229 protein-coding genes, 3 tRNA genes, 3 pseudogenes, 1 riboswitch and 1 other annotated feature (2 of these 237 cut by a window edge) are annotated in these 230,686 nt (G+C 41.6%); of the genes and pseudogenes, 189 read left to right on the top strand and 46 right to left on the bottom strand.

Annotated features, from left to right (window positions below; genetic code table 11):
• On the top strand, positions 1 to 228 hold the 3' portion of the coding sequence (gene dtd / locus A9176_RS07960; protein ID WP_029510392.1) for a D-aminoacyl-tRNA deacylase. The gene continues 219 nt to the left of window position 1, outside the view; the window shows 228 of its 447 coding nt (coding positions 220–447); its start codon lies off the left edge, out of view; its stop codon occupies positions 226 to 228.
• 27 nt (positions 229 to 255) lie between these two features.
• Here the strand turns inward: dtd and plsY are convergent, their stop codons facing one another.
• Positions 256 to 873, bottom strand: coding sequence for a glycerol-3-phosphate 1-O-acyltransferase PlsY (gene plsY / locus A9176_RS07955; protein WP_029510391.1), 618 nt, complete (start codon positions 871 to 873; stop codon positions 256 to 258).
• A gap of 202 nt (positions 874 to 1,075) precedes the next feature.
• Between plsY and parE the strand changes: the two genes are divergently transcribed.
• The 20 genes from parE to A9176_RS07855 all read left to right on the top strand — a co-directional run bounded on the left by parE (position 1,076) and on the right by A9176_RS07855 (position 21,920).
• A complete protein-coding gene (gene parE, locus A9176_RS07950; protein ID WP_077283099.1) occupies positions 1,076 to 3,157 on the top strand; it encodes a DNA topoisomerase IV subunit B in 2,082 nt (693 codons plus the stop codon).
• Positions 3,158 to 3,298: 141 nt separating this feature from the next.
• Positions 3,299 to 5,737, top strand: coding sequence for a DNA topoisomerase IV subunit A (gene parC / locus A9176_RS07945; RefSeq protein ID WP_077283097.1), 2,439 nt, complete (start codon positions 3,299 to 3,301; stop codon positions 5,735 to 5,737).
• Positions 5,738 to 5,785: 48 nt separating this feature from the next.
• On the top strand, positions 5,786 to 6,691 hold the full coding sequence (locus A9176_RS07940) for a manganese-dependent inorganic pyrophosphatase (protein ID WP_077283095.1): 906 nt from the start codon (positions 5,786 to 5,788) through the stop codon (positions 6,689 to 6,691).
• 162 nt (positions 6,692 to 6,853) lie between these two features.
• Complete coding sequence (rpmG, locus tag A9176_RS07935) at positions 6,854 to 7,003, top strand: 50S ribosomal protein L33 (RefSeq protein ID WP_010000472.1); 150 nt, start codon at positions 6,854 to 6,856, stop codon at positions 7,001 to 7,003.
• A 1-nt stretch (position 7,004) separates the two neighbouring features.
• Positions 7,005 to 7,274 carry a 30S ribosomal protein S14 gene (rpsN, locus tag A9176_RS07930; protein WP_010000469.1) on the top strand — a complete coding sequence of 90 codons (270 nt, stop codon included), beginning with the start codon at positions 7,005 to 7,007 and terminating at the stop codon, positions 7,272 to 7,274.
• Positions 7,275 to 7,620: 346 nt separating this feature from the next.
• Complete coding sequence (rimP, locus tag A9176_RS07925) at positions 7,621 to 8,097, top strand: ribosome maturation factor RimP (RefSeq protein ID WP_077283093.1); 477 nt, start codon at positions 7,621 to 7,623, stop codon at positions 8,095 to 8,097.
• Between the two features lie 107 nt (positions 8,098 to 8,204).
• Positions 8,205 to 9,302, top strand: coding sequence for a transcription termination factor NusA (nusA, locus tag A9176_RS07920; protein ID WP_010000466.1), 1,098 nt, complete (start codon positions 8,205 to 8,207; stop codon positions 9,300 to 9,302).
• Between the two features lie 57 nt (positions 9,303 to 9,359).
• Positions 9,360 to 9,656, top strand: coding sequence for an RNase P modulator RnpM (gene rnpM, locus A9176_RS07915; protein WP_010000465.1), 297 nt, complete (start codon positions 9,360 to 9,362; stop codon positions 9,654 to 9,656).
• On the top strand, positions 9,646 to 9,966 hold the full coding sequence (locus A9176_RS07910; protein ID WP_010000464.1) for a L7Ae/L30e/S12e/Gadd45 family ribosomal protein: 321 nt from the start codon (positions 9,646 to 9,648) through the stop codon (positions 9,964 to 9,966). The genes rnpM and A9176_RS07910 overlap by 11 nt, the downstream gene beginning before the upstream one ends.
• Entirely contained in the window at positions 9,967 to 12,453 is a 2,487-nt protein-coding gene (gene infB, locus A9176_RS07905; protein WP_077283091.1) for a translation initiation factor IF-2, read from the top strand.
• A gap of 50 nt (positions 12,454 to 12,503) precedes the next feature.
• Entirely contained in the window at positions 12,504 to 12,857 is a 354-nt protein-coding gene (gene rbfA, locus A9176_RS07900) for a 30S ribosome-binding factor RbfA (RefSeq protein ID WP_077283090.1), read from the top strand.
• Between the two features lie 96 nt (positions 12,858 to 12,953).
• A complete protein-coding gene (locus A9176_RS07895) occupies positions 12,954 to 14,132 on the top strand; it encodes an aminotransferase class I/II-fold pyridoxal phosphate-dependent enzyme (protein WP_077283088.1) in 1,179 nt (392 codons plus the stop codon).
• Between the two features lie 14 nt (positions 14,133 to 14,146).
• On the top strand, positions 14,147 to 14,662 hold the full coding sequence (locus A9176_RS07890; protein ID WP_077283086.1) for a PTS sugar transporter subunit IIA: 516 nt from the start codon (positions 14,147 to 14,149) through the stop codon (positions 14,660 to 14,662).
• A complete protein-coding gene (truB, locus tag A9176_RS07885) occupies positions 14,649 to 15,557 on the top strand; it encodes a tRNA pseudouridine(55) synthase TruB (RefSeq protein ID WP_077283084.1) in 909 nt (302 codons plus the stop codon). Before A9176_RS07890 ends, truB begins: the two co-directional genes overlap by 14 nt.
• A gap of 2 nt (positions 15,558 to 15,559) precedes the next feature.
• On the top strand, positions 15,560 to 16,510 hold the full coding sequence (gene ribF, locus A9176_RS07880; protein WP_077283082.1) for a riboflavin biosynthesis protein RibF: 951 nt from the start codon (positions 15,560 to 15,562) through the stop codon (positions 16,508 to 16,510).
• A gap of 122 nt (positions 16,511 to 16,632) precedes the next feature.
• The gene (gene hrcA, locus A9176_RS07875) at positions 16,633 to 17,661 is read left to right on the top strand and encodes a heat-inducible transcriptional repressor HrcA (protein ID WP_068852339.1); all 1,029 of its coding nucleotides are present in this window, start codon (positions 16,633 to 16,635) and stop codon (positions 17,659 to 17,661) included.
• Positions 17,662 to 17,702: 41 nt separating this feature from the next.
• Positions 17,703 to 18,275 (top strand): nucleotide exchange factor GrpE, encoded by a 573-nt coding sequence (gene grpE / locus A9176_RS07870; protein ID WP_077283279.1) that lies wholly within the window; start codon positions 17,703 to 17,705, stop codon positions 18,273 to 18,275.
• 88 nt (positions 18,276 to 18,363) lie between these two features.
• Complete coding sequence (dnaK, locus tag A9176_RS07865) at positions 18,364 to 20,205, top strand: molecular chaperone DnaK (protein ID WP_077283080.1); 1,842 nt, start codon at positions 18,364 to 18,366, stop codon at positions 20,203 to 20,205.
• Positions 20,206 to 20,306: 101 nt separating this feature from the next.
• Positions 20,307 to 21,218, top strand: a complete 912-nt coding sequence (locus tag A9176_RS07860) for a DnaJ C-terminal domain-containing protein (protein WP_010005145.1) — start codon at positions 20,307 to 20,309, stop codon at positions 21,216 to 21,218.
• Between the two features lie 120 nt (positions 21,219 to 21,338).
• Positions 21,339 to 21,920: a GNAT family N-acetyltransferase gene (locus A9176_RS07855; protein ID WP_077283078.1), complete on the top strand. Its 582-nt coding sequence runs from the start codon at positions 21,339 to 21,341 to the stop codon at positions 21,918 to 21,920.
• A gap of 8 nt (positions 21,921 to 21,928) precedes the next feature.
• On the opposite strand, the gene def is transcribed toward A9176_RS07855, so the two are convergent.
• Together def and A9176_RS07845 are read right to left on the bottom strand one after the other, a co-directional pair.
• Entirely contained in the window at positions 21,929 to 22,507 is a 579-nt protein-coding gene (def, locus tag A9176_RS07850) for a peptide deformylase (protein WP_077283076.1), read from the bottom strand.
• Between the two features lie 87 nt (positions 22,508 to 22,594).
• Positions 22,595 to 23,548 carry a class A sortase gene (locus A9176_RS07845; protein WP_077283074.1) on the bottom strand — a complete coding sequence of 318 codons (954 nt, stop codon included), beginning with the start codon at positions 23,546 to 23,548 and terminating at the stop codon, positions 22,595 to 22,597.
• A gap of 285 nt (positions 23,549 to 23,833) precedes the next feature.
• Here A9176_RS07845 and A9176_RS07840 point away from each other — a divergent pair, with 285 nt between their 5' ends.
• The 4 genes from A9176_RS07840 (at position 23,834) to A9176_RS07825 (ending at position 26,918) form a co-directional block, all read left to right on the top strand.
• Positions 23,834 to 24,106 carry a UPF0223 family protein gene (locus tag A9176_RS07840; RefSeq protein ID WP_029510371.1) on the top strand — a complete coding sequence of 91 codons (273 nt, stop codon included), beginning with the start codon at positions 23,834 to 23,836 and terminating at the stop codon, positions 24,104 to 24,106.
• Positions 24,103 to 24,888, top strand: coding sequence for an inositol monophosphatase family protein (locus A9176_RS07835; RefSeq protein ID WP_055307685.1), 786 nt, complete (start codon positions 24,103 to 24,105; stop codon positions 24,886 to 24,888). Before A9176_RS07840 ends, A9176_RS07835 begins: the two co-directional genes overlap by 4 nt.
• 65 nt (positions 24,889 to 24,953) lie before the next feature.
• Positions 24,954 to 26,792, top strand: a complete 1,839-nt coding sequence (gene typA / locus A9176_RS07830; RefSeq protein WP_010002267.1) for a translational GTPase TypA — start codon at positions 24,954 to 24,956, stop codon at positions 26,790 to 26,792.
• A gap of 37 nt (positions 26,793 to 26,829) precedes the next feature.
• Positions 26,830 to 26,918 (top strand) — tRNA-Ser (locus A9176_RS07825).
• 320 nt (positions 26,919 to 27,238) lie between these two features.
• Here the strand turns inward: A9176_RS07825 and A9176_RS07820 are convergent.
• Together A9176_RS07820 and A9176_RS07815 are read right to left on the bottom strand one after the other, a co-directional pair.
• A complete protein-coding gene (locus A9176_RS07820; RefSeq protein ID WP_077283072.1) occupies positions 27,239 to 27,520 on the bottom strand; it encodes a hypothetical protein in 282 nt (93 codons plus the stop codon).
• 5 nt (positions 27,521 to 27,525) lie between these two features.
• Positions 27,526 to 28,089 carry a helix-turn-helix domain-containing protein gene (locus tag A9176_RS07815; protein ID WP_077283070.1) on the bottom strand — a complete coding sequence of 188 codons (564 nt, stop codon included), beginning with the start codon at positions 28,087 to 28,089 and terminating at the stop codon, positions 27,526 to 27,528.
• A gap of 122 nt (positions 28,090 to 28,211) precedes the next feature.
• Here A9176_RS07815 and A9176_RS07810 point away from each other — a divergent pair, with 122 nt between their 5' ends.
• From A9176_RS07810 to A9176_RS07730, 18 genes are all read left to right on the top strand, one after another.
• A complete protein-coding gene (locus A9176_RS07810; protein WP_077283068.1) occupies positions 28,212 to 28,409 on the top strand; it encodes a hypothetical protein in 198 nt (65 codons plus the stop codon).
• 84 nt (positions 28,410 to 28,493) lie between these two features.
• Entirely contained in the window at positions 28,494 to 29,375 is an 882-nt protein-coding gene (locus A9176_RS07805) for a bifunctional DNA primase/polymerase (RefSeq protein ID WP_077283066.1), read from the top strand.
• A complete protein-coding gene (locus tag A9176_RS07800; protein ID WP_077283064.1) occupies positions 29,375 to 30,616 on the top strand; it encodes a virulence-associated E family protein in 1,242 nt (413 codons plus the stop codon). The genes A9176_RS07805 and A9176_RS07800 overlap by 1 nt, the downstream gene beginning before the upstream one ends.
• Positions 30,617 to 30,899: 283 nt before the next feature.
• Positions 30,900 to 31,184 carry a hypothetical protein gene (locus tag A9176_RS07795; RefSeq protein WP_077283062.1) on the top strand — a complete coding sequence of 95 codons (285 nt, stop codon included), beginning with the start codon at positions 30,900 to 30,902 and terminating at the stop codon, positions 31,182 to 31,184.
• A gap of 12 nt (positions 31,185 to 31,196) precedes the next feature.
• Positions 31,197 to 31,394: a hypothetical protein gene (locus A9176_RS07790; RefSeq protein WP_077283060.1), complete on the top strand. Its 198-nt coding sequence runs from the start codon at positions 31,197 to 31,199 to the stop codon at positions 31,392 to 31,394.
• Positions 31,391 to 31,759: a hypothetical protein gene (locus tag A9176_RS07785; RefSeq protein ID WP_077283058.1), complete on the top strand. Its 369-nt coding sequence runs from the start codon at positions 31,391 to 31,393 to the stop codon at positions 31,757 to 31,759. Before A9176_RS07790 ends, A9176_RS07785 begins: the two co-directional genes overlap by 4 nt.
• Positions 31,749 to 32,156, top strand: coding sequence for a DUF722 domain-containing protein (locus A9176_RS07780; protein ID WP_077283056.1), 408 nt, complete (start codon positions 31,749 to 31,751; stop codon positions 32,154 to 32,156). Before A9176_RS07785 ends, A9176_RS07780 begins: the two co-directional genes overlap by 11 nt.
• Positions 32,157 to 32,318: 162 nt before the next feature.
• On the top strand, positions 32,319 to 32,732 hold the full coding sequence (locus tag A9176_RS07775; protein WP_347512233.1) for an HNH endonuclease: 414 nt from the start codon (positions 32,319 to 32,321) through the stop codon (positions 32,730 to 32,732).
• 337 nt (positions 32,733 to 33,069) lie between these two features.
• Positions 33,070 to 33,546 (top strand): phage terminase small subunit P27 family, encoded by a 477-nt coding sequence (locus A9176_RS07770; protein WP_077283052.1) that lies wholly within the window; start codon positions 33,070 to 33,072, stop codon positions 33,544 to 33,546.
• Complete coding sequence (locus A9176_RS07765; RefSeq protein ID WP_077283050.1) at positions 33,543 to 35,378, top strand: terminase large subunit; 1,836 nt, start codon at positions 33,543 to 33,545, stop codon at positions 35,376 to 35,378. Before A9176_RS07770 ends, A9176_RS07765 begins: the two co-directional genes overlap by 4 nt.
• 12 nt (positions 35,379 to 35,390) lie before the next feature.
• Entirely contained in the window at positions 35,391 to 35,555 is a 165-nt protein-coding gene (locus A9176_RS08820; protein ID WP_198150933.1) for a hypothetical protein, read from the top strand.
• Entirely contained in the window at positions 35,552 to 36,625 is a 1,074-nt protein-coding gene (locus tag A9176_RS07760; protein ID WP_077283048.1) for a phage portal protein, read from the top strand. The genes A9176_RS08820 and A9176_RS07760 overlap by 4 nt, the downstream gene beginning before the upstream one ends.
• Complete coding sequence (locus A9176_RS07755; RefSeq protein ID WP_077283046.1) at positions 36,622 to 37,182, top strand: HK97 family phage prohead protease; 561 nt, start codon at positions 36,622 to 36,624, stop codon at positions 37,180 to 37,182. Before A9176_RS07760 ends, A9176_RS07755 begins: the two co-directional genes overlap by 4 nt.
• A 10-nt stretch (positions 37,183 to 37,192) precedes the next feature.
• Positions 37,193 to 38,359: a phage major capsid protein gene (locus tag A9176_RS07750; RefSeq protein ID WP_077283044.1), complete on the top strand. Its 1,167-nt coding sequence runs from the start codon at positions 37,193 to 37,195 to the stop codon at positions 38,357 to 38,359.
• Positions 38,360 to 38,413: 54 nt separating this feature from the next.
• Complete coding sequence (locus tag A9176_RS07745; protein ID WP_077283042.1) at positions 38,414 to 38,722, top strand: head-tail connector protein; 309 nt, start codon at positions 38,414 to 38,416, stop codon at positions 38,720 to 38,722.
• On the top strand, positions 38,703 to 39,053 hold the full coding sequence (locus A9176_RS07740) for a phage head closure protein (RefSeq protein WP_242943221.1): 351 nt from the start codon (positions 38,703 to 38,705) through the stop codon (positions 39,051 to 39,053). Before A9176_RS07745 ends, A9176_RS07740 begins: the two co-directional genes overlap by 20 nt.
• A complete protein-coding gene (locus A9176_RS07735; protein WP_077283038.1) occupies positions 39,053 to 39,241 on the top strand; it encodes a hypothetical protein in 189 nt (62 codons plus the stop codon). Before A9176_RS07740 ends, A9176_RS07735 begins: the two co-directional genes overlap by 1 nt.
• A gap of 117 nt (positions 39,242 to 39,358) precedes the next feature.
• Entirely contained in the window at positions 39,359 to 40,480 is a 1,122-nt protein-coding gene (locus A9176_RS07730; protein ID WP_077283036.1) for a site-specific integrase, read from the top strand.
• A 207-nt stretch (positions 40,481 to 40,687) separates the two neighbouring features.
• On the opposite strand, the gene A9176_RS07725 is transcribed toward A9176_RS07730, so the two are convergent.
• The 4 genes from A9176_RS07725 to A9176_RS07710 form a co-directional block, all read right to left on the bottom strand.
• Positions 40,688 to 41,866, bottom strand: a complete 1,179-nt coding sequence (locus A9176_RS07725; protein ID WP_077283034.1) for a tyrosine-type recombinase/integrase — start codon at positions 41,864 to 41,866, stop codon at positions 40,688 to 40,690.
• 113 nt (positions 41,867 to 41,979) lie between these two features.
• Positions 41,980 to 42,318, bottom strand: coding sequence for a DUF898 family protein (locus A9176_RS07720; protein ID WP_077283032.1), 339 nt, complete (start codon positions 42,316 to 42,318; stop codon positions 41,980 to 41,982).
• 118 nt (positions 42,319 to 42,436) lie between these two features.
• Entirely contained in the window at positions 42,437 to 43,243 is an 807-nt protein-coding gene (locus A9176_RS07715) for an IS3 family transposase (RefSeq protein WP_198150932.1), read from the bottom strand.
• Positions 43,244 to 43,288: 45 nt separating this feature from the next.
• Positions 43,289 to 43,531, bottom strand: coding sequence for a transposase (locus tag A9176_RS07710; RefSeq protein WP_004912700.1), 243 nt, complete (start codon positions 43,529 to 43,531; stop codon positions 43,289 to 43,291).
• A 322-nt stretch (positions 43,532 to 43,853) separates the two neighbouring features.
• Here A9176_RS07710 and A9176_RS07705 point away from each other — a divergent pair, with 322 nt between their 5' ends.
• Both A9176_RS07705 and A9176_RS07700 read left to right on the top strand, forming a co-directional pair.
• On the top strand, positions 43,854 to 45,182 hold the full coding sequence (locus A9176_RS07705) for an MFS transporter permease (protein ID WP_157093707.1): 1,329 nt from the start codon (positions 43,854 to 43,856) through the stop codon (positions 45,180 to 45,182).
• Complete coding sequence (locus A9176_RS07700; RefSeq protein ID WP_077283028.1) at positions 45,148 to 46,086, top strand: glycosyltransferase family 2 protein; 939 nt, start codon at positions 45,148 to 45,150, stop codon at positions 46,084 to 46,086. The genes A9176_RS07705 and A9176_RS07700 overlap by 35 nt, the downstream gene beginning before the upstream one ends.
• A gap of 76 nt (positions 46,087 to 46,162) precedes the next feature.
• Here the strand turns inward: A9176_RS07700 and A9176_RS07695 are convergent, their stop codons facing one another.
• Positions 46,163 to 47,080, bottom strand: a complete 918-nt coding sequence (locus A9176_RS07695; RefSeq protein ID WP_077283026.1) for an IS30 family transposase — start codon at positions 47,078 to 47,080, stop codon at positions 46,163 to 46,165.
• A gap of 600 nt (positions 47,081 to 47,680) precedes the next feature.
• Between A9176_RS07695 and A9176_RS07690 the strand changes: the two genes are divergently transcribed.
• Positions 47,681 to 49,327 (top strand): DUF6056 family protein, encoded by a 1,647-nt coding sequence (locus A9176_RS07690; RefSeq protein ID WP_077283024.1) that lies wholly within the window; start codon positions 47,681 to 47,683, stop codon positions 49,325 to 49,327.
• A gap of 316 nt (positions 49,328 to 49,643) precedes the next feature.
• Here A9176_RS07690 and A9176_RS07685 read toward each other — a convergent pair whose 3' ends face one another.
• Both A9176_RS07685 and A9176_RS07680 read right to left on the bottom strand, forming a co-directional pair.
• Positions 49,644 to 50,450: an IS3 family transposase gene (locus A9176_RS07685; protein WP_198150931.1), complete on the bottom strand. Its 807-nt coding sequence runs from the start codon at positions 50,448 to 50,450 to the stop codon at positions 49,644 to 49,646.
• A 45-nt stretch (positions 50,451 to 50,495) separates the two neighbouring features.
• Positions 50,496 to 50,738: a transposase gene (locus A9176_RS07680; RefSeq protein WP_004912700.1), complete on the bottom strand. Its 243-nt coding sequence runs from the start codon at positions 50,736 to 50,738 to the stop codon at positions 50,496 to 50,498.
• Positions 50,739 to 50,892: 154 nt separating this feature from the next.
• Between A9176_RS07680 and A9176_RS08985 the strand changes: the two genes are divergently transcribed.
• Positions 50,893 to 51,024, top strand: coding sequence for a hypothetical protein (locus tag A9176_RS08985; protein ID WP_278320904.1), 132 nt, complete (start codon positions 50,893 to 50,895; stop codon positions 51,022 to 51,024).
• 357 nt (positions 51,025 to 51,381) lie between these two features.
• On the opposite strand, the gene mscL is transcribed toward A9176_RS08985, so the two are convergent.
• A complete protein-coding gene (gene mscL / locus A9176_RS07675; RefSeq protein WP_077283022.1) occupies positions 51,382 to 51,762 on the bottom strand; it encodes a large conductance mechanosensitive channel protein MscL in 381 nt (126 codons plus the stop codon).
• Positions 51,763 to 52,007: 245 nt separating this feature from the next.
• On the opposite strand from mscL, the gene A9176_RS07670 reads away from it, so the two are divergent.
• From A9176_RS07670 to A9176_RS07655, 4 genes are all read left to right on the top strand, one after another.
• Entirely contained in the window at positions 52,008 to 52,637 is a 630-nt protein-coding gene (locus A9176_RS07670; protein ID WP_077283020.1) for a pyridoxamine 5'-phosphate oxidase family protein, read from the top strand.
• A 150-nt stretch (positions 52,638 to 52,787) separates the two neighbouring features.
• A complete protein-coding gene (locus A9176_RS07665) occupies positions 52,788 to 53,174 on the top strand; it encodes a DUF805 domain-containing protein (protein ID WP_010000682.1) in 387 nt (128 codons plus the stop codon).
• A gap of 162 nt (positions 53,175 to 53,336) precedes the next feature.
• On the top strand, positions 53,337 to 53,846 hold the full coding sequence (locus A9176_RS07660) for a hypothetical protein (RefSeq protein ID WP_077283018.1): 510 nt from the start codon (positions 53,337 to 53,339) through the stop codon (positions 53,844 to 53,846).
• A 404-nt stretch (positions 53,847 to 54,250) separates the two neighbouring features.
• Entirely contained in the window at positions 54,251 to 54,526 is a 276-nt protein-coding gene (locus A9176_RS07655) for a hypothetical protein (RefSeq protein ID WP_077283016.1), read from the top strand.
• Positions 54,527 to 54,620: 94 nt separating this feature from the next.
• Here A9176_RS07655 and A9176_RS07650 read toward each other — a convergent pair whose 3' ends face one another.
• Together A9176_RS07650 and A9176_RS07645 are read right to left on the bottom strand one after the other, a co-directional pair.
• Complete coding sequence (locus A9176_RS07650; protein ID WP_029509756.1) at positions 54,621 to 54,842, bottom strand: hypothetical protein; 222 nt, start codon at positions 54,840 to 54,842, stop codon at positions 54,621 to 54,623.
• 685 nt (positions 54,843 to 55,527) lie between these two features.
• On the bottom strand, positions 55,528 to 56,148 hold the full coding sequence (locus tag A9176_RS07645; protein ID WP_229035053.1) for an NAD-dependent epimerase/dehydratase family protein: 621 nt from the start codon (positions 56,146 to 56,148) through the stop codon (positions 55,528 to 55,530).
• Between the two features lie 299 nt (positions 56,149 to 56,447).
• On the opposite strand from A9176_RS07645, the gene dld reads away from it, so the two are divergent.
• The 5 genes from dld to A9176_RS07620 all read left to right on the top strand — a co-directional run bounded on the left by dld (position 56,448) and on the right by A9176_RS07620 (position 61,339).
• Positions 56,448 to 58,127 carry a D-lactate dehydrogenase gene (dld, locus tag A9176_RS07640; protein ID WP_029509758.1) on the top strand — a complete coding sequence of 560 codons (1,680 nt, stop codon included), beginning with the start codon at positions 56,448 to 56,450 and terminating at the stop codon, positions 58,125 to 58,127.
• A gap of 70 nt (positions 58,128 to 58,197) precedes the next feature.
• Positions 58,198 to 58,704 (top strand): transposase, encoded by a 507-nt coding sequence (locus A9176_RS07635; protein ID WP_077281831.1) that lies wholly within the window; start codon positions 58,198 to 58,200, stop codon positions 58,702 to 58,704.
• A gap of 29 nt (positions 58,705 to 58,733) precedes the next feature.
• Positions 58,734 to 59,555, top strand: coding sequence for an IS3 family transposase (locus A9176_RS07630; RefSeq protein ID WP_157093711.1), 822 nt, complete (start codon positions 58,734 to 58,736; stop codon positions 59,553 to 59,555).
• Between the two features lie 383 nt (positions 59,556 to 59,938).
• On the top strand, positions 59,939 to 60,517 hold the full coding sequence (locus A9176_RS07625; RefSeq protein WP_077283012.1) for a hypothetical protein: 579 nt from the start codon (positions 59,939 to 59,941) through the stop codon (positions 60,515 to 60,517).
• Positions 60,518 to 61,138: 621 nt separating this feature from the next.
• Entirely contained in the window at positions 61,139 to 61,339 is a 201-nt protein-coding gene (locus A9176_RS07620) for a cold-shock protein (RefSeq protein ID WP_029509760.1), read from the top strand.
• Positions 61,340 to 61,628: 289 nt separating this feature from the next.
• Here the strand turns inward: A9176_RS07620 and A9176_RS07615 are convergent.
• Positions 61,629 to 61,701, bottom strand: a tRNA-Arg gene (locus A9176_RS07615).
• A gap of 115 nt (positions 61,702 to 61,816) precedes the next feature.
• Here A9176_RS07615 and A9176_RS07610 point away from each other — a divergent pair.
• The 9 genes from A9176_RS07610 to A9176_RS07570 all read left to right on the top strand — a co-directional run bounded on the left by A9176_RS07610 (position 61,817) and on the right by A9176_RS07570 (position 68,002).
• Positions 61,817 to 62,335: a hypothetical protein gene (locus A9176_RS07610; protein WP_010004445.1), complete on the top strand. Its 519-nt coding sequence runs from the start codon at positions 61,817 to 61,819 to the stop codon at positions 62,333 to 62,335.
• A gap of 29 nt (positions 62,336 to 62,364) precedes the next feature.
• Complete coding sequence (locus A9176_RS07605) at positions 62,365 to 62,940, top strand: TetR/AcrR family transcriptional regulator (protein ID WP_077283010.1); 576 nt, start codon at positions 62,365 to 62,367, stop codon at positions 62,938 to 62,940.
• A gap of 59 nt (positions 62,941 to 62,999) precedes the next feature.
• Positions 63,000 to 63,083 (top strand) — a sequence feature (ribosomal protein L21 leader region).
• An 11-nt stretch (positions 63,084 to 63,094) separates the two neighbouring features.
• Positions 63,095 to 63,394, top strand: coding sequence for a 50S ribosomal protein L21 (gene rplU, locus A9176_RS07600; protein ID WP_010000601.1), 300 nt, complete (start codon positions 63,095 to 63,097; stop codon positions 63,392 to 63,394).
• Between the two features lie 28 nt (positions 63,395 to 63,422).
• Positions 63,423 to 63,740 carry a 50S ribosomal protein L27 gene (rpmA, locus tag A9176_RS07595; protein ID WP_010000600.1) on the top strand — a complete coding sequence of 106 codons (318 nt, stop codon included), beginning with the start codon at positions 63,423 to 63,425 and terminating at the stop codon, positions 63,738 to 63,740.
• Between the two features lie 116 nt (positions 63,741 to 63,856).
• A complete protein-coding gene (locus tag A9176_RS07590; RefSeq protein WP_077283008.1) occupies positions 63,857 to 64,951 on the top strand; it encodes a M24 family metallopeptidase in 1,095 nt (364 codons plus the stop codon).
• A gap of 1 nt (position 64,952) precedes the next feature.
• Positions 64,953 to 65,399 carry a hypothetical protein gene (locus A9176_RS07585; protein WP_029509813.1) on the top strand — a complete coding sequence of 149 codons (447 nt, stop codon included), beginning with the start codon at positions 64,953 to 64,955 and terminating at the stop codon, positions 65,397 to 65,399.
• Between the two features lie 52 nt (positions 65,400 to 65,451).
• On the top strand, positions 65,452 to 66,069 hold the full coding sequence (locus A9176_RS07580; RefSeq protein WP_077283006.1) for a metallophosphoesterase family protein: 618 nt from the start codon (positions 65,452 to 65,454) through the stop codon (positions 66,067 to 66,069).
• Between the two features lie 29 nt (positions 66,070 to 66,098).
• Positions 66,099 to 67,448: a bifunctional metallophosphatase/5'-nucleotidase gene (locus A9176_RS07575; protein WP_077283004.1), complete on the top strand. Its 1,350-nt coding sequence runs from the start codon at positions 66,099 to 66,101 to the stop codon at positions 67,446 to 67,448.
• Between the two features lie 23 nt (positions 67,449 to 67,471).
• On the top strand, positions 67,472 to 68,002 hold the full coding sequence (locus A9176_RS07570) for a YutD family protein (protein WP_010004442.1): 531 nt from the start codon (positions 67,472 to 67,474) through the stop codon (positions 68,000 to 68,002).
• 72 nt (positions 68,003 to 68,074) lie between these two features.
• Here the strand turns inward: A9176_RS07570 and A9176_RS07565 are convergent.
• From A9176_RS07565 to A9176_RS07555, 3 genes are all read right to left on the bottom strand, one after another.
• Positions 68,075 to 68,146 (bottom strand) — tRNA-Glu (locus A9176_RS07565).
• 133 nt (positions 68,147 to 68,279) lie between these two features.
• Positions 68,280 to 69,320, bottom strand: coding sequence for a branched-chain amino acid aminotransferase (locus A9176_RS07560; protein WP_029509817.1), 1,041 nt, complete (start codon positions 69,318 to 69,320; stop codon positions 68,280 to 68,282).
• Between the two features lie 58 nt (positions 69,321 to 69,378).
• The gene (locus A9176_RS07555) at positions 69,379 to 70,512 is read right to left on the bottom strand and encodes a PTS transporter subunit IIC (RefSeq protein WP_048701959.1); all 1,134 of its coding nucleotides are present in this window, start codon (positions 70,510 to 70,512) and stop codon (positions 69,379 to 69,381) included.
• A 400-nt stretch (positions 70,513 to 70,912) separates the two neighbouring features.
• Between A9176_RS07555 and A9176_RS07550 the strand changes: the two genes are divergently transcribed.
• From A9176_RS07550 to pyrE, 26 genes are all read left to right on the top strand, one after another.
• Positions 70,913 to 71,854, top strand: a complete 942-nt coding sequence (locus A9176_RS07550; RefSeq protein WP_077283002.1) for an NAD(P)-dependent oxidoreductase — start codon at positions 70,913 to 70,915, stop codon at positions 71,852 to 71,854.
• Positions 71,855 to 72,000: 146 nt separating this feature from the next.
• Positions 72,001 to 73,056 carry an ABC transporter ATP-binding protein gene (locus A9176_RS07545; RefSeq protein WP_077282999.1) on the top strand — a complete coding sequence of 352 codons (1,056 nt, stop codon included), beginning with the start codon at positions 72,001 to 72,003 and terminating at the stop codon, positions 73,054 to 73,056.
• Between the two features lies 1 nt (position 73,057).
• A complete protein-coding gene (locus A9176_RS07540) occupies positions 73,058 to 73,987 on the top strand; it encodes a carbohydrate ABC transporter permease (protein WP_077282997.1) in 930 nt (309 codons plus the stop codon).
• Positions 73,984 to 74,805, top strand: a complete 822-nt coding sequence (locus A9176_RS07535) for a carbohydrate ABC transporter permease (RefSeq protein ID WP_077282995.1) — start codon at positions 73,984 to 73,986, stop codon at positions 74,803 to 74,805. Before A9176_RS07540 ends, A9176_RS07535 begins: the two co-directional genes overlap by 4 nt.
• Positions 74,802 to 76,154, top strand: a complete 1,353-nt coding sequence (locus tag A9176_RS07530) for an ABC transporter substrate-binding protein (protein WP_077282993.1) — start codon at positions 74,802 to 74,804, stop codon at positions 76,152 to 76,154. Before A9176_RS07535 ends, A9176_RS07530 begins: the two co-directional genes overlap by 4 nt.
• A gap of 9 nt (positions 76,155 to 76,163) precedes the next feature.
• Positions 76,164 to 76,874: a glycerophosphodiester phosphodiesterase family protein gene (locus A9176_RS07525; RefSeq protein WP_077282991.1), complete on the top strand. Its 711-nt coding sequence runs from the start codon at positions 76,164 to 76,166 to the stop codon at positions 76,872 to 76,874.
• Between the two features lie 96 nt (positions 76,875 to 76,970).
• The gene (locus A9176_RS07520) at positions 76,971 to 78,296 is read left to right on the top strand and encodes a bifunctional folylpolyglutamate synthase/dihydrofolate synthase (RefSeq protein ID WP_077282989.1); all 1,326 of its coding nucleotides are present in this window, start codon (positions 76,971 to 76,973) and stop codon (positions 78,294 to 78,296) included.
• Positions 78,297 to 78,379: 83 nt separating this feature from the next.
• The gene (locus tag A9176_RS07515; RefSeq protein WP_077282987.1) at positions 78,380 to 79,504 is read left to right on the top strand and encodes a tRNA dihydrouridine synthase; all 1,125 of its coding nucleotides are present in this window, start codon (positions 78,380 to 78,382) and stop codon (positions 79,502 to 79,504) included.
• 154 nt (positions 79,505 to 79,658) lie between these two features.
• Positions 79,659 to 80,798, top strand: a complete 1,140-nt coding sequence (locus tag A9176_RS07510) for a cation:proton antiporter (RefSeq protein WP_077282985.1) — start codon at positions 79,659 to 79,661, stop codon at positions 80,796 to 80,798.
• 54 nt (positions 80,799 to 80,852) lie between these two features.
• Positions 80,853 to 82,340 (top strand): UDP-N-acetylmuramyl-tripeptide synthetase, encoded by a 1,488-nt coding sequence (gene murE / locus A9176_RS07505; protein ID WP_077282983.1) that lies wholly within the window; start codon positions 80,853 to 80,855, stop codon positions 82,338 to 82,340.
• A gap of 81 nt (positions 82,341 to 82,421) precedes the next feature.
• On the top strand, positions 82,422 to 82,796 hold the full coding sequence (locus tag A9176_RS07500; RefSeq protein ID WP_077282981.1) for a toxin-antitoxin system HicB family antitoxin: 375 nt from the start codon (positions 82,422 to 82,424) through the stop codon (positions 82,794 to 82,796).
• A 16-nt stretch (positions 82,797 to 82,812) separates the two neighbouring features.
• Entirely contained in the window at positions 82,813 to 83,628 is an 816-nt protein-coding gene (locus A9176_RS07495; protein ID WP_029509830.1) for an SPFH domain-containing protein, read from the top strand.
• Positions 83,629 to 83,774: 146 nt separating this feature from the next.
• Positions 83,775 to 84,968 (top strand): bifunctional phosphopantothenoylcysteine decarboxylase/phosphopantothenate--cysteine ligase CoaBC, encoded by a 1,194-nt coding sequence (gene coaBC / locus A9176_RS07490; RefSeq protein WP_077282979.1) that lies wholly within the window; start codon positions 83,775 to 83,777, stop codon positions 84,966 to 84,968.
• A 145-nt stretch (positions 84,969 to 85,113) separates the two neighbouring features.
• Positions 85,114 to 85,383, top strand: a complete 270-nt coding sequence (locus A9176_RS07485; RefSeq protein WP_029509832.1) for a DUF2187 domain-containing protein — start codon at positions 85,114 to 85,116, stop codon at positions 85,381 to 85,383.
• Between the two features lie 227 nt (positions 85,384 to 85,610).
• Entirely contained in the window at positions 85,611 to 87,302 is a 1,692-nt protein-coding gene (gene argS / locus A9176_RS07480) for an arginine--tRNA ligase (protein ID WP_029509833.1), read from the top strand.
• A 60-nt stretch (positions 87,303 to 87,362) separates the two neighbouring features.
• Positions 87,363 to 87,833 carry an arginine repressor gene (locus A9176_RS07475; protein WP_077282977.1) on the top strand — a complete coding sequence of 157 codons (471 nt, stop codon included), beginning with the start codon at positions 87,363 to 87,365 and terminating at the stop codon, positions 87,831 to 87,833.
• Positions 87,834 to 87,836: 3 nt separating this feature from the next.
• Positions 87,837 to 89,909 (top strand): PBP1A family penicillin-binding protein, encoded by a 2,073-nt coding sequence (locus A9176_RS07470; RefSeq protein ID WP_077282974.1) that lies wholly within the window; start codon positions 87,837 to 87,839, stop codon positions 89,907 to 89,909.
• 39 nt (positions 89,910 to 89,948) lie between these two features.
• Positions 89,949 to 90,302 carry a YlbF family regulator gene (locus A9176_RS07465; protein ID WP_077282972.1) on the top strand — a complete coding sequence of 118 codons (354 nt, stop codon included), beginning with the start codon at positions 89,949 to 89,951 and terminating at the stop codon, positions 90,300 to 90,302.
• 52 nt (positions 90,303 to 90,354) lie between these two features.
• On the top strand, positions 90,355 to 90,987 hold the full coding sequence (lepB, locus tag A9176_RS07460) for a signal peptidase I (RefSeq protein WP_077282970.1): 633 nt from the start codon (positions 90,355 to 90,357) through the stop codon (positions 90,985 to 90,987).
• A gap of 179 nt (positions 90,988 to 91,166) precedes the next feature.
• Positions 91,167 to 92,078, top strand: a complete 912-nt coding sequence (locus A9176_RS07455) for an aspartate carbamoyltransferase catalytic subunit (RefSeq protein WP_077282969.1) — start codon at positions 91,167 to 91,169, stop codon at positions 92,076 to 92,078.
• Positions 92,065 to 93,333, top strand: a complete 1,269-nt coding sequence (locus tag A9176_RS07450) for a dihydroorotase (RefSeq protein ID WP_077282968.1) — start codon at positions 92,065 to 92,067, stop codon at positions 93,331 to 93,333. The genes A9176_RS07455 and A9176_RS07450 overlap by 14 nt, the downstream gene beginning before the upstream one ends.
• Before the next feature lie 38 nt (positions 93,334 to 93,371).
• A complete protein-coding gene (locus A9176_RS07445; protein ID WP_077282967.1) occupies positions 93,372 to 94,460 on the top strand; it encodes a carbamoyl phosphate synthase small subunit in 1,089 nt (362 codons plus the stop codon).
• A complete protein-coding gene (gene carB, locus A9176_RS07440; RefSeq protein ID WP_077282966.1) occupies positions 94,453 to 97,632 on the top strand; it encodes a carbamoyl-phosphate synthase large subunit in 3,180 nt (1,059 codons plus the stop codon). The genes A9176_RS07445 and carB overlap by 8 nt, the downstream gene beginning before the upstream one ends.
• A gap of 49 nt (positions 97,633 to 97,681) precedes the next feature.
• Positions 97,682 to 98,608: a dihydroorotate dehydrogenase gene (locus A9176_RS07435; protein ID WP_077282965.1), complete on the top strand. Its 927-nt coding sequence runs from the start codon at positions 97,682 to 97,684 to the stop codon at positions 98,606 to 98,608.
• Between the two features lie 17 nt (positions 98,609 to 98,625).
• The gene (gene pyrF / locus A9176_RS07430; protein ID WP_077282964.1) at positions 98,626 to 99,324 is read left to right on the top strand and encodes an orotidine-5'-phosphate decarboxylase; all 699 of its coding nucleotides are present in this window, start codon (positions 98,626 to 98,628) and stop codon (positions 99,322 to 99,324) included.
• Positions 99,321 to 99,953 carry an orotate phosphoribosyltransferase gene (pyrE, locus tag A9176_RS07425; protein ID WP_077282963.1) on the top strand — a complete coding sequence of 211 codons (633 nt, stop codon included), beginning with the start codon at positions 99,321 to 99,323 and terminating at the stop codon, positions 99,951 to 99,953. Before pyrF ends, pyrE begins: the two co-directional genes overlap by 4 nt.
• A 44-nt stretch (positions 99,954 to 99,997) precedes the next feature.
• Here the strand turns inward: pyrE and lexA are convergent, their stop codons facing one another.
• Positions 99,998 to 100,639 carry a transcriptional repressor LexA gene (gene lexA / locus A9176_RS07420; RefSeq protein ID WP_010000563.1) on the bottom strand — a complete coding sequence of 214 codons (642 nt, stop codon included), beginning with the start codon at positions 100,637 to 100,639 and terminating at the stop codon, positions 99,998 to 100,000.
• A gap of 282 nt (positions 100,640 to 100,921) precedes the next feature.
• On the opposite strand from lexA, the gene A9176_RS07415 reads away from it, so the two are divergent.
• The gene (locus A9176_RS07415; RefSeq protein WP_029509844.1) at positions 100,922 to 101,155 is read left to right on the top strand and encodes a YneF family protein; all 234 of its coding nucleotides are present in this window, start codon (positions 100,922 to 100,924) and stop codon (positions 101,153 to 101,155) included.
• 10 nt (positions 101,156 to 101,165) lie between these two features.
• Here A9176_RS07415 and A9176_RS07410 read toward each other — a convergent pair whose 3' ends face one another.
• Entirely contained in the window at positions 101,166 to 101,801 is a 636-nt protein-coding gene (locus A9176_RS07410; protein ID WP_068852472.1) for a lysophospholipid acyltransferase family protein, read from the bottom strand.
• Between the two features lie 58 nt (positions 101,802 to 101,859).
• Here A9176_RS07410 and A9176_RS07405 point away from each other — a divergent pair, with 58 nt between their 5' ends.
• The 23 genes from A9176_RS07405 (at position 101,860) to A9176_RS07300 (ending at position 123,974) form a co-directional block, all read left to right on the top strand.
• Positions 101,860 to 102,624, top strand: a complete 765-nt coding sequence (locus tag A9176_RS07405; RefSeq protein ID WP_077282962.1) for a tRNA1(Val) (adenine(37)-N6)-methyltransferase — start codon at positions 101,860 to 101,862, stop codon at positions 102,622 to 102,624.
• On the top strand, positions 102,621 to 102,902 hold the full coding sequence (locus A9176_RS07400) for a GIY-YIG nuclease family protein (RefSeq protein ID WP_029509847.1): 282 nt from the start codon (positions 102,621 to 102,623) through the stop codon (positions 102,900 to 102,902). The genes A9176_RS07405 and A9176_RS07400 overlap by 4 nt, the downstream gene beginning before the upstream one ends.
• A gap of 141 nt (positions 102,903 to 103,043) precedes the next feature.
• Positions 103,044 to 103,820: a 30S ribosomal protein S2 gene (gene rpsB / locus A9176_RS07395; protein WP_010000909.1), complete on the top strand. Its 777-nt coding sequence runs from the start codon at positions 103,044 to 103,046 to the stop codon at positions 103,818 to 103,820.
• A 132-nt stretch (positions 103,821 to 103,952) separates the two neighbouring features.
• Positions 103,953 to 104,828, top strand: coding sequence for a translation elongation factor Ts (gene tsf, locus A9176_RS07390; RefSeq protein ID WP_077282961.1), 876 nt, complete (start codon positions 103,953 to 103,955; stop codon positions 104,826 to 104,828).
• Positions 104,829 to 104,919: 91 nt separating this feature from the next.
• Complete coding sequence (gene pyrH / locus A9176_RS07385; protein WP_029509848.1) at positions 104,920 to 105,645, top strand: UMP kinase; 726 nt, start codon at positions 104,920 to 104,922, stop codon at positions 105,643 to 105,645.
• Positions 105,645 to 106,190 (top strand): ribosome recycling factor, encoded by a 546-nt coding sequence (gene frr / locus A9176_RS07380; RefSeq protein WP_010000912.1) that lies wholly within the window; start codon positions 105,645 to 105,647, stop codon positions 106,188 to 106,190. Before pyrH ends, frr begins: the two co-directional genes overlap by 1 nt.
• Before the next feature lie 98 nt (positions 106,191 to 106,288).
• Positions 106,289 to 107,383 (top strand): DUF805 domain-containing protein, encoded by a 1,095-nt coding sequence (locus A9176_RS07375; RefSeq protein WP_077282959.1) that lies wholly within the window; start codon positions 106,289 to 106,291, stop codon positions 107,381 to 107,383.
• Positions 107,384 to 107,528: 145 nt separating this feature from the next.
• Positions 107,529 to 107,840 (top strand): DUF1801 domain-containing protein, encoded by a 312-nt coding sequence (locus A9176_RS08940; RefSeq protein ID WP_242943220.1) that lies wholly within the window; start codon positions 107,529 to 107,531, stop codon positions 107,838 to 107,840.
• Positions 107,841 to 107,867: 27 nt separating this feature from the next.
• Positions 107,868 to 108,002 (top strand): hypothetical protein, encoded by a 135-nt coding sequence (locus A9176_RS08980; RefSeq protein WP_278320903.1) that lies wholly within the window; start codon positions 107,868 to 107,870, stop codon positions 108,000 to 108,002.
• A gap of 52 nt (positions 108,003 to 108,054) precedes the next feature.
• Positions 108,055 to 108,996, top strand: coding sequence for a glycine--tRNA ligase subunit alpha (gene glyQ, locus A9176_RS07365; protein ID WP_010000918.1), 942 nt, complete (start codon positions 108,055 to 108,057; stop codon positions 108,994 to 108,996).
• 71 nt (positions 108,997 to 109,067) lie between these two features.
• Complete coding sequence (glyS, locus tag A9176_RS07360) at positions 109,068 to 111,128, top strand: glycine--tRNA ligase subunit beta (protein WP_077282957.1); 2,061 nt, start codon at positions 109,068 to 109,070, stop codon at positions 111,126 to 111,128.
• A 42-nt stretch (positions 111,129 to 111,170) separates the two neighbouring features.
• Complete coding sequence (locus A9176_RS07355; RefSeq protein WP_077282955.1) at positions 111,171 to 112,220, top strand: Gfo/Idh/MocA family oxidoreductase; 1,050 nt, start codon at positions 111,171 to 111,173, stop codon at positions 112,218 to 112,220.
• Positions 112,221 to 112,310: 90 nt separating this feature from the next.
• Positions 112,311 to 113,198, top strand: coding sequence for a DMT family transporter (locus tag A9176_RS07350; RefSeq protein WP_077282953.1), 888 nt, complete (start codon positions 112,311 to 112,313; stop codon positions 113,196 to 113,198).
• 118 nt (positions 113,199 to 113,316) lie between these two features.
• A complete protein-coding gene (gene lepA, locus A9176_RS07345; protein ID WP_029509854.1) occupies positions 113,317 to 115,170 on the top strand; it encodes a translation elongation factor 4 in 1,854 nt (617 codons plus the stop codon).
• Positions 115,154 to 115,951 (top strand): hypothetical protein, encoded by a 798-nt coding sequence (locus A9176_RS07340; RefSeq protein ID WP_010005652.1) that lies wholly within the window; start codon positions 115,154 to 115,156, stop codon positions 115,949 to 115,951. The genes lepA and A9176_RS07340 overlap by 17 nt, the downstream gene beginning before the upstream one ends.
• Before the next feature lie 9 nt (positions 115,952 to 115,960).
• Complete coding sequence (locus A9176_RS07335; protein ID WP_077282951.1) at positions 115,961 to 117,031, top strand: zinc-binding alcohol dehydrogenase family protein; 1,071 nt, start codon at positions 115,961 to 115,963, stop codon at positions 117,029 to 117,031.
• The gene (gene prmA / locus A9176_RS07330; RefSeq protein ID WP_077282949.1) at positions 117,028 to 117,906 is read left to right on the top strand and encodes a 50S ribosomal protein L11 methyltransferase; all 879 of its coding nucleotides are present in this window, start codon (positions 117,028 to 117,030) and stop codon (positions 117,904 to 117,906) included. The genes A9176_RS07335 and prmA overlap by 4 nt, the downstream gene beginning before the upstream one ends.
• Entirely contained in the window at positions 117,906 to 118,643 is a 738-nt protein-coding gene (locus A9176_RS07325) for an RsmE family RNA methyltransferase (protein WP_077282947.1), read from the top strand. Before prmA ends, A9176_RS07325 begins: the two co-directional genes overlap by 1 nt.
• A gap of 93 nt (positions 118,644 to 118,736) precedes the next feature.
• The gene (locus A9176_RS07320; RefSeq protein ID WP_077282945.1) at positions 118,737 to 119,174 is read left to right on the top strand and encodes a hypothetical protein; all 438 of its coding nucleotides are present in this window, start codon (positions 118,737 to 118,739) and stop codon (positions 119,172 to 119,174) included.
• A gap of 160 nt (positions 119,175 to 119,334) precedes the next feature.
• Positions 119,335 to 120,957: an ABC-F family ATP-binding cassette domain-containing protein gene (locus A9176_RS07315; RefSeq protein WP_010005657.1), complete on the top strand. Its 1,623-nt coding sequence runs from the start codon at positions 119,335 to 119,337 to the stop codon at positions 120,955 to 120,957.
• An 88-nt stretch (positions 120,958 to 121,045) separates the two neighbouring features.
• Positions 121,046 to 122,206, top strand: coding sequence for a hydroxymethylglutaryl-CoA synthase (locus A9176_RS07310; RefSeq protein ID WP_077282943.1), 1,161 nt, complete (start codon positions 121,046 to 121,048; stop codon positions 122,204 to 122,206).
• 82 nt (positions 122,207 to 122,288) lie between these two features.
• Positions 122,289 to 122,561: an ACT domain-containing protein gene (locus tag A9176_RS07305; protein WP_010000932.1), complete on the top strand. Its 273-nt coding sequence runs from the start codon at positions 122,289 to 122,291 to the stop codon at positions 122,559 to 122,561.
• Between the two features lie 69 nt (positions 122,562 to 122,630).
• Positions 122,631 to 123,974, top strand: a complete 1,344-nt coding sequence (locus A9176_RS07300; protein WP_077283277.1) for a PFL family protein — start codon at positions 122,631 to 122,633, stop codon at positions 123,972 to 123,974.
• Positions 123,975 to 124,002: 28 nt separating this feature from the next.
• Here A9176_RS07300 and A9176_RS07295 read toward each other — a convergent pair whose 3' ends face one another.
• Entirely contained in the window at positions 124,003 to 124,443 is a 441-nt protein-coding gene (locus A9176_RS07295) for a hypothetical protein (protein ID WP_077282940.1), read from the bottom strand.
• 151 nt (positions 124,444 to 124,594) lie between these two features.
• Here A9176_RS07295 and xerC point away from each other — a divergent pair, with 151 nt between their 5' ends.
• From xerC to A9176_RS07280, 3 genes are all read left to right on the top strand, one after another.
• Positions 124,595 to 125,503, top strand: coding sequence for a tyrosine recombinase XerC (xerC, locus tag A9176_RS07290; RefSeq protein ID WP_029509862.1), 909 nt, complete (start codon positions 124,595 to 124,597; stop codon positions 125,501 to 125,503).
• Between the two features lie 53 nt (positions 125,504 to 125,556).
• Positions 125,557 to 126,435 carry an aldose 1-epimerase family protein gene (locus A9176_RS07285; protein WP_077282938.1) on the top strand — a complete coding sequence of 293 codons (879 nt, stop codon included), beginning with the start codon at positions 125,557 to 125,559 and terminating at the stop codon, positions 126,433 to 126,435.
• A 169-nt stretch (positions 126,436 to 126,604) separates the two neighbouring features.
• Entirely contained in the window at positions 126,605 to 127,195 is a 591-nt protein-coding gene (locus tag A9176_RS07280; protein ID WP_077282936.1) for a phosphoribosylanthranilate isomerase, read from the top strand.
• A 72-nt stretch (positions 127,196 to 127,267) separates the two neighbouring features.
• On the opposite strand, the gene A9176_RS07275 is transcribed toward A9176_RS07280, so the two are convergent.
• Positions 127,268 to 128,611 (bottom strand): MFS transporter, encoded by a 1,344-nt coding sequence (locus A9176_RS07275; protein ID WP_029510231.1) that lies wholly within the window; start codon positions 128,609 to 128,611, stop codon positions 127,268 to 127,270.
• A gap of 346 nt (positions 128,612 to 128,957) precedes the next feature.
• Here A9176_RS07275 and A9176_RS07270 point away from each other — a divergent pair, with 346 nt between their 5' ends.
• The 12 genes from A9176_RS07270 (at position 128,958) to A9176_RS07215 (ending at position 140,850) form a co-directional block, all read left to right on the top strand.
• Complete coding sequence (locus tag A9176_RS07270; protein ID WP_077282934.1) at positions 128,958 to 129,938, top strand: hypothetical protein; 981 nt, start codon at positions 128,958 to 128,960, stop codon at positions 129,936 to 129,938.
• Positions 129,939 to 130,051: 113 nt separating this feature from the next.
• Complete coding sequence (locus A9176_RS07265; protein WP_077282932.1) at positions 130,052 to 130,696, top strand: VTT domain-containing protein; 645 nt, start codon at positions 130,052 to 130,054, stop codon at positions 130,694 to 130,696.
• Between the two features lie 207 nt (positions 130,697 to 130,903).
• Positions 130,904 to 131,290, top strand: a complete 387-nt coding sequence (gene folB, locus A9176_RS07260; protein ID WP_029510228.1) for a dihydroneopterin aldolase — start codon at positions 130,904 to 130,906, stop codon at positions 131,288 to 131,290.
• The gene (folK, locus tag A9176_RS07255; RefSeq protein ID WP_029510226.1) at positions 131,287 to 131,787 is read left to right on the top strand and encodes a 2-amino-4-hydroxy-6-hydroxymethyldihydropteridine diphosphokinase; all 501 of its coding nucleotides are present in this window, start codon (positions 131,287 to 131,289) and stop codon (positions 131,785 to 131,787) included. The genes folB and folK overlap by 4 nt, the downstream gene beginning before the upstream one ends.
• Positions 131,774 to 132,349 (top strand): GTP cyclohydrolase I, encoded by a 576-nt coding sequence (gene folE, locus A9176_RS07250; RefSeq protein WP_068852547.1) that lies wholly within the window; start codon positions 131,774 to 131,776, stop codon positions 132,347 to 132,349. The genes folK and folE overlap by 14 nt, the downstream gene beginning before the upstream one ends.
• 4 nt (positions 132,350 to 132,353) lie before the next feature.
• Positions 132,354 to 133,622, top strand: coding sequence for a bifunctional folylpolyglutamate synthase/dihydrofolate synthase (locus A9176_RS07245; protein ID WP_077282931.1), 1,269 nt, complete (start codon positions 132,354 to 132,356; stop codon positions 133,620 to 133,622).
• Complete coding sequence (locus A9176_RS07240) at positions 133,619 to 134,218, top strand: non-canonical purine NTP pyrophosphatase (RefSeq protein WP_077282929.1); 600 nt, start codon at positions 133,619 to 133,621, stop codon at positions 134,216 to 134,218. Before A9176_RS07245 ends, A9176_RS07240 begins: the two co-directional genes overlap by 4 nt.
• Positions 134,208 to 135,275 (top strand): dihydropteroate synthase, encoded by a 1,068-nt coding sequence (gene folP / locus A9176_RS07235; RefSeq protein WP_157093706.1) that lies wholly within the window; start codon positions 134,208 to 134,210, stop codon positions 135,273 to 135,275. Before A9176_RS07240 ends, folP begins: the two co-directional genes overlap by 11 nt.
• A gap of 193 nt (positions 135,276 to 135,468) precedes the next feature.
• Complete coding sequence (locus tag A9176_RS07230; RefSeq protein WP_077282927.1) at positions 135,469 to 136,371, top strand: ABC transporter ATP-binding protein; 903 nt, start codon at positions 135,469 to 135,471, stop codon at positions 136,369 to 136,371.
• On the top strand, positions 136,361 to 137,965 hold the full coding sequence (locus A9176_RS07225; RefSeq protein ID WP_077282925.1) for an ABC transporter permease: 1,605 nt from the start codon (positions 136,361 to 136,363) through the stop codon (positions 137,963 to 137,965). Before A9176_RS07230 ends, A9176_RS07225 begins: the two co-directional genes overlap by 11 nt.
• A gap of 120 nt (positions 137,966 to 138,085) precedes the next feature.
• The gene (locus A9176_RS07220) at positions 138,086 to 140,281 is read left to right on the top strand and encodes a Tex family protein (protein WP_077282923.1); all 2,196 of its coding nucleotides are present in this window, start codon (positions 138,086 to 138,088) and stop codon (positions 140,279 to 140,281) included.
• Complete coding sequence (locus tag A9176_RS07215; RefSeq protein WP_077282921.1) at positions 140,278 to 140,850, top strand: GNAT family N-acetyltransferase; 573 nt, start codon at positions 140,278 to 140,280, stop codon at positions 140,848 to 140,850. The genes A9176_RS07220 and A9176_RS07215 overlap by 4 nt, the downstream gene beginning before the upstream one ends.
• A gap of 25 nt (positions 140,851 to 140,875) precedes the next feature.
• Here A9176_RS07215 and A9176_RS07210 read toward each other — a convergent pair whose 3' ends face one another.
• The gene (locus tag A9176_RS07210) at positions 140,876 to 141,760 is read right to left on the bottom strand and encodes a YitT family protein (protein ID WP_010004063.1); all 885 of its coding nucleotides are present in this window, start codon (positions 141,758 to 141,760) and stop codon (positions 140,876 to 140,878) included.
• A 110-nt stretch (positions 141,761 to 141,870) separates the two neighbouring features.
• On the opposite strand from A9176_RS07210, the gene A9176_RS07205 reads away from it, so the two are divergent.
• The 18 genes from A9176_RS07205 to A9176_RS07120 all read left to right on the top strand — a co-directional run bounded on the left by A9176_RS07205 (position 141,871) and on the right by A9176_RS07120 (position 158,898).
• A complete protein-coding gene (locus A9176_RS07205) occupies positions 141,871 to 142,353 on the top strand; it encodes a hypothetical protein (RefSeq protein ID WP_077282919.1) in 483 nt (160 codons plus the stop codon).
• A 24-nt stretch (positions 142,354 to 142,377) separates the two neighbouring features.
• On the top strand, positions 142,378 to 143,181 hold the full coding sequence (locus tag A9176_RS07200) for a bifunctional hydroxymethylpyrimidine kinase/phosphomethylpyrimidine kinase (protein WP_077282917.1): 804 nt from the start codon (positions 142,378 to 142,380) through the stop codon (positions 143,179 to 143,181).
• The gene (locus tag A9176_RS07195) at positions 143,178 to 143,681 is read left to right on the top strand and encodes an ECF transporter S component (protein WP_077282915.1); all 504 of its coding nucleotides are present in this window, start codon (positions 143,178 to 143,180) and stop codon (positions 143,679 to 143,681) included. Before A9176_RS07200 ends, A9176_RS07195 begins: the two co-directional genes overlap by 4 nt.
• 55 nt (positions 143,682 to 143,736) lie before the next feature.
• Positions 143,737 to 144,930, top strand: coding sequence for an isochorismate synthase (locus A9176_RS07190; RefSeq protein ID WP_077283273.1), 1,194 nt, complete (start codon positions 143,737 to 143,739; stop codon positions 144,928 to 144,930).
• Positions 144,920 to 146,545: a 2-succinyl-5-enolpyruvyl-6-hydroxy-3-cyclohexene-1-carboxylic-acid synthase gene (gene menD / locus A9176_RS07185; RefSeq protein WP_077282913.1), complete on the top strand. Its 1,626-nt coding sequence runs from the start codon at positions 144,920 to 144,922 to the stop codon at positions 146,543 to 146,545. Before A9176_RS07190 ends, menD begins: the two co-directional genes overlap by 11 nt.
• Positions 146,538 to 147,356 carry a 2-succinyl-6-hydroxy-2,4-cyclohexadiene-1-carboxylate synthase gene (menH, locus tag A9176_RS07180; RefSeq protein WP_077282911.1) on the top strand — a complete coding sequence of 273 codons (819 nt, stop codon included), beginning with the start codon at positions 146,538 to 146,540 and terminating at the stop codon, positions 147,354 to 147,356. Before menD ends, menH begins: the two co-directional genes overlap by 8 nt.
• Positions 147,343 to 148,431, top strand: coding sequence for an o-succinylbenzoate synthase (menC, locus tag A9176_RS07175; protein WP_077282909.1), 1,089 nt, complete (start codon positions 147,343 to 147,345; stop codon positions 148,429 to 148,431). The genes menH and menC overlap by 14 nt, the downstream gene beginning before the upstream one ends.
• A 30-nt stretch (positions 148,432 to 148,461) precedes the next feature.
• Positions 148,462 to 149,646, top strand: coding sequence for an iron-containing alcohol dehydrogenase (locus A9176_RS07170; RefSeq protein ID WP_077282907.1), 1,185 nt, complete (start codon positions 148,462 to 148,464; stop codon positions 149,644 to 149,646).
• A gap of 104 nt (positions 149,647 to 149,750) precedes the next feature.
• A complete protein-coding gene (locus tag A9176_RS07165) occupies positions 149,751 to 150,440 on the top strand; it encodes a tRNA (adenine(22)-N(1))-methyltransferase (protein WP_077282905.1) in 690 nt (229 codons plus the stop codon).
• Positions 150,437 to 151,225, top strand: coding sequence for a Nif3-like dinuclear metal center hexameric protein (locus A9176_RS07160; protein WP_077282903.1), 789 nt, complete (start codon positions 150,437 to 150,439; stop codon positions 151,223 to 151,225). Before A9176_RS07165 ends, A9176_RS07160 begins: the two co-directional genes overlap by 4 nt.
• A gap of 89 nt (positions 151,226 to 151,314) precedes the next feature.
• Positions 151,315 to 152,553 (top strand): peptidase T, encoded by a 1,239-nt coding sequence (gene pepT / locus A9176_RS07155; RefSeq protein ID WP_010004049.1) that lies wholly within the window; start codon positions 151,315 to 151,317, stop codon positions 152,551 to 152,553.
• A gap of 69 nt (positions 152,554 to 152,622) precedes the next feature.
• Positions 152,623 to 153,540 (top strand): GDSL-type esterase/lipase family protein, encoded by a 918-nt coding sequence (locus A9176_RS07150; protein ID WP_077282901.1) that lies wholly within the window; start codon positions 152,623 to 152,625, stop codon positions 153,538 to 153,540.
• Positions 153,522 to 154,130 carry a YpmS family protein gene (locus A9176_RS07145; protein WP_048700816.1) on the top strand — a complete coding sequence of 203 codons (609 nt, stop codon included), beginning with the start codon at positions 153,522 to 153,524 and terminating at the stop codon, positions 154,128 to 154,130. The genes A9176_RS07150 and A9176_RS07145 overlap by 19 nt, the downstream gene beginning before the upstream one ends.
• Entirely contained in the window at positions 154,120 to 154,347 is a 228-nt protein-coding gene (locus A9176_RS07140; RefSeq protein WP_010004046.1) for a YozE family protein, read from the top strand. The genes A9176_RS07145 and A9176_RS07140 overlap by 11 nt, the downstream gene beginning before the upstream one ends.
• Positions 154,348 to 154,398: 51 nt before the next feature.
• Positions 154,399 to 155,244 carry a ribosome biogenesis GTPase YlqF gene (gene ylqF / locus A9176_RS07135; protein WP_077282899.1) on the top strand — a complete coding sequence of 282 codons (846 nt, stop codon included), beginning with the start codon at positions 154,399 to 154,401 and terminating at the stop codon, positions 155,242 to 155,244.
• 5 nt (positions 155,245 to 155,249) lie between these two features.
• Complete coding sequence (locus A9176_RS07130) at positions 155,250 to 156,026, top strand: ribonuclease HII (RefSeq protein WP_077282897.1); 777 nt, start codon at positions 155,250 to 155,252, stop codon at positions 156,024 to 156,026.
• A 182-nt stretch (positions 156,027 to 156,208) separates the two neighbouring features.
• A complete protein-coding gene (locus A9176_RS07125) occupies positions 156,209 to 157,312 on the top strand; it encodes an ABC transporter substrate-binding protein (RefSeq protein WP_077282895.1) in 1,104 nt (367 codons plus the stop codon).
• Positions 157,312 to 158,898 carry an amidohydrolase gene (locus A9176_RS07120; RefSeq protein ID WP_077282893.1) on the top strand — a complete coding sequence of 529 codons (1,587 nt, stop codon included), beginning with the start codon at positions 157,312 to 157,314 and terminating at the stop codon, positions 158,896 to 158,898. The genes A9176_RS07125 and A9176_RS07120 overlap by 1 nt, the downstream gene beginning before the upstream one ends.
• A 34-nt stretch (positions 158,899 to 158,932) precedes the next feature.
• Here A9176_RS07120 and A9176_RS07115 read toward each other — a convergent pair whose 3' ends face one another.
• The gene (locus A9176_RS07115) at positions 158,933 to 159,577 is read right to left on the bottom strand and encodes a Crp/Fnr family transcriptional regulator (protein WP_029510194.1); all 645 of its coding nucleotides are present in this window, start codon (positions 159,575 to 159,577) and stop codon (positions 158,933 to 158,935) included.
• Positions 159,578 to 159,671: 94 nt separating this feature from the next.
• Here A9176_RS07115 and A9176_RS07110 point away from each other — a divergent pair, with 94 nt between their 5' ends.
• From A9176_RS07110 to A9176_RS06940, 37 genes and pseudogenes are all read left to right on the top strand, one after another.
• The gene (locus A9176_RS07110) at positions 159,672 to 161,033 is read left to right on the top strand and encodes an FAD-dependent oxidoreductase (protein WP_077282891.1); all 1,362 of its coding nucleotides are present in this window, start codon (positions 159,672 to 159,674) and stop codon (positions 161,031 to 161,033) included.
• A 291-nt stretch (positions 161,034 to 161,324) separates the two neighbouring features.
• The gene (locus A9176_RS07105) at positions 161,325 to 162,335 is read left to right on the top strand and encodes a pectate lyase family protein (RefSeq protein WP_242943218.1); all 1,011 of its coding nucleotides are present in this window, start codon (positions 161,325 to 161,327) and stop codon (positions 162,333 to 162,335) included.
• Positions 162,336 to 162,637: 302 nt separating this feature from the next.
• Positions 162,638 to 163,834 (top strand): SAM-dependent methyltransferase, encoded by a 1,197-nt coding sequence (locus A9176_RS07100; protein WP_077282889.1) that lies wholly within the window; start codon positions 162,638 to 162,640, stop codon positions 163,832 to 163,834.
• A gap of 133 nt (positions 163,835 to 163,967) precedes the next feature.
• On the top strand, positions 163,968 to 165,587 hold the full coding sequence (gene kdpA, locus A9176_RS07095) for a potassium-transporting ATPase subunit KdpA (RefSeq protein WP_242943217.1): 1,620 nt from the start codon (positions 163,968 to 163,970) through the stop codon (positions 165,585 to 165,587).
• Positions 165,587 to 167,602: pseudogene (kdpB, locus tag A9176_RS07090) on the top strand (potassium-transporting ATPase subunit KdpB). Before kdpA ends, kdpB begins: the two are co-directional and overlap by 1 nt.
• A gap of 8 nt (positions 167,603 to 167,610) precedes the next feature.
• On the top strand, positions 167,611 to 168,159 hold the full coding sequence (locus tag A9176_RS07085) for a potassium-transporting ATPase subunit C (protein ID WP_077282887.1): 549 nt from the start codon (positions 167,611 to 167,613) through the stop codon (positions 168,157 to 168,159).
• Positions 168,160 to 168,171: 12 nt separating this feature from the next.
• The gene (locus A9176_RS07080; protein WP_077282885.1) at positions 168,172 to 168,837 is read left to right on the top strand and encodes a hypothetical protein; all 666 of its coding nucleotides are present in this window, start codon (positions 168,172 to 168,174) and stop codon (positions 168,835 to 168,837) included.
• Positions 168,838 to 168,840: 3 nt separating this feature from the next.
• The gene (locus A9176_RS07075) at positions 168,841 to 170,754 is read left to right on the top strand and encodes a DUF4118 domain-containing protein (protein WP_077282883.1); all 1,914 of its coding nucleotides are present in this window, start codon (positions 168,841 to 168,843) and stop codon (positions 170,752 to 170,754) included.
• Positions 170,751 to 171,467, top strand: coding sequence for a response regulator transcription factor (locus A9176_RS07070; protein WP_077282881.1), 717 nt, complete (start codon positions 170,751 to 170,753; stop codon positions 171,465 to 171,467). Before A9176_RS07075 ends, A9176_RS07070 begins: the two co-directional genes overlap by 4 nt.
• A gap of 124 nt (positions 171,468 to 171,591) precedes the next feature.
• Complete coding sequence (locus tag A9176_RS07065) at positions 171,592 to 172,572, top strand: ABC transporter ATP-binding protein (RefSeq protein WP_077282879.1); 981 nt, start codon at positions 171,592 to 171,594, stop codon at positions 172,570 to 172,572.
• A gap of 5 nt (positions 172,573 to 172,577) precedes the next feature.
• A complete protein-coding gene (locus tag A9176_RS07060) occupies positions 172,578 to 173,405 on the top strand; it encodes an ABC transporter permease (RefSeq protein ID WP_010006440.1) in 828 nt (275 codons plus the stop codon).
• A gap of 22 nt (positions 173,406 to 173,427) precedes the next feature.
• On the top strand, positions 173,428 to 174,558 hold the full coding sequence (locus tag A9176_RS07055) for a glycosyltransferase family 2 protein (RefSeq protein WP_077282877.1): 1,131 nt from the start codon (positions 173,428 to 173,430) through the stop codon (positions 174,556 to 174,558).
• Between the two features lie 79 nt (positions 174,559 to 174,637).
• Entirely contained in the window at positions 174,638 to 175,798 is a 1,161-nt protein-coding gene (locus A9176_RS07050) for a polysaccharide pyruvyl transferase family protein (RefSeq protein ID WP_198150930.1), read from the top strand.
• Between the two features lie 246 nt (positions 175,799 to 176,044).
• Positions 176,045 to 176,929: a glucose-1-phosphate thymidylyltransferase RfbA gene (gene rfbA / locus A9176_RS07045; RefSeq protein ID WP_077282873.1), complete on the top strand. Its 885-nt coding sequence runs from the start codon at positions 176,045 to 176,047 to the stop codon at positions 176,927 to 176,929.
• Positions 176,930 to 176,939: 10 nt separating this feature from the next.
• On the top strand, positions 176,940 to 177,533 hold the full coding sequence (locus A9176_RS07040; RefSeq protein ID WP_077282871.1) for a dTDP-4-dehydrorhamnose 3,5-epimerase family protein: 594 nt from the start codon (positions 176,940 to 176,942) through the stop codon (positions 177,531 to 177,533).
• Between the two features lie 12 nt (positions 177,534 to 177,545).
• Positions 177,546 to 178,583, top strand: a complete 1,038-nt coding sequence (gene rfbB / locus A9176_RS07035; RefSeq protein WP_077282870.1) for a dTDP-glucose 4,6-dehydratase — start codon at positions 177,546 to 177,548, stop codon at positions 178,581 to 178,583.
• A 12-nt stretch (positions 178,584 to 178,595) separates the two neighbouring features.
• Positions 178,596 to 179,444, top strand: coding sequence for a dTDP-4-dehydrorhamnose reductase (gene rfbD / locus A9176_RS07030; RefSeq protein WP_077282869.1), 849 nt, complete (start codon positions 178,596 to 178,598; stop codon positions 179,442 to 179,444).
• A 49-nt stretch (positions 179,445 to 179,493) separates the two neighbouring features.
• Positions 179,494 to 179,904, top strand: coding sequence for a GtrA family protein (locus A9176_RS07025; RefSeq protein ID WP_077282868.1), 411 nt, complete (start codon positions 179,494 to 179,496; stop codon positions 179,902 to 179,904).
• Entirely contained in the window at positions 179,904 to 180,725 is an 822-nt protein-coding gene (locus A9176_RS07020) for a glycosyltransferase family 2 protein (RefSeq protein ID WP_077282867.1), read from the top strand. The genes A9176_RS07025 and A9176_RS07020 overlap by 1 nt, the downstream gene beginning before the upstream one ends.
• Positions 180,726 to 181,679 (top strand): glycosyltransferase family 2 protein, encoded by a 954-nt coding sequence (locus A9176_RS07015; protein WP_077282866.1) that lies wholly within the window; start codon positions 180,726 to 180,728, stop codon positions 181,677 to 181,679. It abuts the gene before it with no gap.
• Between the two features lie 13 nt (positions 181,680 to 181,692).
• Positions 181,693 to 183,921 (top strand): hypothetical protein, encoded by a 2,229-nt coding sequence (locus A9176_RS07010; protein WP_242943216.1) that lies wholly within the window; start codon positions 181,693 to 181,695, stop codon positions 183,919 to 183,921.
• Between the two features lie 112 nt (positions 183,922 to 184,033).
• Positions 184,034 to 186,169 carry a GH25 family lysozyme gene (locus tag A9176_RS07005; protein ID WP_198150928.1) on the top strand — a complete coding sequence of 712 codons (2,136 nt, stop codon included), beginning with the start codon at positions 184,034 to 184,036 and terminating at the stop codon, positions 186,167 to 186,169.
• On the top strand, positions 186,166 to 186,639 hold the full coding sequence (locus tag A9176_RS07000) for a hypothetical protein (protein ID WP_157093705.1): 474 nt from the start codon (positions 186,166 to 186,168) through the stop codon (positions 186,637 to 186,639). The genes A9176_RS07005 and A9176_RS07000 overlap by 4 nt, the downstream gene beginning before the upstream one ends.
• Before the next feature lie 129 nt (positions 186,640 to 186,768).
• Positions 186,769 to 187,254, top strand: a complete 486-nt coding sequence (locus A9176_RS06995; RefSeq protein WP_077282863.1) for a PASTA domain-containing protein — start codon at positions 186,769 to 186,771, stop codon at positions 187,252 to 187,254.
• Positions 187,255 to 187,491: 237 nt separating this feature from the next.
• Positions 187,492 to 187,698 carry a hypothetical protein gene (locus A9176_RS06990; RefSeq protein WP_077282862.1) on the top strand — a complete coding sequence of 69 codons (207 nt, stop codon included), beginning with the start codon at positions 187,492 to 187,494 and terminating at the stop codon, positions 187,696 to 187,698.
• A 300-nt stretch (positions 187,699 to 187,998) separates the two neighbouring features.
• Complete coding sequence (locus A9176_RS06985; protein ID WP_077282861.1) at positions 187,999 to 189,591, top strand: hypothetical protein; 1,593 nt, start codon at positions 187,999 to 188,001, stop codon at positions 189,589 to 189,591.
• Positions 189,592 to 189,725: 134 nt separating this feature from the next.
• Positions 189,726 to 190,874: a hypothetical protein gene (locus A9176_RS06980; protein WP_157093704.1), complete on the top strand. Its 1,149-nt coding sequence runs from the start codon at positions 189,726 to 189,728 to the stop codon at positions 190,872 to 190,874.
• A gap of 329 nt (positions 190,875 to 191,203) precedes the next feature.
• Positions 191,204 to 192,163: a glycosyltransferase family 39 protein gene (locus A9176_RS08935; protein ID WP_242943215.1), complete on the top strand. Its 960-nt coding sequence runs from the start codon at positions 191,204 to 191,206 to the stop codon at positions 192,161 to 192,163.
• Positions 192,126 to 192,338, top strand: coding sequence for a hypothetical protein (locus tag A9176_RS08930; RefSeq protein WP_242943214.1), 213 nt, complete (start codon positions 192,126 to 192,128; stop codon positions 192,336 to 192,338). Before A9176_RS08935 ends, A9176_RS08930 begins: the two co-directional genes overlap by 38 nt.
• Positions 192,335 to 192,658, top strand: a complete 324-nt coding sequence (locus A9176_RS08925; RefSeq protein WP_242943213.1) for a hypothetical protein — start codon at positions 192,335 to 192,337, stop codon at positions 192,656 to 192,658. The genes A9176_RS08930 and A9176_RS08925 overlap by 4 nt, the downstream gene beginning before the upstream one ends.
• Positions 192,659 to 192,721: 63 nt before the next feature.
• Positions 192,722 to 193,096 (top strand): hypothetical protein, encoded by a 375-nt coding sequence (locus tag A9176_RS08920; RefSeq protein WP_242943212.1) that lies wholly within the window; start codon positions 192,722 to 192,724, stop codon positions 193,094 to 193,096.
• A gap of 439 nt (positions 193,097 to 193,535) precedes the next feature.
• A complete protein-coding gene (locus A9176_RS06965) occupies positions 193,536 to 194,024 on the top strand; it encodes a hypothetical protein (RefSeq protein ID WP_207650669.1) in 489 nt (162 codons plus the stop codon).
• Between the two features lie 51 nt (positions 194,025 to 194,075).
• Complete coding sequence (locus A9176_RS06960; protein WP_207650668.1) at positions 194,076 to 195,662, top strand: hypothetical protein; 1,587 nt, start codon at positions 194,076 to 194,078, stop codon at positions 195,660 to 195,662.
• Positions 195,659 to 196,267, top strand: coding sequence for an ATP-binding cassette domain-containing protein (locus A9176_RS06955; RefSeq protein WP_077282853.1), 609 nt, complete (start codon positions 195,659 to 195,661; stop codon positions 196,265 to 196,267). The genes A9176_RS06960 and A9176_RS06955 overlap by 4 nt, the downstream gene beginning before the upstream one ends.
• A gap of 131 nt (positions 196,268 to 196,398) precedes the next feature.
• Entirely contained in the window at positions 196,399 to 197,154 is a 756-nt protein-coding gene (locus A9176_RS06950; RefSeq protein WP_077282851.1) for a hypothetical protein, read from the top strand.
• 16 nt (positions 197,155 to 197,170) lie between these two features.
• On the top strand, positions 197,171 to 197,761 hold the full coding sequence (locus A9176_RS06945) for an ATP-binding cassette domain-containing protein (RefSeq protein ID WP_077282849.1): 591 nt from the start codon (positions 197,171 to 197,173) through the stop codon (positions 197,759 to 197,761).
• Between the two features lie 145 nt (positions 197,762 to 197,906).
• Positions 197,907 to 199,091 (top strand): MrcB family domain-containing protein, encoded by a 1,185-nt coding sequence (locus tag A9176_RS06940; protein ID WP_077282847.1) that lies wholly within the window; start codon positions 197,907 to 197,909, stop codon positions 199,089 to 199,091.
• Between the two features lie 597 nt (positions 199,092 to 199,688).
• Here the strand turns inward: A9176_RS06940 and A9176_RS06935 are convergent.
• From A9176_RS06935 to A9176_RS08915, 5 genes and pseudogenes are all read right to left on the bottom strand, one after another.
• Positions 199,689 to 200,723 carry an IS30 family transposase gene (locus A9176_RS06935; protein WP_077282845.1) on the bottom strand — a complete coding sequence of 345 codons (1,035 nt, stop codon included), beginning with the start codon at positions 200,721 to 200,723 and terminating at the stop codon, positions 199,689 to 199,691.
• Positions 200,724 to 201,148: 425 nt separating this feature from the next.
• Positions 201,149 to 201,349, bottom strand: a complete 201-nt coding sequence (locus A9176_RS06925) for a helix-turn-helix transcriptional regulator (RefSeq protein WP_055307859.1) — start codon at positions 201,347 to 201,349, stop codon at positions 201,149 to 201,151.
• A 3-nt stretch (positions 201,350 to 201,352) separates the two neighbouring features.
• The gene (locus A9176_RS06920; protein ID WP_077282844.1) at positions 201,353 to 201,796 is read right to left on the bottom strand and encodes a DUF3796 domain-containing protein; all 444 of its coding nucleotides are present in this window, start codon (positions 201,794 to 201,796) and stop codon (positions 201,353 to 201,355) included.
• Between the two features lie 465 nt (positions 201,797 to 202,261).
• Entirely contained in the window at positions 202,262 to 203,074 is an 813-nt protein-coding gene (locus A9176_RS06915) for an SspB-related isopeptide-forming adhesin (protein WP_242943211.1), read from the bottom strand.
• Positions 203,075 to 203,138: 64 nt separating this feature from the next.
• Positions 203,139 to 203,207: pseudogene (locus A9176_RS08915) on the bottom strand (putative holin-like toxin); the annotation flags it as partial.
• 463 nt (positions 203,208 to 203,670) lie between these two features.
• Here A9176_RS08915 and A9176_RS06905 point away from each other — a divergent pair.
• The 3 genes from A9176_RS06905 to A9176_RS06895 all read left to right on the top strand — a co-directional run bounded on the left by A9176_RS06905 (position 203,671) and on the right by A9176_RS06895 (position 206,815).
• Positions 203,671 to 205,290 carry a hypothetical protein gene (locus A9176_RS06905; protein ID WP_077282840.1) on the top strand — a complete coding sequence of 540 codons (1,620 nt, stop codon included), beginning with the start codon at positions 203,671 to 203,673 and terminating at the stop codon, positions 205,288 to 205,290.
• Positions 205,291 to 205,720: 430 nt separating this feature from the next.
• Positions 205,721 to 205,963, top strand: coding sequence for a transposase (locus tag A9176_RS06900; protein WP_077282423.1), 243 nt, complete (start codon positions 205,721 to 205,723; stop codon positions 205,961 to 205,963).
• A gap of 45 nt (positions 205,964 to 206,008) precedes the next feature.
• Entirely contained in the window at positions 206,009 to 206,815 is an 807-nt protein-coding gene (locus tag A9176_RS06895; RefSeq protein WP_198150927.1) for an IS3 family transposase, read from the top strand.
• 313 nt (positions 206,816 to 207,128) lie between these two features.
• Here A9176_RS06895 and A9176_RS06890 read toward each other — a convergent pair whose 3' ends face one another.
• Together A9176_RS06890 and A9176_RS06885 are read right to left on the bottom strand one after the other, a co-directional pair.
• Positions 207,129 to 213,941 (bottom strand): mucin-binding protein, encoded by a 6,813-nt coding sequence (locus A9176_RS06890; RefSeq protein ID WP_077282836.1) that lies wholly within the window; start codon positions 213,939 to 213,941, stop codon positions 207,129 to 207,131.
• A gap of 228 nt (positions 213,942 to 214,169) precedes the next feature.
• Positions 214,170 to 215,198: an IS110 family transposase gene (locus A9176_RS06885; protein WP_242943209.1), complete on the bottom strand. Its 1,029-nt coding sequence runs from the start codon at positions 215,196 to 215,198 to the stop codon at positions 214,170 to 214,172.
• A 59-nt stretch (positions 215,199 to 215,257) separates the two neighbouring features.
• Between A9176_RS06885 and A9176_RS06875 the strand changes: the two genes are divergently transcribed.
• The gene (locus tag A9176_RS06875) at positions 215,258 to 215,941 is read left to right on the top strand and encodes an IS6 family transposase (RefSeq protein WP_077282834.1); all 684 of its coding nucleotides are present in this window, start codon (positions 215,258 to 215,260) and stop codon (positions 215,939 to 215,941) included.
• A 163-nt stretch (positions 215,942 to 216,104) separates the two neighbouring features.
• Here the strand turns inward: A9176_RS06875 and A9176_RS06870 are convergent, their stop codons facing one another.
• From A9176_RS06870 to A9176_RS06805, 14 genes and pseudogenes are all read right to left on the bottom strand, one after another.
• Positions 216,105 to 218,075 carry a P-loop NTPase fold protein gene (locus A9176_RS06870; protein ID WP_077282832.1) on the bottom strand — a complete coding sequence of 657 codons (1,971 nt, stop codon included), beginning with the start codon at positions 218,073 to 218,075 and terminating at the stop codon, positions 216,105 to 216,107.
• 108 nt (positions 218,076 to 218,183) lie between these two features.
• The gene (locus tag A9176_RS06865; RefSeq protein ID WP_077282830.1) at positions 218,184 to 219,158 is read right to left on the bottom strand and encodes a hypothetical protein; all 975 of its coding nucleotides are present in this window, start codon (positions 219,156 to 219,158) and stop codon (positions 218,184 to 218,186) included.
• An 823-nt stretch (positions 219,159 to 219,981) separates the two neighbouring features.
• Positions 219,982 to 220,476 carry an NUDIX domain-containing protein gene (locus A9176_RS06860; protein ID WP_029510447.1) on the bottom strand — a complete coding sequence of 165 codons (495 nt, stop codon included), beginning with the start codon at positions 220,474 to 220,476 and terminating at the stop codon, positions 219,982 to 219,984.
• 120 nt (positions 220,477 to 220,596) lie between these two features.
• On the bottom strand, positions 220,597 to 221,298 hold the full coding sequence (locus tag A9176_RS06855; protein WP_077282828.1) for a hypothetical protein: 702 nt from the start codon (positions 221,296 to 221,298) through the stop codon (positions 220,597 to 220,599).
• 104 nt (positions 221,299 to 221,402) lie between these two features.
• Positions 221,403 to 221,491, bottom strand: a riboswitch (TPP riboswitch).
• 127 nt (positions 221,492 to 221,618) lie between these two features.
• The gene (locus A9176_RS06850; RefSeq protein WP_077282826.1) at positions 221,619 to 223,046 is read right to left on the bottom strand and encodes a cryptochrome/photolyase family protein; all 1,428 of its coding nucleotides are present in this window, start codon (positions 223,044 to 223,046) and stop codon (positions 221,619 to 221,621) included.
• 119 nt (positions 223,047 to 223,165) lie between these two features.
• Positions 223,166 to 223,342, bottom strand: a pseudogene (locus A9176_RS08755) (IS30 family transposase); the annotation flags it as partial.
• 207 nt (positions 223,343 to 223,549) lie between these two features.
• Positions 223,550 to 224,224, bottom strand: coding sequence for an ABC transporter ATP-binding protein (locus A9176_RS06840; protein ID WP_029510451.1), 675 nt, complete (start codon positions 224,222 to 224,224; stop codon positions 223,550 to 223,552).
• Positions 224,225 to 224,228: 4 nt separating this feature from the next.
• A complete protein-coding gene (locus A9176_RS06835; RefSeq protein WP_077282822.1) occupies positions 224,229 to 225,275 on the bottom strand; it encodes an FtsX-like permease family protein in 1,047 nt (348 codons plus the stop codon).
• Between the two features lie 39 nt (positions 225,276 to 225,314).
• On the bottom strand, positions 225,315 to 226,193 hold the full coding sequence (locus A9176_RS06830) for a phytoene/squalene synthase family protein (RefSeq protein WP_077282820.1): 879 nt from the start codon (positions 226,191 to 226,193) through the stop codon (positions 225,315 to 225,317).
• On the bottom strand, positions 226,194 to 227,678 hold the full coding sequence (locus tag A9176_RS06825; protein WP_077282818.1) for a phytoene desaturase family protein: 1,485 nt from the start codon (positions 227,676 to 227,678) through the stop codon (positions 226,194 to 226,196). It lies immediately after the preceding gene.
• A 70-nt stretch (positions 227,679 to 227,748) separates the two neighbouring features.
• Entirely contained in the window at positions 227,749 to 227,934 is a 186-nt protein-coding gene (locus A9176_RS06820; RefSeq protein WP_048702248.1) for a hypothetical protein, read from the bottom strand.
• A 2-nt stretch (positions 227,935 to 227,936) separates the two neighbouring features.
• Positions 227,937 to 229,565, bottom strand: coding sequence for a replication initiation factor domain-containing protein (locus tag A9176_RS06815; RefSeq protein ID WP_077282816.1), 1,629 nt, complete (start codon positions 229,563 to 229,565; stop codon positions 227,937 to 227,939).
• Positions 229,566 to 229,962: 397 nt separating this feature from the next.
• Positions 229,963 to 230,136 carry a hypothetical protein gene (locus A9176_RS09050; RefSeq protein ID WP_242943208.1) on the bottom strand — a complete coding sequence of 58 codons (174 nt, stop codon included), beginning with the start codon at positions 230,134 to 230,136 and terminating at the stop codon, positions 229,963 to 229,965.
• Positions 230,137 to 230,537: 401 nt separating this feature from the next.
• Positions 230,538 to 230,686: the 3' end of a hypothetical protein gene (locus tag A9176_RS06805; RefSeq protein WP_077282812.1), read on the bottom strand. It continues 163 nt past the right edge of the window; only the last 149 of its 312 coding nucleotides appear in the window; its start codon lies off the right edge, out of view; it ends in the stop codon at positions 230,538 to 230,540.

Below are 230,686 nucleotides of genomic sequence, written 5' to 3'. Positions count from 1 at the left end.
TTGTCTATTTCTCAATTTACATTGTTTGCGGATACGAAGAAGGGCAATCGGCCGAGCTTTACCAAAGCTGGCCAACCAGCCTTTGCCAGCATGATGTACGACCAGTTTAATGATGCCCTACGGGATGCAGGGTTACCGGTTGCAACCGGCCGATTTGGTGCCGATATGGCAGTGTCATTAGTGAATGATGGCCCAGTAACCATTCTATTTGATACAAAAGACAACTAAAAAAGGTTCGGCTAAGCCGAACCTTTTTTAGTTGTGATGTGTTTGTCGATAATGATAATACCAACCAAATGGGACGAGACTTTCAGTCCCGTTTTTAATACGTTGGATATTTGAGCGGTGCCGGTAAAAGACAAAGCAAGTTAACGCGGCCGCTACTAAAGTCAAAATGAGATCGTGATAGAAAAATGACGTGATCAGGGCAAAACTAAAGCCAACCATTGAACTCAACGACACCATTGACGTGAGCAGTAACATGATAATAAAGACTGCCGAGACTAGGATGAAAAATTGTGGGTTGTAGGCGAGTAAGACACCAGCTGAGGTGGCCACCGCTTTGCCCCCTTTGAATTTAATCCAAATTGAGAAGGTATGCCCAATGATGGCTGCAATACCAACCAACATGGGGTTGATCGGACTGTGGAAAAGGATGGGTAACAAGCCAGCAGCTGTCCCTTTTAAGAGATCAAGGACGAGTGTGACGGTACCAGCGACTGGACCAAGGACGCGAAAGGAGTTGGTCGTGCCGATATTACCGGAACCTTCATCACGAATATCCTTGTGATAAAAAATGAGGCCAATCCAATATCCCGGTAGTAATGACCCGAGAAAGTAAGCACAGACGAACATCAGTATTGTAGAAAACATAGTTTAACTCCTCAATATTGTGAATAAACACAAAGTTAATTCTATCATAAAAAGTCATCGTAAAGGGGGAGACATATTGAAAATGTTATTTTGAGTCTTGTCAGAATAAGTTTTTTAATCTATGATAATATAGATTGACGCATGATCACGAACAGTTGTTCAATCATGACAATGTTTTAAAATAAGAAAGATATGAGTATTCATGGCAGAAAAAAATCACTATGATTCAGATTCAATAAAAATTCTTGAAGGTTTAGAGGCGGTTCGTAAGCGTCCAGGGATGTACATTGGTTCAACTGACGGCCGTGGTTTGCATCATTTAGTTTATGAAATCGTTGATAATGCAGTGGATGAAGCCTTAGGTGGCTTTGGTAATGATATTCGGGTCACAATCCATGAAAATAATGCCATAACAGTGCAGGATTTTGGCCGTGGGATGCCAGTTGGCATGCACGAATCAGGTAAACCTACGCCTGAAGTTATTTTAACAGTGTTGCATGCTGGTGGGAAGTTTGGTCAAGGTGGCTATGCCACTTCTGGTGGTCTCCACGGGGTGGGGTCATCGGTTGTTAACGCCTTATCTGAAAGTTTGCAAGTCACGATTGTGCGTGATGGTCACAAGTGGCAAGAAGACTTTGTGAACGGGGGCCATCCCGTTGATACGCTCCGTGATCTTGGGCCAACGACTGAGCATTCAGGGACAACGGTTAAATTCAAGCCAGATCCGTCATTATTTAGCGCGACAGTCTACAAGTATGACACGTTATCTGAACGTTTACGCGAATCAGCCTTTTTGATGTCAGGCGTGAAGTTTACCTTAACGGACGAACGTGTGCAACCCGCGCGGGTAGAAACGTACCATTATGAAAAAGGGTTAGAATCATTTGTTGGTTTCTTGAATGAAGATAAGGCCACGATTGGCCCAGTCATGACATTTGAGGGCGAACAATCAGGGATTGTGGTTGAAGTTGCGGCGCAATACAATGATGGCTATTCCGAAACGCTCCTATCATTTGTTAACAATGTGCGGACGCAAGATGGGGGAACCCATGAAGTAGGCTTCCGGACGGCTTGGACAAAAGCCTTTAACGAATATGCCCGTAAGGTCAATTTGTTAAAAGATAAAGATAAAAATCTCGAAGGTACTGACGTGCGTGAAGGCTTAGCTGCCGTTATTTCGCTACGTGTGCCGGAACAATTCTTGCAGTTTGAAGGCCAAACTAAAGATAAACTTGGGACACCAGAAGCGCGCGGTATTGTGGAGTCCGTTGTCAATGAAACGTTGAGTCGTTTCTTGATGGAAAATGGTGATTTTGGTCAAAACTTGATCCGTAAAGCCATTCGGGCACGAGAAGCGCGTGAAGCAGCGCGTAAAGCCCGCGACGAAAGCCGAACGGGGAAGTCCAAGGGACAAAAAGAACGGCTATTATCGGGTAAGTTAGCGCCTGCGCAATCAAAAGATGCGACGCGTAATGAACTCTTTTTGGTCGAGGGTGATTCAGCCGGTGGTTCTGCTAAGCAAGGCCGTGATCGTAAGTTCCAAGCGATTTTGCCTTTGCGTGGTAAGGTTTTGAATACCGAAAAGGCTAAGTTGGTCGACATTTTAAAGAATGAAGAAATTTCAACGTTGATTTATGCCATTGGCGGTGGTGTTGGGAATGACTTCAAAGTCTCTGATACAGCCTTTGATAAAATCATCATTATGACGGATGCCGATGATGATGGGGCGCACATCCAGACACTCTTGTTGACGTTCTTTTATAAGTACATGCGACCATTGATTGAGGCCGGTCGGGTGTATATTGCCTTACCACCGCTTTACCGCGTGAAATATGCATCAAAGAAAATGGCTGACCGATTTGCGTGGACAAATGACGAATTGGAAGCGATTACGAGCCAAAGTGATGCGCGTTATGAATTGACACGCTTTAAGGGGCTGGGTGAAATGAATGCGCCACTCCTATGGGAAACAACCATGAATCCTGAAACACGGACTTTGATTCGTGTGAAAATCGATGATGCTGTACTGGCTGAAAAGCGCGTGACAACATTGATGGGCGATAAGGTTGAACCACGTCGTGACTGGATTGAAGCCAATGTTCACTTTACATTAGATGAAGCGGGTTCAATTTTGGATACGGTTGATGGTGATCCGACAAATGCAAGTGACGTATTTGAAAAAGCCCGTCAGCATGAAAATAAACCAGTCGTCGCGACGAAGTCAGCAGCATCAACGGGACCAGTGATTACGAACTGGCAAAATGGACAAGACAACGGCGCTTGATTTTTGCGTTGTTGGGATTAATTTGACGAAAGTCTTAGTCGCCGCGTACGTTTGTGCGCGGCCTTTACATCTGACTTTGCATGCATTCTATTTGAAAGGAAATGTGTCTAATCGTGTGACGGCTGTTAGACACTCGTATATATGGCAGATCGTATAACTGAACTCTCACTGGAAGCAGTGATGGGGGAGCGCTTTGGGCGCTACTCAAAATATATTATTCAAGAACGTGCGTTACCGGATATTCGGGATGGGCTTAAGCCTGTGCAACGGCGGATTCTTTTTGCGATGGACCAAGATGGTAATACGTATGACCATCCTTATCGTAAATCAGCTAAATCTGTTGGAAATGTCATGGGTAACTTCCATCCGCATGGTGACTCATCAATTTATGAAGCGATGGTACGGCTATCACAAGATTGGAAAGTGCGTGAACCGTTAATTGACATGAACGGTAACAACGGGTCAGTCGATAATGATCCAGCAGCGGCGATGCGTTATACCGAAGCGCGTTTGTCCAAGATTGCTGGCGAAATGATGGCTGATTTGGGACAAGAAACGGTTGATATGGTGTTGAACTTTGATGATACGACCTATGAACCAACTGTATTGCCATCACGTATCCCAAGTTTGTTTATTAATGGGGCAACAGGGATTTCTGCGGGTTATGCCACCGAAATCCCACCGCATAACTTAAAAGAAATCAATGCTGCGTTAATTTACTTGTTGGATCATCCTGAGGCACCGTTATCAGCGTTGATGCGCTATGTCAAAGGTCCTGATTTCCCAACTGGTGGGATTATTCAAGGTCTTGACGGGATTAAAAAAGCGTATAAGACAGGACGTGGTAAGATTGTCGTTCGTGCCAAAACGGAAATTTCTGACCTTAAAGGTGGGAAGAAAAAGATTGAAATTACCGAGTTACCTTATGAAGTTGTCAAGTCAAACTTGGTATCAAAAATTGATGCCATTCGCTTGAATAAGGAAGTTGCGGGCATTGCGGAAGTTCGTGATGAATCAGACCGTGAGGGAATGTCAATTGTGATTGAACTTAATAAGGGAACGAATGCCGAAGGTATTTTGACTTATTTGTTCAAGAAGACAGATCTTCAAATTTCTTACAACTTCAACATGGTGGCCATTCATGACCAACGGCCAGTGACAGTTAGCTTAAAGCAAGGCCTACAAGCGTTTTTAGATTTCCGAAAAGAAGTCGTGTTGAAGCGTTCTGCCTTTGAATTAGCAAAGGCACAAGCCCGTCAACACATTGTTGAAGGCTTAATTCGGATGTTGTCAATTTTGGATGAGGTCGTGACCACCATTCGCGCTTCTCAGAACCGTAAGGATGCCACGCAAAACTTGATTGACAAGTTCCAATTCACCCAACCGCAAGCAGAAGCGATTGTAACTTTGCAACTTTATCGTTTGACTAATACAGACGTTACGCAATTAGAAGCCGAATTTGCGACATTAACCGCTAAGATTAATCATTTGAATTTGATTCTAACAGAAGAATCAGCCTTAAAAGATGTGATTCGTGAGGAATTGACAGCCATTACGAAAACGTATACTACCCCACGTCGCTCACAAATTGAAGCTGAAGTGGAAGATTTGGTCATTGATACAGCGGTTACGATTGCCGAAGAAGATGTCCAAGTATTGGTTTCCCGTAATGGTTACTATAAGCGGGCCTCATTGCGTTCTTATAAAGCATCAGATGCTGACAATGGGTTGGCTGACGATGATTTGCCAGTCTTTGTGGGTCAGTTAAATACCACGCAACATTTGTTTATGTTCACGAATAAGGGGAGTGTCATTTACCGGCCAGTTCATGAATTACCAGACTTCAAGTGGAAAGATACTGGCGAACATTTCTCACAACAGCTAGCTAATTGGCGACCAGATGAATATGTGATCCAAGTGGTCGCAGTTGATCATCTGGCACAAGGTGGGGCGTTTACTATCGTGACAAATGATGGGTTCATCAAGCAAACGGCCTTGGCTGACATGGTGCCTAAAGCTTATAAGAAGAAGACGGCAATGGCCATTAAGCTCAAGACTGATGATAGTCAGGTTGTCAATGTGGCTTATACGCCAACCGTTACGGATCAAGATGTACTCTTGCTCTCACATAATGGTGTTGGGTTACGCTTTGGGCTAAGTGATGTACCAGAAATTGGTGCCCGTACGGCGGGTGTCAAGGCGATGGATCTTCGCGGGGATGATACCATTCAGGCTGCCTTAATGGTGACCTCACCAGATCAACAGGTTGCCATTGTGGCGGAAAACGGCGCCTTTAAATACATGCCAGTTGCTGAAATTAATCATTCAAAGCGTGCTAATAAAGGCTTATTGATCTTTACACAAAAGAAGACCGTGCCTTATCATGTGGCGGCTGCGACGTTGTTTGATCAAGATGTGACCGCACTAGAAATTTTGACAAGTCGCTGGCAAGTACAAGATTTGCAGTTAAGTGACTACAGTCCGTCACAACGTGTGGGTAACGGCCAATATGTTGTGGACGTGAAGAAAAACGGCACGCCTTGGCTGGTTCGGCCTTTGGCGATTGCTGGGACAAAATAATTTTTTTCTGCTAAAATAAACGTATATTGAACGAGGAGACATTCACGCATGGCTAAAACTTTAGTTTTCGGACATAAAAACCCAGATACAGATACAATTGCTTCAGCAATTGCTGCCAGTTACTTCTTAAACCAAATTGGTGAAGAAACAGAAGCAGTTGCACAAGGCACACCCAATGCGGAAACGCAATTTGCTTTGGACTATTTCAAGGTTGCTGCACCGCGGGTGGTGACGTCAGCGGACACAGATACAGTCGTCTTGGTTGATCATAACGAAGCAGCGCAATCAGTTGATAACTTGGCTGATGTCACTGTAACGGGTATTTATGACCATCATAAGTTTGCCTTTACAAATGCAACACCACTTTATATTATTGCTAAGCCATGGGGCTCAGTCGCAACAATCTTGTATTACGAATTCAAGCAAGCACAAATGGCTATCCCAGCAGACGTTGCTGGTTTGTTAGCTTCAGCAATTATTTCAGATACATTGTTGTTAAAGAGTCCAACAACTACAGACTTTGATGTTACAGCTTTGAAGGCTTTGGCTGACATTGCTGGTCTTGAAGACTACGAAGCTTATGGTTTGGCCTTGTTGAAGGCGGGTACAGATTTGTCATCACGCACGGATAAGGAATTGATTGATGGCGATGCCAAGTCATTTGACATGGGTGGTCACCAATTCCGCATTGGTCAAGTCAACACAGTAGCCATTGAAGATGTGTTGTCACGTCAAGCTGGTATTGAAGCGGCGATGACTGAAGAAGGCTATGACAACTTCTTGTTTGTGATTACAGACATTTTGAATTCAAATTCAAAGGCCATTTTCTTGGGTGAAACAACAGCTGCTGTAGAAGCTGCGTTTGATGGCCAATTGGTTGACAACGTGATCGACTTACCAGGTGTTGTCTCACGTAAGAAGCAAGTTGTTCCACCACTTGAAGCACAATTTTAAGTCGTGATACCGTGAGTTGTTGGGCAGGGATTATTTAATTTTAACGAACAGGTTTTCGTCAAAATTGATAAAAACGCTTTACACTGATAGGCGGTTCATGTATAATAACTAATTGTATTGACAAGCAAATAATTTTAACAAACCACATTAAGGAGTAAGGATATGCGTATTCACGTGATTCTAGGAAATGATGAAACTGGTGAACGTATTTACTTGACGTCTAAAAACCGTCGTAATACACCAGATCGTCTTGAGTTGAAGAAGTACTCACCAAAACTTCGCAAAGTTGTAACATTTAAGGAGATTAAGTAATATGGCAAAGAAGTCAAAGATTGCTAAGGCACAAAAGCGTGAAGCTTTGGTTGCAAAGTATGCTGAAAAGCGTGCAGCATTGAAGGCGGCTGGCGATTACATTGGTTTGGCTGCATTGCCAAAGGATTCATCTCCAGTACGCGTACACAACCGCGATTTGATTGATGGTCGTCCTCACGCTTATATGCGTGAATTCGGTATGTCACGTTTGAACTTCCGTCAATTGGCACACAAGGGTCAAATTCCTGGTGTGCGTAAGGCTTCTTGGTAAGATCAAGTTTTCGTTGAAATTGCGTAACTTACACCGGTAAGCATTACGTGGGCGCGTTAAAAGTCAATTATTATAGCATCAGCTAAATACAGTGACTGCCTCAATGAGCATAGCGAATGGGGTCATAAAGGTTCACACACAAGTAAAACCACAGCAATGTGGTTTTTTGTTTGGTCAAAAATAGCATGTTGTTTGCACTTTCTTAAAAATTGCGCTATACTAGAGAGTGTTAATTTACATAGATATTGTAAATGAGCGGGTCACAGTATATGGGGCCGGCTCATTTTTTATGAAATTGGCACTTGCTTGCAATACAGATACAAATTCATCAAAGGAGGGTAGGTAAATGGCAAATAAAGTCGAACAAGAAATCACGGCATTGATCACACCGATCTTAGTTGAACAAAACGATTTATTGTGGGATTTAACCTATACAAAAGAAGGTGGCCAAAAGATTTTGCGGATCATGGTTGATAAACCTGATCATGCTTTTATCACGATGGCAGACATCACGGACTTTACCCAGGCCGTTAACGAACTTTTGGATACGGTTGAGTCAGATCCAATTCCGGAAGCATATTTATTGGATATCTCATCACCTGGTGCCGATCGGCCATTAAAGCAGCCTTGGCATTATCGTTGGGCTCAGGAAGCTGACGAAACAATCCTAGTTGCGCTCTTTGCAGCCAAAGAAGGCCAAAAGAAGTGGCAAGGGAAAGTGAAATCTGTGACTGATGATGGGATTGTTTTGTCAACAGCGCAGGGTGACTTATCACTTCAATTTGATGAAATTGCTAAAGCAGTGCTGGATATCCAGTTTTAACGCAATGGGTTGATCCTGTTGTTAAAGGGTTTTGATTGTTGTATCAATACAAAGCTGGCAATCGTTGCCGGAAGAAAGCACACTATTAATTAAATGAGGATAGGCGAATGAGTAAAGAATTAGTCGACGCGCTCGATGCCCTTGAAGCTGAACGCGGGATTGAACGCGCGGTTGTGATTGAAGCCTTGGAAGACGCCTTAAGAGCGGCTTACAAGAAGCAATACAATGCAGAACAGAACGTTGAAGCCGTTTTTGACACTAAAAAAGGGAATGTTGCCATTAAGCAAGTCAAAGTCGTTGTCTTAGACGAAGATTTTGAAAACGAAGATACGGAAATTCCTTTGGAAGATGCTTTGGCAATTAACCGTGCCTATGAACCAGGCGATGAAATTCGTTTTGATGTCACACCAAAAGATTTCGGTCGGATGGCCGCACAAGCCGCAAAGCAAGTGATTGTGCAAAAAATGCGTGAAGCTAGCCGCGAAGCGATTTATAATAAGTTTGCGGACTATCAAGATGAAATCATCACGGGTGAAGTTGATCGTCAAGATACACGTTTCTTGTACTTGACTTTGCCTGGTAATCAAGAAGCAGCCATGGCACCGGCTGATCAAATGCCAAACGAACATTACCGAATGGGTGATCGTATCAAGGTTTTGGTCAACAAAGTTGAAAATAATGCTAAGGGTCCACAAATCTTTGTGTCACGGACAGCGCCTGACTTGGTTAAGCGTTTGTTTGAACAAGAAGTACCAGAAGTGTATGACGGTACAGTTGAAATCATGAGTATCTCACGTGAAGCGGGCGATCGCTCAAAGATTGCGGTTTATACGCATGATGCTGACCTTGACCCAGTTGGGGCTATGGTTGGGCAACGTGGTGCCCGTGTACAAGCCGTTGTTAACGAACTTGGCGGCGAAAACATGGACATTGTGGAATGGGTGGAAGACGAAGCGCAATATATTGCCAACGCCTTGAACCCATCAGAAGTCACAGATGTGATTTTTGATCCAGAAAATGACCGTGCTGTCACAGTCATTGTACCAGACAATCAATTATCATTAGCAATTGGTAAGAAGGGCCAAAACGCCCGTTTGGCAGCCCGCTTGACTGGCTTTAAGATTGATATCAAATCTGAATCTGAAGCCGCTAACAGTCTCGTAGCGGAAGCACCAGTTGTTGTCGAAGACGAAACAAACGAGTAATCTGATAGAAAGGAAACGTGTTTCTGCTCAAACGGGCACAAAGACACGCTAGATATTATGAAACCTAGAAAAATACCTATGCGAAAAGACATCGTTACCGGTGAAATGTTTCCTAAAAAAGAACTTGTGCGTGTTGTGCGCGACAAAGAAGGACATGTGAGCTTAGACCCCACATCAAAAGCCAATGGTCGCGGTGCTTATATTGGTTTGGATCGTGAGATTGCAGCCATTGCAAAGAAAAAGCGCATTTTTGATAGAGCATTTGAGGTGAAGATTCCCGATGAGTTTTATGACGAGCTTATCGCTTATGTTGACCATCAACAAGCGCGACGGGAGTTGTTTGGTGATAAGTAAAGACGACCAAATTTTAAATCTCCTTGGCTTAGCCATGCGTGCTGGTAAGTTAGTATTGGGTTCTGACCCCACATTAACGGCCATTCGTGGCAATAAAGTACAACTGGCTTTTTTCCCAAGTGATGGTGGCCAAAGTCAAGCAAAAAAATTCGCTGATAAAGCAGCGTTTTATCATGTCACACTGATTCAAGACTATACCAAAGCGCAATTAACCGATGCTATCGGCGTAAATCGCAGTGTATTTGCGATTGCGGATCGCGGTTTTAGTCGCAAAATTAAACAATTAATTTCAGAAAAGGAGCGGAACTAAATGGCAGAAGAAAAGAAATTCTCAGGCTCAAACCGTCCTGCACGAAAACAGGCAGTCCCAGAACGTAAGGAATTGCCCGCATCACAACGCCGTCATGCGGCAAAATTGACAGAAGGATCAGCCTCACAAGCAGGTGCTGGTTCACGGTCAAGTCGTCCTGCACGCCCAAATAATGGTCAAGGACAAACACGCAATACCGCTCGTCCAAATGGTACGGCAGCTAGTCGTCCTAACAATGGTGGTAACCGTAATAGCCGTCCTGGCTCACGTTTACAACCAACTGGTGGTCGCCCAGAAATTCGCGAAAAGAAGAGCTGGTCAACTAAGCCACGTGAAGGCCAAGTGGATTACTCAAAGCAAACAGATAACAGCTTGAAGCAATACGTGAGTGAAAACGAAAAGCGTAAGCAAGCTGCCGCTGCGGCTAAGGCACCTAAGAAGCCTGCTGCACCAGCAAAAGCTGCTGCAAAGCCAACTGATGCTAAGAAGCCTGCGGCTAAGGCAGCAACGACAACAACGGCACCAGCAGCTGGCGCAGGTAAGTTTGGTGGTGCTTTGGCATCTGGCAACAACTCAGCACGGAATAACTCACGTAAGCGCAATACCAATGGTACTGGGCAACAAACACCACGTCGTAACGATAAGCCACGTGGTTCAAAGAAGTCACGTCGTATTGCGGCTAAGAAGGGCCCAGTAACGCCAGTGACTGAACGTAAGGAACAGCCACTACCACAAGTATTGGAGTACCGTATTGGTATGAACGTGCAAGACTTGTCAAAGTTGTTGCACCGTGATACAGCTGAAATTATCAAGAAGTTGTTCTTGTTGGGTATCGTGACCAACCAAAACCAATCATTGGATTCAGATACCATTGAAATTTTGGCAGCCGATTATGGCATCGATGCGCAAGTGAAGGAAGAAGAAGACGTCGCTGATATCGATAAGTTCTTTGATGAAGATAACATCGATGAAGACAAGTTGGTATCACGTCCACCAGTTGTTACCATCATGGGACACGTCGATCACGGTAAGACAACTTTGTTGGATTACTTGCGTAACTCAAACGTGACAGAAGGCGAAGCCGGCGGTATCACACAACATATTGGTGCTTATCAGACACAACTTAACGGTAAGACAATCACCTTCTTGGATACACCTGGTCACGCGGCCTTTACGGAAATGCGTGCGCGTGGTGCTAACGTGACTGATTTGACGATTTTGGTTGTGGCGGCCGATGACGGTGTCATGCCACAAACAATTGAAGCTATCAATCACGCCAAGGCGGCTGAAACACCAATCATCGTTGCTGTTAACAAGATTGATAAGCCAGGGGCTAACCCTGATGATGTCATGAACCAATTGATGGCCTATGATTTGGTGCCTGAAGAATATGGTGGTGACACAATCTTTGTTAAGATTTCAGCGAAGTTTGGTCAAAATGTTGACGAATTGTTGGAAATGATCTTGTTGCAAGCTGAAGTGCTTGAATTAAAGGCCGATCCTGATATGCCAGCACGTGGTTCAGTTGTTGAAGCACGTTTGGACAAGGGTCGTGGTCCAGTGGCAACTGTCTTGGTACAACAAGGCACAATGCGTGTCGGTGACCCAATTGTTGTGGGTAACACTTATGGCCGTGTCCGGACAATGACTAATGAACGTGGCGTTGAACTGGAAGAAGCTTTGCCAGCCACACCAGTTCAAATTACTGGTTTGAACGATGTACCACAAGCTGGTGATCGTTTCATCGTTATGGCAGATGAAAAGACAGCGCGTGCCGCCGGTGAAGAACGTGCTAAGCGTGCGCAAGAAGCAGTCCGTAACTCAGGTTCTGTTGTGACTTTGGATACATTGTTTAGCACAATGTCTGAAAAGGCCATGAAGACAGTGCCAGTTATCGTGAAGGCGGATGTGCAAGGTTCTGTTGAAGCACTTTCTGGTTCATTGAAGAAGATTGAAGTCGATGGCGTACGTGTGGATATCATCCATACAGCTGCTGGTGCAATTAATGAATCTGATGTCACTTTGGCATCAGCGTCAGGCGCTATTATTATTGGCTTCAACGTTCGTGCCACACCATTGGCCAAGGCGCAAGCTGACTCTGATAAGGTTGACATTCGCTTCTACAACGTCATTTATAACGCAATTGATGATGTTGAAGCAGCCATGAAGGGTCAACTTGAACCTGTTTATGAAGAGAAGGTTATTGGAACTGTTCTCGTTAAGGAACTGTTCAAGTTCTCTAAGGTTGGTATTATTGCCGGTGCGATGGTTGAAGAAGGTAAGATTACCAAGGACTCAAAGGTTCGTATCATGCGTGATAGCGTTGTGGTTTATGATGGCGAAGTGGCCTCATTGCAACGTGGTAAAGACGCTGTGAACGAAGTGAAGATGGGCTACGAGTTCGGCTTTACAGTTTCAAAGTTCAACGATATTCGCGTCGGCGATGTGGTTGAATCATACATTATGGAAGAAGTTAAGGTAAAGTAAGCCAATCGGCACTTTATCGCTTGTATTAAAAGAAAAAGGGGGCACAAGTTATGGCTAATCCACAACGTGCAGGTCGCCTCGCACAAGAAATCCAACGTGACGTGACGGATCTTTTGCTTAAGCGGATCAATGATCCACGCGTAAAAGACGTGACGGTAACGAGTGTTGATTTGTCTGGTGATTTGCAAATTGCAACAATTTATTATTCAATCTTGTCTGATTTGGCAAGTGATGGGCAAAAAGCGCAAGCTGGTTTGGAAGCGGCAAGTGGTTTGATCCGTAAGGAATTAGGGGCACGCTTGACGGTTTACAAGACACCTGAATTACGCTTTGTTCGTGATCAATCTGTCCAATATGGTAATCATATTGAAGATTTGATTCGCAAGCTACATGCTGAAAATTAATAAATGATAACATCTCAACGCTACTCTAAAAGGGGTAGCGTTTTTTGTGTTAGAATAGACTTATATTAATTTGACTAAAAAATGAGGACTTCGAAAATGACAAGCTTGCCACAATCTTTAAACCCAATCATTGCCGATATGGCACCTGATCGGTTATTGGGCTTTCAAGAAAAAGTGCGCGATATTCCAGGTGTGTTAAAGCTGACGTTTGGTGAGCCTGGCTTTGCAGTTGATGATCGTATCAAACAGGCAGCGGTTGCGGCGATTGAAGGTGATCGTTCACACTACGCCGAGAGCCAAGGTGAACGGGCATTACGCTTGGCAGCAGTCGATTATTTTAATCAAGCCTATCATTTAAATTATGCTGGTGAAGAAAATGTGATTGTCACGCTGGGTGTCAGTGAAGCCATCAACGTGGTTTTCCATACCTTGTTGGCCGATGGAGACGGGTTATTAATGCCTGAACCCGCTTACGGGCCATACTTTACCTCACTAGAATTGGCGCGTGGGACGCGGATTACCATTGACACCACGCCTAATCGTTTTAAGCTGACACCAGAAATGGTTGAAGAAGCCATTGCCAAAGCCACGGTACCAGTGCGGGCGATTTTGATGAATTACCCAACCAATCCAACGGGTGTAACCTATTCACGTGATGAAATTATGGCACTGGCCGCCACGTTCAAAAAGCATGGCATCTGGGTCATCTCGGATGAAATTTATGCGGTGCTGACTTATGATCAAGAACACGTGTCATTTGCGGAAATTATTCCTGATCAAACGATTTATATTAATGGTTTATCAAAGTCACATGCGATGACAGGTTATCGCGTCGGCTTTATCTTGGGGGCCGCAGAAGTAATTGCGCAAATGCAAAAAGTCCACGGGGCGTTGACGTTTGCCATTCCAACGTTTATTCAAGATGCCGCATTGGTCGCCTTGCGCGATGTGACCACAGCGCCACAAGCAATGCGTGATGTTTACAAAAAGCGACGTGATCGCATTTTGCCACAATTAGTTGCGTTAGGTTTTGATGTCGTGGCACCAGAAGGGGCGTTTTATTTGTTTGCCAAGTTACCAGCTGATTTAGGGGATGATGGCGATGAATTTGCGTTACAGTTAGCAAAAGAAGGTAAAGTTGCCGTGATTCCAGGGTCTGGTTTTAGTGCGGCGGCCAAAGCTTATATCCGGATCTCTTATGCAGCATCCGATGAAGATTTGGATGAGGGTATGCGACGGTTGACAGCTTATATTAAGCAACGTCGTGGGAATTAAGTGAGAGGTAGTCTATGAACTGGTGGCAAAATTTATTTATATCATCCAGCAAGCACGCAACAGTGGCATCAACCGGACAATTAAATGCTGTTCAGATTGCGCGTAAATCGGAATTGCCTGTCATTGTGGCACCAGTCACGGGACAACTGCAAAGAATTACGCTCGATAATGACCAGTTAAACAATCGTCATGGTTTTATGATGATTCCAAACGGCCGTGATATCATGTCACCAGTGGCAGGGATTGTCACAGATGCGGTACCACAGGCGATCACAATTCGCAGTGAACGTTACGGGACTGTTACCGTGCAAGTGATGTGTGAAAAGGCTCAGGATGTCAGATTGGCATCTTATCGTGCGGGGCAACAATTACACGCAGGCGATTTGATTGGTTCAGTTCGTCAGCACGATCAGTCTGTTCGCGTGTATGTCTTATTTGAAGCGCAGGCGACGCCATTTGTCAGCTATGGTGCAGTTTATGCTGGACAAAATATCTGGCGGTCGCAAGAGGAAATCGATGCAAAAGAATAATCCAGTTGACGGCATCTTGGTCGTCAATAAACCAAAAGGGGTCACGTCATTTGACGTCGTGGCCAAAGTAAGGCGCGCTGTCGGTCAAAAAAAGGTCGGTCATGCTGGGACGTTAGATCCCAATGTTGATGGTGTCTTAGTTGTCGCTTTGGGAAAAACAACCAAACTAATTGATGAATTACAAGCACGACCAAAACGTTATATCGGCGAAATTACGTTAGGTTTTGCAACGGAAACTGAAGACCTTGACGGGGACGTGGTAGCCGAACAACCGATTACAACGCCTTATACGGACGCAGCCATTGATCAGGCTATTGCGCAATTGAACGGGCCAATTCAACAAGTACCACCGATGTTTTCAGCTGTTAAAGTCGCCGGCAAACGTCTATATGAATACGCACGGGCAGGTGAAACTGTGACGCGACCAGTTCGTGATGCCATGATTTATGATTTTCATCGGACATCAGCAGTGCGTTATCAGCAACAACAGCAAAAATTTAACTTTGAAGCAACAGTGTCAAAAGGGACGTATATTCGGACACTGGCCGTTGACACCGGTAAGCAATTAGAAGTCCCAGCGACCATGACCAGCTTAACGCGAACGATGGGGAGCGGGATGCCTTTGTCAGCGGCAACGCCATTAGAAACGATCACGTCGTTGCCACGAGAAGATGTCTTAAAGCTAGTCGTCCCCATTCAAACGGTGTTGACATGGCCGGTGAAAGCTTTGACGGATGACGAGTGGTTTGCGGTCAAAAACGGGCAAAAAATCACCACCTGGCCAGCGGCCGACACTTATTTGCAGTTAACTTATCAAGGGGAATTAAAGGCAGTTTATGCGTATCAAGCTGCTGAACACCACTGGCAATCACGCTATGTGTTTACAAACGAATAACTATGATAGAAACCGTTCCGTTACATTATCCAATTCAAAATTTTGAATCATCGCAACCTCAAGTGGTGACGATGGGCTTTTTTGATGGGGTCCATTTGGGTCATCAAGCAGTGATACAAGCAGCTAAAGCGGAAGCTGATCGGTTAGGGGTACCGCTAGCGGTCCTAACTTATGATCCGCATCCAGTTGTGGTGTTTAAGACCCTCACGCAGCCCTTACATTATTTAACGCCACTTGATCAAAAGGTGGCCTTATTTGAAGCGCTGGGCGTTGATCGCGTGTATGTGATGCGCTTTACCTCGCAATTGGCACAACTTGCGCCCCAGCAGTTCGTCGATGAGGTGCTATTGCCCTTACAACCAATGACTGTGGTTGCGGGGTTTGATCACCTCTATGGTGGTGATCAACAGACGGCCAATATGCAAGTATTAGATCAGTACGCCGCCAACCGCTTTGATGTGATTACGGTACCACCTTTTGAAGAGTCACACCAAAAAGTAGGCTCTTCGGCAATCCGACGTGCGTTAGACGCTGGCGATATGCAAACAGTTAATCATCAGTTAGGGCGTGTTTATCAAACGACTGGCACAGTTGTTCATGGTGAAGCACGCGGACGTGAGTTGGGTTTCCCTACGGCTAATATTCAAACACCAGAATTAGAATGGCTGCCTGGTATTGGGGTTTATGTGGTTGGGATTGAAATTGCTGGACAGTGGTATCAAGGGATGGCAAGTATCGGCCGAAACGTCACATTTGGTGATGCCCGACCAATCACTGTTGAAATCAACATTTTAGATTTCAAACAACAAATTTATGGGGAAGCGGTGACGGTTGCTTGGCATCATTACTTACGCGGCGAAGTCAAATTCACGTCGGTACCTGATTTAATCACGCAGTTACAGCACGATGAACAGGCGACACGACAGTATTTTAAAGCACTTAACAAGCGTTAAGTGCTTTTTATTTGGCACTCGAATAAAAAGAGTGCTAAAATGCTTGCATTTTTTTCGGAAAGGGTGTATGATAATAGATGTTAGCAGTTGGTATCTATGAGTGCTAAAACGGAGGTGATGGCATGCTAACAGAAAGACAAAAATTAATTTTAAGCGCCATCATTTACGAGTACACACACACTGCGCGAGCAGTCGGGTCGAAAAGTTTGCAGGAACAGCTTGATATTAAAGTGAGTTCCGCAACAATTCGTAATGAAATGGCTGCATTAGAGTCAGCTGATCTGATTAAAAAACTACATACTTCAGCGGGACGGGTACCGTCGTGTGCTGGTTATCGTTATTATCTCGATCACCTCATGGCGACACGTCCCGCAACACAGCAAGATGTGGCGATGGTGATGCATTCGTTTCGTGGGATTTTTCATGAAATTGATGACTTGCTTGATGAAGCTGCGCGGACGCTATCAGAATTAACCGGTGCAACTGCTTTGATTTTGAAGCCAAAAGGGTTAAACATCAAAGTGTCGGGGTTCCGTTTGGTGCCGTTGGAGAATCATCAGTTAATTGCCGTGCTGGTAACCAGTGACGGTAAAGTGACCAGTCAGACATTCAAATTACCGCGCGAGTTAGCGATATCATCGTTAGATAGTATGGTTAAGTATATCAATGATCAGATGATTGGCCATCCGATTTTGGAAGTGTTGCAACTGATGCAATCAGATGAGTTGCCAACGCAAATGAATCGGGTGATTAAGACACCAGCTGCCTTCTTGCAATTGTTTGGCGACGTCTTAGCGCGATCGATTGGCGATAATGTGCATATTGGTGGTCGACTGAACGTGTTGGATTTCGGTGAAAATGTTGATGAAACACAGAAAGTGAAGCATTTGCTAGAGTTTCTGTCATCAGCACCTGATATCCGACGTGTGGCGACAGCTGTCCCACATCAGGTGACAGTTAAGATTGGGCAAGAAATCGATGAACCCTTATTACAATCCTTTAGCTTGATTACGAGTGCCTTTCAGGTACCAAATCAAGGGGATGGGGTGATTGCATTGCTTGGCCCAATTCGGATGCCTTATGCGCGCAACGTCTTGTTGATGGATGCCTTTGGTGAAGCGTTAAGCCAAAAGATGCTCGAATATACATAAATTAGGAGGTCACTTACGTGGCAGATGAAGCGAAAGAAGCAATGAAGAACGACGAAGAAATCGTTGTAGAAGATGGCGCAGTTGATGATGAAGCTGTAACGGAACAAATCGAAGCAGAAACTGATGTTTTGCAAGAAGATGAAGCACCAGTAGAAAATTCAGAAGCAAGTCAAATTGCAGACCTTGAAGCTAAGGTTGCGGAATTAGAAGACAAGCTGTTGCGTTCACAAGCGGAAATTCAAAATATTCAACAACGTCATGCCCGCGAAGTGCAAAATGTGCGCAAGTATGATGGTCAGAAATTGGCCGGCGCAGTTTTGCCAGTGGTTGACAATCTTGAACGCGCATTGCAAGTTGAAGCAGATGATACAGTAACAAAGCAAATTAAAACAGGTGTTGAAATGACACTGAAGACATTGGTGCAAGCCTTAGCTGATAATGGTATTTCAGCAACGGGTGAAGTTGGGGAAGCATTTGACCCAACGAAGCACCAAGCCATTCAAAGTGTTGCCTCAGAGGATGTTGCGTCTGATGAAATTGCCGCTGTTTTGCAAAAAGGCTATATGATTCAAGATCGCGTCCTTCGACCAGCAATGGTTGCCGTGGCGAAATAACAACAATTGTCATGGTGATTCAGCGTGTGCACCACACCTTAAAAAGTTAAAAAATAAAAGATTAAAAAAGTAAAGGAAGAATTAATTCATGTCAAAGATTATCGGTATTGATTTAGGAACAACAAACTCAGCAGTTGCCGTCCTTGAAGGTGGCGAACCAAAGATCATCACAAACCCAGACGGCGGTCGTACAACACCATCTGTTGTGTCATTTAAGAATGGCGAAACACAAGTTGGTGACGTGGCTAAGCGTCAAGCCATCACGAACCCTGACACAATTATTTCAATTAAGTCACACATGGGTGAAGCTGGCTACAAGATCAACGTTGACGGCAAGGACTACACACCACAAGAAATTTCAGCCATGATTTTGCAATACATCAAGGGTTATGCTGAAGACTACTTGGGTGAAAAGGTTGAAAAGGCTGTTATCACAGTGCCTGCTTACTTCAACGATGCACAACGTCAAGCAACTAAGGATGCTGGTAAGATTGCCGGTCTTGAAGTTGAACGTATCATTAACGAACCAACAGCTGCTGCGTTAGCTTATGGTTTGGACAAGTTGGATAAGGATGAAAAGATCCTTGTTTACGACTTGGGTGGTGGTACATTCGATGTGTCTATCCTTGAATTAGGTGATGGTGTCTTTGAAGTTTTGTCAACAAATGGTGACACACACCTTGGTGGTGATGACTTCGATAACAAGATCATTGATTACTTGGCTGAACAATTCAAGGCTGAAAATGGCATTGATTTGAAGGAAGACAAGTTAGCTTTGCAACGTTTGAAGGATGCCGCAGAATCAGCTAAGAAGACGTTGTCTTCAGCAACTGAAGCACAAATTGATTTGCCATTTATTGCTTCAGGTGACCAAGGCCCATTGCACTTGCAAACATCATTGACACGTGCAAAGTTCAACGAATTGACAGCTGACTTGATCAAGAAGGCTGAACAACCAGTTTTGAATGCTTTGAAGGATGCTGGTTTGTCATTCTCAGACATCGATGAAGTCATCTTGAACGGTGGTTCAACACGTATTCCAGCCGTACAAGAATCTGTTAAGAAGTTGACTGGTAAGGAACCTAACCACTCAATCAATCCTGATGAAGCGGTTGCCCTTGGTGCAGCAGTTCAAGGTGGTGTGATTACTGGTGACGTGAAGGACGTTGTCTTGTTGGATGTGACACCTTTGTCATTGGGTATCGAAACAATGGGTGGTGTCTTCACAAAGTTGATCGATCGTAACACAACGATCCCAACATCAAAGTCACAAGTCTTCTCAACAGCTGCCGACAACCAACCAGCTGTTGACATCCATGTCTTGCAAGGTGAACGCTCAATGGCGGCCGACAACAAGACTTTGGGTCGTTTCCAATTGTCAGATATTCCTGCTGCAAAGCGTGGTGTGCCACAAATCGAAGTGACATTTGACATTGACCGTAACGGTATTGTTTCTGTATCTGCCAAGGATTTGGGTACGCAAAAGGAACAAAAGATTACGATCCAAGCCGCTGGTGGTTTGACTGATGAAGAAATCGAACAAATGATGAATGATGCAAAGGCTAACGAAGAAGCCGATGCAAAGAAGAAGGCAGCCGTTGATACACGTAACGAAGCTGACCAATTGATCTTCTCAACAGAAGCCACACTTGAAGAAGTGGGTGACAAGTTGGAAGAAGATGCTAAGAAGGCAACAAAGGATGCCCTTGAAGCATTGAAGCAAGCTAAGGAAAAGGTCGGCGACGATGTTGAAGCTGACTTGACTGAATTGAAGGAAAAGTCAGAAGCATTGGCTAAGGCTGCACAAGAATTAGCCATGAAGCTTTACCAACAAGCTGCCCCACAAGAAGGTGCTGAAGGTGAAGCAAAGCCAAAGGATGATAACACAGTTGATGGTGACTTCGAAGAAGTTGACCCATCAAAGAAGTAATCCTTTGACGACAAATCAATTCGTGACGATCATTTAAGCATAAACGAACCGCATCCAGTTGGATGCGGTTCGTGTACATAATATGGAAAAGGAGCGGGCTGTTGAATAATACAGAATACTATGACCGTCTTGGCGTTGATAAGAATGCCAGCCAAGATGATATTAAAAAAGCATACCGAAAATTATCAAAAAAGTATCATCCTGACTTGAACCAAGAACCAGGTGCCGAAGAAAAGTACAAAGAGGTTCAAGAAGCCTTTGAAACGTTAGGCGATCCCCAAAAGCGTGCCCAATATGACCAATTTGGTCCAGCCGGCGCCAATGGTGGCTTTGGGGGCCAAGGCTTTGGTGGTTACCAACAAGGTGGCTTCGGTGACTTCTCTGATTTGGGTGATATTTTCAGTCAAATGTTTGGCGGCGGCTTTGATCCGAACCGACCACGCAAGGGACAAGATTTACAATACCGGATGCGCTTAAGCTTCGAAGAAGCCATTACTGGTAAGGAAGAAATCATCAAGTTTAATCGTGGTGATGGCCCTCATGAAATTAAGGTGACAGTTCCAGCCGGTGTTGAAACAGGTCAACAAATGCGTCTGGCTGGTCAAGGTGAAGAAGGCGTTAACGGTGGCCCACGGGGTGATTTGTTCGTGGTCTTCCAAGTTGCCCCTTCAAAGGACGGCTTTGAACGTGATGGTGCTGATGTCTTCCTTGAACAAAAGATTAGTTTCACGAGTGCTGCCTTAGGGGATGAAATTCAAGTTAAGACAGTACAAGGTGACGTGAAGTTGAAGATTCCTGCTGGTACGCAAACAGGTAAGCAATTCCGTTTGCGCGGTAAGGGTGCACCACGTCTACGTGGTACAGGCAATGGTGACCAATATGTCACAATCTTTGTTGAAGTGCCAACGTCAATGACTAAGGATCAAAAGAAGGCCTTGGAAGCCTTCCAAGAAGCCATGACTGGTAAAAAGAAGAAAAGTTTCTTTGATAAGTTAGAAGAATTAACAGAATGAAGACGATAAAACGCACAGGTCTCCCCGTGCGTTTTTTTATGATTTTTATATGATGAAAAATGAAAAAATAAAGTGAATATGCTATAGTAAAACTTAATATATTTTATGAGGAGATAGATGATGCGTTTAAAAGCACAATTGGCTGGTTTTAGTACCTTGCAGACTGAGCGCTTGATATTACGTCCAGTGCAACCGGATGATGCTGAGGCGATGTTTGATTATTTACGTGACGAAGAAACAGTCCGCTTTATCACGGTGCCACCGGTAAAAACAGTGACGGAAGTCATTGAAAACAGTATTCAAAGTTATTTTATGCTGGATCCGATTGGAAAATGGGCGATTGTCTATGACCAAAAAATGATTGGGACGATTGATTTACGCCTCAATGAAGCGCACCGGCAAGCGGAAATCGGTTATGTTTTAAATAAGCGTTATTGGGGCCAAGGTATCATGCCAGAGGCGGCACAAGCCATTTTGGCGGTGGGATTTGATCAGCTGCAATTAGTACGTATCTTTTCTGAACATGACACGCGTAACCCAAAATCAGGTCGGGTGATGACTAAAATTGGTATGCAGCAAGAGGGCGTGGCACTTAAATCACAGATTATTAAAGGTGAAATAGTAGATATGGTACATTATGCCATCACAGATACGCAATACAAGATGTTGCAACAAGCAAAAAAGTCACAGGCAACCCTGTGACTTTTTGGTTAATCAATATATTTTGTGTCGTCGTTGACTTCCCAAGGAGCGGTCATATCAATGTGATCGTAGTACAAGTGGCCATGCAAGTGGTCGATTTCATGTTGGAAAACGATAGCAGGATAATCACGTAACTTAATCGTCTTAGTTTCACCTTGTTCGTTTTGATAACGGACTGTGATCCGGTTAGCGCGGGGGACAAAACCAGGCACATCTTCGTCAACAGATAAGCAGCCTTCACCAACATCTAGGGCAGCACGCTTAACAGATTCTGAAATAATGACAGGATTGAAGATCGTGCCCTTAAAGTAAGGTTCATCATCGCGTTCGTGGGGATCCAATGAAGGAATCAACACAGCTGCCATTTGGAGTGATTCGCCAACTTGTGGGGCCGCTAAACCAACCCCTGGCCGCAAACCGTACTTTTCGTTTTGTGCTTCATCTTGTGAGATCATCAAGTAGGTCATCATATCTTCTGCTAGTTGTGCGTGTTCTTCACTGAGTGGGAAAGGTACTTTCTCAGCAACTTGTCTGAGAACTGGCTCCCCATCACGTGTGATTTTATCCATTGTAAATCGAATTGTCATGTCTTTTCACCTCCATAATAGTATATCAAACTGGCCAACAGGTTAAAACTCCTAAACGCGTTAGGCAGCGCAGTTTTATACCGATTTTTATTTTTTTGTGCCACCAGCGTCGCCGTTAACGCCTTCTTCGGTACCTGGATTCCACCAATTAACGTGGGCATTGGTACGTTGGGTACGTAAATTAAACAAATCAACAATATCTTGCGGTGCTTGTTGCCAAGTGTAGTGGGTTTTCAATGCTGCATGGGTGATAATACGGTATTGCGTTGATGGGAAGAGACAACTAATAATCGTGAGTGTTGGCGCTTTGGTTGGATTAAGGACCGCAATGTCATTTTTAGTCACTGTGGTTTGGCCGGTAATCTCATAAACAAAAAGACCCGAAGCATTAGCTAAAATAACCGGCTCACCATTCAACCAGTCGGATCCCTTCAATTGGCCGTTTTGAATGTAGGGCCAATCATGATTATTAGATTCTTGCAAAGCACTAAAGCCAGATTGGCCATCGTTGAAATTATGGCCAGCCAAGCCGTAGTTACCTTGACCCATAACAGGTTTTTGGGTACCGAGCGGATCGACTGCTGACCGATTGGCGTAATTGGCACCAGCATCTAAACCTTTATTTGAATAGGCATCATTATAAATAGGGAGGAGAATAAAGCGGCTGGGGATGGCGACAAAACCTTGTTTTTCTAAGCCCTTTTGCGCTTGTCGCATGACCATTTTGGCAATCTGATCGCGTGAAGTCGTATCGTTTTTGGCTTGACGCGTTTGTGCCTTTTGCCGCTGTTTTTGGAGCGTATTGAGCGTGTGGTCTTTGAGTTGACCAACATTATTTTGGTAGAGATAGTCTAGCCCCAAGGTGATGCTGGTGACCAAACTCGCCACCATGAGTGCTTGATAAAACCACCGCAAGGATTGTTTTTTAGGGCGATGTCGCAAGTAAGCTAATCCAAAAACAAACAACATCACGAGTCCAAATGTGAGACCCGCCAAGTATAGTGGGTGCCAATTCAAAATATTTAAAAGACCTTGTATCATCTGTTGTGCCCTCATGATTGATTTGACAAAGTGTTAAAACTTGTCAGCGTGTTGTTTAATACCTCCAAATCATTATACAAAGAAGCGCATTGATTTCATAGGTTTTCACACGCCGATACACGATCGCGACGCTATCATTAGCAGCCACTAATTGGTTGGCCGGTAAATCGGTTGCAAGGGGATGTATGTTACAATAATTTTAGCTAAGGATCGCTAAAATAGTGGCTGAAGCGGTAAAATAGAGATAAGTGATGAAAAATTTGAAAGATTGTAGAAAATAGAGTAATGAGTGAAAATTATACGTTACCAATCGATGGTAGTTGGACAGTTGAAGATATTGTGGCGGTATCTCATTTTATTGACAGTGTGTTAGCTGTTTATGAAACTGGTGTCGCTAAAGCCACGTTACTGGCACGTTATGACGCATTTCGTGATGTGATGCCGGCAAAAAGTGAACAAAAGCGGTTCGATCGTGATTTTGAACGCCAAACAGGTCACAGCATTTATCAAACGATGAAACTGGCGCAAAACACGACCAAAGATCGGGTACGCGGATGACACTGAGCCAATTTGAAATTCAAGAAATTGACCAAACCGTCCTGTTGTGGCTTGATGATGTACGCCAACAAACCTTAGCGGCAATGACGCAGGAATTAAACGTCGGCACCAAAAATAATCCGCGGGATTTGGTGACCAATGTTGACCGCGCAAACGAAACGTTTTTAAATACTAAAATTCGCGCCTTTGATCCGGAAGCCCATATTGTCAGTGAAGAAGGCTTTGGCGATCAGCAACTGGATATGCAAGGGCATGTGTGGTTTGTAGATCCCATTGATGGCACGATGAATTTCATCAAAGAAAAATCGGACTTTGCGATTATGATTGGCCTTTATATCGATAATCAGCCCGTTTTGGGGTGGATTCTTGATGTGATGAATAATGTTGTTTATCACGGCGGACCAGAAATAGGCGTCTATGCCAACCAATTACGCGTTAGCGCCCCTAAAAATGAACCTTTGTCTGAAGGGTTAGTCTTGTTAAGTGGTGCGCGCTTATTGTATGGGATGTTTGGCTATGATGACATTGCCAAAGCCGCTTTAGGTTTTCGGATTATTGGGGCTGCGGGTCCATCATTTATTCGCGTTATTTTAGGCCAGGCGGTCGGTTATTCCTCTAAAATGATGCCGTGGGACTTTGCGGCTGGCCAAGTTTTGGCACAAACGCTCGGATTGTCAGTTTCAGATATTGACGGTAAGCCCCTAGATATGTTATCATCTAACATAGTATTAGTGGCTACAAATCGTGCGCATCGTGATATTTTAGCGTTGCATCAAAGCTAGGGCACACCAGTCCCTAGCTTTTACTATGAGAAGAGTAGCATTTAAATTAAAGGAGCACTAGGAAATTGGCAAATCGCGAAGATATTCGTAACATCGCTATCATCGCCCACGTCGATCACGGAAAGACGACGTTGGTTAACGAACTTTTGAAGCAATCAGATACATTGGACTCACGCAAGGAATTGGGTGATCGTGCAATGGATACAAACGACATCGAAAAGGAACGTGGAATCACAATCTTGTCAAAGAACACAGCCGTTAAGGTTGGGGACAAGCAGATCAACATCTTGGATACACCAGGACACGCGGACTTCGGTGGTGAAGTTGAACGTATCATGGGTATGGTTGACGGTGTTTTGTTGGTTGTTGATGCCTTTGAAGGCACAATGCCACAAACACGTTTCGTGTTGAAGAAGGCCTTCGAACAAAACTTGACACCAATCGTTGTTGTCAACAAAGTTGATCGTCCAGGCGCACGTCCAGAAGAAGTTGTTGATGAAGTGTTGGATTTGTTCATTGAACTTGGTGCCGACGAAGAAGATTTGGACTTCCCAGTAATCTTTGCTTCAGCAATGAACGGGACATCATCATTGTCACCAGATGTTGCTGACCAAGAACACACAATGAAGCCAATCTTTGACAAGGTGTTTGAAACAATTCCAGCACCTGTTGATAACTCTGACGAACCTTTGCAATTCCAAGTGGCAATGTTGGATTATAACGACTTCGTTGGTCGTATTGGTATCGGTCGTGTTAAGCGCGGTACGATCAAGATGGGTGATAACGTTGACGTGTTGAAGCTTGACGGTACAACACAATCATTCCGTGTCACAAAGCTTGCTGGTTTCATTGGTCTTGACCAAGTTGAAATCGAAGAAGCTAAGGCCGGTGATTTGATCGCGGTTTCAGGTATGGAAGACATCTCAGTTGGTGAAACTGTTGCTGATCCTGCCCACCCAGAGGCTTTGCCAATCTTGCGTATTGACGAACCAACTTTGCAAATGACTTTCCGTCAAAACGACAGCCCCTTTGCTGGTCGTGAAGGTAAGTTCGTGACAGCACGTCAAATCGAAGACCGTTTGCGTCGCGAATTGCACACTGATGTTTCTTTGCGTGTTGAAGACACTGACCAAGCTGGTGCATGGTTAGTTTCAGGACGTGGTGAATTGCATTTGTCAATCTTGATTGAAACAATGCGTCGTGAAGGCTTCGAATTGCAAGCTTCACGTCCACAAGTTATCTATCGTGACATTGACGGCGTGCAATCAGAACCATACGAATCAGTTCAAATTGATACACCTGATGAATATGCCTCAACAGTTATCGATTCATTGAACCAACGTAAGGGTGAAATGATCAACATGGAATCTGTTGGTAACGGTCAAACACGTTTGACTTATATGGCACCTTCACGTGGTTTGATTGGTTACTCAACTGAATTCATGTCAGCAACACGTGGTTACGGTATCTTCAACCACACATATGCTGAATACCGTCCAGTTGTTCGTAACTGGGAACCAGGTCGTCGTAACGGCGCTTTGGTTTCAATTAACCAAGGTACTACTTCTAACTATGCCATCATGGGTGTTGAAGACCGTGGCCAAATGTTCGTTGGTGCCGGTGTTGACGTTTATGAAGGTATGATTGTTGGTATGAACTCACGTGACAACGATATTTCTGTCAACGTGACAAAGTTGAAGCCACAATCAAACGTGCGTTCATCAAACAAGGACCAAACAGCCTCAATCAAGACACCACGTGTCATGAACTTGGAAGCTAGCTTGGAATTCTTGAACGATGATGAATACGTTGAAGTAACACCTGAAAACGTTCGTATCCGTAAGGCAATCTTGAACACGGCTGAACGTGAAAAGGCTGCTAAGCGTCGTAAGGCATCAAAGTAATTAAATTGATTAAGAACCACTTGTGGTTCTTGCTCATGGAGATATGGCACAATCTGGTACTGCAACGGACTCGAAATCCGTCGAGCCGCGTTTCGCGGTGTGCGGGTTCAAATCCCGCTATCTCCTTAGATATATTTCAATAGCTTTCATAGGGTGCTATAATCCTTGATATGACAGCGTTTTATATGATTAAAATTTCATAGCGTGCTATGGGGTTTCAAGTATTCAGGTACTTTTTAGGTACAAAAATCAAACAAGCGAGTGGGCATGTAACAGCAGCGATGCTGTTTTTTTATGCAATAAATACATATTAGATTTATAAATATCCATAAGTACATAATTCTCCAGTAGTGGAGAAAATTATTTGTCGACAGAAGTGTCGATAAACACGGTTGTTAATTGCACAACAAAAGCCCCTGATTTAATCGTCAGAGGCTTTTTTTTATTTAAAAATGAATGCTTGGGAACACTATTGGAATGAATACTAATAGATTTAAAACACTAACAAATGCATAAGCGGAACCAGCTAGCCACTTTTTATCACGGAAGCGGTCAAAAGCATAAGAGCCGACTACCACTGATATTAATAGTGATAAAATAGCCCTTGCATAAGTATTTACTACACTATGATCTGGGTAAATAAATGTGACAACAGCTAAAATGATCGCGACAACAACTAACAGTACTCTGAATTGAGACATCTTGTTACGTTTATTTAAATCTTCCATATTTTTTATCCCTCCGTCTCTGGCTTATCGTCAGAGGCTTTTTTATTTTGGGCTTCTAAACTTTTAACTAACTTTGTAAACGTTTCGATAGTATCTTTGTAGTCGTTATCGTCATCAATTGTATTGTGAATCATATTATTTAGCGCATGTAGTATCACAGTTATGTTTGTTAATTCATCTGAATCATCATCATATCTATCGTACATATCCAAAACCATTTGAACAGCGTATGCAATGTTTAATGATTCAAAATCACGAAATTTTGTTTTGCTTATACGATCGAGTTGAGTGCTCAACATCCTATCATTGCTTTTCCTGAATGTGTCGACAATATTTGATACTTTTTTACTAATATCGCCCATATTCATCAATTCGTTTAACGGAACGTCATAATAATCAGCCAATGTCACCCATGTCTCGAAAGATGGATTTCTACCTCCCTTGTTTGGCCATTTTTCATACCTTGCTAATGAAGTAGGTGTTAATTTTAAACCGAGATCATTCAGTTCAGTGACAGCTTTTGACAAAGTCAAACCTTTTTTAGTTCTTAATTCTTTTAGTCTATTCATGCTTTAATTATAACAAAAACAACTATAAATGACCACTTGGTAAAAAAACTATTGACAAATGACCAACTGGTCAGTTATACTTTAGATATTGTTAAATGACCAACCGGTCAAAAGGAGCGGAAATGAAAGCATTAGAGAAAAAATTTGTCGACAAAATTGTTATTGCAAAAGCTTTAAACAGATTGAGTATTAAAGCGTTGGCTAATTTAAGTGGCGTCAACCACGTTACAATGTCAAAAATATTGAGTGGCGAGCAAACTATTGTTCATCAATCAACGTTTGATAAATTAAATAACTGGTTACAGGAGGAGAAGAAATGATTTCATGGATTGAACAACTTATTGGCATCATCGTGGTAGTCGGTGGAGCATTCTTAATCGGCTTGGTAATGGGGGAATCGCTACATGAATGAGGATACAAAAAAAGCCCTTGAAACGAAGTTTGGCGACCGAGTTCAAGAGACTAAAAATAAATTTATCAACTCAAATTATATCATAAAAAGTCATGAGTTGATAGAGCAAGGTTTCAAAGTGTATTTGTTAGCACAGGGGACGAACGCCCCGTATAAAGGCTCACAAGGACATTTAGATGCCACAAATGACGTTTATAAGCTGATAGATATGTTCAACCAATATGGCGCTAACAGCAACATAGGCATCAGTTTGGCTGATACAGGTATTGCTGTGCTAGATGTTGATAAACACTCTACAAACGGCTTTCAGAGCCTCATACAGTCAGGGCATACATTAAACCTTGATGACCAAGTGTGGGAAATGACGCCAAGAGGCGCTCACGTATTCTTTCAAATACCAGACGGTGTCAAGGCTGATGAATTAAAACATGATTTAATGGCTGGCGTTGAATTACTCACTGGCAAAGTGACAGTCGCTCCGTCCGTTAAGCTAGTAGACGGCACAGAAGCCGAATATAAGCACTTTGGTGGCAATATAAGCGAGTGTAGCGTGATGCCTGATTGGTTGGTTGACCTAGCTTCTAACGTACCCACAAGTGGGCATACAGCTTCGAAGCGTGTTCCTAAATATTCAATAGATCAGCGGATTCAGATGATTATAAATGGATTTACCGAGGGCGAGCGAAATAACCAGATTATGAGCTTTAGTGGTTGGTTACTTGGCATTCGGAACATTGATCCAAATGGTGTGTACGAATTAGTGCAAAAAATCAATTCTTATTCAGCCGTTCCTTTACCTGATAAAGAAGTAGATGCTATTTTTCGATCAGCGTACAATCGGGAAGTTAAACGTGCATCTATGGGAGGACGTTAATGTCAGAAATTTATAAAAAAATTGAGCGAATTGAGCCTGATTGGTATTCAGAATTTATCAGAAACAAGAATGGCGATATTAAAGAAAAGGTTATGACAAACGTCACGCTCATTTTGCAAAATGATCCATTATTCAAAAACCTTTTTAAATTTAACGCCTTTGCTGAAGAAAAAGAAATGTCTAAAGATTTACGTGTGTCAGGCGGTGTTATCCAAAAAGGTGCAATGCACGATGTCGATGCCCTGTTTTTAATCGCTTATATCGAACGAACATATCACTTTGCTGTGACTGAACAACTGATGTATTCATCAGTGACTATGGTTTCACAACTCGAGGATAACTGTTATAACCCAACAACTAATTATTTTGATTATGCCGAGGAACATTGGGACGGTATCGAAAGAGCAAGCACCTTTTTAGTTGAATTTCTTGGCGCACCAAAAACAGACATTACTACTTTGATTACAAATATATTTTTTATTGGGGCGGTTGCAAAGGCTTATAACCCTATGACGAAGTTTGATTTTTCTCTCGATATTGTGGGCGATCAAGGTACTGGTAAAACAACGCTATTAAAGAAATTAGGTCGCGAATTTTACGTAGATACGATTCAAGACTTCAAAAATAAAGATGAATACATCAAAATGCAACGTGCTTTGATTGTACACGATGATGAGATGCAAGCAACTAATGCCAGTGGGTTTGATGTTTTAAAAAAATTCTTATCAACTGAAATTCTAGAATATCGAGCGCCTTTCGGTCGAAATAGTGTTCGTCATGCGAGACATTTCGTAGTTGCCCGAACGTCTAATCAAGTCGATTACTTGAAAGATAAGACAGGGAACAGGCGTTTTCTACCAATCTTATCAAGTCGTGAAAAGCAAGTGAAACACCCATATACAGATTTAACAGATGAATTGGTCTTGCAATTTTGGGGCGAAATGGTGCATAAGTACAAGACGATCGGCATTCAATACCCAACAATAGAAGAAAGTGAAGCGTTAGAAAAGTACCGCGAAAACTTTGTATATGTTGATGAGATTGAAAACCAAATAAATATTTTTCTTGATAATACTGATTTGGAATGGGTAGCTAGCTCTGATATTGCTGATAAAGCGCTTGGCGGAGTTGACTTAGTTAAAAATCAGAGCATTTCTAGAAAGATTAATAACATTATGAATAATAAACCTGATTGGCGCAAAGGACGAAAGGGCAATGGACGAGTTTGGTGGAGAAAGTAACGTACAACACGTACAGTTCACGTACTGAAAAAGTTGTAGTAGTGTACGTAAACAAACGTTGATATATCGGCACTTATTCACGTTCACGTACAGTACGTATATGAAATTAAATATTAATTTAAAAAGAATAATTCTAACACTTACAAATACTATATATATTGTTGGATAAGAAAAAGGTGTACATACTGTACGTGAACATATGAAAGTCATGTGGCAGTAGCAACAAGGTACGTACACTAAGAATTGAATGGTGGCGTCAGGTGTACGCGAGGAGAAAAAAATAATGAAAATGGATCAAAACAAATTAGTAGAAATTATTGAAAAACAGAATAGCTACATTGGGCAATTAGAGGTAAGTACCCAGAAGTTTTCACAACAACAGCGTGAAATGGCAATTGAGTATCAAAAGTTGTTCGACATGGTACAGGTGCAGAGGCTCATGGTTAAACTACTTGGCACTGATATGAAAAAGATAGCAGAGGGCGACTACTCTGTTAATCCAGTACCAGCAAAAGAGATGAAAGATATTAAGCGCAAGATTATGGATATTATTGGGAAAGAGATTTAAGGAGATAAAAACATGGAAGATAAAGATTTGCTATTTGATTATTTATATCTGACAATCGGTCATTTATTGTCAGATATTGAAGATGTGAGAGACTGTAATGCTAGTTTTTACGGTCATCATGAACATTTAGACGATCAGACCGAGTCGATGGGGACCACAGTATTATTATTGGGGGATTTAGTAGATAAGCTCAAGGAGGTATCAAAATGAATTGGGTTGTATTGGTCATTATGTTGGTGTTGGTAGCATACATTTTTTGGCAAAGACATCTGATCTACGTTTTCCGTGAAGCGGGTCGATTTAACAGCTTTTATGCTAAACAGTTACGAGCATTGGCAGACCAAGAAAAGATACAAGTGCAACGAGCTAATTTGTGTTTACGTTCTATTGGTTATGATTTAGATAAAGTTGCTAGTGGCGACTTAACGTTTAAAAAGCCAACACAGCAAGAGGTGGACGACATCATGAAAGAACACTACGCATTACAAAGCAAGTCTAAACAGATTGATGCACGCCTCGAAGTTGAAATGGAAGAATATGACGGTGGGAGGGAATTTGATAACTATGGCGGATAAGACAGATGCACTTTTAACAGATTATTATTCTGGTGTGATTGACACTAAGATTCTATTACGCAGATCTGAATTACAGTGGCGACCGAACGATGACAACGCTGGTATCAAGTCATTAAACAAGCACACACGCCCATTAGATGATTTACTAGCTAGATATGAGGCGGATAGTATCTTACACGAGTTGACAAGTCAATATGATGCGATTAAGCGCTTAGAGTTGACGTTCAGTGCTGAAACACGCCAGATTGTTCAGATGCACTATGATAGGCGTTCACGATTATCTTGGGCGATCATATCCATGCGAATCAACTTATCTGAACGAACGTGTCGCACCTATCAAAAGGCATTCAAGGACAGTGTAGCCAAAGCCTTTGCTGAATTGGATATAGCAGTGTAATTGCCATTAGTCTGCCGTTTTATATCAGTAAACCGTGGCATAATTGTAGTATGGAAAAATAAGCGGAGGTACTCAATGAGATTACATAGATGTGCCGAAGTTGGTTGTCGTGAGTTGATTAAGTTGGGATTTGATTATTGCGATGAGCATTACAGTAAACGTATGGCATCATATCATGATAGACGAGCCAAAGCAGATGAGCTTAACTCTCGAACATTAAGAGGTCAGCGTGATAAGGCTGAATACTTTAAGCAGTACAACGATAATGTCAGACCAGAGTTAGGACACGAGTTCTACCAGTCGAAGCAATGGGAACACATTAGTCTATACATTAAGCAAAGAGACATGTATACTGATGCAGTTGACGGTAAGGTGTACGATCAGGGCGACTTAATTGCAGACCACGTTGTCCCGCGTAGATTGCTCAAGTCGAAAGCCGAGCAGTTAGATATGGATAATCTATGGTTGCTTAGTCGCTCGCATCACAGCCATAAGACAGCCATTGAAAATAAGATGACAGATGACAAATTAAAGCATTTAAGCCGTGAATGGTGGAAGAAAGTTTTGAAGAATTGATTGCGGTCAGTTCTTTTTTTTATTGCGTACATGGTTGGAGGGTGGGTACGTGAAAGTGAAGTGAGTCTTTTATCATCGATAGCTTGAATGTTCCAGTCGCATGGTGGGTGGGTGTTGTTCTATCGTTGATGTTTGTACCGTTTCAGTTTTTCCTTATTCCGTTTTAAATTTTGAGCGACATCAAAATTACCCCGCCCTTTCGTTGTTAAAGGGAAGCAATTCACAGAGTTGGCTTTCTCGTTAAAATAACGAGTTATTTTTTCGTTTTCAGTCAACTGCTGGGGCAATATCCAAGGTTGCCTTTGCGTACATATAAAAAAATTAAAGGAGGTAGATAATGCCTAGAAAAGCTAAAATAACAACTTCAACAAGTGATGAAAGTTACCAAAGAGAACGTACTGAAGCCTTGAAAGAAGCAAATTCAGAATTGAATCAACTACCAAAGACAGCGCCTAAACATCTAACTGGTGTGGCAAGTCGTTTATGGACTACTATCGTGCCAGCGCTTAATCAATTGGGTTATATCACAGTGGCGGATAAGTCAACACTTGAAGCCTTTTGTATCAATTACAGTGTTATGCGTGAAGCCTATGAGTCTATTAAGTCCGTTGGAGCTGTTTATATGAATGACGGTAAAGTGATCAAGAACCCAGCCACAGCGGTTTTAAACGATGCCACAGGTAAGGTTAAGTCACTGGGTGGAGACTTAGGACTAAGCCCAAGCTCTCGTGCTACGTTAATTGATATGGCAAGTAGCGATGATAATTCTTTGAGTGCTGATGCTATTGCTGATATGTTTGGCGGTAGTAAATGATTGAGAAATATCAAGATGTCATAACTGAATATGGGGCAGATGAACCCACTATTAAATATGCGATTGGTGTTTTAACAGGGAAGATCATTGCGGGCGATAAAATCAAATTAGCGGTTGAGCGCCACTTATCTGATTTGCAACGTGTTAAGAGTGATCCAGATTTTCGTTATGCTTATGATGTAGAACGAACGGACAAGATTATCAAGTTCAGTACACTACTGGTTGACCTTGAAACACGTGAGCCGTTTAAAATCAGTCCCTATGAAGCGTTTATAGTAGGTATGTTAGAGGGCTGGAAAGAGCCTGATACAGGCGGTAAACGCTTTGATAGAGCTATCATATCAATGGCTCGTGCGAATGGTAAAACAGCCATTATGGCGCTGATAAGCCTATTTAATTTCTTATTTGGGCAACCAAACACAAACAGACAGTTAGCCGTAGCGAGTGCAGATACAGCGCACGCTGATGCATTGTTTAAATACATGTCTAGCCAATGGGCGAACCTTGCAGACGGTACATTTTCTAAAATGGCGAAGCAATGGGGTATTGAATACAACCAACGTGAGATGCGTATTAAAAGCCAGTCAACGACTATGCGTAAACTAAGCGCATCATCAAGCACGACAAGTGACGGTATTGGTCATTTTAGTTATGCAGTTGTTGATGAGTATCATCTGTTTAAAGACCGTGCTTTTATCAATTCAATTACATCGGGTCAAACGTTTCTACCGTACTCACAAACGATATTTATTAGTACCAGTGGTACAGATGTCCGTAGTCCAATGTTTGCAGATTATAAGCGTTACAGCTCTTATCTGGAGCAAAAGACGTGGCATGAGATTGATAATATTCTGTTTCTAGCATGGGAACAGGATAGCGATGATGAAGCCTTTGGAGATCCAAGTGTTTGGCAGAAGTCTAACCCACTATTTGAGTTAGAAAGCAAACGCAAGTCAGCAATTCCAAAGATGACCGCTGAACGTGATGAATTAAACTCACAGGGACGATTACCTGACTTTCTAACCAAGAACATGAACAGGTGGCAGAACGCTAAAGAGAATGCATTCCTGCCAGTTGACCTGCTCACACAGGCGATTATTCCAGAGTTCAATATGCAAGGCAGAGATGTCTATATTGGGTTTGATTACAGCCAGACTAATGATGACACCGCCATAGCCTTTGTATTCCCTTATACAGACGAGACAGGCAACCAAAAATTTCACTTGTATCAACACTCATTTATTCCATTGGCTAAGTTGGGAACGATTGAAGCTAAAGAACAGCGTGACGGCATCAACTATCGAGACGTTGAAAGCAAGGGCTTTGCGACAATTACTCGTGACAGATTTGGGCTGATTGATGAAGATGAGGTGTTCAATTACATGTTGTCATTTATTGAAGCCAATGATCTGAATGTAAAGGCAATTCTTTACGACCAGTGGGGCGCTGGTAAGTTTATCAGGCGACTTGATGAAGTCAAAGAAGAGTATCTGATTATTCCAGTTCGTCAGGGTATTAAGTCGCTCAATGAACCCACAAAGTTCTTACAAACAGCGTTTATCAAGTCACAAATAACCATGCTTGATGACAACGCCATGTTTGGTGCGTTATCTAATGCAGTTATTGTGCAAGATAACAATGGTATCAAGATTGATAAGAACACCAACAGCGCAAAGATTGATATTGCTGATGCCATAGTCAATGCTTTGTATGAGGGCATGTGGTACTTTACGCAGTTTAGCAATGCACCAGACGAAAAAGACAAAAGCCCCTTTGCTGGTATGAGTACAGATGAAATTAATGACTATTTTACAAGCGGTTTCACATTTTAGAAAGGAGCGCCAATGAAAAATATGATCCAGTATTTACCATTTATCCTGATTGTGTTGGGTATCATCTCAATCGCAGTCAGTGCATTTATGCTATTTAAACCATTGGGATTCCTAGTAATTGGTATTGGGCTATTTACTTTAGCTTATATCCTAGCACCAAAGGGGGCTAATCCATGAGTTTAAAAAATCCGTTTGAAACAAGGCAAGTGATTACGACAGGTAGTTACATGCCTTTTATTTTTGCAAATAGCGGGACAATTATTGTCCCTAATGAATTAATTAGTGCTGATATGGCACTCAAAAACAGTGATCTATACAGCGTTACCAGCCTAATCAGTGCAGATGTGGCGGGTGCAAAGTTTATTGGTAGCAATGCTCAAGCGCTTGCGGTGCTAAATAAGCCTAGTCATCTAACCAACCGTTACAACTTTTGGCAGACGATCGTATTAGAATTGCTGATGTCTGGTAATGCTTTCGCAACTATTGGCGAAAACGAGTTACGTTATATCCCTAACCAGAATGTATCGCTTGACTTAACAAACGATGTCTTGACTTATCAGATTACACCGCATGGCGATTACACAGGTGGCACATTTCAAGCTGATGCCGTTTTACATTTCAAGATTATGGCTCATGGTGTGAATGGTACAGAACTCATCGGACACAGTCCTTTGGAAAGTTTGGCTAATGAAATTCAACAACAAGAACAAGCGAACAGATTATCACTTGCGACACTAGCACAAGCGATTAATCCAACGTCAGTTATCAAGATCCCTGATGCAGTTGTTAGCCCAGAAGCTAAAGAGAGCGTTAGACGTGAATTTGAAAAGGCGAATACTGGTAGCAATGCTGGTCGAACATTAGTGTTAGATCAAAGTGCTGATTTTCAAAGTCTCTCAATTAATGCAGACGTGGCTAAGTTCCTAACTAATGCAACCTATCAGCGGACACAAATTTCAAAAGCGTTTGGTGTACCAGATTCTTATCTCAATGGGCAAGGCGATCAGCAAAGCAACATTGATATGATCAAAAATATGTACGTCAATGGATTAAATCGTTACATTGAACCAATTGTAAGCGAAGTGCAGGCTAAATTTAGTGATGATATTTCACTTGATATGAGCAGTATTTTAGATTACTCAAACAGTATTTTTAAGCAAGATTTACTTAATTTTGTTGATAAGGGCATTCTCAACGGCTCTCAAGCGCTCGATATTTTGAAAAGTAAGGGGATTGTTCAACTATGAATGATAGAGAGCGACTTACAAGAGGCATTAAAGGGCTAGAAGTCAGAGATTTAACTGATTCCCAATTTGTTGGGAAGATTGCTGGTTATGCCGTTGTTTTTAATGAACCGAGTGAAAACTTGGGCGGGTTTATTGAATATGTGAACCCTGATGCTTTTAATAATGTTGATATGAGTGACGTGGTTGCTTTATACGATCATAATTTCGCAAACGTATTGGGCAGAACGTCAGCTAATACATTACAACTTGAAGTTGATAAAAAAGGCTTACATTTTAGCTTAGATATTCCAAATACTACTTTGGGAAACGATGTGTATACCAACATCCGAGCAGGCAACTTGCAAGGCATGAGCTTTGGTTTCACAGTTGATTCTGATGTATGGAGTAAAGAGACAGACGGCACACCAAAACGCACCATACAAAGCGTGGGAGCGTTATATGAGGTATCAGTAGTCACAATGCCCGCTTATCAAGAAACAACCGTAGCAATAACCAGAACGCTTAAAAATGATGCCTATAAGCAAAAGATGTTGGCAGTGCTGAAATTATACGAATAGGAGATATAAGATGAAAATTTCAGAAATTGAATCAAAGTTAATGGCTTTGAAAGAACAAAAAGCGACAAAGGTAACAGAGGTACGTGCATTGGCGAGTGCTGATGATTCAGATGTTGCTGATGTGCAAAAGGGTGTTGCTTCCGTAGATGATTTACAGAAGCAGATTGATGCGTTACAAGCGCAATTAGATGCCGTTAAAAAAGCACAGGGGTTATCAGATGATTCTGCTGATGACAATACACGAGATGATGAGCCAGAAGAACCAGAAGAACCAACCGAAGAACGTAGCTTGAAAGGACAAGAAAAAATGGAAATTAAAGTAAACCAAGAACAAGAAACAGCAGAAGTACGCGACTTTATGCACTACCTCAAGACAGGGGAAAAGCGCGACAACGGCATGACAACAGTTGATGCTGGTGTAGTTATTCCAAAGGAAATTTTGGACGTTCAAAAAGTACCCACAGACAACCGTAACTTATCAGCATTGATTAATCGTGTGACAGTGACATCAGGTATGGGAACGTTGCCAGTATTACAAAAGAACACAGCCCGCTTGACGACAGCCGAAGAACGAGCTGTTAATCCAGATATTGCTAAGGCAGTATTAAAGAATGTTGATTATAAAGCATTGACATATCGTGGTATGTTGCCACTCTCAATGGAAATGATTCAAGATGCACCAAACCTCAAGACGTTGCTTAATACGTATGTTCAAGAAGCCAAAGAATTGACTGAACAATATCAAATTGGACAAGTTTTGCAAACAGCCACAGCGGTTGCAGCTGCCACTACTGATGATTTGAAGACGGCATATAACACTGGTTTAGCTAATTACAACCGTCAATGGGTTGTGACTGAATCATTTTATAACGCAGTTGACCTGTTAAAGGACGGTAACGGTCGTTACTTGTTACAAGATTCTATTGCATCTGCCACAGGTAAGACGTTGTTTGGTGCTAGTGTGACAGTGGTTGCTGATGATGTGTTTGGTGGTGGAGCAAAAGCCTTTGTTGGAGACCCTAAAGCCTTTGTCATTGAAGCATTGCGTTCTGATGTATCAGTTGAATGGGATCACAACGAAAACTATGAACATATCCTAGCGGTAGCATTGCGAGCTGATTTCAAGCCAGCAGACACAAACGCTGGTAAGTTTATCACATTTGGATCAGGTAAGTAACATCATATCCCCAGAAGTGGGGAAGTACATATAATTTAAAAAGGAAGTGACGGCATGGCATTAGTAACATCTCAAGAATTAGCAGACGAGCTTAATATAGATACCAGTGACAATGAAATAAAAACCCTTGATAGTTTAATTGAATCAGCAACAGCTATGATTAAGTCATCAATTAAGTTAAAGGTAACAGATGATGATATTTTGACAGTCAATGCTGATTTGTATAATCGACTGATCAAGACAATGGCAACATCACTATACTATGATCGCGAGTTGTCTAGTGGTTATTCTAAGGGTGTCATGATTATGATGACCAACTTACGAAGTGAAGTATTGGGGGCTGATGATGAATTACAAGCCTAGTGACTTTAATAAGCGAGTGAGTTTTGGAAAAGTTGAAACGGTCGTCAATGAGATAAACGGTAATACGATGCAAACGTTTGTACCGCAACTTATTCTTAAATATGCACCGAAAATGCGTACAATGACCCAACAATATACAATTTTGGGGACAAAGTTTGAAGATAGTATTTTGATTGTTGTACGGCATAATAAGAATTTACAAAAAAATCTATTGGCTAAGATGCCAGACAGTAAATATTATGACATCGTTGGCATTAGCCCAGACGATTCAAACAAGGTCATTACTTATGACATTGTGACATTGAAATTAAATCAAAGAGGTATAAAATAATGGACGTACAAGAAGCGTGGCCAAAGTGGTTGAAGCGAAGCCAAGCGCATCAATATTTGAGTGTGGCAGACAATACATTTATGAAGCACTATGTACAGACGGGCAAGGTTAAGGCTTATCCAACAGAACACGGTACGAGATATGATCGTGATGAAATTGATGAAGCAGTACGGCATTATTTCGATTAAATCGTGGCAACAAATAGAATAGTGTGAAATAATGAAAGCGTGTTAGTTTGAAATTACCACGCTTTTTTATTTTGTCTTTTGTACATAGCTCACTCGCTAAAGAACAGAGGAAAGAAAATGAAAATTCAACAAATTGACACACCAAAAGGTAAAGTATGGGAGGTAAATGGGTACTTAACCTATGATGATGAACGTGTTCGGGTCAAAAAAAGAGGGTTCGAGACAAAAAAGAGTGCGCAACAGTGGTTTAATGCAGAAATGGCGCGCTTTATCAATGGAGAAAGTAAATTCAATAAAAAAACAACTCCCAGTGTGATGACTGTTAAAGAGTTGTATAATATGTGGCTTGATACCTATCAACATACAGTAGAAGAGAGTACGCTCAACCGCACAATGATTGTATTTAAAACCCACATTATTTCAGAATGGGGCGATACATTGGTTACTGATATTACGCCTATTAAGTTACAACGATATGTTAACACATTACAAGGTAAATTGCTCAGGTATCGTAAGGTAGCCGGATACTTTAGACGTCTGTTAAATATAGCGGTCAGAATGGATATGATTCCAGTAGACCCATTTACCAAAATTGAGATGCCAAAAGACCGTAGACGGACTGATAAGCCAAAGCAATTTATGGACGTAGATGAGTTTAGGGCATTTGTTGACGTTTTAGATAATCAATATAAATTTATCAATCCACAAGCATATACTTTATTGAGATTAGCCGTGTTTACGGGCATGAGAACAGAAGAGTTACTAGCCTTAGAATGGCAACACGTTGATTTTAATAATGGGTATATCAGTATTTTACAAGCATTAGGACGCGGGTTGAATGGTAGTACCTATATTAAAGCCCCTAAAAGCAAAACTAGCAGACGTACACTTAAAATAGACAACAACATGATGTTAGTTTTAGCAGATTGGTATAATCAAACAAACTTTAAGGACAGTCATGATTATGTTTTCAATCACGAGGGGAAGACATTACAAACTATTCGACCCAACAAATGGTTACGCAATGTTAGTGAGAAATACGGTGTAGCAGTGGGGTTATCAATGCACAAGTTGCGTCATACATGGGCGACATTGGCAATAGATCAGGGCGCAAATATTAAACAGGTACAGACATATTTAGGTCACGCAGACGTTTCTATGACATTAAATATATACAGTGATGTGACTAAAAGAGCTAGTGATGAAACTGGTAGTATTTTAAATGGTTTAATTGACTAGGTACACAGAATGGTACAAAACGCTGTAAGCCTTGGTATTATTGGCTTTAAAATAGTCCCGCTATCTCCTTTTGAACGTGTGTTCGCATGTAGCTATATGTACAAAAACGTTGTTAAATCAACGTTTTTTTATTTCACTAAACGTAAAATAACGTGAGAGAACAGCTCTCGTGGAGCCAAATTGGAGCCACACTCAACTTTTCTTAACCTAATCCCAGATACCCTTTACCTTATCGGATTCAGCGTTTGCAACCTCATCTAAAAGCGCATGATAGTGCTTATGAATGATTTCAATTGTGTGACCAGATATTCTCGCGATATAATCCAATGAAATACCTTTTTGAATCAGGATAGTATCGTGGGTAGCTCTCAAAGTTTTAGGCGTTATGCTCAAACCGTCATGAGTTTTTAAAGGAATATCAAGTTGAGACAGAACATTGCGCAAGACTTTACCGGTGTTGGCTGCGGAAGATAATAGTCTGTCACCACGAGAGGTTGGCGGACAATCATTTCTAAACATTAAATTATGCTCGTTGCTTATATTATAAGTAGCGAGCCTTTTTTGTTTGTCTTCACTGAATGAAATAATTAACTCCTCTAATTGCGGAGAGACAGGCACGTTTCGTTCGGAACGAGTTTTAGTGTAAGGCTTGATAGCGTTATCTTGTTCCACATACGTATTGTGAACATGTAGTAAGTGCCTTGATACATTTAAATCATCAAACTGCAATGCTTTAGCTTCACTAGGTCTTAGCCCACACTCTAACATGATCAGCAGTGTTAAATACTCCTGATGAATCAAATTAGTGTGTTCATAGAAATAGTTTCGCAACTTAATTGCATCATCCATGCTCAAACTAGCTACTGGTTTAAATAGCCCCTTATCCACACCTGTAGTCTTTATACGGTTTTCTGATGGCATAGGTGTCTTTCTGATTAAACCGTCATATTCAGCGTCAGAGAACGCCTTAGAAAGAAATGAGCGATACTTATTGACGGTACTAGTAGCATAGCGTTTTCCTAATGAATTAAAATAGAGTTGAATAGCTGTTTTGTTACCATCGAAAAACTTTAGTGGTTTTCCGGGTAGGTCAATACGCAATCTTTTGGTCAGCGTATTGTAGTTATTCTTACTATTCGTTTCAAGATATGGTTCAACGTTTGATAGATACCATTGTTCAAAATATCGCCACAATGCCATAGATCCGTTGGCGGCTATATAGCCACTTGCGAATGCAATTCTGTCTTCGCTCTCTATCTCCTTTGCCTCTTGATAAGAATCAACATATTTTCTAGGTGAAAAATGGCGTTTTCCCAATTGGTCACGAGTTGATGTTCTTACAACATATTTTCCGGCAAATCTGCCAGTAGTAACTTTTTTTATCATACTGATATTATCCTTTCTTTTTACGAAGGTATAATAGGCGTACAGATATGATAATAGGGCAGTTTAGAGTCATGACTTTGTGGACTAGTTATGTACGCCCGATAGGGCATGGATTAATTAACGAATGAAGTGTTTTTTGCTTTCCAATCTTCGAGTTTGATAAAAACCCAAAATCCGTAAATGCCTAGTGTCACTACTGTTAATGCTAGCCATTTGATCCAATTACCAAACAGTCCGACAGCACTACCGCTGAAACGCAAACGATGACCATCGATAACAGTGTGGTTAATTTTCCAACCGTAAACCATAACCAAAGCCCAAGGGTAGAGTATTCCAAAAGAAATGGCGGTAACTATGAAACCTAAAATAGACCAACCTATCCATTCTAATAAACCACCATCAAAAAAAGAATTACGCCCGAACTTCTTTTCGGGTCCATATTCCGACTCCATATAATCTCTCCTTAGTTTTTTATTGTGGACGCTTAGCACATAAACCTCTATTCTACAACGCTAAGAGACTTAAATGTTGCTCAGAAGTCAATAAATTGGACTATTTTTATTCAGTTAATTAGGCGACATTTGAGATACGATTACTATTATAAAAATTGATATACCAACCAATGGCTGCTTGGACTTCAGTTAATGTTTGGTATGCCTTCAAATAAACCTCTTCACGCTTCAATATTGAATGAAACGCTTCCATACGGCCATTATCGTACGGATGGCCTTTGAGTGAATAAGAATGTTTCAAGCCATAATTTTGACATTTAATATTAAACTCAGCACTCGGGTATTGTGACCCCATATCTGAATGAATAATGAGTGGCTTTCGATGCTTATCTAACGCCATCTGTAAGGCACTTGTGGCTAGCTCGGCTGTCATTGTATCGCCAATTTTATAGCCCAATACTTTTCTCTTCTCAGGATCCAAAACGGTCGCTAAATAGACCCATCTATGATTAGTCAACTGAATATAAGTGATATCTGTTTGCCAAACACCGCTTAAATCATGCAAATGTCTAATCAGATTGGGTTTTTGATCAACCGTCACAACAGTTTTGGGTTTGCGATAATGTTTTTGCATGCGTGATCTAATCCCTAATTCACGCATTAATTTGAGTGTCATATATTCAGATATTTTTGGACAGTCATTGTTTAGGTGACTATAAGCAGCAATACGACGATAGCCATAAAATTTAAAGGTTTTCCAAACGTCTAAAATATAAGGTTTCAGGGATTCTCTACGCTTTTCTTGTCGACTGGGCTGCCAATGGCGCCAATTGTAATAGGTACTAGATTTGATTTTAAGTGCACTTAAAATACGCACAAGCGCGTAGCCTTGTGCTAAAAATTGATTAACTAGCGGCAATCCCACATTACGGACTATTTTTTGGCTAGTAAGATGGCCGCTCAATGCCTGTCAGGCTATGCGTGATAAAATTTCGTTTTCTTCCTCCAAAATAGCGAGGCGCTTCTCTAGTTGCTTGACGTCTTTTAAAGTCTTTGACTGACCTTTGATCATGATTGGGGTAGCTTGTTTAACCCAAATAGCAATAGAATCTTTTGATGGTCCAAATTCTTCTGCTAATGATTTGAGTGAACGGCCTTCTTGGTGAAGTTTAACCAATGAATCTTTGAAATCTTGTGAATAACGAATTGACATAAAAATACTCCTATACTTTCATTTTACGGACTGAATAAAAATAGTCCATTTTTTTAGTATAAGAGCATGTCCAAGTATATTCATTGGTTCAACAACGAAAGAATCAGTCTTGCCAATCCAAAAATAAAAGTTGCCTAATCAGTTCAGCCCTAGATAAAAAATATTCCGAATTATTGACTTATGAGCATGTCACATCTATAATAGTTTTAATATTGTAATTATTTACTTTGCGCTGTGGTCGAATTTTTCTATCATTTATAAAATTACAACGAAATTAAAATTTTCTTTCGTATTTTCAATTACTTATGTATTAACTGCGGGAGTGGGTAATGCAATTGCTGATAATGTGCCTATTAGCCGCATTGAGTATATGACTCTATATGCTTCAAACATTGTAATATTACTTGCCCCAGTGATAATTTCAAGTTTTTACAATATTATTTTCTTAAAAAAGAATAGCACATGGTTAAGAGCCGCGATATATAGTAGTATGGCTGTTATGTTGTCTGTACCAACAACTTTAGGAATCGTATTGACTGTTATTGGTATGGTTGTCGTAGCAGGTGTTAAACATCAATTATCATGGATGACAATCAAAAAACTATTTTTAACATTAGTTGTGATACTATCATTATCATCTGTCTTTATTTTTCCGTTTTTACAACAACGGACAGCTAATAATTGGGCGAATCTTCCTAATAATCCAGATTTGTTTGGTGCTGATTTCAACACATTTTTTAATAGACTATTCGGGCTAGGGGATGCACTATCATTAACAATTATTATCTTTACGGTGTGGTTAGTTCTAAGTAAAAAATTTAATTCAACATATAAGTTTTTAGGGATCTCATATCTTGCTTCTTTGTTGTTTTTATACTCAAATTTATTTCCATGGTATTTAGTTAACCCTACTCTAAGTGGCGCGTTACAAATGACATATCGTTGGAATTTTTTACCGGCGTTGTTTGGTAGTTTGTATGTCGCGTTTGCAGTTAATGATTTAATTAAGGTTAAAAAAAGTGTTCTACCTATTGTTTACTTGTCATTGCTGTATTTGGCATTTAACGCTATGATGTTGAATACGTTCGCAAAGAAGTTTTACTTAGATGGATTCAATAATTTAACAAATCAACTCATCCTGCCAACAAAAGAAAATATCAGAACAGATGGATTATTTAACGTAAATAATTCAAGTGTTCAAATTATGTTAGAAAATCCGGATCTTGCTTTTGATGATTATCGTGCTACAGGTCAAACAAAAAAGTTTAAAAATGTCTATATTGATTCTCTCGTAAAGTTTGATGAAAAAACATATATCGATAAAACCAGTGTGGACGGTAATAATTTTTATATCCGAGATATACCTAATAAGATAAGTAAGGTACAAGCCCCAATTACTTACCTTGAGGGATTTGTAGCATTTGATGAGAAGGGAAAGAAGCTTCCTGTTTATAAGGATGCAGACGGATTTTTTTCGATTTCTCCAAGAGGAGCAAAAAGTATTCGTTTGGACTATCACAAAACTTTGCTACATCAGGCTAGCATATTGACTTTTGTGTTTAGTTGGATAGTATTAGTAGTATTTTGGATTATTTATATTTGGAAGGATTACATTCATGCAGACACTGTCAATAGTCGTACCGGCATATAATGAGGAAAAAACACTAGATTTATTTATCAAAGAAGTTAACAAACAGACGGTTGACCTGCCACTGAAAAAGACTTTTATTTTTGTAAATGATGGTTCGCGGGATAATACTCTCGTTACACTGAAAGAATTAGCAAAAAAATATAATAATGTAAAATATATTAGTTTCTCGAGAAATTTCGGTAAAGAGGCTGCACTCTTAGCTGGTTTACGCGCAGCAAATGGTGACTATGTTACCGTTATGGATGCAGATTTGCAAGATCCACCTGAAATGTTAAATACTATGTTTCAGAAAATACAAACTGGTTATGATGTAATTGGAACTAGACGTATTTCTCGAGAAGGTGAGCCTTTTATTCGTTCAATTTTTGCAAAACTTTTTTATAAAATAATCAACAAAATTTCCAACACGCAAATGGTAGACGGTGCTAGAGATTTTAGACTAATGACCCGCCAAGTTGTAGATAGTATTTTACAGTTATCCGAACATAACCGTTTTTCAAAAGGTATTTTTTCATGGGTTGGATACAAGGTATATTATCTAGAATACAAAAATAAGGAGCGAATAGCTGGTGAAACATCTTGGAGTTTCTTTGATTTGCTACACTATTCTATTGATGGTATTATCAATTTTTCTGAGACACCACTAAATATTGCTACATTTATCGGTATTTTTAGTTGCATTTCGTCGTTTATCTTAGGTTTATTCTATCTTGTGAAAACACTTTTTTGGGGAGATGCAGTTAGTGGCTTTCCTACTTTAATTGTCCTTATCTTACTTCTTGGTGGTTTGCAATTACTATCACTGGGAATAATTGGGAAATATATTGCAAAAATCTTTCTTGAGACTAAAAAAAGACCTAATTATATTATCCGTGAGAGTAATTTTATCGATTCAAAAAATTAATATGATTGAGCCATGTCCATGGCTATCTAAACTGTACGAGCTATAATTTTTTTCATAATAAGGTAGATTTCAAGAATTAACCGAACCCTGCAAACTGTTGAAAAACCTTTCGTGGTGATTGCCAGTTGAGTGTTTTCATTGGTCTCGCATTGATCCAATGATTAATTTGATCTAATTCTTTGGCGCTAACTGTTTCAATTTTGCGTTCTTTCGGTATAAAACGACGGACGTATTGATTTAATATCTCATTACTCCCACGTTCTTCTGGTGAATATGGGTGCGCAAAATAGACTGGAATGCCTAGTTTTTGCTCGATTTCGTTATATTTTGCAAATTCTCGCCCTCGATCCACAGTGATTGACTTGGCATTTTTGATTCCTTGAAAAAAACGAATTAAGACTGGTGTCACTGCCTGACTATTGCGCCCAGTGACCCGTCTCACGATATGTTGTCGGCTTAGTCTTTCAGTAATTGTCACCAGCACATCGCCACGTCTTTTACCCGATTGCATGGTGTCAACTTCAAAATGTCCAAAGGTTTGTCGTGCTTTCACACTTTCAGGTCTCGTTTCAATCGAACGACCATGCACAAATACTTGTCGTCTACCATCAGATTGACGCTTTTGACGGATACCTTTGTCAGGCAAATCAGCCAATGATAGTTTGAGTCGACCAGCATTGAGCCAATTATAAATCGTTTTGAAAGGTAACCCTAAAACATGCGCAGCGGTTTCTGGTGACCACTTCAATATACCAATGTGGTGATTCAAAAAGACAGCGATAGCTGGTGTTAGCGTGTCATGACGACCACGTAGATGACGTTTTTTCAATGCCAACGCATGAGCAATCTCAGCTTTATAGGGTGTAACTTGATGAATTTCAATCGAAACGGTTGAAGGAGAGCGTTTAATAAAGCGCGCAATGGCACGAACAGAATAATTCAATTCGAGTAAAGTTTGAATGACAGTGCGTTCTTGAGATGATAAATTAGTCATGAGTCGCAGTTCCTTTATGGTTGTTTTGGACAATTACCATTAAAGGCGCTGCGGCTTTTTTATTCAAGTGTTCGGTTTAATTTTACAATCTACCATAAGTATGTGGCTTCACTTTGTTGTAAAGAAGCTAACGTTATAATGTTTTTTACTTATTTTTATAATTGAAACGAATAATGATGATTAACTGCTCTTATGCTAGATTTACAGGACAGAAGAAAATTTGTCCGTAAATCTAGCATAAGAGCACAGTTCATGATTATGTGAGCTGGGATTTTGTCGATAAAGAACAAACCGAAATGATATTAAAGCCAAACTATAAGTTTGGCATGTATCAGTTTGTTAATAAATTTTGAATATAAAACTATCACTAGAGGCGAGAGTTTAATTGAAAAGTGGATTAAGTAACCATTTGACGATCAGTTATAATAATTTATTTAATAAAAAATATCGTTTCGCCCCGTTTTAAAAACCATCAACCATTACCTTGAAAAAGGGCATGCCAACAATATAGTTCTGTATTTTTTACACAAATAAGTTACGAAATGTGATAATATTGTCAAGTATAAAAATTTATAATTATGCTTCATTGGAGAAAAATATATGTTTAAAAACATAACGACAAAAAATAAAAAAATATTAGCCGTCATTTTGATAGCATTTCTAATAATTTTAGTACCTAACTGGTTTATGCCCTTTGTCTCAGACGACAGCTTTTACTATCTGATTCCTGGTGACCAGGGTTTCATCGCTAACTTAATAAATACATCCGTGGATCACTATTTGACTTGGTCAGGTAGATTATTAACTGATGTAGAATCTAGACTAATGTTACAACTGCCATTTTTCATGAGAGCAATATTGAAATCAGCAATTTTGATTAGTCTATTGTCAATGATTGCAATCTTGCCAAATTTAATTTTAAAACGTAATACTAGTAAACAGTTTATTCCAACGTTCGTTGCCTTATTTGTCATTTATTGGGTCTGCAACCCAAACTTAGGACAGACAACTTTTTGGAACGTCGGTTCGTCAAATTACCTGTTTACAAATTTTTGGATCGTACTTTACCTGACACTAGCATTTTATCTATTCAATAAACAATCAAGCGTATTGAAAAGTCTTCCGCTTATGCTAATTGCCTTTGCAGCTGGATTATCTAATGAAAATACCGCTCCTGTTATTGTATTGTTTAGTCTTGCAATGATTGTATTTGCCTACTATAAAAAGCGTTACATTAGTTATCCATGGCTATTTGGTTTATTCGGAAACCTTGCTGGAGCTGCTATCTTAATTTTATCTCCTGGAAGTAAAGCACGACTTAGTACATCACCTGATTTTGTCGAAGAATCGTTATCCTTAAAAGTCTATAATTTTATATCAGGCGGGACATATACATATACGTTTGAAAATTATGGTTTCTTGTTTCTCATTTTTGTAGCATTACTGCTAGTTAAGTTAATACAATCCAAATACGATAAAAAATATCTATTTCTAGCTGCCATTTTCTTTTTGATGGCAATTATTGCCAATGCAGTGTTTGTTATGTCACCTGAATTACCAATTAGGTCATTGCAAGGCGCGTTTGTATTCTTTCTAATATCATTTGTATTCCTTCTGCATGATTGCTTGAGTTATATTAGTTCAAAATATGACAAATCTTCTATTTTGATTCTTTTCTCAGCAGTTACAATATTATTTACTGTTAGTTATGCACTCATGGTTCATTCTATTTATCTGGCTAATAAGGAAAGCCAAATCAGAGCTCAAGCCGTGTTAACTGCTCGAAGTAAAAAAGCGGATACTGTGAATATCCCTTCATGGTACGTTTCGTCACTATTGCGTCCTAACAATGATCCCTTTGATCGTTTTTTCAATCCGAAGTTTGGGGCCTTTTATGATTATTCTGGTAATGTTAGAGAAATTTCAACGCCTTTTAACTACACAGATGTCAAAAAACTTAAAGCACAACAATATGCAATCAACTCTAAATATGTTAATAAAATTAATATATTCAACAACGGTGAAAAATTCGGTAATCAAACCATGGTCATTTTTATCAAAGACAAAGCACCTTTGAACTTTAAAACAAAAGTTTTATTATATACACAAGCAGGCGTTAAAGAATTCAATCCACAATCGACGGATAGTGTGACTGTTCATGGTTATCGCTTTATATCTGTTGATCTAGGTAACTATGTCTATAAAAATCCTATCAACAAAATAACCGTGGAAAATAATCTTCAATAATCAACTTAATTTTATTGACGCCTAATTGTCAAACAACTAAAAAATAATTTTGAAACTTAAAAAAAGCCTATCACATGTGAGGTGTACCCCGAAAGTTAAAGCAACTTTCGGGGTTTTATTTATGACTAAAATTTCAAAATAAATTAAACTTCAGGCAATTCAAGATTATCTGTCTGGAAAATATGCCATGAGCGCCATTACTGCTCGCTATGGCATTGCTAAAAGTGTCTTTCAAATGCTTATTGCAGCATACAAAAGTTTTGGACCAGATATATTGCTCAGAAGTCAATAAATTGGACTATTTTTATTCAGTTAATTAGGCGACATTTGAGATACGATTGCGATTATAAAAATTGATATACCAACCAATGGCTGCTTGGACTTCAGTTAATGTTTGGTATGCCTTCAAATAAACCTCTTCACGCTTCAATATTGAATGAAACGCCTCCATACGGCCATTATCGTACGGATGGCCTTTGAGTGAATAAGAATGTTTCAAGCCATAATTTTGGCATTTAATATTAAACTCAGCACTCGTGTATTGTGATCCCATATCTGAATGAATAATGAGTGGCTTTCGATGCTTATCTAACGCCATCTGCAAGGCACTTGTGGCTAGCTCGGCTGTCATTGTATCGCCAATTTTATAGCCCAATACTTTTCTCTTCTCAGGATCCAAAACGGTCGCTAAATAGACCCATCTGTGATTAGTCAACTGAATATAAGTGATATCTGTTTGCCAAACACCACTCAAATCATGCAAGTGTCTAATCAGATTGGGCCTTTGATCGACCGTCACCACAGTTTTTGGCTTGCGATAACGTTTTTGCATGCGTGATCTAATCCCTAATTCACGCATTAATTTGAGTGTCATATATTCAGATATTTTTGGACAGTCATTGTTTAGGTGACTATAAGCAGCAATACGACGATAGCCATAAAATTTAAAGGTTTTCCAAACGTCTAAAATATAAGGTTTCAGGGATTCTCTACGCTTTTCTTGTCGACTGGGCTGCCAATGGCGCCAATTGTAATAGGTACTAGATTTGATTTTAAGTGCACTTAAAATACGCACAAGCGCGTAGCCTTGTGCTAAAAATTGATTAACTAGCGGCAATCCCACATTACGGACTATTTTTTGGCTAGTAAGATGGCCGCTCAATGCCTGTCAGGCTATGCGTGATAAAATTTCGTTTTCTTCCTCCAAAATAGCGAGGCGCTTCTCTAGTTGCTTGACGTCTTTTAAAGTCTTTGACTGACCTTTGATCATGATTGGGGTAGCTTGTTTAACCCAAATAGCAATAGAATCTTTTGATGGTCCAAATTCTTCTGCTAATGATTTGAGTGAACGGCCTTCTTGGTGAAGTTTAACCAATGAATCTTTGAAATCTTGTGAATAACGAATTGACATAAAAATACTCCTATACTTTCATTTTACGGACTGAATAAAAATAGTCCATTTTTTTAGTATAAGAGCACGATCAGCAGCAGGGGAGACGTTAGATTCTTATACGAATGTCCGACCAGCGGCGATTGAACTATTCCCAGCAAAGTCAAAAACAAAGGTGAAATTTGTCGTTTTGAGTGACAAAAATGACTTCAAGTCTGATGGGATTAAAATTGCATTACCAGATGTTGCCAAAGATGGGTCACAAAATGAATCTTATACTGGCGGCACATTCTACTTCAACAAGTAACCACGCAGCAGTGCTATAACTGTAAAAGCGGCAATCTGACTAGTAAGATTGCCGCTTTTTGTATTAAGATAACTTTTGACACGTGATCATTCAGTTATGATTTGCGTTAACCAGTTAACTATGGTATTCTTATTAAGTTAGCTCAGTGATTTTGCGATCACCATATTTCTTTTATCTAGATTGAAATATATTCCAGGGGCTGATGTACATAGTAATACAATATTTAAACGCCGATTTCGGCGTTTTTATTTTGCCATAATGGCATAATAAGTGAACAAACAAAAAAGCGTTGGTCGCGATAAGGCGGCCGACGCTTTTTTAGCTCAGGTTAAACTGACGCTTAACCAAGGCGTGAACTTACTTCTTTTCTGACAAAAGTTTAACGATTTCTTGCAAGTACTTTTCAGTCTTTGTATCTTCAACTTCAAGAATTTCTGCTTCTTTAGCAGACTTCTTGTTCATTGTGTTGAAGACTTTAACCATCATGAAGATTGCGGCTGCAATAATCAAGAAGTTGATGATAGATTGCAAGAACAAACCATAAGCAACAGTTGCTGTGCCAACTTTAATCGCAAGATTTGAGACATCAATCCCACCAATCAAAATACCAACAAGGGGCATGATGATATCGTTAACCAGTGACTTCACGATCAAACCGAAAGCGCCACCAATGACAACGGCAACGGCAAGATCGACAACGTTCCCTTTAAAAGCGAACTCTTTAAATTCTTTCCACATAATATATTATCTCCTTTTTTCTATTATATCACACAACAAACGTCTGTATAAGTCGATAAGGGGCGTGAAAATATGCACAATAAGCCACAACGGCCAACATTAAAATGATGTCCTGTTCGTATCAGGCTGAATAATACTTATCTGTTTCGAGTTAAATGAGAAAATAGTATAATAGAGGCGTTGGAAAAAAACAGTGACAACGCTGCAAAAAAATTTTTAAAACTGAAAGGATGTTGATCGTCATTATGTACGCAAAACGCTTTATTCAACTCTTTGTGATGTTTTTAGTCGCAATATTTATCGCCCTATTCGTTGTTGTTTCCCTTGGGATTCAAGGTTATTTGGCGCAGGCGCTCGTATTAACCGTTGTGGGCTATATTATCTTGGTGATGCCACTCACAGCATTAACAATTATGAAGCAACGCAAGAAGTTCAGCACGAGCACTAATGCAACAGCCGATAATGTGTTTCAAAATGCGCTCAACATGCTGGACAATATTCTTGTTTTATCAACGGTTTCGGCCGATAACGTCATCAGTGCCAGTGTGATCACGTTTAAGCAATCAAGCACAGCTGAGAATGTGTTTTATATTGTAACAGATAAGACAACCGCGCGCGTGAAAAATATCAAAGCGACGCACACGGCTGCCATCACGACGTGGTTTGACAAGCAAACGGGTACTCGCGTGAGTTCAAATGCCGTGGATGCGTTGGTAATTGCTGATGAAGATGTTAAACAAGTGGTGGCTGCCTATCCAGAAATTAAGGCGTTATCTGAAGATTTCAACCATAACGCCATTATTCAATTGACGCTCCGCTCAGCATTAGTTGAATCATTCAAGACTAGTCCGACAGTGGTCGACTTTCAAGCCTAACTAAAAACCACGCTGCTGTGGTGTACCCCGAAAGTTAAAGCAACTTTCGGGATTTTTAATTGTATCATGATGGTAAATAGGCGTTGTATTTTGTTTGACAATCATTTTATTCAGTGTCAAGATATAGAGTAAGCAACGGGAGGGAAGACGATGTTAACGAGTTATAAAGAGTTTTGGACGAAAATTTTGACTTGGAATGCGACGGCAACCAGGTCACAATACTGGATCCCAGTGATCATTAACTATTTTTTGGGTGGTCTTTTAGTCAATGTGATTGAAAAATTGCAAGGTCACGAGCTTGGCGATATTTATAATATTGCTGATTTAACGACAAATACGACCGCACAAGTCATCTATTTATTGGTTTGGGTTGCCACATTAACGTTAAAGGTTCGTCGTTTACACGACACCAATCATAGTGCAGGGTGGATCTTGATTCAATTTGTGCCAATTATTGGTACGATTTGGTTCTTTGTACTCATGGTACTACCAACAACACCAGAATCACGCTGGGTCATTAATCAATCACGTGTTTAAATGAAGCGCCAATCGGCGCTTTTTGTTTTGGGATGGCACTGTAGTGGTGACATGGCGCAAGTGACTTGTATCTCATTGAAAAAAGGACTAGTATAGATATAGCGCTTATTATGATAAAAATCGCGTAATATTTAGTAGAGATAAAATAAAAAAGGCGGATATATGTTACCAATCAAGCAGATTTTACACAAATTATTACATCATCCAAATACCCTACCATGGGTGTTTGTCGGGATCATGGTGGCAGTAATGTCCAGTTATAATACAATCATTCGTTATGGTTTTTCAGAAAAAATGTTATTGCGGGTAGCGATTGTTTATCCATTTGTTGTGATGTTTATCTACTATTTGCGGACTTACGTGTCGTTGCCCATTGCCATGATGTTACATCGATATTTTCCAACAATTCTGACTAAAAATGTCCCTAAACATGTCAGTGTTATGGTACTTGTCATTACTTTTAACGTTTCGGTTATGATGGTGTGGTTTACGGAAATACATCGACAATTATACCCGCATTTTATTTCGGGTTACGTCGGCAATTGGGCCAAAACTTTTTTTGTTGCGATACCGTTATACTTTTTTATTGTCCGTCCGATCACTTTAAAACTGTTTAACAAGTTGAAACAAGCGCATCCAATATCACACATTGTGCCGCTGGAAAATCACTAAAAGTCAGCATATGATAAACTGATATCAATTTGATATAAAATTTTGATAAAGGCTTGACAATTTTGGTGGGGATGTGATAAATTATTCTTGTAACGTATTGGTTACGTTAGCCCAGTACATGACGTCCACGTCTGTTGAAACACATAACACACACTTTAACATAAAATTAGCAATATTTTCCCGAGAACAAACGCTATACTTTTAGTCTACTCAATTCGGATAGTGTGCTGGGTTTTATTTTCCATATTAAAAAGCGCCACGGTTAGTACTATACTAGTCGGGCGCTTTTTTGTAGTCGATTATGAGAGTATTTAAGCATAAAGGTTAGGAAACCACATCATGCTGTCATATTTCGCGTGTTGACGTTGTGCCTGTGGTATGCTTTAGTGAAGGGGAGAATGACAATGGCAAAAACTAAAAAAGATCTCTTAACAGTATTGGCACAACTATCGCTTAATCCAGCGGAGCAAGTAGTTGTAGATCGTGCGATCGAGCGGCTCAAAACAACGCATGACAATGAAACTGTTGTGTTGGGCTCATTAGAAAGCGGGTTTAGACGACTGGCATTAGAACAAAAATTGTCAGAACAAGGGTTGGCGTTTTTTACCGAACTCCAAAAGCCTGATTTTGCCCGAGACAACGGGATTATGTGGTCGATGTGGCTGAGCAACATACATTGAGAACGGATACACTAGTATCGAGATAATAGCGCGAATTCCAGCGCTTTTTATTTTGCATCAAAAAAGCATCATCTGAAGTAATGATGCTTACAGGCTAAAAGGCTGAACGACCAGTTTCGACACCGATTTTAAAGCCATGGATAAAGTCGGGAATTTCATTGAATAAAAATGATACCACGATGGCTACAAATAGTATCGTTAGCCAGGTTTGTTGCTTACGCGTTAGCGTATGAAAAATTGGGCGCAGGGTGATAAATGATCCGATGGCACTGACGATGATGATAAGACTAATAAAACTAAGTGTAAATTCTAACATAATTCCCCCTAAATACTTATTTAAAAGTATAGCATAAAAAGCGCCGCAGTCAAACGCTTAACATTTTACCGAAGGAACAGCAGTTGAGGTTTTAATGGCACGGACATTATTTATAGAACTTTAACCATAAAAAATACAGCAGTCCAAGAATAACAACTACGGCCGCAACGCCATAAATCAACATAAATAGCCATTGGACTTGGTGGATACCGTATTTGAAAAAGTAGTTCATAATCATCCTTTCAATGATGACACATGCGTTAACATGCAGTGATCGACATAAGGCTAGAAATAACGCGATTATTTAACCGATATATTGTCGTTTAAGCATAACATTTATACGACGTAATTGCAGGAAAAAGCTTTACCCAGCTTGACATAAGGGGATGTTTTTATAATTTTGATAAAGGTTTGACAATTTGCAGGTTGATATGATAAATTATTCTAGTAACGTATCAGTTACGCTATCCCAACACATACATAATATTTATTACTGATCATTGTTGAAAACAACCAGCGTACTTCTTTGCAATATTTAAGCGTAGACTAACATAATGTTTTTTGTAAAATGCATACTCCAAATTAATGTAAGTGTTGGGATATGGAGAGAAGGTAAGTCATGATTTACAGCGCCTGTAAGTCATGACTTTTTTGTATTATTTAAGTCAATCCAAAAAGACTAGCGTCAAGCTAGTCTTTTTTCTAATGCACTGCTGGTGCCAGACAATATCTGGGCAATCTCACTGGCAAAGGCCTGTCGACTGATGGGTCGTAATTTTTTAACATACGGGATACCGTCTAAATGTGACAAAATGCGTCCTAGGAAATACGAGCTCAAACGTGCTTTGTCAAAAATAATCCCTGGATAAACCATATACGCGCGTTCGGGTAAAAGGGCGTGCATCCGCGCCTCAACGGCTCTTTTGGCTTTGAGATAGGGCGCCATGAAAAATGGCCCACCATTTGCCGAGATAAAAAGCAATTTCGCGTGTGGCGCGGAAACCAAGGCATCGATGAGATATTTGGCAGGTGCATAACTGCTGTTGTGATAATTTTGTTTTTTAATTGGGTTGGGGAACAAGATGCCGACCGCGTCAATCACCCAATCAGCATCTTGGATGATTGCTGACACACTTGGTGTATCAGACAAATCGACGACGTGGTAAGTTGTTTTGTCATTAGTGTGGGGGTGGTACACGTGGCGGGATAAACTATGAACGTCATATTGTGTTGGATCAAGTTGCTGGATGATGCCTTGACCGACAAATCCTGTGCCGCCAGCAATGACAACTTTTGTTTTCATCATTGTAATTTCCATATCTGATAGTTGTTGCCCATTAGTGGTGCGGGCAGGTTAAGTCATTATACCTGATAACGCAGTGGGAAAGTGCGTGAGTTGGCGATTCGGATAAGCCAATTAGACATCAAATCATATTGCAATTGAGATGAAAAACCCTGATTCGTACAATTGTTCGGAAATTAAAAAATATCTTGGTAATATTTTCTGAAAAATAGACATTTATGTGCCCATTTGACTAAAAAAGGCGTATGATGAAAGGTAATGTTAGTCTATATATCACAGAATTACGGAGGATTGCAAGAAGTATGAGTTTAGTTGATGAATTGGTTGCGGTTGTTGGCAAGAAAAATGTCATCACGAATGCCGGGAAGACGTTACGTTTTCGTAAAGGTTATCGTTCAGGACATGGTGATGCCGTAGCAGTGGTTTTCCCAACCAGTCTCATGGCCATGTGGCGTGTATTGAATGTTTTGCATGAGCATAACATCGTGATTATTATGCAAGCAGCCAATACAAGTTTGACAGAAGGGTCAGTCCCAGCACCTGGTTATGATCGCCCAGCTGTGGTTGTCAACGGCATGAAAATTAAGGATTTGGAACTGATTAATCATGGGGAACAAGTTTTGGCCTTTCCGGGCACAACGCTTTTCCAGTTGGAGAATGCTTTACGACCCTTAAATCGTGAACCGCATTCGGTTATCGGTTCATCAAATCTCGGTGCCTCAGTCATTGGCGGCATTAACAACAATTCTGGGGGTGCCTTGATTCGTCGTGGCCCAGCCTATACTGAATTGTCACTTTATGTCTGGATTGATGAAAACGATGAGATGCATCTAGTGAACCATCTTGGCATTGATTTGGGTGATACACCTGAAGAAATTATTACCAATTTGGAAAATCGCAACTTTGATTTAAACCAAGTGCCAGCAACTGAGCATCACGGCTCCATGCACAATCATGAACAGGTCGTTCGTGATGTCGATTCTGATCAACCGATTCGTTACAATGCTAATCCAAAAGAATTATTTGAAGTTTCCGGTTCTGCCGGGCACGTTGCCGCATTAGCGGTCCGGCTAGATACCTTTCCCAAAGATGAGACCACACAGGTCTTTTACATCGGGACCAATAACCCAGATGAATTAGAAGATATTCGGCGTCATATCATGACGCATTTCAAATCTTTGCCAGTGTCTGGTGAGTATATGCATAAAACAGCCTACGAACTCGCTAAGCAATACGGGAAAGACTCGCTAATTGTGATTGAAAAAATCGGGACTGGCCACTTACCACAAATGTTTGCCTTGAAAGCGTGGGGTGAACGTTTCTTAAAGCATGTGCCATTCTTTAAGCCTTATTTCCCAGATCGGTTATTGCAAGGTGCCAGTCATCTTTTCCCCAATCAATTACCAGAACGGTTAGAAGCGTACCATGACAAGTATGACCACTACTTGCAACTTAAAATGGCTGGGGATGGGATTGCTGAAGCACGTGAGTATTTGGCGTCATTCTTCCCAACTCAGGACGGGGATTATTTTGAAGCGGATGCGAATGAAACCAGTAAGGCAGAGACACACCGCTATGTGACGGCCGGTGTGGCGATTCGCTATCAAGAACTCAAACAAGATACCATCGACATTTTGCCGTTAGATATTGCTTTTGCAAGCAATGAATATCATTGGTTTGAGCAGTTACCAGCTGAAATCGAAGAGAAAATTGCCTATAAAATCTACTATGGTCACTTACTCGATCATGTGATGCATCAGGATTATATCTTGAAGCCTGGGGTCGATGCTCATGCACTCAAACAGGAAATGTTAAAAATTTTGGATGCCCGTCATGCGGTGTATCCGGCCGAACATAATGTCGGCCACTTGTACCTCGCAGCCCCCGCATTGGTGGATCACTATCGTAAAAACGATCCAACTAACAGCTTTAATCCTGGTATTGGGCAACAATCAATGTCTAAGTATTGGGGTGAGTATTAATAACGCTAAAAGGCGCAACTGGATAATGTGGCGTACCCCGAAAGTTAAAGCAACTTTCGGGGTTTTATTTATGACTAAAATTTCAAAACAAATTAAACTTCAGGCAATTCAAGATTATCTGTCTGGAAAATATTCCATACGTGGCATTACTGCTCGATATGGTATTGCTAACAGTGTCTTTCGCATGCTTATTGCCGCATACAAAAGTTTTGGATCAGATATATTATTTAATCCACCAGCAATCACACCTGAATTTAGGATTAAAGTGGCATCATGGGCCATTCAAAATAACGCTTCTCATAGTCAAGTGGCTGCTAAGTTCGGCTATACAGGCATTGCCCAAATTGTTTCGTGGAAGAAGATCTATTCACAACTAGGGCCAAATGGGTTATTATCTATTCAAAAAGGACGATCACCTAGAATGGCTAATAAGAAACCTAAGCAAGTAAAACAGCTCACAGAAACTGAAAAACACATTGCCCAACTAGAAGACGAAAACCTACGACTAAAGATTGAAAATGAAGCGTTAAAATTATTAGCCTCGATTCAGCAACGAACCGACAACTCGCAGAAGTAGCTTGCCGGCTCGAGGCGCAATTTAAATTGGTGGCTATCCTAAAGGTTCTGCCAATCGCAGAAAGTACAGTGCATTACTGGAAACGACAGTTTAAAAATGATGACCCTGATGCACCCCTTCGTGCGGCTATTAGGACAATCTGGGAAGCTGATAATCACTACGGTGTGCGAAGAGTGTATTTAAAGTTACGTCAACAACCAGCGTTTAAAGCGGTAAATCACAAGAAAGTACAACGGCTAATGCATGAAATGGGGCTAAAGGGTGTTGGCTACAATAAGCAATCACGTCAGTATGATTCATCCAAAGGACCTGAAGGAAAACGTGTGAAGAACAAGCTTCACCGTCGTTTCAAGACTAATCGGCCATTACAAAAATTAGCTAGCGATGTTACTGAATTTAAGATTTCAGCGACTGGTGAAAAGGTCTATTTAGAACCGATTCTTGATATGTATAACAATGAGATTCTTACCTATGCCATTAGCACGCGTCCAGATCTCGCCTTTACCTTACAACCGCTTAATCAGCTCGTAGCGCAACTGCCAAAACTTTCGTATCGTACAACAATTCATACGGATCAAGGCTGGCAATATCGCCACAGAACATGGCGTAAAACACTAAAGAAAAACCACATTATCCAAAGCATGTCGCGTCGTGCGACTGCTCTAGACAATGCGGTGATGGAAAGCTTCTTCAATAAGCTTAAAGTTGAAATCGGGCCACTAAACAAGTATTCATCAGCTAAAGCGTTGATAGAGGCCGTTAAAAAGTGGATACTGTATTACAACAACACACGCATACAAACAAAATTAAACGGCCACTCACCGGTAGAATACCGACAACTGGCCGCTTAATGAACTAAACTATTTTACTTTAACTTTTTGGGTACACCACATAATCTGGTTGCGTTTTTTTTGTGTCTATTTTTAGGCAAAATAAGTGCATTAGCAACTTTTAGCTTGTCAATATTGGTATACTTAGCACTTAAAACCACAAGAAAAAATAGCATATAAAAACATTTCTATTGTGATATTTCATCTGCGTTTGATTTATAAAAATTGGAAATTTATTCGTACAAATATTGGTATACCAACATTTGTTAGCACTTACATTAAGTGAGTGAAATTCATTTTATACCTTTTGGAAATGAATAAGATTCAATTAACTATATGGAGAAAGGGCGCTACATTATTAAAGTTGTGTGAATGTAATAACATAAAATAGAAAAGAAGGCTATATGAAAATCAACAAATTAGTGGTTGTCCTGGCAGTCACAGCAATGACCCTTATGGGTGGGAAAATATTGGCAGATTACGCGGGGTGGACAGGAAGCGCCTCGATGAATCAGATCAAAGGCATTATTGATCAGTTGGATAGTAAGTTGACCGTGCAATCTCAAGCGATCTCAAATTTGACACACCAAAATAATGAATTCCAGAATCAGTTAACGTCTGCTCAGAACGATGTATCAAATTACAAAACGCAAGTAGCGCAATTGCAAGGCGACTTGCAACGAGCAAATGATGATAAACAAAAAGAAATTCAACAAAAGATTGACGAAATTAATCAAAAAATTGCGGAAGGCAACCAGAGAGTTGCGGATAAACAAAAAGAATTAGATGGTATTCAATCTCAGCTGAATGATGCCAATCAGAAGGCGAACCAAACTCAGGCACAATTACAAACTGCACAAAACGATTTGCGTGATGCAAATACCAAGGGAAATCAGTTACAGGGTCAACTTGATAACGCAACCCAAGATGTGCAGCAACTTGATCAGTATGCGCAAAGCGTTTTGAACAAGCACCAGAACTAATAACGGGATTGCACGCACAGCATCGAGAGATCACGATGGTTTCTCGATACATATGGGGTCAACAACGGGGATAAAAGACGCAAATAAGGACGTCTTTTTTTATTTTGATAAAGGTTTGACAATTTAATAACGCATATGATAAATTATTCTAGTAACGTATCAGTTACGTCATCCCAGCACGTTATAATATTTGCATTGTTCACAACAACCAGCGTACTTCTTTGCATATTTAAACGTAGACTGACATAATATATTTTTTATAAAAATACTCCTGATTATTATAGGTGCTGGGATGCTGGGAGACGCGAGCCATGATTGACCTTAAACGGTAATCATGGCTTTTTTGTTGGCATTTTGTCGGGAAAATTATTGCAACTTCACCACAACGCAAAACCTTGCGACAACAACGGTTACACAACAAAAAACGCGGCATCAACAAACGGAATAAATTGACAAAAATATATTGATTTGTTTATTTGCTTGCTATTTCATTGTGATCCGTGTTATAGTAAATGAGTAATAAAGTTTTTGATTTTGATTTCTCTTTTCTTGAAGGACACTCAGTACCAATTATTTAAATTACAAAAAAGATTGGTGAGTACACCAAAGGAGAAACATATAATGGAAACAGGCACAGTAAAGTGGTTTAATGGCGATAAGGGTTTTGGATTTATCACACGTGAAAACGGTGATGATGTCTTCGCCCACTTCTCAGCTATTCAAAGCGATGGCTTTAAGACACTTGATGAAGGTCAATCAGTGACTTTCGATGTTGAAAATGGCGATCGCGGTTTGCAAGCCACTAATATCGTTAAAGGTTAATCAGTAAAAGCTCACTACGGTGAGCTTTTTTATTTACACAATTGGTGATAAGAATAAAAAAGAAACCAAACTAACAGGTATGTTAGTTTGGTTTTAAAAAAATATATAGTAGAAAAACCAGCATATTATTTGCTGGTTTTTGTGTAGCCATTTTGTAGCACTACGCTCGAAAAATAGTGAAAAACAACGAAAACTACTGATAACTCTAAGCAACCAAAAAACCTTACGTACTAAGGGTTTAAGCGACAAAAAAACCGCTCTACCAACAATTGTGGTAAAGCGGTGAAAATGCGCTGGGGGGAGTCGAACCCTCGACCTGCCGGGTAGAAACCGGCTGCTCTATCCAGCTGAGCTACCAGCGCAATACAACTAATATCATAGCATAAATGATGCGATTGATAAAGAATGAATACGCCTATTTTGTTCATTAGAAATTCATAGTATACTATATACAATGAAGACATGGAGAAGTAACTCATGAGAAAAGCATTTATTGCCCTTGGCGTGATCGTCGTTGTGCTGTTATCCGCATTGTTTATCGCAAATCAGCAACCTAAGTATGCGGGTGTGTCGATGCCAAAATCGGATTATAAGCAATTGCAACGATCACAGCGTGAAATTAAAGATTTCGTACAAGCGTTGGATCGGTTTGATTATAATAAGCCAAAGACAATGACTGCCATTGAAAATGCCGGCAATGTGATTATTAAAGACAATAGCGAGAACTTGAGTAGTGCTGATGCACAAGCCTTGCGCGATGCTTTCTATGGCGATCAGGGTATTATCACGATTGTGCATGCCGCGCAAAAGGGGCACTACAACATTGATGGTAGTGTGGCGTCACGATTCCATGATAAGTTTGATACGATTATAACGATGTCAGTGAATGCCTTGAATAAGAGTTCAGCGCAACGGGCAGATATCGTCAAGCAAATGAAAACAGATCTTAATATTGAATCAGCCATCTATAAAATTGGTGCAAGAAACGACGAGTAAGAACGACTTGTTGCGTGTGGAGAAGTGGAATGGTTAAAAGAGAAGATGCTCGTGTTTTAAGAACCAAAAAAGCGATTGAAGAAGCAACGGTAAGCCTAATTACGAGCCAACCGGATTTTTCAATCACCACACTTTTGAACCGTGCGCAAGTGACGCGGGGTACTTTTTATAAGTACTACAAAAATAAGGAACATTTGATTTCAGAAGTGAATAATAACTTGTTGGTAGAATTTACCCAACATATTCAAGGTCAATTTCGTGTTGCTAAAATGATTCAGGCAATTAGTGCCCGCGCTGCCTTTTATAATGCCGTGTTGAATTTGCATAGTGATGGCATTTACTTTGCCACCTTGATGTCGCGTATGCGTACCCAAATGTTGACGCAGCTCGGCAACTTAGAAGATGAGGCGTATCACCGGCAAATGGTTTATCAGTGGGAAGCTGTCATTGGCGCCTTTTGGGCCTTAATTTCAAAATGGTTGTTAGATAATATGGATTTAAACCAGGTGGCGCTCTTGCAGGAATTCACGGATATTTTACGCGTGAATACCACTGCGGTAAGTCAGACAGGTCTGAATTTATTTGATTTTGACATGATCAATTGAGATTGTGACGCCCGTTCTTGACGAAATGTTTAAGATTTGTTATAATTGAAAAGTTGTTAGCAGAGCTACAACCACTCAGAACAGGTTGAAGTACGTGTCGGACTAGAGCCGGCCCGCCTGGGATGGTGAGTCTAAGTATAAGGAGAATTCAATAATGGCATACGCAGTTATTGTTACAGGCGGCAAGCAATATAAGGTCGCTGAAGGCGACACAATCTTCGTCGAAAAGTTGGATGCAGCTGAAGGTGAAAAGGTAACTTTTGACCAAGTTGTTTTGGTTGATGGCAAGGTTGGAACACCTTTTGTCGACGGTGCAAAGGTTACTGGTACTGTTGAAAAGCAAGGTAAGCAAAAGAAGGTTATCACTTTCAAGTACAAGGCCAAGAAGAACATGCATTCTAAGCAAGGCCACCGCCAACCATATACACGCGTGAAGATTGATTCAATCGCGTAATCATTACTTGTAAAGGAGAAATAGACTTATGTTGATGAATCAAGAAAACTTGCAAATGTTCGCGCACCACAAGGGTGGCGGATCTTCAGCCAACGGTCGTGACTCAGCTGGTCGTCGTCTAGGAACTAAGGTTGCTGACGGACAAGCTTTGAAGGCTGGCTCAATCATTTATCGCCAACGTGGAACACACATCTATCCAGGTGTGAACGTTAAAAAGGGTGGCGATGACACATTGTTTGCTTTGACAGACGGTGTTGTTAAGTTCGAACGTAAGGGTCGTGACAAGCGCCAAGTATCTGTTTACACACGTGAACAATACAACGAAATCTTGGCAGCTGCTAAGTAATTTCGATTAAAAGACACAACCAATTAAGGTTGTGTCTTTTTTATGAGCTTAAATTAATAATTATGAGATTGTGTTATAATAGAAACATCGATTAAATAAAAAGGATGTGTTGCGATATGACGAACTATTTTGAATCACGCATTGCTAAATTACAAAAACTCTTAAAAAAGCTCGATCTCGATGGGTTGGTGGTCTATCAAGGCGCCAACACAAAGTATTTGACAGGGTTTGACGGTGGCACTGGCGATGGTGTGGTCGTGGTTGGTCCCGATCGGGCACGTCTGATTACTGATGCCCGCTATGAAGAAGACTATAAGGATCGCTTGCCTGAAGGGGTCGATTTTATGGTCACGCGGGCCTATTATGAAGCAGCTGCTCAAACAGCGGTTGAATTTGGCGTTAAGCGGTTGGGCTTTGAAGCTAGCATGCCTTATGCTGTTTATGATGTGATGGATGAACTCCTACCAGCTGATATCAGCTTTGATGCCGTACCAGAAGCGATTGAAGCACTTCGTGAAGTTAAAGATGAAGCTGAATTAGCTGCGCTACGCCGTGCAGCGGATGCGTCAATTAAGGCCTTTAATGACTTGATGGCTTTCATTAAGCCGGGTATGACAGAACGTCAAGTAGCGAATGAATTGGACCGTTTGCAAAAGTTTTATGGCGCAGAAAAAGCTTCATTTGATACGATTGTGGCATCTGGTTATCGTGCGGCCTTGCCTCATGGGGAAGCCACTGATAAAGTGATTGCACCTGGTGAATTGGTGACGATTGACTTTGGTTACTATGTGGATGATTACACTTCAGATATTACACGGACCATTGCGATTGGCGAAGTGGATGAAGAATTGCAAAAGATTTATCACATTGTCAAGCAAGCGAATGAAAATGCCATTGATGTGATTAAGCCAGGTATTTCTGGTAGTGAAGTTGACCGTGTTGCGCGTGAATACATTACTGAACATGGTTATGGCGAGGCATACAACCACTCAACAGGTCATGGTGTAGGCTTAGACATTCATGAAGGTCCAGCGCTAAGTGCACGTTCAAGTGATGAAATGCAAGCTGGTCACTTACTCACGATTGAACCAGGCATTTACTTAGCTGGTAAGGGTGGTGTACGGATCGAAGACGATGTGATTGTGACACCAACTGGTTATGAAAACTTAACGGCAAGTTTGCCTAAGGACTTGCTGGTGATTGAGGCATAATATGGCAAGTCGGCGATTAGATTTTTTAGTTTTCTATCGTGGTAACTTGGCAACGGGCTTTGACTACGTTTATCTTAAGCGCCATGAAGGGCATGCCTTTTTACAGATTGCCGATAAGACGCAGCCTGTTAAAAATATTACAGATCCAGACTTTGATTTTTACAATCCGCATTTTAATGCGGCTGGTGAGCCATTCAATTGGCGTTACCGTGAAGACTGGCTTGATATGACTGCACAATGGGATGATATTGCGGAGACTGCTTGGCAATATCTTGAGACATGGATGACGGCTTACCGTGGCCCTTCTTATCCGGATCCGAGCTTAAATGATGAGTGGGGAGTTAGGTTTAAAGCCCCTGGTGCGCAGGAACGGATTATTTGGGGATTAAACGCCTTTCCAGCAAATTTGCAAGATTTTTCAGATTATTTGTATCAATTGGCGCATTAAGACGTTGCTCAACGCAACGTCTTTTTGCCCATTGTGGTAGAAGAGGGACGAGATGAATTTCTTTACGGCTGATACCCATTTTTTTCATCGTGACTTACTGTATGGCGGCTTTTTTGCGCCACGAGATCAATTTGTGACCGTTGACCAAATGAATGAAACCATTGTTGCTAATTGGAATGCGCGGGTAAAACCAACCGATACGGTGTATCATTTGGGTGATATCATGCTGGCAGTTGATCGACCAGCGAAGCAAATGATGGCGGAGATGCTGGTCTATTTGCAACGGCTTAATGGCCGACTGGTGCTGATTAAAGGCAATCACGACACATCAGCGTTTTTAAAATATTTATTGGCGCATAATGACATAGACGACAAGGGACGACCTAAATTTAGCGTCCATGAAGTCGGCACGCGCATGAAATTTGCCCACTACGAAGTCTTTTTAACACATTATCCGTTGTTATTTGATTTGACTAAAAATAAGATCAACTTACATGGTCATATACATCATGCCAGCATCCACCATAAAGAAAATATTAACGTCGGGATTGATTCCCCTGATCGTGATTATTTACCGACAAACAGTGTGCCTTTTGGCGCACCGTTAAGTGAGGCAGAAGTAGTCGCAATTATTTTAGGTAAACGACGCGATTATTTACAACGGCAATAACATCATGATCGAGAGTAGAAAGGAGACCGATGGCAACTGAAACCATTCATTTATTACACACTAATGATGTACATTCGCACCTTGAAAATTGGCCGCGGATTCAACGCTTTTTGTTAGACGCACAAGCAGCCCCAACGACGCATTATACGTTTGATATTGGCGATGCCATCGATCGCCTACATCCGCTCACTGATGCCACGATGGGTCAGGGAAATGTTGCGCTAATGAACCAGGTGCATTATGATGGCGTGACAATTGGCAATAACGAGGGCTTAGTTTTACCGCATGAGGCGATGGCAACGTTGTATCAAGACGCCAATTTTGATGTGATTTTGAGCAATTTAAAAGCCTCATCAGCAGGCGAACAGCCATCGTGGGCGAAGCCGTATAAAATCATGACCACGCCGGCTGGGACACGGGTGGGGGTCTTTGCCTTAACAGCACCGTATACGTTAACTTATCCAATGCTTGGCTGGTACCCGCAGGCTGTTGACGAAACGATTCAGGCATTGTTACCAACATTGCGGGCACAGGCCGATGTGGTCGTGTTATTATCGCATTTAGGTTTGCCAACTGATGAAAAAATCGGGGCAAAATATCCCATTGATGTTGTGATTGGTGCGCACACCCATCATTTGCTGCCACATGGTAAAATAGTTAATGGGACTTTGCTGGCAGCGGCAGGTCGTTATGGGAACCATGTCGGCGATATTACCTTGACGTTGCGTAATCATCAGATTGTGTCCCAACAAGCGCAGGTGACACCGACTTATGAAATGGCCGAAGCTGATGATGATTATTCAGCGGTGCACGGTTGGTTACAGACGGGACAATCACTTTTAAAACAGCGCATTGTGACCCATTTGCCACGTGACATTTCGGCTGATGAGCAGAGTTATGATGCGTTGCGTGCGCTAAAAGCATATTTTAATGTCCCAATTGCCATGGTCTCAACCGGCATGTTTGTAGATGAGCTACCAGCAGGTGAGTTGAGTGACTATGAACTGCTTGAAAGTATGCCACATGCCATCAACCCTATGGTTATGACACTGTCGGGTGATGAGATTAGTCAGTTAGTGACGACCATTAGCGACCAGCAGGCCGAACTGTCGACGTTACCGGTTAAAGGCAGTGGTTTTCGTGGTAAGGTGTTTGGGTATATGCGATTTAGTGGGTTAGATCGTGACCGACACGGTCAAATTTGGCTTGATGGGCACAAGCTTGACCCCGCGCGACAATATCAAATTGCGACCCTTGACCACTATAAATGGGTGCCTTTTTTCCCAGTGATTCAACAAGCACCAGTAACCATTGCGCAGGATCTATTGTTACGCGAACTTATGGGACAGTATTATCAAACAAAATATGCGCATATTTAAAAATATGAAAGGCGGTTGACAACATGGATCGCGATACTTTGAAAGAACGGACCTTATTACAACAGGCAGAACGTAAACAGGCGTATGCCATAACCCGACAAGGGGATGAAATTGAAATTGACCGCTTAACACTTGAACTGGTGGAAGATTTTAAGTCAGCATTCGACCTTGATATGCTTGCGGTTCGCTACACGCCATTGTTGGCACAATATGACTATATTGTCGGTGATATTTCCGCTGAACAATTACGGTTGAAGGGTTTTTATCGCAATGATAAAAACGTTGCCAATGATGATAAAATCGAAGCCTTACAAGATTATCTTTATGAATATGTGAACTTTGGGGCGCCGTATTTTGTGCTAGAAAATGTCAATCCACGACCGCTAGAACAAGAAGCGCGGCCTAAAAATGCGAATCGTTCACGGCGCAATCAGCGTCGTAAGTCGAATTCCGAAAAGGAAAAGCGGGTCACAAAACCACCGATCGCTCACAAAACGGCCAAGTCAAATAATAAAAAGCCCGGAAAACGCGCTTTCGTCATTAAACAAAAATAACAGCCATCTCGGCTGTTATTTTTTTGATTAAAAAGACACATAAAAAGCCACAACCGAAGTCGCGACTTGATATAGCTCGTGAGAGAATCGAACTCTCGATTCCGCCGTGAAAGGGCAGCGTCTTAGCCACTTGACCAACGAGCCATGGTCAGTAATGTCTGATCTGTATCAGACAACTATATTAGTATACCAACTCGAAAAAAAGTTGTCAACAGGTTAATCAGAAAAAATGTCACCAAATTAAAAAAACCTAGACGCTAGGTCTAGGTTTTGGTATTTAATCAAGTGGGACATCAACAGCCCAACCTTCAGGGCCTTTCTCATCGCCATATTGAATCGCTGTGAGGCGGTCATACAACTTTTGCGTCCATGGCCCAACTTCTGTTTCTGAATAGAAGACGTGCTTTTTACCGTTGTGTGTAATTGAACCAACTGGTGAGATTACAGCAGCGGTTCCCATGGCACCAGCTTCTGCGAATTGATCCAAATCATTGATTGAAATCGTGGTTTCTTCTGCCTTAAGGCCAAGTTCTTCAGCCACAGCCAACAATGAATACTTGGTAACTGATGGCAAGATTGAAGGGGACTTTGGTGTTAAGAAACGCCCATCTTTGGTAATACCAAAGAAGTTAGCTGATCCGAGTTCTTCAATGTTTTCATGCAAACGTGGGTCAAGATAGACCACATCAGAGTAGCCAGCTGCATGCGCTTCATGACCAGCAAGCATAGAAGCACCGTAGTTACCACCGGCCTTAGCAGCACCTGTACCGCCATGGGCAGCACGATCATAATGATTTGTCACATAAGCGGTTGGCGTCAAACCACCCTTATAGTAGGCACCTACTGGTGTGGCGTAAACTTCAAAGACATAATTGTCAGCAGGATGCACCCCAACCACTGGACCACCACCAAATTCGAAGGGACGCAGATAAAGCGTCGCACCTGTGCCATAAGGTGGGATAAAGTCTTGGTTTGCTTTGGTGACTTCACGTAACCCACGGAGGAATAATTCTTCAGGTACGGGGGCCATCATCAAACGAGCAGCTGAATCTTGGAATCGCTTGGCATTACGATCAGGGCGGAATAGATTAGCACCACCATCTTTACGCCGATAAACCTTGAGGCCTTCAAAAATATTTTGGCCATAATGAAGGCCAGTGGCTGCTTCATTGACTGGCAAATTTGAGTCCGTTTCGAGACCGCCTTCACTCCACTTGCCATCCTTATAGTAGGCACGGAAACGGTAAGGGAGGTCGTGGTATTCGAAACCAAGTTCAGACCAGTTGAAATCAGAGGGTTGTGCTTTCTTTTGTGACATAATCTATTCTTCTTTCTGATAAAATTATAATAATTCTACTATAACGCGTCATTAAAAATTAAACAACATCTAAATGTAAATCATTTTCACGGGTTTTACCCATTTTCTTAAGCGTATAGTACATTGTCATGCAGGCTACGACAGGGACGACGATACCAAAGACAACGAGTAACAAGAGGCCAGTTGGATTGGTTGAAGCGAGTGCCAATGGGGCAATGAAGCCATTTAAGCCAAGACCGGCGATGGCAAATGGGACTTTCAAATGGAACACACCAACGGCTACCATGGCTGACAAACCAGCGACAACGGCGGGACCAAACATCAAGACGGGACTCTTTAAGAGGTTAGGGAATTGGACTTTTGGTGTGACAATTGTTTGGGCAAAATTAGCACCAAGATCATTTTGCGTCCAACCCATAGCAGTGTAAACGACGAAGCCAGCTGTTGTGCCGATCATGGCTGCCCCACCAGAAAGCGGATCAAGCATGACAGCGATCGCCAAAGCGGCTGAAGAAGCGGGGGTCATTAAGAAGAGGAACCAAACAAATGCGACGACAAAGGCGCCAAGGAATGGATTCACTTTCATTGTTGAGGCGAGTGATTCAGAAACCCAGTTCAAAAATGGTGTGGTCACGGCGGCAGTCCCAAGACCAAAGAAAGTACCGGCCAATGTTGCAGCTAATGGCACCAACATCATGTCAAGTGGTGTTTTACCAGTTAGCCAGTTACCAACCAACACGGCCAAAATAGCTGCAAGAACGGCTGAGATGGGTTGACCTGACGTCATCACCAATGAACCAGCGGGTTGATTAGCGAGCCAACCAGTTGCGGTATGGGTGCCAGGCACAACCGTTGTCGTGAAATAAACGGCGTTTGAGCCGACTGTGGCCGCAATTAACGCCGCCCCAGTCGTTAAAATGTTGGCGCGCATCATAATGGCAATGCCTACACCCAGAGCAGGGGCGAGCATTTTTTGCCCCATCAAACCGGCTTGGATGAGTGGTGTGTAGTGGAATAAATTACCTAATGACGACATCAAGAGGCCCATGCCAAGCACTGCCAAAATGGCATTAGAAATACCGGTTGAGACATCAAAGACAACCTCTCTGGCCGTCTTTGGCTTAGCTTTTTTGTCAGTTAGGGATAGGTCGCTTTCGGCCATTGTTGGGGTTGCATTTGCAGTAAGATCCATGTGATTTTCCTCCGTGGTGGACTGTTGACGTGCGCGCCAACGTAACAGTAGTACAGTGCCATTAAATCAAAAAGAAAAGAGGCGCTAGTTGAATACTAGCGCCTCTAGAAAATGTCGTTTTGAGCAACATTTTTGCGCCAGTCGAGAAACCTTCTCGACTGGTAGCAAAAATAGACCAGCGAGAAGTCACATAATAATGACGGCGTTGATCTTAATGACGTTTGTGAAGTTGTCAGTTGCAAGTAAGTACATCGTTTTATTTCCTTTGATTTGTTGTTTTAAATTATGGCATGAAGTTAATTAAATGTCAACGTTTTAATTTAAAACTCATTAAAATCACGCGAACCGTTAGAAAATAATGCGTTATGATAACATTAGAAAACAGATTGGAGAAAATCAGATGTTACTATTAGCAGTGAAAGCCATTAGTGAAGAAGATCGTGCTTTTTTGGCCGAACACGATATCGACGTTGTGACGCCAGACACGATTACTGATGCACAAATTTCCGATGTTGTGATTAGCTATGCCTGGGACAATCGCATTGGCGATAAGATACTGGCCCAACCAGACTCAAAATTGAAATGGATCCAGACCCAATCAGCCGGTGTGGATTATTTACCCTTGCAAATTCTTAAAGAACGTGGCATTATCGTGACGAATGCCAGTGGTTTAAAGGCCGAACCAATTGCGCAAACGGTGTTGAGTTATATTTTGTATTTTGCCCGTGGCTTAAATGTGTACGCGACCCGACAGCACTGGGAACCGTTTACCGATCAGTATATGGTTAGTGAGCTGCCGGTCTTAGTTTTTGGGACTGGTCGCATTGGGCAGCAAATTGCAGCACAAATTAAAGGATTTGGGGGCACTGTTTATGGTGTCAATACGACTGGTCGTGCCGTCCCAGGCTTTGATGAGGTTTATCCGATTACAAATTATCAAGAAGGGCTTTCAAAAGCCCGCGTCGTTGTGGATGGCCTGCCGGGCACAAAAGACACAGAAAACTTTTTTGATGAGTATTTTTTTGAACAAGTGAATGAGTTGTTCCTCTTTGTCAACATTGGTCGTGGCACGACTTTAGATCAAGACGCCTTGTTAGCGGCAATTGATGATTCACGTGTGCGCTTTGCGGCACTTGATGTCACGACACCCGAACCCTTGCCAACACACCATCCTTTGTTTGAACGACCACAGATTTTGTTAACACAGCATACCAGTTGGGGTGAACATGAAAACTATGGCCGGACAGGTGGACTCTTTCGATTATTTAAGAAAAATGTTCCAGGTTTTGTTGCTGATGGCAGCCTAACTTATAATGTTGTGAATTTAGATAAAGGGTATTAACCGTTGCAAAAAAGTCAAGATGATCACATCTTGGCTTTTTTTGTTGGCTGACGCTTTACAATTGTTTACATATTTTAATCATTTAGCTGACTTGGTGTTGACATGGTCTTGTTACGATTAAATCATTAGGAAAGGTAGGGATTTGTATGATTGAGTTGAAACGACTACAAAAAGTCTATGATCAGCAGCAAGAAGCGGTGATTAAAGATGTCACGGTGTCGATTATGCCAGGTGAGTTTTTTGTGATGGTTGGCCCATCTGGGTCGGGTAAATCAACCCTTTTAAGAATGATTGCCGGTTTAGAACCCATTACTGGTGGTGATTTAATCATTGATGGGGAGCGTATGAATGATTTGCCACCAAAGGCCCGTCATTTGTCCATGGTATTTCAAAACTATGCGCTTTATCCCAATATGACCGTCGCCGATAACATTACTTTTGGGTTAAAAGCCCGGAAGGTAGACAGCGCTACCCAGCTTCAACGGCTATCCGATGCCTTAGAGATGGTCAACATGACCGATTATGCGTATCGCTATCCGCGTGAATTGTCCGGTGGTCAGCGTCAACGCGTGGCCTTAGCACGGAGTATTGTCTCTGGTGCAGAAATCATTTTAATGGACGAACCGCTCTCCAACCTAGATGCCCAACTACGAGAAAGTATGCGTTATGACATTAAAGCTTTGCAACGTAAGCTTGGCATCACGGTGGTCTACGTTACCCATGATCAAACCGAAGCAATGACGATGGGGGATCGGGTGATGATTTTAAATGATGGGGTGGTACAACAAATTGGTACGCCGATGCAGCTTTATCAGCTCCCAGCCAATACGTTTGTGGCCCAGTTCTTTGGGACACCAAAAATGAATGTGCTACCTGGCGTGACGGACTGGCAAAATCAGGGGGTCGTCATTGATACGCCCTATGATCCGGATGCTTTGGTTGGTATTCGACCAGAAGCAGCCCGACTCACACCTGAAAATGCGGATGATTTAGCGATTGATTTCTGGGTCACAACGGTGACGCAAATCGGGTCGGAAACCTTATTGTTTGGGACAATTAACGGCCGAGAAGAACCCTTGCAATTTAAAATTGCTGGCCAACATGATCTGACGGCGCAACAATTTATCACGTTGTATGTCCCACGATCAGCACTACACTATTTTGATTTGGCTGGTAAAATGCTCGCCACGGTGGGGGTGTGATATGGCACAAGTAACACCGGCACTTTACCAACAAGCAGGTACCAAGCAACGCTGGCGCCAAGCGCTGAGAACGCATTTGGTGGCCTTGGGTTTTCTCACACCGTCGCTTATTTTTCTTGGCGTCTTCATTTTTTATCCGCTGGTTAAAACCGTTTATTACAGCTTCTTTTTAACCAACGCCTTAGGGGAACCGGTTAAATTTGTTGGTTTTGCAAATTATACGACGATTCTTAAAGATCCGGTCTTTTTGACAAGTTTAGGAGTGACTTTAATATTTGTGGTCGCTGTAACTGGTTTGACCACGATTTGTGCGTTAGCTTTAGCAAATTTGGCTCGTAAGCATTTGCGTGGGACGGTCATTTTTAGAACCTTATTTGCGTCAACCATGGGTGTTTCAGTGTCAGTGGCATCAGTTTTATGGTTATTCTTCTTTCAACCAACCACTGGCGTATCTGACATGATCCTAAACGCCTTACATTTACCACCGATTCACTGGCTGACTGGTAACGTCTGGGCATTGGTAGCTGTGATTTTGACGGTTGTCTGGATGAATATTGGGTTTGCTTTCTTGGCCATTTCTGGTGCGTTAGAAAATGTCCCAACCCATTTATACGAAACGGCTGAAATTGAAGGGATCACACCTTGGCTTAAGTTTCGCTATATTACGCTTCTCCACATTAGCCCCACTTTGTTTTTTGTGGCCACAGTGACAATGATCAATGCCTTCCAGACGTTTGGACAAGTGGATTTATTGACCAAAGGCGGCCCAAATAATCATACGAATTTGATCGTTTATCAGATTTATCGGGATGCTTTTGTGAACCTCAATATTGGCAAAGCCTCAACGGAATCGATTATTTTAGCGCTTTTGATTGCGCTGGTGACCATGGCGCAATTTAAACTCACAGAAAAGCGGGTGATGTATCAATGATTATACCAACACAAGAAAAAATCTGGCGTTATACGCTCTTACTATGTCTGTCACTTTTAATTTTTGCGCCGGTACTGGTGGGCGTTTGGGTCTCGTTGCTACCAAATACAGCGATTTTAAACGGCCAATACTTGTCAACCGCATTGTCTTTTGATAATTATCGCCAAGCGCTGACACAAACCCCAATTTTGCGATATTTATTCAATTCATTTGTGGTTGCGAGTTTGGTCATGGTAGGACAAGTTGTTTTTTCAGCACTAGCCGCATATGCATTTGTCTTTATCCCATTTAAAGGTAAAAATGTTATCTTTTATGCATTTATTGCAACGATGATGCTCCCGTTTGAAGCACAATTGATTCCAAACTTTCAAACGTTACGTTGGCTAGGGTTTTTAAATCATTATGCCGCATTGGCACTGCCGTTTTTTGCCACCGCGTTTGGCACATTTTTATTGCGACAGGCATTTATGCAGGTGCCCATGGCGTTACGTGAATCAGCGTTAGTTGAAGGTATTGGCCACGGTCAATTTTTATACCGCGCCGTCTTACCTTATGCCAAAACGAGTTTGCTGACCTTGGCAGCGTATTCATTTTTGACGACTTGGAATATGTATCTTTGGCCACTGATCACCAGTTATAGTGATAACGTCCGTACGGTACAAATTGGCCTACGCCAGTTACAGGCGACCGAAGCGGTTAATTCTTGGGGTCTCATCATGGCGAGTGCCATTTTAATGATGATCCCAAGTTTGGTAGTCTTGTTAGTCTCACAAAAAGCCTTTAAATCAGGATTAATTGACGGGGCGGTGAAATCATGATGAAAAAAGTGACCACCATTACCATCGTATGTCTGACGATACTGGCTGTGATTGGCATCGGCATTACTCATGGCAAGACACCAACAGCCAGTGCGAATCAACGCACAACCATTGTTTTCTGGCATTCGATGGGTGGCAAACCGGCCGCTGCTTTGAAGCAATTAGTGGCCAAATATAATGCGTCACAAAGCAAATACACGGTTGTACCGGAATATCAAGGCGCCTATACGGAGTCCTTACCAAAATATTTAAACGTGGCGCAATCTTCAGCAGCACCAGCGATTGTGCAAGCCCAAGAAATTGCCACAAGTACGATGTTAGCCACGAAAAGCACGCTACCTATGAATCAACTATTAACCGCGCAAACAACGGATCAAATTGAAGATAATATTGCGCGCTACTATACTGTCAATCAGCAGCTGCAAGCCATGCCTTTTAATTCATCAACGCCAGTTTTGTATTATAATAAAGGTCTCGTCGAGCAGTTAGGTTTAACGCCTTTGCCACAAGATCCCAGCTATACGGACGTATTGGATTTGGCCAAAGCGATTACTGACAAGACGGGTGGTCAAACCAAGGGGATGACGATTGAAGCGTACGGTTGGTTATTTGAAGAATTAACCGCCAACCAAAATCAACTGTTAGCCAATCATGACAATGGTCGCGCAGCTGGCCAGTATGCGACAAAAATTAATCTGAATACGCCGGCAGCCAAGCGTTTAATGCAATTTATGACGCAAGCCATTCAAGATAAGTCATTTGTGAATTACGGGTCCGGTGATATTGCCGAAGCGAACCAACAAACAGCATTTTTAGCAGGCAAGTTGGGGATTTTCATGCAATCGTCAGCGTCAACTGGTGATTTGCAAGCCAATGCTAAGTTCAAACTCGGTGTGACGTATGTGCCACATGCTGATGGTGTGCCACGCAACGGACTCGCGTTAGGTGGGGCGGCGTTGTGGGCAAATAAGAACCAACCCGCAACAGTCAAACAAGGCACGGCGGACTTCTTGAAATTCATGGCATCGGCTGAATCACAAGCCCAATGGCGTTTGGCAACAGGGTATCTTGCCATGAACAAGCACGCCAAAGATTTACCACAGATCACCACCGCGGTCGCTAAAGATCCTAATTTGGGTGTTGCGACGCAACAACTCGCAACCAGTCAAAAAAATCCAGTAACAGCTGGGCCGTTGGTGCCAATTATGCCAATTGCTCGAACTAATATGGAAACGGCGATGCAATCCATTGCCAACGGGGCGCCGATTGATAAAAGTCTGCAAGTGGCCGAAGATGCGACTAATCAAGCGCTGGCAGCTTATAATGCTGCAAATCATTTAAAAAAGTGAGGAAGACGCATGATAAAAATTGCGCATCGCGGTATATCCGCTCAAGCACCCGAAAATACGCGGGCAGCGTTTGAACTGATGTTACCTCTGGGGGTCAATTGGTTAGAAACTGATATTGATATGACGTCTGATGGTCATCTGGTGTTGATTCATGATAGTAAAGTTGATCGCACTTCAAATGGCAACGGGACGGTCAATCACAATTCACTGATGGGGCTACAAAAGCTTGATTTTGGGCAGTGGTTTGCGCCAGCATTTACGGGAGAACGCATCGTCACGTTGGATTGGTTAATTGATTTTATCAATGAACATCACATCAATGTGAACTTTGAGCTCAAGACGAATGTCCGCGGTGAGCAGCAAAATTTTTATCTGATGCGTCTGCATCAAGCAATTCATCGCATTAATCGTGAAAATCAGATCATTGTGTCGAGTTTTGATGTGAAATTACTTAAAAAATTTCATGACTTAATGCCAAAAATTACGATTGGACTGTTACTGGCCGAGCCAATTTCAGATAACACGGTCGCGCTCGCACGCTCGGTCGGTGCCACCTACGTCCATCCTGATGTTAATGGCCTCACTGAAGCAGCCGTCCAACTGTTATTAGCTAATCAATTGGGTGTCAATGTGTGGACAGTTAACGATGCAGAAACGGCACAACGGCTGGCTGATTGGGGTGCTCATGCCATATTTACCGATTTTCCAAAGACGATGTAAGTCGTCTTTTTTGATTGCAAATTATTTGCTGCACAAGGTAATTTTTGCGGTGACATGTGATAAAATTAAGGGCATATTAATTGTCGGAGGCTGGATGTGGCTAAATTGAGAGAGCGGCGTGCCGCACGGGTTGCAGCAAACTATAAGCGGGTGATTAACAGTTTGGATAATCACTGGCATGTGTTAGACGATACACGTGTGGCGGTGGTGAAAGAAGTATTAGCATGGCTTGGGCATCCAGACCAAAAACTCAAGATCATCCACATTGCCGGCACGAATGGCAAGAGTTCTACAGGTGCTATGCTGGGGGCTATTTTACAGGCAAATGGCTATTCTTATGGCCATTTTTCGAGTCCTTACATTCTGTCAGATCGTGAGCAAATCACCGTTGATGATGAGATGATTTCAAAAAGTGATTTTCTCCGTCATTATCAAGATCTGGTGGCTTGTTTTAAACGCCATGGGGTATCTGCCGATCATTTGACGTATTTTGAGTATTTTACCGTCATTTCACTGTTGCATTTTGTCGATAATGCGGTTGATTTTGTTATTTTTGAAGCCGGTCTGGGCGGATTAAGAGATGCGACAAATGCGATTGCCACGCCGATGTTGACCGTCTTTACTAAAATTAGTGTTGATCACCAGCTCACGATTGGCCGTAGTCTCCAAGATATCGCTGAAAACGAAGCGGCCATTATCAAACCAGGGACCGTGGTGATTGATTATGCCGGCCAAGACTTGACTGTGCATCGTGTTTTAAAGGCGCAGGCTGAGGCGGTTGGTGCTAAGTGGTTTGAGCATACACCAGATCAAATTATTATTGCCAATACGACGCCAGCCGGTGTGGATCTTATTATTAATGGCACACCAGGTTATTTTTTAAGTATGCCTGGGGCGTTTCAGGTACATAATTTTGGGATTGTCTTACAAATTAAAGCTGCTTTGAAGACGATGGGGTATACGTTTACTACTGAGAAAACGCAGGCCGGCTTAGCCAACGTGAGCTTGATTGGTCGGATGAACTATCACCCAGAAAAAAACATTTTATTTGATGCCGCCCATAATGTTGACGGGATCACCGGTTTGGTGGCGGCGTTGAATGCTTGGCATTTGAAAATCAAACCCACGTTAATTTTAGGGGTCTTAAAAGATAAAGACTACCATGAAATGTTGGATGAAATTATTCCAGTTGTCCAGCGGGTGATCACCGTCACGCCGAAAAATAAATCGCGGGCTTTGTCAGCGGAAGAATTGGCTGCTACCATTATTATGACCTACCCGAAAGTCGAAGTTGAGATTGCCAATGATGCTTCGGCTGCGATTTCATTGGCCATGCGGGTCCGTGAATCATCACAGGCATTGATTGTGGTGACGGGATCCTTTTATACGCTAAGTGCCTTGCAAAAAGATGAGCGCATTTAAGCTGTGAGCAGCGTTTTTGAGATTTATCTCGAAATATGGTATGATAGTATGCGTTGACTTACATTAAATAAGGAGAAATCTTCATGACGCAATCGTCTCCGCAACCGCTTTTCTGGGACGAAGTTGTGGCTAATGCACAAAAAGGCCATGACTCGTCTGAAAAGCGACCATTCTTCAGTTTGGCACCCATGGAGGCCGTGACGGATACGATTTTCCGTCGTGTGGTTGAAAAAGCTGGTGCCCCTGATGTTTACTTTACAGAATTTACGAACGCAAGTTCAATGATTCATCCCAAAGCAAAGTTTTCCGTGCAAGGGCGTTTGGCCGTCGCTGAAAACGAGACACAACCAGTGGCACAAATTTGGGGCTCACGACCAGAAGATATTGCTGGGGCAGCAAAATTATTGCCCGACATGGGTTATCGAGCAGTTGATTTGAACATGGGTTGTCCTGATCCAACGGTTGTTAAAAACGGTGCTGGGTCAGATTTGATTCGCCACCAAGATTTGGCAGCACAACTCGTCTCGGCTGCCAAAGAATCTGGGCTACCAGTGTCAGTTAAGACACGTCTTGGCTTTTATGATCCCATGGAATTCCGTGACTGGTTGCCCGTGATTTTGCAGCAAGATGTTGCGGTGTTGACGGTTCACTTGCGTTCGCGCAAAGAAATGTCAAAAGCACCCGCACATTTTGAATTAATTGACGAAATCGTGGCGATGCGTGATGCCATTGCGCCAAACACATTGCTCCAAATCAATGGTGATATCAAGTCACGTGCCGAAGGGGAAGCGTTAGCTAGAGCCCATCCAGGCGTTGACGGGATTATGATTGGTCGTGGTATTTTTGAAAACCCTTATGCGTTTGAAAAAAGTCCACGCCAACATACTTTGGAAGAATCAATTGCCTTGTTAAAGTTGCAATTAGACTTATTTGATGAGGTAAATGCTACGGTAACGCCCAAGCATTTTGAAGCTTTGAAGCGTTACTTTAAGATTTATTTGCGTGGCTTTGCGCATGCGTCAGCTTTGCGACAAATGTTGATGGAAACTCATGCGACTGATGAAGTGCGTGAGGTGTTAGATCGCGAATTGGCGCGTGTCTATGCGGCTGTTGCCGCTGATCAGCACATTTATCGTGATAATGCAGCAGCTAGTGCCGAAATGGCAGCAGCCAATGCGGCAAAACTAGCACGTGAAGCAGCAGAATAATAATTGAATCGTTAAACTGGTTGAGTAGACACTCAAGGCGAACGTTTGTGGGGGAGCAACGTTAGTTTTTTGTGTTTGCTCTTTTTGTTATTTGATAAAACCAATACAATCATGTAGAAAGGATGTATTGCAGCACGCAATACAGCAAGGGAATATGACATTTTATTTAGATTTATTTTTAATGTTAGCCGCAGCCATTATCATGGGCTTAGGGGCACAACGCATCGGGATGCCGATTGTTGTTGGCCAATTGTTAGCGGGCGTGGTACTGGGGCCGAGTTTGTTGAACATTGTTCAGATTTCGCATAGTATTGAATTTATGGCTGAAATCGGGGTTATGATTTTGATGTTTATTGTCGGACTGGAAACCGATATCAAGCAATTAAAAGCAAACATCAAGCCGTCACTGATGGTAGCCGTTTTAGGCGCCGTCTTCCCAATGGTGGTTTTCTACTTCCTCGCACAAGCTTATCATTTTGATACGAAACAAGCGATATTTTGGGGTGTGGTGTTTGCCGCGACATCAGTCTCAATTACGGCGGAGGTCTTAAATGAATATCACCAACTGAAAACAAGAGCTGGTGTGACTATCCTTGGCGCAGCCGTAGCGGATGATATTTTAGCGGTTGCGAGCTTGTCTGGCTTCATTGCGATTTTCAGTGGTCAAGCTGACAAACAGCAACCACTTTGGCTCCAAGGGTTATTAGCAGTTGGCTTTTTCGTTGGGTTATATGTTGTCAGTCGCTATGTGTTACCGACATTTGTGCGGGTGGCAACGAAAATGAGTTTGCCAGCCATGAGTGGTTTGGTTGGGATGTTGTTGGCTTTGGGCGCCGGCACAGTCGCTGAGTTTGCTGGCATTTCCGCTGTGGTTGGATCATTCTTTATCGGGGTGGCCATTGCCAACTTACCACAAGCCCACAAGATGATGTCTGAGATGGTGTCAATTGGCTACGGTCTATTTATTCCAATCTTTTTTGCAAGTATCGGCTTAAAGATTTCATTTGACGGGTTTGGTGATAAGTGGGGGCTGCTACTCGTGATGTCATTAGCTGCTATTTTGACAAAGTGGGTCGGTTCCGGATTAGGGGCCAAAATGACTGGTATGAGTTATCATGATGCCAATGTTATTGGCTTGGGGATGGTGTCGCGTGGTGAAATGGCCTTGATTGTAGCCAATATCGGCTTGCAAGCCCACGTCATTGGTAAGGATACGTATTCCGAATTGGCAATTATCATCCTCGTCACGACAATTTTTGCACCAATTGCGTTGAGAAAAGTCCTTGTGAAATAATTAAAAAAACGTTGTGCCTGTTCTGGGTGCAACTTTTTTTGTATAATAAAGCTTATGGAACTCACAAGTAAAACAATTGAACAATCACTCACTGCACATCATTTGTTAGTCGCTAAGCCGGATAGCGATCAAACATTTGATTTTTTACATTATGATACCCGTCAAGTCAAAGACCAGACACTATTTGTTGTCAAAGGGGCTTTTCGGGTAGAATATTTGGCGCAAGCCGCCGGCGTGACTGGCTTAGTCACGGAAGAACTGATACCGGTTGATTTGCCACAATGGCAAGTCACGGATGTCCAAAAGGCGTTATCAGTCTTATCGATGGCCTTTTTTGACTACCCACAAAACGACTTGTGGATTGGTGCCTTTACGGGGACAAAAGGGAAAACAACCGCGGCGTACATGGCCTTTCAAATCTTACAGCACAAGACGCATCAGCATACGGCTTTGTTTTCAACGGTTGATCGCATTACTGGTAATCAACCAGCTGATAAGAAAAAGTCAGATTTGACCACGCCAGAATCTTATGAACTTTTCAAAGATATGCGCCGCGCTGTTGATAATGGCATGACGCATTTGGTCATGGAGGTCAGCTCACAGGCCTATCTCAAACAACGTGTCTATGGCCTAGAATTTCAAGTTGGCGCCTTTTTGAACATTTCACCTGATCACATTGGGCCAAATGAACATCCCAGCTTTGAGGATTATTTAGCCCATAAAATGATGTTACTGGATCATGCTGAACAGGTTATTGTTAATGCGGCAAGTGATCAGTTTTCAGCCGTGTTAGCACACGCCAAAACGCATCATGATCACGTCTATACTTATAGTCAAACCGACCAAGGTGGTGCGTATACGTATCAATCTCTTGAAAGTGCAATTCATGAGAGTCGTTTCACGGTTGCTGAGAGTGATTTGGCTGAGATGAGTGGGACTTATCGCTTGAATTTACCAGGTGATTTTAATGAATCAAATGCTTTAGCAGCGTTGATGATGACTGCCTTGGCAGGGGCCCAGCATGCTGATATGGTGGCTGGTTTAGATACGGTCTTTATTCCTGGTCGTATGTTGAGCTTACCAATTCCCGGTCATGGTGTCGCGTTTGTCGACTACGCCCACAACTATGCGTCCATGCGGGCACTGCTACAATTTGCGCAGAGTCAATATCCTGATGGTAAAGTTTCAGTGGTGATTGGTGCACCAGGCAATAAAGGTGTGTCGCGCCGTGCTGACTTTGGTCGGGTGGTGTCAGAGTTTGCGGACACGGTCTTTTTGACGGCTGATGATCCACAATTTGAATCGCCAATGGCCATTGCCAAAGAAATTGCGGCCCACATTACTAATCCTGATGTGACGGTACATTTTGAAATGGATCGTATCCAAGCCATTCAACAGGCGATTGCACAGGCCAACCCGCATGATATCGTGATTGTTGCCGGCAAAGGTGAAGATCCGTATCAAAAGATTAACGGTGTTGACGAACCCTATATTGGTGACTATGCGGTTGTCCAAAACGTTTTAAACGCGAATAATGCCTAAGAACACGCCCGATACGGGCGTGTTTTTTTAATGAGATATCATGTATTGTCTTCTTTGACATAAATGTGATATCATTAATATATGAAAAAGATTGGCGAAGAAAAAACTCATAAATCAGGTCGCATTCCATTGCGGATTGCGCCTGAATTGCATGAAATATTAGCGGAACAGGCCGCGCAAGAAGGGCGCTCGCTGAATAGTTATTTGACGAAGTTACTCGAAGCAGGCGCGCAACCGGACACTTTTGAAGAACGGCAGATTGTCGGTCAAATTATTTCAGGAGAAAACTTTGATTTGTTTAATCGATTAGTCTTAGTGTCAGGGATATATTATCGCTATTTAATTGATAATGCTGCGACGGCTAAAGTGGATAGGCAATATGTTGTGATTGAAGCGACTGGCAATATTTTAACGTTGCGCGAATTAAAGCCAGTGCTTGCTGTTTACGAATCTTAATATACGGGGGAGAAAGATGCTATTTTTTAAAATTGTGCCACAAAACAACGCAGGTTTAGTTGAAACGCTTGGTAAGTACCGCACGCGGAAAGAAGCTGGCCTTCACTTTTATGTGCCGTTTGTCCAACGCATTCGAAATGTCAGTTTGGCCATGCGACCACTGCGATTGCCAGATTATTCAGTCATTACGGCGGATAATGCTGACATTAAAGCCAGTGTCACATTGAACTACCATGTCACGGATGCGGTTAAATATATGTATGAAAATACGGATTCGGTCGAATCCATGGCACAACTTGTACGTGGTCACTTACGTGATATCATCGGCCGGATGGAATTGAATGAAGCTTTGGGATCTACGACTAAAATCAATATTCAGCTCGCCTCAGCGATTGGTGATTTAACGAATACGTACGGGATTAATGTTGACCGTATCAACATTGATGAATTACGCCCCTCAGCTTCTATCCAGGAAGCAATGGATAAGCAGTTAACGGCTGATCGTGAACGAGTGGCAACTATTGCAAAAGCTGAAGGTGAGGCACGCTCCATTGAGCTTACAACCAAGGCTAAAAATGACGCGTTGATGGCAACGGCGAAAGCAGAAGCTGACGCGACGAAAACCCGTGCTGATGCCGAACGTTACCGAATCGATACGGTACAAGCCGGTTTGGCTGGGGCGGATGACAAGTACTTCCAAAACCAATCGATTAACGCATTCGCAACGTTAGCCAATTCACCTACGAATTTGGTCGTTGTGGATAGTAAGAAAATGGCAACGCTTGGCCAATTACCGGTGGCTGGCAAGTTGTTTGATAAAGGCCTAAAATAAAAGCGCTGTTAATTCAGCGCTTTTTTGCGTGACATCAGCAGGGGTTGTGAGAATATGTTACAATTTTTTCAGTGAGTGACGGGTATTTTAGCTGCGGTCACAAGAATTAAAGGCATGCACACACTTTGCTGTGCTTGGTAAGGAAAATGTTTAAAGAAAAAAATGTGCTGGTCGTTGTCACGGGCAGTGTATCAGCTTATAAGGCGGCTAGTTTTGTCCGTTTGCTCGTGAAGGATCACGCCCATGTACGGGTTGCGATGACACAATCAGCACAAGAATTTATTACTAGTAAAACACTGGCTATTCTATCTGGGCATGACGTGCTAACTGATTTATTTGCTGGCCATACGACTGAGGTGGTGCATATTGACTGGGCTAAGTGGGCGGATATCATTTTCGTGGTCCCCGCCACCGCAAACATGATTGGTAAGTTGGCTAACGGCTTGGCTGATGATGCACCGACTGCAACCATTATGGCCGCAACAGCTAAAAAGATTATTGCACCGGCCATGAATGACGTGATGTTAGCGAATCCCGCGGTTACCCGCAATTTGGCAACACTTGCGGTCGATGGTTGGTTGGTGATTGAACCAGCCGAGGGTTTTTTGGCAGAAGGGTATGCCGCTAAAGGGCGCTTGCCAGAACCAGAAGCCATTTTGGCAGAAGCGGCCATCCGACTCCGCGCCCAAACGGGTCATCTGCGTGGTAAAAAGATTGTGATTACGGCTGGTGGGACGCGTGAAGCGCTAGATCCGGTGCGCTTTTTGACCAATAAATCAAGTGGCAAAATGGGTTATGCGTTAGCCCAAGCTGCCGCGGAAAATGGGGCCGAGGTCACGCTTATCACCACGGTTGATCGTCAGACCATTTTTGGCGTCACCAAGGTCATGGTTGATTCAACCCAAGCGATGTATGAGGCCGTGATGGCGGCTTTTCCGACCGCAGATATTTTTATTGGGGCTGCAGCAGTGTCAGACTTTAAGCCTGCCACACTGGCCCAAGATAAAATCAAGAAGCAAGGGGATGTTGGTTTGACGTTAACCCTCGTTCAAAATCCGGATATTTTGAAAACAGTGGGGCAGCAAAAATCAGCCAATCAGTTGGTTGTTGGTTTTGCGGCTGAGACCCAAGATGTCATTGCCTATGGACAAGCTAAGTTGAAAAAGAAGCGGGCAGATATGTTGATTGTTAATGATGTGAGTTCGCCAAACATTGGCTTTTCATCGGATGATAATGTGATTACAATCTTAACGCCAGATCAGTCAGCAGAAACCTTACCGCAAGCAGATAAATTAACCTTAGCACGTGAGATTATGCAACGGATTAGTACGTTGAAATAGCAGCGTTTTTGTGGTAAAATATGGTGTTACACATCGATTACAGGAGGAAATGTGACTAGGACAGTTGAAAAGCGCAATGCGCATTGTCCTTGCAATTGCGCTGTTGACTTGTAAAGCAACAGCCAAGACGTCACAGCTGACAAACATGGCAGACGAAGAAGAAAACAAGGCCTCTAAGTATCATATTGGCGACATTTTACTCGCACCAGCTTATGGTAATTTGGAAAAGCCATTTACTGGACAAGTTGAAAAAGTTTATGAAAATTCATTGTTGGTTGAAATTACGGAAAATGATCCAGCTGACCAACCCACTGTTAACGAAATGAATCATCGTGCAGTGGTCCGAATGGATGAAATTGAAGTGATTAAGCATGCCCCAGCACCAAAAACTGCTGAGGTTGACGTTGAAGAATAAAGATGTTTCGGTAATTCATTACCAGCGAGTCTGAGTGGGTGTGAGTCAGATAATGAAGGAAACGGCGCGTATTTGGAGTCAAACAATTAGATATTGAGTGGCGAAAGCTATTAGAGTGGTACCGCGGGTGAAAACTCGTCTCTTGTGATATATCAAGAGACGAGTTTTTATTTTGCAGGCAAAAAATACGGTATAATAAAAACTAATATAAAAAAGGATACGGACACATGGCAGATAACACACAAGTTGTCTCAGCACTTGCAGCAGTGTTGACAGATTTAACAGCATCAGAAATTGCTGAAAAATTAGAAGCACCAAAATCATCAGAATTAGGTGATGTCGCATTTCCAACATTTACGTTGGCCAAAGTTTTGCGCCAAGCACCACAACAAATCGCCGCTAATATTGTGGCAGAAATTGACCAAACAGGTTTTGAAAAGGTTGTCGCAACCGGCCCTTACGTGAATTTCTTCTTGGATAAAGTGGCAACATCTCGTGAAACTTTGCAAACGATTTTGACATTAAAGGCAGACTACGGGAATAACACCGACGGTCAAGGTGAAAATGTCACGATTGACATGTCATCACCAAACATTGCCAAGCCAATGTCAATGGGCCACTTGCGTTCGACTGTGATTGGGAACGCTTTGGCCAATATCACAGCCAAAAACGGTTACCAACCCATCAAAATCAACCATTTGGGTGATTGGGGCACACAGTTTGGTAAGTTGATTTATGCTTACAAGACTTGGGGATCAGAAGATGAAGTAAAAGCTGATCCGATTGCGACGTTGTTGCGTTATTACGTTGAATTCCATGACAAGGCCAAGGAAGATGACAGTTTGAACGATGCTGGTCGGGCTTGGTTTAAAAAGCTTGAAGACGGTGACGAAGAAGCACTGGCATTATGGGCATGGTTCCGTGAAGAATCACTGAAAGAATTTACAGAAATCTATGATCGTTTAGACATTGGGTTTGATTCATTCAACGGTGAAGCATTCTATAATGACAAAATGGACACAGTTGTGGACCAGTTGACGGAAAAGGATTTGTTGGTGACGTCGCAAGGGGCACAAATTGTCGATTTGACAGATATCAACCCGAACTTGACACCTGCCATGATTAAGCGCACAGATGGGGCGACTTTGTACATGACCCGTGATTTGGCGGCAGCAGTTTATCGTAAGGATACTTATGATTTTGCCAAGTCTTTGTACGTTGTGGGTGGTGAACAACGGGAACATTTCGTTCAAATGAAGGCCGTGTTGTCATTAATGGGCTTTGAGTGGGCCGATGATGTTGAACATATTTCCTTTGGTTTGATCACCTTTAACGGTAAGAAAATGTCAACGCGTAAGGGTGATGTTGTCTTGTTGAAGGATGTCTTAAATGACGCCCATGATTTGGCTTTGAAGCAAATCCAAGAAAAGAATCCAACCCTTGAAAACAAGGAAGAGGTTGCCGAACAAGTCGGTGCGGGTGCCGTCGTCTTCCACGATTTGATGAATGACCGTACCAACAACTTTGACTTTAACTTGGAAGAAGTGGTGCGCTTTGAAGGTGATACGGGACCATACGTGCAATATACCAATGCCCGTGCTAAGTCAATTTTGCGTAAGGCGCCTGTTTCAGTTAGCTTGGATGCAGTGACGCTGGATGACCCAATGACTTGGGATATTATCACGACGTTGAACAGCTTCCCAGCTACGGTGCAACGTGCTTGGCAACAACGCGAAGCTAGCATCATTGCCAAGTATGCTTTGACGCTATCACGCGCCTTTAACAAGTACTATGCCAACTCAAAGATTTTGACGGATGATGACCAATTGCAAGCACGTTTAGCCTTGGTTGAAGCCGTTACCATTGTGTTGACAGAAAGCTTGCGTTTGCTTGGTGTGAAAGCACCAGAAGAAATGTAACCAGGCGTTGCATGGCCGCTGCTTAAAGTAGTAGCATTTATTCTCATGTAGGAGAAAAATATGATTTCAAAACAACAACGGCAGGCATTAATCCTTGAGATTATTCAAAATCAAGTGATTACAAGCCAAGAAGATTTACTCAGTGAGTTATTGAAAAATCAAGTTGAGACAACGCAAACAACAATTTCTCGTGATATTCGAGCGTTGGGAATTGTCCGCATTAAAGATATTGACGGCCAACTACGCTATCAACAACTATCATCAGATGATGACCAAACAGGTAATCCGGTGACAGCAAATGCTGTGGATTCAGCGATTGCTGAATATGCCATTTTTGTCAAGCGCGTGCAATTTATGACGATTATTAAGACGACAGATTCTAGTGGCAACGCTGTTGCAGGGATTATTGACGATGCCGATTTGCCAGAAGTTGTTGCAACGTTGGCCGGTTTTGACACCATTTATGTCACCAGTCCAGATGAAGCAAGCGCGGAAGTGCTGACGGCTCGCTGGTCAGCTTTGATAGGTTAAGGTATGAAGGCGTTGAAGCAATTGATTCAGAAAATGCGTGATAAGATCAGGCCGGTTGCCCAGCGTTGGCAGTTGTGGCGATTACTGGTGGTTATCTTTTTAACCGGTTTTCTACTAATGAGTGTGTATTTAGTGGTCTTGGCGAAAACTGCCCGTGTGCAGAACTTGCAAGCGACGCTGGCGCAAACCACGTCAGTGTACGATGATGCAGGTGATAAAGCCGGGGAATTGTATTCGCAAAAAGGGACCTATGTCAGTTATGATAATATTTCGCAAAATATGCGTGATGCGGTCATATCAAGTGAAGATCGTAATTTTTACAAAGAACATGGTTTTTCCATCAAAGGAATTTTGCGAGCGGTGGTGCTCAACTTGAAAAATAAGTTGACGGGCTCGTCAGCAATCGCCGGTGGTGGCTCGACCTTAACGCAACAGTTGGTTAAGAATGCCTACTTGACGCAAGAACAAACGATGACGCGTAAAGCCAAGGAAATTTTCTTGTCGATGCAGGTTGAGCAGGTGTATACCAAAAATCAGATTCTCACGATGTATCTGAATAACGCATGGTTTGGTCATGGTGTTTGGGGTGTTGAAGATGCTGCCCAAAAATATTTTGGGGTGCATGCTCGTGATTTAACCACGTCTCAAGCGGCAACCTTAACGGCCATGTTGCCAAGTCCGGCATTGTATAATCCAATTGATCATCCACAGGCTGCGCTTGACCGGCGGAATGTGGTACTTGGCACAATGGTTGCCAATAAAAAGTTATCGGCTTCTGAGTATAAGTTAGCTAAAGCCGCGCCGATGACGTTACGAGATACGTATAATAGTCAAAATAATTATCGTTATCCGTGGTTCTTTGATGCCGTTATCAATGAAGCGATTCAAACGTATGGTTTGACCGAAACAGACGTCATGAACCGTGGCTATAAGATTTATACAACGTTGAACCAGCAAGATCAGAAGCATTTGCAAACGGATTTTGATAATCCGGCCATGTTTAATTACAATACTGACGCACAGGCGGCCAGTGTGATACTGAATGCCAAAACTGGTGGTGTCCGGGCTGTCGTTGGGGCGCGCGAAGACACGCATACTTTCCGTGGCTTTAACTATGCAACCCAATCAAAGCTGTCGCCAGGTTCAGCCATTAAGCCGATTGCCGTTTACGCGCCAGCCTTGGAACGTGGTTACAGTATCGATACGATGCTACCAAACACGACGCGGACTTTTGGGACGAATCATTATTCGGTGCACAATGCCTTAGATGTGCAAACGGCAGACGTACCGATGTATTCAGCTTTGGCGCACTCGTATAACGTGCCGGCTGTTTACTTACTCAATAAAATTGGTGTTAATGCCGGGTATGCCAGTGCCAAGAAGTTTGGCCTACCGTTGACTGAGAAAGATAAAAATCTTTCATTAGCATTGGGCGGCTTAACGAACGGTGTGTCACCGATTCAAATGGCACAGGCTTACACCGCCTTTGCCAATGATGGGGTGATGAGTGATGCGCACTTTATTACCAAGATTGTCGATGCGACGGGTAAAGTGGTTGTCTCACAACCAAAAGCCAAGCGGACACGCGTCATCAGTTCACGTGTTGCCGACAATATGACGCGGATGATGCTTGGGACTTACACTAACGGAACGGGTCTTGGCGCAGCGCCACGCGGCTTTACCATTGCAGGTAAAACAGGCACCACTGAAAATTCCAATGATACGCAAAATGCCCAATCATCGAAAGATTCATGGGCGCTGGCCTACACGAAGGATGTGGTGTCTGCCTATTGGATGGGCTTAGATACGAAGAATAAAGATAATAGTTTACCTTTGGGACTGACAGCAACAATGGGCCCATTAGTAAAGTATTCGCTCCAACAAATTTTGCCAAATACGCCAGAGACGAACTTCTCAGTCACTAATCCTAATAGCACGTCAGATAATAATAATCAGGCGAGTCAAGGGATTGATTGGGGCCGTTTGGGCTCTGATTTCTCAAATGGGGTTAATCAGGCAGTCGATGGTGCGGGCAAAGCTTGGCAAGCAGTTAAAGGCCTCTTTGGTGGCCAATAATCACGTAACGTAAACAATTAAAAATAAGAGGATAATAATATGACAGTTAACATTTATGATAACGCCAACGAAATGGCAAATGTTTTAAAAACAACCCCACAATACACAGCTTGGCAAGCAGCATTTGATGCGATCCAAGCTGATGCAGAAGCAAAGGCATTGTTTGATCAATTCCAAGACATCCAAATGGCTGTACAACAAATGATGCAAACACAACAACAACCAACAGTAGAACAAGAAAAAGAATGGAATGCTGTTACTGAAAAAGTACAAAAAAATGACACAATCACGGCATTGTTGGCAGCGGAACAAGCTTTGAATACATTGTTGACGGAGTTAAACGATATTGTCACAAAGCCAGTAGCGGATGCTTACGCAGCTTTGCGTCGCTAAATTACAGCACCGGACGTGATGACAGCGTTCGGTGTTATGAAAGAGGAAAATGATGTTAAAGAAGTTTTTTGAGTTTTTCAAAGAATGGCTTGTGCCAATCGGTTCAGCATTAATTATTGTCATCTTAATTCGCACGTTCCTATTTACTTTTGTTCACGTTAGTGGCCCATCAATGACGCCTAATTTGCAAAACAACGAATTAGTGATTTTGAATAAGATTACTAAGTATCAACGAGGCGATGTGGTTGTTTTTGATGCGCGTCAGGAAGATCCAAGAATTCGACCTGGTGAAAAAGATTACGTGAAGCGCATTATTGGTGTCCCTGGGGATACCATCTCTTATAAGGACTCAAATCTTTATGTTAACGGCAAGCAAGTTAACCAAGATTATATTGGGATTAATGAACGGACCGAAGGCACAGAAATGTCATTTGGTAAGAACTGGTCATTAGCGAGTCTGTCAGCGAGTGATTTGTGGCAAAAGAAGGATCGTAACAAGGTGAAAGTGCCAGCCGGAGAATATTTCGTGATGGGTGATCACCGCTCAGTTTCTAACGACGGCCGTTACTTTGGTTTCGTTGATGCCAAGCATATTGAAGGTAAGGTAATTGTCCCATTCTGGAACTCAAATCAAACAGCTAAAGCAAACGTCAACCAACAAAATAAGCATTTCTTTGCAAAATAGCATTTGCAACTGAGCCAAAAAAATGCTACTATATGTGAAACGATAAAACCTTTAATTAAGTCCAGAGAGACTTGCAAGGCATTTAGATACTCGGGGTCGTAGTCTATACTATTGACCGTAATTTTCTAGAACCGCGTAAGTCTGCCGACTTACGCGGTTTTTGTATAAAGAGGGGTATTATGCGAAATTTTCTGAATATAAATGCACTCGATCGTGGTGATGTGTTAAAGTTGGTGCAACGGGCATTGGCCTTAAAAGCTGGTGCAACGCCAAAACAGACACCGTTCACCGTTGCCAATCTATTTTTTGAAAATTCAACCCGAACGCATACAAGTTTTCAGATGGCTGAAAACAAGCTGGGCTATCATCAGATTGTGCTTGATCCACAAACCAGTTCGATGTCAAAAGGGGAAAGTTTAGCAGATACCCTAAAAACCCTTAAAGCAATCGGCATTGATGTTGCGGTAGTCCGGCATGCCGTCAATGATTGGTATGTGCCAGTGCTTGAAGCAGCTGGTCATCCCATCCCACAATTAGTCAACGCGGGTGACGGGAGTGGACAACATCCTTCCCAAAGCTTACTTGACTTGGTGACCATATATGAACAATTTGGTCATTTTGATGGGTTGCATATCCGAATTGTTGGTGATTTGTTACACTCACGGGTGGCACGTTCCAATGCGGAAATCTTGCATCAATTAGGTGCTAACGTCACGTTCTCAGGACCGGACAGTTGGTTGCCGGATGATTTTCAACAATTTGGTCACTTCGTTGCCATTGATGAGGATTGGGACAAACAGGATGTGGTCATGTTTCTCCGTGTTCAGCATGAACGGATTACCCAAACGGAAAACTTAAGCTTTTCAGCTAGACAGTATCACGAACGATTTGGCTTAAATCAGGCGCGTTATGCGCGTTTGAAAGCGACCGCGATTGTGATGCATCCGGCCCCAGTCAATCGTGATGTTGAAATCGCAGACAACTTAGTGGAAGCACCAAAATCTCGCATTTTTGAGCAAATGACGAACGGTGTTTATGCCAGAATGGCAATCTTAGAATATACAATGGAGACTGAACATGCAGCTGATTAAAAACGCAAACCTGCTCGTAGACGGTGAGCTTAAGCAACACGATGTCTTGATCGATGGCCAAACAATTGCGCAAGTCGCCGAAACAATCACACCCCCTACGGCAGAAGTATTTGATGCCAATGGCGCTTTTCTCACCAATGGGTTGGTGGACGTGCATGTGCATTTCCGTGAACCAGGCTTTACGTATAAAGAAACGATTGCTTCTGGTTCTGCCGCAGCGGCTCGCGGCGGTTTTACAACCGTTGTTGCCATGCCAAATCTCAATCCAGTACCGGATAGTCCTGAACGCGTTGCCCAACAGGTTGCGCTAAATGCCAAAAATGGGGTTGTCCATGTCGCACAATACGGCGCTATTTCAGCTGGATTAACGGACCAAACGGTTTCAGATATTGCAGGCATGTCAGCCGCTGGAGCGGTTGCCTTCAGTAATGATGGGAAAGGGGTGCAAACAGCCGATACGATGCTGCAAGCCATGACGGCGGCCGCCAGCGTCCATAAGCCATTGGTTGCGCACTTAGAAGATGACTCCTTACTCCATGGTGGTGTGATGAACGCTGGCGCAACGGCCAACAAATTGCAATTACCAGGTATTACAGGTTTGGCCGAAAGCGCACAACTTGCGCGTGATCTTGTCCTAGCGCAAGCAACTGGGGTGCATTACCACGTGGCTCACATTTCAACGCAAACGTCTGTTGAACTCGTGCGTTTAGCGAAAGCACAGGGCGTGCATGTAACGGCTGAAGTATCACCACACCATCTTTTATTAGCGGATTCAGATATTACAGGGGATAACGCCTTGTTCAAGATGAACCCACCGCTACGTTCGCAAGCCGATCGCGAAGCGGTGTTAGCAGGTCTGCTGGACGGTACCATTGACATGGTAGCGACTGATCATGCGCCACACGGGACGACAGAAAAGGCACAATCCTTTAAAACAGCCCCATTTGGCATTACAGGTATTGAAACAAGCTTCCAATTGCTTTATACGCATTTGGTGAAATCAGGGGTGATGACGTTAGAAACGTTGATCCACCGTATGTTGGTCGCGCCGGCTACCGCCTTTGGTTTGCCAGCACCAACCCAAATTGCTGCTGGCGAAACGGCCGATTTGGTCTTGTTTGACTTAGCAGCACGGGACACGATTGCTGAAGCAGACTTCAAATCACTCGGTAAAAACACGCCGTTTGTGGGTTGGCCGGTCTATGGGCGCACAATGGCCACTTGGGTTGCTGGTGACATTGTGTATCAAGCATGACACGGCAGAACGTAAATTACAGTAAGGATAAGGGACAAATGAAAAAGCGATATTTAGTACTTGAAAATGGATCAATCTATGAAGGTGAAGCCTTTGGGGCTGAGACAGACGTGATGGCAGAACTGGTATTTAACACCGGTATGTCAGGTTATCAAGAATCAATCACAGATTTATCCTATCGTGGTGAAATGATTGTCTTCACTTATCCTTTAATTGGTAATTACGGCATCAACCGTGATGACTTTGAAAGTTTACGGCCAGCAGCCTCAGCCATTGTTGTACATGAAATTGCGCGTTGCCCAAGTAACTGGCGACAAATGATGAGTTTGACGGAATGGGCTGAACGCATGGGGATGCCAGGGATTACTGGCGTTGATACGCGTGCCTTGACACGTGAGTTGCGTGACCAAGGCGCCATGAAGGCGGCTTTGGTTGATGAAGTGACGGACGATGTGTTTGTGCAATTGCGTGATTTTGAAACATCAGCAGATTTGGTTGCCGAAGCGACGACAAAGACGCAATACCAAAATCCAACGGATGGTGTGTCAATCGCCTTGATTGATTTTGGTTTGAAGAACTCGATTTTGCGCGCTTTAGCGAAACGTGGCGCTAACGTGATGGTCTTTCCAGCTGATGTGTCAGCCGAAACAGTGCTGGCAGCTAATCCAGATGGTATCCTTTTGTCAAATGGCCCTGGTAACCCTGAAGATGCCGCATACGCCATTCCAACCATTCAAACGTTACAAGAACAGTTGCCATTGATGGGTATTTGCTTGGGTCACCAGTTGTTTGCCCTGGCTAATGGGGCCCAAACTTATAAAATGAAATTTGGTCATCGTGGCTTTAACCACGCGGTGCGTCATTTGGCACATGAGCGTTTGGACTTTACTTCACAAAACCACGGCTATGCTGTGGATCGTGATAGCTTGGGGGACACTAACCTTGAAGTGACTCATGAAGAAATCAACGACTTAACAGTCGAAGGTTTGCGCCTCAAGAACCACCACGCTTTCTCAGTTCAATTCCATCCAGATGCTGCCCCAGGGCCACACGATGCGGAATATTTATTCGATGATTTTTTGAACATGATTGCGGAAGCACAAAAGGAGACAACACAACATGCCTAAGCGTACAGACATTAACAAAGTATTGGTGATTGGTTCTGGCCCAATTGTGATCGGACAGGCTGCTGAATTCGATTATTCTGGCACGCAAGCTGCCTTGAGCTTGAAAGAAGAGGGTTACCAAGTCATTTTGGTAAACTCAAACCCCGCCACAATTATGACGGATGCAGAAATCGCTGATAAAGTTTATGTTGAGCCAATCTCAATTGACTTCATCGAACGTATTTTGCGTAAGGAACGTCCAGATGCCATCTTACCAACGCTTGGTGGCCAAACTGGTTTGAATATGGCCAAAGATTTGTCTGAAGCAGGTATCTTGGATGACTTGCATATCGAATTATTAGGCACAAAGCTCACGGCTATTGAAGAAGCGGAAGATCGTGAAGCGTTCAAGGATTTGATGGAACGTTTGAACGAACCGATTCCTGAATCAACGATTGCGACCACTTTGGAACAAGCCTTGGCATTTGCTGACACGCATGGCTATCCAGTGATTGTTCGTCCTGCCTATACTTTAGGTGGTACGGGTGGTGGAATTGCAACCACGCATGACGAGTTAGTCGAAATTGCCGCCAATGGGCTAGAATTATCACCCGTGACGCAAGTATTGATTGAACGTTCAATTGCCGGTTATAAAGAAATTGAATTTGAAGTGATGCGTGATGCCAGTGATAATGCGCTGGTCGTGGCATCCATGGAAAATTTTGATCCCGTCGGTATCCACACGGGTGATTCAATTGTGACGGCACCAGTGCAAACTTTGTCAGATCGCGAAGTGCAAATGATGCGTGATTCAGCCTTGAAAATCATCCGTGCCTTGAAAATTGAAGGTGGTGTGAATATTCAAATGGCTTTGGATCCAAAGTCTTATAAGTATTACATCATTGAAGTTAACCCACGTGTCTCACGATCATCAGCGTTGGCTTCCAAAGCAACAGGTTATCCTATTGCCAAAATGGCGGCCAAAATTGCGGTTGGGCTAACATTGGATGAAATCATTAACCCTGTAACTGGCACGACTAAGGCCGAATTTGAACCAGCCTTGGACTATGTCGTCTTTAAAATTCCACGCTGGCCATTTGATAAGTTTGCCACTGCCGATCGCCGATTGGGTACGCAAATGAAGGCCACCGGCGAAGTCATGGCGATTGGTCGTAACATGGAAGAAGCCATGTTAAAAGCGGTGCGTTCGCTTGAAATTGGGGCAACAGGCTTAAATGACATCACCTATGATGATATGACAGATGAAGCATTGCTTGATGCTTTGATGCCTGCTCGTGATGATCGTTTGTTCATGATTGCTGACTTGTTGCGTCGTGGTGTCAGTATCGAAACGATTCATGATAAAACGCAAATTGATGAATTCTTCTTGGATAAAGTGTCACACATTATTGAAATCGAACGTGATTTGGCAGCGCATGTTGGCGATTTAGATTACTTACACTACGCGAAGAAAAACGGTTTTGCAGATGAAACAATTGCCGGAATTTGGCAAAAAACAACGGCAGAAATTCGACAATTACGCCAAGAAGCCGGGATTATCCCAGTTTATAAGATGGTGGATACGGTGGCTGCTGAATTTGAGTCACAAACACCTTATTTCTACGCGACCTATGAACGCGAAAATGAGTCTGTAAAGTCAGATATGCCATCTGTTATCGTACTTGGTTCAGGGCCAATTCGTATCGGGCAAGGCGTGGAATTTGATTACGCGACCGTGCATGCCGTTAAGGCGATCCAACGGGCCGGTTACGAAGCCATTATCATGAACTCGAACCCTGAAACGGTCTCAACAGATTTCTCAATTTCAGACAAGCTCTACTTTGAACCGTTGACACTTGAAGATGTTTTGAATGTGATTGACCTCGAACAACCTTTGGGTGTTGTGGTGCAATTTGGTGGGCAAACAGCGATTAATTTGGCTCAACCATTAGCTGAAAATGGCGTGCATATTCTTGGGACAACGGTTGAAGATTTGAATCGTGCCGAAGATCGTGAAGCCTTTGATCAAGTCATTAAACAATTACAACTTCCACAACCCATTGGTAAAACAGCTACCACAGTCGAAGGCGCTTTGGCAGCCGCCCAAGAAATTGGCTATCCGGTGTTAATTCGCCCATCTTACGTGTTAGGTGGTCGGGCAATGGAAATTGTGTCATCAGATGATGAACTCCAAGACTATATGCAACGGGCCGTCAAGGTGTCAAATGATCACCCCGTTTTGATTGATTCTTACTTGGTCGGCCAAGAAGCAGAAGTGGATGTTTTGTCAGATGGTGAAACAGCGGTTATTCCAGGTATCATGGAACATATTGAACGTGCCGGTGTGCATTCAGGTGATTCGATGTCAGTCTACCCACCACAATATTTGTCACAAAAAGTCCAAGATGAAATGACACAAGCAGCCATTAACTTGGCAAAGGCGATGGGGACAATTGGGTTGATGAACGTACAGTTTGTGATTCATGAAGACACGGCTTACGTGATTGAAGTGAACCCACGAGCTTCACGTACGGTGCCATTCATTTCAAAGGTGACCCATATCCCATTGGCACAACTGGCAACGCGGGTGATGTTGGGCGAAAAGTTAGCGGATATGGGCTTTGAAACGGGTCTGGTACCAGCTGATGATATGGTCCATGTGAAAGCACCAATCTTTTCATTTACTAAGTTACCAGACGTTGATTCACTACTTGGGCCAGAAATGAAGTCAACTGGTGAAGTTATGGGCTCAGACGCAACTTTGCCAAAAGCTTTGTACAAAGCCTTTGTGGCCTCAAACATTAAAGTGCCACAATATGGTAATGTCCTCTTTACAGTTGCTGATGACGATAAGGAAGAAGCGTTAACGTTAGCCCGTCGTTTCAATGACCTTGGATTTGCCTTGTTTGCCACGGCCGGCACAGGCGCTTATCTTGCTAGTCAAGGCTTACCTGTTGAAACATTGGACAAAATTGCTGAATCTGACAACAATTCAGTTGAAGCTTTACGCGCACAAAAGCTCCAAGTTGTGATTAACACGACACAAGCGGATGATCGTGCCGAATCAGACGGTCGTTTGATTCGAAATGCGGCCATCGAAAATGCAGTGCCGCTGTTTACGGCATTAGATACCGTTAGTGCTTTCTTGGATGTTCTGGAAAGCCGTAGCTTTACAGTCAATGAAATGAAATAATACCTGCAGTACTAATAAAATTGTCCGGTGAGACAAATTAGGAGAAAAAATGACGCAACGCTTAGCAGTAAAGTTACCAGGCTTAAACTTGAAGAATCCGATTATGAATTCATCAGGGGCTGTTTATTTTGGTCTGGAAGATATGTACGGGATTGAAAAAACTGGGGCCTTGGTGACGAAGACGATTACCATGGCGCAACGTGCGGGTAATCCGCAACCTTGGGTCATTAACATCACCAGTGGCGTGATGAACTCGGTTGGTTTGGCTAATCCTGGTGTTGAGCAGGTCATGGCTGATTTATTGCCAAAAATTACGGCAAAATATGCCGGTGAAATCCCCGTAATGGCCTCTATTGCGGGTGAATCCGTTCAAGAATATCGTGATTTAGCGCAGTTGTTATCCGCAACGGGACATATCACAGCCATTGAAGTGAATTTATCTTGCCCAAACGTGGACCGTGGCGGTATGGCCTTTGGGGTGGATGCGCAGGCTGCTGCAGAAGTGGTGACGGCGATTAAAAGCGTGACGGATTTGCCAGTGTATGCCAAATTGTCACCCAATGTCACGGATATCAAACCCATTGCCAAAGCTGTCGAAGACGCAGGTGCTGACGGCATTGTTTTGATTAATACGGTAGTGGGGATGCGCTTTGACTTGAACACCCGTGCGCCACAATTAGCGCGTGGCACAGGCGGTATGTCTGGGGCAGCGATTCATCCGATTGCAGTCCGATTTGTATATGAAGTTGCCAAAACTGTGGCGATTCCGGTGATTGGGGTTGGTGGCATTCGTACGGTTGATGATGCCTTAGAAATGCTAATGGCTGGTGCGAGCGCTGTTCAAGTCGGTTCCGGGTTGGCTGAAAAACCAGACATGATGTTGGACATCATTGCAGCGCTGCCTGAAGCCCTCGATCGCTATGGTTTTGACGATGTGCAAGCCGTGACGAACACGTTTAAGAACTCACAGAACTGAAGTTGAAAGGAATGCTGATGACCGCACCTGTTTTTATTGCCTTAGATTTTCCGGATGCTGCCAGTGCGCAAGCGTTTTTGGTACCATTTCGTGATTTACCCGAACAACCAGCTGTGAAGGTTGGGATGGAGCTATTTTACGCAGTCGGACCGGAATTTGTGCGTGAGTTACGCCAACAAGGCTTTACCGTCTTTTTAGATCTTAAACTTTACGATATTCCAAACACTGTTGGGCACGCTGTAGCACGCCTTGCACAACTGGACGTGCAATATTTGACTGTTCATGCCGCTGGTGGGACCAAAATGTTGCAGCAGGCGGTTGCCAATAAGGGCGCTGACATGAAAATTTTGGCGGTGACGCAACTCACATCATTTTCAGAAGCGGACATGCAAGCAACACAGCAAACACCATTATCAATGGCTGATAGTGTACAGCATTTGGCGAAGTTGGCTTATGCCGCTGGGGTGGATGGGACGATTAGTGCACCGGGGGAAGCAGCGCTCATTCAGGCGGTGACAGCTGATGATTTCTTACGGATCACGCCAGGTATTCGTTTGGCTGGTGATGCCGCTGATGATCAAGCACGCATTACCACACCGAAAGTTGCCCGACAATCAGGGGCCACTGGCTTGGTGGTGGGTCGTTCAATTACAAAAGCACACACGCCAGTTGTCGCTTACCAACGCGTGATGGCAGAATGGGGAAATGAAGCATGACAGAATATGCAACACAAGTCGCAAATGATTTATTAAAGATTGGGGCCGTGAAGTTTTCACCGGAAGCGCCCTTTACTTGGGCCTCTGGCATTAAAAGCCCAATTTATACCGATAACCGCATGACGATCGGTTATCCTGAAGTCCGTCAAAATATTTTTAAAGGTTTGGCTGAACTCATTACGACCCATTATGGGGATGTTGAAATCGTCGGTGGTGTTGCCACGGCCGGTATCCCACACGCGGCTTGGGTAGCTGAAACGTTGAACAAGCCCATGATTTATGTTCGCTCAAAGCCAAAAGATCATGGTGCTGGTCGGCAAACAGAAGGTGCCGAAGTGGCTGGTAAAAAAGTGGTTTTGATTGATGATTTGATTTCAACTGGTGGGTCAGTTTTGGGCGCTGTTGAAGCGGTTCGCAAGGCAGGCGCTGACGTGTTGGGCGTTGTCTCAATCTTTTCATATGAATTACCGGCTGGCGTGGATAACTTTGCGCAAGCAGGGTTAACATTTCAGTCCTTGACAACCTATTCACAACTCATCGATGCCGCCATTGCGCGAGGCGACTTGAATGCTTCGCAATTGGCAACCTTAAAAGCATGGCAACAATCACCAGCTGATTGGCAAGCTTAAACAAGTAAAAAAGCTGAACGACGATGATCGTTCAGCTTTTTTGATTAATAAATGGCATCGCGGTACAAGCCAATAACTTTACCGAGAATGGTCACATTATCTAAAATAATTGGTGCCATGGCATCATTTTCAGGTTGTAATCTGAAATGATCGGCTTCACGGAAGAAACGCTTAACAGTTGCTTCGTCATCGTCATTCATCGCGACAACAACATCACCATTATCGGCATTATCTTGTTTCCGCACGATCACTTTATCGCCGTCCAAGATACCGATGTTGACCATTGAATTGCCACGGACGTTGAGCATAAACATATCGCCGTCAAACTGCATCAAGTTATCTGGGATTGGGAAAAACTCAGTGGCTTCTTCTTCAACTGCGAGAATTGGCGTACCAGCTGTCACTTGACCTAGAACCGGAATGCGACCAGGTGTGGTGGACACACCTAATGCTTCCAACCCTAAATCTGTTACTTCAATAGCACGGGCGCGTGGCTTTGAGGCGTCTTTTAACAAGTAGCCTTTTTTTACTAAGCGTTCGATGTGCCCGTGAATGGTAGAAGACGACGATAGGCCGACTGCTTCACCAACTTCACGTACTGTTGGCGGATAACCATTGTTGGTTTGTGCTTCATGAATGAAACGCAAAACTTGGAGTTGTTTGCTTTCTTGAATTTTGATTGCCATGATGGGTATATTCCTTAATAATAAACGATTTAATATGATTTCATTATAGCGAAAGTGGGAACAGAAATCAAACGTTTGTTCGTTTTCGGCTCATGACACCCGATAAATTGGGGGAATCTTTACCAAAAATTTGAAAACAACGCCCACAGGTGGCCGCTGAGTGGTAAAAAAAACGTGCTATAAGGTCGTTTACTGCCGGTATTCATCGGGTTAATCGTCCTGTCAACCTGGATTTTGTGTTATAATGGTTGGTAGACAATTTTATTAAGGGGTTATTTAACCATGAACACAGGACTTTCAATCTTGATTTTCGTTATTGGCTTGGTTATCGGCTTGATTGCAGGTTTCTTCCTCGCACGTAACGCCATGAAGAACTATCTTGCCAAAAACCCACCGATTTCAGAAGAAATGATGAAATCAATGATGATGTCAATGGGACAAAAGCCATCACAAAAGAAGTTGGCACAAATGATGGCACAAATGAAGCAACAAAGCGAACGTGCACAAAAAAAATAAGCCAGAAGGCTTATTTTTTTTCGTGTTTTGGATCAATATAGACAAAATCAGGATTGATTTCTTGGTCTAAGCGATCAAACGCATCTTGAATCATTTGTGTATATTTGGTAATGTTTTCTTTGTCCAACTTATCTTTGCGATCAACCACGATCGGTTCCCCGAAATTAATCGTTGTATTGTTACGCTTGAAGAGTTGACTAAACTTAACTGGCCCCTGATATACAGCTGGTACAATTGGCTTACCAGACATCTTGGCAATTAAGATGGTACCAGATTTGAGTTCAGCGCTGTGGCGTGAACCGGAAGGGAACATGATCAATGATCGGTCACCGGATTTCAATTCGCGCACGGGGACTTTAATCACACTGGGCCCAACGTTTTCACGATCCACGGGGAACGCACCAGCGGCTCGGATGAGCCACGCAAGTGGGGGGAACTTAAACAATTCAATTTTTGCCATAAAAATGAAGTGCTTGGGATAGGCGGCGACGGCATACCAAACGGGATCCCACCAAGAACGGTGAGGGCCAACGAGGATATAATTATCGTTGACAGGGAGACGATCACGGTGCATATATTTAATGCGACCGTTAATCGTCCAAATCAAGCCAACGACAATGCCGTGGAGTACGTCATAAAATTTCATGCTAATTCACCTCATAAACTGTCCTAACTATTTTACACGATATTGCGAGAAAAAAACAATGATTGAACCAATTCTTAAACAAGGTGAACGACTTGATGGTTTGCCAGCACAAAACATTCGTATTATTCAAAATCCAGATATGTTCGCCTATTCGCTCGATGCGATTTTATTGGCTTATTTTGCCGGCGTGAAAGGCAAAGGTAGCGGGTTAACTGTTGATCTTGGTGCTGGCACTGGGGCGGTTGGCTTGTTTTATGCTCCAAAGGTGACGGGGCCAATCACTTTAGTTGAAATTCAACCTGAACTCGCTGAGATGGCGCAACGTAGTGTGGCGCTAAATGGCCTGCAAGATCGTGTGTCGGTGGTGCAAGCGGATATGAAAGCGATTTTTGATGTCATTCAACCAGGATCAGCCGAAACGGTGCTATCTAATCCACCTTATTTTCCTTTAAATGACACGACGAAGACTAACAACGACCAACATTACGAGATTGCTCGACACGAGGTCACGATTGATTTACCTGGTCTGGCACAAGTTGCCAATAAATTACTTAAAAACAACGGCAAGTTTTACATGGTGCACCGGCCAGATCGGTTGGCTGACATTTTTGCCGCCTTTGCGCAGCGCAAGTTGATGATTAAACGCGTGCAGTTTGTTTATGGTAAGGCCGATCGGGAAGCCAATATGGTACTCGTCGAAGCAATTAAGGCAGGGAAACCAGGTGGTGTGCGTATTATGCCGCCTATTGTGACCTATACCGCCGATAATGACTACACAGAGACGGTTAAGACGATTCTGCATGGACAAGCGTGGTCAACATGAAACACTACTTCTTTTATGTGCTTTATACCGCGGATGGCTACTTTTATGGTGGCTTTACCGATGATGTACAGCGGCGGCTAGCCACGCACGCAAAAGGGCAAGGTGCGAAATTCACCCGAGTTAAATCACGGCATCCGTTGCAACTCGTTTTTTCGGAAGCCTTTGATACAAAAGGGGATGCATTACGTGCCGAAGCGGCTTTTAAACGGCTAACCCGCGCTAAAAAAGAAGCGTTCCTAGTGACGCGTGGTGTTTCAGCCACAATTTGGGAAAAATAGCTTGCTTTATATCTGGAAAACTGTATAATATTAACTGTTGTCAAAAGCAACAAATACACACGGCAAACGAGTTCACATAGGTGCAGCAATGTCAGTGTGAATGTCGAATTTGTCGGCGGAAAAAACCTAGGAGGCCACATCATGGCAGTTATTTCAATGAAAGAACTCCTCGAAGCAGGAGTACACTTCGGTCACCAAACACGTCGTTGGGACCCAAAGATGGATGAATTTATCTTTACAGAACGTAATGGTATTCACATCATCGATTTGCAAAAGACAGTTAAGTTGGTTGATGAAGCTTACAACTTCATGCGTAACGCATCAGCTGATGGCGCAACTTTCTTGTTCGTTGGAACAAAGAAGCAAGCTTCAGATGCAATTGCTGAAGAAGCAACACGCGCTGGTCAATACTACATCAACCACCGTTGGTTGGGTGGTACTTTGACAAACTGGAACACAATCAAGACACGTATCCAACGTTTGAAGGATTTGGAAGCAATGGCCGAAGACGGCACATTTGACCAATTGCCTAAGAAGGAAGTTGTGTTGTTGAACAAGCAACGCGAAAAGTTGAACAAGTTCTTGGGTGGTATCAAGGACATGCCTGGTTTGCCAGACGTTTTGTTCGTTGTTGATCCTAAGAAGGAAGAAATCGCCGTTAAGGAAGCTAACATGTTGAACATTCCTGTTGTGGCAATGATCGACACGAACGCTAACCCTGAAGTGGTTGACGTTAAGATTCCTGCAAATGATGACGCTATCCGTGCCGTTCGTTTGATCACTTCAAAGATGGCTGATGCTATTATCGAAGGTCGTCAAGGTCAAGATTCAGCACCTGAAGATGCATTCGTTGAAGGCGATGAAACAACAGAATCAATCGAAGAAATTGTTAGCATTGTCGAAGAAGGCAACAACTAATCAGTAAGATTTAAATGACATTTGCCGTTCCTGCGGACCTGTTTGGGACGCGGGAACGGCATTTTTATTTGTTCGAAACCAGAACAAATCATGCTATAATAAACTTATAAACATTTTTAGAGGAGCAATATAATGGCAATTACTGCTGCACAAGTAAAAGAACTACGTGACAAGACATCTGTTGGTATGATGGATGCGAAGAAGGCTTTGGTTGAAGCTGACGGTGACCTTGACAAGGCAATCGACTTGCTCCGTGAAAAGGGTATGGCTAAGGCCGCTAAGAAGGGCGACCGTATTGCTGCTGAAGGTATGACTTACGTTGCCGTTAAGGGTAACAAGGCTGCCATCATCGAATTGAACTCAGAAACTGACTTCGTGGCTGGTAACGCTGAATTCAACGACTTGTTGAAGACTGTTGCTAACACAATCGTTGAAAACTCACCAGCAGACGTTGAAGCTGCTTTGGCTTTGGAAGTTGAAGCTGGTCAAACTTTGAACGAAAAGATCATCGGTACAACACAAATTACTGGTGAAAAGATCACTTTGCGTCGTTTCACAGTTGTTGAAAAGGCAGATTCAGAAAACTTCGGTGCTTATTCTCACTTGGCTGGTTCAATTTCAGCATTGGTTGTTGTTGAAGGTGCCTCTGAAGAAGCTGCTAAGGACATCGCAATGCACGTTGCTGCCATTGCACCACAATACGTATCAGATGCTGATGTGCCTGCTGAAGTTGTTGAAAAGGAAAAGGCTGTTCAATTAGCTTCTGAAGACTTGGCTGGTAAGCCTGACAACATCAAGGAAAAGATGGTTGAAGGTCGTATCAAGAAGTTCTTGGCTGAAATTTCATTGTTGGATCAAGCATTCGTTAAGAATGGTGATCAAACTGTTGCCGAATTTATTGCATCACAAAATGGTTCAGTAAAGTCATTTATCCGTTACCAAGTTGGTGATGGTATCGAAAAGAAAGTGACTGACTTGGCCGAAGAAGTTGCTAAGCAATTGGGTTAATTGCTTATAAAAGTGCGTTATTTTCATATAACGCACTTTTTTTGCGGAAAATTTTGGTATAATGGACTAGATAATGAAAATGAGGTAAATCATGACTGATATTAAATACAAACGTGTATTGATGAAACTTTCGGGCGAAGCATTAGCTGGCGACAAAGGCCAAGGTATCGACCTTGCCGTAGTTTCTGAAATTGCGCAAGATTTGAAAGAAGTACACGATCTTGGCACACAAATCGCCATTGTTGTCGGCGGTGGTAACCTTTGGCGTGGTGAACCCGCATCAAAAGTTGGCATGGAACGTTCTCGTGCCGATTACACAGGGATGCTTGGCACAACCATGAATGCTTTGGTGTTACAGGATGCCTTGGAACGCGCTGGCGTTGATACACGTGTACAAACAGCCATTACAATGCAACAAATTGCCGAACCTTATATTCGTGGGCGTGCGATTCGTCACCTTGAAAAAGGTCGGATTGTGATTTTCGCGGCCGGAACTGGTTCACCTTACTTCTCAACAGATACAACGGCAGCTTTGCGTGCTAATGAAATTAACGCGGATGCCATTTTGATGGGTAAGAACGGTGTGGATGGGGTCTATGATTCTGATCCAAACAAGAATGCAGATGCCGTTAAATTTACTGAATTAACACACTTAGATATTTTACAAAAAGGTTTGAAAGTGATGGACTCAACTGCTAGCTCACTTTCAATGGATAATAACATGCCACTTGTGGTCTTTAACTTGAACACCCCTGGCAATTTAAAGCGTGTCGTATTGGGTGAAAATATTGGAACAACAGTTACAGGAGGAAAATAATGGCTTTTGATATAACAGATGCAAAGGCGCGTATGCAAGGCGCACAAGATGCATTACAACGTGAACTTGGTAGTATCCGGACAGGACGTGCGAACCCCCGTATTTTGGACCGCATTGAAGTTGAATATTATGGGGCAATGACACCCTTGAATCAAGTGGCGTCAATCTCAGTACCAGAAGCACGTATCTTGTTGATCACACCATTTGATAAGTCAGTGCTTGACGAAATTATTCGGGCAATTAACATGTCTGATCTTGGCCTAAATCCAGCTTCAGATGGGAATATTGTGCGTTTGGCAATTCCACAAATGACAGAAGAAGGTCGTAAGGAATTAGCTAAGCAAGTGAAAGCTGAAGCTGAAAAGGCGAAAGTTTCAGTTCGTAATGTGCGTCGTGATGCAATGGATAGCGTGAAAAAGGACAAGGAATTGCCTGAAGACGTTGCCCGTAAAGCGGAAGATGCTATCCAAAAGTTGACGGATGACAACATTAAGGCAATTGATGCGATTGCGGCTGAAAAAGAAAAAGAATTGCTAACAATCTAACACACGTTGGTATTTTCTTATGCAGTGTGAGATAAACACATGAAACAAAAAGACTTGGTAACACACCAAGTCTTTTTGTTTAAATGATTGGAGACGGGATGCGTAGGTATTGGCAATATTGGCGACTGGGGTTGAATTTTCGTGAAGGCGCCTACCGGTTGGACTTTTGGTGGATTCGGGCCATTAATGTCGTCCTGGAACTCATGCTAGTAGCGATACCTGTCATCTTTTTTCAGTCATGGTATTGGGGATTTAAAAGTCTGGCGATATTTTATATTATCAAATTTGTGCCAGATAGGGCGTTACTGACACGCCGGCTAAGAGATACTGGTTTGGCACTCAACCAAATCAAGTTTGTGATCCTAAGTCCAGCCTTATTGTGGGTTGGTGTACTGATTGTTGCGGCATCTAGGGTTATTTTTTTGCTGCCGATTGTAGTATTGGGCTATTTTGGTTGGTTTGTATTGATGGTTTCTCGACGATCAGCGTATTGGACACCACAACTCAACAAAAAACAAAAAATGGGTTATGGTATTGGATTTGTTGGCTTGATCATGTTGACCATGACACTAACCGGCTACCTGATGGTAGCGGGGCAAACGACAATCAATTGTCTCATACAACCTGTTTTATCCGATCCGAAAACAGCGACATCTGGTTCAGCAGCTAACACGGCTGCATCAAAATCGTCATCATCAAGTGCTGCGCAACATAACACAGCGGCAGTCGCGTCATCAGTGCCCGAAAAACCAGTGACGCGACAGGCTGATGATAAGCCGACAACGGCTTATCGGCAATTGCCGGCGATGACGATTGGGGATGCGAGTTTTGGTTTTATGACGGTGAATGGGCAGTGGCAACAAGATCCAACAACCTTACAATGGTGGCAACTCGCGCAGAATATTGTGATTGATACCCGCGATCGTGGTCAGGGATTTGGGGTTGATACGGCGAGTTTTACCTTTAAAACCATCAGTAGCCAAAGTCACTTTCAATTAACTACCCAAGGTGATGTGTCTGGGACACGCTACGATGGAACTTACCAGTCACCAACTGCAACGCAACCAGATGCGATGAGTTATTTGGAGTGGCAGACGCCAGATCATCACTTGCGCGCAGTGTATGTCATTGCGCCGACGCTGGCCTTACGTAATTTGGTCGTTGATCAAATCATGCAATCATATCGTGTGTAGGGCTTGACGTTTTGTGCATGACAAGGCATAATAAGAGATAATAACGTTGGTAAACGATGAGATCATGTGGCGATGGTTGAGGGCATCAACGCTTCGAGTGTCTGCTTCGGCAGGAAATCAGGTGGAACCGCGCGTAAGCGTCCTGATGTCAATTGATTTTGGCATCGGGACGTTTTTTGTTTGGATGCAGAAAGGACAGATTGTGATGACACCAGCAAAAGAATTTGAAGCTTATTTTGATGATCCCGATATCCCTGAACAACACTTGGCGCAGTTGCAACGCGTGCGTCAGTTTGTCCATGAGATTTATCCGGACATTACGGAACGGGTTGCCTATGCCATGCCAGGTTTTTATCCGGTGGAAGGGAAAAAAGCAACCGAAACACTGCTCTTTGTAATGGCACAAAAAAATTGGTTGGGCATCTACGCGTTGCCAGAATTTAATGAGACATATTAAGATTTTTTAACTGCTGAGCACCTGCAAATGGGTAAAGGGTCAATTCAAGTCCCTTATGATTATCCAGCCGATAAATTACGCACATTGGTTGGAAAAATTATGCTGTATAATTTGAAACGATTTCATTTCAATGTGCCAGCCACCACGTTACAATTTGCCTAACTGGATGGTGCGAATAAGTAGCCGTCAGGGCGTCAAAAATAAGGAGTAAAACATGACAAATAAATTATCAATGCAAGATATTATTTTAACGTTGCAACAATACTGGGCGAAGCAAGGCGCAAACCTGATGCAAGCCTACGATAATGAAGTGGGGGCCGGTACCCAATCCCCTTACACATTCCTGCGCGCTAATGGACCAGAACCTTGGAACGCAGCTTATGTTCAACCTTCTCGCCGACCAGCCGATGGCCGTTATGGGGATAACCCCAACCGTTTGTTCCAACACCACCAATTCCAAGTGGTGATGAAGCCTAGTCCTGTTAATATCCAAGAGCTTTACTTGGGGTCATTGGAAGCCTTGGGTATTAAGCCACTAGAACATGATATTCGTTTCGTTGAAGACAACTGGGAAAACCCTTCAATGGGTGCGGCTGGTATTGGTTGGGAAGTTTGGCTTGACGGCATGGAAGTCACGCAATTTACGTATTTCCAACAAGTTGGTGGGATTGAAGTCGATTCTGTCACAGCTGAAGTAACGTATGGTTTGGAACGGTTGGCTTCTTATATTCAAGATGTCCCAACTGTTTATGATTTAGAATGGGGCAATGGCGTCCTTTATGGTGATATTTTCAAGGAACCTGAATTTGAACATTCAACTTACGCCTTTGAAGCGTCAGATCAAGACATGCTCTTGCGTCATTTTGACGAATATGAAGCCGAAGCGACACGTTTGTTGGGCCTTGGCTTAGTGCATCCAGCCTATGACTACATTTTGAAGTCATCACATACCTTTAATTTATTGGATGCCCGTGGCACTGTATCTGTGACGGAGCGTGCAGGGTACCTTCACCGGATTCGAACAATGGCACGCCAAGTATCAAAGGTTTTCATCGAAGAACGGGCTAAGTTAGGCTTCCCCTTGTTGAAAGACGAAGCCTTGCGGGAAAAGTATCTGGGTGAAAATGGTAAATACACGGTGGATGAAACAGTCTAACGGATTGCAATAGACTTGACGGCCATTCGTCAGGTTGATGTGGGTTACAAACTAAAATTGGAGAAATCAAGATGTCAACATTTTTACTAGAAATTGGATTGGAAGAAGTGCCGGCGCATTTGGTCACCCCATCAGAAGCGCAACTGGTAACGCGGACAGCAGCCTTTTTAGCCGAACATCGCTTAGCTGTAGGGGAAATTAAGGCTTATTCAACGCCTCGTCGTTTAGCTGTACAATTATTGGATGTCGCTGCTGAATCAGAAACTTTGTCAGAAGAAAAGCGTGGGCCTTCAATTGACCGTGCAAAAGATGAACAAGGCAACTGGACAAAGGCAGCCCAAGGCTTTGCGCGCGGTCAAGGGGCAACGCCGGAAGACTTTGAAGAACGTGATGGCTATGTCTGGCTAACAAAGACAACGCCTGGTGTGCCAGCGGCAGAAATTTTAGCGCAAATTGGCGATGAAGTTGTCGCACAAATGAAGTTCTCAACGTACATGAAGTGGGCCAACAACGCCTTCTTATATGTGCGACCAATTCGTTGGTTGGTCGCTTTACTGGATGACAAAGTGCTGGATTTTAGTATTTTAGATGTTCAAACAGACCGGATCACGCGGGGTCATCGTTTCTTGTCAGACGAACAAGTGACAATCCCAACTGCTGAGGATTATGTGGAAACGTTAAGAGCTGCGCACGTGTTGGTTGATGCCGACGAACGTCGGGCAACAATCAGCCAACAGTTGGCAGCCATTGCGCAAGAAAATGGCTGGGTGTTGCAACTTGATTCTGACAAGTCACAAGACTTATTGGAAGAAGTTAACAACATTGTGGAATGGCCAATGGCCTTTGCGGGTAGCTTTGATGAAAAGTATTTGGCCGTACCAGATGATGTGTTGATGACCTCAATGCGTGAACACCAACGTTTCTTTTATGTGACCGATCAATCAGGTCAACTCTTGCCACATTTCCTATCAGTTCGTAATGGGAATGATGAACATTTGCGTAACGTGATTGCTGGTAACGAAAAGGTGCTGGTGGCACGTTTGGAAGATGCTGAATTTTTCTATCATGAAGACCAACAAAAGACGATTGCCGATTATATGGCAAAAGTTGAAAAATTGGTGTTCCATGAAAAAATTGGGACAGTTTACGAACATATGCAACGTGTCGGCCTTTTGGCTGCTGAATTAGCGGATCGATTAGGTTTCGATAATACGAAGAAAGCCGATTTGGCACGTGCAGCTGACATTTATAAGTTTGATTTGATGACGGGCATGGTCGGCGAATTCGACGAATTGCAAGGTATTATGGGTGAACACTATGCGCAATTATTCGGTGAAAACACTGCAGTTGCAACTGCCGTACGCGAACATTACATGCCAACGTCTGCTGCCGGTGAAGTAGCCCAATCAGATATTGGGGCTGTCTTAGCGATTGCTGATAAATTAGATACTTTGGTGACATTCTTTGCAGCCGATCTTGTCCCATCAGGGTCAAATGACCCTTATGGTTTACGACGTGCAGCGACAGGGATTGTCCGTACGTTGCAAGCCAAGCAGTGGCGAATTGCGTTAGCGCCATTGCTTGAAAGCTTTATTGCCAAAACAGGTGAGGTATCAAGTCATGTTGATACTGCCGCTATCCATGCCTTTATTTTAGATCGTGTCCGCAAGTTAGCCCTTGATGCTGGCACACGTCAAGATCTTGTGGCAGCCGGTACTGCTAATGTCGTGAATTTGGATGTTGTGTACGTGGCACAACGTGTACAAACATTGGCCAAACATGCTGATGATGCGAACTTCCGTGATGTCATTGCGTCATTGACACGTGTGTCACGCTTGGCTGTGAAGTATGACATGGATGCGACAGTTGATCCTGCTCTGTTTGAAAATGAAGCTGAAGTGGCGTTGTATGCGGCAACGCAATCACTTGATTTGCACACGCTAGTGATGGCGGGCAGTGAAGCTGTTTACCAAGCATTGGCCAACTTACAAGCCCCAATTGCGGCTTACTTTGACGAGACAATGGTCAATGTTGACGATGAAGCCGTTAAAAATAACCGCTATGCACAACTGCACTTAATTAACCGCTTGATTTCAGGATTGGGTGATTTAGAAAAAATCGTTATCAAGTAATTGAGCTGCCGCAATAGACTGAAAGATAGAGGCGACAATAACATGTTAAATATTGCTTATGTTGGTTTTGGTAAAAGTACGAATCGTTACCATTTACCGTATTTAAAGTTACGTTTGGATAAATTCCGCGTTGGTCGTGTTGTGACGCCAACCCTTGGCAAGCGGCCGGCTGATCAAGCTTACTGGGAAGCAACTGGGACGATTTTTTCAACCGATATACAAGATATTTTAGACGACGACACGATTGATTTAGTGGTGGTCGTCACGCCTTCTAGCAGTCATTTCGCTGTTGCCAAGCAGTTGTTAGCCGCTGGCAAGAACGTGTTAGTTGATAAGCCAATGGCAGCTAATCTCGCTGAGACACAAACATTAGTCCAACTGGCACGTGAACAACAGTTGTTTTTGATGCCATACCAATCACGACGCTATGACAGTGATTTTTTAACCGTACAACATATTTTGAATCATGGTTATTTGGGACGTTTGGTGGAGCTGGAAGTGCACATGGACCATTATCGACCTTCAGACGGGGTGGTCTCAGGCCCTACGATTGATGGGTCACTCTTTGGTCACGGGGTCCATTTAGTCGATCAAGTGGTGAGTTTACTCGGGGCACCACAAGCTGCAACCTATGATTTACGAGCAACGCGTGAATTAGGGGCAGACGTCGATGATCAAATTGAAGTGAATTTATTCTATGAGGATGCCGTAAAAGCGACGGTACAAACCACCGAATTAGCGATGGTACAACACCCAAAGTGGCAATTACGTGGAACAAAAGGCACGTTTATCAAGTATAATGTTGATGAACAGGAAAATGATTTAAAAGCCGGCGTGATGCCAGGTACACCAGGATTTGGTCTTGAAGCGCCACAAAATTATGGGCAACTGGTTTATGTGAATCAAAGCGGCGATCGCATTGAGAAGCAGATCCCAAGTATCCCAGGGGACTATGGGCGCATTTATGACAGTGTTTTTGATACGCTCACACATGGCGCACCCAAATTGGTGAGCGATGAACAAATGTTAACGGTGATGACCATCTTGTCGGCGGCTGATTTTAATCATAGTCCGAGTGTCGTAAAATTTTAATCACGTCCTAACACATTAAGTTTGGCAATTTGCTAAACTTTTTTCATTTTGTCACTTAAAAATGATGGGACAACACATACTGGAGAAAAGATGACGAATAGAACAAAAGGCTTGCTGTTTGCAATCCTTGGGCCACTGTTGTGGGGAATTAATAGTGTCGTAGTTGACATGTTATTTGCGCAGGGCGTCAATGCGCGTTGGTTTGCCACCTTTCGATTGATAGTGGCAGGCGCGGTCTTGCTCGTTTGGGCCTACTTGAAACAGGGGAATCAAATTTTTGCGCCGTTTAAGCGCTGGCGAGATGCCGGCCATTTGTTAGTATTCTCGTTTTTGGGCATGTTATTTGTCCAATACACGTATATTATGGCGATTGAAGCGGGGAATGCCGCTACCGCAACGGTATTACAATTTACGAATCCAATTATGATTGCCATTTTCTTGGCGATTCGACATTGGCAACTGCCAGCCCGACAAGATGTTATCGCCATTATTTTTGCAGTTGTCGGCACGGTCTTAATTGCCACACATGGCCAAATTGGCACCCTGGCAATGTCGACCCCTGCATTAGTTTGGGGGTTGCTAGCTGGTGTTGGCGCGGTCTTTTATACGTTATTGCCGCATCAACTGATTACAAAATTTGGTGCAGTCACGGTGAGTGCCTGGGCGATGGCGATTAGTGGCATTGGGATTAATTTTGTGAATCCGGTTTGGGTTGACGCGCCAGATTGGCGTTTACCAGTCATTGGGCTGCTTAGCTTTTCAATTCTGATTGGTACAGCGTTTGCTTATGTCGTGTTTATTCAGAGCTTGGCTTGGATTAAACCAACGGTGGCCAGCACATTAGGTGCCCTGGAACCGTTGATGGGGACGATATTAAGCATCCTGATTTTCCATATCGCATTTGGCGTGGCGGACATGATTGGCTCAATCTTAATTATTAGCACCGTCTTTATTCAAGCGTTGCGTCGAACAATCTAAAAAGGTGTGTGGTGTTATGTTAGAAATAGCATGCCATCACGCTTTTTTTATCGGTTTCATGATAAAATGAATAGGATAGAATAATTGAAAGAAAGCGCGTTTTTCACGCAATATAAACATGACAGAAATTAATTTAGAACAACTTAAAAAGAGACAAAAACATATCCGTAATTTTTCCATTGTGGCACATATTGATCACGGGAAGTCGACGATTGCCGACCGTATTTTGGAACATACCCATACGGTGGCAGAACGTGACATGCAAAATCAATTGTTGGATACAATGGATTTGGAACGTGAACGTGGGATTACCATTAAGCTAAATGCTGTCGAAGTGCAGTATGATGCTAAAGATGGTGAAACGTATATTTTTCACTTGATTGACACACCTGGGCACGTTGACTTTTCTTATGAAGTGTCACGTTCTTTGGCTGCCGCCGAAGGGGCCATTTTAGTCGTCGATGCCTCACAAGGCGTGGAAGCACAAACGTTAGCCAATGTTTATTTGGCCTTAGATAACGGCTTGGAAATTTTGCCAGTCATTAATAAAATTGATCTCCCAGCTGCTGATCCGGAAAAGGTTCGTGCTGAGATTGAAGATGTGATTGGGATTGATGCTTCAGAAGCCGTGTTAGCTTCTGCTAAAAAAGGGATTGGCATTCCAGAATTGCTGGAAAAGATTGTTACGGATTTGCCTGCACCAACAGGGGATTTGGAAGCACCATTACGGGCCTTGATTTTTGACTCGGCTTATGACCCATACCGTGGTGTTGTGGTCAACATGCGTGTGCGTGAAGGGATTGTGAAGCCTGGTGATAAAATTCGCATGATGAACACTGGTGCCGAGTATGAAGTCAATGAAGTCGGCGTGATGTCACCAAATGCGCAAAAGCGTGATTATTTGATGGCTGGTGATGTTGGTTATTTGACGGCTTCTATCAAAGACATTCATACGACGCATTCTGGTGATACGATTACCAGTGTGGCGAATCCTGCCTCTGAACCGTTGGCCGGTTATAAGCCGATGACACCAATGGTTTATTCAGGACTATACCCATCTGATAATGCCAAATATACGGATTTGCGTGATGCGTTAGAAAAGTTGCAGTTAAACGACGCGGCGTTGACATTTGAACCGGAAACATCACAAGCCTTGGGCTTTGGTTACCGTGTTGGGTTCCTCGGGTTGTTGCACATGGATGTGATTCAGGAACGACTAGAACGTGAATTTGATTTGGATCTTGTGACGACAGCACCTTCGGTTACTTACCGTGTGTTGACCAACGATGGCGAAGAATTAGAAATTGAAAACCCATCAGAAATGCCTGAACCATCTAAGGTGAAGGCGATTGAAGAGCCCTATGTTGATGCCCAAATTATGGTCCCCAATGAATATGTTGGCGCCGTCATGGAATTGGCACAACGTAAGCGTGGTGAATTTGAAACGATGGAATATTTGGATGCGTCACGTGTTAATGTCAAATATAAGATGCCATTGTCAGAAATTATTTTCAATTTCTTTGACAAATTAAAATCAAGTACACGTGGCTATGCCTCGCTAGATTATGAAATTTCTGGTTATCGCCCATCTGACTTGGTCAAGATTGATATTTTGTTGAATTCTGAAAAGGTCGATGCGTTGAGTTTCATTGTGCATCGTGATTTTGCTGCTGAACGTGGTCGTATTATCACGTCAAAGTTGAAAGAAATTATTCCACGACAAAACTTTGAAATTCCCGTACAAGCAGCAATTGGCGCAAAGATTTTGGCACGAACGAATATTAAGGCTTACCGTAAGGACGTGACGGCCAAGATTCATACAGGTGATCCTGATCGTCGTGCTAAATTGTTGGATAAGCAAAAGCGTGGTAAGGCACGTATGAAGTCCGTTGGGACAGTCGACGTCCCACAAGAAGCCTTTATGGCAGTGTTGAAGACGGAGGATGATACACAATATGCCCGAGGAAACTAAGGATTACCCAAAATCACGGATGGCCAAATATTGGGGCGGGGCACAAAAGACGTTTGTGCAACGTTACCGTGTAATTATTGTGACAGTTTCAGTCCTGGTGATGCTTGGTGTTGTTGGTTTTGCCATCGCACGGATTGGTTTTAACTATGACGGTGTCAGTCAGGCAACGCGCCAAAAGTTAGCCAAAAAAGAAGCAACAACCGCATTATCATTTGGTTTAACAGGGCAGGCATCTGCGCCAAATGTGAAAGATGTCGTGCATTTAACCCCGGCCGCTTGGCAAAAGGAAATTACGACGAGTATCCAACAAGCGCTTAATCATGGGGATGCTGTGGCTGACCAAGTGGACTTTGATGGGAAAACCTATCACAAATCAGAAGTGATGGCAGCGTTATCACGCCATTATTTGGCAACGCTACAACACGATCGCCACTACCGCATTAATCAGATTACTTTTGATCGTTACCATAATGCGACCGTGTCTTATACGGTTGTGCCAATTGATCTTCCAGCGGCACAAAAGAAAGTACGAGATTACGTCGATGGCGAATTGAATAAAAAGGCTGATGACGTGCACAAATTATCTGAGCCACAGCTCAGACTCGTTGCTTATGCCATGGTGTCGGATAATTGGCAAAATGTGTTACAAAATCAGTTGCCAACAGCTAAGCCAATTCAAGCTAAAATGACCTTACTTTATACCGGTCGCTGGTTACATGGCGACTACCAAGTATCAAAGGAAACACTCAATAATATTTTAAATACGGGATTAGCAGAATAGGAGTCTTAAATGTCATTACTTGATACTTTCAAACAATTGTGGCCTTTTGGGCAAGATAAGATGTGGGCGGTTGGTTTTGACCAAGCCTTACCAGTTGAAGATCCTAATGTCTTTCTGGCTAAAAAGGTCGCCCGACCACGGCCAGCAGCGCATGAATTGTTGGTTAAAGTCGCTGCCAGTGGTCTCAATCCAGTTGACAGTAAGATGCGCCAAAGTTATCAAGACACTGGGGTTTTTCGCATTCTTGGTTTTGATGCAATGGGTGAGGTGGTCGCAACTGGCGCTGAAGTATCAAATTTTGCCGTTGGGGATAAAGTTTATTATGCTGGCGCACAACGGCAACAAGGTGCGCATGCGGATTATCAAGTTGTCGATGCCCGTTTAGTGGGACATGCACCCCGTGCTTTGACGCCAGCAGAAGCCGCTGCGGTGCCTTTAACTGCCATTACAGCAGTGGAAATTTTACACGATGCTTTTGGATACGATATAACAGCCGAAACCGCTGCCGGCAAGAGTATCTTAATTTTAAATGGTGCTGGTGGTGTCGGTTCGATGCTCATTCAACTGGCAAAATATTTAGGTATGACGGTGATTACGACTGCTTCGCGCTTAGAATCAGTAGAATGGGTGAAGCAACTAGGCGCTGATTATATCTTAGATTATCAGCAAGATATCAAAGCGCAATTGATCAAAATTCAACATGAACAAGTCGATAATATTGCGATTTTGCAAGGTACCAATACGTATTGGCCATTGGTTTTGACAACAATTCGCCCATTTGGTCGGATTGCCAGCATCGTTGAAACAACTGGACCAATTGATATGGGGCCATTGAAAAATATTGGGGCCCAATTTAGCTGGATCTTTATGTTTGCCAAGGGCAACTATGGTGTCGATATGGCATCACAAGGTGAGGCTTTGAATACGGTCGCCAACTTAATTGATCAACATATCATACAATCGACACTCACGACAACATTTGAGGGCTTAACCGTTGAAAATCTGCGCCAAGCAACGGCCATGGTTGAAGCTGGCCACATGATTGGTAAAGCGGTGATTAGACATGAGGAAATAGGATGAACTGGCAAGCAGTGCAAATTACAACACAACCTGAAGCAATCGAAGCGGTATCAGATATTTTGTTACGGGTTGGCGCGGAAGGTGTTCAAATTGAAGACACGGCTGAAGTACAAGTCATTGCCTATTTTGCTGATGATGAGCAATTCCCCAAAGTCTTATCTGCCATTCGTGCAAACCTAGATGAATTAGCGCATTTTGGAATCCAGGCGGCACCGGCTACAATGACTGTGAACGGGATTGCCCAGTCTGATTGGGAAAATAATTGGAAGCAATACTATCATGAGCAACGGATTACACGACATTTGACAGTTGTGCCATCTTGGGAGCCGTTTGAACCACAGCAGGCTGATGAAAAACCAATCGTGATGGATCCCAAACTAGCTTTTGGGACTGGCACACATGAGACAACGCAGTTGATGATGCAAGCCCTTGAAACAGTTGTACGTGGTGGTGAGTCGATGATTGATGTGGGAACGGGGTCCGGTGTTTTGGCCGTTGCGGCCAGACAATTAGGCGTTGGCCCAATTTTAGCCACGGATATTGACGATATGGCAGTGGCTGTAGCGAAAGAAAACTTGGCGTTAAACCCAGTAGCCGCAGATATTCCTGTCGTAGCCAGCGATTTATTAGCGGATGTGACCGTTGCGCCAGTTGATTTAATTGTGGCTAATATTTTGGCCGATGTCATTGCGCGTCTCATTCCACAAACAATCCCACTCCTGAAACCAAACGGTTATTTCTTGGTATCTGGGATCTATGACGCGATTGCCCCAGAAATTGAACAGCAACTGGTATCACATGGCTATCATGTGGTGCAAAAAGCACAGATGGGTGAATGGCATAGTTATATTGCAAAACGAGAGGAAACGGAGTAATGCAACGTTATTTTCTTAAGCAACCAATTGCTGATGACATTGTCCTCAAAGCTGAGCAAGATGTTTTTAAGCATTTTGGTAAAGTGTTGCGTGCACGCGTCGGCTCGCAAGCAGAGTTTGTCAGTCAAGATCAAGAGGTGGTCGTTGGTGAAGTCGTAGCGATTACACCAACGGAGATGACCCTAAAAGTGGTCTCGCGGTTAACGGAAAATGTAGAATTGCCAGTTCAGGTCACGGCAATCGTGTCGCCGTTAAAAAATGATCGGTCTGATTGGTTTGTTCAAAAAGCCACGGAACTTGGTGTGCATCGCATTATTTTTACAACGATGACGCGCACAGTGGCTGATTGGCGGAAACAACAGCTTAAAAAAGCAATGCGTTTAGAAAAAATTGCGCAAGCAGCAGCAGAACAGTCGCATCGCTTGATGATTCCGACCATTGATTTTTTGTCATGGTCAGAAGTCTTGTCGTTACCCAAGCAAGCTGGGATAGTCGCCTGGGAAGAATCTGCGCGTGAGGGCGAAGTGGGGACGCTTGTTCAAGTCGTCAAGCCCTTACCAGCAAGGGCGTCACTGGCCCTGGTGTTTGGGCCTGAAGGTGGCCTCACAGCTGATGAAGTAGCGGCTTTAAGTGCACATGGGTTTAAACCAGCAGGGCTAGGGCCACGCATTTTACGTGCCGAAACGGCACCATTGTATGCCTTATCGGCAATTAGTGTTTTAAAAGAATTAAATTAATTTTTTGCCACAAAACATAACATTGGGCTACTATATTAACGTGCGCTGTAATATAATCAGATAAGATAGAATTGTTATTAAAGGTGGTCACGGATGAAAAAGACGTTTAAAAAATATTATGGTTATCAATGGTTGGCTGCGATTATATTTGGCTGGAGCCTACCTTTCTTGGGTGAACTAGCAGGTTGGACGAGTTTGCATAAAGTGATCTTTATTTATATCATCCTTAATAGTGCTTACATGTTGTATCTCGGTTATGATGTTCGCCGCCATGGTTATTCACCTGTCACATTATTATTAATGCCAATCATTTTTGCATTAGTTGCGACACTTTGGTTAGGTTTAGTGTCGATATCATACGGCTTTTATTTCAGTTTATTATACGTTGTCTTAAGCCTCTTTACTTTTTTGGGTGATACACGAGATGATCCAGATGAAAATTTGATTCCAATTGAAAATGGTTTTCATGATTTGAATTCTGGTGAGTCCGAAACGTTCCAAATACCGGTTGAAGGTGGCTTTAAATCGTAATATCAACCCAGATTATTCAGGGATTGTGTTGGAATAAAGTTATGAAAAAGCGCGACCTTTCGCGCTTTTTCTGTTATAGTTATAACAGGTATTTTTACAGAACTGTGTTTGGTGATTGAGATAAAACAACCTGAACATAGCGATAATGGAGGAAATTTAATTGATCACAGTATCAGACATGAGCTTCAGCTTTGCTGGGCCTAAATTATATCAAGATGTTAACTTAAAGTTGACGCCTGGCAATACTTACGGTATTATCGGTGCCAATGGTGCCGGTAAGTCAACTTTTTTGAAGTTATTACAAGGTGAATTGCAACCAACAGAAGGTGTGATTGCGATTGGTGAAGGTGAACGGATGTCATCTTTGCAACAAGATCACTTTGCTTTTGATGAATTTACCGTGTTGGACACAGTGATTCAAGGGCATAAGCGTTTGTATGAAGTCAAGACGGAAATGGATGCCATTTATGCCAAACCGGATTTCAATGATGAAGACGGTGTCCGCGTTGCGGATTTGGGTGCCGAATTCGAAGAACTTGATGGTTGGAACGCAGAAGTTGAAGCCGGCCAATTGTTGAGCAAGTTAGGTATTCCTGACGATATGCAATATACATTGATGGGTGAACTAACTGAAAATGATAAAGTGAAGGTGTTGTTGGCGCAAGCTTTGTTTGGTAACCCTGACATTTTGGTGCTTGATGAACCAACCAACGGTCTGGATGTGCAGACAATTAACTGGTTAGAAGATTTCTTGGCTGATTTCCCGAACCTAGTGATTGTGGTATCCCACGACCGTCACTTCCTAAACGCTGTATCAACCAACATCTTGGATGTTGACTTTGGTAAGATCACACCATTCGTTGGTAACTACGACTTCTGGCGTGAATCTTCTGAATTGGCGCAACGTTTGGCTTCTCAGCAAAATGCTAAGAAGGAAGAACAAATTAAGCAATTGCAAGAATTCGTGGCCCGTTTCTCAGCCAATGCTTCTAAGTCAAAGCAAGCCACTGCTCGTAAGAAGCAATTGGAAAAGATTACATTGGATGATATCAAGCCATCATCACGTAAGTATCCATTCATTAATTTCCCAATGAACCGTGAATTGGGTAACGACATGATCCGTGTTGAAAATGTCTCTAAGACAATTGATGGGGAAAAAGTGCTCGATAATATTTCATTTATCGGTCGTCCTGGCGATAAAATTGCGATCTTGTCACGCTCTGATTTGGCAACGACAACCCTGATGCAAATTATTGCCGGCACGCTTGAACCAGACACTGGGTCAGTGACTTGGGGTGTGACAACCTCACAATCTTATATTGCCAAAGATTTGAATGATAACTTTGACGATCAAGAAGCAACGATTTTGGATTGGTTGCGTGATTTTGCGGAAGAAGATCAAAAGGACAATACAAGTCTTCGTGGTATGTTGGGACAAATGTTGTTCCGCGGCGACGATTCTTTGAAGCAAATCAAAGTCCTTTCTGGTGGTGAGAAGGTGCGTATTACCTTGGCTAAGATGATGTTATTGAAGGCAAACGTCTTACTCATGGATGACCCAACGAACCACTTGGATTTGGAATCAATTCAATCATTAAACGATGCCGTGGTGAACTTTAAGGGTGGCATTATTATGACTTCTCACGATCACGAGTTCTTGGCAACGACCGCCAACCACGTGATTGAAGTTTCAGCCAAAGGTGCTGTGGACCGTGTGGATACAACGTATGATGAATTTATTTCAACACCAAGTATCCAAGAAAAGGTCAAGGAACTTTATTAAGCTGTGTGTTTAACCCATATATCGTAAAAAAGGCGTCTGAGGACGCTTTTTTGCGTCAACGCACATGATCAAAGGAAAGACAATAACCATGACAATAGGGATTGATAAAATCGGATTTTACACACCAAATTATGTGTTAGATCTTACTGAACTCGCGCAAGCACGTGGAGATGAACCAGAAAAATATACGATTGGCATCGGCCAATCGCAACAAGCTGTCGTACCCAACTATGAAGACATCGTGACGATGGGCGTTAATGCTGCCCAAAGTATTTTAACGGATGACGACCGTGCAGCGATTGACATGGTCATTTTTGCCACGGAATCAGGGATTGATAATTCCAAATCAGCTGCCGTCTACGCTCAAAAATTGTTAAATTTATCAGAATTTTCGCGTACTATTGAGTTAAAGCAGGCTTGCTATGCGGGGACATTTGGTTTAATGCAGGCGCGCGACTACGTGACCTTGCATCCAGAAAAGCGGGTTTTGGTGATTGCGGCCGATATTGCCCGTTATGGTTTGGGAACACCAGGTGAAGTCACACAAGGGGCTGGTGCCATTGCCATGGTTGTGGCGAGTGAACCGAAAATTTTAGCGATTAATTCAGATTCTGTTTATATGAGTCGGAATGTCGCTGATTTCTGGCGACCGGTTGATCGTGAAGAAGCGTTAGTTGACGGGCATCTCTCAACTGATGTTTATAAAGAGATGTTTTTGACACTTTGGCAACGTTATCAAAAGCAAACGCAACATGTCCTTGATGATTTTGCTGGCTTTGCGTTCCATTTACCTTATACAAAAATGGGGAAGAAAGCGCTGGATCAAATTATGGCCGAAGCGTCACCTGCCCAGCAAACCCGTTTGGCTGAGCATTTAACTGCTAGTCAAGTCTATAGTCGTCAGGTGGGAAATTTATATACTGGATCAGTTTATTTGAGTTTGCTATCTCTTTTAAGTCAGGCAACGGATTTAGTGGCTGGGGAAGATATTGCTGTCTTTAGTTATGGTTCTGGCGCTGAAGCTGAATTATATTCAGTGACCTTACAAGATAACTTTGCTGACTATGTGCCAAACACTATGACGGATGCCTTATTGGCAAACCGCCATCAGGTCAGTGTGGCTGAATATGAGGCCATGTTCACCTCACACTTGTATGATTCGCATGTTGACGCGAAAACCCAAGCCCGCGATGATGCCAAAACGGTACAATTTTTAGGTTGGCAAGCCGGCGAACGGTTGTATCGTTAGTCGCAAATCGCATTCAGTTAATGACAAGGGCGCGGGTCTTATTGTATAATACGTAAAATAACTTTTTTAAAGAGGGAAAATCATGGCAAAAGCAGTTGTAACCGTAGTTGGAAAAGATAAGCCAGGCATTATTGCCAGCGTAGCACAAACTTTAGCAGCACATGATGTGAATATTTTAGATGTCTCACAAACGATCATGTCTGATATTTTCACAATGAGCATGTTGGTGAATCTTGAACAACTAGATGAAACCTTTAATGGCTTACAAGATGATTTGAATGTTCTGGGGCAACAGTTAAATGTTGAAATTCATACCCAACGTGAAGAAATTTTTGATGCGATGCGTCGTGTTTAAAGCTTGACATTAGGGGTTATTTTGATGTGCCATTGCTGTTGACCAATGGCCAAAAATTTGGGAGAAGTCATGGAAACCACGCAAATTATAGAAACAATCAACATGGTTGCCGAAGAGCATTTGGATATTCGTACTGTAACAATGGGTATTTCACTGCTTGATACAATTGCTGGCACACCGGCAGATACGGCAAAAAATATTTATGATAAAATTACGACTTACGCCAAGGATTTAGTGGCGGTCGCGCAACAAATCGAACGTGAATTCGGGATTCCAATTACCAACAAGCGCATTAGTGTGACACCAATTGCTTTAATTGCTGGGAAGGCGACACCAGATGAGATGTTGTTATACGCGCATGCCTTGGATGATGCGGCTAAAACCGTTGGGGTCGACTTTATTGGCGGCTATTCAGCGCTTGTACAAAAGGGGTTTGCCAATGGTGACCTAGCTCTGATAAAATCATTACCCCGCGTCTTGACTGAAACAGACTTGGTCATGTCAAGTGTGAATATTGGCTCATCCAAAGCAGGCATTAACTTGGATGCGGTGAAGTTAATGGGTGAAACGATCAAAGCCATTACGGATAAGTCAGACACAGCCAATGCGAAGTTAGTCGTATTTGCCAATGCCGTGGAAGATAATCCGTTTATGGCAGGGGCTTTCCATGGCGTGACAGAAGCCGATGTGGTGATTAATGTCGGTGTTTCTGGCCCTGGTGTCGTGAAGCGTGCACTTGAAAAAGTGAAGGGCGAACCAATTCAAATTGTTGCAGAAACGGTTAAAAAGACTGCCTTTAAGATTACACGTGTCGGTCAAATGGTTGGGGCGTTAGCAGCCGAACGGTTAGGCGTTGAATTTGGCATTGTGGATTTGAGTCTAGCACCAACACCCGCTCGTGGTGATTCAGTGGCAGAAGTCTTGGAAGAAATCGGCTTAGAAATGGTTGGGACTCATGGGACAACGGCAGCTTTGATGTTGCTCAATGATGCGGTAAAAAAGGGTGGCGTGATGGCGTCACAACGTGTTGGTGGCTTATCAGGGGCCTTTATTCCTGTTTCTGAAGATGCGGGCATGATTGATGCGGTTAAAGCTGGTATTTTGTCATTGGCCAAGCTTGAGGCGATGACATCCGTATGCTCAGTTGGGTTGGACATGATTGCCGTGCCGGGTGATACGCCAGCAACAACGATTGCGGCTATGATCGCTGATGAAGCAGCAATCGGTGTACAAAACAACAAGACAACCGCAGTGCGTGTGTTACCAACCAACGGGACTAAAGTTGGGGATATGGTCGATTACGGTGGCTTGCTGGGGACAGCGCCAGTGATGCCAGTCGTACCGAAGTCAAGTGCTGATTTTATTAATCGTGGTGGGCATATTCCAGCCCCAATTCATTCCTTTAAGAATTAAAAAGCAACGCCCATCTGGGCGTTGCTTTTTAATTACTGCGTTGTTGTGTATTTGGGCTCGTGATTTGTGTGGTGTGATTGCTCTTAGCTTGCGCAAACATAATCACTGTATAAACCAGCAAAACCATAATCACCAGCACCGCGATCACGCGAGCGGGGTGTTGCCATAAAACCCGATACCAGTGTTGACGGGTAGGTTGTGTCAAATTATCCGCTTGATTTTCGGTCATTTCAGCTGTTAGTGCGTAAGCAAAGCTTTCGGCATCAACTGCTTTAGGTGCGGCTTCATAAGATACAATTGAGACGGCGTGGGAATCCGTCTTAGATCGTGGGTGCTTGGGTACGTGTTGTGCATCACGGTTTGTCAAAATATTTTTACGGAAAACCGCAATCCCTTGCTGAAGCTGATGTTGCATCGTGTTGATGGCATCACGTAATTGTTCAAGTGGTGTTTGTATTGGAATTTTCATAAGGATACTCCCTGACGTCTACTCATATTTTTCAATCAAGAATAAAATTTAGCTACTTCTATCATAGCGAAATACGTTGTTAACAGGGGGATGTTTGATTGATTATAACCAAATTTAAAGGTTCTTAAGTTTTTCAGGTTATAATAAGAATATGATAACCAAAGAAGCACAATTGTATCAAGATTACCTGCAAGCTGAACGGCAATATTCTGATTTAACCGTCAAAGCTTATCTAACTGATATCGAAGCCTTCACCACGTTTTTAGCCGAAAATGGTGGTTTTACGACTTACCGTGCGGTACAGACTTTAGACGTTCGGGTGTATTTAAATGAGTTGTATGAGCGCCAGTTGGCACGTACAACGATTGCCCGTAAAATTAGTAGTTTGCGGATGTTTTTTCAATTTATGTTGGCCAATCAATTTGTCAGTGATAATCCGTTTGAAAATGTGGCGTTGCGTAAACACCAAAGCCATTTACCAGAATTTTTTTACGAATCGGAATTGACGACATTGTTTGAAGTGGCTTATGCAGAAGATGAGCCACTTTGGCAACGCAACGCGGCGTTACTTGAATTTTTGTATGCAACCGGTGCGCGTGTGGCGGAAATTGCCAATTTAACCATTGCCCAACTCGATTTTGCCCAACGATTAGTGTTAATTCACGGTAAAGGGAACAAGGATCGCTACGTGCCATTTGGTCATTTTGCAGCCCAAGCCATGACCCAATATTTACATGAGCTACGACCGCAGTTAGTGGCGAAGCAACCCCCGCATGATCGTGTTTTCGTGAATCATCGCGGCGAACCGATTACGGCGGCTGGGATTACTTATATTTTAAATGAATTGATGAAAAAATCAGCGTTAACTGGCACCATTCATCCGCATATGTTGCGTCATACTTTTGCTACCCATCTGTTGAATCACGGGGCTGATATGCGCACAGTTCAGGAATTATTGGGACATGTGAACTTGTCAACCACGCAGATGTATACACACGTGACGCGGGAAAGCCTGCAAAAAAATTATCAGTCTTTCTTTCCACGTGCAAAAAAAGACTGATCAACGCAGACAGCACAACATTTTGTAAAAAAATTTGGTAGAATATAGATATTATGATTACACTAGAAAATAATGACTTAAAAGTTCAGATTAACGAATACGGCGCTGAATTGACAAGCGTTTGGCATAAGCAGGCTAAATTGGAATATATTTGGGTTGGAGACCCTAAATATTGGGGACGCCATGCGTCTAATCTTTTTCCAATTGTTGGCCGTTTACGCGGTGATCAATTCAAAGTCGCTGGTGAAACTTATTTTATGAATCAACACGGTTTTGCGCGCAATACCTTGTTTGAGGTAGTTGAACAAAGTGAAATCCGTGTGGTTTTCCGGATTCATGACACAGATTCAACTTTGCGTATTTACCCATTTAAGTTTCAATTTGATATTAGTTATGAGTTAACCGATGACAACGAATTGAAAGTTGCTTATATTGTGACGAATACGGATAAGGAAGAATCGCTCTTCTTTAGTGTTGGTGGGCATCCGGCCTTTAATCTACCATTGGATGGCGGTAAGTTTTCCGATTATTACGTATCAATTGAACCAGAAAAAATCTATGATCGCGTACGCTTGACTGGGCCATATTCAAATCCTAATGCCGCAACACCGTTTAATGCCAATATTCCATTACGGTTGCGACAGGAAGATTATCATGATGACGCTATTATTTTGAAGTTGGATCGTCAAAAAACGTCATTCTTGCTGGCACGTTTGGCGAACCAACACGGCCTACGGATGACATTAGATAATGCACAATTTATTGGCATCTGGACACCAGCCGGTAAAGAAGCACCATTTATTGCCCTTGAACCTTGGTGGGGCATTGCGGATACGGTGGATTCAACGGGTAACTTCAAAGAAAAGTTTGGCGTGAATGTTTTGGCTGCCGGCGATACCTTTAAGGGTACCTATAGTATGCAATTCTTTTAAACCAGTTAATATCCGTTTTGATAACATTTTAGGTGCTGTGATTAATCATCATCATGACACTAGACGTTCTGAAAATATTGTTCACACAACTATTTTTAGAACGTTTTTATTTGTGTAAAAATGATAAAATGAACACTATTAAGCAGATTAAGAGGATTATCACCAAATTATGACTAAAATTAACTTGAGTGGGCTAATGAATGTGGCGGATGCTGATCTCGTCAATACGCTCCAACCTGATATGGCGAGCGTGATGCTCGCGCCAGGACATCGACACAGTGTTGGAATTATGACAGCGATGCAGATTCGTGAGCAGTTGGATAAAAACATACCACTATATGGTGTGTTTGAAGCGCAAAATGTGATGGATATCCTCACTTTTTTTGATAATGGGGTGATTCAAGGGGTGCAGTTGCCGAGTCAAACAACTGAAGATGCGGTGACTTTGTTACACGATCGCAGTGTTCCCGTCATTCAAGTTCGACAACCAGTAGAAGTCATGCTAGAGACAGTGGCTGATATTATTGTGATAGATACTGCTACTGAGATTGAGACATCTTTTGATTGGCAATCAGTACCACCCAAGCCGCTTCGGAAAAAGCCAATCATGTTGGCGGGTGACTGGACAGTTGACAATCTACAAACTGCGATGACGCAGGTGCAGCCAGAATGGGTCGCTATTGCTACAGCTGTTGAAGTCGACGGTGTGAAGGATTTGGCCTTGCTGTCACAATTAGTCACGATTGCCCATCAAAATTAATATCATGACCACAAAAAAGGCACACAATTTAACGCGAAATTGTGTGCCTTTTTTATGTGTCGTTGAGTTGGTTTAGCGGGCTGATTTAAAGTAAAAAATGAGTAGGCCAAAAATTAGTAGGGATAAACTAATTGCCAATAAATTAAACCAACCAAATCCAATTAAGACGCCGCCGTGTGATTGGAGGAGCGCTGCCACGGTGGTCCCTAAAGCGCCCATAAACATTTGTGTTGATTGAATAATGGCTGTTGCATCAGATTTTACCGCGTCAGCTTGTTCAGCAATTGCAGCGGTTTGTGCATTCGTATACGACATATTTCGGCCAAGAATAAACAAGATGTAGAGCACAATCACTAAAATGAGACTTAACTGTTTCGTCAAAATAGTCAACACGATAACCGTAATGGTGAAAACACTATGACCGATATATATCGGCGTTTTAGCACCGGTTTTGTCATACATACGACCAAATAAGGGGTTAAAAAAGGCGCCTAACAGGGTACCAGGTAATAAAGCAAACCCTGCCCAGAAACTTGACGTGTGTTGAACATTTTGAAGATAGGTTGGGATAATTAAATTTAACCCCAACATGACAAACATATACAACGAAATCGCAATTAATAAGGCGGTAAATTTTAATTGTGTCAGCAGTTTCAAGTTTAAGAATACTTTTTGTGAGGTATTGCTACGCCGAATAAAAGCCAGCAGCATGATGACGGCTAAACTTAAATAGGCCCAATTCAAAGTGCCAGATTCAAGTTTATTGACCACTAGCAAGGCTGCCGTTAGCGACACAGCGAGGAGCGCGAAAGCCACAGCGTCAAATGATTTGGTGATGGGTGGCTGTTTAATTTTACCGATTGTCCACCAACCCAGTAGTAAAGAGACGAATGGTGCGATTAATAGGATAAAGAAAATAGACCGCCAACCCAAAATTTCAACTAAGGCACCGCCATAAGTAGGACCAAATGATGGTGCCAACCCAATCACGAGTGAGGCGAGCCCCATATAGGTACCAACGTGTTGCGCTGGCACGACATCAACAACATAGTTGAAGACTAACGGCATGGCAATGCCGGCAGCAATGCCTTCTAAAATACGACCGATCAAAAGCCATGTAAGTGTTGGGGCAAAACCACTGAGCAGCGTGCCAATCAGGAAAATGAACACACTGCTCAACCATAGCCACCGACTATTAAAACGCTTAATTAAAAAAGCACTGGTGGTGATCATAATCGTGACGGCTAAGAGATAAAGTGTTGTCACCCACTGAATCATATTTAAGTCGCGATTAAATTCTTGTGATAACACCGTGAAGGTGACATTCATGGCGGTTTCAGCCATAATACCTGAGAAGGCGACGACTGATAGGGCGACAATCGCCAAAAGTTCTTTTAACGCTACTTTTTCTGTCATGCATAAACTCCTTAAAAAAGCTGACATGCCTTTCCAGACATGCCAGCTTTGCAATACGATCAATTGCACTGATTAAAATTGAATTACAATTCATTTAGTCTATAATGAATTTTCTGGCATGTCAAGTGATTAGTGACAATTTGGCACGATATATTATTAGAATAATTTTTTATTCGTCAATAGGCAGTATAGCATTAAAATTTATTAAATCTTTATTTATGAGATACTATCTCATGATACGATCATAATAGTAGAAATTTAAAAGGTGTGACAGAAACAATGAAATTAAATAAAATTTGGTTGCTGATGGCGTTATTAGTAGGTGTGGGGAGTGTTTTTTTTCATCATGAAGACGACACAAGCAACGCGTGGTTTTAAACCAGTACCAGCTGCTCAACTTGATCAACGGCTTAAAAGTCAATATCCTGAATTTTATAAAACAATTGCCAATAACAAAGGGACGTTAACAGCTAATCATTTAATTGGTGTACCTGGATTAGGGGGCGCACGTTCTGTTGGGCAGACAAAGCAATGGCAATATACAACGAATATGACGCCGCAAAGCCTTACGCTAAATGACAAATATATCTTTGTGAGTGCTTATGACCACACGAAGCAATTAAATTCGGTGTTGCTTGTGATTGACCGCAAAACCCATCAGCAAATTAAAACAATTGCCTTACCAACACGGGCTCATGTTGGTGGGATTACCATTGACGATCGCACGCAAACCCTATATCTATCAGATGATAGTCAAGGCGTGACAAAATTAGGACGCATTCAAATTAGTAAACTGATTAAGTCCAAAAAAGACCAAATTTTGCCGCAATTTGATGATGTCATCACGTTGGCAGATATCAAAACTGCGGCGGCAATTGAATACTACCAAGATGCCATTTGGGTTGGGACGTTTAGTGCTAACAAAAATGGGCTGATTCAACGATTTCCCATTAATCGCACGACCAATACGTTGCTGACTGATCCAGATGGACAAGCACCAACGGGTAACCTGAATCGTGATACTAAGCTTCAAACAGCAAACGGTCACATTCAAGGCATCAATTTCTATCATGGAAATTTATATATTACTTTTTCCTATGGTAAGCAGCCCGCTGCTATCATGCGTTATCAGTATGATGCGACAACCAATGAGTTTACCTATGCTGGGACGATGGCGCAGTTGCCACCTTATTTAGAAGGTATTGATTTTCAAGGGGATAATATTTGGCTTATTTTTGAATCCGGCGCTAAAGCTTACCGCAAGAAAACACCAATCATCGTTGACCGAATTTTACAAACCGATATTTCAAATTTTGAGTTTAAGTGATAAAAAGTGTCTTTACTGACAAAATATCAGAATTTAATCAGGAAATAATCAAGCTTCACACGCAACATCAGTCTATACTTGAGAGAAACCGAACATAAAAAGGATATCAACACATGTTAACAGGGATTATTTCAAGTTTACTCAATTTTAATGTCTACTTGCCGCAACTGGCACACCAAAATCCACTCTTAGTTTATGGGATTTTATTTGCCCTAATCTTTATTGAAACAGGGCTGGTAATCTTACCGTTTTTACCAGGTGATTCCATCTTATTTTTAGTCGGATCATTGTCGACGTTATCGTTTAATGGCCTGAACTTTTTGCTGTTGGTGGTATTGTTAGTGCCGGCAGCAATTCTGGGTGATTTTGTGAATTTTGAAATCGGGGAACATTTTGGGCCTGTCCTGTCTTCGAGTCGTTGGGAGGCTAAGTTAATCAGCCGTGACAAAATGGAAAAGTCGCAAAACTTTTTTGATAAGCATGGTGCCAGTGCCATTATTTTGGCACGTTTTACGCCAATCGTCCGAACGTTCATCCCATTTTTGGCCGGTATGAGTCATATGCAATACGCTAAATTTGCCGGTTATAATGCGGTTGGTGGGGCAAGTTGGATTATTTTGATGTTGTTAGCAGGGACCTTATTTGGGGCCATTCCGCTAGTCAAACAAAACTTTGAATTGATTACGGTGGGGATTGTGTTCATCTCAATTTTGCCAATGATGGTGTCGACGCTACGCAATAAAACTAAACAAGGCTAAGTCAGTAACGCTCAAAATCGTCGTGAGAACACGGCATTGGGCGTTTTTTATTGCCTGTAACCATAGATCGATGCATGACAGCAGTGATATTCGTCTTGTCAGTAGGTGATTTATGGTACAATATTTTCAGATTGGTAAAAAATAAATGATCAGCATGTACGCATAATCGTAGTAAAATATCATCACGATGTGCTAAGGAGACGAACGATGGGAATGATTCATTTGCCAAATATGCGGTTTTATACCTATAACGGCGTATTCGATGAAGAAAAGAAATTAGGTCAGCAAATTGCAGTGGATGTCACGGTCCATTATCCAATTGAAACGGCGGTGAAGGATGATGATTTAAGCACAACGATTTCGTATGTTGATGTTTATCAGCGGGTTGAAGCCATTGTAACAACCAGCCAATTCAATTTGATGGAAAGTCTAGCCAATGCGCTATTAGTGGCATTGTTAACCCAATTTCCACAAGTTGATAAAATTGACGTTGCTGTTCATAAGGATTATATTCCGTTGCCTGGTATCTATGATCCGTTTATCATTCAAGTCAGTGGCACACCAACTGACCTATCGAAGTGGGCTGAAGCATGACGCGGGCCTATTTGAGTATGGGGGCTAACATTGGTGATCGGTTAGGCAATCTACAACGTGGGGTGCAATTGTTGCACGCCATGCCAGCCATTACCGTGACGGCTGTCTCCCAAGTTTATGAAACCCAACCGGTGGGTGGCGTGGCCCAGGATGATTTTTATAACATTGCGGTCCGATTAGAAACAACCTTGTCAGCACCAGAACTGTTGACCAGCTTACATGTGATTGAACAACAGCTCAAGCGTGTCCGCGAAATCCATTGGGGACCACGTACCATTGACCTCGATATTTTAGTGTTCGGGGATGAAGTCTGGTCAGACGATGTCTTGACCATTCCGCACCGTGAAATGGCAAACCGACGTTTTGTCTTGCAACCACTTTTAGATGTGATTGCCGCAGATCGTCGACATGAAATTGAACGATTATTAGCTAGCACGACCGACACCAATTGGGTGCGCGTTGTGACTGGTGCGAGAGTAGAATATGAAAACATTTAATAACGAACAAATTTTGAAACTGCAAACAGGCGTCACCAATTTATTGGCAGCAATTGGCGATGATCCAGACCGTTCAGGCGTTATTGAGACCCCTGAGCGTGTCGTTAAAGCACATGCCGAAATCTTTGCCCATACCGGTGAAACGCAATTTTCCGACTATAAATTATTTGACACCACACAAGATGCCGATATGGTCGTTGTCGAAGGCATCCCGTTTTATTCAATGTGTGAGCATCATCTATTACCTTTTTTTGGTACTGTTGATGTGGCCTATGTACCGGATGGTGAAATTATTGGGTTGAGTAAGGTGCCACGTTTAGTAGATTGGGCGAGCCGTCGCCCAAGTGTGCAAGAAAATTTGACCCATTTGATTGCGGATGAAATGCAACGCATTGTACATCCCAAGGGGTTGGCCGTTAACGTCACAGCGCGCCATATGTGCATGGAAATGCGTGGTATTAATCAACCAGGGACGCAAACCAATACGTCAATTTATCGTGATTTATTAAAAACCGATACCTTTTTGCGGGATAGCTTTGCCCGTCGGGTCAGTCAGCGTTAATCAGATGACTTATCAAACCATTCAACAACAATTAGATAAAGGTTGGCGGGTGTTTGATCCCAACCGGTTAACATTTTTACGCCAAGTGCTACAATGGGTCGGGCAACCAGATCAAGATTTGACGATTATTCAAATTGCTGGGACCAATGGGAAAGGCTCAACTGGGGCGATGTTGCGTGAAGTCTTACGCGCACATGGTGAAACAGTGGGGCATTTTGCTAGTCCAGCAGTGTTTAACGACCGTGAACAAATTTGGTTAAACGGCCAGTTCGTGACCGAGACGGCTTGGGTAACAGCTTATCACCAATTGCTACAGGCTTTAGTTGCTCATGACCGGACGATTGATGACTTGTCTTATTTTGAAGTGTGGACGATTGTAGCCCTGTTGGTGTTCCAAGCTGAACACGTGACTTATGCTATTTTGGAAGCTGGTTTGGGTGGGCGTGATGATGCGACACACATGGTGGGACAAGCTGCCGTAGTCGCCTACACCGAAATTGGTTTGGATCATCAAAATATTTTAGGCCAAACACTGGCTGAAATTGCACAAAATAAAGCTGATCTCATCACGCCTGGGGCGTTAGTTGTCAGCGATTTAGCACAATCAGCTGAAGTATTAACCATTCTAAAAACGACTACCCTGGCGAAACAAGCCACTTGGGCTGCGCAGCCAGTGACAGTGACGGTGCGCCAGGATACACCAGCTGGTTTAGCCGTGTCAGTCGCTGGGGAACACTACCAACTTGGTTTAGTGGGGGCGTTTCAACGTCGTAATCTCAGCGTGGTCTGGCAAATTCTAGCGGCACTAGAGCAGCGGGATCAGGTGATGTTTGATGTGGCAGCCCGGCGTCGTGGGCTAGCACAGGCGCAAATGTTAGGGCGCATGCAAGTCGACCAAACGCGACATATTTTATGGGATGGTGCCCATAATGAAGATGCCGCACAAGGCCTCGTGGCATCATTGACAAACTGGGCATTACCGGAGCGGCCAATCTTGGTCCTTGGGGTGTTAGCGGATAAAAACTACCACCAAATGCTTAATATTTTATTACCCTTGGTTTCAGCGGTGATCACGGTCACGCCAAACAATCCGCGCGCGTTATCGGCCACAGCATTGGCTGAAGCCGTTCAAGCGATTGATGCCAACTTGCCTGTGACGGTTATGGACCAAGATCCCTTAACGTATGCCATGGCACAACGCACATCACCAAGCCAATATATTATGGTGGCGGGTTCATTTTATACGTTAAATGCAGTTGGAGGTTTTTCATGATTAATCGGCTTGTGATTGCATCAAATAATTCGGCAAAAACCCGCGAAATTGTGGCTGTTTTTGCCACATTTGGTATGACTGCTGTGAATTATCGCGAGCTGATGCCAGAAAAAACATTTCCGGCAGAAACAACGGATGATCAATTTGAGAATGCGTTTGTTAAAGCACGGTTTATCCAGCAATTTTTACCTGATGAATTCATTTTAGCTGATGATACAGGGGCTTTTTTTGCGGCCTTCCCTGATAAATTCGGCCTAACGATTGCCCGAGATTTTAAAGCAATGGGCTTTCAATCGATGCAAGAAGAGGATGATTATTTACTCGGCTTATACGAGCCAGGCATGGATCGCGGGGCCTATTTGGCGGCATTGTTTGTTTTGCTTACGCCGACAGGGGCCGTTTATCAGAGTACTGGTCGTGGTGGTGTAACCCTTGCGTTAGCACCACGGGGAACTTATTCAGCTGGTTTTGATACATTATTTGAAGCTGAAAATGGCTTGACGTTGGCTGAGATGCCAATGGCCGAGCGCGTACATTATTCGCATCGTGGACGCGCAGCAAAACAGTTATTGGAGAAAATTGGGCATGCATTTTGAACAAATCACAATAGAAAATCCGGTGTTAGCACAAATGGCTGTACGCGGTGAAGGGGCTGCTTGGCGAATTACTGCTGCCGATCAACAGTGTTTGGCTGAATACAGTGCGATCCCACTAACCGCAGATACGTACTGGCTGAGTCGCGGTGCGATTGTCGCGTTGCATGAACGTACTGCTAGTCCTGAATTACAACAGTGGTTAGTCGCGATTGATCATCTTTGGGTCGTGAATGGTAAAACCTTGCATGATGCTGATGGTATTATCTATGGTGTGTTAAATGTTAGTCCGGAATCATTTTACAACGGGGACCAAGTCGCGGATGTTGATACGATGGTTGCCCGAGCTGGTGAGATGTTAGCCAAAGGGGCAGATGTGATTGAAGTTGGTGGGCAAACGACCAAGCCAGGTTTTGAAGCAGCGGGTCTTGAATTAATACCAACTGCAGAAATTGATCGCATTGCACCAGTTATCACAGGTATTAAGGCGCAATATCCTGACGCTGTGATTGCCGTAGATACCTATAAATTTGATGTCATGGTCCGCGCCGTTGCTTTAGGCGTTGATATTATCAATGATGTGAATGGCTTTTTGGATGATCCGCGGAAAGCATCATTTCTGGCAGACCATCAAGTTGGGCTGTTAACGATGTGGAATCCACGTGGCGAAACTGTCGTGAACTTACAAGCGGAAATGCATGCGTGGTTTGAAGATAACTTAGCGCAATTAACTGCGGCAGGCATTGCGCGACAACGTATTGCGTTAGATCCAGGAGTGGGTTACGCGAAAAACTCTGATGTTGCGCAGGATTTGGCGATGATGAATACCATTGGTCATTTACAAGATCTGCAACGGCCAGTTATGACTGCCGTTTCTAATAAAGGTTGGGCCAAGTTTTTATTGGGGTTGCCAAAGTTGGCGCGTGCGGATGTGTCATTGGTGGCGGCAACAGAAATGTTTCAGCGTGGTGCACGCATTTTACGTGTGCATGATGTACAATCAGCCAAGCAAATGACCCAAGTGGTGCGTGCGATTGCGCAAAGTTTTTGGCAAAAATAGTGTCATTTTTAACTTGTTATCGTTTGGAAAATGAGGTATACTACTAGTGACCAACTGGGTAGTATCTATCTACCTACCCGCCAGTAACATGAATTTGTTACTGGCGTTTTTTTATGGCCTTTTTTCTTGCAAACATGTGGTGAAAGGCGCAAAATGAAGCCATATTATAGTGAAAATTTGGAGTGAGCTGCTGATGGCAAATGACGTTTTACAGGTGCAAAACTTGGACAAGTTTTTTGGTCGGTTTCATGTTTTAAAGCAAGTCACATTTACGATTCACCAAGGTGAGGTATTTGCTTTACTGGGGCCTAATGGCGCGGGGAAATCAACCTTAATTCGTACTATTTTGGGACTATTAAAACCAAAATCTGGGCAAGTGACGTTAAATGGCCACAATGCCTTAACAGATATTGTGGCTACCCATCAACGGATTGCTTACGTGCCAGGGGATGTTTATTTGTGGCCCAATTTAACCGGCGGTGAAATTATTGATCTGTTGTTGCGGATGGGCGGTCACGACCATACGGCCAAAACAGATGTGTTGATTAAAAAATTTGCGCTCGACCCAACCAAAAAAGCGCGCACTTACTCGAAAGGTAATCGCCAAAAGGTGGCGTTGATTGCCGCATTTTCAGCCGATGTCGACTTGTATATTTTTGACGAACCAACCAGTGGGTTAGATCCCTTACAGGCGCCTAATTTTCAGTCGGAAGTATTGGCGCTGAAAGCAGCCAATAAAGCGGTGTTATTAAGTTCTCATATTTTAGATGAAGTTGAAAAGACAGCGGATCAAATTGCGATTATTCGACAGGGCGAAATTATTGAAACTGGTGAATTACAAGATTTGCAGCATATCGCCAACCTTAATGTGTTAGCGATTGTCACCAAAGACGCCACTGGATTGGCCACAACGTCTGGGGTGACGAACTTGAAACAAGACGGTCAGCGTTTGACTTTTACTGTCTCGCACGATGGGCTAGCGGTAGTGACCCAACAATTGGCACAATTTGGTTTAAAAGATTTACGCATAACGCCACCAACTTTAGAAGAAATCTTTTTGACTTACTATCAGGATGGGACAGCGCATGAACAATAAGCTTGCAAAGACCACTCAGTTGACGTGGTTTTACCTCAAAAAAGATTGGCTGGTCTTGACCCTTTGGTTCGTGATTGTTGGGGGCTTGAATTTGGTCATTGCCGCCATTTATAACCAGATTTATGGGACACCTGCGCAAGTACAAAGTATTGTGACAACTTTAAAAACGCCGGCCATGGTCGCACTTTTTGGCTCATTACCACCATTAAAGACGTATACGACCTTTGATATTGCAGTAGGGGAAATGTTATTATTTACCATCATGATGATGGTGGTGATGAATTTTCAACTGGTCATTAAAAATACACGCGCCGAGGAAGAAAAAGGCGTCAATGAGCTGTTACGTAGTCTCGCCGTGGGTAAATTCGCCCAACCGATGGCCGTCTTAATTGAAGTGATGAGCATCAATGTGGCGATTGCTTTAACTGGTCTATCCTATCGGGTGTTAAATGGGGCTACCTGGCCGGCGACACTGTTATTTGTAGCGGGATTATTGAGTAGTGGCTTATTGTTTATGAGTATTGGGCTGCTGACCGCACAGCTTGCACGGCAGGCACGATTGGCGACCGCCATGGGGTATTTGATTTTTGGTGTGATGTTTGTTGGGCGCATGGTGACAGACACCGTCAAGCCGCAACTCACTTGGTTATCACCGTTAGGTTGGGTGGAAAAGAGCCAAATTGGCGCGACAAACAATTGGCTACCCGTGATATTATTAGTATGTTTAAGCCTCGTGATCATTGGTGGGAGTCTGTTGTTGTTAGCGACGCGCGATTTGGGGACAGGTCTTGTCAGTATCAGTGCTGGACCTGCGACGGCACCCAAATCCTTGCGTGGTTGGCTTAGCTTACAAGTGCGTTTAGAACGGACCAGTTTTGTGATTTGGTTACTGGGGTTGAGCACTTTGGGGATGAGTTATGGCGCCATTTTTCATCAAATTAAACAACTAGCGGCCAACAACGCTGTCTTAAAAAATTTATTGGGCACGTCAAAAATGACGCAACTTGGTGATCAAATTGTGCTGGTCTTCATGCACACCATTTTAATTATGCCAGTCACGGTCGCCAGTATCGCTGGGCTCATTGCCATGGGTCGCTTTAAGCGTGATTTAGAAAATGGCACGATTGATTTAATTAGTGCGCATGCCATTAGCCGATTACGCCTATATGTCGGCTATGTTGGCAGTGGGGTGCTGTTCACATTAGGCGCATGGCTTGCTGCCATTTACAGTATGTTTGTAGCTCAAGCGATTGTGATGCCAACGCCCATTACGATTACCAAATTTAACGCGGTAGCAGTTAATGCGTTCCCGATTTTGCTATTTTTTGTCGGTTTAGCGGCAGTTTTGTTGGGATGGTTGCCAAAGTGGTATCGATTGGTTTATTTGGCCCTAGGGCTTAACTTTTATATGCTGTATTTAGGTAAAATGCTCAAAATGCCAGAATGGTTGATTCAAGTTATGCCGAGCTCATGGGTTGCGCAAGTACCGCTATCGGCAATTGATTGGGGATCATGGGTCGTCGTATTAACGCTTGCCTTAGCGTTGATTGGGTTAGGCTATCTCGGTTATCGTCAAGGAGATTTACGTGATTAAACATGTCACAACTTGAAAATAGAATCGATTTGATTGGCTTGGGTAACTTACGATAGAATGAAAGGTGTTGTCTGATCATGAGATGAGGCAATAGCGAAAAGAGAGTAACGGAATTTAAACATGACAGAATTAGTTTTGACCGAGTTATCAGCAACAGCGCTTGCAGCGCGTGTTGCAGCAAGCGTAGGCTTGTCGCAAAAGCAAACCCAAGCAACTTTGACGTTATTAAATGATGGGGCAACAGTGCCTTTCATTGCACGTTATCGTAAGGAAATGACCGGCGAATTAGACGAAGTGCAAATTCGTGACATTCAAGCAGCTGCTAAAAAAGTGCAGGATGTGGTGGATCGTCAGCATACGGTGTTAAAGGCGATTTATGAACAACAACAATTAAATCCACAATTGCAGGCAGCTATTCAAGCCGCAACAACACTACAAGCAGTGGAAGATTTATATTTGCCTTATAAGCAAAAGCGGCGGACAAAAGCCATGATTGCGCGAGAAATGGGCTTACAACCGCTAGCTGACCGCGTGATGGCAGACCTGGCGGCACCAATCAACTATGCTGAATTTATCAATAATGATTTACCAACAGTCACGGCTGTGCAAGCTGGTTTACATGAAATTTTAGCTGAACAAATTGGTGAAAACGCGACCTACCGACAATGGCTGCGGACACGCATGCAACGCGATGGTGTTTTAGTGGCTACGCTAAAGCGTGGTGGGCGTGAAAAAGACCCACAAGAAGTTTATGGGCAATACTATGCGTTTAGTGAACCCATCAAGACACTGACTAACAATCAGTTCCGTATTTTAGCTGTTAATCGTGGGGAAAAGGATGGCGTGCTGTCTGTTAAAATTGATTTTCCTGAAGCACGTATGTATCACTTTATGCAAACGACAATGCGTCAGGGACAAGCAACAGATGGAGAAGGTTTTCAGGTGCTCCAACGCGCGATTGAAGATGCCTACAAGCGCTTTATTCAACCTGCGGTTGAACGTGAAGTGCGTCAAACCTTAACGCAAGGGGCCCAAGCACAGGCAATTCAAGTTTTCGGTCAGAATTTGTATCATTTACTTATGCAAGCGCCGTTAAAGGGACAAGTGGTAATGGGCTTTGATCCAGGGTTCCGAACGGGTTCTAAACTGGCCATCATTGACGCGCAAGGTAAATTCCTGAAAAAGCAAGTGATTTATCCGCATAAGCCCGCCAATGCCCAACAACGGGCAGATGCGGCCAAAATATTTAAGACATTGGTGACGACGTTTAACGTGCAATTGGTCGCTATTGGTAATGGGACAGCATCCCGTGAATCAGAAGAATTTGTGGCGGCGAATTTACCGCAAGGGGTAAAATATGCCATTGTGAACGAAGCAGGTGCGTCAGTCTATTCAGCATCGGATGCCGCGCGTCAAGAGTTTCCTGATTTGCACGTGGAAGAACGATCAGCGATTTCCATTGGTCGTCGTATTCAGGATCCACTGGCTGAACTGATTAAAATTGATCCAAAATCCGTCGGGGTTGGTCAATATCAACATGATTTGAATACGAAAGCTTTGGATGAACAAGTTGACGCAGTGGTCGAGACAGCTGTTAACCAAGTGGGGGTCAACTTAAATACTGCAAGTGCGGCGCTTTTAACCCACATTGCAGGTTTGAACCAAACGTTAGCACAAAATATTGTTGCTTATCGTGAGGCTAATGGTGAGTTTAAGTCCCGCGTGGCGTTGAAAAAAGTGCCACGCTTGGGACCAAAGGCGTACGAACAAGCAGCTGGTTTCTTACGAATAGTATCAGGTGATAATGTGTTGGATAATACAGATATTCACCCAGAAAGTTACGCCGCCGCTCAGGCGTTGTTGGCGTTAGCCCAAGTATCCCATAATGAGTTAACCACACCGGCGGCTAATCAAAAGTTACGCCAGTTAGATACGATGGCAACAGCTAATCAATTAGGTATTGGGGTACAAACGCTGCATGACATTGTTGGAAGTTTACAAAAACCAGGCCGTGATGGGCGATCAGAAATGGTGGGCGCCTTGTTAAAGTCAGATGTTTTACATATTGATGACTTAAAGCCCGGCATGAAGTTGCAAGGCACGGTGCGCAATGTCGTTGATTTTGGGGCTTTTGTTGACCTTGGTGTCAAGCATGATGGGTTGGTGCATATTTCTCGGCTAGCGAAACACCGTGTTAAAACACCGGCCGATATTGTGGCTGTTGGGGATATTGTCGATGTTTGGGTAGTTGAAATTGATACAAAACGCCAACGTATTGGTTTAACGATGATTCAACCGGAGGAAAGTACTGCATGATAATTCGCGCTGCAACGCAAGCTGATCAAGATGCAATTTTACAATTAGAACAAACAATTTTTGATGCCATGGATTTGGCGATCTATGATGAATTAAGTGTGGCTGATGTGCAGGCAGCCTGGCGCTTGGCTGTGACACAATCAGATCAGTCGCGTTATCACTACCGGCGCGCTTTGGTGGCACAAGATGATGCCGGTCAGGTCATTGGGGTTTTGTTTGGTTATCCAGATACTGATGAACCCGTGCTAGACACCGCAATGCAAACTGTTTTAGCTGATCAGTATAGTTATCATCGTTGGTTATTTGAAGATTCTGAAGTCTTTGAGAACGAATGGTATATTGATTCTGTCGTTGTCACGTCTGCGGCACGTGGTCAAGGTGTCGGTCAGGCGCTGCTGAAAGCCGCCGAAACGCGGGCACGACAAGAAGATCGCCATGTGATTGGTTTAAATGTCGATGATTCAAATCCTGACGCAATGGCGCTGTACCAACGTTTAGGGTTTGTGCCGACAGGAGACTTAATGATTGAATCGCACCACTATACACATATGCAAAAAAACCTAATCTAAAAAAGGATGCCATTGGCATCCTTTTTTAGAAGAAAAAATATTTTTTCTTTGGGCGTAGATAAGAGAAACCTTCACCCAATTGTTCTTGCGCTGTGAAGATTGAAACAAACGCTTTTGGATCAATTTCTTCAATAATGTGTTGAACCGTGTTGACTTCAGAAGGGTCGACAACAGCGTAGACAACGCGTTGTTCGCGGTGAGAATAACCCCCCTCAGATTTTAACAAACTAGTCCCACGTTCTAATTCTGCCATAATGGCATGTGAAATTTCTTCTGGATAGTCTGTGAAAATCATAAATGACCGAGCCGTATAAGCGCCTTGCTGCGTGAGTGCTAGGACTTGAGCAAAAACGAACGAGGCGATTAAGGTATACATCATGTGCACAATATCAATGTAGATCAGGGACAAAAGTAGGACTACTGCATCTAATGCAAACATAGTCCGACCAATTTGAATGCCAAATTTTTGTTCCATAATGCGTGCAACAACATCTGTCCCGCCGGATGTGCCACCAAAGCGGAAAACAATTCCTAGACCAGCACCGGCAACGATACCGGCAATCAAACCAGCGATTAGCATATCTTGATTCAGAGCTGGTGGCGTCGGAAACACTTGCCAGATATAGAGCCAAATTGACAGTGATGTAATCCCCCAAATGGTATATATCAGGGCACGCCGACCGAGAATGCGGTAGCCAATAAAGAGCAATGGAATATTTAAGATAAAGGTTGTATAAGCCGGATTCCAGTTGAATAGGGCTTTTAAAATCAAAGTGATCCCAGATATACCACCTTCAGCCAAACGGTTGGGGATGTTCACATTGATTAGTCCCCAGCCGTAGAGGCCGGTACCAACGGCAATCATAATCACATCTTTGATTGAGATACGTTCTAAATTTGTTTTGAGCATACGTGATTTTTCTCCTCAAAGGCACTAATCTAATCTTATCATAAAATCAGTTAGCAGAAGCAGAATGATAGTTATTCTATGTTATAATAGAAAACAATGAGAGGTAAGGTATGACAGATTACGATTATCATCGCCCTAAATTTAAGAAACAAGGCCATCCTATTCGCAATTTTTTCATTGTGTTAGCCGGCCTTGTTGTGATTAGTTTAGGTGTGTTTCTCTATATCACCTATTCAACATCACAAAGTACGTCGACGAGGATTCAAACGCAGACGCAATCCAGCAAAACGATTGATGAAACGATTGATTCGACAACAGGTAGTGCCGCCAGTCAATCTTCGAGTCAGCAACATTCAGCTGCATCATCAAGTAGTAGTCAGGCAACACAAAGTTCAAGTGCTTCAAGCAGCCAAAATGATAGCATTAAAGAGTCAGCGCAACTTAAAGGGAAGCCAATTAGTGAGGCAATAGCTTGGGCAAAAGCGCATGGCCGTTATTATTCATGGTCGATTACGTCCGGTGGTAACAATGCGGTTGTGACGGCTGTGATCGATGATGGGCGCAATATTAATTTTGTCGCCTCAGCACCATAAAAATTAAGTAAAGAAGTTTAGGCTATGCCCCACAAAATTTTAACAATCGCTGGTTCCGATACCCTTGCAGGTGGCGGACTTCAAGCGGATTTAGCAACATTTTCCAACTATAACCTTTTTGGCCTAAGTGTGACCACAAGTATTGTGACGGTGACACCAGATGACTTTCAAATTTTCCCGCTTGATTTAGCAGTGATTGCGGCACAATTAGAATCAGTTTTAGCGCTTGATGATATTATTGCTGTTAAGGTTGGCTTATTGCCAACACTTGATATTGTTCGCCTTGTTGCCAAATATCTACGGGATGTTAATATCCCGATTATTGTTGATCCGGTGATGGTATTTAAGGAAACCACGCAAGTCGAGACAAAAGATATTGTGGCTTGTTTAATCGATCAGTTTGTACCGTTAGCAACGGTGGTGACACCCAATCTACGTGAGGCTGAAATTTTAACCGGCCAAACTATTACTTCGCGGGCGGATATGGTGCAAGCGGCGCAACGACTCGTGGCGCTTGGCGCCCAAAACGTCTTATTAAAAGGTGGGACCTTGTTGGCCGGTGATGAGGCGGTTGATGTGTTATATGATGGGACAACAGCGACATTTTTGACGCAAGCGAAAATTCCGGAAGCTAAGATGTACCATAACGGCGCCGGTTGTACCTTATCAGCTAGTTTAGCGGCAAATCTTGGTCAAACGGCTGATGTTTTAGCCGCCGCACAAGATGCGAAAGAATTTGTCTGGTATGGGATTAAGTATGGTGTCGATTTAAATCACACTTTTGATGTTGGAAATGTCTGGCAAGGCGCACGGAGGGCCGAAAAATGAAAGAAGCACAACACACAAAGCACTTGGCAATTTTGGCAGTGATTATTGCCTTTAATGTCGCCTTATCTTATATCGTTAAAATTCCCGTACCAGCAACAAACGGTTTTGTGAATTTAGTTGAAGCGGGTATTTTTATTGCGGCACTATTAGGTGGTGCACGAAGTGGGATGATTGTTGGCGGTTTGAGTGGGTTGTTGCTTGACTTGCTTGCTGGTTATCCGCAATGGATGATTTTTTCATTAGTGATTCATGGTCTTGAAGGCTATGTTGTTGGATACTTTGGTTATCAAAAGCGCGTCTCAAGTCAGGTCGTTGGCTTGATTTTAGGGTCAGTGATTATGGTCGTGGGTTATTTGTTGGCTGGGGCCTTGCTTTATAATTGGGCTGCCGGCGTGGCTTCCATCATTGGTAATATTGCTCAAGCCGTCATGGGCTTGATTGTTGCATTAGTTTTGATGCCAGTCTTTAAGTGCATGCCACAAGTGAATTTAAAAAATTAAACATAAAGCGACGGGTTCTGCCTGTTGCTTTTTCATGTGAAGAGGTAGCAATATGATGACATATCACGAAACGCGCGCGTTGGCTCAAAGCGACTTACAGCAACTCTATGCGGCACTTGAAACAACTGAATTTGGCGCTTACTTTGCGACACCCACTGATAATACTTTACGTTTTGGCATTGGCGCAATCGCTACGGCAAAAACGGCTCAGGCATTACAAGGTGCGGTTGTTTTTGGTGCGCAGTCATTTGATGAACAAGAGTACCCGCAGTCTGAATTGATGGCGGGTTTTTGGTTTGTCCCCGAAGTGATGGTGACCATCGCGGCAGATAAAATCACGTTCGGATCAGATACCGTATCTGATTTTACGACGTGGCTGGCGCAGTTCGTGCCAAAACAGCCAAATACGGTGACCACTAGTCATGTGACAGATGAAGTGGATTGGATCGAACGGACAGAGAATTTGATTGATACCTTAGCCATCGATCAAACCTTAGCCAAAGTCGTTTTTGGTCGGCAACAGACCCTGCAGTTATCTGACACGTTACGACTGGCACAAATTATTCGTGCGTTAGCTGAGCAGACGAATACGTATCATGTGGTTTTAAAGCGACATGATGAATTGTTTATTTCAGCAACACCGGAACGATTAGTGGCTATGTCAGATGGTCAGCTCGCTACGGCGGCGGTCGCTGGGACAAGCCGCCGTGGTACGAATGGAGCTGACGATATTGCATTAGGCGAAGCGTTGTTAGCCAGTCAGAAAAACCGCATTGAACATCAATATGTCGTGGCAAGTATCACGACACGCTTGCAAGACGTGACGACGTCGCTAAAGGTGCCGGCCACGCCAAGTTTACTCAAAAATAAGCAAGTTCAGCATTTGTACACACCAATTACAGGGGACATTGCGGCACATTTAAGTGTGACCGTGATTGTTGACCGTTTACATCCAACACCAGCACTGGGTGGCGTCCCACGTGAAGCGGCCCTGCATTATATTGCGACCCATGAGAAGACACCTCGTGGCTTATTTGCCGGTCCGATTGGTTATTTTACTGCGGATCATAGTGGCGAATTTGTGGTTGGTATCCGTGCCATGTATGTGAATCAAACGCAGCGACGGGCAACGTTATTTGCTGGTGCCGGGATTGTGGCTGACTCCGATGCGCAACAAGAATATGAAGAAACTGGGTTGAAATTTGAACCCATGCGGCAATTGTTAAAGGACTACAATCATGTCGAATGAGACGTTAACAAAAAATACGAAATATTTGTTACAGGCGCTTTTCCAAAGTGGGGTGCGACATTTTGTGGTCTCACCTGGCTCACGGTCAACGCCCATTGCTTTACTGCTGGCTGAATTTGCCCATCAACAAGATCAGCTGCAGCTATATATTGATGTCGATGAACGGTCAGCAGGCTTTTTTGCCTTAGGGATTGCCAAAACGTTACAGCAACCAGTCGCTTTGCTAGGCACTTCTGGCACAGCAATTACAGAATACACGCCAGCGGTAGCAGAGGCTGCTATTTCACATGTTCCTTTGATCATTTTATCAACAGATCGACCAGCTGAGCTGCAACAAAATGGCGCACCGCAAACATTGTCACAACAGCGTCTATTTGGTGACTTGACGAAGCAATATCTTGAAGTCACGTTACAAGATCCACATCCGGATGTGACCGCTTATATTGATTTTATGGTCCAAAAGATGGTACAGCGCATCGTATCTGCGCCGCAAGGCCCATTACAAATTAATTTGCCCTTACGGAAACCACTGATGCCAGTGCTTCATGATCCGGAACCGATTATCATTGCGCCGGTTGATTTTGAGACACCGACACCACACTTTGCTCCACAACAACTGGCTTATCAGCAGGTTGTGATTTTAGCCGGTCCGAATGAGGGGCCATCTTATCAACAAGCGTTGGCCCAATTTTCTCGTGCTAATCATGTGCCTGTGATTGCGGATGTGTTGAGTCGGGCGCGTACCCCAGAAACGATTTATGGGGTTGACGCTTTAATTAAAGCGGGCAAACTGGCAACTGTGCCCAAACCAGACCTTGTTATCCGTTTTGGGGCAACGCCTGTTTCGGCCAGTGTGCTGCAATGGTTACGCCAAGAAAATATTCCTGTCTGGCATGTTGATGAACAGGCTGGTACCGACCATTCAAGGCATATTTCACGCGCGATTATGCAAACGCCACAGACGTTTTTAAAGCATGTGACAGTTGCTAATCAGCCAACGTTTTATGCGCAATGGCAAACACTGAATCAAGTGCCACGCCACCCAATTGGTGAACTCGCATTACCACACGTACTAGATCAAATTGTTGCCCCCCAAACCCCGATTTTTGTGGCCAACAGTATGGCGATTCGTGATATGGATGATGTCTTTACTGGGCAAAGGACGCAACAAATTTATGCTAACCGTGGTGCCAATGGCATTGATGGGGTTGTGTCAACGGCAATGGGGATGAGTAGCACCACGCAGCAGCGTAGTGTGTTACTCACCGGTGATTTGACCTTGTTCCATGACATGAATGGTTTGATGATGGCCCGACAATATCAATTGCCGATTGATATTATTGTGGTCAATAATGATGGTGGGGCGATTTTCTCATTTTTGCCACAAGCGGCTGAACCAGATTATTTTGACTTATTGTTTGGGACACCGTTGGGCTTAGATATGGCAAAAATTGCCGCTTTATATGAGATGCCCTTTGTTGATTTGACGACACCTGATGATTTAGAAAAGGTGCTGGCACAGACGGTCAACGGACCGCGTCTTATCGCCTACACGAGTGATCGGCAGGCCAATGTGGTGGCCCATCACCGCTTTATAGGTGAGCCAGATGACTGAGCAAGTGGTCAACATTGCGGGTTATCCGTACCAGGTGACCTATCAAGAAAATTCTTCAACTCAGGATAAGTGGCTGCTATTACATGGTTTTATGGGCTCGCGGCATGATTTTGATCAGTTAATCTCGGCATTACCCGGGACCGTGTTGGCAATTGATTTATTAGGTTTTGGCGCTAGTGCACCTGAGGTGACGCGCGTTGAACGCTTTACAATGGCGAACCAAATCGCTGATTTGCAAGCGATTTTGATCGCTTATGATTGGGAAAAAGTGCATGTATTCGGCTATTCAATGGGCGGACGTTTGGCTTTGGGATTTGCGATTGCACACCCTGAACAGGTGGCGAGTTTAATCTTAGAAAGTGCGACAGCTGGTCTCCCAACTGCTGCCGATCGCGCGGCGCGACGGCAAGCTGATGCGGCAAAAGCGGCGCATATCAGACAAGATTTTCCGAGTTTTGTGACAGCCTGGGAAGCACTCCCATTATTTGCTTCGCAACAACAATTACCAGCGCACCAACAACAGCAAATGCGACAACAACGGCTGCAACAACGACCTGAAAATGTGGCGCAGTCACTGATTGGTATGGGCACCGGGTCCCAACCGAACTTTTGGCCAAAATTGGCAGAGGTGACGGTCAAAACCTTACTGATCGTTGGCGAAAAAGATGTTAAATTTAACCAGTTAGCTGATAAAATATTACAACAATTGCCAAATGCACAAAAGGCTGTGATTGCTGATGCGGGACATAACGTGCATTTTGAACAGCCAAACCAGGTGATTGCGAGGTTAAAAGCCCATGTATCACGTTAAAAAAATGGTCACTTGGTCAATTCAATTAACTTTAAACCAACCATTTACAACAGCGCATGGCATCACCACAACCCGACCGCTCACACTGGTACAATTGACCGTTTATGATGACACGACAGTGCAAACGGCCATAGGATATGGCGAAATTCAATCGTTTGCGGATTATCATTATGCATTAGAAACGCAAAGGACCAGTCAAGATATTGTCGACACTTTAATCAAACCAGTGATTGGTACTTGGCAATTTACCTCACCGAGTGATTTTGCTGCGCAGCTGGCGCGGATAACCCCCTTTGGGTCGTTTGCGAAAGCGGGCGTTGAAATGGCAGTTTGGGATGCAGTCGGTAAGCTCACTCAGCAGTCATTGCAGCAAATGTTGGGGGGCGTCAAACCGGAAGTCCCAGTCGGGATAGTACTTGGAATGCCAGTAACGGACCAAGCCATTCGTACAGCCATACAGCAAGGATATCGACGGATTAAATTAAAAATTGATGGTCGACAAACGGATCTACCAGCGTTAATGAACGTGTTAGCGCGCTATCCCGAGCAACAGTTTTCGCTGGATGCCAACAGCAGTTTTAATCCTGAAACGGCTATGCAATTAAAGGCACTTCCTGCCAATGTCTTGTTTGTGGAACAACCCTTTGGCGAACACGATTTTACTCAGCATGCTGCGCTGCAACGCCAAATGAAACAACCGCTGAGTTTGGATGAAAGCGTGAATAACCTAGCTGACGTGGCAACCGCCATTGCCTTACATGCTGCTTCAGCAGTTACGATTAAGCAAGGGAAAATTGGTGGGATTACAGCTGCTGTCACGGCGATTAAATTATTACACCAAGCAGGCTTTCAACCATGGATTGGTGGGATGTTAAGCAGTAATTTAGGACGTGGGGTTGATTTAGCCTTAGCGAGTTTACCAGAAATCAGCATCCCCGGTGATATTTCTGCTAGTTCACGCTATTTCACTTCAGATATCACGACGGCGGATTTGCAGGTGCGCCAAGGTTTGATGACCGTGCCAACCGCACCGGGGATTGGCCTAACCCTAAAAGATAGCCAAATTATGGTATGATATTACAGTAGAAAGAAGGGTATAGTTCATATGAATAATTTTAACTTCCAGAACAAAACGGCGATCCGTTTTGGGAAAAATGTGATTGACACCGAATTACATGATGCAGTGGCCCAATTTGGTCAACGTGTATTACTTGTATTTGGCGGTGGGTCAATTAAGCAATCTGGTTTGTATGACCGCGTACGGGCCGCCTTAACGGATTTGGAAGTTGTCGAATTATCAGGCATTGAACCCAATCCGAAAATTGATTCTGTTCGTGCCGGGCAAGATTTGGTAAAAACACATGACATTGATGTGGTTTTGGCTGTCGGCGGTGGTTCGGTGATTGATGCGGCTAAAGTCATTGCATCATCAAAGTTTTATGATGCTGATCCATGGGATTTGGTCGTTGAGTCATCAAAGCGTTATGAAATTGCGCAATTACCTGTGGTAGATATTTTGACTTTGTCAGCCACCGGCACAGAAATGAACTTGGGGTCAGTTATTTCAAATCCCGAAACCAACCAAAAGCTAGGCACTGGTGGTCCTAACTCACCAGCCGTATCCTTCTTGGATCCAACGCTGACATTTTCTGTGTCACCATGGCAAACAGCCGCGGGGGCGATTGATATTTTCAGTCATTTGACGGAACAATATTTTGACCAAACACCAAACGATGTCACGTCAGGGATGATGGCAGGGTTATATCGTGCAGTAATCAAAAATGCGCCCATCGCGTTGGCTAATCCTAATGATTATGACGCGCGGGCAGCTTTAATGTGGGCCTCAACAATGGCATTGAATGGCTTAGTTGACGTGGGTAACACGAATGGTTGGACTGTTCATCCTATTGAACACGAATTATCGGCTTACTATGACATTACGCACGGCGTTGGCTTGGGAATTATGACACCACGTTGGATGCAACGGAGTTTGTCAGCAGAAACGCAACCACGTTTTGCCCAATTTGGTCGTGATGTCTGGTGCTTGACCGGTGATGATGCAACAGTTGCGCAAGGTGCCATTCAAGCCACATTTGATTGGATTAAGTCATTGAATGTACCAACAACTTTGCCAGGTGTCGGGATCACGGATGATACCCATTTTGACGCGATGGCCAATAGTGCTGTGACAGTTGGCCATCTTGATCAAGCGGCTTATGTAACGCTACAACCGCAAGATGTCGTGGCGTTATTCCAGGCAGCGATGACGGATGACGGCTTTGTCAAGTAACACTTTAAGTTCAGCACTTGTTGCTGGCTTTTTTGTTAGGGAATTATGAGTGAATAGTCATAATGTGACGTGTTATGATATACTAGAATTAAAGGAATTTAACCATGGATAGTGTCAATTTATCGCCCCGTTTAGCCGCGGTGGCAAGTTTTGTACCAAAAGGTGCACGCCTGGCAGATATTGGATCTGATCATGCCTATTTGCCAGCACATTTATTATTAAAATCACATATTGATTTTGCGGTTGTCGGTGAGGTGGCCAAAGGCCCTTTGGAAAACGCACGGCAAGAACTGAAAAGACAACGGTTATTAGCTGCTACAGCGCTTCGTTTAGCGGATGGTTTAGCGGCTGTGACGGACGACGATCAGGTGGATACTGTGACGATTGCTGGTATGGGCGGGATTTTAATTCGCGACATTTTAGCAGCAGCTAAGCAACGGGGACAAAGTTTTACAACACTAATTTTGCAACCCAATACGGATGAACAGGTTGTGCGCGAGTGGTTAGTGCAGCATGGGTATCAGATTACGCATGAACGTATTGTGCAAGAAGAAAAACATTTTTATGAAATTATTGTGGCCAAGCCAGGCAACCAAACATTATCAGCGCAAGATCTCGTGTTTGGACCGTTTTTACGCGATGAGCAATCACCTGCCTTTAAAGCGAAATGGCAAAAAGAAGCAGATCGGATTAGCTTGATTTTTGAACGTCTGACTGCGGCTGGTAAAACTGATACACCAGCTTATCAACAATGGCAAGCTCGTTTTCAAGACATTCAAGAGGTGTTGTCATGATTACAGCACAAATGTTAATTGATCAAATTGAACAGTTTGCACCAAAGACATTGGCCGAAGTGGGTGATCCCACAGGCTTGCAAATTGGTGATCCCAAGCAACCGATTCACCGGGTGATGACGGCACTTGATGTGCGGCCAGAAGTGGTGGCTGAAGCGATTGCGCAGTCGGTTGATTTTATCTGGGCACATCATGAAGCGATGTTTTTCCCGGCTAAAAATTTAGATTTGAGTCAACCACAAAACCAAATGTATGCTGATCTGATCAAGCATAATATTGTGGTCTATGCCTCACACACTAACCTAGACAGTGCTGCGGGCGGCATGAATGATTGGTTGGCTGATGCGTTAGCCCTCACCGCGGTTGAACCCCTAGTGCCGAATGCCGATGGGCGTACCGGTTTGGGGCGCATTGGCGTGTTAGCCACGCCAATTTCGGTGGCTGATTATGCTGCCCAATTACGGACGCGCTTTGGCGTTCAAACTCTGCGGGTTATCGCCAATGACTTGACTAAACCAATTCAAAAAGTAGCCGTCTTGGGTGGTGATGGGGGGCGTTATTGGCAACAAGCTCAAGCAGCCGGCGCCGATGCCTTTGTGACCGCTGATGTTTACTATCATGTTGGGCATGATATTTTGGCGGCTGGGTTTGTGGTGATTGACCCTGATCATCATATGGAAGCCATTGCAGCTACGCCGATGGCAGCCAAAGTACATGAGTGGTTTGGCGAGCAGCTGACAGCATTTCCGACAACAACTAACACGGATCCATACACCTATATCTAAGATTTCGGGGACGTCCGGACAATTTGTCGGCCAAAAGATAGAAAGGATCGCGATTCGACATGCACAGTGTCGTGAATCAAGAATAGATTATGACAAGCGAAAAATATCCTGAATTAGTATCACGTTTTTTGAAATATGTTGCGGTGGATACCCAATCAGATGAGACGGCAACAACAGTCCCATCTTCCCCTAAAGAAGTGGCCTTTTTGGCTGACTTAGCAGCTGAATTACAAGCAATTGGTCTGGAAAATGTCCGGACCATGGCGGATGGTTACGTGTTTGCGGAACTGGCAAGTAACGTTGATGATGACAGTGTGCCAACGATTGGTTTTATTGCCCATGTTGATACGGCAGACTTTAACGGCGCCAATGTGCGACCACAAATTATCGAAAATTATGATGGTCAAGCAACGATTCCATTGGGTAACAGTGGCTATGAACTTAACCCAGATGATTTCCCAAGCTTGAAAAAGTATGCGGGTCATACGTTGATTACAACAGATGGGACAACGCTACTTGGCGCTGATGATAAAGCTGGGGTTGCTGAAATTATCACAGCGGCGCAATATTTGATTGCCCATCCTGAAATTAAGCACGGCCCATTGCGTTTTGCCTTTGGACCAGATGAAGAAATTGGCATCGGCGCGGATCACTTTGATACGGCAGCCTTTGGGGCGGATTTTGCTTACACGGTTGACGGTGGCCCAGCTGGTGAATTAGAATGGGAAACTTTTTCGGCTGCTGGTGCAACCGTGACAATTCAAGGCCGTAATGTGCATCCAGGTACGGCAAAAGACACCATGATCAATGCAATTCAAGTGGCTTTTGATTTCCATGCGCAATTACCAGAACATGACCGACCAGAACATACTGCTGGCCGTGAAGGTTTCTGGCATGTGATGCAAGTTTCTGGGAACCCAGAAGCAGCGGAATTACGTTATATTGTTCGTGATCATGATCGCGCAACATTTGAAGCGCGTAAGCAACGCTTGTTAGACATTGCTGAACAATTCAACCAATCATTTGGGGAAACCCGTGTGACGGTCACGCTTAAAGATCAATACTATAACATGGGTGAAATCTTAAAAGACGACATGCGTTCTGTTGACTTGGCGGAGAAGGCGATGCAAGAATTGGGCATAACACCCTTGATTGAACCTGTACGTGGTGGCACAGATGGTTCAAAGATTACGTTCTTGGGCTTGCCAACACCAAACCTATTTGCTGGTGGCGAGAACATGCATGGCCGGTTTGAATATGTCTCAACGACAACCATGGCGCAAGCAACGGATACCATTTTGAAAATTATTGCCTTAGCTCAGCAATAATATAAGCGCAATCGCTTGATTGCGCTTTTTTTGTTACAATAGAATAGATCAAATTTTTAGGGGACAAGGATGCGAAAGTATGTGACGATTGGCAGTATTGTGTTGTTACTGGTCGGTTTAGGCGTCGGCATTTGGCTGACCATGAAAAAACCAGCACTGAATACAGCGACACCGCAACAAGCTGCCAAAATAGCCAAGGTGAATAAAGTGGCATTGGTCGCATTGGGTGATTCACTGACGGCAGGTGTTGGCGATGATGGCAAGCAACAAGGCTACACGGGTCGGATTGCCAAGCAGATACAACAACAGTATGCTGTCAAAGTAACCATGGCCAATTATGGGCGTTCGGGGGATCGCTCTGATCAAATCCAGCATCGCTTAGCAACACAACCAAAAATGCAGTCAGACATCCAACACGCGCAAGCGATTATCCTGACGGTTGGTGGCAATGATTTGCAACAACTCCTCCTTAAAAACCAATCAGCACAATCCCCTGAAGCGTTGACTAAAGCCGTTAAAGCGGGGCAGTCGGCGTACCGTCAGCAGTTGCGGACACTCTTTGAGACGATTCGACAGTACAATCCCGATGCACCGATTTACATTTTTGGGAATTATAATCCGATTTTTGTTCATTTTCCGAATCGGCAAGATTTCAATACGGATGTTGCGCTGTTTAATGCGATTAACCAGGAAGTGGCCAAAGCGGATAAAAATAGCCACTATGTCGACGTATTTGGTTTAACTTATGGGCAATATCGCACCGAAAGTGCGCGTCAAAAATTCATCGCATCAGCAGAGATCGCCGATCAAACAACTAAAAATCCCGATCAGTTCATGACAAAACTAGCTGAAAAGCCAGCCTTTACGAACGACTGGATTAGTACAACAGATCATTATCACCCCAATAAAAAAGGGTATGACTTTATGACGACCCAATTATTTGAACAAATGAGACGAGGACAAGCTGCATGGCTGACAACCCCTTAACACGACCGAAAGTTGCAAAAAGATCACCAAAAATTTGGTTTTGGGCTTTTTGGACCTTAGTGCTCTTCTTGCTTCTAGGTATCGGCACCACTTATTATTTGGCCACTCAAAAGACGCCAATAACTGATTCACCGGCTAAAATTGCCAAAAGTGATGCCACCTTTGACGTGACGTTAAATACCAAACAGGTCAATGCCTTAGTTGATTATTATTTGAAAGATACGCACACTGAAAATTATACTTTTCGAGTTGGCGACACGATTACTTTGTACGGGCAGACAAAAATGCTGGGCGATACCTTTCGTTTTGGCTTAGCCATGACACCAGAAGTGACCAAAAATGGGAATGTGATTTTAACGGCAAAAACGTTACGCGTTGGTAATTTACCCTTACCAATCGGTGTCGTGATGCAATATGTGAAACGCAGTTATCACGCGCCAAAGTTTGTGACGATTAATCCTGGTAAACAGCAGATTTTTATTGATATGTCAAAATTACCAGTGACAAATGGGCTATCATTTCGCGCCAAAATTATTGATTTAAAAGCAGGGCAGTTTGTCTTTGAAGGGGGGCTTGAAAATGGCAAATAGTGCACGGTCATTTTATGATTGGTTGATGACAAATCGTAACGCGGTGGCTGCAGATGAAATACAGCAGTTTGCCAATAACGCTTTTTTGGACTTAACTTTTCCAAAGCAAAGCACAGATTTTGATGATATTTCAAATTATTTAGAAGAAAATGCGTCTTACTTGACCGAAATGTCAATCTTTGATCAAGCTTGGGAACGCTATCAAGCAGGACGATAAAAAATAGGATGGAGGAACTGCTGGCACAAATTGTTGGCAGCAAGGACGAATATGGCACAAATTATTCAATGGTTCCCTGGTCATATGGCCAAAGCCTTTCGCCTGATGCGCGAAAATTTAAAGTTAGTGGATGTAGTTTTTGAACTGGTGGATGCGCGCATTCCTGAAAGTTCTCGTAACCCAGAAGTTGATAAGTTAATTGGTTCAAAACCACGCTTACTCATCATGACGAAAGCTGATTTAGCGGATCCTGAGCAAACACGTGCTTGGAAGCAACACTTTGAAGCCCAAGGGCACACAGTGCTAGTGTTGGATACCCGTGACCCACGAACACCACAGTTGGTGACAAAGGCGGCGCGCCGTGCCGTGGAAGCTAAAAAGGCCGCGCAACTGGCCCGTGGGATTCAAGATCAACCCATTCGGGCACTGATTGCGGGGATTCCTAACGTTGGTAAGTCCACTTTACTGAACCATCTGGTGATGAAAAACGTTGCCCCAACTGCGGATCGACCTGGTGTGACGAAGAAGGTTGCGTGGCTTAAAACGCCAACCAAGCTCGAATTGCTTGATTCACCGGGTGTGTTGTGGCCGAAATTTGAAGATCAAACCGTTGGGTTGAAATTAGCCTTAACTGGCGCCGTCAAAGACACGATTTTTGCTAAGGATGATGCGGTCTTGTTCTTACTTGATTTCTTCCGTAATTACCGACCAGAGGCGATTATTTCACGCTACCATTTAGATGCGAACGTGTTTGATGAGGCCAGTGTGCAAATTTTGCTGGACATTACGCAAAAACTTGGCTTCAAGGACGATTATGAAAAGGCCAGTGAACGTGTCTTAAATGACTTGCGTAAAGGCAAACTTGGGCCCTTTACTTTAGATCTTCTTGACATGTAAGTGATATGGCAGAAACAATTGCACAAATTAAAAATAGTCTTAAAGCCATATCGGATCCAGCTGATCCGCGTTTAGCAAATTGGCGGCAAGATAGTCGGACTGGCGTTCAACAGGCGTTGCAGCAATGGGACAAGCAACAATTGAAATTAGCAGCCAAACGCGAGAATTTCAAAACCCGTTTTACCTTTGAAGCCCAACAGTGGGATCAAGGGCTGTCTCATGTTGCTGGTGTTGATGAGGTTGGACGCGGGCCCTTAGCAGGGCCAGTGGTGGCAGCAGCGGTTATTTTGCCGCATGATTTTGCAGAACTCGACGTGATTGATTCTAAGCAACTGTCTGAAAAAATGCGCGACCAATTATTTGATCGCATTATCGCCCAAGCACTGTCGATTGGGATTGGCGTGGTTGATGCCGCGGTGATTGATGACATTAATATTTACGAGGCAGCGCGCTTGGCCATGACGCAAGCAGTCGCTGAACTGGCACCTGAACCAGATTACTTATTAATTGATGCGATGACGTTGCAGACTGATATTCCCCAGTTATCGTTGATTAAAGGGGATGCTAGGAGTAATTCCATTGCGGCGGCTAGTATTATTGCAAAAGTGACCCGTGATCGCATGATGACCGATTACGATCGGCAATATCCGGGTTATGGTTTTGCACAACACGCTGGTTATGGCACCAAAGCACATTTGGCTGCACTGGCAGAACTTGGGGTGACGCCAATTCATCGCCGGTCATTTGGACCAGTCAAATCCGTGATTGCAGAAAAAAAATAACAAAAAAAATACCAAGCACAGGGTGTGTTGGGTATTTTTTTGGCTGTCATCGAGTCAAACGTCACAAAAGTGTTTACAGTATTAGAGTGACATAATATAATTAAAGTCTGTCTAAAAACTTTAAGTGTTTACTGAGTGAGTAAACAGATTGTTTTTAATCAAACAAAAAATCTATTCGAGGTATGTATGAGTTGAAAAAGATGCTTTTACTGATGAGTTCAGTTGTCGTTATTGTAGGTGGGTTAGCGCTACTTAAGCAGCAGCTGTTGCGTGAGCAACCCGGGAAACAGGGTCGTCACCAAAAAATGCTGCATATCTATAATTATGGTAGTTACATTGACCCTGACCTACTAACACAGTTTACGAAACAAACGGGTTATCAAGTGAGTTATGAAACCTACGATTCCAATGAATCCATGATGGTGAAATTAAAACAAGGGGGATCTAATTACGATCTAGTGTTCCCCAGTGAGCCTTTTGTTACAAAATTAGCCCAAGATCAGTTATTAGCATCCCTAGATCCTCAAAAGATTCATGGGTTAGAAAATTTAAATCCCATACTATTAAATCAGTCATTTGATCCAAACAATCACTACTCGTTGCCTTATTTTTGGGGAACAACGGGAATCATGTATAACACCAAGGTCTTTTCAAAGGATGAAGTTGATACCTGGGCCAAATTGTGGGCACCTAAGATGAAGGATCAAGTCATGTTGATCGATGCACCACGTGAGTCAATTGGCATGGGGTTGCAAGCCTTAGGTTATTCTGAAAATGATCATGATCCAGCACACATTCAGGCGGCGCGAGAGAAATTGGCTGCCCTAGCACCAAACGTTAAGGCAGTTTTAAATGATGAAATTCGCGCCTATGTGACGTCCGGTGAGGCCAACGTGGCTGTGGCTTATTCTGGTGTTGCAGATTATGCGCATGCCATTAACCCAGATATTGACTATGTGATTCCCAAAGATGGCGGGTCAGTTTGGACGGATAATATGTCGATTCCGAAAAATGCCCAGAATAAGGCGGGGGCCTATGCCTTTATTAATTTTTTACTTGATCCAAAGAACGCTGCACAAAATGCTGAATATGTCGCGTATTCAAGTCCCAATCTTGCCGCTAAAAAGTACTTATCAAAAGAGATTACGTCAGATAAGATTCTCTATCCTCAGCGCAGTAAATTAGCGAAGGTGGAACATTATGAAAATTTGACAGATAAAACGGTACAAGATTATAGTAATAACTGGTTAGAAGCCAAAATGGCAATGGCTAACGGAGGAAAATAATGGTAACTTTGTTAAAAAGTCAAGCAATCTTTGATGTTGATACACAAACAACTTTTGCTGGATCAATTGCTGTTGATGGGCAAAAAATTACGGCCGTCTATCGCGAACCAGTTGATGAAGCGGCGTTTGATTTGGTTCGCAATTTTGGTGACCAAATGATTCTGCCAGGATTTGTTGATGCGCACCAACACACCTATGTGATCTCATTAGTGCAGGCTGGGGCATTAACACCCATTGATTATGGGACTGTCCCAGAAGTTTTGGCTCAGTTGGCTGATGTCGCCGTTTTCTCTGGTTGGAAAATTGCCATGGGTTATTATGCGAGCGAATTTGGGTCTGATGTCCCCCCAACAGCAACAGATATTGATGCTGTTGAATCAGAAACACCCGTGATGTTAGTCGCTGGTGATGTGCATTCAATTTGGCTGAATAGTGCCGCATTAGCAAATATTCATGTTTCTGAAGAAGATTTGGCTGTTGCAGGTGGTGAAATTTTCCGTGATGAATCAGGTCAGATGACAGGCTTTTTCACAGAAGGTATTGCCACGCATATTTTAAACCAAGTGTTGGAAACACTGGTTGAGAGTATGCCGGAAACTTATTTAAACTATTTTCGCGAATTAAACCAACAAGGGGTGACGAGTGTTGGGGTTTTGGCCGTTTCTGGCCGTGCTGAACAAGATCTCGTGAATGAACAGTTATTTAAGGCGATTGAAGATAACATGACGGTACGCGCAGCCTTATTCCCAGGGATGCGGCAAGACGAAACACGTTTGCAAGCACTGTTAGCTGATTTTGAGAACACCGATCGCGTCCAAATTGCTGGGACTAAGCAATTTTACGATGGGGTGACCAGTACACAAACCGCTTACATGGTGGATGAGTATACGCCAGGTTCCGGTGAAAAGGGTGCACCAATGTTACCTGACGAGACCCTGCATGCGTTAATTGCCCGCTCTAATGCTTTGGATTTACCAATTCGTGTCCATGCGATTGGCGATCGTGCCATTCGCGAAACGTTAATGGCCTTTGAAGAAGCAGAAAAGACAGCGCCTTTGTCAGCTGGCAAGCGTAATGTCATTGAACACCTAGAGGTCTTCAATCCAGCTGATTTACCACGTCTACAACGCACCAAGGCGATTTTATCCGTGCAACCTAGTCACGCACTGATTGGTTATGAACTCTTGTGGAAAGAAGTTGGTTACCATCGTTTACCATGGATGTTTACATTCCGTGATTTTCTTGCACACGGGGCCACACTTGCCTTCAGTACTGATGCGCCGGTGGTGATTGGCCAAACACCTTTGCAAACGATTTTCCAAGCTGTGACGCGACGGACGTTAGCCAATAAAGCTGGGGTTGGCCTTGGCTTTGACCAAGGTGTAACGATTGGGCAAGCAATAACAGCGCATACGCTGCATGCAGCGCAAGCCAACCAACAACAAAATGTCGGTCGTATTGCACCTGGCTATTTCGCTGATTTAGCCATTGTCAGCCAGAATTTATTGACCACACCAGCTGATCAATTATTGATCGTTGAGAATGTTGCCACGATGTTTGATGGCCAATTTGTTTGGGAAAAATAAGAAAAAGCAACGATTCCGATCGTTGCTTTTTTGTTTATAACAAAGTAACTTCGCGCTTGTTTAACATAATCACACCGTTGCGCGTTAACTTTTTGAGTAGTCGGCTCAATGTTTCGGGTGCAATTTGTAAGGAGGCCGCGAGTTCTTTTTTGGTCACGGTTAATTGAAAAGTTTTGGTTTGTTTTGCTGCAGCCATGTCTTGAAAATACTGTAACAACCGTTCGTCAGCGTTTTGTAAGGACAAACTGATTTGACGCTGTTCTAGCGTTGTTAAACGCTCACCGTAGGTATTAAGCATTTGAATCGCGAGGCTCGTATTTTGTTGCAATAATTTCTGGAAATCAGCACGACGAATCATGCAAATTTGAGAATCGACCTTGGCCCGTGCAAAATGATGATGCCGTGTATCGGTAAAAAGAGCCGCTTCAATATCCATTTGGTGAGCATGCAAAGAATACAACAGGAGTTCTTGACCACTGTCGTTAATATTAAAAATATCGACTTGCCCAGAATCAACTAAAATAAGGGCAGATAAATCATCATCAGGTTCGTAGATATAGCTACCAGCGGGGTAACTTTTTTGATGGACAGAAATGTTAACGAGCTGGGTGATGATATCATCGGATAATTGTGAAAAAATAGGGGCCGCTTTCACGCAATTAAATTCTGAATGTGACATTTTTCACGCTTTCTTGACCTAAGTCAATTATTTTGAGGTAATTTGATTATACAATAAAACTATCAAGAATGGAAAGTTCTTATGGAGGATACACATGAAAATTGTTATTATTGGCTCAACCCACGCAGGAACAGCCGCCATCAAATCAATCAAAAGTCATCATCCAGAATCTGAAATCGATGTTTATGAGAAGAATGATAATGTGTCTTTCTTATCATGCGGCATTGCTTTATCAGTGCAGGGTGAAGTTAAAAACATTGATGACCTCTTTTACTCATCCCCAGAAATCTTAAGCGATTTAGGTGCTAATATTCACATGAAACATGAAGTGACACATGTGGATACAAAAAATAAAACAATTACTGTCAAAGATTTAACGACTGACGCAGTGTCGACGGTGACGTACGATAAATTAGTCGCCACGACGGGTTCATGGCCAGTGGTACCACCAATTCCAGGTATTGAAGATGACCGCATTGTGTTGTCAAAAAATTACACACATGCTAAAGCATTGCTTGATTATGCCAATGATCCAAAAATTCAACGCGTTGTTGTCGTTGGTGGGGGGTATATTGGTACTGAACTTGTGGAAGCTTTCAATGTGAAGGGACGGGAAGTAACCTTAATTGATAATCAACCAACGGTTTTGAATCGTTATTTTGATGCTGAATTCACACAAAATGTGGCCGATTTATTTGCATCACATGGCGTGACGGTCGCAACCGGTCAACTGGTACAAAGTTTTGAGAATACGCCGGATGCTGTTGTTGTGAAAACAGATCAAGGTGACTATCCAGCTGACTTAGTCATTATGTCTGTTGGCTTCCGACCTAACACACAATTATTTACTGGACAATTAGATATGTTGCCAAATGGCGCTTTAATCGTCAATGACTATATGCAAACTAGTCACCCTGATGTTTTTGCTGCCGGTGATTCAGTTGCAGTGCACTATAATCCAACAGGAGACCATGACTATATTCCTTTGGCCACAAATGCCGTGCGTCAAGGGACACTCATTGGCTACAACCTGGTGGAACCAACGCTAAAATATATGGGCACCCAAGCAACATCAGGGCTTAAGCTTTATGATTTGAACATGGCTTCTTCTGGTCTGACTGAGGCCCACGCTAAAGCATCTGGCATTGATGCTGATAGTTTGACAATGACTGATAATTTCCGACCAGAGTTTATGTCATCAACTGAACCGGTATTGATGACCATCACTTGGGAGCGTCAAACAAAGCGGATTCTAGGTGTGCAACTTCAGAGTAAATATGATATTTCTCAATCAGCTAATGCCGCTTCAATTGCCATTCAAAATCAGATGACTTTGGCTGATCTCGCCTTTGTGGATATGCTTTTCCAACCATGGTTCGATCGCCCATTCAATTACTTGAATCTCTTAGCACAAGCAGCTATGGCAAAGGTGGCGCAAGAAGAAGCAAACGCCTAACTATTGTTAACAAACAGGAAAACGACCAAGATCATCATGATTTGATGATCTTTTTTTGTAAAGAATATAAAGATTGTGTGTCATGGTTGAAAAAACCGTGCAGGGGGGTTAATTTTTAGCGTACAATGTTGGTGTGTCAAAAGTATTACGTTTAGAATTTTTTGCTCAGGTAAACGAAACAGGAGAAAAATCATGGCAAAAACCGAGCGCGCTAAGTTGTTTTCAGCAACAGTGATGACGGGGATGCTGGCCTTATCGGTAACAGCTGGTCTTCGTTAGGTGCACGCTGACATGTCTGGCTACGCAGTGCAAACAGCCAGCACAGTTGGTGGATTTGGGGGCAATACCACTGGCGGCAGCCAAGCCACAGCAGCACATACCTACACGGTTACTGACCGTGCGTCTTTGTTAAAAGCGTTGGGCGGTGAGCATAATGCCACACCAAAGATCATTTATGTGTCGGGTAAAATTGACATGAACGTCAATGCACAAGGCCAGACGCTCACTGCAGCTGATTATGCTAAAGGCACCGGCTATAACTTTAATAGCTATTTAGCTGCTTACGCGCCAAGTACTTGGGGTAAGAAAAAAGTCAGTGGTGTGCAGGAAGCTGATCGAGTAAAGGCACAACAAAATCAAGCCGTGAAAGTGCCGGCAAATACGACGATTATTAGGGAACCTGGTGCGCAACTCATTGGGGGTAATCTGGTGATCCAACAGGACAATGTGATTGTGCGTAATCTTTATTTTGAAACACCGTATGATGATTTCCCCCAATGGGATCCAACGGATGAAGACACCGGTAACTGGAATTCACAATATGATGCCATTTCAGTGCAAGGTGCGCGTAATGTTTGGTTAGACCACAATACCTTTGATGATGGCACCCATCCAGATGCACAAAATGGGACGTACTTTGGTCGCGAATACCAACATCATGATGGTGACACTGATTTAACTAATGGGGCTGACAATATTACGGTCTCAGACAATATTTATCGAAACCATGATAAAACCATGTTGATTGGCAACAATGATACTAAAAAAACAGATGCCGGCAAACTTCATGTGACGGTCACCCATAATTTGTTTGAAAATACTGTTCAACGGACACCGCGGGTGCGCTATGGCGAGGTCCAAGTCGTGAACAATCTGTATCAAAATGATGGGACCAGCACGTACAAATTTAAGTACGCGTGGGGATTGGGTAAGAACGCACAAATTGCTGCGCAAAACAATGTGCTTAATATTGCGAAGCGTCAGCGTCAGACATTATTAGCAAGCTCAAGGGGACACAGCTAGCAGATGTTGGCACTCAATTTAACGGGGTAAATGTCAGTGCATCAAAACTGAGTCATACAGCACCGCTAACTTGGCAACCAACGACGCCAGCCAATTTAACGCCAACGAATCAAGTCCAAGCAACGGTGATGAACCAAGCTGGCGTAAATGTTTTAAAGTAGGGTATATTACCGAAAGGGACGTGAAGACGTCCTTTTTTTGTCAGCAATAAATAAATTAAATGATGATAAACGCTCGTCATTTTTGTTTGACTTTTGGGACGTCTTTTTCTAAAATACAGGGTATAAAGCAAGGGGGATAACATGTTAGACAAAACCATTTATAAGCAAGTTTTCAAGGCGAGTTTTAATGCGCCAATCGAAGTTGAATTTTGGGATGGTGAATGCGTGCGTTATGGGGAGGGGGACCCAATAGCTAAAATTATAATCCATGAAGTGATTCAGGTTAAGGACATTTTGGCACACGCTTCGCTCACTTTTGGTGAGGCGTATATAGACGGTATTATTGAGATACAAGGTGATTTACAGCAATTGATTACGGCTGTTTATCAAGCTAAGGATAGTTTTTTAAACCACGCGAAGTTTAAAAAGTTTTTGCCTAAGCGCTCACACTCAGAAAAAATGAGTAAAGTCGATGTGCAAAGCCACTACGATATTGGCAATGACTTTTACGCAATGTGGCTTGATCCAACGTTGACGTATTCTTGTGCTTACTTTGCTAGTGAAGAAGATACGTTGGAACAAGCGCAGTGGAATAAAGTCCATCATATTTTAGATAAGTTGCATGCCCAACCAGGCGAAACGTTACTGGATATCGGTTGTGGTTGGGGCACTTTGATTTTCACTGCCGCTAAGGAATATGGCTTAAAAGCAACAGGGGTAACATTGAGCCAACAACAATATGATTTTGTCACGGAAAAGATTGCGGCAGAAGGTTTGACTGATCAAGTATCTGTCTATTTAAAGGATTATCGAGAAATTGAAAAGACCTATGACCATGTCACTTCGGTGGGGATGTTTGAACATGTCGGTAAGGAAAATCTTGGCGAATACTTTGCCCAAGTGAGTGATCGTCTGGTGCCAAATGGGACAGCGTTAATTCATGGTATTACTGGCCAACATGAAGGTGCTGGTGTGGATGAATGGATTAACAAATATATTTTCCCAGGTGGTTATATTCCAAACCTTGCTGAAAATTTGACACATATTATGCAGACGGTCCTACAAGTGGACGATTTGGAACCACTCCGTCGTCACTATCAAAAGACGCTTGAAATTTGGACACAGAATTTTCATGACGTTCGAGCAGCGGTTGTTGCCCAATACGGTGAACGTTTCTACCGTATGTGGGATTTGTATTTGCAAGCCTGCGCCGCTTCATTTGAGTCAGGGAACATTGATGTTGTTCAATATTTGTTAACAAAAGGGCCATCAGGGACGAATTTGCCAATGACACGTGCCTATATGTATCATGCCGATGTGGCACACGGTGTGAAATAAGAAAAAGCTATTGCAGCCTTGTTGCAATAGCTTTTTTTCTATTCAATTTGTGATAACCACTTTTTTATTGTTAACACCGTTTTAACATCATAGTTGTTAAGATAGCGTTATCAAAAAAAGGAGGCACTGCGCCATGCTGTTAACGTTTTTAGGCGGGCTGGTCGTTGTTGGCTTGGTTGTTTATTTATTTTACATTTTAATGTGGGGGGGATCAATCATGATTTGGTGGCGAGATGTGATGATTATTGGCTTTATTGTGGGGCTCTCCATCCCCGTCGGGCGCTATATTGCTGCGGTGATGGCGGGGGAAAAGGTGTGGTTGAGCGCGGTTTTAAAACCAGTGGAAAAACGCATTTATCGTGTCCTCGGCTACCAAGACACACCCGCTGAAATGTCGGGTCGTCAATTTGTACTGGCAATTGTGGTGTTTAGTCTCATGAGTTTATTCGTTGTGATGGGCGTGTTAATGACCCAGCAATGGTTACCGTTTAACCCCAATCATGTCCATAACGTGCCTTGGGATTTGGCTTTGAATACGGCTATGAGTTTTGTCACCAATACGGATTGGCAGGCTTATAGTGGGGAAACCGCTATGTCCTACTTGTCACAGTTTGCCGTGTTGACCACGCAAAATTTTGCCTCAGCAGCCGTTGGTGTGGCTGCGTTACTGGCTGTTATCCGCGGTTTTTCACGCAAGGAAAGCCAAACGGTTGGCAATTTTTGGGTTGATATCACTCGATTCACCTTATATGTCCTGGTACCACTGAGCATAGTCTTAACGTTACTGATGGTGAGCCAAGGGGCCGTACAGAATTTTGCCCCCAATCATGTCGTGCAAGGCATCTTATTGCCATCCGGACCAGCTTCCAGCCAATTTGCGATTTCATTGTTAGGGAGTAACGGTGGTGGCTTCTTTGGTGCCAATGCAGCCGCATTATTTCATAATCCCACAGGCTTGAGTAATTTATTTGAGAGTGTGGCGATTGTTCTCTTACCCGCTGCCCTGGTTGTCATGTTTGGTCAAATGGTCGGCCGTCGACAGGCGATGGTGATCTATGCTGTGATGCTTGGCCTTTTAGTATTGGCAGTGATTGGCACCACGTTGTCTGAATTACACCTTGGCCAGCATGTTACGGATGTGGCCGGATCAACGGCATTGGAGGGGGAAAATGTTGTCAACGGTATCGGGTTGTCAGCATTATGGAATACCTTATCGACCGCCGTTTCTAACTGGTCAGTGAACGCGTCATTGGATATTTTTACCCCGTTAGGTGGGCTGATTCCCATGTTACTCATGCAACTCGGTGAAATTGTATTTGGCGGTGTTGGTTCTGGTTTATATGGCATGTTAAGCTTTGTGCTACTAACCGTGTTTATCAGTGGTTTAATGGTTGGGCGCACACCAGAATATTTAGGCAAAAAAATTGCGGCCTATGATATGAAAATGGTTGCGTTAGCCATTTTATTGCCGCCAGTGTTAACTTTGGTTAGCACGGGAATTGCCGTGAGTTGGCCGGGTATCCGATCAAGCTTGACGAATACTGGGGCGCATGGTTTCTCAGAAATTTTGTATGGGTTTTCATCAATGGGTAATAATAACGGCTCGTCGTTTGCTGGGTTTAATGGTGATCAGCTGATGGTCAATGTGGTTGGCGCGGTGTTAATGGGCTGCACCCGTTTTGTCCCGCTACTGGCGATGGTGTATCTAGGGGTCAATTGCCGATTTTCTCACGGCAAGGTAAGGAGAATCTGATGGAAAATATTTTTCTAGCAGTGAAAAAGTTAGCACCACAAGTTCAAATCAACAATCCAGTCATGTTTGTTGTCTATGTTGGCGCGATTTTATTAACCGTTATTGATGGGGTGAACGCCGTTACGGGGACGAACTATCAGTCATTGGGTTATGACGTGGTGATTACGCTTATTTTATGGGTGACGGTGTTGTTTGCCAATTATGCGGATGCTGTAGCAGAAGGGCGTGGTCGTGCGCAAGCTGAAAGCCTGAAGAAGTCCCGTCATGCCATGCCGGCACATCGGCTTGAGAAAAATGGGCAGGCTGTTGATGTGACTTCTGATGCGCTACAACCTGGTGATATTGTCCAGGTGGTGGCCGGTGAAGTGATCCCGATGGATGGGAAAGTCATTTTAGGTACTGCTGCGGTGGATGAAAGTGCCATTACCGGCGAATCGTCACCGGTGATTCGTGAAGCCGGTGGGGATCGGAGTTCAGTCACTGGTGGGACAACTGTTTTATCGGACAACTTACAGATTAAGATTACAGCCCGGGCTGGCGAAAGTTTCCTGGATCAAATGATTCACATGATTGAGGGGGCTAAGCGTCAGAAAACGCCTAACGAAATTGCGCTGCAGATTTTATTGGTGACATTGACGATTATATTCCTGATTGTCGTGGCAACCTTATTACCTTTTAGTCAGTTTGCTAATGACAAAGCAGCTATCCAAACGATTGCGATTACTAATCTAGCGGCTTTGTTGGTGTGTCTGGCCCCCACTACAATTGGTGCCTTGTTGTCGGCCATCGGTATTTCGGGGATGAGTCGTTTAAATCAAGAAAATGTGTTGGCTAAAAGTGGTCGCGCTATTGAAGCTGCTGGGGATGTGGATATCTTACTATTAGATAAAACCGGTACGATTACCTTAGGGAATCGTCAAGCCGTGACTTTTAAACCCATTCAGGGCGTTTCTGAGCATGACTTGGCCGAAGCTGCCTGGCTGGCATCAATGGCGGACGAGACACCAGAAGGACGCAGTGTGGTCAATTTAGCACGGGACACGTACCAGATCACGACCGACGAGAATTAAATGAGCAAGCCCGTATTTGTTCCGTTTTCAGCAGCAACCCGAATGAGCGGGGTCGATATCCAGACAGACCATTATCGCAAGGGTGCGGCTGATTCAGTGCAGCACTACATCGTGTCATTAGGGGCGAGCTGGCCAGATGAGGCGACCGCTTGCGCAGAAGCAATCGCCAAAAATGGTGGGACACCTTTGATTGTGACTAAAAATACCACTGTCTTAGGCGTGATTGACCTCAAAGATATTGTCAAGCCAGGCGTGCGAGAGCAGTTTAAAGCCTTGCGCAAGATGGGCATTAAATCGGTTATGATTACCGGTGATAATCCGTTAACAGCGGCTGCCATTGCCGCCGAAGCTGGTGTAGACGACTATATTGCCCAAGCCGTTCCTGAGTCCAAATTAGCCGTGATTAAAAAGTATCAACAAGCCGGCCATTTAGTTGCCATGACTGGGGATGGGACCAACGATGCCCCGGCCTTAGCACAAGCCGATGTTGCGGTGGCGATGAATACAGGGACAGTTGCTGCCAAAGAGGCGGGGAATATGATTGATTTAGATTCTAGTCCAACCAAACTGATTAAAATTGTAGCAGTGGGTAAGCAACTGTTGATGACACGTGGCGCTTTGACAACTTTTAGTATCACGAATGATCTCGCTAAATATTTTGCAATTTTACCAGCTTTATTTGTTGGACTCTATCCACAATTGGCGGTCCTTAATTTTATGCACTTAACCAGTCCTAAAACAGCAATTTTAGCTGCACTACTCTACAATGCTTTAATCATTATTGGCTTAATTCCGGTTGCCTTGCGGGGAGTTCGCTATCGTGAATTAGGGGCTGAGCAGTTATTGCGCCAGAATTTGCTGATATATGGTTTGGGTGGTATTTTCTTTCCGTTTGTTGTCATCAAAATATTCGACATGATCTTAACGATTATTGGCGTGAAGTGAGGTAAAATATGTTTAAGGTAATATGCGGGCAAGCGGGTCGCTTGCTTCTGATACTGAGTGCTTGTGCTGTGCTTTACACTGGGGTGAGTACCCTGTTGGTACAGGTTTTGTTGCCAACCCAAGCGCAAGGGCGTTTGATCATGAAAAACAATCACCTTGTGGGTTCAGCACTTGTTGGTCAAACCACGACCAATCCGGCATTATTCATTGGACGTCCGACCGTTGTCTCCAATCTTAGCGCCGTCAGCGCGGCCGAAAAACAGGCCGTTGCCAAACGTGTCACTTGGTGGCATCAACTTGATCCGCATAATCAGCAAGCGGTACCAGTTGATTTGGTGACTGGCTCAGCTGGCGGCACGGATCCTTATATTAGTTTGGCCGGGGCCAATTACCAACGGCAACGCGTTGCCCGTGCCAACCATTTATCGTTAGCGACCGTCAATCAGTTGATTGCAGCCCAAACAACGAGTGTTTTTGCCAATTGGTTTGGGGAACCGGCAGTAAACGTTGTCACTTTGAACATTGCGCTCCAGCAACTGGTTGCGCAAACCAAGTAAATTGAGGGAACTATGGTTAAAAGCTCTGAAGCATGGCTACAAGACATTGTGGCGCAACGGCGTGGTCGTTTAAAAATATTTCTTGGCTATGCTGCAGGCGTTGGGAAAACCTATCGAATGCTGGAGGAAGCCCATACGCGGCTGGCTGCCGGGGATGATGTGGTCATTGGGCACGTTGAATCGCATGGTCGCGCGGCTACTACTGATCTCATAGCAGGGTTTGAGCAAATCCCAGAACACCTCAATGTTAGCCAACCGACGCTTGTTGGGGAACTCAATGTGCCTACAGTTATCAAGCGGCAACCAGATGTCGTTTTAGTGGATGAATTGGCACATACTAATGCCGCGTCTTGGAATAAAAAACGTTATCAAGATATTGAAGAAATTTTGACGTCGGGTATCAGTGTCTATACCACGATCAATGTCCAGCACATCGAAAGTCTCCATGATCTGGTGGCACAAATCACAGGTGTTGATGTACAAGAAACGGTGCCAGATGCTTGGTTGAAGCAGGCCGATGACATTGAATTAATTGATATTGATCCCAAAGTCCTCTTAAACCGCTTGGCTGCAGGTGTGATTTATCCAGCAACAAAAATCGCCCGGGCACAAGACCATTTTTTTCAGTTACAAAAATTAACCCAGTTGCGTGAAATTGCCCTACAGCAAAGCACGTGACAATTGAGCGAACAAAACGCGCAACAAGGGCAACAAATGCGACACTTTGTGGTAGCGATTAGTCAATCCCCGAGTTCGAACAATGCCATTCGCTGGGCTTATCGGCAAGCCAGTGCGTTTGATGCCCCTTGGACAGTTGTCCATGTCCAGCAGTCAGGTAAAAATCTGGCACCGGCAGTACAACGCCACATGAGTTTGGCAAAAAAATTGGGGGCTAAAACCGTTATTTTACAAGGGGACCACGTGGTAGCAACGCTGATTGCCTACATCAGAGAAACGCAAGTCGCTAATTTAATTATCGGCAAACACGTCACGCGTGCGTGGTATCGATTTGGCCGTTCAGATATCGAAGACCAAATCCTCGCGGCAGTACCAGCACTGGATATTCAAATTATTCCTAACCGTGATCAGGTGTCGCCTGTCCAACAGCTCTTGACCTGGCCGACAAGATTCAGATTGTCTGTCAAACTACGAGAAGTATGGTTTGCAGTCAGTATGATAGTGGCGGTGACCTTGGTTAATGGTTTGATGACTTATGTCACCAGTGATAATGCGCTCAAAATCATGCTTTACTTTGTCGGCATTATCTTTGTATCACGCTTTACCCAGGGATATATTCTCGGGTTAGCCACAACGGCGGTGAGCGTATTGCTTTTTGACTTATTGTTTGTGCAGCCATTTTATTCGTTACAGTTCTACCAAAATGGGTACGGCATTATCTTTTTGGCGATGTTTGTCACGGCAACGTTAATTAGTAGTTTAACGTCCAAGGTGACGGCGCAAATGGCGGCTTCTGTTGCTGCGGCGACACAAAGCCAAGTCTTATCTGACCTGAGTTTACAGCTGTTGAATGACGGCAAACCAGCGGCATTAAGCCAATTGACTCAACAGGCCATTTTGAATTATTTCAAAAGACCAGTCGCGATTTATTTCCAACGGCAACAATTTGTTGGCCAAATACCGACACCAGATACGACTAGTCATGAAGTCATGCAATGGGTCTGGCATCATGGCTTGCCAGCTGGTGCAGGGACCGATACATTAGCTGGGAAAAAAGCGTTTTATCTCCCTATTGGTTATCAAGGGCATACACTTGCTATTTTGGTTGGCCAAGGTGAAGATTTTACGTTGGCTGACCGGCTCATACTCGACCGTTTTCTGACGCCGTTATCAGCAGCATTAAAAACGTTCTATTTACGCCAAGAAGCGGAAAGACATGCTTTAGAAAAACTTGATGCCCACTTAAAGAGTGATTTATTGCAATCCGTTGCCCATGATTTGCGCACGCCGTTGACGGGTATTTTAGCTAGTACGGCATTATTACGTCAAGATCAAACACTCACACCAGCTAATCAGCACTTATTGACCAATATTAATCATGAGACCAACTGGCTTATTCAAATGATTGAAAATATTTTAACTGTCACACGACTCCAACAGGGGACGATTATGTTTAAAACGACACCAGAATTAGTGGAAGAGTTAATTTTTTCAGCGATTGAGAAATTCAATTGGTTGCATAGTCAAGTACACATTGATGTGCAATTACCGGATGAAGTCATTTGGATCCAAGCAGAACGTCATATTTTCCAGCAAATGCTGATTAATATTTTTGATAATGCAGTCAAGTATGGCGGACCTGATGTACAGATTCAAGTCTTTGTCACAGTAGCGCATGGGCAAGTTACCGTCACGATTCAAAACGCTGGGCAGCCCTTTACAGTGGCACAATTGCCCAAAATTAACCAACAAACACGTCCAAATATCCAACTAGGCGACCAAAAGCGCGGCCTGGGGATTGGTTTGTTTTTATGCCAGACCATCGCGAAATTACATCACGGCCGTTTAGTGGCACAAAATTGGCAAGGAGGCGCTGAGATGCAACTAGTCATCCCAGTCAATAGCACAACAGCATGATTAAAAAACACATCCTGGTGGTTGAAGACGATCAAACAATTCAACGGGTAGTCAAACAAACGTTGGTGACGGCGGGGTTTGAAGTTACCCAAGCTTTTGATGCGCACACGACGCAAGCCCAGCTGTTGGCCACGTTGCCAGATTTACTGATATTGGATTTGGGGCTACCAGATGAAGATGGGGTGGCCTTACTCAAAAAAATTCGGCTAGCCAGCCATGTGCCAGTACTTGTCCTGACTGCACGTGATCAAACCCAAGATAAGCTAACGTTATTTGAGATTGGCGTGGATGATTATGTGACCAAACCATTTGAACCACTTGAACTCGTAGCACGTGTCCGCGCTATTTTATCACGTACCTACGCCACAACGGGTGTCGGGAAGGGACAATTGCAATGTGGTGAACTCACGGTTGACCTTGACGCGCAAACGGTGATGCGATCAACTGAGGTGCTGCATTTGTCACAAAAGGAATATGCGTTATTAAGTCTCTTCATTCAACATCCCCAAAAAGTCTTAACCTATGCGGTCTTACTGCGTAATATTTGGGGGACCCATCTACTGCAGGGACAAAATGATACCTTGCGGGTAACTGTCGCCCATTTAAGACGGAAAATAGGAACCAATGCAGGGCAACAATACATTGGTACCGATATCGGGGTGGGTTATCGCTGGCTGTCCCCAGTGACAATGCATGCATTATTGAAACAGTAGGTCGTCAGCTACTGTTTTTTTCTGTTATTTTTATGGGCAAAGTTTGAGTTTCGTAGGCATTTTAGGTAATATGGTATAAGTAATTAAGCAACTATAATGTCAAAAGTAAAAAGTGGGTAGCTACATGTTAGACGAATCAAAGCCATACATGGTCCGTGCAGAAGGCTTAACAAAAAATTTCCAACTTTATGCCAATCAAACCGAGAAGTTGAAGTCAACTTTTATGGGGAATCGTGCTGAAGCTAATTTTTGGGCGTTGCGCGGTTTGTCGTTTGAAATACAAGCTGGGGATGTTGTTGGTATTGTCGGAACGAATGGCTCGGGAAAATCAACGTTGCTCAATATTTTGAGTGGTGTCATCCCGCAAACATCAGGTTTGCTAGATTTAAATGGGACGATTGGTGTTGTCGCCATCAACGAAGGGTTGAATTGGGAACTGACAGGACGTGAAAATATTCGACTTAAACAACTGATGATGGGTAAGTCAAATGAAGAAATCACGCAAGCAATGCCTGAAATTATTGATTTTTCAGAACTGGGTGAATTCATTGATCAACCAGTGAAGGATTATTCAAACGGTATGCGTGCGAAGTTAGGTTTTTCAATCGTGACGCACAATGATCCGGATATCTTAATTGTCGATGAAGCCTTGTCCGTTGGTGATCAAAACTTCTCAAATAAGGCATTAGGTAAGATTCGCGAGTTTATTGCCCAAGGGAAAACCATTTTTTTCGTATCGCATGATTTAAAACAAGTGCGTGAGTTTACCAACAAGGTGATGTGGATCCAATATGGTGAAATGCGTGATTTCGGCGAAACAGAAACCATTGCTGATAAGTATGAAGCCTTTACACGTGAGTTGGACAAAATGACCGAACAAGATCGTGAACGGTATGTGCATAAGCAAAAGCAAAATCAACAATTATTTACGATTGATCAACTGCGTGACCGCCTGACTGAAGAAGGCATGACGGAACCAGAAATTAAACGTATCACAAAATTACGAAGTTTCGAAGGATTCAGCCGACTCAGTTTATATAGCACGTTAATTGTGCTATTAGGTTTGATGGGCGCGGTCGTTTACTTTTCGATGATGGGTAGGTAAGCAGGATGTTTGTAATAATTGAATCAATTTTTCAATTGATTGCTGAACAAATCAGTCATCTGGGGATGACGATTAAATTAGCAATCTATGATACGAAGGCCAATAACGCCCACAAATATTTGGGTTCACTTTGGGAAGTCCTTGATCCACTATTTCAAGTGATGACGTATGCCGTTATTTTTGGTGGTGGCTTTCGAACGACTGCACCAGTGGCGGGGATGCCATATTTTGTCTGGATGTCTGTTGGTTTTTCGGCTTGGTATCTAGTTAACCAAGGGTTTTCTGATACGATTCGCTCAATCCAAACTCAGATTTTCATGGTACGAAACGTGAAGTTTCCAGCTTCGGTATTGCCAACGATTCGCATTATCCAAGTTTTTCCAGCCGTGTTATCGATTTCAGCTGTGGCTGGCATAAGTATGTTCTTGACCGGGAATTTCCATCCTAATTTGTACTGGCTGCAATTTATCTACTATTTTATTGCCGCGATGATTATGCTGTTTTTCTTAGGTATCTTCAGTGCAACAATTAATATTTTGATTCCTGATTATGATTTGGCGATTCGACAAGTGTTACGGTTACTATTTTTCGTTTCCGGTGTCTTATTTCCACCAGCACCAGGAAACTTCTTTAATAATGTGATTTACTGGATTTCACGTGTCAATCCGTTCTATTATATCGTTAATGGTTGGCGGGAAACTTTTTTGACAAATCAATGGTTCTGGGATTCACCTTATTTGATGGCGATGTTTTGGCTAGAAATTGCCTTATTCGCTGTTATTGGCACGCATCTCTATCTCAAGTTTAAAGATCAATTCATTGATTTTATTTAATTCAATTTTTAAGAGGAATATTATGACCAATAAAAACGTAACGGCTGCCATTGTAACCTACAATCGTGTGGATTTGCTTAAAGAATCTTTGTCAGCTGTTCTAAATCAAACGGACTATTTAAACCATGTGATTGTCGTCAACAACAAGTCAACGGATGAAACTGCTGAATATTTGGCAACGGTGACTGATCCAAGAGTGATTGTCTATAATTCTGAAGAAAATTTGGGCGGCGCTGGTGGTTTTAATAAGGCCGTGCGCTTATTTGCTGAAGAAACGCAAGATGATTATGTTTGGTTAATGGATGATGATACCATTGCTGAACCTGATGCACTAAAATACTTGGTTGATTTCATTACAGAAAATGACCATGTTGGCTTTGTTAACTCAGTTGTGCGTTGGGGAAGTCGTGATGGACATCCATCTTGGATGAATGTCCCCGCACCACGTGGCTTTACTTGGCAATACCACATGAATCTGGCTAATCCAGGAATCGAAGTTGTGAATTCAACTTTTGTTTCGGTCCTATTTTCTCGCAAAACGGTAGCCATGGTTGGGTTACCCCAAAAAGAGTATTTCATTTGGGGTGACGATATGGAATATACGAACCGTATTGCTGACGTTAATCGTGGTTATACTGTTTTGAAGTCAATTGTGGTGCACAAATCAAAAGAAAACACAATGCCTGGTGACATTGTCCGTGAACAAGACGACTCACGACTTTGGCGTTATAATTACGAGTATCGTAACCGCGTGTTAACCGCTCGCCGTGTTTCAAAACGTGAATTGTTACGTACAGTTGTCAATGCGCTACGTCATGATTTGCGTATGGTGCTGTTTGGTGGCCATGTCAAATACCGTTGGCAAAAGGCTAAAATGATTGTAAGCGGGACAGTTCGTGGCATCAAGTTTAACCCAGATATTGAATATGTTGCGGGTCTACGTGATTACGATGTGCGTTCGATCAACAAACTACTCCGTGCGCGTTATTTGTCTGATCCACAAGCCATTATCACACTTGACCAAGATATTGATTTTATCGAAAACTACACTTATGAGGATTTCTTGAATAAAACACCTGAAGCTGATAAGTATATTGCACAAATCAAAGCAGCGCAAGAAGCAGCTAAAAATACAGATACTGACAAGCAATAAAATTGGGGTCAAGACACGACACAGTTGTTAGTGTATGAAATGCTTGGGTACACCTTGAGATAATGATATGGAGACCAATATGGCTAAAAGGTATTTGATTTCAACCGCCGGCTATCCAAACTTTGGTGATGAACAGATTGTTCGCACTTGGCTAAAATTTTATCGAGAAAATTTTCCCGACGACCAATTAATTTTAGATGTGCCTTTTCCAGCACGGGCGAGTTTTCTTTTTCAGGACGAATTGCCGCATGTGCAGTTCGTAGACACGATTTGGAATTTAGTCTACTTAGCTCATGATCAGCAATTAACTCTGGAAAACGAATCAGAAGTGTCAGCTATTTTACACGGTGGGGATCCGAGAAACAATGTCCCGATTGCGGCACTATTCGATAGTGATGTGATTCATCTTTTAGGTGGTGGCTACTTTTCTACCGCATACCAGGAATTTTCTTATACGTATTTGTTTTTTATGTTACTGGCGTTGGTTAAGCGTGATCGACCAGATACTCAGCTCTATGCTACTGGTTTAGGTTTGACGCCGATTACTGACGATATTGCGGCAAATTTAGCGCGCTATACCGGTGTGTTTTCATATATTGGTGTGCGAGACCGAGCAAGTACGGTTGTGGCCAATACAACCTTTGAATATGATGACGTCGTGATGGCACCAAAACTCGAGGCCATTAAACAAGATGATCGGCCAGATAATCCAGATGTTTTATTGATGATTCAGCCCTTTAAGCAGGATACGCAACAGGAAAAATTCATCCAATTATTGGTCGCTTATTTGCGACAACCCAGTCATCGTGATAAAAAAATTGGGATTGTTGCAGCGATGATTCCTGGTGATAACTGGTTATTTTATAGTGAAGCCTTACAAGATTATCCAGATATCCAACAACGGTTGACATTCTATGGTTTCTGGGATATTTGGCAACACGGCATACCCGTGAAAGCGAATCAAGAGTGGGTCACCACCAGGTTCCACTTTCATTTGATTGGTGCCTTACTCGGTTATCGTGGTACGGCAATTAATCCTGGTGATGATTATTATGATGTGAAACACCAATCGCTCGTGGACTTAGGGACTTCTTGGCAATATATTGATTTAGCAACGGCAACCAACGTCGCGATTAAACCAACGTTTCGTCAAATTGCTAAATTGAAATTAGCATGTGCGACACAGAAAAAAATAAAACGCATGAAGCAATTATTCATTGATGAGGGGCGTAACGTTTAAAATAGCCGGAGTGTTATCTATCAAATCACGTCATGTTTTATACGGATTTAAACAAGGCAGGCATCTGCCTTGTTTTTTTTTAAGGTAAATAACGACCTTTTCTTGGCCTATCGTATGACATAAATCATGACGCTATTCGCGGTAGAATAGGACTTATGGTATAATGGGAAAGCATGTGATAGTGATACTATTCCGATACTTGAATCTTTGAGATACATAAAATGTCCTATACAAGGAGACCTAACAATGAAAGGCATTATCCTCGCCGGCGGTTCCGGCACACGACTATATCCCATTACTAAAGCGACTAGTAAGCAATTGGTGCCGATTTATGACAAACCAATGATTTATTATCCCTTGTCAGTTTTGATGTTGGCGGGTATTAAAGAAATTTTGTTGATTTCAACCCCAGAATATGTCGGCCAATTTGAAGCCCTTTTTGGTGATGGGCATGACTTAGGCTTGAACATTGAATATGCCATTCAAGAAGAACCTCGTGGGTTGGCGGACGCCTTTATTGTTGGGGCTGATTTTATTGGTGATGACACAGTAGCGTTGGTCTTAGGCGATAACATTTTCTACGGGGCCGGTTTGTCCGACAAACTGCAAGCTGCGGCACAAAAAACTACAGGGGCAACCGTCTTTGGTTACCAAGTTCATGATCCGGAACGTTTTGGCGTTGTGGAATTTGACGAAGAAGGCAAGGCTTTGTCAATCGTTGAAAAGCCCGAACACCCCAAGTCAAACTATGCCGTGACTGGTCTGTATTTTTATGATAATGATGTCGTCGACATCGCTGCCAATGTGCAGCCTTCAGCGCGAGGGGAAATTGAAATTTCCGACATTAACCAAGCCTACCTAGATCGTGGTGATTTGGATGTTCAAGTCATGGGCCGTGGCTATGCTTGGTTAGATACAGGCACGCATGAGTCTTTGCTTGAAGCGTCATCCTTTATTGCCACAATCCAAAAGCAACAAAACCTTAAAGTGGCATCACTGGAAGAAATTGCCTATCGCATGAGTTATATTGGTCTTGATCAACTCGAAGCCTTAGCGCAACCACTCAAGAAAAACGATTACGGTCAGTACTTGTTGCGTCTAGTAGCTGATGAACAAGCCCGCTTAAAGTAAAGGAGACAACATGACAGCTGAATTTTTTGAAAAGCCGTTAGCCGCTCGTCAAGTGGCAGAAATTCCCGGCATGATTGAGTTTGATATTCCGGTGCATGGTGATAACCGTGGTTGGTTTAAGGAAAACTTCCAAAAAGAAAAGATGGTACCCTTAGGTTTTCCGGAATCTTTTTTTGCCGAAGGCAAGTTGCAAAACAATGTGTCTTTCTCACGCCAAGGCGTTTTGCGTGGTTTGCACGCCGAACCTTGGGATAAGTACATCTCAGTGGCGGATAACGGCAAGGTCTTAGGGGCTTGGGTTGATTTGCGTGCCGGCGATTCATTTGGGCATGTGTACCAAACGGTCATCGATGCCAGCAAGGGCATCTTTGTGCCACGTGGCGTCGCCAATGGTTTCCAAGTCTTGAGTGAAACGGTGTCTTATTTATATTTGGTCAACGATTACTGGGCTTTAGAATTAAAGCCTAAGTACGCCTTTGTGAACTATGCCGACCCAACCTTAGGCATTGAATGGGCTGACGTCGCTCACGCTGAAGTGAGTGAAGCTGACAAAAACCATCCATTGCTCAAAGACGTGGTGGCTTTGCAACCTGAACAATTATAATTGGAGAGAAACATGACTGACTATAAAAATATTTTGGTAACTGGTGGCGCTGGCTTTATCGGGGCGAACTTCGTGCGTTACATTGTTGAAGAACATCCCGACGTATTTGTGACCGTTTTGGATAAGTTGACGTATGCCGGCAATAAAGAAAACTTGGCTGGTTTGCCAGAAGATCGTGTGAAGTTGGTCGTTGGTGACATTGCCGATACCGAATTGGTCGATCAATTAGTTGCGGAAACAGATGCTGTGATTCATTATGCTGCCGAATCACACAACGATAACTCACTAAAGGATCCATCACCCTTTGTGCAAACCAACATTATCGGGACTTACACGTTAATTGAAGCAGCGCGTAAGTACAACAAGCGCTTCCACCATGTCTCAACTGATGAAGTTTATGGTGATTTGCCATTGCGTGAAGACTTACCAGGTCATGGCGAAGGGGCTGGTGAAAAGTTTACACCAGAATCACAATACCGTCCCTCAAGTCCTTATTCATCAACAAAGGCGGGGTCTGATTTATTAGTACGTGCTTGGGTGCGCTCATTTGGCTTGCAAGCTACGATTTCTAATACATCAAACAACTATGGGCCTTACCAACACATTGAAAAGTTTATCCCACGTCAAGTAACCAATATTTTGAGTGGTATTAAGCCAAAGTTGTACGGTAATGGAAAGAACGTCCGTGACTGGATTCACACGTACGACCATGCGACAGCAATCTGGGCCATTTTGACGAAGGGTAAGATTGGTGAAACTTACCTCGTTGGTGCCGATGGCGAAAAGGATAATATCACCGTTTTGCGTGCCATTTTGAAGGATATGGGCAAGGCTGAAGACGACTTTGACTTTGTGCAAGATCGTTCAGGGCATGACTTGCGTTATGCTATCGATGCGACCAAGATGCGTGAAGAATTGGGTTGGACACCAAAGTACACCGACTTTGAAACTGGTCTAGCCGACACCATTCAATGGTATGCCGATAACCAAGCTTGGTGGCAAGGTGAAAAGGACGAAGTTGAAGCCAAGTACGCTGAAAATAACCAATAAGAGAGCGTAGACATGAAATTTCTAATTACTGGAGCCAATGGGCAGCTAGGACAAGAATTACAAAAACTTTTAACGGAACGTGAACTAGATTTTGTCGCGTTGTCATCACAAGAACTCGATATTACCGATCGTGCAGCCGTCTTTGCCACGTTTGAAACAGTCCAGCCAGATGTGGTCTTCCATGCCGCTGCTTATACCAAAGTTGATCTGGCTGAAGATGAAGGACGTGACATCAGCTGGCAAGTCAATGCTAATGGGACGAAAAACGTCGCCGATGCAGCGAAGCTGGTGCAAGCCAAATTGGTGGCTGTATCAACCGATTATGTGTTTGATGGTAAAAGCCTAACGGATTATCGTGAAACTGATCCGGTTAATCCGAAAAACGCTTACGGTCGGGCCAAACTAGCAGGTGAACTAGGCGTGATTGAAAGTGGCGCCGATGCCTATATCGTGCGAACGAGTTGGGTGTTTGGTGAATTTGGGAATAATTTTGTCTACACGATGCAACGTCTGGCCCAAACGCACCCGAAGTTGAGTGTGGTGAATGATCAGTTAGGTCGGCCAACTTGGACGCGGACATTAGCGGAGTTTATGTTACATTTGATCACGGTGAATGCGACATTTGGGACGTACCATTTATCAAATGATGATACCGCGACTTGGTTTGATTTTGCCCGGGAAATTCTCAAGACAACTGATGTCGAGGTGACACCAGTGACGAGCGCAGAATTCCCCCAAAAGGCCTACCGTCCAAAGCATTCGGTGATGAGTTTGGACAAAGCCAAGGCCACAGGATTTGATATTTTGAATTGGCGTGCAGCTTTGGCCCAATTTTTGGCAAGTCTGCAAGATAAGGACTAAATTGGAGTGGGACAGAGGCGTCCGTCATGAGAGGGTTTTTTAGATTGATATGATAGATTACATTAAAAAATTGATTTCCAATGAAAAATTCAGATTCCTTTTGGTTGGCGGATTCAATACGTTTTTTGGTTTTTTTATTTTTACTGGTTTAACATTAACATTAAAAACAGTGCCACATGGCTATATGGTTGCGTTGGTTATTTCCCAAATTGTGTCTAATTTTGTGGCATTTTATTTACATCGGAAGGTAACATTTCGTGTTCAGGGGCAGGTTGTCAAGGACTTTATTCGGTTTACGATGATTAACCTCGTGAGTTATGTGATTAACTTGGTTGTATTGCCACTATTGGTTAATTTCGGACATATGAACCCAATTGCTGCACAGTTTTTAATTTTAATTGTGACAACGATGATTAGTTTTGTTGGGCATAAGTTTTTTTCATTTAGGAGATCAAAATAATGTTAGATATTTCGGTTGTTATACCCGCATATAAAGCGAGACCCTTTATTGAAGAAACCGTGCAATCAGTGTTAGACCAAGTTGGTGTTACTTTTGATGTGTCAGTTGCAATTCAGGGACCGGAAGATGGGACGCGCGCGTTATTAGAAAAAATGGCCGCGACGGATCCACGGCTAAAAATTTATACTGCTCCACAAGGTGCAGCCAAAGAAAATTGGCAATTTGTATCAAGCAAATCCACTGGCAAATATATTAAGCTCATTCCGCAAGATGATGTTCTCTTACCAGGTACATTAAAGCGTCAATTTGAGTTGTTAGAAGAAAATCCAAATGCCGTCCTCACAGCCAGTTTACGAGAAATTATTGATGATCAAAATCATGTCATTAAAAAATCATGGGGACTTTTGGGCTTGAAGCGGGCAATGCGTGGCTCATCTGTTATTCGTCATGTTATTGGTTTGGGGATTAATGCGATTGGTGAACCAGGTGGTGTCTTGATGCGCCGTGATGCTTTTGAGCAGGCTGGTGGTTGGGATTTTACGCATCCGTATGTGGTTGATTTATCAACTTACTTGCATGTTTTGACATTGGGGGATTTTGTGCCCGATGTGACAGTGGGCGTAAAATTCCGCGTCAGTTCAGGCCAATGGACGGCAGAGTTACAGGATGTTCAGAGTCAACATGTCATCGGTATGAATGAAGCGATGCACCAAGAGTTTCCTGATATTGTAACAAAATCAGTCCTGTGGCGTGGTAATGCAATGGCAAAAGTCATGCAGAATTTACGCTTCATGGTTTATAAAGTGAGAGGTATGAAATAAATGGCATCAAAAAAATTAGCAATTGTTTTGCCAGCTTACAATGAAGAAGAGGTCATTGAAAAGACCACAGCGCGATTACATGATTTGTTGACAGAAATGATACAAGCAAATCTCGTTGCGCCAAGTAGTTTTATCATGTATGTTGATGATGGCTCAAAGGATAAGACTTGGGTACTCATCAATGCACTACATGAAAAATATGGCAATGTTCAGGGATTGCGTTTTAGCACGAATTTTGGGCATCAAAACGCGCTTATTGCTGGAATGACGTATTTAACAGATACAGACGTTGATTATGTTGTGACGATTGACGCTGATCTTCAAGATGATCCACAAGCTATTGTTGAGATGGTTGAATTGGCTAACTCAGGGAAAGACATCGTTTATGGTGTGCGTAATGATCGGACAACTGATACATTCTTCAAGCGCTTTACGGCACAAAGCTTTTACAAAGTGATGTCAGCGCTAGGGGCTGATTCAATTCCCAACCATGCGGATTTTCGTTTGGTCAATCAAAAGGTATTGCGTGCCTTTTCAGAATATCAAGAACGCGAAATGTTCTTGCGTGGCATTTTCCCACTGATTGGTTTCAACGAAGCCAAAGTTTATTATGCTCGTGCTGAACGTGAAGCTGGGGAAACGAAATATCCTTTGCGTAAAATGATTAAGTTTGCGGCAACAGGGATTACATCATTTTCAATTTCACCAATCACATTTGTTCGGAATGTCGGTTTAGGTATTTTTGGGATTAGTATCCTTAGTTTAATTTATATCTTTATCGGTTGGGCATTTGGTAAAACATCAGCAGGTTGGCCAACTTTGATGGTGTCGATTTGGATGCTTGGTGGATTGCAGTTAGTGGCAATCGGTATTATTGGTGAATATATTGGCAAGATTTTCCTTGAAGTTAAGCACCGCCCACGTTATATCATTGCCGAAGAGTTGAATGATTAAGGATCTGCATAATATGACGATCAAGCAAAGACTACGCAATAGTTGGCAAAGTACCTTCGGTGCAATAGTGCTCATTGTTGCGATTGTGTCCATTTTTAGCTTAATTCCATTGTTCTTTTTTCATCGTTTCTATTTTTTAGATGATACGCAACGTGGGGCAATTGGGCAATGGTATGAAGTTGGCAAATTAGTGATGCAGGGCCAGTTACCAATTTTCAACGTGGCTGCCCAAGGGTCAGGGAATTATTTAGCTGAAGGTCAATGGGGAACATTTAGCCCACTGGTTTGGTTAATCTCCGTTGTTGTTTATTATTCTTCTAATTTTTTGATATTTGCGACGATATTTAAAATTGTTCTGTTAAACATCTTAGGGGTTGGGTCTTTCTTGTTGGCGCGCTCAATGGCTGTTCAAAAACCATACGCGATTATTTATGGGATTGTAACGCCTTTTGTCGGTTTTACTATTTTTGCCGGAGCGTCATCTTGGGTCACTGATTTAATGGTGTCGGCATTTTTCCCTTGGTTCTGGTGGGTCCTACGACGATTTTTGAATAAAAACACAGGCCCAGTATTGGCGTTTGTGGTGGGTTATTCGATTATTACGGTTGGTTATGTCTTTGGAACAATCATGTTAATTGCCGTCATGTTGGGAGCTTTTATCGCCGCCATTGTGATGAAAAATTGGACGCAATTACGTCGAATTATCTTTTTAGGCATTAGTTTAGCTGCGACAACAATTGCTGTATACCTACCAGGAATTGCCATTTCTGGTGTGACAATGCGCAATACTGAAGGCATTTTCAACGATAATTTCTTATCGCCAAGTTTATCAGATTTGCTTTTCTCTTTTTCACCAGTCGGTTATTCAGAAATGAACTCTTGGTGGACTGTTAGCGGTGTGACTTATATGCCGTTTATGTACGTTAGTTGGTTATTAGCATTGTTGGTGTTTGTGAACTTTAAACAAACCAAAAGTTTCATTCAAAATCATAAAGTGGTGTTAATCCAATGGTTAACACCAACATTATTGACCTTTATGTTACTGTTTGGACCAGCAAATGTGGGACCATTACGTTTTCCAGTCCGCATGATGGCTTATTTTGGTCAACTGGTGTTATTGTTGGTCATTTTACTCGTGGCTAAATTAGGATTGAAATTTACTAAGGGACGTGTTCAACTTTTTGTTGGCTTAATGTTTCTTGGTACGTACCTAGAAATTGCGAATACACCGGCACGTACGCAATCTATCTTGGCTATTAACATTATTATTGGTATTTTTGTGGCAGCGATTGCGTACTTAGGTAGCGGGCACCACAAAATGCAGTTGAGACACATCAGCATCCAAGTCAAACGACCAATGCTCACCGTTATCGTATTAGCCATTATCACGACTGGCTTTTCGCTAGTTGTACAGCAACGTACGATTGGGCGGCATCATGATGAGATTCAGCAGCAGCATATTACCTATATTTATCCTGATTATAAAATGCCCGCAACGAAAGCCAATATTTTAAAAATGGCTGAGAAGTTTAAGGGGAATACCGTTATTTTAGGATTTGATAATCACGTGGTGATGGGCAATGATTGGTATACTACAAATAATGATTCAATGAATGTCTATACGCCTGTCGGGTTTAAGAAGTTTAGTGATGATTTCAGAGGTGGTGATCCAACACGTATCTCAACTGATCATTACGCGAAGCTATTTAAAAAAGACAAGCAAACACAGTTACCATTGGCAGATCTCTTGAGCGTTGATACCGTAGCGGTTGGTAATGAGGGTGATCGTAAAGTTTATCGCAATCTTATTAAGCATAAAAATGTACCGGATGGGTGGCAGGTGACGTCTCATGATCAACATTATGTTGTGATTCAGCGCGAAAAGATTAACAATAATGTCGGTGGTGTTGTCTGGAGTAACATCCCACAAGTGACGGAAATTAAAAATTCGAATTATAAAGTCACAATCAAGGTACCAGCACATCAGAATGACGCAAAGATCGTCTTTTCAAGAACAGCATGGCCTGGCTATCATGTGATAGGTGGGCAGGCAAAGTTAGCTCAACCACTACGTGGCTATTTGACGCAAATTAAAGTGCCAGCATCACAAGAAGAGCAAACGATTACGTTACAATTTGAACCACCGCTCTTTAAAGCATCTGTTGGTTTAATTAGTTTTTCAGTGATGTTAATTTTATTTTGGTCTGTTGGTCGTGGTGTTACACTGTTGAAAAGAAAATAGTCAAAACCATTCACATTTGTGAATGGTTTTTATTTTTCTTGTTACAATTGATGATGTGAATTTTGTTATAATAAGCAAGGCATATAAAGTAATTTGGAAAGTTGATTTGACAATGAAGAATAACAGAATCACTGGCGGTTTAGTGGTTATTTTAACCGTTGTAATTGGTCTATTGCTCACGACTCAGTGGTCATCACCAATTTCAGCAGCACAACAGCCGAGCGTTCAGTATCGGACGCATGTTCAAGATATTGGCTGGCAACCCTATGTCGCCGATGGTCAAATGGCTGGCACAACTGGGCAAGGTAAGCGCCTAGAGGCGACGACCATTCAGCTTGCCAATCAAGATAGTATTATGACGGGTAGTATTCAATATCAGACACACATCCAAAATATTGGTTGGCAAAATTGGACACAAGATGGGGGCATCAGTGGGACTTCAGGTCAATCATTAAGGCTTGAAGCGATTCGCATTAAACTTTCCGGTAATATTGCGAACTATTATGATGTTTATTATCGTGTTCATGCACAAAACTTTGGTTGGCTGGGCTGGGCATCCAACGGGCAGGCAGCTGGAACGGCTGGGTATGGCTATCGATTGGAAGCGTTAGAAGTGGTATTGGTCCCTAAGGGCCCACCAGCGCCGGGCAGCACGGCAAATGCTTTTTATAATCTAAACGGGGAGCCTAGTGTTCAGTATCGGACGCATGTGCAAGATATTGGCTGGCAAAACTTTGTTTCTGATGGTCAAACATCTGGTACGACTGGGCAAGGTAAGCGTTTAGAAGCCACAACGATTCAGTTGGAGAACCAGAATGCTGCCACATCAGGTAGTATTCAGTATCAAACGCAAATTCAAAATATCGGATGGCAAAACTGGGTACAGGACGGGACGCTGTCAGGCACTCAGGGCCAATCCTTGCGCTTAGAAACGATACGTATCAAACTGACAGGGAATATTGCCAATTCCTATAATGTGTATTATCGTGTCCACGCGCAAAATTTCGGTTGGCTCGGTTGGGCATCAAACGGGCAAGATGCGGGGACAGTTGGTTATGGTTATCGCCTAGAAGCCCTGCAGATTGTCTTAGTACCAAAAGGGCAACCAGCACCAGGTGATACGACAAATCCATCTTACACGAGAAAACCTGATCCAAGTATTCATTATCAAACCAATGTGCAAAATAGTGGTTGGCAAACCAGTGTTGCCGATGGTGCGACAGCTGGGACAATGGGACAAGCCCTTCGTGTTGAAGCCTTTAAGGCTAATGTCAGTGATTTACCAGATAATATGTCTGGTGGGGTGACGTATAAGGCTTATGTCCAAAATGTTGGTTGGCAATCAGCGGTTAATGATAATGCGGTTGCCGGGACTTCAGGTCAAGGCTTACGTGTTGAAGCCCTAAGTTTTAATCTAACAGGGACACTAAGTGATAGTTATGATATTTACTATCGTACTTATGTGCAAAATTATGGTTGGCTCGGTTGGGCGTCAAATGGTCAAACTGCCGGGACTTCAGGGCGCGGGTTACGCATTGAAGCAATCCAAGTCCAGTTAGTCAAAAAAGGTGGGACAGCACCTGGCGGGGGGACAGCCTATTTGCCACCTATTGCACCATCGGATTTCATCGATGTGTCTTCTCACCAGAGTTGGCTAACGCAGGCGGACTACAAGGCGATGTATGCAGCGGGTATTAAAACAGCTGTTATTAAATTATCGGAATATACAACTTATAAAAACCCATATGCAGCCACACAAATCAGCTATGCTAGAAATGCTGGAATGAAAATTGCCGCCTATCATTATGCTTGGTTTACTAATTCAACAGAAGCGGCCATTGAAGCAACATATTTTGCTAACTATGCCAAGGTGTTGGGTTTACCAAGTGATACTGTGATGGTTGATGACTATGAAGAAGGTTATGCAGTTAATAGTTCAGGAGACAAGGTAGCGGATCTTAAAGCGTTCCGCAATACACTCGCACAACAAGGTTATTCAAATGTTGTCAACTACTCATACAAAGCGATTACGGGATCGGGCAACATTGTGGATACAGATCGCCTGAATACAAAAGATATTTGGCTTGCTCAGTATCCAAATGAGGCCAATCCAGCAGCTGCACGTGCCTTACAATATAATTCAGAGTTTGCGGCATGGCAGTATAGCGCTAGCAAATATTTTACTGGCTTATCACAGAATAAGCCTTTGGATATCAGTATTGACTATACGGGAAGGTTTACAAATTGAAAAAGAGCAGATTAACTATTAGCATTAGTATCATTGTGATTGTTATGGTTGCGGTGTTGGTGGGTATTTTATTGTTAGGTCAACAGACCCAGCCAACTGACAAGCAGCCGGCACATGTTGCAAACCAATCACAATCATCAACGTCACAAGCATCAAGTCAATCTCAAGATGCTGTATCGTCATCTGCTACATCATCAAGTCAGCAGTCATTGTCACAACCTGAAACAACGCAGCAATCGGCAGAAAGCTCAAGCAAAAGTGCTGCGACCAGTGTTTCAGAGAAAAATGATCATGCTAATTTAGAAAGTCGTGATCAACCCGTGACGATTTCAGCGCGTGATATTCAAGCAACACGTAGTATCCTCAGAAATGCTGGTATTGATGATAAAAAATTTAACGATAAGCAAATTGAAGATTTAATGAACCAATCGATCGCAACTGGGAAACCGATCCCTGATTTAGCGCGTTAACACGACACAAAGCGTCCGCATTTATGCGGCGTTTTTTTATAAAAGTTATCTTATTGCACCGAATACATTGAACCATTATAATGAAAGAAATCTGATGCACGATATTGTCGTATTAGGAGAATAATCAAGATGAACAAAACAAAATTAATCAGTACCGTAGGCAAAATAGCACTTGGCGCGTTAGCACCAGAGTTGCTGGCCCAAGGGACTAAAATAGTTAATGCACAGCTGGAAAAACGAAAAGGGTATATCAAAGTACCAGATGTCACTGCACTTGATGTGGATGAGGCTAATGAGATTATGACGCAATATCATTTTAACCATACGGTTGTGTCTGTTGCGCCAGCGGTTAAATATGCCAATGCTGTGCCAAATCAAGTCGTTAAAACGCAACCTAAAGGTAATAGCCTCGTTGATCCACAGACATTTGTGAAACTCTATACGATTGACGCTGAAACCGTCCAGAAAAGTAAAATGATGGCTGAGGACCTGGAAAAGGCCAAGCAGAAAAGACAACAAGCCGTTAAAGCAAAAGTACAAAATACGATAACGGCGACGACTAAGATACCAGCACAAATCACCAGAAAATTGAAGCGAAATAAAAATAAACGTTGAGCGTTTTAGTACAAGAATCTGTGTTTTGTAATATTAGTATAGGGGGTTGCTTTTATTTGTTGCACGTGTCATAATCTTATTTATAATGAAAATAGAAAAGAGCGATTAATGTGATCGAGTCGGTAAAAGACTTCTCTTTAAAAGCCTGTTTATCAGTCTGAAGAGAAGTTAAATATCCAATAGAATACGCAGTAAAAATTAAAACAGGAAAAATTTGCGTCACCCGAGGAACTCGTTATGTCACAACAAGTAAAAACCAACCTTATGTTAATTGGGTTTGTACTCTGCGTTTGGTTGATTTACTTTATTGCTTGCTTGGCTATTGCCATGATTTTCACATCAATGATGCACGCGCTATGGTTAAGTTTGGGTATTGCGACAATCTTGTCGCTGGGATTTGTTGGTGTTCAACAATTCTTTAGTAGTTTGAAACACATGGAATAATTTTAAAAGGTCTTACAACTTGACGGTTGTAAGGCCTTTTTGTGTGTAATGGGGGGTATTCAAATCGATACTAGGGGTCTATTTGACACGTGCACATATGTGTAGTAGTATGGAAACGTTCGTGATTACAAATGCTATAATAGCAATTTACTTTGTGATAGCATCAATGAGATGATGTATAGACGTTTTTTTGGGGGACGTTTAATAAGTAGGGTGTTACTGAATATCGTATATATACAGGAGTTTAATTTTTAACTACTTCGGCTTAGTGGTGTTATTTGAAGAGGGAGAATATCAAATATGTTGACTAAATCAAGACATGTAATTGTTGGTATGCTAACGACAATTGCAGCATTATTGATGTTATTTTGTGTATTGGTGTCTGGGCATTTAGTGACAGCCAACACAACTTTTAACGATCGTTTTACTGTTTTTTCGTTGTTAGCTTATTTGGGTCTTGCCATTGGCTTACTGGGCTTAACAACGTTAGTTGTTAAGTTAACAGATCATTACGATGAGTTACTTAAAAAATTTCTTTGGACGCTCATTATATTGGTAGCTGTCGGTGCATTGTTCATACAACCTTATGCGCCAGTTTATGACAGCATGGGCGTGAATGGTCAGGTGTATGATCTTTTATATCAATATCCAGCCTCGCAATGGTCGCCATACTTTAGCGTTTTTCCAAATAATGTACCCATTAGTATCTTTATGTTTTGGCTGGATTTTCCATTTCGGCACATCCTCAAGACGCTCGACGATGTCATTTTACTGCACGCCGTTTATGGCCAAGTGTTGATGCTTATATCAAGCTATCAGTTGACTAAATTGGCCGATATTGTTTTCGGCGCAAAAGCCCGCAATGTGTTGTTATTATTTTATGTTTTTGTGCCAACATATTTGATGCAATTTACACAAATTGGCTACTCGGATACTTTTGCCTTACCATTTTTGGTGGCGGGTGTGCGTTATCTCGTCGAAATTTTCTATCAAGTTAAATCAGGAGAAAAAGCGACCAGTTTTGCAAAAGTTATTAATCGGCAAAATTGGCGGCAAGTGCTATTGGCTGCTGTCTGTTTAGCGATTGCGCTATTCCTAAGACCCAATACCGTTGTGGCATTGATTGCTATTGTGGTATTATTGCTGCTATTTTTATGGCGTGAATGGCGTTTGCTTTTAGTCCTTTTGGCTGCGTTAACGATTTGTTCGTTTACATTAAAGCAAGCCGCAACCATTACACAAGAAAAGACACATTATCAAGTGTCAAATGATAAGAATACCAAAATGCCAATTGAATCATGGTTCTTGACGGCTTACTATGTAGGCGGCCGGTCGGGTGATGAAATCAATACGATTACTAATAAGTACACGAATTATGACCAACGACAGGCTTACATTCGTGAAAAATTAGTTGGCAAACTGAAACAGTTGGGCGTTATTGGTGTACTTACAACTTGGCGTGACAAGACGAATGTCTTGTTTGGTATTAAGTCGGATTTTGGTATGCAATACTTTAACCAATTTAGAAATGGTCAAGACAGTAAGTTACAAGCACAGTACCGTACAAATTACGATAATTTAACGCCGATTATGATTCATTCAACAATGATGGTGACGTTAACAAGCTTTTTGTCATTTGCTTGGTTACCGTTTTATCTATTTAATAAGCGGCAAAATGAATCGGATGATAGTTCGACTTATCGTCAAAGGGTTACGATTATCTTAATCCTGGGTATATTTGAATCATTATCATTGTTTTATATCTTACTTTGGGAAGTTCAGGAACACTATATTTATATGATGTTCCCATTTCTGATGTTTATCGGGGCAATTTTGTGGACACAAGTTATCAATAACCTGTTGAAAAAAATTGTAAAAAAACTAGGGTCATAAAAAATTATAGGTAGGCGTTCATGCGGCATTCGTTAAATCAACATCGTGTTAATCATAAATTATTTTTCTATTTGATATTTTTAAGTATTTGGTTGGTCGTTTTTTTTTCACAATTGAATTTATATCCTCAAAATATGACAAATGATCTTAGCCTTTATCAAATACCATGGTGGCAATATTTGCATGAACATGGATTTCATGGTATTGCTACCATTAATTCTGAACTCTATTCTCAGGTTGGTGATCAACGACATTATGCTGATTATACGTCCATCTGGTATCTCATCATTGTTCTCTTTTCTAAATTTGGAATTTATCCAAATATTCTCAATGTTGCAGCAGCGATTAAGTACATTGGTGCAATATTTACACTCTTGTCGTCCCTATTTGCCTATTTGATTGTGAAACATTTTCAAAAAGGTAATACTAGTTGGCAAGCAACCATTGCTGCTAGTTTAATATTATTTATACCACCATTCCTAGGTGATATGTTGAAAACCAATTTACCAGATAGCGCCTACATTGCCTTGATTCTGTTATCATTACTTTTATTTCTTAAAAATAAATATGTGTTGTCCTGGTTGATATTTGGTGTTGCCATCTACTTTAAGGCGATGGCACTTTATATTGCACCTTTATATATCTTTTATTATCTCTATACATTCAAAGAAAATACAATCATTGAAAAGATAGCGCCGATTTTCTCCTTTGTAGGCTTGTTTATTGCTGCGCTACCAGGTTGTTTTGCCGGCTTAACATTATGGGATAGTGCGTTGGGAACCATACTAGGTAGAACTGCAAGTACATTAAGTGCTGAGAATGGTTTCTTGAGTCTTGTTGATGGCAAGGAATCTTTTGTCAATTTTCCAGTCATATCGCCAAACAATATTGCTAGTTTTCAAACAATTAGTATGGCGTTAATGGTCATTTTTATTTACTTACTAATGTTTTTGTTATTTCAAACTAAATCTGAAAAAGCATTAGCGTTTTCCATGATTGATTTAACCATTGTATCGCCAATTATTCTCTGGTTCTTTTTACCTGGGCAACATGAAAATTACTTTTCAATAGCAGCCGTTTTTGCTTTCTTAGCATTTCTAATTGTGCCAACGAAAAAATATTTTGTAGTTTTCATCATTTTGAATTTTTTGGTTTGGCAATCGTATCATTTTGGACCAAAGATCCTGTTTAATCCTTATCTATTTGTTTCGGTTATGATTTACTTCACTTGGGAAATCTTTAAACGATCAGATATCCAAGCCAATGTGTTATTAAAGCCATGATATTTCTTGTGTTTTTTATAAGCACAAAAATAACGTTCAAAAAAGTATCATTTCTAAACAACATATATTGATTCTGACAAAACGTCAGGATATTATCACAATAGATTCGACTTGGTAATATAAAAAAATACTATAATAAAATGATATATAAATTATGCGGCACATTGCCAAATCTTTAAAAATGTGAATTATTGAGTAGTACCGTCGTTACGGTAACTGTCTATCATGCGTTAATCAATTCATACAATGCGAGAAGAGGGAATATGAAAAAGCTTGTTTTGCCATCATTTTTACCTGGCATTTTAATTATCTGTTTAATCATTGGTTTAATGGCTAATGTAATTTCTTACATGGGGGTGGCGATTGTCATTTTGACGATACTTCTATATGCCGCCACAAGATTTGTTTTTATTCCGCGACTTAATCACATACCATTTTCATGTTTTCGGATAGCGATGGGAATTGGTTTTGTGGCCATGGTCATTGCACAAATTATGACCTTGATCTTTTTCCCAAATACGGTTTATCACGATCCATATCGTGTGTTGTCCCAAGCAGATCAGATGGCAGCTAACCAAAATACTTGGGACATTACTTATTTTTGGCGTTATCCCAATAATGTTTCGATCACTTATCTGATGTCACTCTGGCTGCGGATAACCCAATTGTTTGGGTTATCAACTAATACAGCGATTCACTTGTTGAGTATTATTGTGCTCGATGGCTTTATTTTGTATTTTCTGGTGGTGATTCGCCGATTAAATCAACACAATAGTATGGTGCTAGGCGCTTTTGCATTCTTTGTGTTGACGCCGTTTGCCTACACTTACTATTTGCAGGTCTTTTACTCAGATTTGCCAACGATGTTGGTTTTGTTGCTCGTGCTGAGTATTTTGTATCGGTGGCCAACGTATTCACGACGTCAAAAAATTGGGGCTGGACTAGGATTAGTTGTTACGATTTTGATTGGTGACTTGGTTAAGCCAAATTTGATTGTATTAATACCAGCATTACTGATTGTGGCGGTGTGGTTAGGGGTCAAAAAACGATTAGGTAAAAGTCAGCTCATGATCCCCATCATTTTAATTGTTTTAGGGTTTGGTTTGAGTGTGCCAACGACGCAAGCAATCCAACAAACCAGTAATTATCACACTAATCCAAAGTTTGAATTGCCCGCAACCCACTGGATGCTAATGGCGTATAATGCAGGGACGCAAGGAACTTATTCAGGGACAGATGTGATCAATGATAATGCCCAACCCAATCCAAAAAAAACGGCAAGCCTATGATTTACAACAAATTTCAAAGCGGGTTAAAAAGCTTGGCGTTTTCGGGGTTATTAAACTGTGGCTCACAAAAGTAGGGATTTTATTATCTGTCAGTGACATTCAGGATTGGTATAATGGGGGCTTCCGTGCTGCACCAGCTGGTATCAGCAGCATGCCCAATTCTTTAATGCCATGATCTCACTGATTTATACGACCGCAACGTTTGTTTTCTGGCTGTTTTTAATCACACGTTTAGCAACCTGGCGGGTTAATTTGTCAGATCAGCAACAAGTAGTGGCCTTGATCGCCATTGTGACGGCACTAGGTTATATTGCCTTTCATACGTTACTTTGGGAAGTGGAGCCACGGTACGGACAAGCCATCTTACCGCTTCTCATGTTTGCTTTGGCAGCACTTCCAGACCGGTCTAACCGTCAGTTCTTAAACTTGCGGTGGGTAACTTTGAAACGATTCAGTGCGGTGCTTATCGCCGTCATACTCTTTGTCACAGTTTGATTAGCCAAGGTTGTCGCTGCCAAAAACCCGCAGCCACTTGTGGTGGCTGCTCAGCGCACTCAATTGTCGCTCCAATATGGCGCACAACCGTATGCGATGGCACCTGAAGAAACAATTACTGAGGCTGTCGATCTAAAGGGTGCCGCTAATTATTTCTCTGTGCAAGTGCATGACAAATCAGATGTTAATGTTTATTTAAAAAATCTGAAAAGCGGTGAACAGTATCAAATGACCGATTCAGGTGATTCTTATCGTCTTTATCGGAACCTAACACCTGGTCATTATCAAATTATTGTTCGCAATGATACGAATCGCCCACAAAATATCGATATTGTGGACACCACAAATTATCACTTAGCTGATTATCCATTAGTGATTAATGGGCATCACAAGCCAACATCCTCATTGGTGTATAAGGTGATGTTGAATGTGAAATGAATGAAGAGCATATCAAATGATATGCTCTTTTTATTTTGGTGTTATAAAAGTTGGATTAAAGGGTTAATGAATATTTAGGGAGCATATCATACAAAATTAGTCAATAAAAAATATTTATCCAGGACTAAGCGAACAGTTGAGTTATCGTGAATAAAATTATGTTAATCTATCACTATTAAATACATTTTGTTAGGAGGAACACGCTATGTTGTTAATGAAAAAATATGTAAAGGTGGCCATTGGGTGGCCATTGTTGGAGCAATGCTATTTACAGGAGTAGGGGTTGTAAGTGCGAGCATAAGCCATCCAGCACCAAGCCCACTAATCGATATCTGGAGTCATGGTACGAGTGGAAATTACGGTTGGTCTAATTATTACATTCAGACGTCAAATTATGGATCACAGTCAGCAGTTCGCAACATTTATGGTATAACACTGGATGCTACAAAGAATAATTATGGGTGGGCAAACTCTGCTGCAAATAAATCATGGTATGATGTTCGCATTGATGCATTTTGGAACTACTATAGATTCTAATGTTGAACTAACTAGGGCGTTTTCGCCGTACATAAATTATGAGCAGGATAGAGATTTGAAAATTAAAATTGTATTTGTCAGTGTTGTCTATTCCCTTTTGTTGGCGCTTGGCGCGTTAACAATTACTGATACGGCAAAACCAGCACCATTGCCTGTTGATGGCGCAATTTCTTTAGTTGTCAATAACACGTCTAACAATAAAATATATCAAAATTTGAAAAACATCACTGATGAGACCGATGTTAGGTTTTATAAGTCTTATATTGATGATCAGGGCAAATTGAGTTACTATAACTTGTCTGACTATCATCAGGGTAGTCTTTTAGATAAAGTGAATGCAAATGGAATGATTTATAAGTCGGGGACGATACCTGCTAAGTCTTTAAACTAGTTGCAAGTGATTGGTGTGCGTGTCATAACTGATCAATCGTATCCCTGGTATTTGGGTGGCATTTTGCAGTTCAATAGTCAACTACGTAGTTTTTATACCACGCTATTATTTTTAGGCGCATTCATTGGTATATTTATCTGTGATGTGAAATCACTTAAAGCTAGAATGATTCGCTTATCGTTAGGGCGTAGCATTGTCTCATTACCCGACATTCTAAAACCTACTGCGATACTCATTGTTATAGCAACTACGGTTGGGCTACTTTATGCAGCTACAATCGGGCATGGCTTTCATACGTTCAGTACGCAATTATTGATAGCTTTAATGGTTACTGATTTTATCATTTTTCTACTGCTGTTGGGATTATCGCTAATTTTGATAGCCATGATGATTCACTTAGAAAAACCCATTGCTGTCATTAAAAACAAATCGGGCGGCAAAAGTATTTTTGTTATCTGGTTACTACTCATTGGGGTGATGACGGTTGCGGTTGGCAGCCTTAATCAACAGTATCAAAACAAAATTCAGCAGCTATCGACGCAGATAAACCATTTGAAACCTTGGTATAGTGTTAAAGATTGGCAAAAAACACAGCCTTTTGTTGGTCATGCCACCGCAGTGAATGGGAAAATGACTGAACCAGCTCCAAGTCAACAAGATGTTGATTTGGTCAAAAAGATAGGCAGTCAAAGCTACATTTATATTGCGCAAACCATAGCAGTTGTTCCTAAATTTTTGACAGGCGAAATTGAAAATGATTTTGCAAAACAACTCTCACAAGATGGGATTACCGCCCCCGATTTAAATCGTAAAGTTTGGTATTTGAATAATGGTGCGATGCATAAACAAGCTTTCGATAAGGCATATCCTTATGATCCAAGTAAATCAGCAACGCTATATTTACCACAAAAATACCGAGATAAGGCGCAATCATTAATTAACACAATTTATGTTGAGCAGTTGCGAGAAGTTCATCTTTCAAAAAATGATATTGAGGTGCAGATTGTGCCAGAGAATCAGACTGTATTTTTATATCGTGAAATGGCTACGCGATTTGCGGGTGATATTTCTAACCAAGAAAAAGATTTCGGCAGTTTGCGCCAACAAATTTTGGTTCGCTTGAATGATAATGTCTTATTAGCTCATAATGACAAAACATTTGCCAATAATATTTTAAATACAATGAGCCTGCTTAGTCCGCAGGCAATCAAAATCATTAGTCAGGAAAATGATGATTTAACCAATCAAACAATAACACCGTTTCAAACTGTGTCGTTGAATGTGATTGCTTTAAAGCATCAATTGGCTGTTGCCAAGTTTTTGCAGGTCATCATTTTTAGTGCGTTGATACTGAGCATGATATTTTATTTGAACACGATCTACCAGTTTGAGATTATTTCAGTGGTCAAAAAGAAAATACTGGGGTTATCAATTTTTCAGGTGTATGGCCCGTATAGCTTGTCGTTAGTTATCATGATGGTTATTGCCTATGCTATTAATATGCTGCTTGGTCAGGCAAATGGTCTAACCACGTTAGCGTTAGTATCAGGACTTATCGTAACGATCATTACGACACTAATTGTGGATCGGAAAATTGGTTCGGATTACACGCAAATTCTTAAAGGAGACAATATATGATTCAGCTTCAGGCGCTCAGTAAAAAATTTAACAAAAAAGTCATCTTTGAGGATGTGACGCTGGTTTTTGAACCAAATAAATCATATGCGCTAGTTGGCCAATCTGGCTCTGGTAAGTCTACTTTATTGAATGCAATTGGTCGACTCGAAAAGCCGACCAGCGGGGCAATTACGCTGGATAATAAGAACATCTGGGATATTAAAGAAAAGACATTTTTTAAAAGATATCTGGGTTACGTTTTTCAAAACTATGCCTTGTTAGATCATCAAACAGTATTGGATAATCTCAAAATCGTTAACAGAGATAGGGCACAGATTAAGGCTGTCTTGGAACAAGTCGGGTTAAATCAGTCTTATTTAAAGGCTAAAATATTTGAATTATCTGGTGGTCAAGCACAGCGAGTTGCGATTGCTAGAATGGCTTTAAAAGAGAAAAAAGTTATTTTAGCCGATGAGCCAACGGGTGCTTTGGACGACAAAACAGTTTCTGAGATTATTGATATTTTGTTAGGTATGGTGAGCGCTAATACCTATGTGATTATCGCCACCCATGATCCAAAAGTCTACTCTCGCGTCGACGAGGTGATTGATATAACTCAGTTGTAGGTGGTGGGGGGGATTAAGGCGTAAAGTGTGGTAAATGCAATTGATTAATGAATAACGGGTACCTCAGAATTTAAAATTAGTATATAATTAGATTTAATATATAATTGTGCCATTAACAAAAGGGGGTTGTAATGAAAGATATCGTGACGTTGTTTAAAGTTTATATGATAGATACCTTAAGTAACAAATTTGCTTTTGTTTATAATCTATTGATACCCATTGTTTACTTTATCTATCAAAATAGGCATATCGCTTTACAGAATGGGGGTCATTTCAATACAACGACATTTAAAGTTGTTAGTTATTTTTGGGCTTATATCATCGTTGTGACAATCCTAAACAACGTCATTGTTAGTTTAATAGCAGATAGAGAACGTGGCTTTTATAAACAAATGCTTTTTATCGCTGGCTCTAAATTAAAAATCATGTTGAGTGCTTTTTCGGTTCAACTCATGGTTATTTTAATAGAGATCACTTTGTTTAATGTAGTAGTCATGCTATTCGTTAAGTCCTTCAGTTTACACTTGATACTGGCTGGACTATTAACTGTTTTAATTACTGCATTACCCATAGCGCTGGTTACGAGTTTATTGTTTATGTTTAAATTCAAGCTTGAATCAGTGAATATTATTTTAAGTTTGCTTATTTTTGGCATGCTATTTTTTATGAATATTCCGAATGGACAGCGTTTAGAAAGTTTGGTGGCACTGATAAATCCTGCTAGCTACGTTGCAGCGGTTGGTTATCAAATACAAACATTTTTAATCAACTCGCCGAATCATCTCATTGTCTGGTTGGGGCTAGCCGTGGCGACATTACTTTACGCAATTATTGGCAAGTTTGCCATCGCTAAGTTTTCGCCGCAGTCAGTAATCGCAAGAGTTTAACAAAGGAAATTCGCGCATGGAAATCAAAAATTATTCGTTGTCTTTTGGTAATCGGCAATTGGCCGATCGAGTTGATGTGGTATTTTCTCGTGAGAAATTAAATGTGGTGATTGGTGCCAATGGCGCTGGTAAAACGTCTTTTTTGGATTTTGTAGCCGGTGTGGGGCATAAAAATGCAAATGGTACTAAAGTTGATATTCCCAGTATGGCTGACGTTGCTTATCAGTTGCAACACATTCATTTCTTTCCAACACTAACAGTTGCACAAACGGTGGGAATGTATACACAGTTAGGCTCAGAATCATCGCAAATGGCATCTCGTACTTTTGCGACAATTAAGCGTGAGGTCTTATCAAAAATTTGGCATACAAAAATGGGTCAGTTGTCTGGTGGTGAGCAACAAATTGTTTTAACTTATGGGCAGTGCTTATTAGATAAACAACTCTATATTTTCGACGAGCCAACTAGTGGCGTTGATGCGACAAATACCGAAACGATCCTGCAAATGATCAATGAACTCGTCGAACGACAGCATAAAGTGGTGGTGATAACATCACATCATCTGGAACAGTTAAAAGAATTTGATGTGAATCTGATTCAGCTATAAATTGTTAAAAAGACTGCACTGCAAAATGCGGTTTTTTTAATTTGTACTGCGTTGAAATTTCTGGTTGATATTTATGATAAAATTAGTGTTTTTTGTTATTTTCATGTCATAATAGAAGAAGCAGAATAGGGAGCAATTATGGCAAATGACACTACGTGAATTATTAGAAAAAATTCTGAACACTTATCTACAAGAAAAAAATAAGCCTTTGAAAGATAATTCATTAGCTGAGTGTCTCAGATCAGGACTAAAAGACGTCGTGAGTGATGATCTCATTAGTGGCAGTCTCATAACAAAGGGATCACCAGGGCAAGGGAGTTGGGCTATAGTACCCTGGATTGGGCTATTCGATACGACAATGCCCGTTTCAGCTGCCAAAGGGTTTGATATTGTTTATCTATTTTCACCGGATATGAAGTATGTTTACTTATCACTAAATCAAGGGTGGACATTTTTTAAGGAAACTTACGGTAAAAATGCGGAAAATAATATCAGTAAAGTATCTAAATATTGGCAAAATACATTAGCCAATCGAACGGATCGTATGACGGTGGCGCCTATTGATTTGACTAGTTCTTTATTGAAGAAGAATGATATGGTATCAGGTTATGAATTAAGCAACATTCTGAGCATCAGATATGATAAGGATAAATTACCCTCTAATGCACAACTGCTGACGGACCTGAAAGATATGCTATTTTGCTTGAATGAAATAAAATCTGAACTAATTAATGAAAAAGATATCGGGCAAAGTATTGCATATATCTTATCACTAAATTTGAGTTCCTTATTTTTGAAAAAGAATAGCATCCAACAAATAGCGCAAAAAATACCCGAAATCACGCTTCATGAAACGCATTTAGACGAAAAATCAATAGTTCAAACAGGTCGTCAAGTGGATTATCCTGCACTTCAAAAACAAAATACTATCATCGGCTTTTTGGGTGAACAAACTGTTCTAAACTACGAAAAAAACAGACTGAAAGATTATCCTGACTTAGCTAAGAAGGTTGAACATGTTTCTCAAACTAGAGGTGATGGCTTAGGGTACGATATCCTGTCTTTTGATGCCTACGGCAATCCAATTTATATTGAAATCAAAACCACAACGCAAGGAAAAGTAGCACCATTTTATATCAGCGACAATGAGCTGACGTTCGCCAGTCAGCATCCTAATAACTATTTTCTATATCGAATATATAATTTTAATGATTTAGTCGATACGAATGATATTGAGTTCTTTAAGTTGACGGGTCACGAGATGAAAAATGTTGAGTTGAAACCAATTAGCTACTTAGCAACAGTTAATGATCTTAATAAAGAGAAATAGTTCGGTTACTATTAATTAGTTAAGATACATATTGCGTTAAAATTGAAGATTAGTGTTAAATTTATTTGTTTTGATAGCTGTTTAAAGTATTTAATACTAAAAAACACTTTATTGAGGTTATCAGAGTTAGTAATTGAACTATTTTTGGGTTTTACTAAAGAATTCTACAAAAATCAGCTCTAAAACACAGGGAATCTGTAATTGAATTATAAAAAATCAGCCACATTAAGCCACATTAAATGTATTAATCTAAATACTTTACTTTCGATAATATATATTATGTAAACCTAAATTTTGGCGGCATTTGTCAAGTGCTAATTTAACAAAATGTGAAAAATGACGTCTTTTTATGTCTTTAAAACAGCTATATATCGGCTCTAAACGGACTTATTTACATTTTGGTTACATATTATTTGTTTTACCGTTTCTTAAACAAATATGCGTTTAGTTCGTGTTTTGGTTGAGTATTAAACACGAAAATTAAATATTCACACTAAAACACAGACGTTATTTTCAAACCTCTGGACTCATTATTTGTTATGTATTTCACTGTCAGGTATTTCAGATTAATCTATGAATTTTACGAATAAATTATGGCTAAATCGATGCAGCGATTGTGGTTTTTTGGGTGATTTCATTCATCCGTCTGACAAATTCATGTTCTGGTGTCTGATAACCAAGAACATGCCTAGGACGTCTATTAAGGTCTCTAATTGATTCTTGTAGGCGTTTTTGTGTGATTTTGGTAAAGTTATACCCAACAGGATATATGCGTCTTAATTCGCGATTTAAACGTTCGTTCGTACCGCGTTGACCTGGAGCTTGAGGATCTGAGAAATAGATCTTCTTGTTGTATGTATTTTCGACAGAATGAATAAAGTTGGTACTTGTAAATTCAATACCCCGATCGCATGTGATACTTTCACAAGCTGCAGCGAATTTTGACATGAAGGTATCTAATACTGTTTGCATATCTTCAAATTGTCTACTTCTAGCCTTAATGCCAACCATAAATCTTGTTTTTCTTTCCACAAAGGTCACAACAAAATTTTGAGTGTCTTGTGGACTCATCACACCGTCAATCTCCCAATGCCCAAATGTTTGTCGTTCGTTGATCACTTTGGGTCTTTTTTTAATCGAATGCGATTCGAGTATTGCTCTAGTACGAACAGAATTAACCTTTTTTGCTCTGAGTTTTTTTCGCCGTTTTCCCTTGAGTGGTAAATCTTCCATTTTGGAATTGATAAGGCGTTTTAGAATCCAGTTATGAATCGTTCCGGTTGATACACCAATGTTTTTGACGCCATTTGCAATTTGTTGTGGCGACCATTGCTTTTTCTTAATCAAATAGTCAATGTGCTCTCGGCGCCGTTTTGTTAGTTTGGTTGGTTTACGGTGAGCCTCAGTGGCTAAATGATCTGCTCGTCTTTGGGCTTGAACAGGTTCATAAGTATGACGTAATATTTTCGTTTTACCCTTCCACGTAACCACCCGTGCATTACGTTTTAATTCTTGTGTGATTGATGCTCTAGATCGGTATAACCGTATCGCAATTTCCGCATTTGTATAGCCTTCATCGATAAAAGTCTTCAACTTTATTCTTTCAGCATAATCAAAATGTTTGTAACTCATCTACAACCCCTCCTAATATTTTGATACATATTTGTATTTTAAATTTTTAATATTTCAAATCTGTAATAAATCCCAATATATTGGACTTTATCAGATATTTATATTAATAAGATATGTATCATATAATGCTATGATAAGAATAAGATAAGTATCATATACTAGTGTTATAAGAATAAGATATGCATCATATACTATTATGATAAGAGTTAGATAACTGATTTTGTGAAATACTTCGGGTTTACAAAAACTATAGCTATTATATAAAACAGGAGGAATCGTAATGAGAGAATCAAAATCCATCACCATCTTATATCCTAGATGCTAAGCTAATTCTTTGTTAAAAAAGATCTATTGTTCTTTACTAACAATAGATCTAAACTAAATATTTAAGTTAAACAGTGTGTATATTTTAATCAATCAAAGCGTTATTCAAAATAGAACAATTCTTCAATGGTGGTATCGAGTTCTTTAGAAATCTTGACAGCTAATTCTAGCGACGGATTATACTTTGCGTTTTCCAACCGCATAATCGTCTCCCTGCGAACACCTACTCGATTTGCTAAATCTTCTTGTGTTAATTCTTTGATGGTTCTATATGTTTTTATGTTGGTCTTGATTAGTACCATAAGTTAATTATCTCTATCGTATTTATACGTCAAATATGCCCATAAATTTGTACCTATTGCAAATGTTATACCAATTATAAATAGTTGCAGCTTATACAACAAAAAATAATTTAAATTCAGAAGACTCAAAATAATCGTAGAAACGAAAAGTAACACCATGGCGATTTTGAAAGCATCTAGACCTGCTTTTAAACGATTTTCCCTAAGTCGCTCATCATCTTGCGAGCCAAGTTTAAACCACCAAAAATTCTGAAAACCACTAAACAAAGCAAATAAAAGGAAATATTGCGGATAACCATACAAACCCGCAAAACCAGAAAATCCTATAAAAGCCAACATCCAACTGAATGGCGTAATCTTTTTGACATAACTTATTTCCTCCAAAAAGAGATATATTTGTCTCTCTACGCTACAAATATATCTCTTTTCCTCTGGAATGTCAAACAACTGCCTTATACATTGTCATGCCCCCTTTCCTTGTTCATCATCTTCGTTGTATTTTTTAGTCGGCATTTCAAAGTTGATATATAACTACTTACTTGCCTGTGTAATCGCATTCTTTTGTAGCCAAAAAAGCCCAACCTAACAACTCATCACTGAGTGTTGTTAGGTTGGGCTTTTACTGGCCAGTCGATTGCAATAGAGTTTTGTCAAAATTTCTCTAACCGGTTAATTTGTTAGTTATATCAATAGTATCTTGTATCGTGAATTGGGTATTATTCTCTAATGCGTAGTACCATTTAAATTGACAATTACCACGCCAACTACAATTAAAATTGTCCCTAGTACGGTTTGCCAATTAATACTAACGTGGAAGACAATAACATATTACAGCACATCTATGGATTTATTTTAAAAAGCACATCATTGTTGAATAGTCACTTTTCTATTTCTATCTACCTTCTTGAGTTATTATTTTTTTAACCAACGTGAAATTGGTTTGAAGAATACAATGCTGACCAATCCAGTCAAAGCAGCTGCAATACCAGCATATAGTCCACCCTTCGGCTTTTCGCCATAACTTGTGTTGGGTGTTTCTGGTGCTTGTGGGTTTGGTGTGACATTGTTCCTCACTGTTTGAGTTTGATATTCTTGGCCGAAATCATTTTGTACGGCTGTATTAACAAGTGTACCCGGCGCATTAACCTTTACCACTGGTCGGAAGACAATCGTCAACTTATGACCGGCATGAGCTTGCAAGAAGGCTTTGGGATCATTAGCAAGACGCTTTCTAAGATCTGCATCACGCTTTTCAGAGAAAAGTTGCTGCCCTTTTCTCATGACACCTTGGTCTTCAATATTGATTTCATCGAACTTATACGCTAGTTTTTGAAAATCGCTGTATTCATCATGTAGCCCGTTCTTAAAAATTTTATCCAACAGTCGATTGGTCAGATGGTTTGCTTTCGACATCTGAGTGTTTGGGGCTTCTAATGAAGTGTTTCCAACCTGCCATCGTCCCTTCATATTTTTGGGTAAAGCATCATAGATCTTTTCTAAATCTCGGCTGTATTTATCCCGTAGCATCGTATTTTGAGCAGACTCAACTAGTTCCGACTTCAAATGACCCAATCCCTTCAAAGCCTCAGTCCGCTTCTTCTTTTCAGACACAGACATGAGTTCATTACGAAATTCTCGTTTTGCGCGTTCAATAACTGCGAGTGGTATTGTGCCTTTTGGTTCTCCCTTATATGGCCCCTCTTGTTTGATCATTTCAGTGTTCATGAATTTCCTGAAAACTTCTTCAATACTTTGACATAAATTAACATTTCCCATTAACTCATTAAAGTTAAGTCAACACAACAACTAAAGAGATTAACGATAGGATCAACATCCCAAAGCTAATTATTAGCTGTAATGCATCCTATACGCGCACAAGGCCTCTCCTTTCCTAGAATCTGGGTTTACAGTTTTAACACCATAAGCACCACTTCCATTTAGGATAGCCACCATCTTAACTTCTTTGCTTTTAGCAGTATATCATAATGGCATAAATGAATTGGTTTGTGAAATGATCGCAAACGACGACTTTGTGAACACTAAAAATAGGCTCAAAATAAGTTTGTGAATTTTCATTTTTCACAAACAAAAAACAGGACTTGAAAATCCTATGATAGTGATACTTATATCAACTAGAATTGGTCTGGCCGTCAATGCCAAAACAAGAATTATTCAAAAGATATTGAATCAAATCGCCACAATCTGGAATAGAAATTGATAATTATTATCGTATTTCGAAACTTGACGTATAAATATTAAACTTAATTAATATGGTATACTGCTGAAACGGAGATTTTATTATATATTTGAGGAGAATTAAAATGATTTTATTTTTAGGTACTTTAGTTACTATATGTTCATTGGTAGCGAGTTTTTACATTGACAAAAACATTGTTATCAAAAAAGCTTGGAATAAAAAGGATATTAGACATCCTAAAGTACAAATATCAGGTGCTATCTTGCTCGCAACGTATTTTTACTTTTCGTACGTTTACGACTCACTTTGGTCCATCGGTCTGGTTTTTTGCTCTTTGTTAATTGGTTTATTACTTGTATGGATTGATAAAGTTTATACTTTGAATTTGGGAGCAAAATCTTTTTACATTACGTCATTCGGTTTGTTAATTTTTATTCTATTTAATACTTATAATCAGTACTGGAACACGACGAATGTCCCAAGTTATTCAACTAATGCTCTAGAAAGCCTTTCCCATTCATTAGATGACTTTAAACCAGGAAGCACTTCAGTAGCCAAAATAGAAAATAGCGAAGTAATATATAGAGACCTCTCGGCAACGGAAAAACCATCCAAGGCCCGGTCCTTTGGAGCTATGTTAGATGGATTTTATATGCAGGATCAAATTTTAAAAATAAAATATAAAGCATCAAATTCCGAATTTGAAAAATATGAAATCAATCAACAGTTAAACGAATTGACAGATAGTTCAGTTGATTGGAACGCATTTTATATGTTAAAAGGTCAGAACGGATATATCCATCGATTCAAAATTAAAAACAAATACTATAGTTTTTTGGTGCTAAGACAATCAGAAGATTTACGAAAGTTTATAAACTTAACAATGGGCGTTAATGTTAAACCAGTAACCAAACTATTCCCTGCGAAGTTGTCGGAATTTAGCTCAAGTGAGGAATTCGCTGATTTTATTAATCTAAGCCAAAAAATTTCGGACTCAGATATTTCAAATTGGACAAGCAATGATACAGAGACACCAATCCCATATAAAAAGCTAATAAATATTATGAATACTGGATCATCGACGACAAGTGCGACAAGTTCTAAAAATGCAAACGATGAGTCCACAAGTGAAGAACCCATTGAAGATTCCCAAGATTCTTCGAAGGATGTTTCTTCTTCTACGGATTATGCTTCCTCAACAACAACCAATTCAGATCAACTCACAGTTGATGAGATGAAAAAAATCGCACTTAAATACTTAGCAGATTCTGGAAGTACAGCCAATTTGAAGAACACATCTATTTCTGAAAATCAAGACGGCAGAGATCAGTTCAATGTTATCTATGATTTTACTGTCCATGACACTCCAGATCATGTTTTAGACATTCAAGTAAATTCGTATACTGGTAATGCATATAACTATTCATTATCTTTGGCAAGTGGCAGTGAAGATGGCGCATCAATCAACGTAGGTATCCCTACCTTCAATGATAAAGAAAGTGATCTCTTATCACAGATTAATAGTTTATCAAATATTGGCGATTTTAGAAAAGGTGGGCAAGCACTAAATATGGTACAACCTACTATAGAACATCCTGGTACCTTTGAAATGGATTTTACGAATATAAATAACCAAGACGCAATCGTGAGAGTGTATATTGATATGTTAACTTTCCAGATCGTACACTATACCGATGGCGAAATGCCAGAAATAATCCCAAATTTTGCTAAAAGTATACATTAATCAAAAAAGCAGCTACTTTATTTTAAAAGTGCTGTTTTTTTAACATTGTAGACTTAGTATTCTCTAGTCGTATATTGGCTTCAATCTATTTTTGCTTGTTTCAATAAATGATTTCATATACCCTTCTTTAATCATCCACGTTAGAATTAAATTATTATATTCATTATTCTCAAAAATAAAATTTTTGTACCCTCTCGCCTTACTGATTATTTTAGTAAATTTACCGTCGGAAAGGTTATTTACATTTAAGTAATCTCGTGCAGTGACTATTGATAATGATGAAATATTTTTTGAAAAGATAATATTATTTAACTGGCCTGGCCTCGACAAAAGCTGATCCAGTAAATATTCAGCGCTTCAGTGTGCTCTTATACTAAAAAAATGGACTATTTTTATTCAGTCCGTAAAATGAAAGTATAGGAGTATTTTTATGTCAATTCGTTATTCACAAGATTTCAAAGATTCATTGGTTAAACTTCACCAAGAAGGCCGTTCACTCAAATCATTAGCAGAAGAATTTGGACCATCAAAAGATTCTATTGCTATTTGGGTTAAACAAGCTACCCCAATCATGATCAGGGGTCAGTCAAAGACTTTAAAAGACGTCAAGCAACTAGAGAAGCGCCTCGCTATTTTGGAGGAAGAAAACGAAATTTTATCACGCATAGCCTGACAGGCATTGAGCGGCCATCTTACTAGCCAAAAAATAGTCCGTAATGTGGGATTGCCGCTAGTTAATCAATTTTTAGCACAAGGCTACGCGCTTGTGCGTATTTTAAGTGCACTTAAAATCAAACCTAGTACCTATTACAACTGGCGCCATTGGCAACCCAGTCGACAAGAAAAGCGTAGAGAATCCCTGAAACCTTATATTTTAGACATTTGGAAAACCTTTAAATTTTATGGTTATCGTCGTATTGCTGCTTATAGTCACCTAAACAATGACTGTCCAAAAATATCTGAATATATGACACTCAAATTGATGCGTGAATTAGGGATTAAATCCCGCATGCAAAAACATTATCGCAAACCCAAAACTGTTGTGACGGTTGATCAAAAACCCAATCTGATTAGACACTTGCATGATTTGAGCGGTGTCTGGCAAACAGATATCACTTATATTCAGTTGACTAATCACAGATGGGTCTATTTAGCGACCGTTTTGGATCCTGAGAAGAGAAAAGTATTGGGCTCTAAAATTGGCGATACAATGACAGCCGAGCTAGCCACAAGTGCCTTACAGATGGCGTTAGATAAGCATCGAAAGCCACTCATTATTCATTCAGATATGGGGTCACAATACACGAGTGCTGAGTTTAATATTAAATGCCAAAATTATGGCTTGATACATTCATATTCACTCAAAGGCCATCCGTACGATAATGGCCGTATGGAAGCATTTCATTCAATATTGAAGCGTGAAGAGGTTTATTTGAAGGCATACCAAACATTAACTGAAGTCCAAGCAGCCATTGGTTGGTATATCAATTTTTATAATCGAAATCGTATCTCAAATGTTGCCTAAGTAACTGAATAAAAATAGTCCAATTTATTGACTTCTGAGCAAAAGTCTTTGCAGATTTTTTATGAAATGTGTTCGGTTTAATTTTACAATCTACCAAATACATATCCACAATATAACTATCTTTTGGTACTCAAATTCACATACTGTTAAAGAGACCACTAAATAATTCAGCATATCACAATGAACAGTACAGTACATTATATCAATCGCTTATTTGATTTTTAGTTGAAATAAATTTTTAATAGCAGGATTTCGATCAAAAAATCTTATATCTTCATAAAAAAAGCACAAAAATATTTGTGCTTTTTTCTTTCTATTTTTTATTTTTATTCTTAATAACTCTAGCCATGCCTAGTAGTCCCAATGCAGCGCTTAAAACAATTCCCATTAAATTATGGTTAGAATTATTTTTAGCAGATGTATCAGGTAATTCACTTTTATGATTTGGTATGGTTGAATTTTCAGTTTCAAAATTAGGGTGCGTTTCTACAGTTTTAAAAATAGATTCATTATCAGGCAAAATATGGTTCTTGATGTAATGAATTGGTGTGTCTGTCCCTGGTGTGCTTGGATCAACCGGATAAACTTCTCCTGGTGTCAACGGCTTACCATTAGGATCGACTGGTGTGTAACCCGGAATGTTTGGAATTACTGGATTCCCAGGCTTGCTTGGATCAGTTGGATCATTAGGGTATGGTACTGGCTTTGCGCCAGGTACATCTGGTACCAATGCCCCTAATTGACTGTAAACCACTGTCTCAAGGTCATCACTACTATCTGCTGTAACTACCTTAGCTTCTACAACTGATTTATTCGCATACATACCATTAATGATTGGTGATGTCTTAGCTTCAAACGTCGTATCATTATTCTTTGCTTGCCAGTCACTGTATGTCACAGATCCGGTAACTTGATCAATAACCCCCGTACGATCAAATACCACTTGGTCTGTAACCTTTGGGCTAACTGTCTTACCCTTATCATCAACGTATTGCACTGCTTGATTGATTTCACGATGCAATGCCTTATAATCCGTATCATTCGGATACTTAGGTCCGTTTGGATTACTTGGGTCAATTGGTTGCCCTGGTTCTCCTGGTTGATCTGGTGTGACAGTCTTTGTCTGGTGCTTCATTACCACTTGATAGCTTTGATCAACGTTATCGTCATGGTCAAATACTACCCCATTCTTTGGATAATTATCTGATACTAACTCATAGCCGTGATTAGTTAAACTATCAATCGTTGGTTGCGTGCGATAATCACTTGTTTGATCACTTTTACCTGTTACCGTAGTAACCGTAATTGTATTCCCTGTAGTTTGATCGATATACGTGATGCTTGCTTTTTGTTCATTAGCTGTGTAATGAATTGGTGTGTCTGTCCCTGGTGTGCTTGGATCAACCGGATAAACTTCTCCTGGTGTCAACGGCTTACCATTAGGATCGACTGGTGTGTAACCCGGAATGTTTGGAATTACTGGATTCCCAGGCTTGCTTGGATCAGTTGGATCATTAGGGTATGGTACTGGCTTTGCGCCAGGTACATCTGGTACCAATGCCCCTAATTGACTGTAAACCACTGTCTCAAGGTCATCACTACTATCTGCTGTAACTACCTTAGCTTCTACAACTGATTTATTCGCATACATACCATTAATGATTGGTGATGTCTTAGCTTCAAACGTCGTATCATTATTCTTTGCTTGCCAGTCACTGTATGTCACAGATCCGGTAACTTGATCAATAACCCCCGTACGATCAAATACCACTTGGTCTGTAACCTTTGGGCTAACTGTCTTACCCTTATCATCAACGTATTGCACTGCTTGATTGATTTCACGATGCAATGCCTTATAATCCGTATCATTCGGATACTTAGGTCCGTTTGGATTACTTGGGTCAATTGGTTGCCCTGGTTCTCCTGGTTGATCTGGTGTGACAGTCTTTGTCTGGTGCTTCATTACCACTTGATAGCTTTGATCAACGTTATCGTCATGGTCAAATACTACCCCATTCTTTGGATAATTATCTGATACTAACTCATAGCCGTGATTAGTTAAACTATCAATCGTTGGTTGCGTGCGATAATCACTTGTTTGATCACTTTTACCTGTTACCGTAGTAACCGTAATTGTATTCCCTGTAGTTTGATCGATATACGTGATGCTTGCTTTTTGTTCATTAGCTGTGTAATGAATTGGTGTGTCTGTCCCTGGTGTGCTTGGATCAACCGGATAAACTTCTCCTGGTGTCAACGGCTTACCATTAGGATCGACTGGTGTGTAACCCGGAATGTTTGGAATTACTGGATTCCCAGGCTTGCTTGGATCAGTTGGATCATTAGGGTATGGTACTGGCTTTGCGCCAGGTACATCTGGTACCAATGCCCCTAATTGACTGTAAACCACTGTCTCAAGGTCATCACTACTATCTGCTGTAACTACCTTAGCTTCTACAACTGATTTATTCGCATACATACCATTAATGATTGGTGATGTCTTAGCTTCAAACGTCGTATCATTATTCTTTGCTTGCCAGTCACTGTATGTCACAGATCCGGTAACTTGATCAATAACCCCCGTACGATCAAATACCACTTGGTCTGTAACCTTTGGGCTAACTGTCTTACCCTTATCATCAACGTATTGCACTGCTTGATTGATTTCACGATGCAATGCCTTATAATCCGTATCATTCGGATACTTAGGTCCGTTTGGATTACTTGGGTCAATTGGTTGCCCTGGTTCTCCTGGTTGATCTGGTGTGACAGTCTTTGTCTGGTGCTTCATTACCACTTGATAGCTTTGATCAACGTTATCGTCATGGTCAAATACTACCCCATTCTTTGGATAATTATCTGATACTAACTCATAGCCGTGATTAGTTAAACTATCAATCGTTGGTTGCGTGCGATAATCACTTGTTTGATCACTTTTACCTGTTACCGTAGTAACCGTAATTGTATTCCCTGTAGTTTGATCGATATACGTGATGCTTGCTTTTTGTTCATTAGCTGTGTAATGAATTGGTGTGTCTGTCCCTGGTGTGCTTGGATCAACCGGATAAACTTCTCCTGGTGTCAACGGCTTACCATTAGGATCGACTGGTGTGTAACCCGGAATGTTTGGAATTACTGGATTCCCAGGCTTGCTTGGATCAGTTGGATCATTAGGGTATGGTACTGGCTTTGCGCCAGGTACATCTGGTACCAATGCCCCTAATTGACTGTAAACCACTGTCTCAAGGTCATCACTACTATCTGCTGTAACTACCTTAGCTTCTACAACTGATTTATTCGCATACATACCATTAATGATTGGTGATGTCTTAGCTTCAAACGTCGTATCATTATTCTTTGCTTGCCAGTCACTGTATGTCACAGATCCGGTAACTTGATCAATAACCCCCGTACGATCAAATACCACTTGGTCTGTAACCTTTGGGCTAACTGTCTTACCCTTATCATCAACGTATTGCACTGCTTGATTGATTTCACGATGCAATGCCTTATAATCCGTATCATTCGGATACTTAGGTCCGTTTGGATTACTTGGGTCAATTGGTTGCCCTGGTTCTCCTGGTTGATCTGGTGTGACAGTCTTTGTCTGGTGCTTCATTACCACTTGATAGCTTTGATCAACGTTATCGTCATGGTCAAATACTACCCCATTCTTTGGATAATTATCTGATACTAACTCATAGCCGTGATTAGTTAAACTATCAATCGTTGGTTGCGTGCGATAATCACTTGTTTGATCACTTTTACCTGTTACCGTAGTAACCGTAATTGTATTCCCTGTAGTTTGATCGATATACGTGATGCTTGCTTTTTGTTCATTAGCTGTGTAATGAATTGGTGTGTCTGTCCCTGGTGTGCTTGGATCAACCGGATAAACTTCTCCTGGTGTCAACGGCTTACCATTAGGATCGACTGGTGTGTAACCCGGAATGTTTGGAATTACTGGATTCCCAGGCTTGCTTGGATCAGTTGGATCATTAGGGTATGGTACTGGCTTTGCGCCAGGTACATCTGGTACCAATGCCCCTAATTGACTGTAAACCACTGTCTCAAGGTCATCACTACTATCTGCTGTAACTACCTTAGCTTCTACAACTGATTTATTCGCATACATACCATTAATGATTGGTGATGTCTTAGCTTCAAACGTCGTATCATTATTCTTTGCTTGCCAGTCACTGTATGTCACAGATCCGGTAACTTGATCAATAACCCCCGTACGATCAAATACCACTTGGTCTGTAACCTTTGGGCTAACTGTCTTACCCTTATCATCAACGTATTGCACTGCTTGATTGATTTCACGATGCAATGCCTTATAATCCGTATCATTCGGATACTTAGGTCCGTTTGGATTACTTGGGTCAATTGGTTGCCCTGGTTCTCCTGGTTGATCTGGTGTGACAGTCTTTGTCTGGTGCTTCATTACCACTTGATAGCTTTGATCAACGTTATCGTCATGGTCAAATACTACCCCATTCTTTGGATAATTATCTGATACTAACTCATAGCCGTGATTAGTTAAACTATCAATCGTTGGTTGCGTGCGATAATCACTTGTTTGATCACTTTTACCTGTTACCGTAGTAACCGTAATTGTATTCCCTGTAGTTTGATCGATATACGTGATGCTTGCTTTTTGTTCATTAGCTGTGTAATGAATTGGTGTGTCTGTCCCTGGTGTGCTTGGATCAACCGGATAAACTTCTCCTGGTGTCAACGGCTTACCATTAGGATCGACTGGTGTGTAACCCGGAATGTTTGGAATTACTGGATTCCCAGGCTTGCTTGGATCAGTTGGATCATTAGGGTATGGTACTGGCTTTGCGCCAGGTACATCTGGTACCAATGCCCCTAATTGACTGTAAACCACTGTCTCAAGGTCATCACTACTATCTGCTGTAACTACCTTAGCTTCTACAACTGATTTATTCGCATACATACCATTAATGATTGGTGATGTCTTAGCTTCAAACGTCGTATCATTATTCTTTGCTTGCCAGTCACTGTATGTCACAGATCCGGTAACTTGATCAATAACCCCCGTACGATCAAATACCACTTGGTCTGTAACCTTTGGGCTAACTGTCTTACCCTTATCATCAACGTATTGCACTGCTTGATTGATTTCACGATGCAATGCCTTATAATCCGTATCATTCGGATACTTAGGTCCGTTTGGATTACTTGGGTCAATTGGTTGCCCTGGTTCTCCTGGTTGATCTGGTGTGACAGTCTTTGTCTGGTGCTTCATTACCACTTGATAGCTTTGATCAACGTTATCGTCATGGTCAAATACTACCCCATTCTTTGGATAATTATCTGATACTAACTCATAGCCGTGATTAGTTAAACTATCAATCGTTGGTTGCGTGCGATAATCACTTGTTTGATCACTTTTACCTGTTACCGTAGTAACCGTAATTGTATTCCCTGTAGTTTGATCGATATACGTGATGCTTGCTTTTTGTTCATTAGCTGTGTAATGAATTGGTGTGTCTGTCCCTGGTGTGCTTGGATCAACCGGATAAACTTCTCCTGGTGTCAACGGCTTACCATTAGGATCGACTGGTGTGTAACCCGGAATGTTTGGAATTACTGGATTCCCAGGCTTGCTTGGATCAGTTGGATCATTAGGGTATGGTACTGGCTTTGCGCCAGGTACATCTGGTACCAATGCCCCTAATTGATGGTACATATACACGACATTTCGAGTTTGATCTACATAAGGATTAACAATATCTATGCGTACCTTATCATTTTGATAAGGATCGATTTGGCCTTTTCCAAGCATTTTATTTTCATAAACAATGTTATTTTGACTGTCTATGATTTTCGCGTTCATATTGCCTTGGCCATCAATTTCAGTGAATACAATTTTATATCCGTCATGGAAATCTCGAGTATATTGTGCTCCAGGCACACCAAATTGTGACATAGTTCCTCGGGCATTGTCTGGTGTTACTACATAATGTCCGACATAAAACCCATTAACTAACGTTGGTGCTGATGTAGTATATTGTTGCCCGGTTAAACCTTGCTGGGTTACTGGGTTAACCAGTTGGCCATTAGAATCTATAATTTCTTGCCCTTTTTCATTAACGTATGATACAGTTTGATTAATGAGTAAAGGAACAAAATAGGTTATTTTACCATATTGCTTACCAGGATTGGATCCATTTACTGAATATTCTCTTGACCATGTTTTGCTAGGATCAGCAGACCAAACTACACCATTAAAATTATCATTAAAGATAGTCACTTTATTTTGAAGAACTGCCTTACTATTTAATTGTAATACTTTCTGCTCTATAATTGATTTAGTAACATTGTCAATCAAGTAGACATATACTACTCCTGTACTGCCACTACGATCGGTTGAAAAAACAAGTTGTTGACTTCGATTTTGATTCAATAAGTAATTAAAAGTGTAGTGACTTGCATCTTTGTCCAACCACATACCATTTGGATACTGAGGATCTTTAATTGTCACTTCCCCTGGTGCTGTTTTCTTATTATTTACTTGTTGTGAATCTAAGTTTAGGTTCGTTGACTTATCACTTGATGTCTCAACTGAACTTTGGTTCGTTGACTTATCACTTGATGTCTCGACTGAACTTTGATTCGTTGACTTATCACTTGATGTCTCGACTGAACTTTGGTTCGTTGACTTATCACTTGATGTCTCAACTGAACTTTGGTTCGTTGACTTATCACTTGATGTCTCGACTGAACTTTGATTCGTTGACTTATCACTTGATGTCTCAACTGAACTTTGGTTCGTTGACTTATCACTTGATGTCTCGACTGAACTTTGATTCGTTGACTTATCACTTGATGTCTCGACTGAACTTTGATTCGTTGACTTATCACTTGATGTCTCGACTGAACTTTGATTCGTTGACTTATCACTTGATGTCTCGACTGAACTTTGATCCGTCGACTCATCACTTGATTGACTTCCTTGTTGCGAATTTGCTATAGTACTCGCCGACACATGATCTAGAGAATTAGTCATGCCCATTCCCAAGGACATAGCTGTTAATCCTGAAAAAACCCATATTTTTCCACTTTTATACATCTTAAATCTAGTTTTCTCATCCATAATTGTATCCCACTAATTTTATTTAACACTCCTATAATTATAAACATTTTTCCGGCTATCGTAAATGCTCAGAAGTCAATAAATTGGACTATTTTTCTACCAGAAGTCAAGTGTTTCAATGCATTTAGCTTCTTTTTATGATGCTGCAATTGGTCATCAAGCACTACTAAAATAAACCGATGTCTTCACATTGGTTTTGCAAAATGTTAGGCTTATAAATGTACAATTCTAGCGCTTTGACGCTGTATCGTAATCGTACAATTGGTTATTCAAAACCAGATAGTGCATGGTTCGTAAGAGACGTGACATCGCACCAATAGCAATTTTCTTTGTTCCCTTTGACATTGAAGATTGCTTTTTCTTTTGATACCAATCATTGATATGATTTTGATGACCATAAGTTGCCGTACTAGCAATGTTACTAATGGCTTTGAATAGCACTTTTCTGGCGATTGTATTACCTCGCTTTGTGATGAACCCAGAACTTTTATAATCACCTGAATCATTAAATCGTAAGTCAATCCCGACAAAGGCATTCAATTTGTTACTAGTCGCAAAACGATGCAAATCACCTAATTCAGCGATTAGAGAAACCACTGTTTTGTCCGAGAATCCTGGTATACTCTGATAAATGTCATATTCAGGTAAATCTTTGGTCTGATCAACCATAGTCGCTAAGACATTGGCCTTGCTTTGAGATAACGCAATTAAGCGCTGCGCATAATAACGCACCTCGGTGACATTATACGAAGCAACGGCAACAGCAGGCGCTGATAGGCTGCCAAGCGCCACTAGTTTATCAACGAGTCGTGTTAAACGCGCAACACCGATTTGACGACTGACGCTGCTTTGAATCGTATCGGATAACGTTTGTCGTGAATGCTTAGCCATTGTGGCATGAGGGATTAACGACACAATCTCCCAATATTGTTGGCTATCGGTAGTTGAAAACAAAGTTTCAATTTCTGGGAAAGTCAATTGAAGCAAACGATGTAGCCGATTTTTAGCGGACACAATATCGTGGTTTAACTGTTGGTAAAAACGACTCATATCTTGTAGTTCAATATAAATCGGATTCTGGACGTAACTTTTAGCACGCTTTAAAATGAATTGCGTTTCCGCCAAATGCTTGGCATCGTTAAGATCATTTTTGTTAGGACGTAATTGATCCAATTGCTTTTTAGCGGTCAAAGGATTCAGGTAAGTATAAGGATAATTGTGGGCCTCTAAGAAAGTTTTTAAACGGTTCTGGTGCAAATTTTCCTCGCTGACTTGATTTTAGTATACTGGGTGCCAAGAAACGAGGGATTGCGTGCATGATTCACTTTAAGGGACGCCACTTTCAAAAGGACATCATCTTAGTAGCCGTTGGCTACTATTTCAGATTCAGTCTCAGCTATCGTGATATCGTTGAATTGATTCGGGATCGGGGTATCACTGTTCATCACACCACGGTCATGCGTTGGGTTCATCACTATGGCCCCATCTTTAAGGCTCTATGGCGTCGGCATCAAACAGCTCACGCTAAAAGTTGGCGAATCGATGAGACCTATATTCGAGTTAAAGGCCGTTGGGCCTATTTGTATCGCGCTATTGACAGTAACGGTTTGACCATGGATTTTGAGCTACGAAAACACCACGATTATACCGCATCCTATCACTTTTTGAAGCGTCTCTTGACGACCAATGGTCGGCCTGATCGATTAGTCACTGATCAATATCGGGCAATACTGAAAGCAGTGAAGCACCTGATAAAGCAAGACTATTTGAGCAAATCAGCCCACCAATGTTCCAAATATCGAAATAATTTGATTGAACAGGACCACCGATTCATTAAACGTCATCGTGTCCGCTCAGCAAGCTTTCAAAGCATTCGAACCGCTAGTGCAACGTTGAGCGGTGTGGAAATTGTTCACGCAATACGCAAAAGAACCCGACGAGAGTTAAGTCTCATCGGGTTCTCAGTCGTGGACGAATTAGAAGCATTGTTAGCTGCATAACCTTCAACATAGGATCAATAGCTGGTTAGATGGTCATCTCTCACACTGTTTGCACCAGATCCTACCAAACTTATTAACCATAATGTTATTTCTCCTGTTTATAATTTAAAAAGCAAATTTAGAATTTTTTCTAAATTTGCTTAAATATGTTTCTATAATCTTTTTAGTCTGTGTCTTTTTTTAATATATAATTATTGTTTTCTAACTTTTTAAGTCTTTCTTCAATTTTTTCTATAATTATTATATTGTCTCTCAATCCACCGTTATCGAAATCATGCGAGGCTTTCATTAGTATATAATCTTTTGGGTCTTTATTTTCACTCTTTCTCACAACATCTTGATATTTTAAAAAGGTGATTAATGATTCTAAAGGTAATTTTTTTATATATTCCCATACTACGTCTTCCCATTCTGAAAACAAATACCATTGGTTGAGCTCTGATATATATTCCAACAAAATATATTCTGGTGATACATAGTCATTGACTGAACATGATTTTACTATAGATGGAATCTCCCCATAGCAACCATTTAAATACTTCAAGCCAGTAATATGAAAAGTAACGAAAAATTTTAGTTGCTGTGAAATATCATATTGGGCATCTTGCAATATTGGTCGCCATTTTTCATACCTTATTTGATATATTTCTTCATCAGATTTATCAACTAAATCTTCTGGAACAGAATACGCAATTCCACCACCATTTTCTATTTGAATTGGTACTTTATAGGGAAGGATTTTTTGATCTTTTTCTGAAACAAGGAACTTTATTACGTCACTATTATACTGCTTATTAAATAGGCTCAAGCTGGCATTCAACAGAGCTGTTTGACTCGGCTTATTTAAGTTGCGAAAAGATGAAGTAATATAATTGAAAAAATCTGAATTCGATTTTGCCATCAAATATTCATTTAATTTGTCATCATTTTGAAGTTGCTCTTCTATTTCTGAGGCCGTTAAGTTAGTGGGAGCCTCAAACAAAAAATAAATACCTGGATTCTTTTTGAATTGAACGGGATATTGGTCTTTGCTTTTATTTAAAATCGAATAAAGCACTAAATCAAAAGGGCTTTTTGATTTTTCCAGCTCTGATAATACAGTAAAAATATGATTTTTGTTTATTAACAACTTATTATATGTCGTATAGTGAAATAAATACGTATATATAATAATTAATTGGTCCTCAATTTGGACATGATTCAATTTGTTCCGAATAATTAACTCCTGTTCCATATAGTCAATAAAATGCATACGATCTCTCAAATTTTTTTGTTCATCAATAAATATTTCTTTGAATTCTTCAGAAAGATTAATACCGAATTTTGTATAAATAAATTTAAATACAGTAGTCCATATTTCACTTGGCCACAGAACAATAGGTAAATCAACTCGTCTATCAATAATCTTACTTAAAAAAATTTCGGTTTCGTCATTTTCTATGATTCTATCATAACTCCCTACAAAAATTATAGGTAATTTACCGTTGAGAAAACTAAAAAGTTTATATGCATCTTTTTGTTTTGATGCTGTTAAACGATCAAAGTCGTCTATCACTAGCACTTTATTTTTCAGTGCATGTCTACTAAACAAGTATGCATCAAATTCAAAATAATTAATTTTTAATAATTGGCTTACTGATACGAAAAGAACTAGAAATATTCCTAAAAACTGTATATAAATAAGACCTCTGGCTACTATATTAGAGATGAAAAGTATAAACGGGAGAATATTTAATTTGGAAGAATAGCTAATTACAAAGTCCCATAAGTTGTTAAGAGAGCTAAAAATAAAGGGTACTTTTATAACACCAGTCATTAAAATAGATACAATGATACTGGCAACAATGAGAATGCGAGTCAGCCAATAAAATCGTGGGATTAGTTTCCTAAATGCAGTTGTTATTAAAGATTGACTGGTATCAGTTCTCCATAAATCCATAAAAACGAAAATTTTTTTCTGATTTTTAACGGAATTTTCTTCAACATTTTTAAGAAATGTTGACTTCCCTGTACCCCATTCACCATTAAGAAAGATTGTTTGTTTTTCTTTTAATAATTGGGTAAAATTTCGTGCCGATTGATTGGTATCAATTTCATCTTCAAAAAATTTGACATTAAGTTGTTTCTTGCTCATGAATATTGCTCATTTCTTAACTATATTTTGCTATTATTATAATAAAATTAAAGCGCTGAAAATTGTTATATCGCATAGAGTATCCCAGAGAGATTACGCATAAGAATACTATTCTTCTTCGGTCACTTTTTCATCATTCGGCTTTGACCTAATAAACATAAAATTTAATATTTTATTATTTTTTTCAATTTGATTAAAAATATAGTTTACATCTTCTAATTCAATTTTATTTATTGAAAAATTTCTAGAATATTGAGTTAACATGGATGCAGATTGAATTATTTTATAGGCCATTTCACCAAATTTTTGATTGATCAACAATACTTGCCACATCTCAAGAATAATTTGATAATTAATTGCCTGATAATCATCATCTCTCTTATAATAATCCATGAATATGCTACTATTGTATTTATTTGTATCAAGTGATTTTTGAGATTCAGTGTTAATTTTCAAGTTATAACTTTTGATGAGTCCTTCGAAAAGCAAGCTATCTTGGTGTACTTGACTAAAGACTTTGCTAATTTTCTTTCTGATGTTCAACTTTTTTCCAGTATTTTTTTTCTCGTAATTCTCAATATCAAAAAATAAAACTTTGTCATTAAGAAAAGAAAAATATTCATCATTTTCACTTACAGGACGCTCAGTCAATATTAAAATAGGTATCTTAGTTTCATTTATCTGATCATAAAGGCTCGCCATATCCTTAACAACGTCAACCAGATAATCGTATTGTTCTTTATATAACCTATCATCAGAAAATCTATCAAATTTTAAATCAAAATATTTTGAACGCATGAAATCTGTGTCAAGTTTATTCTTTTTGAAGTTAGTATTTAAATTTATAGCAAACGATGTCATTGCAAATAATGCTGTTGTAAATGATAAAGAAACAGTTATTTTATCTTTTAAAGAAGAAATTTGTGGTGTACTGACTAATGGAATATTAGTACCCAATAGTAAGAAAAAAGAAGTAACTGAAAATACTAAAAATAAAAAACCTAGAATAATGACTAAAAAATCTCTCCAATGTCTAATCAAATAATTGATTACAAGCTGTACATTGTTTTTCAAAAATTGCATATTAATCGCCTGACTAAAATAGTAAACTAATTTCAGCATTTCTGAATACAGAATATACTTTACTACTTTTTTTAATTCACGTAACTTAAGTGCTAAAAAATTATCAATATTAAGTATATCACTGAAATTAACTTTTAATCGTTTGGCACATTATTAAACAAAAAAATACTGACCATATCTCTGTGCATGTATAGTCTCTCACACTTTTGTTATTTTCATGACTACAGAACCTTTGGTGTAACATACTTGCCACAGTATGCACACATCGCATCGGTACTGAGATTTTTTCTAACGGAGTAACATGTTACTTTGATTATAGTAACTGTCCTAGACTGTTCTCTCTACACTCTTTTAGAGGCTCCGAATTAGCTAATTAAAAAGCCAACCATGATTGCTATAATTTACAAAATACTTTACAATTATCTTATTGAAGATTAGTTAAGCAAACTTGATTTTTTTAATAAGGTCGTGGGGACATTATTTTATAGTAATCAATTTTTATATCTAGTTTTCAAAGTACATAATCGACTAGCCATTGGCTGGTCTTTTTTTGTGCTTTTTTGTATTTTTTAGGTTTTCTTAATAAAATAAGCCTTTTTGACAAAAATATAAGCACAAGGTATGTTACAGAAGTATTTCAACTCCTATATCAAACCTTATGCTTATTATTCTACAGACTCCGGTCAACCCAAACACCACATGTTTAATGTTTTGGTAATCTACCAGTAACTTCTGTGTAAAATAAACGATGATTATTTTTTAAGTAAGGCACAACTTCCTCAAGAATAACATGATTGTGTTTAAAAGATATCAAATAAACAGATTAATCACCATTTTCGCGTAACCATGGTCGATCACTAACTTCATTTTCAGTGATAATCCGATGCAGAGTTTGTTGCGCTTGAGGCACAAACATTTTTGGTTCCGGATGAATGGGTACAAATTGCAAATCCAATGTCTCTGTGCCATCTTTTTGCAAAAATCCACCAACCTGTTCAACTTCAAAACCAATACCAATAGTCTCTTGTGCATCACCCCAAGAATTTTTGTCCGTCACATTTGTGGCGATACCCAAGACTCTGGTTACGCTAACGTCAATATTCGTTTCTTCTTTAAATTCCCGTACAACCGCTTGCATTGGAGAATCGCCATATTCAAGATATCCACCAGGAAATCCCCAGCCAGCATCTGAATCCCAACGTTTTTCCAACAAAATAGCATCGTGAGCGTCATTCCATAAAACTCCAAACGCAGAAACAAAAATCATGCCCTCATGACCAACTTTCTCCCGCATTCGCGCAATATAATTCTTATTCATGATGTAACCCCTTAATCAAAATTTTGTGCAACAAATCACTTTTCATTATAGCACTACGACATATTAATTATGAAAATAATGATATTCGGGGATCACAAAAAAACCTGGGCAAATTTCAATTTATTTGGATTGCGCAGTAGTGTAGCTGTCCCATTTTTCTGGCAATAATGTCATTTGCCAGAAACGTAATTCTTCTGCACTACTATACATAAATTGTTGCAACAACAAATCCATATCAAGTTCATCTTGATGTTTAGTCACTAATTCATCTAATAATTGAATCATCTCATGACCGTAAGCTTGAAATGTCTCATCAGCGTACGAATTAACAAAATCAATATAAATTTGTTGTGTGCCTTTTAAGTAATCTTTTCTTGCTAACATTTCTTGGAAAATCTCTAGATATAACCATGGGCATGGTAGTAACGCTGCTAATGCATGCACTTCCCCATAACTATCAAAGGCATGGTGCATGTGGCAAGTATACTGATAAGTTGTTAGTAAAATTTCAGCCTGTTGAATCTCGTCTTCAGTCATATTAAGACCTTGATATATCCCATTTTGCTGGTCAACATCATAAGCTGTAATTGCCTGAATACCTGATTTTAAAGCACCAATAACTTGTGAATCCTGACTTGTCGCCAAAATTTTATCGTAAATTGCTAAATAATTTTTGACATAGTAATTATTATCCTGTATCAGATATGCCTTAAAGGCAGACAAAGGTAACGTCCCATCTTCAATGCCCTTAATAAAAGGATGATTCTCGCTTGACAGCCAAAGGGAAGCTGACTTTTCGTGTGCTAATTCGCTAAATTTCATGATATTCTCTATTCTTTTTTATAAAATATCTAAAAACCCCAGCTCACTGAAATTGAGCTGGGGTCGCCAAAAAGCATCGTAAAACACAACATCATGATATTGATGTGGCTAATATAATATCTTCCTGCGTCAGTCTTAACTGCTTCAGGTTCAATGGGTATGATCTCAGCTCAAGGCACCCCAGATATCTTACATAAAAATTATAACACACGTATTCATTAAAACAGTAATAAATTTTAATGATATGCAATTGATTCATCAGCTAAAGGCGAAAATGTATCATACAAGCCAAGTTATTGGATTCTTTTCACAAAACCCTTTTAAAAATTATCTTTACTTTGCCCATACATCGCGATCGCTCTTAATCGCGCAGCTTTATGATCCACAATTGGCTGAGGGTAATCATCATTTAATTTCACACCATAAGCTTTTTGTTCCGCATCAGTTAACTGATTAGGCTGATGTATTTTTTTACCCTTGATAGATTTCAATTCCGGAACATATTGCTTGATAAACGTGCCATTAGGATCAAATTTTTCTGACTGTATTGTCGGATTAAATACTCTAAAATACGGCACACTATCTGTACCTGTCGACGCAGCCCACTGCCAACCACCAATATTACTTGCTGGATCATAATCAACTAATTTTTCTCGAAAATACTTCTCACCCCACCGCCAATCAATTAATAGATCTTTGGTTAAAAAAGAAGCAACAACCATTCTCAAGCGGTTGTGCATCCAACCCGTTTCATTGAGTTGACGCATGGCAGCATCGACAATTGGAAAACCAGTGCGCCCTGTCCGCCATGCTTTAAAATGATCCTCATTATTTTGCCAAACAACATTTTGAAATGATGTTTTGATTGCTTTTTCTTGCTGATCTGGATACATGGCATAAATCATATTGTAATAATCACGCCAACACAGCTCTTTGATGAAGGTCGTACGACCGTCACTTTCCGGTTCCTGACTGACAGCATCAAAAACTGTCCGAATTGAAATTTCACCGGTCCTTAAATATCGCGATAAATGGCTGGTAGCATCGAGACTTGGTATATCACGATTTTTATCGTAGTCAGCAAGCTTATGTGATACAAAGTCGATCAATACTTGTTTAGCAAGTACTTCTCCAATTTGGTTTTCGTAAGCATAACTGTCACATGGACGGATTAGCTTTTTAAGCTCAGCTGTTGCCTCATTACACGACAGTTCCCGTTGTTTCTTGACAACTTCCGAATGCTTTAGATCATAATTTGCTGATTTTTTAGGTCGTTGTATCCATTGCTTAAAGTAAGGTGTGAATACTTTATACCCAGTACCATCTTGCTTTTTAATATCAAACGCGCTGTGCAATGTGAAATCTAAAAAAGGATGCGGCGTTACCTGCAACTCATCACGACAATATGTTGCAATTGCTTGATCTCGTTTTCTACCATAACCCCGTTCATCAAAATTAAAATACAAATCTTGCCACTCCGGCAGCTCTTTTTTTAATGCTGTAAACACAGTTGTGACATTTCCTGAGAAAATATGCAAGCTGATTTTTTTGGCTTTTAAAACTGATTTAAAATGAGAAACACTGGCAAAAAAAGCACTTTGATTGACACTGCCATTCGCTACGATTTGGTTTGGGTCAATAATAAACACTAAAGCAAGATGATCACTATTAGCGACTGCAGCCGTTAATGCCGTATTATCTGCTAATCTTAAATCTCTTCTAAACCACATCACGCTTGTCTTAGTCACAAAAATTATCCCCTAACTTATATTATTTTGACAATTGTCGTTTGTATATCTTTCTTGAGCTCAAAAACCAATAATTACGGAAGTCACCTACTAATTTTGAATATGGTAGATTGCAAGAATTAACCGAACACTGCAAACTGCTGAAAAACCTCTCGTGGTGATTGCCAGTTGAGTGTTTTCATTGGTCTCGCATTGATCCAATGATTAATTTGATCTAATTCTTTGGCGCTAACTGTTTCAATTTTGCGTTCTTTCGGTATAAAACGACGGACGTATCGATTTAATATCCCATTACTATATAAGTCTCTAAATCGTTCTAAATGTTTAATATACAAATCTAATTGTTCTGGTTTTAACCATATTTTCGTTGGCATAATTTTTTCTCTTTTCCTAATAAATAAAAAAGATAGCATAAATATTTCCTTGTGCTATCTCAACATTTAGTTAATAAAATATTCCTTAGCCATAATTATATTTTTGCTGATTATTAGTCATAAATTAAATTACTTCTCCAGGATCGTCATTTTACCGTCAATTATCTGATAAACTTTGTCTGCCATATCTTTTAACCTTAAGTCATGAGTAACTACAATAATAATTTTATTTCTTTTGTGCGCTAAATCTCTGAGTAACTCGATTACTTTCATGGATCTATCTGTATCTAATGCGGCTGTGGGTTCATCTGCTAAAATATAGTCAGGATCAGTGTATAATGCTCTAGCAATTGCCACACGCTGCTTTTGTCCACCAGAAAGTTGATTAGGATATTTTTTTAGCAGTTCTAAAAGTCCTAAATCAGAAAGAAGCTCATGCATTTTTGGTTCAGTCAAATTTTGTTTTTTTAGTTTATCTACGAATTTAAACTGTTCTTCGACCGTTAAAAATGGGACTAAGTTATAAGATTGTAAAACAAATCCTATTTTTTCCAATCTTAATTTTGTTTGTTGTTTTTTGGACAAACTGTTAATTGTACTGTCATTTATTTTTACATCACCATTAGTTGGTGTCTGTAGTCCGCCTGCTATAGTCAAAAATGTAGTTTTTCCTGATCCTGATGGCCCTACAACTAAAATAAGCTGACCGCTTTCTGCTTCGAAATTAATATTTTCTAGTGCTACGTACTTACTACTCCCTTCACCAAAAATTTTTGTGACTGAGTCGAAAATTAGATTTGACATGAAATTAACCTCCAATAATTTTGTAAGGATCAACTTTGGCAATTTGGCGAATTGGTATCAATGCACCCAACAAGGACATAACAATAATACCGATTCCAGTTACAATAATATTACTTTTATCAATGACAACGGGTACCTCGCTGGGTAACGTAATAGCTGTTATTTCAGCTAATATAATGGCTATAATAACGCCAATAACTGACATAATAAATGATTGAAATAACGTACTCAAAACAAGATACTGCGTTGAGACTCCTTGCGCCTTCAAGACACCTAAGTTGGGTAATTTTTGAACGGTCAGAATATACAAGAAAATTGAAATAACAATTAGAATAATAATATACAAAAAACCAATCATGAAGTTGAATGTGAGTTGTTGTGCACTATATCCAGGTAATTTATTAATAAATGAGTCAATGCTCAACTGATCAGTCCCTTTTGGTATTTTTGAATTATTTAACGTATTCTTGAATACCACAGCATTTGTTACACCTTTATTCAGTGATTGAATAGTGTCTGGTGAAATATAAACCACGGGAAGAGCACTTAAAGTTGCCCTGGGTGTAAAACCTGTAATTTTAATCCTCAATGATGAATTAGCAACTAACAAATAGTCACCGATTTTGAATCCATCACTTTTGAATTTATCCGATACGACGCCGGCATTGTTTCGGATATTTTTACTACCACTTGTTATTTTCAAATTTTTAAATATGAACGATTTGGCATCAAGAGCTACTAATTGAGCATTCTCTTTTAATCCATTTTCTGATTTTACAAGTGTACTATACTGTGAAATTCTGGTTCCGTTATTGGGTAAACTAGCAACCTCATCCTGTGAAAGAAAAGATTGTTGTAAACGTCCTTCAGAATCACTATTTAAGACAATACTTGAAGCATTCCACTCGTTAATTGCCGCTTTGTTTAGGTTAGCTAAACCAGTGGCTAAACCAGTAAGAATAATCAAAAGATAACTTACTAAAAATATAAGTACCACTATTAGGCTATAACGCAATTTTTCATGTAGCATCTCTTTAATAGCTAAAAACATAATAATCTCCTGTTATTAATTCTATTTATTATTAATATGTCACTTAATGTGTTTTGAAAAGGTTTTTAATAGTAATAGTAATTTTTCTTGGGGTGTCACATATACTCTTTTTGATAAATCAACGAAGTTATTTTTCATTAATTTTGTTAGGATCTTTTTGTAGACATTAATGGATAGTTCTAATGCTACTTTGCCTTTTCTATCTAAAATCTGATCAGTAATCACATCAGTTTCGGCGTACTTAGAAAGTGCTAATCTTGCTAAATATTGCAACAAAGATTGTGTTTGAATATCAGGTTTACTTTCTAACAAAACTTGTTTTTGGATATCATATTTTAATAGCAGTTGCTTGGGAATGAAATATCTATCCGCCATAGCATCTTCATGTACATCTCTTAAAATATTGGTTAACTGAAGAGCTATTCCCAAGTTTATTACTGCCTTGCGATTGTTTTCAATAGAGTTTCCAGAGAGTATACAAAAAATCATGCACCCCACGGTTCCTGCTACTTGATAACAGTAAGTTTCTAATTCTGATAGTGTGTTAATTTCAATATTATTGAGATCACGAAGTTGTCCTTGAATCATGTCAGTCATCAGCTTGGTGTCTATAGAAAAATGATTAAAAATATAGGCTACTCTATCAGCAATGTTTGATGTTTTGTTAATTACAATATTATTGGTATTACAAGCCGTCTCCCACCAAAAAATTAATTTATTAAATGTTATTCTGTCATGGTTGTCAGCAGCATCATCAATTTGACGTAAATAATCATAGATGACAAAGATGCTATAAGCTTGATCTTTGTCTAATTTTGAAAAGGCAAAATAAAATGATGATGAATTTTGTTTAATTGCTGCCTTACTACTAGAAAAAATTTCAAGAACTCTATTTGGTATTTTTGGAATAGTTACCATTTAAAAGTCCCTCATTACTTCTTTCGCGGTCAATTCTCCACTAGTAATAACGATAGGTACTCCAGCACCAGGATGCACACTGGCACCTGCAAAATAGAGGTTATCTATTTTAGCATGCTTATTATGCGGGCGGAAATAATTACTTTGTTTTAAAGTTGGTTTTAGTCCGAAAGTTGCACCGTAGAAACTGTTATAATGTGTCTCAAATGTCTTAGGCGTATGAACCTTTTTAAAAACGATATGTTCATTTAAATTATCTAAATTAAGTTCCGTTTCTACTTTATGAATTATTTTATGTGTAAATTTATCAATATCATTTTCCGACCAGCTGCTATTTTCCTTTAAATTAGAGACTGGCACTAAGACGTATAAAGCAGATTGTCCACTTGGTGCAAAACTATTATCAATTGCACTAGGATTGTAAATATAAAATGATGGATCATCAGGTAAAATACCGTTATCAATGTCGTAAACGTTAGTTTCAAAATTATTAGCCATTTTTATTGTATGAAGATTCAGTTGATCATAATTGTTATCTAAGCCTAGGTACAATAAGAAGCATGACATGGAATAATCCATTTTTTCAATATTTTTCTTTTGATATTTTCCTTTCTTGTTATCGTCCATATCCAACAAATGTGTCATTGTGTAAGGAAAATCAGCGTTCGCAACTACGGCATCACAATTTTTTAAGGTGTTATTGATGAGCAAGCCACTGACATGTTTATTATTTTCAACAATGATCTTTTCTACTGTTGAATTGTAAACTATTTTTCCACCTAACTCTATAAAGCGTTTTTCTAATGCTTTTGCATATTGAAACATGCCACCTTTTATAAACCAAACGCCATAGATTAGTTCAATCATTGGAATAATATTATATATAGAAGGACCACTAAATGGTGAAATACCAATATATAGCGTTTGAAATGACATTAAGTATTGCAGATCTGTATTTTTGATATTTTTTTGAATAGCTTCAAACGAGGACGAAAATGTTTTTAATTTGTAAGCGTTCCAAAGTGTTTTGATATTATAAAAGTCACTTGGACCTCTAAAACTTTTATAAATAAAATTATTTTTGGCATTTATATATTTACTATATATATCTGTTAAATATTTTAAAAATCCAAGCATCTCTGACTCATCATAAGATTCAAATTCTTTTGCTAAATCCACGAGATCAGAAGATAATGCAATTTTTTTGTTGTGTGTTACAACATCCATGAAGGGATTAATACGTTTCATTTTAAAATAATTTTTGTAATCAACTCCGCTATCTATAAACGGCTTTTTATAAATGTCGGGCATCATAACGATTGTTGGACCGGTGTCAAATTTAAAGCCGGATTCTTCTATAATGTCCATTTTCCCACCAGGTCGACTGTTTTTTTCATAAATAGTGACCTGATACCCATGGTTCTGTAAGTAAATTGCAGAAGTTAGACCACCAACACCTGCTCCAATTATTGAGATTGTTTTCATTTTTTATTCTCCTCTATCTATTGTAGAGTGTTGGTTATATTTTGTCGCCGTTAATCCTATTGTATATGATTTAATTTACAATTTCACTCGCTACACTAATAATTTTTAACGGTTCTGAGTAGATATGTAGCGTGGACGAACTCCTAGAAGTACGTCTGGGTGCTGGGTACTCCTTTTGTAATTTACGCATCACATCAGCAAGATTATTACCAGCCATATACTCATTTTGTGAATACCAACCAACTGCTTTATACATTGTCATGCCCCCTTTCCTCGTTTGTCATCTTCGTTGTATTTTTTAGTCGGCTTTTCAAAATTGATATTTAACTGCTTGCTTGCTCGTGTAATCGCATTCTTATTAGTTGCCATAACCAGTTTTTCTTGTTCAGCCGACAATTCCGCTGTATTGATTGCTTCAATGATTTCATGCCAGTGGCCTGTTTTCTTTAATACGGCTAGACTAGGCACAACCGATTGCAAAACCCATTTTTCAATACGCTCAACACTTTGCTTTTTTGGTTCTCTAACAAACTTCATTTTTTTACCTAAAGCAGTTAGTAACGACCACGCAGGCATTGGCTCAACTGTTGCTTCAATTTCATCACGCACTGTATCTGATTTCAATTGGTGGTCTTCAATTTTGCCATTAGTAAACCAAAGGTAGCTGTACAAAATATCAAAAGTTATATCCACCAATTTTTTATCATTGTTAAGCCACTCATCAAGGACATACTCTGCTTTGTCCTGATGCAATTCTAATTCGACACGAGTTTTAACATCAGTGTCATAGCCTTTATTCGCTTGTTCTTTATGTTTGTCATAAGCACGGATAACAAATGGTGACTTACCAAAATCAACTGTCCAGCCGTCATCAACGTTGCCATGAACCGCATAAGACTTTGATTTACTCCAAAAACGCTTTTCCTGTACAGCTTTAACAAGGTCATTCATGTTCAGCAGACCCCATTTATCATTGATTGCAATATCTAATCGTGTTAGATGCCCCCGATATAATCTTGCCTTTGCAAAAAGGTCATGCCAATTCATACTCTGCTCTAACAAAGCTTTTTCAAACAGTCGTGTGCCTTTACCAGTTAAATAAAGCGTTGTCCCAAATTTTTGATCCACTGCTTGTGTTTCTGGGTTTTGCACTGGTGCAAAGTCTTGTATGTAAATATTCTTTTCGCCAGCAAATGCCATTTCACGAGTATAAAAGTTTTGAGACGTAGGACGTTCTAAAAACAGATTTTCCTGCAATAGCAACACATCAGCAATTACTTGCTTTGAAGTTAAATCAGGGAATGTCAACGAAACCCAATCAAATTGAACCTCAATACTTTCTGCTAATTCTGGATAAGCAACCAACAATTTATCAACAAACTTATCTGATATTTTTTGAGTACCATTTTCTATACCCCAAACCGTTCTTTCACTCACACCAATCTTTTTGGCTAGCTCTGATTGTGTTACTTCAAGTAGTTGTCGCATCAATATCAAATTATTGTTTGTTAATGCAGGTACATTTAATTCTTGTGTCATATCTTTTTGTCCTTTCAATAGTTGGTATCGACCAACGTTTTTTAAATCAATTAAGTTTTCTAGTTCAGTAGAAACAGTGTTTTGTATTTTTGCATCAGACTGTCTAATGTTTGCTTTGAAACCCGACAACTCACTACCAGTAATTTCATCAATTACAATTTCACTACCGATATTAGGTAAATGTCCTAGCTCAATAGCTGATACGATCACGTTATAAGTCTCAACAATTTCATCATTCAATTTCATACCGACCATGATAAGTATTTCCAACGATAATCGTAAACTATGTTGTGTTGTGCCTAGAAACATAGGCGTATAAGCTTTTAACTCATTGTTAATCGTTATCATATCGGCTTTCCTTTCTCAAAATTGCGGTTTTGGTGGTTTCAACCCGCAATTTTTGTTTTTTTTTCTAAATGGCTTCATATCGGCGTTTGTTCCCCATATTGGGTTGACGCTTTCAGCGTTTTTACCGGTTTAACCCCCCTGTTAGTAACTGGGGGTTAAAGCCTTTTTGGTGACTTTATTTTTGGCGCATGTGCCAGTCGCTGACACACACTGGTCGTGTGTGCTTAACCGCGACCACGCACCTTGCCCCCTTAACGCTTCGCGTTGGGGCAAGGCGTGGCACTGTCTCTTCGCTGGTCGCTACGAGCCACGCCAATAATAAAGTCACTATGTACATAAAGCCCTGGTCTCTCACAGGACATTTGCTGTAAAAGACTAGAGCTTTAACAATAGTTACTTACTTGATATGTGACAATTGATCGAGCAAACCTTGAATATCTTTTGTACGATTGACACCGTGCGTCTGCAAAGACTTAGCCGTACCAAGCAAAAAACCTAAGTTCTTGCGTAGTTCAGCAAAGTAAGGTGGCAGCATTGGACTAACAGCACGTAGCTGTTCTTCATCTGCCATTGCTTTTTTAAGTTCATCACTTAGTTGAGCAAGGTGTTCAAGTCCACCTATCTTTTCAATTGCCTTCAAATCTTCAATTGATTGAGCGGACAAAGATTGAATTTTTTAACTTCTAAAGCCATAATTTTTTACCTACTTTTTCTTTTTAAACTACAAATATTTAATTAACAGCAAAGCCAAACACAGATGCTAAGTGTTGGACTTCTAGCGTGGTATTTCATCATTTCTAACTCCTATTTTCAACTAGACCAATCAAGGTTTACATAAGCTACGCTATACAAAGTAACGGTATATCAACGTTTATAGGTACTAAAAAATAGGTCATTTTCAAAACCTTTCACAAAGTCCTTTAAACGCCTATTTCATCACGTAACTTTTTAAATTTCACAAGTAAACTTGTTTTAGACCAATTTTCTAAACTCTTTGATATACGCATCTAACTGTTCTTGTGAACTTTCAATATGCTTCATCAAATCGACAATATCTTGTGTAAAGTTAAAAACATCAACATCTCTTATTTCTTTAATAAGCCGTAACGCTCTTTCATTTT

This window comes from Leuconostoc garlicum, from assembly GCF_001998805.1.
GTDB classification, from domain to species: Bacteria; Bacillota; Bacilli; order Lactobacillales; family Lactobacillaceae; genus Leuconostoc; species Leuconostoc lactis.
This window is presented reverse-complemented; position numbering and strand designations above follow the sequence as displayed.

What these genes read in the sequence shown, in the direction of transcription:
- plsY (WP_029510391.1), bottom strand. Translation starts at nt 873, where the DNA reads ATGTTTTCTACAATACTGATGTTCGTCTGTGCTTACTTTCTCGGGTCA.
- parE (WP_077283099.1), top strand. Translation starts at nt 1,076, where the DNA reads ATGGCAGAAAAAAATCACTATGATTCAGATTCAATAAAAATTCTTGAA.
- parC (WP_077283097.1), top strand. Translation starts at nt 3,299, where the DNA reads ATGGCAGATCGTATAACTGAACTCTCACTGGAAGCAGTGATGGGGGAG.
- A9176_RS07940 (WP_077283095.1), top strand. Translation starts at nt 5,786, where the DNA reads ATGGCTAAAACTTTAGTTTTCGGACATAAAAACCCAGATACAGATACA.
- rpmG (WP_010000472.1), top strand. Translation starts at nt 6,854, where the DNA reads ATGCGTATTCACGTGATTCTAGGAAATGATGAAACTGGTGAACGTATT.
- rpsN (WP_010000469.1), top strand. Translation starts at nt 7,005, where the DNA reads ATGGCAAAGAAGTCAAAGATTGCTAAGGCACAAAAGCGTGAAGCTTTG.
- rimP (WP_077283093.1), top strand. Translation starts at nt 7,621, where the DNA reads ATGGCAAATAAAGTCGAACAAGAAATCACGGCATTGATCACACCGATC.
- nusA (WP_010000466.1), top strand. Translation starts at nt 8,205, where the DNA reads ATGAGTAAAGAATTAGTCGACGCGCTCGATGCCCTTGAAGCTGAACGC.
- rnpM (WP_010000465.1), top strand. Translation starts at nt 9,360, where the DNA reads ATGAAACCTAGAAAAATACCTATGCGAAAAGACATCGTTACCGGTGAA.
- infB (WP_077283091.1), top strand. Translation starts at nt 9,967, where the DNA reads ATGGCAGAAGAAAAGAAATTCTCAGGCTCAAACCGTCCTGCACGAAAA.
- rbfA (WP_077283090.1), top strand. Translation starts at nt 12,504, where the DNA reads ATGGCTAATCCACAACGTGCAGGTCGCCTCGCACAAGAAATCCAACGT.
- A9176_RS07895 (WP_077283088.1), top strand. Translation starts at nt 12,954, where the DNA reads ATGACAAGCTTGCCACAATCTTTAAACCCAATCATTGCCGATATGGCA.
- A9176_RS07890 (WP_077283086.1), top strand. Translation starts at nt 14,147, where the DNA reads ATGAACTGGTGGCAAAATTTATTTATATCATCCAGCAAGCACGCAACA.
- truB (WP_077283084.1), top strand. Translation starts at nt 14,649, where the DNA reads ATGCAAAAGAATAATCCAGTTGACGGCATCTTGGTCGTCAATAAACCA.
- ribF (WP_077283082.1), top strand. Translation starts at nt 15,560, where the DNA reads ATGATAGAAACCGTTCCGTTACATTATCCAATTCAAAATTTTGAATCA.
- hrcA (WP_068852339.1), top strand. Translation starts at nt 16,633, where the DNA reads ATGCTAACAGAAAGACAAAAATTAATTTTAAGCGCCATCATTTACGAG.
- grpE (WP_077283279.1), top strand. Translation starts at nt 17,703, where the DNA reads ATGAAGAACGACGAAGAAATCGTTGTAGAAGATGGCGCAGTTGATGAT.
- dnaK (WP_077283080.1), top strand. Translation starts at nt 18,364, where the DNA reads ATGTCAAAGATTATCGGTATTGATTTAGGAACAACAAACTCAGCAGTT.
- A9176_RS07855 (WP_077283078.1), top strand. Translation starts at nt 21,339, where the DNA reads ATGCGTTTAAAAGCACAATTGGCTGGTTTTAGTACCTTGCAGACTGAG.
- def (WP_077283076.1), bottom strand. Translation starts at nt 22,507, where the DNA reads ATGACAATTCGATTTACAATGGATAAAATCACACGTGATGGGGAGCCA.
- A9176_RS07845 (WP_077283074.1), bottom strand. Translation starts at nt 23,548, where the DNA reads ATGATACAAGGTCTTTTAAATATTTTGAATTGGCACCCACTATACTTG.
- A9176_RS07840 (WP_029510371.1), top strand. Translation starts at nt 23,834, where the DNA reads ATGAGTGAAAATTATACGTTACCAATCGATGGTAGTTGGACAGTTGAA.
- A9176_RS07835 (WP_055307685.1), top strand. Translation starts at nt 24,103, where the DNA reads ATGACACTGAGCCAATTTGAAATTCAAGAAATTGACCAAACCGTCCTG.
- A9176_RS07820 (WP_077283072.1), bottom strand. Translation starts at nt 27,520, where the DNA reads ATGGAAGATTTAAATAAACGTAACAAGATGTCTCAATTCAGAGTACTG.
- A9176_RS07815 (WP_077283070.1), bottom strand. Translation starts at nt 28,089, where the DNA reads ATGAATAGACTAAAAGAATTAAGAACTAAAAAAGGTTTGACTTTGTCA.
- A9176_RS07810 (WP_077283068.1), top strand. Translation starts at nt 28,212, where the DNA reads ATGAAAGCATTAGAGAAAAAATTTGTCGACAAAATTGTTATTGCAAAA.
- A9176_RS07805 (WP_077283066.1), top strand. Translation starts at nt 28,494, where the DNA reads ATGAATGAGGATACAAAAAAAGCCCTTGAAACGAAGTTTGGCGACCGA.
- A9176_RS07800 (WP_077283064.1), top strand. Translation starts at nt 29,375, where the DNA reads ATGTCAGAAATTTATAAAAAAATTGAGCGAATTGAGCCTGATTGGTAT.
- A9176_RS07795 (WP_077283062.1), top strand. Translation starts at nt 30,900, where the DNA reads ATGAAAATGGATCAAAACAAATTAGTAGAAATTATTGAAAAACAGAAT.
- A9176_RS07790 (WP_077283060.1), top strand. Translation starts at nt 31,197, where the DNA reads ATGGAAGATAAAGATTTGCTATTTGATTATTTATATCTGACAATCGGT.
- A9176_RS07785 (WP_077283058.1), top strand. Translation starts at nt 31,391, where the DNA reads ATGAATTGGGTTGTATTGGTCATTATGTTGGTGTTGGTAGCATACATT.
- A9176_RS07780 (WP_077283056.1), top strand. Translation starts at nt 31,749, where the DNA reads ATGGCGGATAAGACAGATGCACTTTTAACAGATTATTATTCTGGTGTG.
- A9176_RS07775 (WP_347512233.1), top strand. Translation starts at nt 32,319, where the DNA reads ATGGCATCATATCATGATAGACGAGCCAAAGCAGATGAGCTTAACTCT.
- A9176_RS07770 (WP_077283052.1), top strand. Translation starts at nt 33,070, where the DNA reads ATGCCTAGAAAAGCTAAAATAACAACTTCAACAAGTGATGAAAGTTAC.
- A9176_RS07765 (WP_077283050.1), top strand. Translation starts at nt 33,543, where the DNA reads ATGATTGAGAAATATCAAGATGTCATAACTGAATATGGGGCAGATGAA.
- A9176_RS08820 (WP_198150933.1), top strand. Translation starts at nt 35,391, where the DNA reads ATGAAAAATATGATCCAGTATTTACCATTTATCCTGATTGTGTTGGGT.
- A9176_RS07760 (WP_077283048.1), top strand. Translation starts at nt 35,552, where the DNA reads ATGAGTTTAAAAAATCCGTTTGAAACAAGGCAAGTGATTACGACAGGT.
- A9176_RS07755 (WP_077283046.1), top strand. Translation starts at nt 36,622, where the DNA reads ATGAATGATAGAGAGCGACTTACAAGAGGCATTAAAGGGCTAGAAGTC.
- A9176_RS07750 (WP_077283044.1), top strand. Translation starts at nt 37,193, where the DNA reads ATGAAAATTTCAGAAATTGAATCAAAGTTAATGGCTTTGAAAGAACAA.
- A9176_RS07745 (WP_077283042.1), top strand. Translation starts at nt 38,414, where the DNA reads ATGGCATTAGTAACATCTCAAGAATTAGCAGACGAGCTTAATATAGAT.
- A9176_RS07740 (WP_242943221.1), top strand. Translation starts at nt 38,703, where the DNA reads ATGATGAATTACAAGCCTAGTGACTTTAATAAGCGAGTGAGTTTTGGA.
- A9176_RS07735 (WP_077283038.1), top strand. Translation starts at nt 39,053, where the DNA reads ATGGACGTACAAGAAGCGTGGCCAAAGTGGTTGAAGCGAAGCCAAGCG.
- A9176_RS07730 (WP_077283036.1), top strand. Translation starts at nt 39,359, where the DNA reads ATGAAAATTCAACAAATTGACACACCAAAAGGTAAAGTATGGGAGGTA.
- A9176_RS07725 (WP_077283034.1), bottom strand. Translation starts at nt 41,866, where the DNA reads ATGATAAAAAAAGTTACTACTGGCAGATTTGCCGGAAAATATGTTGTA.
- A9176_RS07720 (WP_077283032.1), bottom strand. Translation starts at nt 42,318, where the DNA reads ATGGAGTCGGAATATGGACCCGAAAAGAAGTTCGGGCGTAATTCTTTT.
- A9176_RS07710 (WP_004912700.1), bottom strand. Translation starts at nt 43,531, where the DNA reads ATGTCAATTCGTTATTCACAAGATTTCAAAGATTCATTGGTTAAACTT.
- A9176_RS07700 (WP_077283028.1), top strand. Translation starts at nt 45,148, where the DNA reads ATGCAGACACTGTCAATAGTCGTACCGGCATATAATGAGGAAAAAACA.
- A9176_RS07695 (WP_077283026.1), bottom strand. Translation starts at nt 47,080, where the DNA reads ATGACTAATTTATCATCTCAAGAACGCACTGTCATTCAAACTTTACTC.
- A9176_RS07690 (WP_077283024.1), top strand. Translation starts at nt 47,681, where the DNA reads ATGTTTAAAAACATAACGACAAAAAATAAAAAAATATTAGCCGTCATT.
- A9176_RS07680 (WP_004912700.1), bottom strand. Translation starts at nt 50,738, where the DNA reads ATGTCAATTCGTTATTCACAAGATTTCAAAGATTCATTGGTTAAACTT.
- mscL (WP_077283022.1), bottom strand. Translation starts at nt 51,762, where the DNA reads ATGTGGAAAGAATTTAAAGAGTTCGCTTTTAAAGGGAACGTTGTCGAT.
- A9176_RS07670 (WP_077283020.1), top strand. Translation starts at nt 52,008, where the DNA reads ATGTACGCAAAACGCTTTATTCAACTCTTTGTGATGTTTTTAGTCGCA.
- A9176_RS07665 (WP_010000682.1), top strand. Translation starts at nt 52,788, where the DNA reads ATGTTAACGAGTTATAAAGAGTTTTGGACGAAAATTTTGACTTGGAAT.
- A9176_RS07660 (WP_077283018.1), top strand. Translation starts at nt 53,337, where the DNA reads ATGTTACCAATCAAGCAGATTTTACACAAATTATTACATCATCCAAAT.
- A9176_RS07655 (WP_077283016.1), top strand. Translation starts at nt 54,251, where the DNA reads ATGGCAAAAACTAAAAAAGATCTCTTAACAGTATTGGCACAACTATCG.
- A9176_RS07650 (WP_029509756.1), bottom strand. Translation starts at nt 54,842, where the DNA reads ATGTTAGAATTTACACTTAGTTTTATTAGTCTTATCATCATCGTCAGT.
- A9176_RS07645 (WP_229035053.1), bottom strand. Translation starts at nt 56,148, where the DNA reads ATGATGAAAACAAAAGTTGTCATTGCTGGCGGCACAGGATTTGTCGGT.
- dld (WP_029509758.1), top strand. Translation starts at nt 56,448, where the DNA reads ATGAGTTTAGTTGATGAATTGGTTGCGGTTGTTGGCAAGAAAAATGTC.
- A9176_RS07635 (WP_077281831.1), top strand. Translation starts at nt 58,198, where the DNA reads ATGACTAAAATTTCAAAACAAATTAAACTTCAGGCAATTCAAGATTAT.
- A9176_RS07625 (WP_077283012.1), top strand. Translation starts at nt 59,939, where the DNA reads ATGAAAATCAACAAATTAGTGGTTGTCCTGGCAGTCACAGCAATGACC.
- A9176_RS07620 (WP_029509760.1), top strand. Translation starts at nt 61,139, where the DNA reads ATGGAAACAGGCACAGTAAAGTGGTTTAATGGCGATAAGGGTTTTGGA.
- A9176_RS07610 (WP_010004445.1), top strand. Translation starts at nt 61,817, where the DNA reads ATGAGAAAAGCATTTATTGCCCTTGGCGTGATCGTCGTTGTGCTGTTA.
- A9176_RS07605 (WP_077283010.1), top strand. Translation starts at nt 62,365, where the DNA reads ATGGTTAAAAGAGAAGATGCTCGTGTTTTAAGAACCAAAAAAGCGATT.
- rplU (WP_010000601.1), top strand. Translation starts at nt 63,095, where the DNA reads ATGGCATACGCAGTTATTGTTACAGGCGGCAAGCAATATAAGGTCGCT.
- rpmA (WP_010000600.1), top strand. Translation starts at nt 63,423, where the DNA reads ATGTTGATGAATCAAGAAAACTTGCAAATGTTCGCGCACCACAAGGGT.
- A9176_RS07590 (WP_077283008.1), top strand. Translation starts at nt 63,857, where the DNA reads ATGACGAACTATTTTGAATCACGCATTGCTAAATTACAAAAACTCTTA.
- A9176_RS07585 (WP_029509813.1), top strand. Translation starts at nt 64,953, where the DNA reads ATGGCAAGTCGGCGATTAGATTTTTTAGTTTTCTATCGTGGTAACTTG.
- A9176_RS07580 (WP_077283006.1), top strand. Translation starts at nt 65,452, where the DNA reads ATGAATTTCTTTACGGCTGATACCCATTTTTTTCATCGTGACTTACTG.
- A9176_RS07575 (WP_077283004.1), top strand. Translation starts at nt 66,099, where the DNA reads ATGGCAACTGAAACCATTCATTTATTACACACTAATGATGTACATTCG.
- A9176_RS07570 (WP_010004442.1), top strand. Translation starts at nt 67,472, where the DNA reads ATGGATCGCGATACTTTGAAAGAACGGACCTTATTACAACAGGCAGAA.
- A9176_RS07560 (WP_029509817.1), bottom strand. Translation starts at nt 69,320, where the DNA reads ATGTCACAAAAGAAAGCACAACCCTCTGATTTCAACTGGTCTGAACTT.
- A9176_RS07555 (WP_048701959.1), bottom strand. Translation starts at nt 70,512, where the DNA reads ATGGATCTTACTGCAAATGCAACCCCAACAATGGCCGAAAGCGACCTA.
- A9176_RS07550 (WP_077283002.1), top strand. Translation starts at nt 70,913, where the DNA reads ATGTTACTATTAGCAGTGAAAGCCATTAGTGAAGAAGATCGTGCTTTT.
- A9176_RS07545 (WP_077282999.1), top strand. Translation starts at nt 72,001, where the DNA reads ATGATTGAGTTGAAACGACTACAAAAAGTCTATGATCAGCAGCAAGAA.
- A9176_RS07540 (WP_077282997.1), top strand. Translation starts at nt 73,058, where the DNA reads ATGGCACAAGTAACACCGGCACTTTACCAACAAGCAGGTACCAAGCAA.
- A9176_RS07535 (WP_077282995.1), top strand. Translation starts at nt 73,984, where the DNA reads ATGATTATACCAACACAAGAAAAAATCTGGCGTTATACGCTCTTACTA.
- A9176_RS07530 (WP_077282993.1), top strand. Translation starts at nt 74,802, where the DNA reads ATGATGAAAAAAGTGACCACCATTACCATCGTATGTCTGACGATACTG.
- A9176_RS07525 (WP_077282991.1), top strand. Translation starts at nt 76,164, where the DNA reads ATGATAAAAATTGCGCATCGCGGTATATCCGCTCAAGCACCCGAAAAT.
- A9176_RS07515 (WP_077282987.1), top strand. Translation starts at nt 78,380, where the DNA reads ATGACGCAATCGTCTCCGCAACCGCTTTTCTGGGACGAAGTTGTGGCT.
- A9176_RS07510 (WP_077282985.1), top strand. Translation starts at nt 79,659, where the DNA reads ATGACATTTTATTTAGATTTATTTTTAATGTTAGCCGCAGCCATTATC.
- murE (WP_077282983.1), top strand. Translation starts at nt 80,853, where the DNA reads ATGGAACTCACAAGTAAAACAATTGAACAATCACTCACTGCACATCAT.
- A9176_RS07500 (WP_077282981.1), top strand. Translation starts at nt 82,422, where the DNA reads ATGAAAAAGATTGGCGAAGAAAAAACTCATAAATCAGGTCGCATTCCA.
- A9176_RS07495 (WP_029509830.1), top strand. Translation starts at nt 82,813, where the DNA reads ATGCTATTTTTTAAAATTGTGCCACAAAACAACGCAGGTTTAGTTGAA.
- coaBC (WP_077282979.1), top strand. Translation starts at nt 83,775, where the DNA reads ATGTTTAAAGAAAAAAATGTGCTGGTCGTTGTCACGGGCAGTGTATCA.
- A9176_RS07485 (WP_029509832.1), top strand. Translation starts at nt 85,114, where the DNA reads ATGGCAGACGAAGAAGAAAACAAGGCCTCTAAGTATCATATTGGCGAC.
- argS (WP_029509833.1), top strand. Translation starts at nt 85,611, where the DNA reads ATGGCAGATAACACACAAGTTGTCTCAGCACTTGCAGCAGTGTTGACA.
- A9176_RS07475 (WP_077282977.1), top strand. Translation starts at nt 87,363, where the DNA reads ATGATTTCAAAACAACAACGGCAGGCATTAATCCTTGAGATTATTCAA.
- A9176_RS07470 (WP_077282974.1), top strand. Translation starts at nt 87,837, where the DNA reads ATGAAGGCGTTGAAGCAATTGATTCAGAAAATGCGTGATAAGATCAGG.
- A9176_RS07465 (WP_077282972.1), top strand. Translation starts at nt 89,949, where the DNA reads ATGACAGTTAACATTTATGATAACGCCAACGAAATGGCAAATGTTTTA.
- lepB (WP_077282970.1), top strand. Translation starts at nt 90,355, where the DNA reads ATGTTAAAGAAGTTTTTTGAGTTTTTCAAAGAATGGCTTGTGCCAATC.
- A9176_RS07455 (WP_077282969.1), top strand. Translation starts at nt 91,167, where the DNA reads ATGCGAAATTTTCTGAATATAAATGCACTCGATCGTGGTGATGTGTTA.
- A9176_RS07450 (WP_077282968.1), top strand. Translation starts at nt 92,065, where the DNA reads ATGCAGCTGATTAAAAACGCAAACCTGCTCGTAGACGGTGAGCTTAAG.
- A9176_RS07445 (WP_077282967.1), top strand. Translation starts at nt 93,372, where the DNA reads ATGAAAAAGCGATATTTAGTACTTGAAAATGGATCAATCTATGAAGGT.
- carB (WP_077282966.1), top strand. Translation starts at nt 94,453, where the DNA reads ATGCCTAAGCGTACAGACATTAACAAAGTATTGGTGATTGGTTCTGGC.
- A9176_RS07435 (WP_077282965.1), top strand. Translation starts at nt 97,682, where the DNA reads ATGACGCAACGCTTAGCAGTAAAGTTACCAGGCTTAAACTTGAAGAAT.
- pyrF (WP_077282964.1), top strand. Translation starts at nt 98,626, where the DNA reads ATGACCGCACCTGTTTTTATTGCCTTAGATTTTCCGGATGCTGCCAGT.
- pyrE (WP_077282963.1), top strand. Translation starts at nt 99,321, where the DNA reads ATGACAGAATATGCAACACAAGTCGCAAATGATTTATTAAAGATTGGG.
- lexA (WP_010000563.1), bottom strand. Translation starts at nt 100,639, where the DNA reads ATGGCAATCAAAATTCAAGAAAGCAAACAACTCCAAGTTTTGCGTTTC.
- A9176_RS07415 (WP_029509844.1), top strand. Translation starts at nt 100,922, where the DNA reads ATGAACACAGGACTTTCAATCTTGATTTTCGTTATTGGCTTGGTTATC.
- A9176_RS07410 (WP_068852472.1), bottom strand. Translation starts at nt 101,801, where the DNA reads ATGAAATTTTATGACGTACTCCACGGCATTGTCGTTGGCTTGATTTGG.
- A9176_RS07405 (WP_077282962.1), top strand. Translation starts at nt 101,860, where the DNA reads ATGATTGAACCAATTCTTAAACAAGGTGAACGACTTGATGGTTTGCCA.
- A9176_RS07400 (WP_029509847.1), top strand. Translation starts at nt 102,621, where the DNA reads ATGAAACACTACTTCTTTTATGTGCTTTATACCGCGGATGGCTACTTT.
- rpsB (WP_010000909.1), top strand. Translation starts at nt 103,044, where the DNA reads ATGGCAGTTATTTCAATGAAAGAACTCCTCGAAGCAGGAGTACACTTC.
- tsf (WP_077282961.1), top strand. Translation starts at nt 103,953, where the DNA reads ATGGCAATTACTGCTGCACAAGTAAAAGAACTACGTGACAAGACATCT.
- pyrH (WP_029509848.1), top strand. Translation starts at nt 104,920, where the DNA reads ATGACTGATATTAAATACAAACGTGTATTGATGAAACTTTCGGGCGAA.
- frr (WP_010000912.1), top strand. Translation starts at nt 105,645, where the DNA reads ATGGCTTTTGATATAACAGATGCAAAGGCGCGTATGCAAGGCGCACAA.
- A9176_RS07375 (WP_077282959.1), top strand. Translation starts at nt 106,289, where the DNA reads ATGCGTAGGTATTGGCAATATTGGCGACTGGGGTTGAATTTTCGTGAA.
- A9176_RS08940 (WP_242943220.1), top strand. Translation starts at nt 107,529, where the DNA reads ATGTCAATTGATTTTGGCATCGGGACGTTTTTTGTTTGGATGCAGAAA.
- A9176_RS08980 (WP_278320903.1), top strand. Translation starts at nt 107,868, where the DNA reads ATGGGTAAAGGGTCAATTCAAGTCCCTTATGATTATCCAGCCGATAAA.
- glyQ (WP_010000918.1), top strand. Translation starts at nt 108,055, where the DNA reads ATGACAAATAAATTATCAATGCAAGATATTATTTTAACGTTGCAACAA.
- glyS (WP_077282957.1), top strand. Translation starts at nt 109,068, where the DNA reads ATGTCAACATTTTTACTAGAAATTGGATTGGAAGAAGTGCCGGCGCAT.
- A9176_RS07355 (WP_077282955.1), top strand. Translation starts at nt 111,171, where the DNA reads ATGTTAAATATTGCTTATGTTGGTTTTGGTAAAAGTACGAATCGTTAC.
- A9176_RS07350 (WP_077282953.1), top strand. Translation starts at nt 112,311, where the DNA reads ATGACGAATAGAACAAAAGGCTTGCTGTTTGCAATCCTTGGGCCACTG.
- lepA (WP_029509854.1), top strand. Translation starts at nt 113,317, where the DNA reads ATGACAGAAATTAATTTAGAACAACTTAAAAAGAGACAAAAACATATC.
- A9176_RS07340 (WP_010005652.1), top strand. Translation starts at nt 115,154, where the DNA reads ATGCCCGAGGAAACTAAGGATTACCCAAAATCACGGATGGCCAAATAT.
- A9176_RS07335 (WP_077282951.1), top strand. Translation starts at nt 115,961, where the DNA reads ATGTCATTACTTGATACTTTCAAACAATTGTGGCCTTTTGGGCAAGAT.
- prmA (WP_077282949.1), top strand. Translation starts at nt 117,028, where the DNA reads ATGAACTGGCAAGCAGTGCAAATTACAACACAACCTGAAGCAATCGAA.
- A9176_RS07325 (WP_077282947.1), top strand. Translation starts at nt 117,906, where the DNA reads ATGCAACGTTATTTTCTTAAGCAACCAATTGCTGATGACATTGTCCTC.
- A9176_RS07320 (WP_077282945.1), top strand. Translation starts at nt 118,737, where the DNA reads ATGAAAAAGACGTTTAAAAAATATTATGGTTATCAATGGTTGGCTGCG.
- A9176_RS07310 (WP_077282943.1), top strand. Translation starts at nt 121,046, where the DNA reads ATGACAATAGGGATTGATAAAATCGGATTTTACACACCAAATTATGTG.
- A9176_RS07305 (WP_010000932.1), top strand. Translation starts at nt 122,289, where the DNA reads ATGGCAAAAGCAGTTGTAACCGTAGTTGGAAAAGATAAGCCAGGCATT.
- A9176_RS07300 (WP_077283277.1), top strand. Translation starts at nt 122,631, where the DNA reads ATGGAAACCACGCAAATTATAGAAACAATCAACATGGTTGCCGAAGAG.
- A9176_RS07295 (WP_077282940.1), bottom strand. Translation starts at nt 124,443, where the DNA reads ATGAAAATTCCAATACAAACACCACTTGAACAATTACGTGATGCCATC.
- xerC (WP_029509862.1), top strand. Translation starts at nt 124,595, where the DNA reads ATGATAACCAAAGAAGCACAATTGTATCAAGATTACCTGCAAGCTGAA.
- A9176_RS07285 (WP_077282938.1), top strand. Translation starts at nt 125,557, where the DNA reads ATGATTACACTAGAAAATAATGACTTAAAAGTTCAGATTAACGAATAC.
- A9176_RS07280 (WP_077282936.1), top strand. Translation starts at nt 126,605, where the DNA reads ATGACTAAAATTAACTTGAGTGGGCTAATGAATGTGGCGGATGCTGAT.
- A9176_RS07275 (WP_029510231.1), bottom strand. Translation starts at nt 128,611, where the DNA reads ATGACAGAAAAAGTAGCGTTAAAAGAACTTTTGGCGATTGTCGCCCTA.
- A9176_RS07270 (WP_077282934.1), top strand. Translation starts at nt 128,958, where the DNA reads ATGAAGACGACACAAGCAACGCGTGGTTTTAAACCAGTACCAGCTGCT.
- A9176_RS07265 (WP_077282932.1), top strand. Translation starts at nt 130,052, where the DNA reads ATGTTAACAGGGATTATTTCAAGTTTACTCAATTTTAATGTCTACTTG.
- folB (WP_029510228.1), top strand. Translation starts at nt 130,904, where the DNA reads ATGGGAATGATTCATTTGCCAAATATGCGGTTTTATACCTATAACGGC.
- folK (WP_029510226.1), top strand. Translation starts at nt 131,287, where the DNA reads ATGACGCGGGCCTATTTGAGTATGGGGGCTAACATTGGTGATCGGTTA.
- folE (WP_068852547.1), top strand. Translation starts at nt 131,774, where the DNA reads ATGAAAACATTTAATAACGAACAAATTTTGAAACTGCAAACAGGCGTC.
- A9176_RS07245 (WP_077282931.1), top strand. Translation starts at nt 132,354, where the DNA reads ATGACTTATCAAACCATTCAACAACAATTAGATAAAGGTTGGCGGGTG.
- A9176_RS07240 (WP_077282929.1), top strand. Translation starts at nt 133,619, where the DNA reads ATGATTAATCGGCTTGTGATTGCATCAAATAATTCGGCAAAAACCCGC.
- folP (WP_157093706.1), top strand. Translation starts at nt 134,208, where the DNA reads ATGCATTTTGAACAAATCACAATAGAAAATCCGGTGTTAGCACAAATG.
- A9176_RS07230 (WP_077282927.1), top strand. Translation starts at nt 135,469, where the DNA reads ATGGCAAATGACGTTTTACAGGTGCAAAACTTGGACAAGTTTTTTGGT.
- A9176_RS07225 (WP_077282925.1), top strand. Translation starts at nt 136,361, where the DNA reads ATGAACAATAAGCTTGCAAAGACCACTCAGTTGACGTGGTTTTACCTC.
- A9176_RS07220 (WP_077282923.1), top strand. Translation starts at nt 138,086, where the DNA reads ATGACAGAATTAGTTTTGACCGAGTTATCAGCAACAGCGCTTGCAGCG.
- A9176_RS07215 (WP_077282921.1), top strand. Translation starts at nt 140,278, where the DNA reads ATGATAATTCGCGCTGCAACGCAAGCTGATCAAGATGCAATTTTACAA.
- A9176_RS07210 (WP_010004063.1), bottom strand. Translation starts at nt 141,760, where the DNA reads ATGCTCAAAACAAATTTAGAACGTATCTCAATCAAAGATGTGATTATG.
- A9176_RS07205 (WP_077282919.1), top strand. Translation starts at nt 141,871, where the DNA reads ATGACAGATTACGATTATCATCGCCCTAAATTTAAGAAACAAGGCCAT.
- A9176_RS07200 (WP_077282917.1), top strand. Translation starts at nt 142,378, where the DNA reads ATGCCCCACAAAATTTTAACAATCGCTGGTTCCGATACCCTTGCAGGT.
- A9176_RS07195 (WP_077282915.1), top strand. Translation starts at nt 143,178, where the DNA reads ATGAAAGAAGCACAACACACAAAGCACTTGGCAATTTTGGCAGTGATT.
- A9176_RS07190 (WP_077283273.1), top strand. Translation starts at nt 143,737, where the DNA reads ATGACATATCACGAAACGCGCGCGTTGGCTCAAAGCGACTTACAGCAA.
- menD (WP_077282913.1), top strand. Translation starts at nt 144,920, where the DNA reads ATGTCGAATGAGACGTTAACAAAAAATACGAAATATTTGTTACAGGCG.
- menH (WP_077282911.1), top strand. Translation starts at nt 146,538, where the DNA reads ATGACTGAGCAAGTGGTCAACATTGCGGGTTATCCGTACCAGGTGACC.
- menC (WP_077282909.1), top strand. Translation starts at nt 147,343, where the DNA reads ATGTATCACGTTAAAAAAATGGTCACTTGGTCAATTCAATTAACTTTA.
- A9176_RS07170 (WP_077282907.1), top strand. Translation starts at nt 148,462, where the DNA reads ATGAATAATTTTAACTTCCAGAACAAAACGGCGATCCGTTTTGGGAAA.
- A9176_RS07165 (WP_077282905.1), top strand. Translation starts at nt 149,751, where the DNA reads ATGGATAGTGTCAATTTATCGCCCCGTTTAGCCGCGGTGGCAAGTTTT.
- A9176_RS07160 (WP_077282903.1), top strand. Translation starts at nt 150,437, where the DNA reads ATGATTACAGCACAAATGTTAATTGATCAAATTGAACAGTTTGCACCA.
- pepT (WP_010004049.1), top strand. Translation starts at nt 151,315, where the DNA reads ATGACAAGCGAAAAATATCCTGAATTAGTATCACGTTTTTTGAAATAT.
- A9176_RS07150 (WP_077282901.1), top strand. Translation starts at nt 152,623, where the DNA reads ATGCGAAAGTATGTGACGATTGGCAGTATTGTGTTGTTACTGGTCGGT.
- A9176_RS07145 (WP_048700816.1), top strand. Translation starts at nt 153,522, where the DNA reads ATGGCTGACAACCCCTTAACACGACCGAAAGTTGCAAAAAGATCACCA.
- A9176_RS07140 (WP_010004046.1), top strand. Translation starts at nt 154,120, where the DNA reads ATGGCAAATAGTGCACGGTCATTTTATGATTGGTTGATGACAAATCGT.
- ylqF (WP_077282899.1), top strand. Translation starts at nt 154,399, where the DNA reads ATGGCACAAATTATTCAATGGTTCCCTGGTCATATGGCCAAAGCCTTT.
- A9176_RS07130 (WP_077282897.1), top strand. Translation starts at nt 155,250, where the DNA reads ATGGCAGAAACAATTGCACAAATTAAAAATAGTCTTAAAGCCATATCG.
- A9176_RS07125 (WP_077282895.1), top strand. Translation starts at nt 156,209, where the DNA reads ATGTATGAGTTGAAAAAGATGCTTTTACTGATGAGTTCAGTTGTCGTT.
- A9176_RS07120 (WP_077282893.1), top strand. Translation starts at nt 157,312, where the DNA reads ATGGTAACTTTGTTAAAAAGTCAAGCAATCTTTGATGTTGATACACAA.
- A9176_RS07115 (WP_029510194.1), bottom strand. Translation starts at nt 159,577, where the DNA reads ATGTCACATTCAGAATTTAATTGCGTGAAAGCGGCCCCTATTTTTTCA.
- A9176_RS07110 (WP_077282891.1), top strand. Translation starts at nt 159,672, where the DNA reads ATGAAAATTGTTATTATTGGCTCAACCCACGCAGGAACAGCCGCCATC.
- A9176_RS07105 (WP_242943218.1), top strand. Translation starts at nt 161,325, where the DNA reads ATGTCTGGCTACGCAGTGCAAACAGCCAGCACAGTTGGTGGATTTGGG.
- A9176_RS07100 (WP_077282889.1), top strand. Translation starts at nt 162,638, where the DNA reads ATGTTAGACAAAACCATTTATAAGCAAGTTTTCAAGGCGAGTTTTAAT.
- kdpA (WP_242943217.1), top strand. Translation starts at nt 163,968, where the DNA reads ATGCTGTTAACGTTTTTAGGCGGGCTGGTCGTTGTTGGCTTGGTTGTT.
- A9176_RS07085 (WP_077282887.1), top strand. Translation starts at nt 167,611, where the DNA reads ATGTTTAAGGTAATATGCGGGCAAGCGGGTCGCTTGCTTCTGATACTG.
- A9176_RS07080 (WP_077282885.1), top strand. Translation starts at nt 168,172, where the DNA reads ATGGTTAAAAGCTCTGAAGCATGGCTACAAGACATTGTGGCGCAACGG.
- A9176_RS07070 (WP_077282881.1), top strand. Translation starts at nt 170,751, where the DNA reads ATGATTAAAAAACACATCCTGGTGGTTGAAGACGATCAAACAATTCAA.
- A9176_RS07065 (WP_077282879.1), top strand. Translation starts at nt 171,592, where the DNA reads ATGTTAGACGAATCAAAGCCATACATGGTCCGTGCAGAAGGCTTAACA.
- A9176_RS07060 (WP_010006440.1), top strand. Translation starts at nt 172,578, where the DNA reads ATGTTTGTAATAATTGAATCAATTTTTCAATTGATTGCTGAACAAATC.
- A9176_RS07055 (WP_077282877.1), top strand. Translation starts at nt 173,428, where the DNA reads ATGACCAATAAAAACGTAACGGCTGCCATTGTAACCTACAATCGTGTG.
- A9176_RS07050 (WP_198150930.1), top strand. Translation starts at nt 174,638, where the DNA reads ATGGCTAAAAGGTATTTGATTTCAACCGCCGGCTATCCAAACTTTGGT.
- rfbA (WP_077282873.1), top strand. Translation starts at nt 176,045, where the DNA reads ATGAAAGGCATTATCCTCGCCGGCGGTTCCGGCACACGACTATATCCC.
- A9176_RS07040 (WP_077282871.1), top strand. Translation starts at nt 176,940, where the DNA reads ATGACAGCTGAATTTTTTGAAAAGCCGTTAGCCGCTCGTCAAGTGGCA.
- rfbB (WP_077282870.1), top strand. Translation starts at nt 177,546, where the DNA reads ATGACTGACTATAAAAATATTTTGGTAACTGGTGGCGCTGGCTTTATC.
- rfbD (WP_077282869.1), top strand. Translation starts at nt 178,596, where the DNA reads ATGAAATTTCTAATTACTGGAGCCAATGGGCAGCTAGGACAAGAATTA.
- A9176_RS07025 (WP_077282868.1), top strand. Translation starts at nt 179,494, where the DNA reads ATGATAGATTACATTAAAAAATTGATTTCCAATGAAAAATTCAGATTC.
- A9176_RS07020 (WP_077282867.1), top strand. Translation starts at nt 179,904, where the DNA reads ATGTTAGATATTTCGGTTGTTATACCCGCATATAAAGCGAGACCCTTT.
- A9176_RS07015 (WP_077282866.1), top strand. Translation starts at nt 180,726, where the DNA reads ATGGCATCAAAAAAATTAGCAATTGTTTTGCCAGCTTACAATGAAGAA.
- A9176_RS07010 (WP_242943216.1), top strand. Translation starts at nt 181,693, where the DNA reads ATGACGATCAAGCAAAGACTACGCAATAGTTGGCAAAGTACCTTCGGT.
- A9176_RS07005 (WP_198150928.1), top strand. Translation starts at nt 184,034, where the DNA reads ATGAAGAATAACAGAATCACTGGCGGTTTAGTGGTTATTTTAACCGTT.
- A9176_RS06995 (WP_077282863.1), top strand. Translation starts at nt 186,769, where the DNA reads ATGAACAAAACAAAATTAATCAGTACCGTAGGCAAAATAGCACTTGGC.
- A9176_RS06990 (WP_077282862.1), top strand. Translation starts at nt 187,492, where the DNA reads ATGTCACAACAAGTAAAAACCAACCTTATGTTAATTGGGTTTGTACTC.
- A9176_RS06985 (WP_077282861.1), top strand. Translation starts at nt 187,999, where the DNA reads ATGTTGACTAAATCAAGACATGTAATTGTTGGTATGCTAACGACAATT.
- A9176_RS06980 (WP_157093704.1), top strand. Translation starts at nt 189,726, where the DNA reads ATGACAAATGATCTTAGCCTTTATCAAATACCATGGTGGCAATATTTG.
- A9176_RS08935 (WP_242943215.1), top strand. Translation starts at nt 191,204, where the DNA reads ATGGCTAATGTAATTTCTTACATGGGGGTGGCGATTGTCATTTTGACG.
- A9176_RS08930 (WP_242943214.1), top strand. Translation starts at nt 192,126, where the DNA reads ATGCCCAACCCAATCCAAAAAAAACGGCAAGCCTATGATTTACAACAA.
- A9176_RS08925 (WP_242943213.1), top strand. Translation starts at nt 192,335, where the DNA reads ATGATCTCACTGATTTATACGACCGCAACGTTTGTTTTCTGGCTGTTT.
- A9176_RS06965 (WP_207650669.1), top strand. Translation starts at nt 193,536, where the DNA reads ATGCTACAAAGAATAATTATGGGTGGGCAAACTCTGCTGCAAATAAAT.
- A9176_RS06955 (WP_077282853.1), top strand. Translation starts at nt 195,659, where the DNA reads ATGATTCAGCTTCAGGCGCTCAGTAAAAAATTTAACAAAAAAGTCATC.
- A9176_RS06950 (WP_077282851.1), top strand. Translation starts at nt 196,399, where the DNA reads ATGAAAGATATCGTGACGTTGTTTAAAGTTTATATGATAGATACCTTA.
- A9176_RS06945 (WP_077282849.1), top strand. Translation starts at nt 197,171, where the DNA reads ATGGAAATCAAAAATTATTCGTTGTCTTTTGGTAATCGGCAATTGGCC.
- A9176_RS06940 (WP_077282847.1), top strand. Translation starts at nt 197,907, where the DNA reads ATGACACTACGTGAATTATTAGAAAAAATTCTGAACACTTATCTACAA.
- A9176_RS06935 (WP_077282845.1), bottom strand. Translation starts at nt 200,723, where the DNA reads ATGAGTTACAAACATTTTGATTATGCTGAAAGAATAAAGTTGAAGACT.
- A9176_RS06925 (WP_055307859.1), bottom strand. Translation starts at nt 201,349, where the DNA reads ATGGTACTAATCAAGACCAACATAAAAACATATAGAACCATCAAAGAA.
- A9176_RS06915 (WP_242943211.1), bottom strand. Translation starts at nt 203,074, where the DNA reads ATGAACACTGAAATGATCAAACAAGAGGGGCCATATAAGGGAGAACCA.
- A9176_RS06905 (WP_077282840.1), top strand. Translation starts at nt 203,671, where the DNA reads ATGATTTTATTTTTAGGTACTTTAGTTACTATATGTTCATTGGTAGCG.
- A9176_RS06900 (WP_077282423.1), top strand. Translation starts at nt 205,721, where the DNA reads ATGTCAATTCGTTATTCACAAGATTTCAAAGATTCATTGGTTAAACTT.
- A9176_RS06890 (WP_077282836.1), bottom strand. Translation starts at nt 213,941, where the DNA reads ATGGATGAGAAAACTAGATTTAAGATGTATAAAAGTGGAAAAATATGG.
- A9176_RS06875 (WP_077282834.1), top strand. Translation starts at nt 215,258, where the DNA reads ATGATTCACTTTAAGGGACGCCACTTTCAAAAGGACATCATCTTAGTA.
- A9176_RS06870 (WP_077282832.1), bottom strand. Translation starts at nt 218,075, where the DNA reads ATGAGCAAGAAACAACTTAATGTCAAATTTTTTGAAGATGAAATTGAT.
- A9176_RS06865 (WP_077282830.1), bottom strand. Translation starts at nt 219,158, where the DNA reads ATGCAATTTTTGAAAAACAATGTACAGCTTGTAATCAATTATTTGATT.
- A9176_RS06860 (WP_029510447.1), bottom strand. Translation starts at nt 220,476, where the DNA reads ATGAATAAGAATTATATTGCGCGAATGCGGGAGAAAGTTGGTCATGAG.
- A9176_RS06855 (WP_077282828.1), bottom strand. Translation starts at nt 221,298, where the DNA reads ATGAAATTTAGCGAATTAGCACACGAAAAGTCAGCTTCCCTTTGGCTG.
- A9176_RS06840 (WP_029510451.1), bottom strand. Translation starts at nt 224,224, where the DNA reads ATGTCAAATCTAATTTTCGACTCAGTCACAAAAATTTTTGGTGAAGGG.
- A9176_RS06835 (WP_077282822.1), bottom strand. Translation starts at nt 225,275, where the DNA reads ATGTTTTTAGCTATTAAAGAGATGCTACATGAAAAATTGCGTTATAGC.
- A9176_RS06830 (WP_077282820.1), bottom strand. Translation starts at nt 226,193, where the DNA reads ATGGTAACTATTCCAAAAATACCAAATAGAGTTCTTGAAATTTTTTCT.
- A9176_RS06825 (WP_077282818.1), bottom strand. Translation starts at nt 227,678, where the DNA reads ATGAAAACAATCTCAATAATTGGAGCAGGTGTTGGTGGTCTAACTTCT.
- A9176_RS06820 (WP_048702248.1), bottom strand. Translation starts at nt 227,934, where the DNA reads ATGTATAAAGCAGTTGGTTGGTATTCACAAAATGAGTATATGGCTGGT.
- A9176_RS06815 (WP_077282816.1), bottom strand. Translation starts at nt 229,565, where the DNA reads ATGATAACGATTAACAATGAGTTAAAAGCTTATACGCCTATGTTTCTA.
- A9176_RS09050 (WP_242943208.1), bottom strand. Translation starts at nt 230,136, where the DNA reads ATGGCAGATGAAGAACAGCTACGTGCTGTTAGTCCAATGCTGCCACCT.